Origin of the sequence: Marinobacter pelagius (assembly GCF_003315345.1) — a bacterium.
In the GTDB taxonomy this organism is placed as follows: Bacteria; Pseudomonadota; Gammaproteobacteria; order Pseudomonadales; family Oleiphilaceae; genus Marinobacter; species Marinobacter pelagius_A.
Map to the genome: position 1 here is coordinate 170645 of NZ_QNRO01000002.1, position 217165 is coordinate 387809.

The 217165-nt window shown below is 59.7% G+C and carries 198 protein-coding genes, 2 tRNA genes, 1 other RNA gene and 1 pseudogene (1 of these 202 only partly in view); 100 read left to right on the forward strand and 102 right to left on the reverse strand.

What is annotated here, in order from left to right; all coding sequences use genetic code 11:
• Positions 1-86: the 5' end (the start) of an ABC transporter ATP-binding protein gene (locus DET50_RS02955; RefSeq protein ID WP_113861393.1), read on the reverse strand. The gene continues 628 nt to the left of window position 1, outside the view; 86 of the gene's 714 nt are visible here — the first part of the coding sequence; its start codon is at positions 84-86; its stop codon lies beyond the left edge, outside the window.
• 107 nt (positions 87-193) lie between these two features.
• Here DET50_RS02955 and DET50_RS02960 point away from each other — a divergent pair, with 107 nt between their 5' ends.
• Entirely contained in the window at positions 194-673 is a 480-nt protein-coding gene (locus DET50_RS02960) for a DUF3299 domain-containing protein (protein WP_258546039.1), read from the forward strand.
• Between the two features lies 1 nt (position 674).
• On the opposite strand, the gene DET50_RS02965 is transcribed toward DET50_RS02960, so the two are convergent.
• Positions 675-1241 (reverse strand): ZrgA family zinc uptake protein, encoded by a 567-nt coding sequence (locus DET50_RS02965; RefSeq protein ID WP_181799912.1) that lies wholly within the window; start codon positions 1239-1241, stop codon positions 675-677.
• A 135-nt stretch (positions 1242-1376) separates the two neighbouring features.
• Between DET50_RS02965 and DET50_RS02970 the strand changes: the two genes are divergently transcribed.
• The 5 genes from DET50_RS02970 to DET50_RS02990 are packed head-to-tail and all read left to right on the forward strand — an operon-like array spanning position 1377 to position 6789.
• Complete coding sequence (locus DET50_RS02970) at positions 1377-1979, forward strand: UPF0149 family protein (protein WP_113861396.1); 603 nt, start codon at positions 1377-1379, stop codon at positions 1977-1979.
• 27 nt (positions 1980-2006) lie between these two features.
• Positions 2007-3326 (forward strand): Xaa-Pro aminopeptidase, encoded by a 1320-nt coding sequence (gene pepP / locus DET50_RS02975; protein ID WP_113861397.1) that lies wholly within the window; start codon positions 2007-2009, stop codon positions 3324-3326.
• A 4-nt stretch (positions 3327-3330) separates the two neighbouring features.
• Positions 3331-4614 (forward strand): 2-octaprenyl-6-methoxyphenyl hydroxylase, encoded by a 1284-nt coding sequence (ubiH, locus tag DET50_RS02980; protein ID WP_113861398.1) that lies wholly within the window; start codon positions 3331-3333, stop codon positions 4612-4614.
• Entirely contained in the window at positions 4604-5827 is a 1224-nt protein-coding gene (locus DET50_RS02985; protein ID WP_113861399.1) for a UbiH/UbiF/VisC/COQ6 family ubiquinone biosynthesis hydroxylase, read from the forward strand. Before ubiH ends, DET50_RS02985 begins: the two co-directional genes overlap by 11 nt.
• Before the next feature lie 32 nt (positions 5828-5859).
• Positions 5860-6789 (forward strand): DUF808 domain-containing protein, encoded by a 930-nt coding sequence (locus tag DET50_RS02990; RefSeq protein WP_113861400.1) that lies wholly within the window; start codon positions 5860-5862, stop codon positions 6787-6789.
• Between the two features lie 8 nt (positions 6790-6797).
• Here DET50_RS02990 and DET50_RS02995 read toward each other — a convergent pair whose 3' ends face one another.
• The 9 genes from DET50_RS02995 to ubiE all read right to left on the reverse strand — a co-directional run bounded on the left by DET50_RS02995 (position 6798) and on the right by ubiE (position 12957).
• Positions 6798-7517 (reverse strand): 16S rRNA (uracil(1498)-N(3))-methyltransferase, encoded by a 720-nt coding sequence (locus DET50_RS02995; protein ID WP_113861401.1) that lies wholly within the window; start codon positions 7515-7517, stop codon positions 6798-6800.
• Positions 7514-8302, reverse strand: a complete 789-nt coding sequence (gene tatC / locus DET50_RS03000) for a twin-arginine translocase subunit TatC (protein ID WP_113861402.1) — start codon at positions 8300-8302, stop codon at positions 7514-7516. Before tatC ends, DET50_RS02995 begins: the two co-directional genes overlap by 4 nt.
• On the reverse strand, positions 8299-8760 hold the full coding sequence (gene tatB / locus DET50_RS03005; RefSeq protein ID WP_113861403.1) for a Sec-independent protein translocase protein TatB: 462 nt from the start codon (positions 8758-8760) through the stop codon (positions 8299-8301). Before tatB ends, tatC begins: the two co-directional genes overlap by 4 nt.
• Before the next feature lie 11 nt (positions 8761-8771).
• Entirely contained in the window at positions 8772-9008 is a 237-nt protein-coding gene (gene tatA, locus DET50_RS03010) for a Sec-independent protein translocase subunit TatA (RefSeq protein ID WP_113861404.1), read from the reverse strand.
• Between the two features lie 91 nt (positions 9009-9099).
• A complete protein-coding gene (locus tag DET50_RS03015; protein WP_092003718.1) occupies positions 9100-9429 on the reverse strand; it encodes a phosphoribosyl-ATP diphosphatase in 330 nt (109 codons plus the stop codon).
• 10 nt (positions 9430-9439) lie between these two features.
• Positions 9440-9856 (reverse strand): phosphoribosyl-AMP cyclohydrolase, encoded by a 417-nt coding sequence (hisI, locus tag DET50_RS03020; protein ID WP_113861405.1) that lies wholly within the window; start codon positions 9854-9856, stop codon positions 9440-9442.
• Between the two features lie 28 nt (positions 9857-9884).
• Complete coding sequence (ubiB, locus tag DET50_RS03025; RefSeq protein WP_113861406.1) at positions 9885-11528, reverse strand: ubiquinone biosynthesis regulatory protein kinase UbiB; 1644 nt, start codon at positions 11526-11528, stop codon at positions 9885-9887.
• Entirely contained in the window at positions 11525-12166 is a 642-nt protein-coding gene (locus DET50_RS03030; RefSeq protein ID WP_113861407.1) for a ubiquinone biosynthesis accessory factor UbiJ, read from the reverse strand. Before DET50_RS03030 ends, ubiB begins: the two co-directional genes overlap by 4 nt.
• Positions 12166-12957 (reverse strand): bifunctional demethylmenaquinone methyltransferase/2-methoxy-6-polyprenyl-1,4-benzoquinol methylase UbiE, encoded by a 792-nt coding sequence (gene ubiE, locus DET50_RS03035; RefSeq protein ID WP_113861408.1) that lies wholly within the window; start codon positions 12955-12957, stop codon positions 12166-12168. Before ubiE ends, DET50_RS03030 begins: the two co-directional genes overlap by 1 nt.
• 115 nt (positions 12958-13072) lie before the next feature.
• On the opposite strand from ubiE, the gene DET50_RS03040 reads away from it, so the two are divergent.
• Positions 13073-13351, forward strand: coding sequence for a polyhydroxyalkanoic acid system family protein (locus tag DET50_RS03040; protein WP_113861409.1), 279 nt, complete (start codon positions 13073-13075; stop codon positions 13349-13351).
• Between the two features lie 4 nt (positions 13352-13355).
• Here DET50_RS03040 and DET50_RS03045 read toward each other — a convergent pair whose 3' ends face one another.
• Together DET50_RS03045 and DET50_RS03050 are read right to left on the reverse strand one after the other, a co-directional pair.
• On the reverse strand, positions 13356-14105 hold the full coding sequence (locus DET50_RS03045; protein WP_113861410.1) for a DUF8198 family protein: 750 nt from the start codon (positions 14103-14105) through the stop codon (positions 13356-13358).
• A gap of 68 nt (positions 14106-14173) precedes the next feature.
• Positions 14174-15097: an alpha/beta hydrolase gene (locus DET50_RS03050; protein WP_113861411.1), complete on the reverse strand. Its 924-nt coding sequence runs from the start codon at positions 15095-15097 to the stop codon at positions 14174-14176.
• Positions 15098-15423: 326 nt separating this feature from the next.
• Between DET50_RS03050 and DET50_RS03055 the strand changes: the two genes are divergently transcribed.
• The 3 genes from DET50_RS03055 to DET50_RS03065 all read left to right on the forward strand — a co-directional run bounded on the left by DET50_RS03055 (position 15424) and on the right by DET50_RS03065 (position 20442).
• Positions 15424-16824, forward strand: coding sequence for a WS/DGAT domain-containing protein (locus tag DET50_RS03055; RefSeq protein ID WP_113861412.1), 1401 nt, complete (start codon positions 15424-15426; stop codon positions 16822-16824).
• 209 nt (positions 16825-17033) lie between these two features.
• Positions 17034-18203: a nitric oxide-sensing protein NosP gene (gene nosP, locus DET50_RS03060; protein WP_113861575.1), complete on the forward strand. Its 1170-nt coding sequence runs from the start codon at positions 17034-17036 to the stop codon at positions 18201-18203.
• Positions 18181-20442: a hybrid sensor histidine kinase/response regulator gene (locus DET50_RS03065; RefSeq protein WP_113861576.1), complete on the forward strand. Its 2262-nt coding sequence runs from the start codon at positions 18181-18183 to the stop codon at positions 20440-20442. The genes nosP and DET50_RS03065 overlap by 23 nt, the downstream gene beginning before the upstream one ends.
• A gap of 202 nt (positions 20443-20644) precedes the next feature.
• Here the strand turns inward: DET50_RS03065 and DET50_RS03070 are convergent, their stop codons facing one another.
• Positions 20645-21322 carry a response regulator gene (locus DET50_RS03070; RefSeq protein WP_113861413.1) on the reverse strand — a complete coding sequence of 226 codons (678 nt, stop codon included), beginning with the start codon at positions 21320-21322 and terminating at the stop codon, positions 20645-20647.
• A gap of 189 nt (positions 21323-21511) precedes the next feature.
• Between DET50_RS03070 and DET50_RS03075 the strand changes: the two genes are divergently transcribed.
• A complete protein-coding gene (locus DET50_RS03075) occupies positions 21512-22381 on the forward strand; it encodes a bile acid:sodium symporter family protein (protein ID WP_113861414.1) in 870 nt (289 codons plus the stop codon).
• A gap of 128 nt (positions 22382-22509) precedes the next feature.
• Positions 22510-24162, forward strand: coding sequence for a hypothetical protein (locus DET50_RS03080; protein ID WP_113861415.1), 1653 nt, complete (start codon positions 22510-22512; stop codon positions 24160-24162).
• Between the two features lie 83 nt (positions 24163-24245).
• Here the strand turns inward: DET50_RS03080 and DET50_RS03085 are convergent, their stop codons facing one another.
• Positions 24246-25430 (reverse strand): helix-turn-helix transcriptional regulator, encoded by a 1185-nt coding sequence (locus tag DET50_RS03085; RefSeq protein WP_113861416.1) that lies wholly within the window; start codon positions 25428-25430, stop codon positions 24246-24248.
• Positions 25431-25784: 354 nt separating this feature from the next.
• Here DET50_RS03085 and exaC point away from each other — a divergent pair, with 354 nt between their 5' ends.
• The 4 genes from exaC to DET50_RS03105 all read left to right on the forward strand — a co-directional run bounded on the left by exaC (position 25785) and on the right by DET50_RS03105 (position 29667).
• Entirely contained in the window at positions 25785-27305 is a 1521-nt protein-coding gene (exaC, locus tag DET50_RS03090) for an acetaldehyde dehydrogenase ExaC (RefSeq protein WP_113861417.1), read from the forward strand.
• A 111-nt stretch (positions 27306-27416) separates the two neighbouring features.
• A complete protein-coding gene (locus tag DET50_RS03095) occupies positions 27417-27701 on the forward strand; it encodes a hypothetical protein (protein ID WP_113861418.1) in 285 nt (94 codons plus the stop codon).
• A gap of 83 nt (positions 27702-27784) precedes the next feature.
• Positions 27785-29161, forward strand: a complete 1377-nt coding sequence (locus tag DET50_RS03100; protein ID WP_113861419.1) for a class II fumarate hydratase — start codon at positions 27785-27787, stop codon at positions 29159-29161.
• Positions 29162-29184: 23 nt separating this feature from the next.
• Positions 29185-29667, forward strand: a complete 483-nt coding sequence (locus tag DET50_RS03105) for a CDP-archaeol synthase (RefSeq protein WP_113861420.1) — start codon at positions 29185-29187, stop codon at positions 29665-29667.
• Between the two features lie 6 nt (positions 29668-29673).
• On the opposite strand, the gene DET50_RS03110 is transcribed toward DET50_RS03105, so the two are convergent.
• Positions 29674-30648: a metallophosphoesterase gene (locus tag DET50_RS03110; RefSeq protein WP_113861421.1), complete on the reverse strand. Its 975-nt coding sequence runs from the start codon at positions 30646-30648 to the stop codon at positions 29674-29676.
• Positions 30649-30850: 202 nt separating this feature from the next.
• Here DET50_RS03110 and msrA point away from each other — a divergent pair, with 202 nt between their 5' ends.
• Together msrA and msrB are read left to right on the forward strand one after the other, a co-directional pair.
• The gene (gene msrA / locus DET50_RS03115) at positions 30851-31501 is read left to right on the forward strand and encodes a peptide-methionine (S)-S-oxide reductase MsrA (protein ID WP_113861422.1); all 651 of its coding nucleotides are present in this window, start codon (positions 30851-30853) and stop codon (positions 31499-31501) included.
• Between the two features lie 11 nt (positions 31502-31512).
• On the forward strand, positions 31513-31938 hold the full coding sequence (msrB, locus tag DET50_RS03120; protein WP_113861423.1) for a peptide-methionine (R)-S-oxide reductase MsrB: 426 nt from the start codon (positions 31513-31515) through the stop codon (positions 31936-31938).
• A gap of 49 nt (positions 31939-31987) precedes the next feature.
• Here msrB and sorU read toward each other — a convergent pair whose 3' ends face one another.
• Together sorU and sorT are read right to left on the reverse strand one after the other, a co-directional pair.
• Positions 31988-32308, reverse strand: a complete 321-nt coding sequence (gene sorU / locus DET50_RS03125; protein ID WP_181799913.1) for a SorU family sulfite dehydrogenase c-type cytochrome subunit — start codon at positions 32306-32308, stop codon at positions 31988-31990.
• 66 nt (positions 32309-32374) lie between these two features.
• Positions 32375-33601 carry a SorT family sulfite dehydrogenase catalytic subunit gene (sorT, locus tag DET50_RS03130; protein WP_113861424.1) on the reverse strand — a complete coding sequence of 409 codons (1227 nt, stop codon included), beginning with the start codon at positions 33599-33601 and terminating at the stop codon, positions 32375-32377.
• 193 nt (positions 33602-33794) lie between these two features.
• On the opposite strand from sorT, the gene DET50_RS03135 reads away from it, so the two are divergent.
• On the forward strand, positions 33795-34559 hold the full coding sequence (locus tag DET50_RS03135) for a lysophospholipid acyltransferase family protein (protein ID WP_113861425.1): 765 nt from the start codon (positions 33795-33797) through the stop codon (positions 34557-34559).
• A gap of 17 nt (positions 34560-34576) precedes the next feature.
• Here DET50_RS03135 and DET50_RS03140 read toward each other — a convergent pair whose 3' ends face one another.
• Together DET50_RS03140 and nhaD are read right to left on the reverse strand one after the other, a co-directional pair.
• Positions 34577-35566: a calcium/sodium antiporter gene (locus DET50_RS03140; protein WP_181799914.1), complete on the reverse strand. Its 990-nt coding sequence runs from the start codon at positions 35564-35566 to the stop codon at positions 34577-34579.
• 9 nt (positions 35567-35575) lie between these two features.
• Entirely contained in the window at positions 35576-36826 is a 1251-nt protein-coding gene (gene nhaD / locus DET50_RS03145) for a sodium:proton antiporter NhaD (RefSeq protein WP_113861426.1), read from the reverse strand.
• 321 nt (positions 36827-37147) lie between these two features.
• Here nhaD and mqo point away from each other — a divergent pair, with 321 nt between their 5' ends.
• The 5 genes from mqo (at position 37148) to DET50_RS03170 (ending at position 44744) form a co-directional block, all read left to right on the forward strand.
• Entirely contained in the window at positions 37148-38629 is a 1482-nt protein-coding gene (gene mqo, locus DET50_RS03150; RefSeq protein WP_113861427.1) for a malate dehydrogenase (quinone), read from the forward strand.
• A gap of 158 nt (positions 38630-38787) precedes the next feature.
• Entirely contained in the window at positions 38788-40020 is a 1233-nt protein-coding gene (locus DET50_RS03155; RefSeq protein ID WP_113861428.1) for an ATP-grasp domain-containing protein, read from the forward strand.
• Between the two features lie 56 nt (positions 40021-40076).
• Complete coding sequence (locus DET50_RS03160; RefSeq protein ID WP_113861429.1) at positions 40077-42101, forward strand: hypothetical protein; 2025 nt, start codon at positions 40077-40079, stop codon at positions 42099-42101.
• A 64-nt stretch (positions 42102-42165) separates the two neighbouring features.
• On the forward strand, positions 42166-43836 hold the full coding sequence (locus tag DET50_RS03165; RefSeq protein WP_113861430.1) for an acetolactate synthase large subunit: 1671 nt from the start codon (positions 42166-42168) through the stop codon (positions 43834-43836).
• A gap of 41 nt (positions 43837-43877) precedes the next feature.
• A complete protein-coding gene (locus tag DET50_RS03170) occupies positions 43878-44744 on the forward strand; it encodes a hypothetical protein (protein WP_113861431.1) in 867 nt (288 codons plus the stop codon).
• Positions 44745-44776: 32 nt separating this feature from the next.
• Here the strand turns inward: DET50_RS03170 and DET50_RS03175 are convergent, their stop codons facing one another.
• On the reverse strand, positions 44777-45466 hold the full coding sequence (locus tag DET50_RS03175) for an outer membrane beta-barrel domain-containing protein (protein ID WP_113861432.1): 690 nt from the start codon (positions 45464-45466) through the stop codon (positions 44777-44779).
• Positions 45436-46164: an outer membrane beta-barrel protein gene (locus DET50_RS03180; RefSeq protein WP_181799915.1), complete on the reverse strand. Its 729-nt coding sequence runs from the start codon at positions 46162-46164 to the stop codon at positions 45436-45438. The genes DET50_RS03175 and DET50_RS03180 overlap by 31 nt, the downstream gene beginning before the upstream one ends.
• A gap of 462 nt (positions 46165-46626) precedes the next feature.
• Here DET50_RS03180 and DET50_RS03185 point away from each other — a divergent pair, with 462 nt between their 5' ends.
• From DET50_RS03185 to DET50_RS03235, 11 genes are all read left to right on the forward strand, one after another.
• Positions 46627-47304: a hypothetical protein gene (locus DET50_RS03185; protein ID WP_220150119.1), complete on the forward strand. Its 678-nt coding sequence runs from the start codon at positions 46627-46629 to the stop codon at positions 47302-47304.
• A 3-nt stretch (positions 47305-47307) separates the two neighbouring features.
• Positions 47308-49086: a tetratricopeptide repeat protein gene (locus DET50_RS03190; RefSeq protein WP_113861434.1), complete on the forward strand. Its 1779-nt coding sequence runs from the start codon at positions 47308-47310 to the stop codon at positions 49084-49086.
• The gene (locus DET50_RS03195) at positions 49073-51922 is read left to right on the forward strand and encodes a tetratricopeptide repeat protein (protein WP_113861435.1); all 2850 of its coding nucleotides are present in this window, start codon (positions 49073-49075) and stop codon (positions 51920-51922) included. The genes DET50_RS03190 and DET50_RS03195 overlap by 14 nt, the downstream gene beginning before the upstream one ends.
• On the forward strand, positions 51909-52766 hold the full coding sequence (locus tag DET50_RS03200) for a tetratricopeptide repeat protein (RefSeq protein ID WP_181799916.1): 858 nt from the start codon (positions 51909-51911) through the stop codon (positions 52764-52766). Before DET50_RS03195 ends, DET50_RS03200 begins: the two co-directional genes overlap by 14 nt.
• Before the next feature lie 26 nt (positions 52767-52792).
• Positions 52793-53113, forward strand: coding sequence for a hypothetical protein (locus DET50_RS03205; protein ID WP_113861437.1), 321 nt, complete (start codon positions 52793-52795; stop codon positions 53111-53113).
• 41 nt (positions 53114-53154) lie between these two features.
• Positions 53155-53820, forward strand: coding sequence for a MotA/TolQ/ExbB proton channel family protein (locus tag DET50_RS03210; protein ID WP_113861438.1), 666 nt, complete (start codon positions 53155-53157; stop codon positions 53818-53820).
• A gap of 19 nt (positions 53821-53839) precedes the next feature.
• Positions 53840-54370, forward strand: a complete 531-nt coding sequence (locus DET50_RS03215; protein ID WP_092003823.1) for an ExbD/TolR family protein — start codon at positions 53840-53842, stop codon at positions 54368-54370.
• Positions 54367-54876 (forward strand): ExbD/TolR family protein, encoded by a 510-nt coding sequence (locus DET50_RS03220; protein WP_220150120.1) that lies wholly within the window; start codon positions 54367-54369, stop codon positions 54874-54876. Before DET50_RS03215 ends, DET50_RS03220 begins: the two co-directional genes overlap by 4 nt.
• A 13-nt stretch (positions 54877-54889) precedes the next feature.
• A complete protein-coding gene (locus DET50_RS03225) occupies positions 54890-55837 on the forward strand; it encodes an AgmX/PglI C-terminal domain-containing protein (protein WP_113861439.1) in 948 nt (315 codons plus the stop codon).
• 66 nt (positions 55838-55903) lie between these two features.
• Positions 55904-58819, forward strand: a complete 2916-nt coding sequence (locus DET50_RS03230) for a PD40 domain-containing protein (protein WP_147252190.1) — start codon at positions 55904-55906, stop codon at positions 58817-58819.
• A gap of 19 nt (positions 58820-58838) precedes the next feature.
• Complete coding sequence (locus tag DET50_RS03235) at positions 58839-59516, forward strand: hypothetical protein (protein WP_113861441.1); 678 nt, start codon at positions 58839-58841, stop codon at positions 59514-59516.
• A 41-nt stretch (positions 59517-59557) separates the two neighbouring features.
• On the opposite strand, the gene DET50_RS03240 is transcribed toward DET50_RS03235, so the two are convergent.
• The 7 genes from DET50_RS03240 to DET50_RS03270 form a co-directional block, all read right to left on the reverse strand.
• Entirely contained in the window at positions 59558-60154 is a 597-nt protein-coding gene (locus DET50_RS03240; protein WP_113861442.1) for an exopolysaccharide biosynthesis protein, read from the reverse strand.
• A gap of 22 nt (positions 60155-60176) precedes the next feature.
• Complete coding sequence (locus DET50_RS03245) at positions 60177-60833, reverse strand: SDR family NAD(P)-dependent oxidoreductase (protein WP_113861443.1); 657 nt, start codon at positions 60831-60833, stop codon at positions 60177-60179.
• A gap of 142 nt (positions 60834-60975) precedes the next feature.
• Positions 60976-61221 (reverse strand): hypothetical protein, encoded by a 246-nt coding sequence (locus DET50_RS03250; protein WP_113861444.1) that lies wholly within the window; start codon positions 61219-61221, stop codon positions 60976-60978.
• Positions 61222-61435: 214 nt separating this feature from the next.
• Positions 61436-61800: a transfer-messenger RNA gene (gene ssrA / locus DET50_RS03255) on the reverse strand.
• 73 nt (positions 61801-61873) lie between these two features.
• Positions 61874-63292, reverse strand: coding sequence for a WS/DGAT/MGAT family O-acyltransferase (locus DET50_RS03260; RefSeq protein ID WP_113861445.1), 1419 nt, complete (start codon positions 63290-63292; stop codon positions 61874-61876).
• Positions 63293-63432: 140 nt separating this feature from the next.
• On the reverse strand, positions 63433-63912 hold the full coding sequence (gene smpB / locus DET50_RS03265; RefSeq protein ID WP_113861446.1) for an SsrA-binding protein SmpB: 480 nt from the start codon (positions 63910-63912) through the stop codon (positions 63433-63435).
• Entirely contained in the window at positions 63909-64091 is a 183-nt protein-coding gene (locus DET50_RS03270) for a hypothetical protein (protein WP_113861447.1), read from the reverse strand. The genes smpB and DET50_RS03270 overlap by 4 nt, the downstream gene beginning before the upstream one ends.
• Here DET50_RS03270 and DET50_RS03275 point away from each other — a divergent pair.
• The 3 genes from DET50_RS03275 to DET50_RS03285 are packed head-to-tail and all read left to right on the forward strand — an operon-like array spanning position 64090 to position 66466.
• On the forward strand, positions 64090-65709 hold the full coding sequence (locus DET50_RS03275) for a sodium-dependent transporter (RefSeq protein WP_113861448.1): 1620 nt from the start codon (positions 64090-64092) through the stop codon (positions 65707-65709). The two genes, DET50_RS03270 and DET50_RS03275, sit on opposite strands and share 2 nt — an antisense overlap.
• Positions 65710-65738: 29 nt before the next feature.
• Positions 65739-66182, forward strand: a complete 444-nt coding sequence (locus tag DET50_RS03280) for a type II toxin-antitoxin system RatA family toxin (RefSeq protein WP_113861449.1) — start codon at positions 65739-65741, stop codon at positions 66180-66182.
• The gene (locus DET50_RS03285) at positions 66182-66466 is read left to right on the forward strand and encodes an RnfH family protein (protein ID WP_181799917.1); all 285 of its coding nucleotides are present in this window, start codon (positions 66182-66184) and stop codon (positions 66464-66466) included. Before DET50_RS03280 ends, DET50_RS03285 begins: the two co-directional genes overlap by 1 nt.
• A gap of 7 nt (positions 66467-66473) precedes the next feature.
• On the opposite strand, the gene DET50_RS03290 is transcribed toward DET50_RS03285, so the two are convergent.
• Entirely contained in the window at positions 66474-66800 is a 327-nt protein-coding gene (locus DET50_RS03290) for an outer membrane protein assembly factor BamE (protein ID WP_113861450.1), read from the reverse strand.
• 122 nt (positions 66801-66922) lie between these two features.
• Here DET50_RS03290 and fur point away from each other — a divergent pair, with 122 nt between their 5' ends.
• Positions 66923-67345 (forward strand): ferric iron uptake transcriptional regulator, encoded by a 423-nt coding sequence (fur, locus tag DET50_RS03295; protein ID WP_113861451.1) that lies wholly within the window; start codon positions 66923-66925, stop codon positions 67343-67345.
• A gap of 85 nt (positions 67346-67430) precedes the next feature.
• On the opposite strand, the gene recN is transcribed toward fur, so the two are convergent.
• Positions 67431-69110, reverse strand: a complete 1680-nt coding sequence (gene recN / locus DET50_RS03300) for a DNA repair protein RecN (RefSeq protein ID WP_113861452.1) — start codon at positions 69108-69110, stop codon at positions 67431-67433.
• A 279-nt stretch (positions 69111-69389) separates the two neighbouring features.
• On the opposite strand from recN, the gene grpE reads away from it, so the two are divergent.
• The 7 genes from grpE to greA all read left to right on the forward strand — a co-directional run bounded on the left by grpE (position 69390) and on the right by greA (position 79323).
• Positions 69390-69968, forward strand: a complete 579-nt coding sequence (gene grpE, locus DET50_RS03305; RefSeq protein WP_113861453.1) for a nucleotide exchange factor GrpE — start codon at positions 69390-69392, stop codon at positions 69966-69968.
• 117 nt (positions 69969-70085) lie between these two features.
• A complete protein-coding gene (dnaK, locus tag DET50_RS03310) occupies positions 70086-72011 on the forward strand; it encodes a molecular chaperone DnaK (RefSeq protein WP_113861454.1) in 1926 nt (641 codons plus the stop codon).
• 78 nt (positions 72012-72089) lie between these two features.
• A complete protein-coding gene (dnaJ, locus tag DET50_RS03315; RefSeq protein WP_113861455.1) occupies positions 72090-73214 on the forward strand; it encodes a molecular chaperone DnaJ in 1125 nt (374 codons plus the stop codon).
• Between the two features lie 28 nt (positions 73215-73242).
• The gene (gene dapB / locus DET50_RS03320) at positions 73243-74046 is read left to right on the forward strand and encodes a 4-hydroxy-tetrahydrodipicolinate reductase (RefSeq protein WP_113861456.1); all 804 of its coding nucleotides are present in this window, start codon (positions 73243-73245) and stop codon (positions 74044-74046) included.
• Positions 74047-74408: 362 nt separating this feature from the next.
• Positions 74409-75539, forward strand: coding sequence for a glutamine-hydrolyzing carbamoyl-phosphate synthase small subunit (gene carA, locus DET50_RS03325; RefSeq protein WP_175497264.1), 1131 nt, complete (start codon positions 74409-74411; stop codon positions 75537-75539).
• An 81-nt stretch (positions 75540-75620) separates the two neighbouring features.
• Positions 75621-78839: a carbamoyl-phosphate synthase large subunit gene (gene carB / locus DET50_RS03330; RefSeq protein ID WP_113861457.1), complete on the forward strand. Its 3219-nt coding sequence runs from the start codon at positions 75621-75623 to the stop codon at positions 78837-78839.
• A gap of 4 nt (positions 78840-78843) precedes the next feature.
• Positions 78844-79323, forward strand: a complete 480-nt coding sequence (greA, locus tag DET50_RS03335) for a transcription elongation factor GreA (RefSeq protein WP_113861458.1) — start codon at positions 78844-78846, stop codon at positions 79321-79323.
• A 260-nt stretch (positions 79324-79583) separates the two neighbouring features.
• On the opposite strand, the gene yhbY is transcribed toward greA, so the two are convergent.
• Positions 79584-79895: a ribosome assembly RNA-binding protein YhbY gene (gene yhbY, locus DET50_RS03340; RefSeq protein ID WP_092003891.1), complete on the reverse strand. Its 312-nt coding sequence runs from the start codon at positions 79893-79895 to the stop codon at positions 79584-79586.
• Between the two features lie 185 nt (positions 79896-80080).
• On the opposite strand from yhbY, the pseudogene DET50_RS03345 reads away from it, so the two are divergent.
• The 14 genes and pseudogenes from DET50_RS03345 to pnp all read left to right on the forward strand — a co-directional run.
• Positions 80081-80281 (forward strand): annotated as a pseudogene (locus DET50_RS03345) (SAM-dependent methyltransferase); the annotation flags it as partial.
• A 221-nt stretch (positions 80282-80502) separates the two neighbouring features.
• A complete protein-coding gene (gene ftsH, locus DET50_RS03350) occupies positions 80503-82446 on the forward strand; it encodes an ATP-dependent zinc metalloprotease FtsH (RefSeq protein WP_181799918.1) in 1944 nt (647 codons plus the stop codon).
• 101 nt (positions 82447-82547) lie between these two features.
• The gene (folP, locus tag DET50_RS03355; protein WP_113861582.1) at positions 82548-83378 is read left to right on the forward strand and encodes a dihydropteroate synthase; all 831 of its coding nucleotides are present in this window, start codon (positions 82548-82550) and stop codon (positions 83376-83378) included.
• Positions 83378-84721 (forward strand): phosphoglucosamine mutase, encoded by a 1344-nt coding sequence (gene glmM, locus DET50_RS03360; protein ID WP_113861459.1) that lies wholly within the window; start codon positions 83378-83380, stop codon positions 84719-84721. The genes folP and glmM overlap by 1 nt, the downstream gene beginning before the upstream one ends.
• 75 nt (positions 84722-84796) lie before the next feature.
• Positions 84797-85561, forward strand: coding sequence for a triose-phosphate isomerase (tpiA, locus tag DET50_RS03365; protein ID WP_113861460.1), 765 nt, complete (start codon positions 84797-84799; stop codon positions 85559-85561).
• A gap of 18 nt (positions 85562-85579) precedes the next feature.
• Positions 85580-85957, forward strand: coding sequence for a preprotein translocase subunit SecG (gene secG / locus DET50_RS03370; protein ID WP_113861461.1), 378 nt, complete (start codon positions 85580-85582; stop codon positions 85955-85957).
• Positions 85958-85965: 8 nt separating this feature from the next.
• Positions 85966-86050, forward strand: a tRNA-Leu gene (locus tag DET50_RS03375).
• A gap of 328 nt (positions 86051-86378) precedes the next feature.
• A complete protein-coding gene (gene rimP, locus DET50_RS03380) occupies positions 86379-86840 on the forward strand; it encodes a ribosome maturation factor RimP (protein WP_092003906.1) in 462 nt (153 codons plus the stop codon).
• Between the two features lie 54 nt (positions 86841-86894).
• The gene (gene nusA / locus DET50_RS03385; RefSeq protein WP_113861462.1) at positions 86895-88388 is read left to right on the forward strand and encodes a transcription termination factor NusA; all 1494 of its coding nucleotides are present in this window, start codon (positions 86895-86897) and stop codon (positions 88386-88388) included.
• Positions 88389-88406: 18 nt separating this feature from the next.
• The gene (gene infB, locus DET50_RS03390) at positions 88407-90998 is read left to right on the forward strand and encodes a translation initiation factor IF-2 (RefSeq protein WP_113861463.1); all 2592 of its coding nucleotides are present in this window, start codon (positions 88407-88409) and stop codon (positions 90996-90998) included.
• On the forward strand, positions 90998-91429 hold the full coding sequence (rbfA, locus tag DET50_RS03395; protein WP_113861464.1) for a 30S ribosome-binding factor RbfA: 432 nt from the start codon (positions 90998-91000) through the stop codon (positions 91427-91429). Before infB ends, rbfA begins: the two co-directional genes overlap by 1 nt.
• Positions 91426-92352: a tRNA pseudouridine(55) synthase TruB gene (truB, locus tag DET50_RS03400; protein ID WP_113861465.1), complete on the forward strand. Its 927-nt coding sequence runs from the start codon at positions 91426-91428 to the stop codon at positions 92350-92352. Before rbfA ends, truB begins: the two co-directional genes overlap by 4 nt.
• 78 nt (positions 92353-92430) lie before the next feature.
• Complete coding sequence (rpsO, locus tag DET50_RS03405) at positions 92431-92700, forward strand: 30S ribosomal protein S15 (protein WP_092003920.1); 270 nt, start codon at positions 92431-92433, stop codon at positions 92698-92700.
• Between the two features lie 500 nt (positions 92701-93200).
• A complete protein-coding gene (gene pnp / locus DET50_RS03410) occupies positions 93201-95315 on the forward strand; it encodes a polyribonucleotide nucleotidyltransferase (RefSeq protein WP_258546040.1) in 2115 nt (704 codons plus the stop codon).
• Between the two features lie 104 nt (positions 95316-95419).
• On the opposite strand, the gene DET50_RS03415 is transcribed toward pnp, so the two are convergent.
• From DET50_RS03415 to DET50_RS03455, 9 genes are all read right to left on the reverse strand, one after another.
• A complete protein-coding gene (locus DET50_RS03415) occupies positions 95420-96313 on the reverse strand; it encodes an alpha/beta hydrolase (RefSeq protein WP_113861467.1) in 894 nt (297 codons plus the stop codon).
• Positions 96283-98148, reverse strand: a complete 1866-nt coding sequence (locus DET50_RS03420; protein ID WP_113861468.1) for an Lnb N-terminal periplasmic domain-containing protein — start codon at positions 98146-98148, stop codon at positions 96283-96285. Before DET50_RS03420 ends, DET50_RS03415 begins: the two co-directional genes overlap by 31 nt.
• Before the next feature lie 80 nt (positions 98149-98228).
• On the reverse strand, positions 98229-98693 hold the full coding sequence (locus DET50_RS03425) for a DUF3015 domain-containing protein (protein ID WP_113861469.1): 465 nt from the start codon (positions 98691-98693) through the stop codon (positions 98229-98231).
• A gap of 294 nt (positions 98694-98987) precedes the next feature.
• The gene (locus DET50_RS03430; protein ID WP_113861470.1) at positions 98988-99689 is read right to left on the reverse strand and encodes an ABC transporter ATP-binding protein; all 702 of its coding nucleotides are present in this window, start codon (positions 99687-99689) and stop codon (positions 98988-98990) included.
• Positions 99690-99698: 9 nt separating this feature from the next.
• Positions 99699-100454, reverse strand: a complete 756-nt coding sequence (gene livG, locus DET50_RS03435; protein WP_113861471.1) for a high-affinity branched-chain amino acid ABC transporter ATP-binding protein LivG — start codon at positions 100452-100454, stop codon at positions 99699-99701.
• A 6-nt stretch (positions 100455-100460) separates the two neighbouring features.
• Positions 100461-101732 (reverse strand): high-affinity branched-chain amino acid ABC transporter permease LivM, encoded by a 1272-nt coding sequence (locus DET50_RS03440; protein ID WP_113861472.1) that lies wholly within the window; start codon positions 101730-101732, stop codon positions 100461-100463.
• Positions 101732-102658: a high-affinity branched-chain amino acid ABC transporter permease LivH gene (gene livH, locus DET50_RS03445; protein ID WP_113861473.1), complete on the reverse strand. Its 927-nt coding sequence runs from the start codon at positions 102656-102658 to the stop codon at positions 101732-101734. Before livH ends, DET50_RS03440 begins: the two co-directional genes overlap by 1 nt.
• Before the next feature lie 160 nt (positions 102659-102818).
• Positions 102819-103931: a branched-chain amino acid ABC transporter substrate-binding protein gene (locus DET50_RS03450; protein ID WP_113861474.1), complete on the reverse strand. Its 1113-nt coding sequence runs from the start codon at positions 103929-103931 to the stop codon at positions 102819-102821.
• A gap of 195 nt (positions 103932-104126) precedes the next feature.
• On the reverse strand, positions 104127-104963 hold the full coding sequence (locus tag DET50_RS03455) for a tetratricopeptide repeat protein (protein ID WP_258546041.1): 837 nt from the start codon (positions 104961-104963) through the stop codon (positions 104127-104129).
• 313 nt (positions 104964-105276) lie between these two features.
• On the opposite strand from DET50_RS03455, the gene DET50_RS03460 reads away from it, so the two are divergent.
• Positions 105277-105771 (forward strand): MarR family winged helix-turn-helix transcriptional regulator, encoded by a 495-nt coding sequence (locus tag DET50_RS03460; protein ID WP_113861476.1) that lies wholly within the window; start codon positions 105277-105279, stop codon positions 105769-105771.
• Between the two features lie 141 nt (positions 105772-105912).
• Here DET50_RS03460 and lon read toward each other — a convergent pair whose 3' ends face one another.
• Entirely contained in the window at positions 105913-108363 is a 2451-nt protein-coding gene (gene lon, locus DET50_RS03465) for an endopeptidase La (RefSeq protein ID WP_113861477.1), read from the reverse strand.
• Positions 108364-108584: 221 nt separating this feature from the next.
• On the opposite strand from lon, the gene trxA reads away from it, so the two are divergent.
• Positions 108585-109448, forward strand: coding sequence for a thioredoxin (gene trxA, locus DET50_RS03470; protein ID WP_113861478.1), 864 nt, complete (start codon positions 108585-108587; stop codon positions 109446-109448).
• Positions 109449-109533: 85 nt separating this feature from the next.
• Positions 109534-109854, forward strand: a complete 321-nt coding sequence (locus tag DET50_RS03475; protein ID WP_113861479.1) for a hypothetical protein — start codon at positions 109534-109536, stop codon at positions 109852-109854.
• A gap of 85 nt (positions 109855-109939) precedes the next feature.
• On the opposite strand, the gene DET50_RS03480 is transcribed toward DET50_RS03475, so the two are convergent.
• Positions 109940-111394 (reverse strand): hypothetical protein, encoded by a 1455-nt coding sequence (locus tag DET50_RS03480; protein ID WP_113861480.1) that lies wholly within the window; start codon positions 111392-111394, stop codon positions 109940-109942.
• Between the two features lie 403 nt (positions 111395-111797).
• The gene (locus DET50_RS03485; RefSeq protein ID WP_113861481.1) at positions 111798-113162 is read right to left on the reverse strand and encodes a KamA family radical SAM protein; all 1365 of its coding nucleotides are present in this window, start codon (positions 113160-113162) and stop codon (positions 111798-111800) included.
• Between the two features lie 666 nt (positions 113163-113828).
• Between DET50_RS03485 and aceE the strand changes: the two genes are divergently transcribed.
• Together aceE and aceF are read left to right on the forward strand one after the other, a co-directional pair.
• Positions 113829-116492, forward strand: a complete 2664-nt coding sequence (aceE, locus tag DET50_RS03490; RefSeq protein WP_113861482.1) for a pyruvate dehydrogenase (acetyl-transferring), homodimeric type — start codon at positions 113829-113831, stop codon at positions 116490-116492.
• Between the two features lie 10 nt (positions 116493-116502).
• Positions 116503-118143 (forward strand): dihydrolipoyllysine-residue acetyltransferase, encoded by a 1641-nt coding sequence (gene aceF / locus DET50_RS03495; protein ID WP_113861483.1) that lies wholly within the window; start codon positions 116503-116505, stop codon positions 118141-118143.
• A 435-nt stretch (positions 118144-118578) separates the two neighbouring features.
• On the opposite strand, the gene DET50_RS03500 is transcribed toward aceF, so the two are convergent.
• Positions 118579-119832: a DcaP family trimeric outer membrane transporter gene (locus DET50_RS03500; RefSeq protein WP_113861484.1), complete on the reverse strand. Its 1254-nt coding sequence runs from the start codon at positions 119830-119832 to the stop codon at positions 118579-118581.
• A gap of 163 nt (positions 119833-119995) precedes the next feature.
• On the opposite strand from DET50_RS03500, the gene DET50_RS03505 reads away from it, so the two are divergent.
• The 6 genes from DET50_RS03505 (at position 119996) to astB (ending at position 127985) form a co-directional block, all read left to right on the forward strand.
• Positions 119996-121447 (forward strand): exonuclease domain-containing protein, encoded by a 1452-nt coding sequence (locus DET50_RS03505; RefSeq protein ID WP_113861485.1) that lies wholly within the window; start codon positions 119996-119998, stop codon positions 121445-121447.
• Positions 121448-121541: 94 nt separating this feature from the next.
• Positions 121542-122756 (forward strand): aspartate aminotransferase family protein, encoded by a 1215-nt coding sequence (locus tag DET50_RS03510; RefSeq protein ID WP_113861486.1) that lies wholly within the window; start codon positions 121542-121544, stop codon positions 122754-122756.
• Between the two features lie 178 nt (positions 122757-122934).
• On the forward strand, positions 122935-123951 hold the full coding sequence (locus DET50_RS03515) for an arginine N-succinyltransferase (protein ID WP_113861487.1): 1017 nt from the start codon (positions 122935-122937) through the stop codon (positions 123949-123951).
• A 28-nt stretch (positions 123952-123979) separates the two neighbouring features.
• Positions 123980-125113 carry an arginine N-succinyltransferase gene (gene astA / locus DET50_RS03520; protein WP_113861488.1) on the forward strand — a complete coding sequence of 378 codons (1134 nt, stop codon included), beginning with the start codon at positions 123980-123982 and terminating at the stop codon, positions 125111-125113.
• Between the two features lie 42 nt (positions 125114-125155).
• Complete coding sequence (astD, locus tag DET50_RS03525; RefSeq protein WP_113861489.1) at positions 125156-126631, forward strand: succinylglutamate-semialdehyde dehydrogenase; 1476 nt, start codon at positions 125156-125158, stop codon at positions 126629-126631.
• Positions 126632-126644: 13 nt separating this feature from the next.
• A complete protein-coding gene (gene astB / locus DET50_RS03530) occupies positions 126645-127985 on the forward strand; it encodes an N-succinylarginine dihydrolase (RefSeq protein ID WP_113861490.1) in 1341 nt (446 codons plus the stop codon).
• Positions 127986-127995: 10 nt separating this feature from the next.
• On the opposite strand, the gene DET50_RS03535 is transcribed toward astB, so the two are convergent.
• Positions 127996-128631 (reverse strand): TetR/AcrR family transcriptional regulator, encoded by a 636-nt coding sequence (locus DET50_RS03535; protein WP_113861491.1) that lies wholly within the window; start codon positions 128629-128631, stop codon positions 127996-127998.
• Between the two features lie 163 nt (positions 128632-128794).
• On the opposite strand from DET50_RS03535, the gene DET50_RS03540 reads away from it, so the two are divergent.
• Positions 128795-129877: an efflux RND transporter periplasmic adaptor subunit gene (locus DET50_RS03540; protein ID WP_113861492.1), complete on the forward strand. Its 1083-nt coding sequence runs from the start codon at positions 128795-128797 to the stop codon at positions 129875-129877.
• A complete protein-coding gene (locus DET50_RS03545; protein WP_113861493.1) occupies positions 129874-132900 on the forward strand; it encodes an efflux RND transporter permease subunit in 3027 nt (1008 codons plus the stop codon). The genes DET50_RS03540 and DET50_RS03545 overlap by 4 nt, the downstream gene beginning before the upstream one ends.
• A 126-nt stretch (positions 132901-133026) precedes the next feature.
• On the opposite strand, the gene astE is transcribed toward DET50_RS03545, so the two are convergent.
• The 6 genes from astE to DET50_RS03575 form a co-directional block, all read right to left on the reverse strand.
• Entirely contained in the window at positions 133027-134067 is a 1041-nt protein-coding gene (astE, locus tag DET50_RS03550) for a succinylglutamate desuccinylase (protein ID WP_113861494.1), read from the reverse strand.
• Positions 134068-134235: 168 nt separating this feature from the next.
• Positions 134236-134958, reverse strand: coding sequence for an ABC transporter permease (locus DET50_RS03555; protein ID WP_113861495.1), 723 nt, complete (start codon positions 134956-134958; stop codon positions 134236-134238).
• Positions 134959-134961: 3 nt separating this feature from the next.
• Entirely contained in the window at positions 134962-135666 is a 705-nt protein-coding gene (locus DET50_RS03560) for an ABC transporter permease (protein ID WP_113861496.1), read from the reverse strand.
• A 47-nt stretch (positions 135667-135713) separates the two neighbouring features.
• Positions 135714-136469 carry a transporter substrate-binding domain-containing protein gene (locus DET50_RS03565; protein ID WP_113861497.1) on the reverse strand — a complete coding sequence of 252 codons (756 nt, stop codon included), beginning with the start codon at positions 136467-136469 and terminating at the stop codon, positions 135714-135716.
• Between the two features lie 81 nt (positions 136470-136550).
• On the reverse strand, positions 136551-137321 hold the full coding sequence (locus DET50_RS03570; protein ID WP_113861498.1) for an ABC transporter ATP-binding protein: 771 nt from the start codon (positions 137319-137321) through the stop codon (positions 136551-136553).
• A gap of 36 nt (positions 137322-137357) precedes the next feature.
• Positions 137358-138134 carry an FCD domain-containing protein gene (locus tag DET50_RS03575; RefSeq protein WP_113861499.1) on the reverse strand — a complete coding sequence of 259 codons (777 nt, stop codon included), beginning with the start codon at positions 138132-138134 and terminating at the stop codon, positions 137358-137360.
• A 376-nt stretch (positions 138135-138510) separates the two neighbouring features.
• Between DET50_RS03575 and dctP the strand changes: the two genes are divergently transcribed.
• The 8 genes from dctP to DET50_RS03615 all read left to right on the forward strand — a co-directional run bounded on the left by dctP (position 138511) and on the right by DET50_RS03615 (position 146873).
• The gene (gene dctP / locus DET50_RS03580) at positions 138511-139536 is read left to right on the forward strand and encodes a TRAP transporter substrate-binding protein DctP (protein ID WP_220150123.1); all 1026 of its coding nucleotides are present in this window, start codon (positions 138511-138513) and stop codon (positions 139534-139536) included.
• A gap of 101 nt (positions 139537-139637) precedes the next feature.
• Entirely contained in the window at positions 139638-140342 is a 705-nt protein-coding gene (locus DET50_RS03585) for a TRAP transporter small permease subunit (RefSeq protein WP_113861501.1), read from the forward strand.
• A complete protein-coding gene (locus tag DET50_RS03590; protein ID WP_113861502.1) occupies positions 140339-141874 on the forward strand; it encodes a TRAP transporter large permease in 1536 nt (511 codons plus the stop codon). The genes DET50_RS03585 and DET50_RS03590 overlap by 4 nt, the downstream gene beginning before the upstream one ends.
• 22 nt (positions 141875-141896) lie before the next feature.
• Positions 141897-142322 carry a GlcG/HbpS family heme-binding protein gene (locus tag DET50_RS03595; protein ID WP_092006440.1) on the forward strand — a complete coding sequence of 142 codons (426 nt, stop codon included), beginning with the start codon at positions 141897-141899 and terminating at the stop codon, positions 142320-142322.
• Positions 142323-142413: 91 nt separating this feature from the next.
• Positions 142414-143886 carry an FAD-linked oxidase C-terminal domain-containing protein gene (locus DET50_RS03600; protein WP_113861503.1) on the forward strand — a complete coding sequence of 491 codons (1473 nt, stop codon included), beginning with the start codon at positions 142414-142416 and terminating at the stop codon, positions 143884-143886.
• A complete protein-coding gene (gene glcE, locus DET50_RS03605) occupies positions 143879-144946 on the forward strand; it encodes a glycolate oxidase subunit GlcE (RefSeq protein ID WP_113861504.1) in 1068 nt (355 codons plus the stop codon). Before DET50_RS03600 ends, glcE begins: the two co-directional genes overlap by 8 nt.
• Positions 144947-144948: 2 nt before the next feature.
• Positions 144949-146157, forward strand: coding sequence for a glycolate oxidase subunit GlcF (glcF, locus tag DET50_RS03610; protein WP_113861505.1), 1209 nt, complete (start codon positions 144949-144951; stop codon positions 146155-146157).
• Positions 146158-146435: 278 nt separating this feature from the next.
• Positions 146436-146873 carry a DUF4124 domain-containing protein gene (locus DET50_RS03615; RefSeq protein ID WP_113861506.1) on the forward strand — a complete coding sequence of 146 codons (438 nt, stop codon included), beginning with the start codon at positions 146436-146438 and terminating at the stop codon, positions 146871-146873.
• On the opposite strand, the gene rhtB is transcribed toward DET50_RS03615, so the two are convergent.
• Positions 146870-147493, reverse strand: a complete 624-nt coding sequence (rhtB, locus tag DET50_RS03620) for a homoserine/homoserine lactone efflux protein (RefSeq protein WP_113861507.1) — start codon at positions 147491-147493, stop codon at positions 146870-146872. The genes DET50_RS03615 and rhtB overlap by 4 nt on opposite strands.
• 77 nt (positions 147494-147570) lie before the next feature.
• Between rhtB and DET50_RS19395 the strand changes: the two genes are divergently transcribed.
• Both DET50_RS19395 and DET50_RS03625 read left to right on the forward strand, forming a co-directional pair.
• On the forward strand, positions 147571-147726 hold the full coding sequence (locus tag DET50_RS19395; protein WP_181799919.1) for a hypothetical protein: 156 nt from the start codon (positions 147571-147573) through the stop codon (positions 147724-147726).
• A 45-nt stretch (positions 147727-147771) separates the two neighbouring features.
• Positions 147772-148161 carry a diacylglycerol kinase gene (locus DET50_RS03625; RefSeq protein ID WP_113861508.1) on the forward strand — a complete coding sequence of 130 codons (390 nt, stop codon included), beginning with the start codon at positions 147772-147774 and terminating at the stop codon, positions 148159-148161.
• A gap of 13 nt (positions 148162-148174) precedes the next feature.
• Here the strand turns inward: DET50_RS03625 and DET50_RS03630 are convergent, their stop codons facing one another.
• Positions 148175-148987, reverse strand: a complete 813-nt coding sequence (locus DET50_RS03630) for an acyl-CoA thioesterase (RefSeq protein ID WP_113861509.1) — start codon at positions 148985-148987, stop codon at positions 148175-148177.
• Positions 148988-149119: 132 nt separating this feature from the next.
• On the opposite strand from DET50_RS03630, the gene DET50_RS03635 reads away from it, so the two are divergent.
• Positions 149120-149878 (forward strand): ParA family protein, encoded by a 759-nt coding sequence (locus DET50_RS03635; protein ID WP_113861510.1) that lies wholly within the window; start codon positions 149120-149122, stop codon positions 149876-149878.
• A 61-nt stretch (positions 149879-149939) separates the two neighbouring features.
• On the opposite strand, the gene DET50_RS03640 is transcribed toward DET50_RS03635, so the two are convergent.
• Positions 149940-151511, reverse strand: a complete 1572-nt coding sequence (locus tag DET50_RS03640) for a hypothetical protein (protein WP_113861511.1) — start codon at positions 151509-151511, stop codon at positions 149940-149942.
• A gap of 415 nt (positions 151512-151926) precedes the next feature.
• On the opposite strand from DET50_RS03640, the gene DET50_RS03645 reads away from it, so the two are divergent.
• On the forward strand, positions 151927-152187 hold the full coding sequence (locus tag DET50_RS03645; RefSeq protein WP_113861512.1) for a hypothetical protein: 261 nt from the start codon (positions 151927-151929) through the stop codon (positions 152185-152187).
• A 61-nt stretch (positions 152188-152248) separates the two neighbouring features.
• Here DET50_RS03645 and DET50_RS03650 read toward each other — a convergent pair whose 3' ends face one another.
• From DET50_RS03650 to DET50_RS03710, 13 genes are all read right to left on the reverse strand, one after another.
• The gene (locus DET50_RS03650; RefSeq protein ID WP_113861513.1) at positions 152249-153376 is read right to left on the reverse strand and encodes a Fic family protein; all 1128 of its coding nucleotides are present in this window, start codon (positions 153374-153376) and stop codon (positions 152249-152251) included.
• A 329-nt stretch (positions 153377-153705) separates the two neighbouring features.
• Positions 153706-154722 carry an Abi family protein gene (locus DET50_RS03655; RefSeq protein WP_113861514.1) on the reverse strand — a complete coding sequence of 339 codons (1017 nt, stop codon included), beginning with the start codon at positions 154720-154722 and terminating at the stop codon, positions 153706-153708.
• Between the two features lie 19 nt (positions 154723-154741).
• Positions 154742-156517, reverse strand: a complete 1776-nt coding sequence (locus DET50_RS03660; RefSeq protein ID WP_113861515.1) for a restriction endonuclease subunit S — start codon at positions 156515-156517, stop codon at positions 154742-154744.
• Positions 156514-158010, reverse strand: coding sequence for a type I restriction-modification system subunit M (locus DET50_RS03665; protein WP_113861516.1), 1497 nt, complete (start codon positions 158008-158010; stop codon positions 156514-156516). The genes DET50_RS03660 and DET50_RS03665 overlap by 4 nt, the downstream gene beginning before the upstream one ends.
• A gap of 48 nt (positions 158011-158058) precedes the next feature.
• Positions 158059-160491 carry an EcoAI/FtnUII family type I restriction enzme subunit R gene (gene hsdR, locus DET50_RS03670; RefSeq protein ID WP_113861517.1) on the reverse strand — a complete coding sequence of 811 codons (2433 nt, stop codon included), beginning with the start codon at positions 160489-160491 and terminating at the stop codon, positions 158059-158061.
• A gap of 252 nt (positions 160492-160743) precedes the next feature.
• Positions 160744-161319, reverse strand: coding sequence for a hypothetical protein (locus tag DET50_RS03675; protein WP_113861518.1), 576 nt, complete (start codon positions 161317-161319; stop codon positions 160744-160746).
• 277 nt (positions 161320-161596) lie between these two features.
• The gene (locus DET50_RS03680; protein ID WP_113861519.1) at positions 161597-163393 is read right to left on the reverse strand and encodes a DUF2326 domain-containing protein; all 1797 of its coding nucleotides are present in this window, start codon (positions 163391-163393) and stop codon (positions 161597-161599) included.
• Positions 163380-163628: an ABC-three component system middle component 8 gene (locus DET50_RS19705; protein ID WP_113861520.1), complete on the reverse strand. Its 249-nt coding sequence runs from the start codon at positions 163626-163628 to the stop codon at positions 163380-163382. The genes DET50_RS03680 and DET50_RS19705 overlap by 14 nt, the downstream gene beginning before the upstream one ends.
• Complete coding sequence (locus DET50_RS03690) at positions 163622-164575, reverse strand: ABC-three component system protein (RefSeq protein ID WP_113861521.1); 954 nt, start codon at positions 164573-164575, stop codon at positions 163622-163624. Before DET50_RS03690 ends, DET50_RS19705 begins: the two co-directional genes overlap by 7 nt.
• Before the next feature lie 352 nt (positions 164576-164927).
• Positions 164928-165003, reverse strand: a tRNA-Phe gene (locus DET50_RS03695).
• A 120-nt stretch (positions 165004-165123) separates the two neighbouring features.
• On the reverse strand, positions 165124-165396 hold the full coding sequence (locus DET50_RS03700; protein WP_113861522.1) for an oxidative damage protection protein: 273 nt from the start codon (positions 165394-165396) through the stop codon (positions 165124-165126).
• Between the two features lie 62 nt (positions 165397-165458).
• On the reverse strand, positions 165459-166523 hold the full coding sequence (mutY, locus tag DET50_RS03705; RefSeq protein ID WP_113861523.1) for an A/G-specific adenine glycosylase: 1065 nt from the start codon (positions 166521-166523) through the stop codon (positions 165459-165461).
• Positions 166523-168730, reverse strand: a complete 2208-nt coding sequence (locus tag DET50_RS03710; RefSeq protein ID WP_113861524.1) for an AsmA family protein — start codon at positions 168728-168730, stop codon at positions 166523-166525. The genes mutY and DET50_RS03710 overlap by 1 nt, the downstream gene beginning before the upstream one ends.
• A gap of 208 nt (positions 168731-168938) precedes the next feature.
• Here DET50_RS03710 and DET50_RS03715 point away from each other — a divergent pair, with 208 nt between their 5' ends.
• The 5 genes from DET50_RS03715 to hisF all read left to right on the forward strand — a co-directional run bounded on the left by DET50_RS03715 (position 168939) and on the right by hisF (position 172329).
• Entirely contained in the window at positions 168939-169400 is a 462-nt protein-coding gene (locus tag DET50_RS03715) for an SRPBCC family protein (RefSeq protein WP_113861525.1), read from the forward strand.
• 107 nt (positions 169401-169507) lie between these two features.
• Complete coding sequence (gene hisB, locus DET50_RS03720; protein WP_113861526.1) at positions 169508-170101, forward strand: imidazoleglycerol-phosphate dehydratase HisB; 594 nt, start codon at positions 169508-169510, stop codon at positions 170099-170101.
• A gap of 30 nt (positions 170102-170131) precedes the next feature.
• Positions 170132-170770 carry an imidazole glycerol phosphate synthase subunit HisH gene (gene hisH / locus DET50_RS03725; RefSeq protein WP_113861583.1) on the forward strand — a complete coding sequence of 213 codons (639 nt, stop codon included), beginning with the start codon at positions 170132-170134 and terminating at the stop codon, positions 170768-170770.
• A 37-nt stretch (positions 170771-170807) separates the two neighbouring features.
• A complete protein-coding gene (gene hisA / locus DET50_RS03730; protein ID WP_113861527.1) occupies positions 170808-171545 on the forward strand; it encodes a 1-(5-phosphoribosyl)-5-[(5-phosphoribosylamino)methylideneamino]imidazole-4-carboxamide isomerase in 738 nt (245 codons plus the stop codon).
• A gap of 10 nt (positions 171546-171555) precedes the next feature.
• The gene (gene hisF / locus DET50_RS03735; RefSeq protein WP_092006527.1) at positions 171556-172329 is read left to right on the forward strand and encodes an imidazole glycerol phosphate synthase subunit HisF; all 774 of its coding nucleotides are present in this window, start codon (positions 171556-171558) and stop codon (positions 172327-172329) included.
• 127 nt (positions 172330-172456) lie between these two features.
• Here the strand turns inward: hisF and DET50_RS03740 are convergent, their stop codons facing one another.
• The 4 genes from DET50_RS03740 to gpmM form a co-directional block, all read right to left on the reverse strand.
• A complete protein-coding gene (locus DET50_RS03740) occupies positions 172457-173299 on the reverse strand; it encodes a divergent polysaccharide deacetylase family protein (RefSeq protein WP_258546042.1) in 843 nt (280 codons plus the stop codon).
• A gap of 20 nt (positions 173300-173319) precedes the next feature.
• A complete protein-coding gene (locus DET50_RS03745) occupies positions 173320-174732 on the reverse strand; it encodes a S41 family peptidase (protein ID WP_113861529.1) in 1413 nt (470 codons plus the stop codon).
• Between the two features lie 106 nt (positions 174733-174838).
• Positions 174839-175981 carry a murein hydrolase activator EnvC family protein gene (locus DET50_RS03750; protein ID WP_258546034.1) on the reverse strand — a complete coding sequence of 381 codons (1143 nt, stop codon included), beginning with the start codon at positions 175979-175981 and terminating at the stop codon, positions 174839-174841.
• A gap of 17 nt (positions 175982-175998) precedes the next feature.
• Positions 175999-177546 (reverse strand): 2,3-bisphosphoglycerate-independent phosphoglycerate mutase, encoded by a 1548-nt coding sequence (gene gpmM, locus DET50_RS03755; RefSeq protein ID WP_113861585.1) that lies wholly within the window; start codon positions 177544-177546, stop codon positions 175999-176001.
• Between the two features lie 249 nt (positions 177547-177795).
• On the opposite strand from gpmM, the gene DET50_RS03760 reads away from it, so the two are divergent.
• A complete protein-coding gene (locus tag DET50_RS03760) occupies positions 177796-178212 on the forward strand; it encodes a rhodanese-like domain-containing protein (RefSeq protein ID WP_113861530.1) in 417 nt (138 codons plus the stop codon).
• Positions 178213-178422: 210 nt separating this feature from the next.
• On the forward strand, positions 178423-178923 hold the full coding sequence (gene secB / locus DET50_RS03765; protein ID WP_113861531.1) for a protein-export chaperone SecB: 501 nt from the start codon (positions 178423-178425) through the stop codon (positions 178921-178923).
• Positions 178924-179123: 200 nt separating this feature from the next.
• On the opposite strand, the gene trmL is transcribed toward secB, so the two are convergent.
• From trmL to trhP, 13 genes are all read right to left on the reverse strand, one after another.
• The gene (gene trmL / locus DET50_RS03770) at positions 179124-179588 is read right to left on the reverse strand and encodes a tRNA (uridine(34)/cytosine(34)/5-carboxymethylaminomethyluridine(34)-2'-O)-methyltransferase TrmL (protein WP_113861532.1); all 465 of its coding nucleotides are present in this window, start codon (positions 179586-179588) and stop codon (positions 179124-179126) included.
• Positions 179589-179593: 5 nt separating this feature from the next.
• Positions 179594-180772, reverse strand: a complete 1179-nt coding sequence (locus DET50_RS03775; RefSeq protein ID WP_113861533.1) for an acetyl-CoA C-acetyltransferase — start codon at positions 180770-180772, stop codon at positions 179594-179596.
• A gap of 127 nt (positions 180773-180899) precedes the next feature.
• Positions 180900-181646, reverse strand: a complete 747-nt coding sequence (locus DET50_RS03780; RefSeq protein ID WP_113861534.1) for a pteridine reductase — start codon at positions 181644-181646, stop codon at positions 180900-180902.
• A gap of 8 nt (positions 181647-181654) precedes the next feature.
• A complete protein-coding gene (locus tag DET50_RS03785) occupies positions 181655-182779 on the reverse strand; it encodes a tRNA nucleotidyltransferase/poly(A) polymerase-related protein (protein ID WP_113861535.1) in 1125 nt (374 codons plus the stop codon).
• Between the two features lie 275 nt (positions 182780-183054).
• The gene (traF, locus tag DET50_RS03790) at positions 183055-184377 is read right to left on the reverse strand and encodes a conjugal transfer protein TraF (protein WP_113861536.1); all 1323 of its coding nucleotides are present in this window, start codon (positions 184375-184377) and stop codon (positions 183055-183057) included.
• A 321-nt stretch (positions 184378-184698) separates the two neighbouring features.
• Positions 184699-185163 (reverse strand): SufE family protein, encoded by a 465-nt coding sequence (locus DET50_RS03795; RefSeq protein WP_113861586.1) that lies wholly within the window; start codon positions 185161-185163, stop codon positions 184699-184701.
• Between the two features lie 207 nt (positions 185164-185370).
• Positions 185371-185913, reverse strand: a complete 543-nt coding sequence (gene sufT / locus DET50_RS03800) for a putative Fe-S cluster assembly protein SufT (RefSeq protein WP_092006559.1) — start codon at positions 185911-185913, stop codon at positions 185371-185373.
• Between the two features lie 157 nt (positions 185914-186070).
• Positions 186071-186427: a HesB/IscA family protein gene (locus DET50_RS03805; RefSeq protein WP_113861537.1), complete on the reverse strand. Its 357-nt coding sequence runs from the start codon at positions 186425-186427 to the stop codon at positions 186071-186073.
• A gap of 13 nt (positions 186428-186440) precedes the next feature.
• Positions 186441-187694: an aminotransferase class V-fold PLP-dependent enzyme gene (locus DET50_RS03810; protein ID WP_113861538.1), complete on the reverse strand. Its 1254-nt coding sequence runs from the start codon at positions 187692-187694 to the stop codon at positions 186441-186443.
• Between the two features lie 6 nt (positions 187695-187700).
• Positions 187701-188987, reverse strand: a complete 1287-nt coding sequence (sufD, locus tag DET50_RS03815) for a Fe-S cluster assembly protein SufD (protein WP_113861539.1) — start codon at positions 188985-188987, stop codon at positions 187701-187703.
• A gap of 12 nt (positions 188988-188999) precedes the next feature.
• The gene (gene sufC, locus DET50_RS03820; protein WP_113861540.1) at positions 189000-189773 is read right to left on the reverse strand and encodes a Fe-S cluster assembly ATPase SufC; all 774 of its coding nucleotides are present in this window, start codon (positions 189771-189773) and stop codon (positions 189000-189002) included.
• 61 nt (positions 189774-189834) lie between these two features.
• On the reverse strand, positions 189835-191283 hold the full coding sequence (gene sufB / locus DET50_RS03825; protein WP_113861541.1) for a Fe-S cluster assembly protein SufB: 1449 nt from the start codon (positions 191281-191283) through the stop codon (positions 189835-189837).
• Positions 191284-191757: 474 nt separating this feature from the next.
• On the reverse strand, positions 191758-193077 hold the full coding sequence (gene trhP, locus DET50_RS03830) for a prephenate-dependent tRNA uridine(34) hydroxylase TrhP (protein WP_113861542.1): 1320 nt from the start codon (positions 193075-193077) through the stop codon (positions 191758-191760).
• A 196-nt stretch (positions 193078-193273) separates the two neighbouring features.
• Between trhP and DET50_RS03835 the strand changes: the two genes are divergently transcribed.
• Positions 193274-193630, forward strand: coding sequence for a helix-turn-helix transcriptional regulator (locus tag DET50_RS03835; protein WP_113861543.1), 357 nt, complete (start codon positions 193274-193276; stop codon positions 193628-193630).
• On the opposite strand, the gene fabB is transcribed toward DET50_RS03835, so the two are convergent.
• Together fabB and fabA are read right to left on the reverse strand one after the other, a co-directional pair.
• Positions 193617-194828 carry a beta-ketoacyl-ACP synthase I gene (gene fabB / locus DET50_RS03840; protein ID WP_113861544.1) on the reverse strand — a complete coding sequence of 404 codons (1212 nt, stop codon included), beginning with the start codon at positions 194826-194828 and terminating at the stop codon, positions 193617-193619. The genes DET50_RS03835 and fabB overlap by 14 nt on opposite strands.
• Positions 194829-194839: 11 nt before the next feature.
• Complete coding sequence (fabA, locus tag DET50_RS03845) at positions 194840-195349, reverse strand: bifunctional 3-hydroxydecanoyl-ACP dehydratase/trans-2-decenoyl-ACP isomerase (protein WP_113861545.1); 510 nt, start codon at positions 195347-195349, stop codon at positions 194840-194842.
• A 227-nt stretch (positions 195350-195576) separates the two neighbouring features.
• Here fabA and DET50_RS03850 point away from each other — a divergent pair, with 227 nt between their 5' ends.
• Positions 195577-196098 (forward strand): SRPBCC family protein, encoded by a 522-nt coding sequence (locus tag DET50_RS03850; protein WP_113861546.1) that lies wholly within the window; start codon positions 195577-195579, stop codon positions 196096-196098.
• A 31-nt stretch (positions 196099-196129) separates the two neighbouring features.
• Here the strand turns inward: DET50_RS03850 and DET50_RS03855 are convergent, their stop codons facing one another.
• A complete protein-coding gene (locus tag DET50_RS03855) occupies positions 196130-197314 on the reverse strand; it encodes an NnrS family protein (protein WP_113861547.1) in 1185 nt (394 codons plus the stop codon).
• Positions 197315-197440: 126 nt separating this feature from the next.
• On the opposite strand from DET50_RS03855, the gene DET50_RS03860 reads away from it, so the two are divergent.
• Positions 197441-197818, forward strand: coding sequence for a SirB2 family protein (locus DET50_RS03860; protein WP_113861548.1), 378 nt, complete (start codon positions 197441-197443; stop codon positions 197816-197818).
• Here DET50_RS03860 and DET50_RS03865 read toward each other — a convergent pair whose 3' ends face one another.
• Complete coding sequence (locus DET50_RS03865) at positions 197819-198640, reverse strand: ion transporter (protein ID WP_113861549.1); 822 nt, start codon at positions 198638-198640, stop codon at positions 197819-197821.
• 203 nt (positions 198641-198843) lie between these two features.
• Complete coding sequence (locus tag DET50_RS03870) at positions 198844-200202, reverse strand: MFS transporter (protein ID WP_113861550.1); 1359 nt, start codon at positions 200200-200202, stop codon at positions 198844-198846.
• A 278-nt stretch (positions 200203-200480) separates the two neighbouring features.
• Here DET50_RS03870 and DET50_RS03875 point away from each other — a divergent pair, with 278 nt between their 5' ends.
• The 3 genes from DET50_RS03875 (at position 200481) to DET50_RS03885 (ending at position 203476) form a co-directional block, all read left to right on the forward strand.
• Entirely contained in the window at positions 200481-200942 is a 462-nt protein-coding gene (locus DET50_RS03875; RefSeq protein ID WP_092006609.1) for a universal stress protein, read from the forward strand.
• 45 nt (positions 200943-200987) lie between these two features.
• Positions 200988-202493: an MFS transporter gene (locus DET50_RS03880; protein ID WP_113861551.1), complete on the forward strand. Its 1506-nt coding sequence runs from the start codon at positions 200988-200990 to the stop codon at positions 202491-202493.
• Between the two features lie 167 nt (positions 202494-202660).
• Positions 202661-203476 carry a class I SAM-dependent methyltransferase gene (locus DET50_RS03885; RefSeq protein WP_181799920.1) on the forward strand — a complete coding sequence of 272 codons (816 nt, stop codon included), beginning with the start codon at positions 202661-202663 and terminating at the stop codon, positions 203474-203476.
• Positions 203477-203571: 95 nt separating this feature from the next.
• On the opposite strand, the gene DET50_RS03890 is transcribed toward DET50_RS03885, so the two are convergent.
• Together DET50_RS03890 and DET50_RS03895 are read right to left on the reverse strand one after the other, a co-directional pair.
• Positions 203572-205164 carry an MFS transporter gene (locus DET50_RS03890; RefSeq protein WP_113861553.1) on the reverse strand — a complete coding sequence of 531 codons (1593 nt, stop codon included), beginning with the start codon at positions 205162-205164 and terminating at the stop codon, positions 203572-203574.
• 255 nt (positions 205165-205419) lie between these two features.
• Entirely contained in the window at positions 205420-206571 is a 1152-nt protein-coding gene (locus DET50_RS03895) for an NnrS family protein (protein WP_113861554.1), read from the reverse strand.
• 74 nt (positions 206572-206645) lie between these two features.
• Here DET50_RS03895 and DET50_RS03900 point away from each other — a divergent pair, with 74 nt between their 5' ends.
• Positions 206646-207209 (forward strand): Yip1 family protein, encoded by a 564-nt coding sequence (locus DET50_RS03900; protein WP_113861555.1) that lies wholly within the window; start codon positions 206646-206648, stop codon positions 207207-207209.
• On the opposite strand, the gene trhA is transcribed toward DET50_RS03900, so the two are convergent.
• On the reverse strand, positions 207210-207875 hold the full coding sequence (gene trhA, locus DET50_RS03905) for a PAQR family membrane homeostasis protein TrhA (RefSeq protein WP_113861556.1): 666 nt from the start codon (positions 207873-207875) through the stop codon (positions 207210-207212).
• A 186-nt stretch (positions 207876-208061) separates the two neighbouring features.
• On the opposite strand from trhA, the gene wrbA reads away from it, so the two are divergent.
• Complete coding sequence (gene wrbA, locus DET50_RS03910) at positions 208062-208661, forward strand: NAD(P)H:quinone oxidoreductase (RefSeq protein WP_113861557.1); 600 nt, start codon at positions 208062-208064, stop codon at positions 208659-208661.
• A 73-nt stretch (positions 208662-208734) separates the two neighbouring features.
• On the opposite strand, the gene DET50_RS03915 is transcribed toward wrbA, so the two are convergent.
• The 9 genes from DET50_RS03915 to DET50_RS03955 form a co-directional block, all read right to left on the reverse strand.
• Positions 208735-209445 (reverse strand): Crp/Fnr family transcriptional regulator, encoded by a 711-nt coding sequence (locus DET50_RS03915; RefSeq protein ID WP_113861558.1) that lies wholly within the window; start codon positions 209443-209445, stop codon positions 208735-208737.
• Positions 209446-209707: 262 nt separating this feature from the next.
• Entirely contained in the window at positions 209708-211225 is a 1518-nt protein-coding gene (locus tag DET50_RS03920; protein WP_258546035.1) for a nitrite reductase, read from the reverse strand.
• Positions 211226-211262: 37 nt separating this feature from the next.
• Entirely contained in the window at positions 211263-212099 is an 837-nt protein-coding gene (cobA, locus tag DET50_RS03925; RefSeq protein ID WP_113861560.1) for a uroporphyrinogen-III C-methyltransferase, read from the reverse strand.
• Between the two features lie 11 nt (positions 212100-212110).
• Positions 212111-213307 (reverse strand): heme d1 biosynthesis radical SAM protein NirJ, encoded by a 1197-nt coding sequence (gene nirJ / locus DET50_RS03930; RefSeq protein ID WP_113861561.1) that lies wholly within the window; start codon positions 213305-213307, stop codon positions 212111-212113.
• On the reverse strand, positions 213295-213843 hold the full coding sequence (gene ahbB / locus DET50_RS03935; protein WP_181799921.1) for a siroheme decarboxylase subunit beta: 549 nt from the start codon (positions 213841-213843) through the stop codon (positions 213295-213297). The genes nirJ and ahbB (DET50_RS03935) overlap by 13 nt, the downstream gene beginning before the upstream one ends.
• Entirely contained in the window at positions 213818-214309 is a 492-nt protein-coding gene (locus DET50_RS03940; RefSeq protein ID WP_113861562.1) for an Lrp/AsnC family transcriptional regulator, read from the reverse strand. The genes ahbB (DET50_RS03935) and DET50_RS03940 overlap by 26 nt, the downstream gene beginning before the upstream one ends.
• Positions 214293-214775, reverse strand: coding sequence for a siroheme decarboxylase subunit beta (ahbB, locus tag DET50_RS03945; protein WP_181799924.1), 483 nt, complete (start codon positions 214773-214775; stop codon positions 214293-214295). Before ahbB (DET50_RS03945) ends, DET50_RS03940 begins: the two co-directional genes overlap by 17 nt.
• Before the next feature lie 53 nt (positions 214776-214828).
• Entirely contained in the window at positions 214829-215293 is a 465-nt protein-coding gene (locus DET50_RS03950; RefSeq protein ID WP_113861563.1) for an AsnC family transcriptional regulator, read from the reverse strand.
• A 27-nt stretch (positions 215294-215320) separates the two neighbouring features.
• Positions 215321-217048: a nitrite reductase gene (locus DET50_RS03955; RefSeq protein WP_113861564.1), complete on the reverse strand. Its 1728-nt coding sequence runs from the start codon at positions 217046-217048 to the stop codon at positions 215321-215323.
• Positions 217049-217165: the final 117 nt, after the last annotated feature.

Genomic DNA, 217165 nt, shown 5'->3' on the forward strand with positions numbered 1-217165 from the left:
GCCCATTGGAAGCCGAGGTCCCGAGCCTCGAGGGCAAGCTCTCCGTCTTTAGCCGGATTGTGGCGGGTTTCTGTCGTGCTGGTCATGTTGGCGATCGTTGTCCCCGGTGTATGATACCTGCTGGTCCGGACCCTGAACCCCAGGAGTAACCTCGTTGATGTTTCATGTTTTCCTTTCGTACCGTTTTGCCGGCATGGTCCTGGCGGCCTTGCTCGGATTTGCCTCCGTGTCCGTAGCCGCGGAGCCCAGGGAGATCGACTGGCTCGAACTCATGCCTGCCGAGGATCTGGCGCTGCTGGAAAATATGCCAGAAGTCGAGCATGAGGGCGACGGCCCGGCCATCCTGCCGGATGAAATCATGACCGGGCGCGTGGTGCCGGAAATGGGTAATGTGGAGGGGCGAATTCCCGGCTTTGTCGTTCCGCTGAAAACCACCAACGACATGAAGATCCTGGAATTCTTCCTGGTCCCTTACTATGGCGCCTGTATCCATGTGCCACCGCCTCCGCCCAACCAGATCATCCACGTGAAATACAAGGAGGGCTTCTACCTCGAAGCCCTGTATGACCCGGTGTGGATCGAAGGCACCCTGGTGATCGAGCGTACCGAGAACGAGATCGGCACCTCCTCATACTCCATGGAGGCCCGGAGTGTGACGCCTTACACCGAGTAAGTTATTGCCCCAGTTCGACCGCTTGTTCACTATGCTCCAGGCGTGTAGCGCCCTGTGCCATGGCGCCCGCCCACTGCACGTCCAGGTGCTCAAGGCGTTCTAGCCGGGTGGTGAGCGGGGTAATCAGGGTAGTGGCATTCTGAACGCCGGGGCACGTCAGCGTCTGGATGACTTCAAAGGCTGAATGGCCGCTACCGTGATCCTCGTGCTCGTGTTCGTTACCCTCGTGGTGCTGTTCCTGTTCCTGTTCCTGTTCCGGGCCGCTGTGATGCACTTCCGAGCTGATTACGGTGCAGGTGCCGTCCGGGGTATCGATCAACGGTGTTCCGGCAAACCAGTCATTGGCTTGCTGCAGCGCCCGGGTCTGGGCTTTGGTTCTGACCTCGTGCTCGAAGCCCAACACGTTGTAGGCGGGTGAGACAAACATCACCTCTACCTTGTTGCCGTCAACCGCAAATGACAGTTCGGCGTGACCATGCTGGTGGGCGCCGGGGTTTTCGCTGGCAGCGGCTGCGCCGGCGAGGAGGGACAGCGGAAGTAGCAGCAATCGGTATCCGAATCGTTTCATCATGCTCTCCAGTAGTAGATGTTATGTTATAACATATTGTGATTTCCCGGCGGCAAAAGCAAGCGACAAGTGCCTTGGTGTCGCCTGAATGCTAGGATAGGAACTTCATTCAACAACACAGGGTTGTCTTGATTCATGTCCGAATCCGACACTTCTTCCGGCGCCGCCCGCGCCGCAGAATTCGAACGTTGGGCCAATGTGTTTACTGCCCATCAGGCTTTCAGTCACCCCTCGGAACTCCACGGCGCACTGTGTGGTCGGCTCGCCGCCGGTTCCCGTATCCAGGAACCTGAATGGCTGAACATGGTGTGCGAGCACATGGGGCTTCCGGAAGACGCGGCTGAAGAATCCGACGACCTGGCGCCCTTCATGAACAAGGCTTACGAACAGACCCTGGCGCTCTTGCAATCGGCCGACATGAGTTTCCATCCTTTGTTACCGGATGACGACTACGCCATCGAGCAGCGGCTGGAAGCTCTGATTTCCTGGGTGCGCGGTTTCCTTGAGGGCATGGCCCTGGCCGCCGGAGAGTCCCTGGGCCAGGCCCCGGACGAGATCCGTGAGCTGATCGAGGATATGGTGGCAATCAGCCAGCTCTCCGAGGATGAGGAAGCCGACGAGGAAAGTGAGCAGCAGCTGCTGGAAATCACCGAGTATGTCCGGCTCGGGGCCCTGGCCGTGTTTACTGAATTCAATGCCCCGGAGAAGCCGGCCTCCAATTCGCCGACCCTGCACTGAGCCGGGTCCAGACCTATGGGAGAATCTATGTCGTCCATGATACCCGTGAAGGAGTTCGCCGAGCGCCGCCGTAAGCTGATGGAGCGCATGGCGCCGGATAGTATCGCCATCCTGCCAGCGGCCCCGGAGCGGGTGCGTAACCGGGATGTACTCCACCCCTTCCGGCAGGACAGTGACTTCCAGTATCTGACCGGCTTTGGTGAGCCCGAGGCGGTGCTGGCCCTGATTCCCGGTCGCGAACATGGCGAGGCGGTGCTGTTCTGCAAAGAACGCCACCCGGAGAAAGAACTGTGGGACGGTTTTCTGTGTGGTCCCGAAGGCGCTATCGAGCGGTATGGTCTGGACGATGCTTTCCCGATTTCGGATATCGACGACATCCTGCCGGGTATGATCGAAGGTCGCAGCCGGGTCTATTATCCCCTGGGCAAGGACCAGAGCTTCGATCACCGGGTCATGGAGTGGGTCAAGACCCTCCGCAGCAAGGTGCGCACCGGCGCCCATCCCCCCGGAGAGTTTGTGGCTCTGGAGCACCTGCTCCACGACCTGCGCCTGTACAAGAGCGCCAACGAGATCAAGGTGATGGCGAAGGCCGGCAAGATCAGTGCCGAAGCCCATCGCAACGCCATGAAACGGGCGCGCCAGGGTGGTTTTGAATACAACCTGGAAGCCACCCTGATCCATACCTTCATGGAACACGGCGCCCGGTCCACCGCTTACCCCTCCATCGTGGGCGGCGGCGCCAATGGCTGCATACTGCATTACATCGAGAACAGTGCGCCCCTGAAAGAGGGGGATCTGGTGCTGATCGATGCCGGTTGTGAACTGGAATGCTACGCCTCGGACATTACCCGGACCTTCCCCGTCAGCGGCAGGTTCAGCCCGGAGCAGCGAGCCCTTTACGAAGTGGTGCTGGCGGCCCAGTACGAGGCCATTGATGCCGTGCGGCCCGGTAATCACTGGAACCATGCCCATGAGGCAGCGCTCAGGGTGCTCACCCAGGGGCTGATCGATCTCGGCCTGTTGTCCGGGAATGTGGATGAGGCCATCGAGAAGGAAGCCTATAAGCCTTTCTTCATGCACCGCACCGGCCACTGGCTGGGTATGGATGTGCATGACGTGGGTGACTACCGGATCGGAGAGGCCTGGCGGGAGCTGGAGCCGGGTATGGTCCTGACGGTGGAGCCCGGCCTGTACATCGCCCCGGACAACACCAGTGTGGACGAGAAGTGGCGTGGAATTGGCATCCGCATCGAGGACGACGTGGTGGTAACCAAAGACGGTTGCCGCGTGCTGACCGAAGAGGTGCCCAAGACCATTGCCGAGATTGAAGCGTTGATGGCGGACTGACACGGTGACCGCATCCGAGACTGACCTGATTATTGCCGGTGGCGGCCTGGCTGGCGCCACCCTGGCCCTGGCGCTGGCCCGGACCGTGCCCGAGCTTCGGGTGACGGTAGTGGAGACCTTCCCGTTGTCTCCGGATGCCCTGCCGGAGGACTACCAGCCCAGTTATGACGCCCGTTCCACAGCGTTGTCCTGGGGTTCCAGGCTCATTTTTGAAGAGCTGGGACTCTGGTCGGCGCTGTCGGAACACGCCACGCCCATCCGCCATATCCATGTTTCCGATCGCGGCCATTTCGGAGCCACCCGACTGCATGCGGAAGATCATCACCAGCAAGCTCTCGGCTATGTGGCCGACAATCGCTGGATGGGGTTGTGCCTGATGCGGGCGTTGCTCGATACCGGTGTGCAGTGGCAGGCGCCGGCGGAGGTTATGGACATGACTCCGACACAGGACGGTGTTGACGTGCTGATCCGCAAGGACGGCCAGGAGGAGCGAGTCTCCGGGCAATGCCTGGTGGTGGCCGATGGCGGCCGTTCCGGACTGCGGGAAAAGCTGGGCTTTGTCACACGCACCGAAAACTACGGGCAGAATGCGCTGATTGCCAATGTCTCCACCGGTGAGTCCCACCAGTTTACTGCCTATGAACGCTTTACCGGCGATGGCCCGATGGCGCTGTTGCCCCACGGCTCGCCCCGCCGGCCCGAGAACCAGTCGGCGCTGGTGTGGACCCTGACCGATGAGGCCCTGGCGGAGGTGCTGGAGCTGTCGGATGAGCAGAAGTGCCGGCGTTTGCAGGAGCGGTTTGGCTGGCGGCTGGGTCGGTTCACCCGGATCGGCCAGTGCAGCCACTACCCGTTAAAGCTCACCACCATGGATGAGGTCGTACGCCCGGGCGTGGCGCTGGTGGGCAACGCTGCCCATGCCCTGCACCCGGTGGCCGGGCAGGGCTTCAACCTGGCCCTGCGGGGATTGATGACCCTGGTGGAACAGTTCCGGCGGGCGGTGGACGAGGGCTGTTCGATTGGTGAGCTGTCGGTGCTCGGTGAATACCAGCGGCGCCATCGCCGGGACTGGCAGCAGACGGTACAGTTCTCGGATTCTCTGATCCGGATCTTCGGCCAGTCGCTGTTAACCGTGGCAACAGCACGGGATGCCGGGCTGGTCGGGCTCGACCTGGTGCCCGGCGCCAAGCGCTGGTTTGCCCGAAAAGCCATGGGCATAGGCGGCCGCAGGGCGGTTGTTCCATCAGTTTCCACAGCGACCAGTGAGGATTCCCGCCATGATCAGTAATGCCGACACCCGCTCCTTCGATATTGTCGTCGTCGGTGGTGGCATGATCGGATCGGCCCTGGCGCTGGGGTTGTCCCGCCAGGGCTGGCAGGTCGGTCTGGTCGAAGGTGCCTCGCGGGACACATTACTCGCGGCGGTGGAGCCCGCCTCAACGGTGGAAGGCTTCGAGCCCCGGGTCAGTGCCATTTCCGCAGCCAGTCAGCGGCTGCTGGAAGAGCTGGGGGCCTGGTCTGGCGTGACGGCGAGCCGCCACTGCGGCTACCGGGAAATGATCGTATGGGATGGTGATGGTACCGGCCGGATCCATTTCGATGCCGCTGAACTGCATGCCCGGGCGTTGGGCACCATCGTCGAGAATCGCAACATCGTCCGGGCCTTGTTCCGGAAATTGCTGGCCAGTGAGGTAACGCTATTTGACGGGGTCCGCGTGCGGAGCTGGTCCCGGACGGAAGGCGTTGAACTGGAAGACGGTAGCCGGCTGGCGGCCCGGCTGGTGATCGGAGCCGATGGCGCCAACTCGCGCCTGCGCCAGTGGGCGAGAATGCCCACGCGGGAATGGGATTACGACCAGCAGGCCATTGTCTGCACGGTGCGGACGGCCCAGAGCCACCGTTATACCGCCTGGCAGCGGTTTTCCCCTGGCGGTCCGCTGGCTTTCCTGCCGCTGCTGAATGAACATCTTGATGAACACTTCTGTTCCATTGTCTGGTCCCAGGATACCCCTGAAGCCCGCCGGCTGATGGCCCTCGGTGATTATGATTTCCGGGTTGAACTGGAGCGGGCCATCGAAGGTGAGCTGGGCAGTGTGACTGCGGTTTCCCGCCGTTTTGCCTTTCCCCTGCGGCAGCGCCATGCCAAGGATTATGTGGCCGATGGCTTGGCCCTGGTGGGGGATGCGGCCCATACCATCCATCCCCTGGCCGGCCAGGGTGCCAACCTGGGGTACGGGGATGTGCGGACCCTGCTTGATGAAATGAAACGGGCGAAGTCGCTTGAGCTGGTTCCGGATGATGAACTGGTTCTGGCCCGCTATCAGCGCCGCCGCAAAGGTGAGAACCTCACCATGATGGCGGCCATGGAGGGCTTCAAGCAGTTGTTTGCCCGGGATGAGTTGCCCCTACGCTGGCTTCGCAATGCGGGCATGCGCTGGCTGGACCGGCTTGGGCCGGTCAAGAACCGTATAGCCGCCGAGGCCATGGGCCTCGCTGATTAACCGATAGAGCCACCAGAACAAGGGATTTTCCCATGGCAGGAAGCAGTCTGCTCGCACTGATCGACGACATCGCCACCATCCTCGACGATGTCTCCCTCATGACCAAGGCCGCCACCAAGAAAACCGCGGGGGTTCTGGGGGATGATCTGGCGCTCAATGCCCAGCAGGTCACCGGCGTGAAACCGGCCCGGGAATTGCCCGTTGTCTGGGCGGTAGCCAAGGGGTCCTTTGTCAATAAGGCGATCCTGGTGCCAGCCGCGGTGGCCATCAGCTACTTTGTACCCTGGTTGGTGATCCCGCTGCTGATGCTCGGCGGTGCGTTCCTGTGTTTCGAGGGCTTCGAGAAGCTGGCCCACAAGTTTCTGCACGGCAAGGAGGATGACGCCCACAAGCAGGAATTGCACGAGGCCCTGAAGAATCCGGATGTCGACCTGAAGGTGGTGGAAAAGGACAAGATCAAGGGCGCGATACGCACGGATTTCATCCTGTCGGCGGAAATCATCGCCATCACCCTGGGTACCGTCACCGGGCAGGGCATCGGTATGCAGTTCCTGGTGTTGACGGTCGTGGCGGTCATGGTCACAGTCGGGGTTTATGGCCTGGTGGCCGGTATCGTGAAGCTGGACGATGGCGGACTGTACCTGAGCCAGAAGGACAGTGGTTTGGCCCAGCGCCTCGGCGAAGGCATCCTCTGGCTCGCCCCCTACATGATGAAGACCCTGTCGATCCTGGGCACCATTGCCATGTTCCTGGTGGGCGGTGGCATTCTCACCCATGGTCTGCCACCGGTCTACGATGCCATCCACCATTTCGCCGAAGGCTTTGGTGGTATCGGCGCCACGCTGGTGTCCACCCTGGCTGATGGCCTGTTCGGGGTTCTGGCCGGTGGCATCCTGGTCGGGGTACTGACGCCCCTGATCAACTGGTGGCAGAAACGCCGCGAAGAAGCTGCGAAAGGGTAGGCTGCGGGTTATCGGCAGGCGTCAAACAGCCGGCTGACCAGCACCGGCACGGCGGTTTCCACGCGGAGGATCCGGGGGCCGAGATGGACCTCCTGGCAACCGGCTTCCTCCAGTTTGCCGACCTCGTACGGGGTGAACCCTCCCTCGGGCCCGACACAGAGCACGGCCGGTTCATCCAGGTGCACAGGGCAGGGCGTGGGTGTACCGGGATGGGCCACTAGTGCCCGCTTGCCGGCGAGGATGCCCGGCAGCTCGTCTTCCACGAAGGGTTTGAACAGTTTGCGGATGTGAACGGTCGGCATCACCGTATCTTTGGCCTGCTCGAGGCCCAGGGTCAGGTTTTCCCGCAGGTTGTCCTCCGACAGCCAGGGGGTCTGCCAGAAACTCTTCTCCACCTTGTAGCTGTTGATCAGCCAGAGATCCTTGATACCGAGGGAGGCGCAGGTCTGCAGTACCCGGCGGAACATCTTGGGCCGGGGCATAGCCAGGATCAGAGTGAGCGGCAGCGGGGTTGGCGGTAGTTGGTCCAGCGTCACCTGCAGTTCCGCTTCGGTGTCCGTCAGCCGGATTACCTCTCCACTTCCCATCAGGCCATCAACGCGACCCACAGGAATGTGGTCACCAGCGGCGACCTTCAGTACAGACTGAAGATGGGTCAGCCGGCGGCCGGTCAGCACGGCCCGGTCCGGGGTGACAAAATCCTCTGCAAACAGCAGTGCCAGGTTCATTCGCCGGGGAATTCTTCCGTATCCTCGCTGGCTACCTCACGGCGGGCCAGGCGGCCGAACAGGATGCCGAACTCGAACAGGATCCACATGGGGACGGCGAGCAGGGTCTGGGAGATGATGTCCGGGGGAGTCAGCAACATGCCGATGATGAAACAGCCGACCACCACGTAGGGACGCTTGGCGGCCAGGTCGTCCGGGGTGGTGGCGCCGGTCAGGATCAGCAGCACCGTGGCGATCGGGATCTCGAAGGCCACCCCGAACGCAAAGAACATCTTGAGCACGAAATTCAGGTAGCTGCTGATGTCCGGCAGCTCCACAATGCCCTCGGGTCCGATGGCGGTAAAGAACCCGAACACCAGTGGAAACACCACGTAATAGGCAAACGCGGCACCGGCATAGAACAGGATCACCGAGGTGAAAAGCAACGGGAATGCCAGGCGCTTCTCGTGGGCATATAGCCCCGGGGCGATGAAGCTCCAGAGCTGGTAGAGGATGATCGGGATCGCGGCAAAGACCGAGAGCACCAGCGCCAGCTTCAGGGGTGCGAAGAAGGGTGAGGTGACGTCGGTGGCGATCATGCTCTGGCCAACCGGCAGCAACTCCCGGATCGGTTCACTCAACCAGAGATAGAGTTCATTGGCGAAGGGATAGATCGCGGCGAAACAGATCACCACGGCCAGCACCATCTTCAACAGCCGGTTGCGCAGCTCGAGCAGGTGCTCGATCAGTGGCATTTCCGGTTGTTGTTCGGTATGGATCTGGTTGCCGTCTGGCTGTTGGGTCATGAACGGTTATCCGACGGGCCTGATTGGGTCTCGCGTTCACCGGAGGCTTCGCTGGACGGTTCCGGTGTCTTGGAGTCCTGGCTGTTTCTGTCTGCGCCGGAGGAATCCGTTTCCCCGTCTTCACCGGCCATGCGGCGTGTTGCCGGCGCAGGCCTGGGCTTGCGGGTTTCGTCGTCGGCCAGGATCATGTGCTCGTACTTCTTGGCCTCATCCAGAGCCCCCCGCACGGTTTTCTGCACATCGTCCAGGCCGACATCGCCCGCTTTGCGGAGTTCCTCGCGCAGCTCCTCGGCTTTCAATTGCCGGTCAAGCTCGGAACTGAACTGGCCGACCATACGGCGCGCTGCCCCCACCCAGCGCCCGGCAGCCCGGGCGGCCGTGGGGAGCCGTTCGGGGCCAAGCACCAAAAGGGCAATAACGCCGCAGATCAGCAGCTCAAGGAAGCCGATATCGAACATTCAGCCAGGTCTCAGCTGTGGGTTTTTTCCCGGGGCTTGTCTTCCGCTTCAGCCTGTTTGGGCTCGGCCTCGGACTTTTCTTCCAGGGAGTCCTTTTCGTCCTTCGCGGTGTCATCGTCATTCATGGACTTCTTGAAGCCGCGAATAGCGCCACCGAGGTCGCTGCCGATGTTCCGCAGTTTCTTGGTTCCGAACAGCAGGATGACAATGCCAAGTACGATCAGGAGTTGCCAGATACTGATACCCATGCGGGGTTCCTCATTCTCATTGTTTCAGTTCAGAGACATTGTACGTTAACGGAGCCGTCATGCGGAAACCCCCGAAAGGGGTAATACCTGCCTACTTGCTCCGGGATGCCTTTTCTTCCAGTCCTGACAGGTCGAAACGCCGTGCCAGTTCGTTCAGGACGTCGTCTGGTCCGAGTCCCAGCCGGGACAGCATGACCATGCTGTGAAACCACAGATCAGCGGTCTCATAGACCACATCCGAGGTTTCGCCGCTGTGCTCGGCATCCTTGGCAGCCAGCAGGGTTTCGGTGCATTCCTCACCGACCTTTTCCAGGATCTTGTTCAGCCCTTTGGCATGCAGGCTGGCGACATAGGATGACTCCGGGTCTGCGTTCTTGCGGGCTTCCAGTACCTGGGCCAGGCGTTCCAGTACATCACTCACGGGCTGCTCCTTACTTGTTGCCATAGATTGCGTCCGGATCCTTGATCACCGGATCCACCGCAACCCACGCTCCGTCCTTCAGGGTACGGTAAAAACAGCTGCGTCGGCCAGTATGGCACGCAATGCCGCCTTTCTGCTCGACTTTCAGCAGAATCACGTCCTCGTCGCAGTCCAGCCGGATGTCCTTCACCACCTGTTGGTGGCCGGATGTCTCGCCCTTGCGCCAGAGCTTGCCACGGGAGCGGGACCAGTACACCGCATGACCTTCTTCCGCGGTCAGCCGGAGGGATTCCCGGTTCATCCAGGCCATCATCAGGATCTCGCCGGTTTCGGCATCCTGGGCAATGGCCGGGACCAGACCGTCCTCGGTCCAGCGAATGGCATTCAACCAGTCAGGGCTGTCGACAGTAGCGGAGCTTTTTTGCATTTATGTGAATCCCGGTTTGTCTTGTGGTTTAACGGCCGCCGCGCAGCACCAGCGCGCCGGCGATGGCCAGCAGGGCCCAGCTCCATGCCGGCGTGTTCTCGACCCAGGCCCGGGCCTCGGGCTGGGTGCCGATCACCGCCGCAGCCACCAGTACCACAGCCAGGCCGGCCCGGCGCCAGCGTCGCTCGGTGCGGGCCTGCTGCTGCCGCAACAGCTCCAGTGTATCGCGGTTTTGCTGTTCGGTGGGCCCGGCATGCCGCATCTGCAACAGGGCGTCGTGGATCAGTTGCGGCATCTCCGGTGACTGTTCGAGCCAGGAGGGCAGGTGAGACTGCAGCGACTTCAGCAATCCGGAGGGGCCAATGCGCTTGCGCATCCAGTCCTCGAGGAACGGCTGGGCGGTGCTCCAGAGATCCAGTTCCGGATACAGCTGGCGGCCCAGGCCTTCGACATTGAGCAGGGTTTTCTGCAGCAGTACCAGCTGGGGCTGGACCTCCATATTGAAGCGCCGGGCAGTCTGGAACAGCCGCAGCAGGAAGTGACCGAAGGAGATGTCCTTCAGGGGGCGTTCGAAGATCGGCTCGCACACGGTGCGGATGGCGGCCTCGAACTCGTTGACCCGGGTGTCCGGTGGTACCCAGCCGGACTGGATATGCAATTGCGCCACCTGGCGGTAATCCCGGCGGAAGAAGGCCAGCAGGTTGCGGGCCAGGTAGCTCTGGTCATCCGGGGCCAGGGTGCCGACAATGCCAAAATCGATGGCGATGTAGCGCGGGTCTGCCGGGTTGGACACGTCGACGAAGATATTGCCGGGGTGCATGTCGGCATGGAAAAAGCTGTCCCGGAACACCTGGGTGAAGAAGATTTCCACGCCCTTTTCCGCCAGTACCTTCATGTTGACCCCGGCGGCTTCCAGCGCGGGTGCGTCGGCGATCGGAATGCCGTGGATGCGTTCCATCACCAGTACCGACTTGCGGGTGTAGTCCCAGTCGATAAAGGGGATGTAGATCAGCGACGACTTCTCGAAGTTGCGGCGCAGCTGGCTGGCGTTGGCGGCCTCGCGCTGCAGGTCCAGTTCATCGTGGATGGTGGAATCGTAGTCGGCGACCACGTCCACCGGGTGCAGGCGCTTGCCCTCGGACCAGTACTTCTCCAGCAGGCCGGCCATCAGGTACATGAGGGCCAGGTCCTGGTGAATCACCTTTTCGATGCCCGGCCTCAGCACCTTGACCACCACACGCTGGCCGTTGGGCAGGGTGGCGGCGTGGACCTGGGCCACCGAGGCGGACGCCATGGGATCAGGAGAAAACTCCGCAAACAGTTCGGATACCGGCTTGCCCAGGGAGGTTTCGATGATGTTGCGGGCGGTGTCGCTGGGGAAGGGCGGTACCCGGTCCTGGAGCTGCTTGAGGGACTCGGCCATGTCGTCCGGCAGCAGGTCGCGCCGGGTGGACAGGATCTGGCCGAATTTCACGAACACCGGTCCCAGCTCTTCCAGGGCCAGACGCAACCGGTCGCCCCGGCTCAGTTTCGGCTGCGGGAACAGGTGCCAGGGAGCCAGCAGGAAGAACACCTTCAGGGGTGTCGGCAATTCGGCGATGGGCAGAAACGTGTCCAGGCGGTAACGGCAGAATACCCAGGCAATTCGGAACAGGCGTCTCAGGCGGGTCACGGGTTCTCCGGTTCGTCAGTGATTTCGCGGTCTTCCAGCAGCCGGAGCCGGGCTTCCAGGCGCTCGGTGCGCAGGCTCAGCTCATCGATATCCCCGAAGGTGGCTTCCAGTTCCCGGCGCCCGGGTAGCGTGCGACTCTCCTCGTGGAGGTATTCCTCGATGTTCGCGTTCATGGAGCGGACCGCTTCCCGGCTCCATTTCACTGCATGGCGCAGGCGTTTGCCAAGGAAGTGTGCCGGCACGTCGCCGATATGCCGGGCCATGGCGGCTTCCCAGTCGGGATCCAGCTGGTTCAGGGCCCGCTGGAGCTGGTGGGCGAGGCCGGTATCGCCATCCACAGCCAGCCGTCCGTCCGCAAATACCCGGTCATCGCCCACGGCCAGGGCGGCAAAGGCCAGCGGCCGGCCACTGATCCGCAGCGCTGGTTCCATTGGAGGCTGGCTGCTGACCTGAACCCGTTCCCCGGTCTGGTCGAGGGTATAGGTCAGTGGTACCGGGGCGGTAATATCCAGCTGCACCGGGCCCGTCAGTGCTTTGACCAGGGACTGGCGACCGGCCGGGTCCAGCTCGAGTGCCCGGTTCAGGGCATTCTCGATGATGGCGCTGGCGGCAGCCTGCAGGGTCGGGCCCGGAAACATCAGGGCTTGATTCCCGCGTGCAGGGCGACGATGCCGCCGGTCATGTTGTAGTAGCGGCAATTCACCAGGCCGGCGTTCTCCATCATGCCCTTGAGGGTTTCCTGATCCGGGTGCATGCGGATGGACTCGGCCAGATACTTGTAGCTCTCGCTGTCACCGGCGATCAGTTGACCCATCAACGGCAGCGCGTTGAAGGAGTACATGTCGTAGGCCTTGTTCAGCAGCGGGTTGGTGGGCTTGGAGAACTCCAGCACCATCAGCTTGCCGCCGGGTTTGAGTACCCGGGCCATGTCGCGCAGGGCCTGATCCTTGTCCGTCACGTTGCGCAGGCCGAAGGCGATGGACACGGCGTTGAAGTTGTTGTCCGGGAAGGGCAGGTGCTCGGCATCCGCCTGCACGTATTCGATATTGCCGGCGTAACCCCGGTCCATCAGCCGGCTGCGGCCGACCTGGAGCATGGAGGCGTTGATGTCGGCGAGGACGACCTTGCCCGATGGACCCACGAGATCTGAGAATTTCATGGTCAGGTCGCCGGTGCCCCCGGCGATGTCAAGGACCTGGTGCCCCGGGCGCACTCCGGAAAGCTCGATGGTGAAACGCTTCCAGAGCCGGTGAATGCCCATGGACATGAGGTCATTCATGAGGTCGTACTTGCCCGCCACGCTGTGGAAGACCTCGGCCACCTGGCCGGCCTTCTGGCTTTTCGGCACGTTGCGGAAACCGAAATGGGTAACGTCGTCCTGGCCGTTTCTGGAACCGTACGCATTGGCTGGCGTTTGCTGCTCGCTCATGGGGGATGTCCTGTCAGAATCTGAACCCCGTATTCTAACGGTTGGCGGGGTGGCTACAAGTTTAATACCGCCTTACACTGTAAAACCGTTTCAATTTGGAAGAGAAAACTGATCCATGTCTGTCATCGATGTTCATCGCCCCCATTCCCTGGACAAGGAGCACGCCCGCCAAGCGGCAGAAACCCTGGCCCAGGATCTGTCGAAGCAGTTCGATGTGCATTATCAGTGGGAAGGTGATGTCATGAAGTTCAAGCGCAGTGGCGTAAAAGGCCACCTGAACATCACCCCGGATGACCTGCATATCCGTCTGGAATTGGGCCTGATGCTGCGGCCGTTCAAGCACCGCATCGAGCAGGAGATTCACAGCCAGCTCGACAAGATCATCCAGGCCTGACGGCTCAGAGGTCGCCCGGTAGCTCGAAAGGCGCCGGGTGGCCCGCCAGAATCTGCTCCATTACTCTCCGTTCCCGCCACACCAGCCGTTCAATCAGGCCATCGACATTGTCCATCTTGCGAAAGGCACTGTAACCGCGGTGCAGAAAACTGTGCAGGTCGCTCAGGTCCGCCATTTCCGCCGGTGTTTTCGCCATGGACAGCAGCCAGCCCAGGGTGCGGTTGCGCACGTAGCGGTCCAGCTGCTGCCCGACCTCGGCAACCAGTTGAATCTGCCTTGACCGGTCGTCCAGCCGCCGGCTTGCCCGGTAGGCCTCGCAGTAGACCGTGGTATCCAGTTCCGCCACCGGCTGCCGGTTCCGGTCGAGCAGTTCGGCCAGTTCCAGGTCCAGCTCCTGGGTCACCAGGTTCAGCTCCACCAGCCCGGCAAAGGTATCCAGCAGGTTGTCCGGCAGCCATTTGACCATTTTCGGGAAAATCCGGTCGATGTTGTCGTCCCGGCGGGTCATGCCGGCGGGTGCATAGAGATCGGTGAGTAGGAATTCCAGGCCGGGGCGGTAGGCGGGATGGTCATACAGGTCCTGGTGGGTGGCTTTGAGTCGTCGGGCCTGCCAGTCCGCCACCCTGAAAGTGTCCTCTGCCAGCGGGTGCGCCGACTTGTGCTGCCGGAAGTCGTGGTACGCCAACAGCAACCGCTGAAGCCGGCTTGCCGCTTCGGAATGAACAGGGGTGGCGACCAGGCGGTCACGGTACATGGGGCAGCTCCGCTAAACCGTGGATGGGGGCGCCAGTTTAGCGGAGCGGAACCGGAGATGCAGCAGGGTCATCCCTGGGCGGTGGCCGGCAGGTTCTCGAAGCCGGGGACCCATTCCTTGCTGTCCAGGGTAATGAAGTGGCTCGGTGCTTCGGTTTCCACGATCCGCATGGTGGTCGGGCTCTGCCGGGCGCTGGCCAGCATGGCGGAGCGGTCCAGGATCCGGTCCACCGCCGGGATCAGGAAGGTGCCGTGGCGGATATGCTGGTACACCGAGGTGTCGGTCCGCGTCATCCAGTCCATGATATTCTCGATGTTGCGGACAATGGTCAGATGGTCCTTGGTGGCGGAGAACAGCTTACTCAGCAACTGCTTCTTCCGTGGATTCATCTTGCCGAAGAAAGTCTGGCCGTAGGCGGACTGGGGCGCACTGTTGATCAGTCGAATCAGCCAGGGCCACATGCCATGACTGACCGGCTCCAGCAGCATGGTCACCAGACCGTGCAGCCGTCCCTGGGGAAGTACCGGGGCCTCGAGTACCACTTCCACCTCCTCGTAGAGTTCGGGCCATTGCTTCATGGCTTCGAGGATCACCGCGCCGCCGCGGGAGTGGCCGTGCACACGGATGTTACGGGTGGTGGGCAGGTTGGCCAGGGACTGGTTGAGGATGCAGGCATCGTATTCGATGGTGCCTTCCAGATGCTTGATGGGCACTTCCCAGTCCGGAGTCTCGGGTGTGACGCCGTTCACCGGAATGTGGTAGTTGCTGCAGGTCAGCAGGATCAGTTCGGTGGTGGCCCGTTCGTAGGCCTGGGTGAAGTAGCAGTGGTTCTCGAGAAAGCCGTGCACACCAATAACCGTCTGCTCCGCCTTCCCACTGTGGTTGCGGACCGAAACAGCACCCTTGCCCACGCGATAGACGCGCCCCGAGAACATCTCGGAGTAGGCGCTCTCGATGGGCTTGATCAGCTTGCGAACATGGCTCGCTTTCATACCTGCTCTCCCCCCAGCACTGCAAATGTCGGTTATTGGTATTGGTTTGTGCTGGTAACCTTGTTGTACCGCGATGGTGGCGGGCATTTATTGGCGCCGGATACACTTTTTTCGGCATTCCCCGGCCAATAGACAGGGGATCGCGCCCGCTAATAACCATTGCATCAAGGCTTATAACCAGTATAGGACTGAACAGTTACTCACGTGTAATTTTTTGTAACCGTGTGCGGCGCTCGCCGTGTGGAGCCGTTTCGGGTTGTCTGGCACAATGCGGTGTTCGGTTTTTACGTACCATTGGATGTTACTGACCCCGGGGACCCTCAGGTTTGAGTCAAGCGCAATCGCATCTCCTGCTGCCCGCAGATTCGGCCTGGCTGGCACTGGAGCGCCCGGATAATCCGATGACCATTACCGTGATGCTGAGGGTCGATGGGCTCACCGCGCCCCGGTTTCGTGAATTCCTGGAGGTGTACTGGATTGCCTGGGAGCGCTTTGTGCATCGCCCGGTGCAGAGAGGCCCCGGCTGGTGGTGGCAGCGGGATGCCGAGTTCGATGTCCGGCGTCATCTGGACGTGGTCATCGAGCGCTTCTCAGAGGAGGGGCTGCAGGAATGGGTGTCCGCCCGGCTGAATGAACCCTTGCCGCTGTTCCGTCCGATGTGGAAGTTCTGGCTGGCACCCAATGCCCCCGGCGGTGCCGCGCTGGTGTTACGGATGCACCATTGCTACGCCGATGGCCTGTCCCTGCTGGGGATCTTTGACCAGCTCTGCCCGGCCTCGCCGAGGCAGCACCCGGCGCTCTATGGCGCGCCGGAACAGGGTGAGTTTTCCCGCTGGACCACCGCCGCCCAGGCCTGGCTGGAACAGTTGGTGCCGGGGCAACAAGACCGGGAACCCGGGGCCGATGAGTCCCGATCGGCGACAGCTTCCTTGGAGTACGCGGGGCAGGCCCTTGAGCAATACGCCCAGAAAGGCCTGCGCTTGCTGAACGAAGTCACGGACTTTCTGGTAGAGCCCGAAGACTCCCCCTCCGAACTCCGGCGGCCGCTGCTGGGCAGGCGTCATTGCCGCTGGTCGACACCGGTCCCGCTCGAGCGCTTCGGTGCCATTGCCCGGACTACCAACGTCACCATCAATGATGTGTTGCTCAGTTGCGTGGCAGCCGCAGCCCGGCCCAGATTGGGGCTGAGTGATGACGAGCTGGAACAGGCGGTCATGCATGCCGCGGTGCCGGTGGATATCCGTGGCCGTCTGCCGGAGGAGCTGAAACCGAAGCCCGGAACCCTGGGAAATTACTTTGGTACTGTGTTTGTACCGCTGCCAGTGGATGGCGAAAGCCCCCTGGAGCGGCTGTACCGGATCAAGCAGGAAACCCGCCGGCTGAAGAAAAGCTGGCAGCCGGGCATTGCCTGGGGGCTGGCCTCCACCGCCTCGGTGATCCCCGATCCGTTGCGCCAGCCCATCGCCGATGTGTTCTACCGCAAGGCGTCGGTGGTGGTGTCGAACGTACCCGGCAAACGGGAACCGCGCTATCTCGCCGGCTGCCGGATCACCGAACAGATGTTCTGGGTGCCGCAGGCCGGCGATATCGGTGTCGGTATCAGCATCGCCAGTTACGCCGGCCAGGTCCAGTTCGGTGTGGTGGCGGACGAGTCGGTGATGTCGGATCCGTCGTCGTTCCTGGATGACTGCGTGCAGGAGCTGGACCGTTTTCCGGGTGGGTCGTAATCCCGAAATCCATTCTGGAGATTACGACTTAAGTGCCGGTTCGCTGGTGATTGACTGTCAGCGGCATCGTGAATTGACCGCGCGGTATGCTGAAATCAATGGCTTACGATGACTCACCCGGTTCGATAAAAAGCACGGAAGTCGCATTGGCTGGTTAAGGGGATACTGTAGAATCTGAAGAAACCCTGAAACCTTTGGAGCCGGTGACCATGAGGCCAGCGACGACCCTGCCGGCAGTCAGGGTGGCAAGTGCGAGCGTGCGAGATCCGGTGCTGGCGGCCACCCAGCTTGCCAGCCAGCTGAACCACGAGCACCTTGGCTGTGTCCTGTTCTTCTGCTCCGCCGAGTACGACCTGGAGCGGCTCGGGCCGGCACTGGACCGTGCCTTCCCGGATGCCCGTATCTGCGGCTGCACCTCGGCCGGGGAAATCACCCCGGACGGTTATGGCCGGGGCTGTATTACCGCCATCGGCTTTGACCAACGTTATTTCGCCATCGATTGTGCCCTGATCTCGGAGCTCAACCGTTTCACACTCCAGGATGCCCAGGGCGTTATCGACGGCCTGCTGGCGACCTGCCGGGACGCCAGGCTGGCCCCGGTGAAGGGTAATACCTTTGCCATTACCCTGCTGGATGGCCTGTCCAGTCGGGAAGAGCTGGTGCTCACCACCCTCAATTCCGCCCTCGGCACCATTCCCCAGTTCGGCGGCTCGGCCGGCGACGACGAGCGCCTGGCCAATACCCACGTGTTTTTCGACGGCCAGTTCCACACCGGAGCGGCCACGGTGATGCTGGTGAATACGCCGCTGGATTTCCGGGTGTTCTCTACCCACCACATGGTGGACCGCAGCGAGAAACTGGTGGTCACCGATGCCTGCCCGGAGAGCCGGACCGTGTATGAACTTAACGCCGAGCCGGCGGCAGAGGCGTATGCCCGGGCGGTGGGTGTCAGCGTCGATGCCCTGGACCGTAAGACCTTTGCCCTGAGGCCGTTGGGCGTGAAGATCGGTGGCCACTATTTCGTCCGCTCGATCCAGCGGGCCAATCCGGACGGCAGCCTGACTTTCTATTGTGCCGTCGAGACGGGCATTGTGATGACCGCCATGGAGCCGGAAGGCCTGCTCGACAGCGTACGGGAGCAGATCGAAGCCTCCGAGCGGGTGGTGGGCGCGCCGCTGGTCACCATCGGCTGCGACTGTTTCCTGCGGCGGCTGGAGGCGGAACTGACCGGCGAGGTGGACGCGGTGTCCGAGTTCATGCGGCATCACAAGGTTATTGGCTTCAACACCTACGGCGAACAGTTCGACGGCATGCATATCAACCAGACTTTTACGGGGGTGGTGATTGGCCAGCCGGATGCCTGCTCGGGAACACCCTGAGGATCTCAAGGGAGAGCTGAAGGACCGGCGCATTGCCGAGCTGGAGGCGGAAAACCAGCGGCTGCGCCGCATCCGTGATGCCCTGATCGTACGGGTGGAATCCGGTGTCGCGCACAAGCCCGAGCCCTACGCGGCGTTCGAGCACTCGGTCATCCTGGCCGAGCAGGTGCGCGAGCGTACCGAAGCCCTCAACCACACCATGGAGGAGCTCAAGGCCAGTAACAAAGCCCTGAGCCGGGCCCGGGAGGAGGCGGAAACCACCCGCCAGCGACTCAGTGATGCCATCGAGAGCATCGCCGACGGTTTTGTCCTGTTCGATCGCCAGCACCGGCTGATCCAGAGCAATAGCCGGTTTCGAAGTTACTGGCGCCATGCCGGTGTCAGCCCACCCGAGGCGGGTACCTCCATTGAAGACGTGAAGGCCAGGGCGGTGGCCTGTGGCCTGATTGTCGAGGAGCACAGCCACGAGGAGTCCGAAGGCACTGTATTCCTGCTATCCAACGACCGTTGGGTCCAGATGACCGAGCGGCCGACCCGGGAGGGCGGTCTGGTGGTGTTGTATTCCGACGTTACCGACGTCAAGAACAGCGAGATGGCGCGTCGGATCAAGGCTCTGGAAGAGAGTGAGCGTTGGATCCGGGTGGTTACCGACCATGTGCCGGCCCTGATCGCCTATGTCGGTGCGGACATGACCGTGCAGTTCTGCAACAAAGTCTACGAGGCCTGGTACGGACGGGAGGGTGCGCCCCTGTTGGGGCAGCGTCTGGATCAGATTCACAGCCCGGAGTTTTACCAGCGATTGCTGCCCCAGATCAGGGAGGTCCTGGACGGCCACAACATCACCTTTGAGCTGGAGGAGACCGGTGATGCCGGAGAAGTGCGTTACATGCTGCGCTCCTACGTCCCGAATTTTGACGAGTTCGGAGATATCGTCGGTTTCTTCGTGCTGATCCGGGACATCACTGACCGGCGCAAGACTGCTCTGGCGCTGGAGCAGGCCTACGACAACCTGGAACGCCGCGTAAAGGAACGCACGGCGGCTCTGACCGGCCTCAATAACCAGCTGCGCCAGGAAATCGCGGAGCGTGCCGTGGTGGAGGCTCGCCTGCGGGATGCCAAGCAGGAAGCCGAGCAAGCCAACCTGTCCAAGACCAAGTTCCTGGCTGCGGTCAGCCACGACCTGCTGCAGCCGCTGAACGCTGCCCGCCTGTTCACCAGCGCCCTGCAGGAGCAATCCTTCGGGCCCAGGGCGGAGGGACTGGTGCGTTCGGTCAGTACCTCCCTGGACGATGTCGAGAACCTGCTGGGTACGCTGGTGGACATCTCCAAGCTGGATGCGGGCGTGATCAAGCCGGATGTCACTGCCTTTGACCTGCGGGATCTGCTCAATAACATCGCCCGCGAGTTCCGCCAGATGGCGCTGGCGGAGAACCTGCAACTGGACTTTGTCCCCTCGTCAGCGGTGGTGGAGTCCGATTCCCAGCTCCTGGCCCGGATACTGCGCAACTTCCTCACCAACGCCATCCGCTATACCAGCTCCGGTCGCATTCTGCTCGGTTGCCGGCGGAGCGGAAACCATATCCTGTTGCAGGTCTGGGATACCGGGCCCGGGATTCCCGAGGACAAACTCACGGAAATCTTCCAGGAGTTCAAACGTATCCGGCCGAGTGGTTCGCAGACGGACAAGGGGTTGGGCCTGGGTCTGGCGATCGTGGACAAGATCTCCCGCATGCTCGGCCATGAGGTGACCGTGTCCTCGGTGGAGGGCAAAGGGTCGGTGTTCAGCGTACAGGTCCCCCTGGGCCAGCTGAAACCCCGCCGGCCAGGCGCCGATAACGGGATGGGGAACAGTCTTGATGACGGCCTGAGCGGTGCCCGTGTGTGGGTCATCGACAACGACCAGGCTATCTGCCAGGGCATGAAAACCCTTCTCGAGGGCTGGGACTGCCGGGTAGTAACGGCGGTGTCCCTGGAGGATCTGGAGCAACAGCTGTCGATCGAGTCCTGCCCCGTGGATCTCATCCTGGCGGATTACCATCTTGATAACGACGAAAACGGTGTGGATGTGGTGGGGGAAATCAACCGCCGACGGGCGGTTCCGGCGCCGGTGCTGATGATCACCGCCAATTACACCAACGAGTTGAAGCAGCATATCCGCGAGCTGGGCTACCTGCTGATGAACAAGCCGGTGAAGCCGCTGAAGTTGCGGAGTGTGTTGAACCATGTGATTCGGGGGTGAAACCGAGGGCTTGAGTGAAGGAGGGGTCAGAATAAGGCTTTCTTCAGACCCCGGAGCAAGCCCATGGTCTCGCCAAACTCAGGGGTCTGATGAACAAGTTCATCTGACCCCATATTCAAACCGAGCACCAAACCCTCCTACTCAGGGGTCTGATGAACTTGTTCATCTGACCCCATGTTCATAACTGGCCCCGGATTCAAAGTCAGCGCTTCAGATACTGACTGAAATCCACATCACTGGCCGACAGAATCGCCTGCACCCGATTATGCACCCCAAGCTTGCGAAGAATGGCGGACACATGAGCCTTCACCGTCGTCTCGGCAATGTTCAGGTTATAGGCAATTTGCTTGTTGGATTCCCCTTTGGACATGCGCTCCAGAACCAGCAACTGGCGGCGGGTCAGGGAGTTGAGCAGTTCCGGCGAGACCGGCTTGTCGTCGCCACGGCTGCGGCGATGGCTGCTTTCCATGCCGGTGCGGATGATATCGGAGGGCAGGTAGACATTGCCGTTGAGGATCTGCTGGATGGCCTCGGTCATCCGGGCCCGGGGTGAGGACTTGGTGATGAAGCCCACCGCGCCGTAGGTAATGGCTTGCAGGACCACCTGTTTGTCTTCTTCGGCGGAGACAATCACCACCGGGATACCGGGTGCCTCATTGCGCAGGGTGATCAGGCCATTGAGGCCATGCATGCCCGGCATGTTCAGATCCAGCAGGATCAGGTCCAGGTCATCGTGTTCAAGGGTGATTTCCAGAGTGCTTTCGAGATCATCGGTTTCGATAATTTCACTCCCGTCGAAACCGGAAGAAATTACACTGCTGATGGCCTCGCGGAACAGTGGGTGGTCGTCGGCAATCAGAATCTTGTAAGCCGGCTCCATGAGGGACTCCGTCTGTTTACTTTTTATTGGAATCGGGACTGGATCAGGCCTAATGATAACGGTTTTCCGACGGTAGTGCGCACGAGGGTGGTTGCAAATGAGTTCTCTGCGTCAGAGGTGGTTGGTAACCCTGGGTTTTTCATTATTATGGTGGTCCATTACCAACAACAATAACGAAGGAGTAGTAACGTGGAATCGAGTCCACTGATCTCGATCGGCCTTCCGATCTCTCTTTTCATCATCATGGTGGGGATCGGTCTGACCCTTACCCTCAGGGATTTTGGTCAGGTGACCATGAACCCCAGAGGGATGATCGTTGGCACCATCGCCCAGATACTCCTGATGCCCCTGGTGGCCTTCGCCATCGCTCCGATGCTGGGGCTCGGTCCCGCGCTGGCGGTCGGCCTGGTGATTATCGCCGCCTGCCCCGGCGGAACCACCTCCAATCTTTTCGTACTTCTGTCCAGGGGCAATATTGCCCTGTCCATCCTGCTGACCGTTTCCGCCAGCCTGATTACCATTGTCACCCTGCCGTTTTTCACCAACTACGCACTCCAGATGCACTTCGGTGAGGGGGCGGATATCTCGCTCCCGGTCGGCAAGACCATTGCCATGTTGGTGATTATTGTGTTGCTGCCGGTCGCCATTGGCATGTTCATCCGGACCCGCGCCCCCGAGCGTGCCAAAAAAGCCGAGGGTATGGTCAGCATCTTCGGTGGTCTGGTACTTCTGGCGCTCATCATTGCGTTGATGTACGGCTCCCGCGACCGCCTGCTGGAACTCCTGGTCCAGGCCGGTCCGGCGGCTTTCCTGCTCAACCTGATCGGGGTGGCCATCGGGCTGGCCAGCAGCCGGCTGTTCGGCTTGTCACAACGGGAATCCCTGGCAGTCGCCGTGGAGCTGGGCATCAAGAATGGCACTATTGCCCTGATGGTCACGCTTACACTGCTGGAATCCTCCGAGATGTCCATTCCCGCAGTCGTCTATAGCGTCATGATGTACGGCTTCGGAGCCATCCTGATCATGATGGGGCGGAGGCTGGTTCCGCTTGCCCCGTAGAGTCCCCAAAACTGGCGGCTGTGAGCTGTTCCGCACTCATCGCTCGCCGCATACCCAATTTTGGGGATGCGCAGGGAGTTGGAAATTATTAAGTATTACTTTCGGTTATTCCAACAACAGGAAAAATTATGAAAGTAATCAAATTCGGCTCCCTGGCTCTGGCAGTAGCACTCAGTGGCTGTGGCGGTAGTGGCTCCTCTTCAACTACCGTGACTGAAGACACCACAACACCGGAAAACACCAAAACGGGCATCTTCACGGATAGCGCAGTCGCCAACATCCGGTACCAGACTGCGACCCAAAATGACTTTACCAGCGCTCTCGGGGAATACGAGTACGTTGAGGGTGAAACGGTAACTTTCAGCATTGGCGGTATTGAGCTGCCCCCGGTGCCGGCAACCGGGCGCGTTACCCCCGCTGACATGACCGCCGAGGACAGTTCTGCTGACCAGCTGACCAATATCCTGAGGCTCTTGCAAAGCCTGGACGAGGATGGCAACCCCGATAACGGCATCACTATCACCGCTGAAACCCACACGGTACTGGAAAATGCGCTGTTGGTGGTGGATCAGCCCGCTGCCGAATTTGAAACGCAGTTTGAGAATGAAGTCGCAGCTACGGTCAGTAAAACGCTGATCAGTGCCGAGGAAGCCGAAGCGCATTTTTACGCTTCCCAGCAGGCTGACCTGCGTGGCAGCTGGATTTTCGTGGAGCCCGAAGGTGAAAGCGCCAACGGTAAGGGCCCGAATGGCGAAGAAATCAATGTCCTGACTTTCCTGGACGATGGCACCTACATCATTGCCCACAAGTACGGCGACGACGAGCAGTTAGCGGCGACAGCGGAATGGGGCACTTACACCTGGGACCCGGCAACCGGGGCACTGACCCTCTCGGTGCTTGGTCAGTCAGATGGAAATGGCGGCCTGTGTCCGGGCCTGGCAGCGAATGTGGGAGACTGCACGGAAACCGTTCAACTGGTGGGCGACGAGTTGCATTTTGCCAGCGAGGCCGGGTCAGCGACTCCGTTCCAGTCCATCAAGGATGTTAATAACCCATACGTGGGTGCCTGGTATTTGCCAGAAGGAGAAGGCTTCAATGTGCTGACCATTCTGGATGCCAGCCATTATGTGGTCGCCCATAACGCCAATGGCGAGGTGTACTCGGGTGATGATCTCGTAGCGGTTTCCTCCGAGTGGGGTACCTACAGCGTTACCAATGGAAACTTCGAGGTTACCGGCGTAGAGACGGAAACGGATGGGCCGGGCGGGCTTTATGACGCCAGCGGTGCAGGCGGCCTGACCGCCGCAACGGAGGTGGCCGGTTATGGAGATCTGCAGTTTGCGCCGGCCAGTGAAAGTGGCTTTGCCTTCCGCCGGGTTGGTCGCTTCAATGTGGAGCTGAGTGATCTGGCCGGCAATACCAGTAGCATGATTGTCGAGCGTACTGGCGGTGTCTTTGCTAACGGAACGGACAAGTCATTTGAGTTTGATCTGGTGGGTGAGGGTGCAGCCGCCGAGGTCATCCTCTCAGGAAGTACAGGCTCGGTCACCTATCTGGCCGATAATGAAGAAACTGTCATTGACTTCTGGACTGTGAACGCCGGCGGCACCCTCGTCTACGAAGAGACCAACCAAAACGATTTGTCCACGGGAGGCTGGGTGTTTGCCCCCATCAGGACCGCCGACGGCAAAGAGTGGGCACTGGTGGATTTCCGGCATATTGATGGTGGAACTGATAGTCTGCTGGGCTTTTTTGTCAGTGAGCTGAGGCCGCTGCCCTAATACTCTTGCAAGGCTTTACAGGTGTGAAAGTAAAGGGCGAAGTCATAGAAGTTCGCCCTTTACTTTCAAGTAGCTGATGATTTTTAGCCCAAAGCCCGAACCAGCATGGACACCAGCTCGGTCTGTTTGCGATAGCCGTTTTTCGCCAGCAGGCTCTTGATGTGCTGGCGGGCGGTGTGGATGGAAATCTGTTTTCTCTCGGCGACATCGCTGGCACTCAGGCCCTGGGCCAGGTCTGCCGCAACAGCGGCTTCCGCCGGAGTGCACTGGAACAGTGTCTGGAGCCTCTCCTGATCCGGCTCCAGCGAGGAGTCAAAACAGAACAATTCTGCCAAAACACCGTTATTTTCGGCGCTATCGGCGATCAGGGGGGTTAGGCAGACCGCGATACGTTCATGGCCGCGACTGGTGAATACCGTTTGCGGCGAAAGCATGCCTTTGTGTGACAGGACGATGCAGGTGGTAATGGCATCCTGAAGCTTGCGGGTAACGCGACGGTCTGCGCTCTGCAGTCGCTCTGAATCAGTAATGGACAGGCTGGTGCTGTTTTCCATAAGCGCCAGAGCCGCGTCGTTGGCCTGGGCGATATTGCCCAGTGCGTTGAAGACGATGAGCGGCTTTTTGACGTGGTTGAGTGCCATCGCCAGGTTTTCATTATCGCTGCGGGTCTCGTACAGCTTCAGATGCAGGGCAACGGCGTTCTCGATATGGGGCGCCAACAGGTTCATCTGTAGAAGTTCGTCATCCGTGTAGGGGCCGAATTCCCTGTGCCGGTTGGCCATGAACACCACACTGGTGCCGTTCTCCTGTGTAACCAGCATTCCCGCACTATCGCCCATACCAACCTGCTCGGCCCAGGCACGGCTTTCCGGGCCAAGAATATCGAGAATGGTGCGACTGGTGTCACCACGAAGAAAGGAGTCGAACTGCCGTGGAGGAAGCTGGCGATAACGGGTCAGGGCTTCATCCCGTTCCGGGAGATCACTGTTGATGTACCACTCTTCAAAGCCCTCCGGGTAGCCGAAAGTCCAGCCGTACACCATGCGCTGAGGATTGTTGGTGAGCCCCAGGATGCCACCTTGCAGGGCTTTGAATCGATCCTGGAAGGCATCAAAGAAAGGCTGGAAACCGGTATTGTCATGCAGGCAGCGGTACAGGGTGCTGACGAGTGTGTTATAGGCCTGAAGATCCTCGCCTCCCAGCGAGGGAAAAGGAAAAGCGAGTTCACCTGCGGACTCCGGAGAGCCGGGAATGTTCGGGTTTGTCACATCGACGGGCCCTTTCCGTCCGGGCATTCACATCCCGCCGCTCGGCGTTATATGAGGCCTGACTGTTCTTGATCAGCGTCAAGAGACGCAGTTGGATTGGGATCAGCTTAGTCGAGTCAGACATCTGAGAACGTAAAATAAGGTTAAAAAAATTCCGGGCCCCAACTTCGTCACACTCGCGAAGCGTCAGGATTCGCCATCAGCGGGTATGACCTTGGGCGTGCATCTACTACCAAGGAAGGAGTTTTTCGCCTCTATCGCATCATTCACGTATCCCGGATCGGGGTCTACATTGAATGGGTTAACGCGAAAGGCCGCGTTGCCCTGCGATAAACACAACAAGAGGTCGATAACATGATCTACGCACAACCCGGAAAAGAAGGTTCTGTCGTCTCCTTTAAGTCCCGCTACGAAAACTACATTGGTGGTGAGTGGGTGGCACCCGTCAAAGGCGAGTACTTCGAAAACATCACGCCGGTGACCGGTGAGGTGATCTGCGAGATTCCCCGTTCCACCGCCGAAGACATCGATCTGGCGCTGGACGCAGCACACAAGGCCGCGCCGGCCTGGGGCAAGACCTCGCCCACCGAGCGTTCCAACATCCTGCTGAAGATTGCCGATCGCATCGAGGCGAACCTGGAAAAACTGGCGGTTGCCGAAACCTGGGACAACGGCAAGGCCGTTCGTGAAACCCTGAATGCCGATATCCCGCTGGCTGCCGACCACTTCCGTTATTTCGCCGGCTGTATCCGTGCCCAGGAAGGCCACATGGGTGAGATAGACCACAATACCGTGGCCTATCACTTCCACGAGCCGCTGGGTGTGGTTGGCCAGATCATCCCCTGGAACTTCCCGCTGCTGATGGCGGCCTGGAAGCTGGGCCCCTGCCTGGCTGCCGGTAACTGCACCGTGCTCAAGCCGGCCGAGCAGACCCCCGCCAGCATCCTGCTGCTGATGGAAATCATTGGTGACCTGCTGCCGCCGGGCGTACTCAACGTGGTGAACGGCTACGGCATCGAAGCCGGTCAGGCCCTGGCCACCAGCAAGCGCATCGCCAAGATTGCCTTCACCGGTTCCACCCCGGTGGGCTCCCACATCCTCAAGTGCGCTGCCGACAACATCATTCCGTCCACCGTGGAGCTGGGCGGCAAGTCCCCGAACATCTACTTCTCCGACGTCATGCAGGCCGAGCCTGAATTCGTCGACAAGTGTGTCGAAGGTCTGGTACTGGCGTTCTTCAACCAGGGTGAGGTGTGCACCTGCCCGTCCCGGGCACTGGTCCAGGAAGACATGTTCGAAGAGTTCATGCAGAAGGTCATCCAGCGCACCAAGGCCATCAAGCGCGGCAATCCGCTGGATACCGACGTTCAGGTGGGTGCCCAGGCCTCCAAGGAACAGTTCGACAAGATCATGTCCTACCTGGAGATCGGCAAGCAGGAAGGCGCCGTGGTGCTGACCGGCGGCGACCGCGAGCATCTGGATGAGGAGTTCAACAACGGCTTCTACATCCAGCCGACCCTGTTCAAGGGCGACAACAAGATGCGCGTGTTCCAGGAAGAAATCTTTGGCCCGGTAGTGGGTGTCACCACCTTCAAGACCGAGGAAGAAGCCCTGGCCATCGCCAACGACACCGAGTTCGGTCTGGGTGCCGGCCTCTGGACCCGCGACACCAACCGCGCCTACCGCATGGGTCGTGCCATCCAGGCCGGTCGGGTCTGGATGAACTGCTACCACGCCTACCCGGCGCACGCCGCCTTCGGTGGCTACAAGAAGTCCGGTGTTGGCCGTGAAACCCACAAGATGGCGCTTGAGCACTACCAGCAGACCAAGAACATGTTGGTCAGCTACGACACCAACCCACTGGGATTCTTCTGATAGTCCCATGTAATAACAGGGTCAGATGAAGGACTTCATCTGACCCTCACGATTTTGCCTGCAGGGTCTACACTTACCTCAGCAACCCCAGGGAAAAGGAGACCCAGCGCCATGAGCAATTCCGATACCGGACTGACCAACCACGAAGTCACCATCTGCCTGGACGGTGGCGCCGTACTCGGGCCATTCAACGCGACCTGGACCAAGAACGAGGGTGGTGATGTGCGCGAACTGGTCCGTGAATACGATGCCTTCCTGCAGGGAGAGAAGCAGCAACGCTTCAAATTTCACCTGCACGATACCTATACCAACACCGTCCACACCCTGATCCTGAATTTTGGGCAGGTGACGGGGATCTGCGACCATGTCCGCCTCCGAAGCCACGCCAACGACTGAACGGATTGCGCAGTGATACGGACGCGAGGTGGTTTCGTAACTGCGGGTAAAACCTCAACGTAAACGGACGGACAGGAGGGAACATGAGCGAATTCAGAACGGAGAAAGACAGCCTGGGTGAGGTCCATGTGCCCGTCGATGCACTCTGGGGCGCCCAGACCCAGCGAGCCGTCGACAACTTCCCGGTCAGCGGCCAGCCAATGCCGGCCACGTTCATCAAGGCGGTGGCGCAGATCAAGAAAGCGGCTGCCGAGGCCAATACCAGCCTCGGGCTGCTCGATAACGCGCGGCGCGATGCCATCGTCCAGGCCTGCGATGCCCTGATCAGCGGCGAATATGCAGACCAGTTTCCGGTGGATCGTTACCAGACCGGATCCGGCACCAGCACCAACATGAACGCCAACGAAGTAATCGCCGCCCTGTGCCGGAAGGAAGGCGTGGATATTCATCCCAACGATCACGTCAACATGAGCCAGAGTTCCAACGATGTGATCCCGACGGCGATCCACGTCAGTTCGGTGATGGCCGTGAAGGAATCCCTGGTGCCGGCACTGACCCACCTGCGCGGTGTTATCTACGAACGTGAAGCGTTGTTTTCCGAGCAGGTGAAAACCGGCCGGACACACCTGATGGATGCCATGCCGGTCACCCTGGGCCAGGAACTGCGGACCTGGCGCGAGCAGTTGGCGGCGGCCGAGCAGCGCCTGGAAGCCGCAACCGAAGAGCTGATGGCAGTACCGCAGGGTGGCACTGCTGTGGGCACCGGTGTCAACGCCGCGCCGGAGTTCGCCGGGCAATTCGTGAAATTCCTCAAGAGCAATACCGGTTATCCGTTCCGGTCCCTCGAGCACAAGTTTGTCGGCCAGAGTGCGGTGGATGCACCAGTGGCGCTGTCATCCCAGCTTCGGGGCGTGGCCATCGTACTTACCAAGATCGCCAACGACCTGCGCTGGATGAACAGTGGGCCAATCCATGGCCTGTCGGAAATCAGTCTTCCCGCGTTGCAGCCGGGCTCCAGCATCATGCCGGGCAAGGTCAACCCGGTCATTCCCGAATCGGTGGCCATGGTGGGTGCCCAGGTGATGGGGCTGGACAGTGCCGTCGCGATCGCCGGCCAGTCCGGCAACTTCCAGCTCAACGTGATGTTGCCGCTGGTGGGTGGCAACCTGCTGGATATGGTCGGTCTGTTGAGCAACGGGGCTACCATCCTGGCAGATAAGGCCATTAAGGATTTCTCCGTCAACGCGGACAACCTGAATGCCGGCGTCGGCCGTAACCCGGTGCTGGTCACCGCCCTGAATCCGGAGATCGGCTACAGCCTGGCGGCGGATATTGCCAAGGAAGCGTACCGGACCGGTCGCCCGGTGATTGACGTGGCCGAGGAACGCAGTGGCCTGAGCCGTGCGCGACTGGAGCAGTTGATGGACCCGTTGAAACTGACCCGGGGCGGTCTGGACTGACAAGCAGAAAGGAGCACTGGCAGTTGCTGTTATCGCTGGAGTTGTACGTGATGCTGGTGCTCGCCAACGGCGCCCCCGTGGTGGCTGCACGGATACTCGGGGAGCGTTGGGATCAGCCGGTTGACGGTAACCGGCTCTGGTCCGATGGTCGGCCGATGCTGGGAAAAAGCAAAACCTGGCGGGGGCTGGTCAGCGGCTGCCTGGCGTGCGCCCTGTTCTCCCTCGTGACCGGGCTGGGCTTTATGTTCGGGGTAATGTTCGGGTTTTTGGGGTTGCTGGGTGACATGATCAGCAGCTTCATCAAACGCCGGAAAGGTTTGCAGTCCAGTGCCCGGGCGCTGGGCCTGGATCAGATCCCGGAAGCGGCCCTGCCCATGTTTCTCGCAATTGTCTGGTTGCCGGTCGGGTGGGGCAGTGCCTTGCTGGTGGTCGTCCTGTTTACGCTCTCCAACATCCTGCTGTCTCCGCTTTTGCACCAGCTCGGAATTCGCGACAAGCCCCACTGAGGCAGGTTACTGCGGGCCCCGGGTCAGGGTGTGGAGGGTGACCTCCGGCGGGCAATTCAGCCTGACGTTCAGCACTGAAGTTCCGGCGCCCGGGGAGGTGTAGCCCTGCATGCCGTTGACCTGCCAGTAGCCGCGACCCAGGTGCCGTGGGCAATCGGAGTCAAGGGTCACCGGAATGCCGCCGGGCAGGCAGATCTGGCCACCGTGGGTGTGGCCGCACAGGAACACGTCGTAGCCGGCGTGCGCGGCTTCGCGCCAGATTTCCGGGGTGTGGCTGAGCAGGATGCTGATGGCTCCGACGGGGATGTTGTCCCCGGCCCGGTGCAGGTTGTGGACCTTGTAGAAATGAGCATCGTCCACGCCAGCCAGATACAGCTTCTGGCCATTGCGTTCCAGGGGGACCATCTCGTTGAGCAGTAACTGGTACCCCATGTCCTCCAGGGCAGGCACCATGCGGATGCTGTCGTGGTTACCCAGCACTGCGTAGGGCTTGCCCCTGATCGCCGCGCGCAGCCTGCCCATGCCCGCCAGGGCCTCATCCACCGGGCCCCAGGTCAGGCGCCGGTAATCTCCGGTCAGTACACACAGATCATACTCAAGGGGCTCGATCTGGCGAATCACCGCCTGCAGGTTCGCCTCGTCCATATCCACGTGCAGGTCAGTCAGATGCAGGATACGGTAGCCCTCGAAAGCCTCCGGGAGGTCGGGAATAACGAACTGGTTGTGGACCGTGGCGAGTTTCAGGGTATTGGCCTGGGCCCGCCGGAACAGGCCGACGCACTTCAGGCAGAAGCGGATCAGCCCGGGGGCATTGGTCAGGTTTTCCAGGTGAAAGGAATGGTGATCCTTGCCGAAGACCAGGGCCTCGGACTCTTCCTCAATGCCAAGTCTCTGGCGTGCGTGTACCGGCCCGAGGCGCAGGCTGAGGCGATACTCCAGCAGTTCATTCTGGTTTTCAGGTGCACGAGCCCTTGCCGTCATTATTCTTTCCTTGATGCCGAGCGGGTTCTGGCTGAGTGCCTGCGATAAGCAATGGCAAACCCTGTCTTTCATTATGGTTGGCTGATGGGGGGATGCAACTGGCCAGGCGCGATGTTCATGTTCGGTAATGGAAGTCCCGGTTTGGGATTTGTTCGTAAAACTCTTTAAGCTAGACGTAAAGACATTCAATCCAGAGGTGACTATGACAGAGTCATGCAATATACGGGGCCTGACCGTGCCCCGTAGCCGCTTTCCGGACCCGGAACGGGATCTGCCTTCTGGGGCTGGTGAGGCGCGCGTGGTGCTGGCCGGCGGCTGTTTCTGGTGCGTTGAAGCGGTATTTCTGGCGATGGACGGCGTCAGCCAAGTGACCTCCGGCTATGCCGGCGGCAGTGCGGACACCGCGAATTACGAGGCGGTCTGTACCGGTACCACCGGCCACGCGGAGGTGGTGGAGATCCGCTATGACCCGGCAAAGGTCAGCTATGGCGAGCTTTTGAAAGTGTTCTTCTCCGTGGCCCACGACCCGACCCAGCTTAACCGCCAGGGCAACGATCGGGGCACACAATACCGCTCGGCCATTTTCTATGAAACGCCGGAACAGAAAACCTTGGCGGAGGCCTACATCCACCAGCTGGATGAAGCGGGCGTCTATCCCGATCCGATCGTGACCAGCCTGGAGCGGCTGGCGGCCTTCTATCCGGCGGAGGAGTACCATCAGAACTTTGCTGCCCGGAACCCCTACCAGCCCTATATCATGGCGGTGGCGGCCCCCAAGATGGAAAAACTGGTGGACAGCTACGGCGACCGTTTGAAACCTGAATTCACCGACAACGAACCGGGCCAGGCCTGAGGAGAGAAGTTATGACCGTATCCGCATCAGGTTACGACCTGACGCCCTTGACGCAGGCTCAGGTGGACGAAAAAGCAGCGGATCTGACGCCGGATGAGCGGCGCGTGTTGCTCGATCACGGCACGGAGCACCCGTTCTGTGGCACCCTTCTGGATAACAAGAAGGCCGGTGTGTACCACTGCCGGCTGTGTGATCTGCCCCTGTTCAGTTCGGACTCGAAATTCGACTCCGGCACCGGCTGGCCAAGTTTCTTCCAGCCCTTTGACCCGGACCATATCCGGTACCTGGAGGACAGCAGCCTGGGCATGACCCGCACCGAGATCCGGTGCCCGCGCTGTGACAGTCACCTGGGGCATGTATTCCCCGATGGTCCGCCACCGACCGGGCAGCGCTATTGTCTGAACTCCATAGCCATGGTTTTCAGAGAGAAGAACTGAACGCGAATAAATCAGGGTAGAGAAAACGGGGCGCAGGCCCCGTTTTGTGTTACTTGCCGCCGGTCACTGTCGAAACGTAATGGGCGACAGCCTTGATCTGTTCTTCCGACAGACTTGCCTCGAACGATGGCATGACGCCAACGCCCTGGGTCACGGCCATTCTCACCTGGTCCTCGGTGGGTTTGAGGTCGTCCAGGTTCGGCCCGATTGCACCGGCAGAACCGGCATCGGCGAGCGTGTGACAGATAGTGCAGGAGGGTTGGGCTTCCCGGGTGAAAACATTCTTGCCCTGGGTGGCCAGTTCATCTGCTGAAGCGTGGAGAGAAAAGGTCATCAGGCCTGCGATGGCCAATACAGCTTTTTTGTTCATCTGGTATGGATCCGATAATGATAATGACGGGGCGGCTGGTTCTCCCTGGTCAGCCGCCCCGGATGGTCAGCTTACAGTGACGGTCACTCCGTGATCCTTCCAGCCATTGTGCCCGTAGCCGCGCTCGTTCTCGGTACGGCCTTCCGGCTGACTGTTGCCTTCGACATCGGTCGCCTTGCTGACAATACGATGGTCACCGGCTGAGAGATCTGCGGCCATGACAAACGGACGCCAGGCATAGGGACCCAGATCCGGTCCCAGGAACTGCGCCTGCTTCCAGCTCTGGCCGCCATCGGTAGAGACTTCCACTTTGTCCAGCGACTTGGTGCCGCCAAAGGCCACGCCATAGATCATGTTGCGACCTGCCCGGCCGGTTTCCAGGGGGGCGGTGACCCAGGACTTCACGTTCATCTCCCACATGGACGGCTGGTCGGGAGACCCTTTCTTGCCCACATCACGGATACGGTAACCGGACGCCTGGATCTTGGCGTCGGTCTGGCTTTCGGTGAAAGCGACGTTCTTGACGTACTTGACGTTGTTCACGCCGTAGAAGCCGGGAACCACCATCCGCAACGGACCGCCATGGGCCAAAGGCATGGGTTCGTCGTTCATCTCCCAGGCCAGCATGGCAGAATCCATTGCGTGCAGCGGAACCGACCGTTCTACCATGATGGTCTTGGGGTCAATGCCATCGGGCAGGGATTCGCCGCCGGTGCTGGTGATGTATTTCATGCCGTCTGCAGGGCCACCGAGGGCCTCGACAACGGTTTTCAGGGGAACGCCGGTCCACATGACACAACCAGCGGCGCCGACTGACCACTGGGTACCGCTGGCGCCGTGGGGGAAGAAGGCCCGGCCGTTACCTGAGCATTGAAGCACGGAGGCCACGGTGGTGACACCCATGGTCTTGAGTTCGCCGATGGTAAGGGTGCGCGGGTTCTTTACACCCTCGATGTTTACTTCCCAGGCATCCCGATCCGCCACGATCCCTTCAGGAGGAGCTGGCAGGTTGTTGCGCACGAACAGGCGGTCACTCGGAGTGATCACCCCCTGGCCGATAGCTCCGCGCTGGGTTTCCATGGTGTTGGTGCTGTGGACAATGAGTGCATTGCGCTCTTTCCATGTCACGTAATCCGGGAGGGTCTTGGGTTCTTCGCCCCGAGCCAGTGGCGTAAAGCCCAGCAGGCTCACCGCCGCCATGGCCCCGGCGCTGCCCAGCAGCAAGGTTCTGCGCCCGGGGTTTTCGAGACCGGGGTCGTTGGGCCCCCGTGTCATCTCGTTTGGGTATTTCATGGTGCCTCTCCTTTTTGGTCTTGTACGAAGGCAGTGCCTTCCACGGCCAACAGGCCGCAGTTATATCCTTATTATTTATAGGCTCAGTTTAATAATTGAGCAATGCAAATTCTCACCGTTATTCACCGGCTATAGGACCCGCTATAATTCGCCGCGCATGACAACACGATGACCCGTAAAGGACAGAGCAATCATGATCCGACTGAAACTCAATCCGCTGACCGAATCCGCCACGCTTCTACGTCGTGCCGGGGTGGTGCTCGGTTCAGTGGGACTGACTGCCCTGTACTCACTTCTGATCCTGCTCCGGGCCCTCTTCGGCAAGCTGGACCGCCGGATCGTCGACCAGTACTGCCGGGAATGGTCGGCAGCTTTATTGCGGCTGGTGCGTGCCAACCTGACGGTGCGGGGAGAGGTGCCGGATTTCGGGGATGGTCGGCGATACATCATCATGTGCACCCACGCGAGTCACTACGATATCCCGGTCAGTTTCGTCTCCCTGCCCGGCTCCATCCGGATGCTGGCGAAGAAGGAGTTGTTCAGTATTCCGCTGCTTGGCCAGGCCATGCGCGCCGCCGAGTTTCCGTCGGTGGACCGTTCCAACCGCAACCGCGCGGTCCGGGACCTTGAGAAAGCCAGGGATATGATGGAAAGCGGTATCGTGCTCTGGGCCGCACCGGAGGGCACCCGCTCACCGGATGGTAAGCTGCTGCCGTTCAAGAAAGGCTGTTTTCACCTGGCTCTTGATACCGAGGCGGTGATCGTGCCGGTGGCTATCCGGGGTATTCACCAGGTACTGCCGGCCAGAACCTGGCAGATCAACCTCGGGCAACCGGTGGATGTGCGCGTGGGCGAACCGCTGGATATGGCGGGCAGGACCAAGCCGGACCTGCCGGAAATCATGGCCGAGGTGCGAACCCGGCTGGAAGGCTTACTGGGAGACGGCGAGGCCGAGTGAGCCGGCCCCGCGTCGGATCAGGTAGCGGACGTTCCTGCCGCAACCACCGTTGTAAGCAGGTAGCCGGTATAGGCCACGTAGACTAACAGGAGGATGCTCCCATCCAGCCGGGTAATTCGCTGGCGCCACCCCGTCATGCCGAAGCCCATGATCAGCAGACCCACCGTCACCGCCAGCATCAGTGTCCAGTCCCGGTACAGCACCTCCGGATCCACTTTCAGGGGCTCGATCGCGGCCGCCAGCCCCACCACCGCCAGGGTATTGAAAATGCCCGATCCCAGGATGTTGCCGAGGATCAGGTCATGCTCGTTCTTTTTGACCGCAGCCAGAGCCGAAGCCAGCTCCGGCAGTGAGGTGCCAATAGCTACGATAGTCAGGCCGATCACCAGATCGCTGACCCCGAGGCTCTGGGCGATGGTCACGGCGCCCCACACCAGCATCCGCGAGCTGACCACCAGCAGCACCAGGCCGATCACCAGCCACAGGATGGCAGACTTCAGGGGCATGGGATGGGCGATGATCTCAGCTTCGGTCTCTCCGCCGAGCGGATCGTCCTTGCCACGGATGCCCTGGAAGATGGACCAGCCCATTACCCCGGCAAACACCAGCAGCAGGACAGCGCCGTCCAGCCTGGACAGGCTACCATCGATCAGCTGGGACCCGGCGATCAGAGTCAGGATCACCAGCAGGGGCAGTTCCTTGCGGATGACCTGGGAATGCACTGCGATGGGGGCTATGACGGCAGTCAGGCCGACAATCAGCGCGATGTTGGTGATGTTGGAGCCGTAACCGTTACCCAGTGCCAGGCCCGGGTTGCCGTCGGCCGCCGCCATGGCGGACACCGCGAGTTCGGGCGCGGAGGTGCCGAAGCCGATGATCACCATGCCGATCAGCAAGGTCGGCATGCCCAGATGTTTGGCGGTCGCCGCAGCCCCCTCGACAAACTTGTCCGCGCTCCAGACCAGCAGCACCAGGCCTGCGATGATCGAGCCAATAGCCATCAACATGATAAAACCTCAGTTTATGAATTTTCCAAGCATATAGACCCCGGCGTAGCCGAGGGTGTAGGCGGCCAGAAGATGGCCAAGATACCGCATGTATGCGCCGAAGGTCAGGCCTTCAATCTTGCTCATGGCTACGATGCCGGCCGCGGAACCGATGATGAGCAGAGATCCGCCGACGCCAACCGCATAGGTCAGCCCCATCCATTCTCCCGGTGTCATGGTGATGCCCGCCTTCAGGAGTGCAGCAGTCAGCGGCACATTATCAATAACTGCCGAGAAGATTCCCATCAGGTAATTGGCGTATAACGGGGGTAGCAGATCGTAGATGGCCACGAGGGAATCCAGGGCATGGATTTCCTTGAGCACGCCCACCAGCAGCAGGATGCCGAGGAAAAACAGCAGGGTCTCGAATTCGATGACCCGGATGTAATCGAGGATCGGGTCCAGGTCCGAGTCATTGCTCATGAAGCGGGAGACCAGGAACATGATCGAGAGGCCGAAGAGGAAAGTGAGAACCGGTGGAATACTGAACAGGGCATTGCCGGCAATGGTGCTCAGGATTGTTAACAAAAACAGGGCGCTGATCACGGCATCCACTTTCCGTACCGGCGTGGTGTTGGAACGCAGGGTCACAGTTCCTGTCAGTCCTCTTGAGAGGAAAATCGCGAGAATGAAAACAGTGATGGAGGCGGGGATGGCCAGGGTCAGCAAGGTCAGTATTTCCACCTTGTCCGCCAGGAAAATCATCAGCGTGGTGACATCGCCGGTGATCAGGGAAACGCCGCCGGAGTTCACCGCGAAGACCACCAGGGTGACGAACTGGAGGCGCTTTTTCAGCTCCAGATTCAGGGTCAGAATCAGGGAGCATGAGACTAAAGTGGCAGTTATATTGTCTGCTAAAGACGAGAAAATGAAACAAAACAAACCGGTCAGGAACAGCAGTCGTCGCTCGCTTACCTGCCTTGGCATGATCAGATAGATCACGTTTTCGATCATTCCCTTTTTGTTCAGGTAGGCGACGAAGGTCATCGCTGCGACCAGGAACAGCCAGAGGCTGGCGATTTCAGCGATGCTTTCCGTGAGCCCGGTGGTGATGGCCCCGGTCTGCCGGGGTGAGTCGCTGAAAAGGAATAAAAGCATCCAGGCCAGCGTGCCGAAAAACAGCGTAACCTTGGCTTTGTTGACGTGGGTGATTTCTTCAAAGATCACACCAAGCAGCGCCAGGACAGCAAGAATAATCAGAACAGCATCAAGAACGGACATTGGACATCCCGAAGGTGGTGACTCTGGCAAGGCCTCAGGCAGGCCAGAAAATACGCGCCGGATTGTAGACGTTTGAGCCGTAGGGAGCCACTGTCCGTAACAGACACACAGCACCGGAAGCACGTAGGCCCAAGGCCGTCAGGATCGCAACGGTTGACATTCGCAATTTATTATTTCGGCGAAAATCGGGATAATCGCGCGCAAATTCAGACCGGGAGCACACGGCAGCGTACTTTACCTGACGCGAGACCGGCTTCCGACAGGCGCCGCTGCTGATCGTGGCGGTGCGAACAGGTTCATTACTAACCAGGGTACAAACCAATGGCCGTTAGACAGGCAGACGTAGTGCTGGTCGGCGGTGGCGTCATGAGCGCCACCCTCGGCATGATGCTCAAACAGCTCGATCCGTCGCTGGACATCGTCATGGTGGAGCGTCTTGACCACGTTGCCCATGAAAGCACGGACGGATGGAACAACGCAGGCACCGGCCACGCCGGCTACTGCGAACTCAACTACACCCCGGAAACCGACGATGGCGACGTGGCCATCGAGCGGGCGCTGAAGATCAACGCCCAGTTCGAGGTTTCCCTGCAGTTCTGGTCCTACCTGGTCGAGCAGGGCGTTCTGCCCGACCCGAAGTCCTTCATCAACCGCACGCCACACCAGAGTTTTGTCTGGGGCGAAAAAGACGTGGCGTTCCTGAAACGTCGCCACGAAAAACTCAGTGCCCATCACCTGTTCCGGGAAATGGAATACACCGAGTCTCCGGATGTGCTGGAGGAGTGGATGCCGCTGGTGGTCAACCACCGCGACCCCATGCAGCGCGTGGCCGCTACCCGGATCAATCACGGTTCGGACGTGGACTTCGGCTCCCTGACCCGCAGCATGGTGAAGTGGCTGGAGACCCAGGACAACTTCGAGCTGATGCTCAGTTGTCCGGTGCACTATATTGACCAGCGCGACAACGGCCGCTGGAAAGTGCGGGTGAAGAACCAGAAGACCGGCGAACTGACCAAGCTTGAAGCCGGTTTCGTATTCCTGGGCGCCGGTGGCGGTGCACTGCCGCTGTTGCAGAAATCCGGTATCGACGAAGCGCGTGGCTACGGTGGGTTCCCGGTCAGTGGTCAGTGGCTGGTATGTGGCAAGCCGGACATCGTCGGGCAGCACAACTCCAAGGTCTACGGCAAGGCCCCGATCGGCGCGCCGCCGATGTCTGTGCCGCACTTGGATACCCGTATCATCAACGGTGAGCCGGCTCTGCTGTTCGGGCCGTTCGCGGGTTTTACCACCCGTTTCCTGAAACAGGGCTCCATCTTTGACCTGATCGGCTCGGTGCGTGCCACCAACCTCAAGCCGATGCTCTCGGTGAGCAAGAGCAATATGGACCTGACCCGCTACCTGATCGGCGAGGTGTTCCAGTCCCACAGTGACCGGGTGGCCTCCTTGCGTAACTTTTTCCCGGATGCCCGGGAAGAGGACTGGCAGCTCCAGATGGCCGGTCAGCGGGTACAGATCATCAAGGAGACCGAAGACGGGGGTGGCAAGCTGGAGTTCGGTACCGAGATCGTCGCGGCTAAAGACGGCACCCTGGCGGCCCTGCTGGGTGCCTCTCCTGGTGCGTCTACCGCAGCCAACGCCATGCTCGACGTGATCGAGCGCTGCTTCCCGGAGAAAATGAAAACCGCCCAGTGGCAGGAGCATATCCGGGATCTGGTACCGTCCTATGGCCAGTCCCTGGTGGAGGACGAAGCGCTGCTCAACAAGGTACGGGAGCGGACACTCTCAACCCTCAAGCTCGCCTGATATAACCAATCAGTATAGATAGGGCCGAAAACGCGGCGGACAGTGGGTCTAACCAGCTGTCCGCCGCGTTTTTTTATGCCCCCACCCACCACACCGGTTGCGATTTATCTCAGGAAGCCTAGGGTAAATAGACACCCAGTAGATTAAGGAGAGAGCCTATGAGTGAACACAAGTACGACCCGGACAAGGGGTACGTCGCGTTACTCGGCTGGAGTCTGAATGCCGTCGAGGCGGCGGACAAGTTTGATCGCCGGTACGTGGTGGTGGCTCCCGACTGGGCGGAGGCCTATTGTGAGGAGCACAATATTCCCTATGTGCCCTGGAACTTCGAGAGGCTCAACGATCGCTCCTTTGAAATCGCCCAGACCCTGAAGGAAATGGGCGTCGATGTTTCTATCCCCCTGTTCGAGGAGACCGTCGAGTGGGCGGGCGCTATCAACTCGGTTCTTATGGATAAACCTCGCCTGTTTGGTCAGGCCATGCTCCTACGGGACAAGGCGTTGATGAAGCGCCGGGCACAGCTCGGTGGTATTCGAGTGGGTATTTTCGAGGAAGCCCACGACCGGGACGACGTCATCCGGTTCCTGAAGCGGGTAAACCAGACCCTGCTGAAGCTGGACGGTGACCCCAACGACCCGATTCATCTCAAGGCCTTCGACAAGGCTGGTTGCCTGGGTCACCGGGTGATCCGTACACCGGACGAGGTGGATACCATCCCGGACGAGGAGTTCCCGGTGCTGATGGAGTCGCACCTGGATGGCTGGGAATTCGCCGTAGAGGCCTGGGTTCATAACGGTAAGATCCGGTTCCTGAACATTTCCGAATACGTCACCCTCGGTTACTCGGTGTTCGTGCCGGCCACACCGGATCTGGAGAAATACCGGGCGCAGATCACCAAGGAAATCGAAAAGCTGATCAAGACCTTCGATATCGACTTCGGTTTTGTTCACCCCGAGTACTTTGTCACCAGCGACGGCACCATGTACTTCGGTGAGGTGGCCTATCGTCCGCCCGGTTTCAAGGTGTTCGAGTTGCTGGAACGTGCCTATGGCTTCAATGCCTACCAGGGCCTGATCCTGGCCTTTGATCCCAAAACCACGGAGGAGGAGATTGCCGCCTTCTTCCCGAAAGAGGTGGTCGATGCCAAGGGCTATGCCGGATGCTTCGGGGTTTACCCAAGGCGTCGGGTGGTCAGCCGGCTGGAGATTCCGGAAGAAACCGAGAACGACGACTACTTTGAAAGCCACGAGCTCACCCCTCCGGTGGAGGAGACGGTCACCAAGCGCACCGCTTTCGGTACCCACTGGGGCCTGGTCTATTTCTTCGGTGATGACCCTTACCGGATGCGGGATTTGCTGAAACATCAGGAAGAGCTCGATTTCTATGTATAATCGGGAGAGCAATCAATAACAAACGGGTTTGGTGCAGGCCCTCAGGAGAACGTCGTTTGAACGATCACCAACCGGGCAGTGCAGCACCGGCAGTGAACTTTGACAAGCTGGTGCAAAGACTTGATGAGTCGATCCAGGCTCTTGAAGAAAGCCGGTCCTTTGCCAGGGCCGGCAAGCTCCCGCGGGTATTCGATATTGCCCGCCGGGTGCTTCTGCAGCCGGGTGGCTGCCAGGCGATTGAGGAGCGTGCGCAACGGCTGGAGCAGGCGGGTGTCTTCGCCGGCACCGACTGGGCTGAGCCGGGCATCCTGCTGCCGTCGCTGACCACCCACTCCCTTCAGAGCACGAATGCCGATACCGTGGTGGTTGAGGCCTTCAGCGAGTTGCGCCTGCTGGCGGTGGCCCGGGGGCTCTATCTGCACCCTTCGGTCTCCTCGGAACAGGCCCACCATTACCTGACCCAGGTCCTTGCCATCAATCTCGGCCTGCTGTTCGGCATGACCGGCGAAGCGGAACGGGAGCAGGGCAAGCTGGCCCTGATCAGCCAGGCGGTGGTCCAGTACGTGGCGCACCATATCGGTTATGAGCACGTGATCGACAGCCTGATCGAGGAAATCTGGCGCATCCTGCAGCAGCGGCCGATACAGGTCACCGATGTGCGCCGGATGATTACCCAGATCGCCCTGTGCCGGGCAGACCCGAACGCCGACCTTGGCAGCTCCGGCCGGGGTGCGGACCGCCTGATCTCCAGCCTCTATGGCCCGACCCGGGCCTGCAGCGAGGATCCCGGCACCGTGGTCTATGGCCAACGGCTGGAATCCATGGATGCCCAGGCCTTGCAGAACGAGGCCACCGGCTTTGCCCGGTCGATGCACGACACCGGTCTGGTATCGCCGTATCACGCCGCCTTCGTGCGTTTTATCCTGGAAGACCAGGATGCCTTGCTGAGCGAGGCCCTGGGCCTGTCCAGTACCGGCCGTGACTGCTTGTTGTGTTATCGGGAACTGGTCCACACCCTGATCTTTGAGGGTATTTTCCCGGAGACCGCCCAGGGTCTGTATGGTCTGGCGCTGATGCTGGAGCGGGGCATCCTGTACCAGCCACCGGTGGCCCCGGCGCTGTGGCGCCAGATCCGATTGTCCCTGTGTCCGGAAGCCCGCGAACGCCTGCAGCTGGCCTATGGCTACGAGCCGCAGCCGGCGGCCTGGCTGATCCAGGGGGTGCTGAACATGCTGGGCCAGCCGCTGGGTGTGGGGCAGGGCAACAATCCCACCTGTCAGTCGGCCCGTGCCCTGTCGATGTGGGCCTACAACGATCCGGACTACCTGCTGCAAATGGTGGCCTGGGCGGCCCGTGACAACGAAATCATGATGCACTTCGAGGGCAAACCGGTGTCTTCGGCACAAAGTGCCGGTGGTGTCGCCTCCGAGGTCACCCTGGATCTCGATCCGGTGTCCTTGGTGGTGGTGCCGCACCTGGATCGAATCTATGCCGAGATGGGCCGGCTCTGTGCTGGCCGTGAGGGTGATCCCCATCGCTGGGTGAACCCGGAGTTCCACGGCTGGTCCGCGGGTCGGGGTTTCGCTATCAACGTGGATGTGGGTACCGGCAAGCTGGATAACCCTGAGGGCTTCATTCGCCACTTCTATGCCAGTTACCACCCTTACTACAACGGCAACCAGCCGCTGATCCATCCCCAGCCCGCCGGCATTGCCGTCACCGACAGCGCGGCCCGGTTTATCGGCTGGCACGCCATCACCATCCTGCGGGTGGCGTTGGACCCTGAGGGCCAGATGCGGGTCTACTTCTTCAACCCCAACAACGACAGCGGCCAGAACTGGGGCGATGAGGTGCGAGTGAGTACTGCGGGCCATGGCGAGCGTTTCGGCGAGTCGTCCCTGCCGTTCGAGCAGTTCACCTCCCGGCTTTACATTTTCCACTTTGATCCGCTGGAACGGGGTGAGCCGGCGGATGTCAGCCAGGACGAACTGACCCGGGTGCTTGATGCGATTTACCGGAGCTGGGGCGTGGACCGGGTGCCCTCGGACAGTCTACAGGCCGAGCCTCCCCGCACCGACTGATTGCCGGCTGTGTCCGAAAGAATGCTATGCTCGGAGGCAAATCGGCCTGACGGGGAAGCAGAGTATGACCAACGCGCAAGCCACGCCGCATAACGGGGCGGAACTGTTCGTCCGGGCCCTCGAGAACGAGGGCGTAAAGTACATCTTCGCAGTACCGGGCGAGGAGAACCTGGATCTGCTGGAGGCGCTCCGGGAGAGCGATATCCAGTTGATCCTCAACCGCCATGAACAGGCGGCGGGTTTCATGGCGGCCACCTATGGTCGCCTGACCGGGCGGGTCGGGGTCTGCCTGTCCACCCTGGGGCCGGGTGCTACCAACCTGGTCACCGCGGCCGCTTACGCCCAGCTCGGTGGCATGCCCATGATGATGATTTCCGGGCAGAAGCCGATCAAATCCTCCAAGCAGGGGCTGTTCCAGATCCTCGACGTGGTGGACCTGATGCGCCCGCTCACCAAGTACACCCGCCAGATCTCCAATGCCAATACCATTCCGGCCAAGGTCCGGGAAGCGTTCCGGTTGGCCTCGGAGGAGCGCCCCGGTGCGGTGCACCTGGAACTGCCGGAGGACATCGCCGCCGAAGGGCCGGCACCGGACACCCATATCTTCGCACCCAGCGATGCCCGGCGCCCCTCGGCCAGCCAGAAGAGCCTGGAGATTGCCTGCGACATGCTTCGTGAGGCAAAGCATCCCCTGATCATGATCGGGGCCGGTGCCAACCGGAAGCGGGTCTCCCAGGCACTGATTCACCTGGTGAACACCACTAACATCCCGTTCTTTACCACCCAGATGGGCAAGGGCGTGGTCGACGAGCGCCACCCCCGTTACCTCGGCAACGCCGCCCTCTCAGCCGGAGACTTCGTGCACCGGGCCATCGACCACGCCGACCTGGTGATCAATGTCGGTCATGATGTGGTGGAGAAGCCGCCGTTCTTCATGCAGCCGGGTGGCAAGAAGGTCATCCACGTGAACTTCTCCGGGGCCGACGTGGACCCGGTGTACTTCCCCCAGCACGAGGTGGTCGGTGACATCGCCAACAGTGTCGAGTACATGGCGGAGAACTGTGGCATCTGCCACAACCACGACTTCACCCGGTTCATGGAAGTGAAGGCCGCCGTCGACCGGCACCTCCGGGACAAGGCCGAGGATGATCGCTTCCCGGTGATTCCCCAGCGCATTGTCCACGACGTGCGGGCGGTGATGCCGGAGGATGGCATCATTGCCCTGGACAACGGCATGTACAAGCTCTGGTTCGCCCGTAACTATCCGGCCTACGACAACAACACTGTGCTGCTGGACAACGCACTGGCTTCCATGGGCGCCGGACTGCCCAGCGCCATGATGGCGTCCATGCTGTACCAGGACCTGAAGGTGATGGCCATCTGCGGCGATGGCGGCTTCATGATGAACAGCCAGGAGCTGGAGACGGCGGTGCGGCTGGACCTCAACCTGGTGGTGCTGATCATCAATGACAGCGCCTACGGCATGATCAAGTGGAAGCAGGCCCAGGAAGGCCTGGCGGATTTCGGGCTGGATTACCGCAATCCGGACTTCGTGAAATACGCCGAATCCTACGGCGCCACCGGTCACCGGGTTTCGCGCACCGAGGACCTTCGTCCGACCCTGGATCGCGCGTTGGCCGCCGGCGGGGTTCACCTGGTGGATGTGCCCGTGGATTACAGCGAAAACCGTCGGGTGTTTGACGAGGAACTGGCGGAACTGACCAGCAGGCTTTAGCGTTGTATCATTGCGATCGATTTAACCGAAGGATGTACGCAATGATGTTCTCCCGATTCCCATGGCTGGCGGTGATCGCCGGTCTTTTGCTGCTGGCCGGTTGCAGCAAGCCTGAAACTCCCCAGGAAGTGGCGGCCGCCTTCTGGCAAGCCATGGCCGAAAACGACGCCGGTGATGTGGTGGCGTTGTCCACCTTGACGGATGAAAAGCAGTTTGACGCCTACAAGCGGGACTGGACCAACGCGGTTCCCTCCTTCGGCCGGGTGGTGATCGAGGAGCGGGAAGCCACCATCGTAACCCGCCTGCCCACAGAGGAAGGCACCGAAGGCGAACGGCTGGAACTGGAAACCTACCTGGTGTCCACCGCCGAGGGATGGCTGGTGGATTACCAGCGCACCGGCGATGCCATTCTCAATCCTTCCCCGTTCAGTGGCCTGATGGGCCAGCTCAACAGCCTGGGCGAGAAACTCTCCGCCAGCTTCTCCGAATCTTCCGAAGACCTTGAAGCCCGCATGAACGAGCTTTCCCGGGACTTGGAAGCTTATTCCGACGAGCTCCGGCTCCGGGCAGAGAGCGCCATGGAAGACTTCGCCGAGGCACTCCAGGAGGCGATGAAAGACCTGGAAGAATCCCTGAACGAATCCCTCGAGGATAACGACCAGGCGCCCCAGGAAGACCGGGTGATCCTGGAGCAGGCCTCACGGGATCTGGATCAGAAAGCTGAGGCTCTGGATGAGCCGACGGCAGAGCATCTGGCCGAGGCAACCCGGGCAGTGGCCGAGGCGGGAGAGAACCTGTCCCGTCTGAGCAGTGAGACCTGGGCGCAGTACCGGGATCATTGGGAGGCCCGGCTCGACGAAATCCGCGCCGATACCAGGGCCTTTTTCGAGGACCTGGGCCAGGGCTGAGTGCTGGCCCTGCGATCCGGGCTGGCCGGGGATCAGAAGAACAGGGTGATGCCTGAAGAAAGCTCGATGTTGTGGGTCAGCTGGGATTCCCGGATCAGGTCGCTGTCGAACATGTGGTCACGGAAGTCGACGTGTACCGTCAGCCAGTCCAGCAGCACGATGCGGAACCCGGTCCCGACGGTGGTGGTGAAATTGCTTTCGCCACCGAACTCGGTGTTGCCGACGCCACCGACCAGGTAGAACGCCGAGTTGAAGGTCAGTGAATCGCTGAAGAAGATCTCCCCGGGAAAGATGTTGTAGCCCACCAGGAAATCGTAGTAGCTGTAGTCCCGATCCTCGTCTGTCAGCAGGCGGACGTTGGCACCACTGAGTTCCTCGAAGGAGGTGAGGCCGGCTTCACTCATGCCGTAGTTGAACTGCAGAAAGAAATCCTCGGTGGCGTGGAATGCAGCGCTGACGCCAACAAGTGGTTCGCTGCTGAAGTTATCGATCGTCAGCATCCCGGCAAAGGCGCCAACCTCGAAAAACTCCGCATCGATATCCGCTTCGCTGATGCTCCTGGGCTCGATGTCAGGCTCGATGACCTGCACCGGCGCCGAGCCTCCCTCCTGCGCCTGCGCCGGCCCCATCGGCGACAGGCACAGCAGCCCGGTTAACAGCGCAGTACTGATAACCCGCGGCGTGCGGGTACTCAAAAGAAGGTGTTGAGACCGATTTTCCATTCGCTTAGACCTGTGCTGTCAGAATTGGACGACACCGAGTACACCCGGTACTCGGCCCGAATCAGGAAATTCCTGCCAATGTAGTAACCCAGTCCGCCGCCAAAGGTGACGCCATCGGCATCGCCGAGCTCGCTCAGCAGTACTTTCTGTCGGGCATCAAAGGAGAACTGGCTGTAGCCGGCGAGGGCATAGGGGGTGAGGGACCACTGGTGCAGGGGCTCAATCACCAGATTGGCGCCGTAGTAGTCGCTGGTTACGGACTGGTTATAGATTTTGCCCGCCTCCAGTTCGGCGCCCAGCCAGGTCAGGGGCCGATAGCCGGCGGTCAGGCTGAAACTCGGGGACTCCTCAAATATGCCGGCGGTAAAGCCAACCCGCCAGCTCGATTCCAGGTACTGGCCGTGGGTGATCTCGGGCAGATCCGCGGGAAGGCCCGTCGGTTGCAGCGTGCGACCGAGCTGCGTGGCCTTGGTCCAGCCGGTTTCGCCGGAAACGGCTTTCACCTTGTACCAGTTGGTTTTCCGTTTCAGGAGCTCGACCTGTTCGCCCTTTTCAATCACATGAAAAACCGGATAGCCCCGGCCGGGTGCCGTGTGCAGCTCGATAAAGGGATCCGCCACCTCCAGGACAGGGGCGGGATCCGCAGCCTGTGATACCCCGGGGGGGATTCCGGCGGTCAGCAACAGCGCCGTGGACAATGCCGGTACCCACCGGTTTCTGAAATCGCCCCGGCAAGACCGGCGCAATCGAGATGTGGTTCTGCACGTCATCCTGATCACCAGATTGACCACCCGCGTTAAATGTAAAAATACGTTAAACAATGTAAATAAATGTTTTTAAACAAAAAAATTTTGAATTGCGGGGAACTTTGGCCGCCATTCCGGCGTTGGGCAACTGTCACTTCGGTTTTTTGAGATGGCCTCCACAGAAACAAAATCAGAAGTCAAATCATTCGTTTTTATTTCGGGAACCTGTGCTAGCGTATTTCACACAATTTGACGATTGAAGCATTCCCGAAAAGAACCTGACTGCTCCAAAAGAAAGAGGCCGCGAAAAAGAGCCTTCGGAAGCAAAGTCGGGCAACCTGAAAGTCAGTCCCCTGAATGTTCATTAAGCGTTGTCGGTGTACGCCCCAGGCAAGCCGGCGCAGGAGCAGGATGGTGGCTTTTCAATTTAAAAATGGACTGAGTGGTGCTGCCGGCACCGTGTTGTGGAGCCGTCTTGGGATTCTGGTGGTGTTGTGCCTGGCCCTTGCGGCCGGGCCGGTCTATGCCGCCGAGCCGGCAAGCGGAGGCCAGGAGGAATCCGGAGAATCTGCAGCGGGCGTGGCCCTGGATCGCATCATCGAGACTCCGCTGTCCGTCCGGGAAAGCCGGGAGCGGGCGCAGCGGGCGGTGAACGAATTGTCCCGGGATATCCAGGATCTCAAACAGACCGTGGTCACCCTGAACAAGGATCTTCGCGTGCTCGAGGAAGATCTGCTGTTCCCGGCCAATACCCGGTTCCACGTTTTCGTTTCCCTGAATGTCGGTGAGTATTTCCGCCTCGAAGGGGTCGAGCTGCGCCTGGATAACCGCGTGGTGTCCACCTACCTGTACAGCGCCGAAGAACGCCAGGCCCTGGCGAAGGGCGGCAAGCACCAGCTGTACCTGGGCAATCTGAGCCCGGGTCAGCACACCCTGTCCGCGTTTTTCGTCGGCCAGGGGCCCAATGGCCGCGAGTACAAGCGTGGCAGCAGCCTGAGGTTCACCAAGGAGCAGGGCCCCAAGTTCGTCGAGCTGGCCGTGGCTGACTCCGAAGCCCGTCAGCAGCCCGAATTCATGGTCCGGGAGTGGTAAGCCATGATTCTCCGGCGCGCACTTCAGCAGGCAAAATCCCTCCGGACGGTAGCGGCACTGATGCTCGCTTTACCGTCGGCAGCGATGGTGTCGGCGTCCGAAACGGAAGCCCGGGATCTCAAGTACGGCGCGGTCCTGTTCCAGTACTACCAGCAGAACTATTTTGAAACCCTGGTCGAGTATGCCTGGGCCGAGGAGCATGGTGGCATCGCCAACCATGGTACCTACCCGGAGCTGCTCAAGGGCGGTGTCAGCCTGTCCTACGGTCTGGATGGGCAGGCCGAATCTATCTTTGACCGCCTCGCGGAGAGTAACCTCAGCGAGCCGGTGCGCAACCGGGCCCGGTTCTACCTGGGCAAGATGCAGTATCTGCGCGGTGAGGCCGACACCGCTGCCCGCAACTTGAACCAGATCCGTGGTGAGCTGCCCGATAGCGTCGATGCCGAGTACCGCTACCTGGCCGCGCTGGTCAACGTGAAGCTGGGCTATCTGGACGACAGCAAGACGGTGGCCGACACCATCAGTGAGGACAGCCCCTACGCGCCCTACTTCTACTTCAACCTCGCCATTGCCCTGGAAGGTCAGGGCCGCACCAGCGACGCCATCGGTGCCCTGAACCGGGTCCTGGAGCTTAACGACGGGTCTGCCGAACTGCAGCGCCTGGCGGATCGCGCACGCATGGCCCTGGCCCATGTCTACGCCAGTCACGAGGACAGCCTGAACGCAGGATTGCAGCTGGCCAGCATCAACACCACCGGTGCCTACTCCAACCGGGGCCTGCTGGGCGCGAGCTGGATGGCCATCAATGCCGGTGAATTCCGACGGGCCCTGGCCCCGCTGGACGTGCTGACTGCCCGCTCCCTGGCGCTGCCGGAAGTGCAGGAAGCCATCCTACTGCGCCCCCATGTCTACGAGCGCATGGGCCTCGAAGGTCGCGCCGCCAAGGGATTTATTGCCGCGGACCGGCAGTTCCGGACCACCCTGAGGGACCTGCAAACGGCTCGGGAGGGCCTGCAGGACGCCGATGTGCTGGAACTTTTTGTCCGCAACCTCGATGACGTGCTGGACGAGAGTGACTGGTTTGGCAAGGCGCCGGCCGTAGCGGTGAACCGCCTCTCGCCGTTCCTGGTGGAACTGATGTCGGACCACAGTTTCCAGTCGGTACTGAAGGATCTGCGGGATCTGTACACCATTCGCAACAACCTCGAGCGCTGGAAAGACCGCCGATCCGACTTTGACACCATCCTGACCGCCCGCGCCGGCAGTGCCGGTGGCCCGAGCCACGGCGACCGGGTACGCCTGATCTCCCGTTCCCTGGCCGATGCCCGGGATCGCCGCGAGGCCTTGAAGGCCCGCCTGGCCAGTTTGCCGAAAGACAAGCGAGAGTCCATCGAGTGGCTGCTGGAGGACCTCTCCTTCGAAATCACCCGGGCTGAAAGCGCGCTGGCCGCGCTCCAGGGCAGCAAGGCGCTCTCGGACAACAGCTATTTCGAGCGGTCGGTCACTCGCATGATGGCCGAGGTGGACGCCCGGCTGGTCCAGACCGAGGGTCTGATCGTTCGCCTGGAAGACGTGATGCTGGCGCTGGTTACCACCGAACTGGACATCCACGAGCAGCGGCTCAGGCAGTACCAGGTGGAAGCCCAGCTGGCCAAGGTGCGCATTCTGGACCGGTCCCTGCAGACACTGAATCCGGACGAGGAGGTGCCTGTCGATCCAGCTCCCGAACAGGCGCAAAGCCAACCGTCTCCAGAGGAGGGAAGCGGCGATGAAACGATCTAGTCTCCTCATGCTGGCGGTCATGGTCAGCGGCTGTGGCACCTTCCAGAATCCCTCGACCATTGCCAGTCTCCAGAAGGAACAAAAGCCACTGGAGGATGTGCCCCTGCCGAGGGTGATGCACGAAGACGTGCGCCGGGAATACCGGGAACTGCTGGAAACCATCGAGGACCGGCGGCTGTACGAGCAGATCGAGCGCCGGATTGCCAGCGTGTACATGCTGGAGGGGGATTACGATCAGCTGCGCGGCGTGATGCCGGGCGAGGATGGCTACTTTCCGGAAGCGATCACCGCCTATCACCAGCTGCTCAACAAGTACCCGGATTCCGAGCGCAATGCCGAGGCCATGTACCAGCTGGCCAAGGCTTACGATCTGGATGGCCGCGACCAGGAAGCCAAGGCCGTGCTGGAAGAGTTCATCACCGAGCATCCGCACTCACATCGGCTGGCGGAGGTGTATTTCCGCAAGGGCGATATCCACTTCCGGCACGAGGAATACGAGCAGGCCGAACAGGCCTACCGTTCGGTGGTGGCCATCGGCCAGGAATCCGCGTTCCTGAACAACTCCTGGTATCTGCTTGGCTGGTCCCAGTACAAGCTGTCCGATTACGACCGGAGCCTGATGTCCTTCTCCCGCGTCCTCGACCGGCTGGTGCCGGAGGACGGCAAGATCGAGAAGCTGGACAAGGTCAATCGCTCCCTGGTGGACGACACCCTGCGCATCATGAGTGTGGGGCTGGCCTATGCCGGCGGCTCCTCGAAGATCGACAGCATGTTCGCCAACCGGCCGGAGGCGAAGAAGTACACCTGGATTCTCTATTCCAGCCTCGGCCAGCACTACCTGGAGAAGGAACGGTATGAGGATTCCGCGTCCTCGTTCCGGGCCTTCGTGGTGCAGAACCCGGACTCCGAGCGGGCACCGGAGATGCACGCCGAGATGATCCGTGCCTATGTCGATGGCGAGTTCTCCCAGCAGGTGCTGCCGGAGAAAGAGAACTACGTGCGCAACTACGGCGTTCATTCCGAGTTCTGGAAGACCAAACCGGCGGAGGTGAAAGCCAAGGTCATTCCCAACCTGAAGACCTTCATCGACGAACTGGCCCGGCACTACCACGCCACCGGCCAGCGCCTGACCCGGGAACTGGCGGATGGCGCGATCAAGGCGTCTGCCGTGGCTGCCACCGAAGCCACTCGCCAGACCAGCTTCCTGAAAGCCGCCCAGTTCTACGGCGAGTTTGAGCAGACCTTCCCGAACGACCCGAAGGTCCCGGAAATGGTCTACATGCGCGCCGAAGCCGCCTTCGATGGTGGCGATTACCCCACCGCCATCACCCACTACGAGCGCACTGCCTACGAGTTCGGCAACTCCGAATTCGGTGCCGATGCCGGCTATGCCGCCATCATCGCCTACCAGAAAGAGGCCGAGCGTTTGATCGCCCAGGCGGGTAAGGACAGCGAGCGGCTCCGTGACTGGCGCAGCAAGGGCGTGGAGAGCCAGCTGCGATTCGTGCAGACCTTCCGGGATGACGAACGCTCCGGTGCCGTGCTGGCCAAGACCTCGGAAGAGCTGTTCGCCCTGGGCCGTTATGAAAAAGCCCTGGAAGTGGCCACCAGCATCGTCAGCAAGGCCGGTGAGGTGGATCGCGAGCTCAACCGCACCGCCTGGGGTGTCATCGCCCACAGTCAGTACGAGCTGGCAGATTTTACCGCGGCCGAGGCAGGCTACCGCAACCAGCTGCGTTTCATCGACCTGGACGACCCCGAGTTCAAGGCGGTTACCGAGCGCATGGCGGTCACCATTTACAAGCAGGGTGAACAGGCCCTGGCCGCCAAGGACCTGGAAGGTGCCATCGACCACTTCCTGCGTATCAAGGCGGTGGCTCCGAAGACCGACGTCCGCGTGGTGGCTCAGTTTGACGCCGCCACCCACCTGCTGACCCTCGAGGAGTGGGAGCCGGCCCTGACGGAAATGCTCGAACTGCGCCGACTGTTCCCGAACCACAAGCTGGCGAAGGACCTGGACCAGAAGATCGCCTGGACCTACGAGCAGGACGAGCAGTGGCAGATGGCCGCCAGCGAGTACGAACAGATCTACCGGGCCGACGACCGCGCCGACGTACGCCGGGATGCCCTGTTCCTGGCGGCGGAGCTGTATGAGAAAGCCGGCAACGAGGACCAGGCCCTGGAGTACTTCAAAAAGTGGGCCTTCGACTACGAGGAACCTTTCGATACGCGGATGGAAGCCCGTTACCACGTCGCCTACCTGTACGAGCGCCGGGACGACTACCACCGCCACCTGTACTGGTTGCGCCGGGTCATCGACGGCCACAACAAGGCTCCGGAGAACTGGCAGTCGGACCGCTCTGCCTGGCTGGCGGCCTGGGCCAACAACAAGTACGGCGACTATTGGCGCATCGAGTTTGATCGCGTGCGCCTGAAGCACCCGCTCAACAAGAGCATTCCACGCAAGAACGAGAAGCTCAAGAACGCCCTGGACCGTTACCAGCAGGCGGCCGACTACGGGGTGCTCGACCAGACCACCCGGGCCACGTTCAACATTGCCGATCTCTACGGCCAGTTTGCCCGGGAGCTGATGGACGCGCCGCGGCCCAGCGGACTGAGCCAGCTGGAAGCCATGCAATACGAGCTGGTGCTGGAAGAACAGGCCATTCCGTTTGAGGACCTGGCCATCGAGGTGCACCAGGCCAACATCGAGCGCTCCTGGAGCGGCACATTCAATCCCTGGATCGAGCGGAGTTTCGAGGCGATGGCCAAGCTCAACCCCGCCCGGTTCGACAAACAGGAAGTAAAGGTGGCGTATGGCGATGGCATCCGTTAAGGCATCCACCCCGGCCGCGTTGCTGGTGCTGACCCTGCTCTCCGGTTGCGCCGGAGTCCTGCCGGTCAAGCAGACCGAATCCGGGCCGAAAATGGTTGAATCCGGGCCCGCCCAGGAAGAACCGCAAGCCGATCCGGCCGAGAGCGGCGGCGGCGTGTTCCTGCCGCAACAGGCCTACGATGCCGAGGGCAAGAAAATTCCCTATGTGCCGGCACCGAACCCGTACACCCAGCAGCCGGCGCCCGTCCCGCCGGCGGCCAGGGCTGCTTTTGCCGATGCCATGGCCCTGATGAAAGACGGAGATCTGCGCATGGCCCGCAAAGGGTTCTGGGCCATGACCAAGGACTTCCCGGAGCTTTCCGGCCCCTGGGTGAGGCTGGCCGAGCTCGCGGAACAGCGGGAGAAGCCCGAAAAGGCCCGGGAGTACTACCAGAAGGCGCTGGAGGTGAACCCGGCCAACGTCAACGCCTATCTAAGCCAGGCGGTGTTCGAGCGGCGCCAGGGTGAATTTGCCAGGGCGCGGGACGCGTACCTGGCGGCCCTGGAAACCTGGAACGACTTTCCCGAGGCGCACCTGAACCTGGCCATCCTCTATGACCTGTACATGAACCGGCCGGAGGAGGCCCAGCCCCATTACGAAGCCTACGACTTCCTGACCGGCGGCTCGGACCCGAAAGTGGCGGACTGGCTCATCGAGATCCGCCGCCGCACCGGTATTGAAACCAGTTTTATTGATAACCCACCCCCGGAGCCGGAGGTGCCTGCCGAACAGGGCGCTGAAGGCGAGGCGGTCTCAGCGGATGCCACCGGCGGGGGCTCCCCGGAAACCGAAGAACAAGGCTAGGCGAAGAACAAGACTAGGAGAGTGCCATGGGAATGCTGAATCCAGGGGCCGGCTGGCTCGTTGCGGCGACCCTGTGTCTGGGTGGGGCGATTGCGGCTCCGGCCAGCGCCCAGGAGTCCATCGATCTGGAGAGTACCTTTGTCGGAGACCAGGAACAGCCGTCGGTGAGTTACTTCATCCCCTGGAAGCCACCAGAGGGGCCGGACAACCTGTACCGCTCGATCACGTCTGTGTCCGGCCGGGTATTCGAAGTGGTGGATCGGGACATACACGCCCGGACCATGCGCTTCTACGACGAACTTTCCCTGGAGGCCCCGAACGGGCCCTCTGGGCAAAGCACTAACTGAAAATCTGCAACCGAACGAAAAGAAAAGTCTGGAGACCTGCCATGAACGTTTACACAAGCATTGTTTCATTCTTCCAGGAAGGCGGCGCTTTCATGTTCCCCATCGCCCTGGTGCTGTTTGTCGGCCTGGCCATTGCGGTTGAGCGCTGGGTCTTCCTCAAGCGGGCATACCAATCCAACCGGGCCGCCTACAGCGAACTGTTGCCGCTGATGAATGAAAACAAATTCGATCAGGCAGAGCGGGCGGCCCAGTCCGGCAACTCCGCGATCTCCCGTCTGATTTCCGTGGGTCTCGACACCATGCGTGCCTCCCCGCGCCGGGATGACATCCACGCCGCCATGCAGGAAGGCGTGATGGAGAGCATTCCGCGCCTGTCCAAGCGCACCAACTACCTGTCCATCCTGGCCAACGTCTCTACGCTACTGGGGCTGCTCGGTACCATCATCGGTCTGATTGCCGCCTTCACCGCCGTTGCCAACGCCGATCCGGCGGACAAGGCCACGCTGCTGTCCCAGTCCATCTCGGTGGCCATGAACACCACCGCCTTCGGCCTGATCGCGGCGATCCCGCTGCTGCTCATCCATTCCCTGCTGCAGAACAAGACTCTGGAAATCGTCGAGAGCATCGAAATGGCCGGCGTAAAGGCCCTGAACACCATCGTTCGCAGCAACCGTCGCGCTGTTAACACGCGTGAGTCCGACGCCTGATCACAGCGGGTAATTCCTTATGTTTACAAAACGCAGAGAACAGGAAGAGGCGGATATCGACATCACGGCGTTCATGAACCTCATGATCGTGCTGGTGCCGGTACTGCTGATGAGTATGGTGTTCAACCATATCTCGATTCTGGAGCTCAATCTGCCCGACCTGACCGGTGCCCAGACCGCCAGTGCCGAGGAGAACCGACAGCTGGAAGTGGTGGTGCGGCAGTCCGGTATCGAGGTGTATTACCCCAGCGGTAACCTGGTCAAGACCATCGACAAGATTGAGCCTGAGGCCGAGGGCGAGGAAGCCCGCCACGATTTCCGCACCCTCTCCGAGGTGCTGCAGGAGATCAAACGCCGGCTGGCGGCGAAGAACATCGCCAAGAACGATGCCCTGCTGCTGTCCGAGCCGGGCGTTACCTACCAGTCCCTGGTGTCCACCATGGATACCCTTCGGGTCGCGAAGACCGTCGTGGTAACTGATGCGGTGGATGTCGAGCTGTTCCCGGAGATCTCCCTGGGGGACGCGCCGAAGAAGGGAGGTAAGTCATGAACGCGAACGACAAGGTCACGTCCTTCGGCCTCCAGAGCAGCGTCAAGACCTTCATGAAGCCGGCCAAGCTCAACCTGGTCTCGCTCATGGATATCTTCACCATCCTGGTGTTCTTCCTGCTGTTGAACTCCGGTGCCAATCAGCTGATCAAGGTCAACGACGTTTCCCTGCCGGACTCCACCGCCGAGGAACGCCCCAAGGAGACCACCGTGGTGACGATCACCGAGGACGACATCCTCGTGGATGGCCGCCCGGTGGCAACCCTGGATGAGGTGATTGCCTCCGATGGCCTGATTGATGGCCTGATGGAAGAGCTCACGTTCCAGGCCAGCAAGCGCACGGAACTGACCGAACGGGAGAAGAGCCTGGGGCGTGCCGTGACCATCCTCGGTGACCAGGAAATCCCCTACGCGCTGCTCAAGCGGGTGATGCTGACCTGCGCCAAGGCGGACTATCGGGACCTCTCCATGGCCGTTTCACGGGTATCCGGCAGCAGCGGCGCATGACAGGAGGGAATCGATGACAGCAATGACCGCAACACCTTATGACTTTTCATTGCCCTGGGACGCCAGTGGCGACGAAGACAGTCGCTTCAAACGCATTCTCAAGCGTTTGTTGCTGCTGCTCCTGCTGCTGGCGGTGATTTTTCCCTGGCTCCCGCTGCCGGAAATCGACCGGGAGGAGAAGGAGCGGATCCCCCCGACTCTGGCCAAGGTCCTGATCGAGCAACGCACAGTGGCCCCGCCACCTCCGCCGCCCGAGCCGGTGAAGCAGGAAGAGAAAACCGAGCCCACCGAGGCCAAGAAAGCGGCACCCGAGCCGGCACCGGCCAAGAAAGTGAAAAAGGCCCGGGAAAAGGTTTCGAAGATGGGCGTCGCGGCGTTCTCCAAGGAACTGTCTTCCCTGCGTAGCTCTCTGGATGTCGCCAAACTCCAGGCCCGGAACACCAACGTGAAAACCGGTGCCGCCGCCAAGGCCGCTCGCTCGGTATTGGGGGCCACCTCGGCCACCAAAACCAGTGGTGGGGTGAACAGCTCGGTAATGAACGATACCGGCTCCGGTACCCAGCTGGCCGGGAAAGGTTCCACCGCGGTGGAAAGCCCTATCGGCAACGGCTCCGGTGGTGGTGGCAGCGGTGCCAGTGGCAATGGGGGGGCACGCAGCTCGACGGTGGCCGGTGGCAGGGACATGGAATCCATCCGGCGGGTCTTCGAGCAGCACAAGGGGGCCATCTACGCGCTCTACAACCGGGCATTGCGAAGCGATCCCGGACTGCAGGGCAAGTTCGTCTTCCACATCGTGATCGAGCCGGACGGCAGTATCTCCGACATCGAGCTGGTGGACAGCCAGCTGGGCGACCAACGCCTGGAGCTCAAACTGCTGGCGCGGATCCAGATGATCTCGTTTGGCCCGGAAGACGTGGCGGCCACCCCCGTCAATTACAAGTTTGATTTCATGCCTGGTTGATGAAGGCGCCGGGCCCGGCCACCGCCGGGTACCGGTGCAACAGATGTGCAGGTGGAGAGAGACATCATGATCGGATTTAGCAGCGGATTGCGCCTCCTGGCCCTGGCCAGCCTCGGACTGGTCGGGCTGACCGGATGTTTTGAGGGACAGATCAGCGAAGGGCAGGAGGAAATCCTTTCGGACCAGCCCTTTGCCTATGTGGTCCGGGACTACCCGGACATGGGCGAGACCGCCTCGGTCAACGCCCGGCCGCCGCTGGACCCCCGAGCGCCCTATGCGTTCAAACCCGGGGCAAAGCTGATGGTGCGTGACCGGATTGCACTGAGCTCGGACGAACGCCACGTGCTGGCGGGGTATTTCGGCGGGGAATATGACGTCAAGGATCTGGATGTCTCACCGGACGGTGAGCGCATGGTGTTTGCCGCTCATGGCCCGGCGGACAGCCCGGACAACTTCACCTGGAACATTTTTGAGTACAGCTTCGCTACCGGTAAGGTGCGCCGGATCTTCGAGGACGATCTGGTGGCCAACGCCGGTGAGGACACCAACCCCACCTACACCAACGAAGGCCGGATCATCTTCTCCTCCAGTCGCCAGCATTCCCGGGGTGACTGGCAGAAGCTGGACCTGCGCGAGTACCTGGAAGACTTCGACGAGCCGGCCTCGCTGCTGCACTCGGTCAAACCGGATGGCAGCGAACTGGTACAGATCACCTTCGGTGAGTTCCACGATATCGAACCCAGCACCATGAATGACGGGCACGTGGTATTCATCCGGTTTGGTCGCATCTATGAAACCCTGACCGACTGCACCCTGGAAAACATCGACGACCCCAACTTCAACCAGCACCCCCACGGCGGCGGGTATGGCCAGGGCAATGGTGGTGGCTTCCCCTCCGGTCTTGAGGATCCGAAGGAATGGACCGTAGAGGACAAGTGCAGCGCGTCCCTGGCCGGTGAAGTCGAGGGCGAGCGGGTGTTCGTGGAAGACGTGCTTAGCATGTACCGCATCACCCCGGCCGGCGGTAACGTGCACCGTTACTTCGGCAGCCTGAGCGAGGAGTTCTCCGACGCTTCCTTCATCCATTACATGGACCCGATTCCGCTGGATGACGGCAACCTGCTGACCACCATGCGCCACCTCTACAACCCGATCTACGGCGGCGATGTGGTGAAGATCAACAGCAAGAACTTCTTCGCGGTCGGCAAGCCGGTGGACGAAAGCGTGATCGGCGAAGCCGAGGAATCCATGACTCCCGGGCTGGTCAACTTCTACCCCAACCAGGTGTCCCCGAATGGCTGGTACAGCGCCGTTGCGCCTTACAACGATGGCTCTGCCCGCTTGCTGGCAAGCTGGGCCCAGTGTCTGACTACCGAGGGCACCACCAGCACTCCCTGTGAGGGTAGCGCCACCACCGAGGACCTGGGTGAACCGCGATACGGCATCTGGATGGTGGACCCCACCGAGAACACCCGGTTGCCGGTAGTGCAGGGCCACAAGCAGGCGCTCTACACCGACATCGTGATTGCCGATCGCAACGAACTGGCCGAGCCCTACACCGGCGAGCGCCATGACCTGCAACTGGAAGACAACACCGCCCTGTTCGAGATCCGCAGTATCTACGATCTGGATGGTGCCGACATGGCCGAGCTGTACGACGGGGGTATCGAAACCCGTCGCGATCCGAGCCTGACCCACCCGGATGATCGGTCTGAGCGCTTTATCCGGGTGGTCGGTGTGCGCCAGATCCCCCCCGAGCTGGAACAGGCGATTCTAACCGATGAGACCCTGAATCCGCCCGATGGCCCGCAGCCACCTCTGGGCCTGACACCGCTGGTGGGCTCCGGTAACCGGATCCTCTATGACGTGCTGTCCTACGCTATGGTCGAGCCGGACGGCTCCGCTCTGGTCAAGGTGCCGGCGGACACCAGCTTCAGCTTCGAGGTGGTGAACAAGTACGGCAAGCGGGTGGATCTGATTGCCGCGCCCGACTACAACTACAACTACCTGATGCAGCATCCCCAGCCACTGCGTCTGGAGGAGGGCGAGAAGCTCAAATGCTATGGCTGCCACGACCCGGAAGTGGACATTCCCCACGCCCGCACCGATGTCGAACTGGCCTCCGCCAACCCGGGTGCACCAGGCGACGGCATGCCGTTCCCCAATGCCAATCCGCAGATCCGGGCCGTGAAGTGGAAAGACACCATGGCCCAGGCATTGGTGGACTCCCTCCAGGGCCTGCAGGCCACCTGGGCGGATACCATGCACTTCGAGGATTTCTGGACCAATCCGCCCGATCCGGCATTGGCCTTCGAGGTGCGCTACAGCGGCCTGAGCACACCGAAGCCGGTGACTGACCCCAGCTGTCTGACCAACTGGACCGCGGACTGTAAGGCCACCATCAATTACCAGGAGCACATTCAGCCGATCTGGAATGCCTGTCGAATCGATCCGAACACTGATCAGCTGACGTCCTGCCAGAACTGCCATCGGGCGGCCGAGAACAAAACCTGCCCGGACGGCGGTGGCGGTGGCGGTGCCAGCACCGATCTGCTGCTGGGCACCGGCAATGCCTCCTGGGATGGCCGCCAGCTCGAATCCTATGTCGAGCTGTTCGAACCGGATTACTACATCCGTCAGAGCGAGGGAGGTGACTGGGTCGAAGTGGCGGATTCGGAGCTTGCCACCATGTGCCCGGATGGTGTCCAGGGCGATATGACCGTCCTGCCAGACCCGGGCGTGTGCTTTGCCCGCCGACTGATGAGCGGCCGTGGCGCCATCGCCAGTGCCCGTTTCTTCAGCCTGTTCGATAACGACCCGGATGACGACGAGTACGAGGTGGAAACCGCCGAAACCGACGCCATCCGGCAGAGCCACATGGGCATGCTTACCGAAGCCGAGCTCCGCCTGATTGCCGAGTGGCTCGATACCGGCGCGCACATTTACAACGACCCGGACAAATTCGAATTCCCGACACAATAAAATAATAAGGAGACGTAACGTGACCATTGCTGTGACCCAGGAGGATGTAATTGAACTGGATCGATGGAGCGTGCCAGACCTTGAAATGGAACGGGACGGCTGGAGCGTCCCGCCCCGGGACAGCTGGCGGATTGACCGCCGGCTGCGCCAGACCCGGGTATCCGCGAAAACCAGCACACTGTTTACGCGGTTCAGCAGCCATTACCTGCTGATCCAGACCAACCGGCGCAAGAAAGACCTGCCGGAGCAGGTCATTGATCTGACCTTTGTCCAGGAGGAACCCAGGGAGATCCGGGATTACCGGCTTGGCCTCTGGCTCGCCGGCGCCATCTGCATGACCGTACCGGCGGCCCTGTATTCGGTCTTCCCGGCACCGTTGCCCTGGCTGATCGCGCCGCTGGTGCTGGCTGTTATCTTCATGTCGCTCGCCGTTCGCACTACCCGACATGTCTTTGAGTTCCGGGCCCTCAACAGCGATGTGGTGTTATTCACCATCGACGCCCGCACCCCGAGCCGCGAGCGGGTGGACCTGTTCCTGACCGAGCTCCGGGAAGGCATACTCCGTGGCCAGCGGCAGCTGCCCGAGGGCAAGCGGCGGATTCCCCTGGCTGTCGCGGAAATGCGCCGGCTAGCAGAGGCCGGAGTTATCGGAAACGACGATTACGAGCAGATCAAGCGCAACTGGTTTTCGATGTAATCGGAGAGTGGCGTTGGTGATGGGGGCAGGGACCGCCGCTGTCACCCCATCAACCCGGACACCACAAACCAGAAGGTCCCCAGGGTGACCGTCGTCGCGAACAAGGCCAGCAACCCGTCCCGCGCTATCATCGCCAACCCGAACGCCATCAGCGCCAGCCCACCACCATTGGCACTGAATGGCACCACCTCCATGGCCGGCATGGCCAATGCCACCGACACACACATCAGGGCCATCAGATATTGCCCCGGGCCCCGGGTGAGCCACACCAGGCGCGGCCTGGTGTACTGGTCCAGGTAGCGGGCCGGTTTCTCCATCCAGTCGAGACCTTTGATCAGCTTGTCCCGCCTGACCCTGCGGTTCAGCAGCGTTGATGGGAGCCAGATGGAGTGCCGCCGGAACATCAGCTGGCCCAGTGTCAGCAGTACCAGAAGCCCGAGCAGGGTGGGCACACCCGGAATGTCGCCGATCAGCGGCGCAATCACGATCAGTCCTGCTGCCAGCGTGACGGGGCCGAAGGAGCGTTCCCCGACCGCCGTCAGTATGTTTGCCACTGATACCTCGGTCTGGCCATCGGTGTGGGTGCGCAGGCGGTCCAGCAATTGCTCGAGGTTTTCCGGATCGTCCGGCTGGTTCATGGGGTGTGGTGTCCTCCGGTACTCAGAATTCGCAATCCCGGCCTTCCCAGTCCCTGAAACAACCGGTTTCGGACAAGGTCAGCCCGTCAATCTGCTTACGCAAGCCTGGTACCGCATCCTCAAGGGTCAGATCCGCCGACTCGCCACCCATATCCGTGGCAATCCATCCCGGATGGTAGATACCCACGGCAATGCCCTCGCTCTCAAGGTTCACGGCAAGATTGCGCCCGAGATTGATGGCCGCGGCCTTGGAGGCACGATAAATGAACCGGTTGCCAGCGGGCGATTGCTGCGAGCCCATCTTGCTGGCGATGATCGCGATCCTTGGGTTTTCACCAGCATCTTTACTGGCTCTCAGATTGGCCAGCAACGCCTGAACCACCAGAAAAACCCCGGTGACATTGACCGCGAAGGTCTGCGCCCAGTCCTCGGCGGCATAACCGGTTTCCAGTTCATCGAACTTGTCCAGCGAAACGCCGGCGTTGCAGACCAGGGTCGAGATCGGCTGTCCATCAAGCCGTTTGGCGAGCGCCTCGATACTGGCCGGATCAGTAACGTCCAGAGGCTCCATGCCAGGCGCGCTTCGGGCTGTTGCAATCACTGTCTGCCCGGCATCGCGCCATTGCCCGGCTAATGCCTGGCCGATGCCCCGGTTGGCGCCTGTGATGAGAATTGTCATGACGAAGACCTTTTGGCTTGGTAGATACGGATATGCGTGAGGCCTAGCAATACCAGCTTGGTCAGGTCAGGGGAAGTGGTCAGAGGCTACAGTTGTGGGGCAGGGTAAGGCTCCCAACGCTGAGAGCCTTTCGAACGAATGGCTAGAGCTTGGCAAAGGCCGCATCAAAATCCGCCGCGGCTGCATCCGTGAATTCAAAGGCATTGCGAATATAGGCAAGGGTATTCTTCTCGGTCTCGGTGACCCCGGGCCCGTCCTGCGCCGATTTGAACAACTCGGCCACCTCATCCTTGGAAAGCTTGCCTTCCCCGCGCCCCGTAGTGTGCTTGCGGGCCAGGTCCAGCAGTTCCTTCTCGTACTTCTGACCATCAATCGTTTCGTAAGCCATAACAGAATCAACTCCATGTAACGTCAATGCGACATCGCGATGCACGAAGGCTCCCTGTGCAGGCGGTGGGTTCGAAAGGTCGAACAACGAAATCGATCATTCAGAAAAATAGAAGCACAGGAAAAGGTGGTGTGCAAATTTTAAACAATGCGTGGTGATTGGATTGTGGGGTAGAAATGAAAAAGGCTCCCGGGTCGGGAGCCTTTTGGGTGTTTGGTGGAGACGGCGGGAATTGAACCCGCGTCCGCCAGTACTCAGCCTTGAGGTCTACATGTTTAGCGTCTCTCTATTGATTTAAGTTCAAGCGACCCGAGAGCCAGGGTGCAAGAACCGAGTTCTTTAAATCTTAGCCGTTAACCAGTGAACTCTGGGTAACGGAGCATCCCGTAAGCGATGACGTCCTGAGATGTTGCTTCCGGGCTACGGGCGACCCGGTCAGGACGACTAGCAGCTTACGCTGCTAGTGCGTAGTTTTCGTCGTTTGCGACTATTGCGTTGCAGCTTTGGATTAACGAGATTGGCTGCCATCTCGACATGCACTCAAGGGTTCGCCACCGGCGTCGAAGCCATGTCGTCCCCTTAGTTATCTCAGTATATGTGTCCGGAATACCGGACTTCAAGGGTTAATTGCGCTATTTATACCTACCCCTGCTCAGCTTGCTTGGCGCTGCACCGCCTCCGGCCGTCCGGCCAGAGCCGCGTGGCTCAGAGCCTGGAAGCTCTCCCGGAAATAATCCATTACGGCATCCGGATCAGCGTGAATCGCCTTGTCCACGGTGATGCCGAATTGCACGGTGCCGGCATAGCTGAGGATGCTCATGCCGATACCGATGGTGCCGCTCTGGGGCACCCAGAACATGGGCTGGGTCAGCTTGCTGCCCGCCAGGTACAGGGGCTCTTTCGGTCCGGGCACGTTGGTCAGCACGGCGGAGGCCTTGTTACTGAGCAGATCCAGAGCCCTTCGTTCGATAACATCGGGGCCCCGACCGAAGATATCAAGCAGGCTGTAGGTAACCTGGGCCTGATAGGAGCGCTTGAGGCGGTTCATGTTCTCCTGTACCTGGCGGAAGCACAGGAGAGGGTCCATTACTTCTACTGGCAACGTGACCAGTACCAGGCCGAACTTGTTGCCAAGGGTTTCTATGGGCTGATCGAGAGGCCGCAGGTTGAACGGCACGGCCACGCGAATTCCGCACTCGGGGATCGTCTCCTTATGGGCTGCAAAATGCCGCTGTAAGGCCCCGGTGACCGTGCAGAGCAGGGCATCGTTGATGGTGCCGCCGAGGGCCTTGGCGCAGGCTTTCACTTCTGCAAGATCGAGAGGGTCCGCCCAGGCCACCTGCTTGCGTCCGGAAAGCGGTTCCTTCAATCCGGTTTTGGGCTCTACAGGGGCCAGACCAAGCTTGAGCAAATCAAAGGCGACGCCGCTGGCGGTGGACGCCAGCTTCAGGGGGTAGTTGGGCTCTTCGCGAACAGATTGAATGAACAGTCTTGCCTGATTGGTCGCCGTTTGCGCGCTGTCCACGGCACGGTTCAGGAAGTTCTGGACGGCCGATCTCTGGCGGGGTTTGGAGCGACGCTTGCGGGTCACTTTGCCCAGCCTGGGTTCCGGCGTTTTATCGGTCAGTGACAGCATCACCCGCACCAGCGAGATGCCATCGGCGATGCAATGGTGAATGCGAATCAGCAGTGCGCCACCTTCGCCGTAATTGTCGATGTAGTGCATTTGCCAGAGCGGTTGCCGGAAATCCAGGGAGGTGCTGTTCATGTCACTGACCAGCTTCTGGAGCTCGGCTTTGTCCGCTTTGCCGGGCAGTGCAATACGGTGCAGGTGGTTGTCCAGGTCGAACAGCGGATCGTCCTGCCAGTAAGCCCGGTCTCCGGTGTCTATGACCCGTTGCCGGAACCGGTTGAAGCACAGGAATCGCTCTTCAAGCGTTTGCCGAAGCCGGCTCATTGAAACCGGCCGTTCCAGTGCCCATACCCCGCAGATCATCATGGGGTTCTGGGGGGTGTCCATGCGCAGCCACGCGCGGTCTACGGAGGACATGGGCGTCTGTTTGGGTGACATAAGCGGCTCCCTTTGCCATGCACCGGAATTCCCGAGTATAGGCCTGTTGGATTTCTGAACAAAGAGAGCAAGTATGCGACATACCCGTCGGCGCCGGCCATGACCGGCGTCAGGTATTTGTTAATCGAGGGGGAGCTGTATCAGACGTTGGCTTCGCGCAGGATGCGCTGCTTCTGGCGGTTCCAGTCCCGCTCCTTCTCGGTAGCGCGCTTATCGAATAGCTTCTTGCCTTTCACCAGTGCAATCTCGCACTTCACCTTGTTGTTTTTCCAGTAGAGAGCCAGCGGAATGCAGGTGTAACCGGCCTGGTTGACCTTGCCAACGATCTTGGCAATCTCCTTGGCGTGGAGCAGGAGCTTGCGGGTACGCGTCGGGTCTGCGATAACGTGGGTGGATGCCGCAATCAGCGGGGTGATGTGTGCGCCGAGCAACCAGGCCTCGCCGTCCTTGAGCAGGACATAGGCGTCCACCAGCTGTGCCTTGCCGGCGCGCAGTGACTTTACTTCCCAGCCCAGCAGGGCGAGACCCGCCTCAAAGCGTTCCTCGATGTGATATTCGTGCTTCGCCTTCTTGTTAAGCGCAATAGTATTGCTCGGCGTTCCGGGTTTCTTCTTGCTCATGAATCAGTGATCCGGGTTCGGATAAATGAACGAACGGCCGGGCTTGCCCCGGCAAAACGCGCATTGTAGCCCAGGACTGCCAGACCGGTCACGAAATCGCCGTAATCGTGACCGATCAGGCGTGCGACTTTGCCCGCATCAGCTACAATGGCGACGCAGATATTTTCAGGAAAATGCATGTCGACGCCGTACCAGACAGCCAACGGGGCCTTCACCCGTAAATCCACATTCTTCTGGGCCTCCGTGGGCGCAACGGTGGGGCTGGCCAACCTGTGGCAGTTTCCCTACCTCGCCAGCCTCCATGGCGGTGGCCTGTTCGTGCTGATCTATCTCGCCTGTCTCCTTCTGGTCACTCTGCCACTGATGGTGACCGAGTCCGCCCTGGGGCGTTATTCCCGCCACGGTATTGTCCTGGCCATGGATGGGCTTATCCGCAGCACGCGGTGCTCCCGCGGCTGGATGCTGGCCGGTCGGTTGAGTGTGCTGGCGGCGTTTGTGGTGCTCTCCTATACCGCGGTGTTCGGATCGATTGCCCTGGCGTACGTGTTCTTCGGGGCTATGGGGCGGTTGTCCTCCGGTCGTGAGGCGGAGGCGGCTTCTGTACTCTCAGGGCTGGTGTCGGACCCCGGGCAGTACCGCTACTTCATGGCCTGGCACGGGTTCTTCCTGCTGCTGGTGCTCTGGGTTTCCGTTCAGGGCGTGGCACGGGGGCTGGAGCGAACCATGCGGGTGGTGGTGCCGGGCGCCCTGGTGCTGATGCTGGCGCTGTTCGGGCTGGCGGCCTGGCAGGGCCGGGTCGAAGGTGCATTTGCCCACATCCTGGAAATGCGCCCGGAGGACGTTTCCTTGGGGAGCGTCAAAGCGGCGCTTTTCCACGCCTTCTATACCCTGGGGCTGGGGATGGGGGTATGGACGGTTCTCGGCACCTACACCACGCCTGATACACGCTTCAAGCGGTCGATTCTAGCCGTCGTATTGATGGATACCCTGGTCGCCATCCTGGCCGGCCTGATGATCTTTGCTGTCGCCAACGGAGGCACGGACTTTGACGGCGAGCGGGGCTTCAGTCTGCTGTTCGTCTCCCTGCCGGTCTCCCTGGCGCAGTTCCCCGGTAGCCAGCTGATCATTGCCTGCGCGTTCCTGCTCGTGGTGATGATCGTCTGGACCACTTCGCTGGCGTTACTGGAACCGGTGGTCGGCTGGTTGCGGGGGTGGACCGGGGCACCAAGGGGTATCTCGGTGGTGCTGGTGGGGCTGCTGGTCTGGGCGGCGGGGCTGGTGACGTTGCTGTCTTTCAACATCTGGGCGGAATACCGCCTTTACGGTGCGACCCTGTTCCGTTGGCTGGAGGTGTTCACCGGCGGCCTGCTGATTCCCCTGGTGGCGATCCTCATTGCCCTGTTCACTGGCTGGTGCCTGACCCGACGGCTGGCGCACCAGCTGATCGGCCGGACGCCGGGTCTGTTTGCCCGGGTCTGGTACTGGGATATGCGTGCCGTGTTGCCCGTGGTGGTGGCCTACGTTGGCATCATGTACACCGCTTTCTCCCTCAATAACCTGTGTGAGAATGGCGGTGCTGCGCTCTGGTGTGAGCGTCCCGCACCGCTTGTGCTGGAAATTGCACCGGATGGCTCGGAAGGAGCTGACTCCGGGCCGTCGGTTTCTTCGGGGCAGGGCAGCGAGGTTCGTTCTGAAGAGCCGGAATCTGCCGGCGGGGATGAGAAAGCCGGTTCTGAACCGGTGGATCAGCCTGAAAATGCCCCCAAAGAGGACGAGATCCTTTATCATAGCGTCTGATTCAGGCTGTACTTTTTACTGAGGAGCCCATGGCCCATCAGATTGATAAAACCGCACTTGTCATGCACTCCGCTGAACGCATGTTCCATCTGGTCAATGATATTGCCCGCTATCCCGAGTTCCTGCCCTGGTGTGCCGGGGCCGAGGTCCACGACCGGGGCGAGGAACAGGTGACGGCCTCCCTGGAAATCGCCAAGGGCGGTATCCGCCACCGGCTGACCACGCGCAACCAGCTGCTGATGCCCGAAGCCATCGAGATGAACCTGGTGGACGGGCCGTTCCAGAATCTGACCGGTCGCTGGCATTTCAAGGCGCTGGACGACAATGCCTGCAAGGTCATCCTGACCCTGGAGTTCGAATTCTCCGGTTCCCTGTCCCGGATGACGTTCGGGCCGGTATTCTCCCAGGCTGCCAATACCATGGTGGATGCATTTTGCCGCCGGGCCGACGAACTGTATCGGGGAGGAAACTGATGATTCAGGTAGAAGTGGCCTACGCTCGTCCGGACAAGCAGGAAATCGTGCCGGTGACGGTGCCGGAAGGCACGACCGCGCTGGAGGCGGTGAAACTCTCCGGGATTGCCGACATTTTTCCGGAGGTGGATCCGGATTCAACTGACATGGGTATCTTTGGCAAGGTGATCAAGGATCCGGGCGCCCATGAATTGCGTGAAGGCGACCGTGTGGAGATTTACCGGCCCCTGAAAATAGACCCGAAGCAGGCGCGCCTGAATCGGGCAAAGAAGAAGAGCGCCTGAACGAGATTCAGTAGGCGGGGGTTTCCTCAAGCAGCTTGGCTTCATAATGGGAAAAGCTATCACCGTCATAGTAGACGATGATGCGTTGCTCCCGGATGTCGCCGCCCCTTCGCTGGAATGTGTAGACGTAGTATTCCCGGGAGAGGTCCACCGGGTTGATTGTCAGCGGTGTGCCAAGCAGCGCGTGGACCTGGCTCCGCGGCATGCCGGCGTTCAGTGAAGTCAGCTCTTCATCGGTCACAATGTTGCCCTGCTGCACATTGATCTTGTACACGCCGGGAAACACACATCCGGTCATAAAGAGAGTGAGAATGAGAGCTGTGAGCTTTTGCATCGCCGGGGGAAATCCTCTATCTTGAAATCGCCTGCCAGAGGCAGGTGTGACACGGGTTGACCGTTAAATGGCGGCTTCATCATACCGGAAGCCGTGAGGCACACCAAAGAGCGAATAGTAACATGTCATCTGAAAACGCCGAATTACGAAAAGTCGGTCTGAAGGTCACTCTGCCACGGGTCAAGATCTTCAATATTCTGGAGAAGGCAGAAGAGCACCACCTGAGTGCCGAAGACGTGTACAAGAAGCTGCTTGAGCAGGGAGATGACGTGGGGCTGGCAACCGTCTACCGGGTGCTGACCCAGTTCGAGGCGGCTGGCCTGGTACTGCGGCACAACTTCGAAGGCGGTCATGCGGTCTTCGAGATGGCGGGCGATGATCATCACGACCACATGGTGTGCACCCAAACGGGTGAAGTCATCGAGTTCGTGGACGAGGTGATCGAGGAGCGCCAGCAGAAGATCGCCAAAGAACATGGCTATGAGATCGTGGATCACAGCCTGATTCTCTATGTGAAGCCGATCAAGGCCAAAGAAGGCGAATAAGTAGCGGACGAAAAAAAGGGGCAGGTGTATCAGCCTGCCCCAAACAGCTCTCAGGATCGAGAGGGGTAGAGGTTCTGGTTCGCCGTCAGTGGTGGGTCGCCTGCCCCTTGGAAAACATCTCCCGGGCGTGGGCAATGGTCTGCTCGGTCATGTCCACACCGCCCAGCATTCTCGCCACTTCACTGATTCTTCCCTTGTCATCGAGTGCCTCGATTTTCGAGAAGGTCGCGTCTTTTTCCGTAAATTTGCTGACAAACAGGTGCTGATGGCACTGCGCTGCCACCTGGGGCAAGTGGGTTACGCACAGCACCTGGCCGCTGCTGCCAAGGCTGCGTAGCAGCTTGCCGACCACTTCCGCGGTGCCACCACCGATGCCGACATCCACTTCGTCAAACACCAGGGTGGGCGTGGTTGAGGTCTGGGCGACCACCACCTGGATAGCCAGGCTGATCCGGGACAGTTCACCACCGGAGGCTACCTTGGCCAGGGACCGTGCCGGCTGCCCCGGGTTGGCGCTTACCAGGAATTCGATGTCTTCCATGCCGTGGGGTGCAGGTTGTTCGTCACTGTTGCGGTTCAGGTGGGTGACGAACTGTACTGACGGCATACTCAGCTGGGCCAGTTCTTCGGCAATGCGCTGATCCAGCTCCACGGCGGCCCTCTGCCGGGCTTCGGTGAGCTGGCTGGCCAGTTCGTCAAAGCTGGCGCGTTGTTTCTCCAGTTCCGATTCCAGTTGCTCGAGGCTGCCTTCGCCACCGTCGAGTTCGGCCAGCTCGCTACTCAGGCGCTCGTGCAGTTCTGGCAACTCTTCCGGGGTGATGCGGTGTTTGCGAGCCATCTGGTAGATGGCGCTCAGGCGTTCCTCCACCTCGGCGAGGCGGGCCGGGTCTGCTTCGTAATCCTCCACAAACCTGCGCAGGTTGTCGCCGGCTTCGGACACCTGGATCTGGGCCTCGTTCAGCATCTGGATGGTGTCCGCCAGGGCGGGCACCTCCACCGGCAGCTGTTCCAGTTGTTGCAGGGCCTGGCGGATCAGGTCCGAGGCACTGGTTTCCTCCTCGGTACAGAGCAGGGCGGCCTGGTGGCTGCTGTGCAGCACCGAATCCGCCTGGCTCAGCTGCGCCTGTTCCTGTTCCAGGGCGTCCTGTTCGCCGTCTTCGAGGGCCAGCCGGTCCAGTTCTTCCACCTGGTAGCGCAGCAGTTGTAGCCGGGCTTCGGCTTCATCAGCGTTCTGTTGCCGCTCGGTCAGGCGCTGTCGGGTCTGGTGCCAGGCTTTCCAGGCCGTCCGGGTATCGGTGGCCAGGGTTTCGATGCCGGCGAACTCGTCGAGCAGTTTGCGGTGGGTTTCCTTGCGCAGCAGGGACTGATGCTGGTGCTGGCTGTGGATATCCATCAGCAGACCGCCGAGTTCCTTCAGGTGTGCCAAGGGGCAGGGCTGGCCGTTGATATAGGCGCGGGAGCGGCCGTCCTTGCTGATTACCCGGCGCAGGATGCAGTCGTTGTCATCGTCCAGCTCGTGCTGGTCCAGCCACTCCACGGCTTCGGGAATGTCGCTGACGTCGAAGGTGGCGGTGATATCCGCCCGCTTGGCGCCATGACGGACCGCCCCGGCATCCGCGCGTCCGCCCATAGCCAGTCCGAGAGCATCAAGGACGATGGACTTGCCCGCACCGGTCTCCCCGGTCAGTGCCGTCATGCCCTTGTTGAACTGGAGTTCCACTCTTTCGGCAATGGCGTAATTGGAAACCGTAAGTTGTGTGAGCATGGATAACCTCCGCTCCCGATTCAGAATCCGTTGTTGAGTGCTCGGCGGTGCCTGTCTGGAATACTGGTTTTACATACAGTGACTGTGAATATATACAGGGTTTTTCCTGTTTGCAAACTGACCGGCGGGAATTTCTTAACGAATACGGAGCAAAATGGTTGAAACCGGCCGAGTGGGCCCCATATCCGTTCGCAAATACAGTTTTCCGGCTCGCTTCGGCCGGGAGCACATTTCAATCGGCCGTGTTGTCAGGCCGCTGGAGATCTAGCAGGAGAAGTCATGAGCACTGACGAGAACCGCAACGAACAGGCAGAGGAACTGAAGGAAGCGACCGAGGCGGCCGCCGAGGAAGCGCAGGCAGCCGGGGAATCCGACCCGGAAGGCGAGGAGGTTTCCGAGGTGGAAGCGCTCAGCGCCCAGGTCCAGGAGCTCAAGGACCAGATGCTGCGCACCCAGGCGGAAATGCAGAATGTGCGTCGCCGCTCCGAGATCGACGTGGAAAAGGCCCACAAGTTCGCTCTCGAGAAGTTCGTGAAGGAGCTGCTGCCGGTGGCTGACAGTCTGGAGAAAGCGGTGGAAAGCACCGAAGGCCAGGAAAACTCCGGTGAGCTGGTGGCTTCCATCCGCGAGGGTGTGGAAATGACCCTCGACCTGTTCCTCAAGAGCCTGGCGAAATTCAATGTCGAGCAGCTGAACCCGGTGGGTGAGCCGTTTGATCCGCAGCAGCACGAAGCCATGTCCATGGTGCCGGCGCCGGATGCCGAGCCCAACAGTGTGGTCAATGTTGTACAGAAGGGTTACCTGCTCAACGGCCGTGTGGTGCGTCCGGCGATGGTCATTGTGGCCAAGGCCGAGTAACGAAAAATTCGCCGGCAGGCTTGAAAAGCCGATTAAAGCGCCAATATAGCGAGTAAATAGCGAGAAGCCGGGGGCGACATACTCCGGGAAAGCATTCAGAAGATTTGGAGTGATTCGATGAGCAAGATTATTGGTATCGACCTGGGAACCACAAACTCCTGTGTGGCCATCATGGATGGTGACAAGGTAAAGGTAATCGAGAACGCCGAGGGTGATCGCACCACCCCGTCCATCATTGCCTACACCGATGATGGTGAAACCCTGGTTGGCCAGTCTGCCAAGCGTCAGGCGGTAACCAACCCGAACAACACCCTGTACGCCATCAAGCGTCTGATCGGTCGTCGCTTTGAGGACGACGTGGTCCAGAAGGACATCAAGATGGTGCCCTACAAGATCACCAAGGCCGACAATGGCGACGCCTGGGTTGAAGTGAAGGGCCAGAAGATGGCGCCGCCGCAGGTGTCTGCAGAAGTTCTGAAGAAGATGAAGAAGACTGCAGAAGACTACCTGGGCGAGAAAGTGACCGAAGCGGTTATCACCGTGCCGGCCTACTTCAACGACAGCCAGCGCCAGGCCACCAAGGACGCCGGCAAGATCGCCGGTCTGGAAGTGAAGCGGATCATCAACGAGCCGACCGCAGCGGCCCTGGCCTATGGCCTGGACAAGAAGAGCGGCGACCGCACTGTCGCAGTCTATGACCTGGGTGGTGGTACCTTTGACCTGTCCATCATCGAAATCGCCGACGTGGACGGTGAGCACCAGTTCGAAGTGCTGGCTACCAACGGTGACACCTTCCTGGGTGGTGAAGACTTCGACCTGAAGATCATCGAGTACCTGGCAGACCAGTTCAAGAAAGACAGCGGCATCGACCTGCGTGGTGATTCCCTGGCGATGCAACGCCTGAAGGAAGCTGGCGAAAAAGCCAAGATCGAGCTGTCCAGCAGCCAGCAGACCGACGTGAACCTGCCGTACATCACTGCAGATGCGTCTGGTCCCAAGCACATGAACGTGAAACTGACCCGTGCCAAGCTGGAATCCCTGGTCGAAGACCTGGTTCAGCGCAGCCTGGAGCCATGTAAAGTGGCTCTGAAAGATGCCGGCATGAGCGCGAGCGAAGTTGATGAGGTTATCCTGGTTGGTGGTCAGACCCGTATGCCGCTGGTACAGGAGAAGGTGAAGGAATTCTTCGGCAAAGAAGCACGCAAGGACGTTAACCCGGACGAAGCCGTGGCCATGGGTGCTGCTATCCAGGCGGCTGTACTCTCCGGCGATGTGAAAGACGTTCTGCTGCTGGACGTAACCCCGCTGACCCTGGGTATCGAAACCATGGGTGGCGTGGCGACTCCGCTGATCGAGAAGAACACCACGATCCCGACGAAGAAGTCGCAGACCTTCTCCACAGCGGAAGACAATCAAACTGCCGTGACCATCCATGTGGTACAGGGTGAGCGCAAGCAGGCGTCCGGGAACAAATCCCTGGGCCGCTTCGACCTGGCAGATATCCCGCCGGCGCCGCGCGGTGTGCCGCAGATCGAAGTGACCTTCGACATCGACGCCAACGGTATCCTGAATGTGTCCGCGAAGGACAAGGCCACCGGCAAAGAGCAGTCCATCGTGATCAAGGCCTCTTCCGGTCTGAACGATGACGAGATCGAGAAGATGGTGCAGGACGCCGAGGCCAATGCCGAGGAAGATCGCAAGTTCGAGGAGCTGGTCCAGGTACGCAACCAGGGTGACGCCATGGTTCACGCCGTGCGCAAGACCCTGAGCGAAGCCGGTGACAAGGTCAGCGACAGCGAGAAAGAGTCCATCGAAGCTTCTATCAAGGAGCTGGAGGAAGCGCTGGAAGGTTCCAACAAGGAAGATATCGAGGCCAAGACCCAGAAGCTGACCGAAGTGTCTTCCGAACTGGCCCAGAAGATGTACGCAGATCAGGCCGACCAGGCGCAGCAGACTGGCGGGCAGGAAGGTGCCCAGTCCCAGTCAGCTGACGACGCCGTCGACGCCGAGTTCGAGGAAGTCAAAGACGACGACAAGAAGTAAATCTGACGTACATCAGGTAGTTGGAAAACGCGGGGGCTTCCCCGCGTTTTCCGCGTTATAAATACAGGGTTTTATAGCATGGCCAAGCGCGATTATTACGAAGTTCTCGGTGTATCCCGGGACGCGGACGAGAAGGACATCAAGCGGGCGTACCGAAAGCTCGCCATGAAATACCATCCGGACCGTAACCCGGACGACGAAGACGCCGAGAATAAATTCAAAGAGGCCAGCGAAGCCTACGACGTACTGGCGGATTCCAGCAAGCGTGCCGCCTATGACCAGTTCGGCCACGCCGGCGTTGACGGCCAGGCCGGAGGCGGCTTCGGCGGCGGTGGCGCCAGCTTCTCCGACATCTTCGGCGATGTGTTCGGAGACATCTTCGGCGGCGGTGGTCGCGGCCGCAACACCCGCGGTGCCGACCTGCGCTACACCCTTGAGTTGGACCTCGAAGAAGCCGTCAAGGGCAAGAACGTCGAGATCACCATTCCCGGCCACGAAGAATGCGAAGCCTGTCATGGCAGTGGCGCCGAAAAGGGTTCCGGTGTCGAGACCTGTGGTACCTGTAAGGGTATGGGTCAGGTGCGCATGCAGCAGGGCTTCTTCGCCGTACAGCAGGCCTGCCCGACCTGCCGGGGCTCCGGCCAGATCATCAAGAACCCGTGTAAGGTATGCCACGGCCAGGGCCGGGTACGGAAAGAGAAAACCCTCTCCGTCAAAGTGCCGCCCGGTGTCGATACCGGTGACCGCATCCGCCTCTCCGGTGAAGGCGAAATGGGCGTCGACGGTGGCCCTCCCGGCGACCTGTACGTCCAGATCGCCGTGCGTGAACACTCTATCTTCACCCGCGAGGGTCGCAACCTGTATTGCGAAGTGCCCATTAGCATTGTGGACGCCACCCTCGGCGGCGAACTGGAAGTGCCCACGCTTGATGGCCGCGTGAAGCTCAAGATCCCTGCCGAAACCCAGACCGGCAAACTGTTCCGCCTGCGCAACAAGGGCGTCAGCCCGGTCCGCGGTGGCCCGGCCGGCGACCTGCTGTGCCGTGTGGTGGTGGAAACCCCGATCAACCTCACCAAGCGCCAGAAAGAGCTGCTGGAAGAATTCCAGCAAACACTGGACGGCAGCAACGGCACCCATCATGCTCCGAAGAAAACCTCCTGGTTCGAGGGTGTGAAAAGCTTCTTCGACGAAATGAAATTCTGAGCGTGAGCCAACCAAGGGAAAAGTGAACATGAGGGTAGCAATCATCGGCGCCGCCGGGCGCATGGGCAAAGTCCTGATTGAAGCCGTCGACGGCACCGAAGGCCTGGAGCTGGGTGCCGCCGTGGTCGAACCGGGTAGCAGCCTGGTGGGCGCCGACGCCGGCGAGCTCAGCGGCATCGGCAAAACCGGCGTGAAAATGGTCGGCAGCCTGGCAGACGCGAAGGACGACTTCGATGTGCTCATCGACTTCACCTTCCCGGATCTGACCCTGGAAAACGCCGAATTCTGCAAAGCCAACGGCAAGATGCTCATCATCGGCACCACCGGCATGTCCGACGCCGAAAAAGAGCAACTGGCCATGGCGGCAGAATCTATCCCGGTGGTATTCGCGCCCAACATGAGCGTCGGCGTCAACGTCGTCCTCAACCTGCTGCGCACTGCGGCCGCAACCCTGGGCGACGACTACGACGTCGAAATCATCGAAGCCCACCACCGCCACAAAAAGGACGCGCCCTCCGGCACCGCCCTGCGCATGGGCGAAGTGGTCGCCGACGCCCTCGGTCGCGACCTGAAAGAGTGCGCCGTCTACGGCCGCGAAGGCTTCACCGGCGAACGCACCCGCAAGGAAATCGGCTTCGAAACCATTCGCGCCGGCGACGTGGTCGGCGACCACACCGTCCTGTTCGCCACCGAAGGCGAGCGCATCGAAGTGACCCACAAGGCGAGCAGTCGGATGACGTTCGCAAAGGGTGCAATGCGAGCGGCGTTGTGGCTGAAGGGTAAGTCGGCAGGTTTGTACGATATGCAGGACGTACTGAATCTGAAGGGTTGATGTTGTTTGACTGCATGCTCGGAGGCGGGGGATTGGTATCTCTTTTCCGGGAATGTTGAAGGCCAGGGATGGCCTGAAACAAGCGCACATGGATGTGCTCGTAGCGGTTCCCGGAAAAGAGATACCAAGCGCCCGCCGGGCTCTCGGCCTAACCCGATTGAAGACATTTCTCGTGGACAGAAAGCGCCAAATTTCCTACAATAAGGCGATTTAACTGCACCAAGCGTAGCTTTGAGAAGCTAAAAGAGTTTTATGAAAAGCGGGACGGAGTCTCTACTCCCTCTCGCTTTTTTGCGACCTGAATTTGCGCTTGCGTTCCTGTTCGTGACGAACTTATCCGCCACTCGATGAGGATACAAGCCTTGAGCACACCAGCAATCCTTGCACTCGCAGACGGAAGCCTCTTCTACGGCACCGCCATGGGCGCTGACGGAGAAACCAGCGGCGAGGTGGTGTTCAACACCGCCATGACCGGCTACCAGGAAATCCTGACCGATCCGTCCTACTCCCGCCAGATCGTCACCCTGACGTATCCGCACATCGGCAACACCGGTGTCAACGAAGAGGATATCGAATCCGACCGCATCCAGGCCGCCGGCCTCATTATCCGGGACCTGCCCCTGCTGGCCAGCAACTGGCGCAGCCAGGGTAGCCTCCAGGACTACCTGCGAAGCAACAACATTGTTGGAATTGCCGACATTGACACCCGTCGCTTGACCCGCATCCTCCGGGACAAGGGTTCCCAGAACGGTGCCATCGTTGCCGGCGAAAATGCCACCGCCGAGCGCGCCCTGGAGCTGGCCAAGGCGTTCCCGGGACTCAAGGGCATGGACCTGGCCAAGGAAGTCACCTGTGACAAAACCTGGCAATGGAGCCAGACCGAGTGGAGCCTCGACTCCGGCTACGGTGAGCGCACCGAAGCGAAATTCAAGGTGGTGGCCTGGGATTACGGCGTAAAGCTCAACATCCTGCGCATGCTCGCCGCCCGCGGTTGCGACATCACCGTAGTGCCGGCCCAGACCCCGGCTTCCGAAGTGCTGGCCATGAACCCGGACGGCATCTTCCTGTCCAATGGCCCCGGTGACCCCGAGCCCTGCGATTACGCCATCAAGGCCATCCAGGAAGTGCTCGAGACCGAAATCCCGGTCTTCGGCATCTGCCTCGGCCACCAGCTGCTGGCGCTGGCCAGCGGCGCCAAGACCATGAAAATGGGCCATGGCCACCACGGCGCCAACCATCCCGTGCAGGATATCGCCAAGGGCACCGTGATGATCACCAGCCAGAACCACGGCTTTGCCGTGGACGAGGCAACATTGCCCGCAAACGTTGAGGCGACTCACAAGTCCCTGTTTGACGGCACGCTGCAGGGCATCCGCCGGACCGACAAGCCGGCCTACAGCTTCCAGGGCCACCCGGAAGCCAGCCCCGGTCCCCACGACGTGGCGCCCCTGTTTGACGAGTTTATCCGCCTGATGGAAACGCGATCCGCCTGACCGCGGATCGCCCCGGAAAGCTCACAGGCGCCGCGTTTTGCGCTGCAAGAATTCAAAAGTTGCTGACAGGTTTACCAAGACATGCCAAAACGTACAGACATCAAAAGCATCCTGATCCTGGGCGCCGGCCCCATCGTGATCGGGCAGGCGTGCGAATTCGACTACTCCGGAGCCCAGGCCTGTAAAGCCCTACGTGAAGAGGGCTACCGGGTCATCCTGGTGAATTCCAACCCGGCCACCATCATGACCGATCCGGTCATGGCCGATGCCACCTACATCGAGCCCATTACCTGGAAGACGGTCGAGAAAATCATTGAGAAAGAGCAGCCGGACGCGCTGCTGCCCACCATGGGCGGCCAGACCGCACTGAACTGCGCCCTGGACCTGGAAAAACACGGCATCCTCGAGAAGCACGGCGTCGAGATGATCGGTGCCAACGCCGACACCATCGACAAGGCCGAGGACCGGGACCGCTTCGACAAGGCCATGAAGAAGATTGGCCTGGAGTGCCCGCGCGCGGCGATCGCCCACTCCATGGACGAAGCCTGGAAAGTGGCCGAGGACATTGGCTTCCCGTGCATCATCCGTCCGTCCTTCACCATGGGTGGTTCCGGTGGAGGTATCGCCTACAACAAGGACGAGTTCGAGGAAATCTGTACCCGCGGCCTGGATCTGTCCCCGACCAACGAACTGCTGATCGACGAGTCCCTGATCGGCTGGAAAGAGTACGAGATGGAAGTTGTCCGGGACAAGAACGACAACTGCATCATCGTCTGCGCCATCGAGAACTTCGATGCCATGGGCGTGCACACCGGTGACTCCATCACCGTGGCCCCGGCCCAAACCCTCACCGACAAGGAATACCAGATCATGCGGAACGCCTCCCTGGCGGTCCTGCGTGAGATCGGTGTGGAAACCGGCGGCTCCAACGTCCAGTTCGGTATCAACCCGGATACCGGTCGCATGGTGGTCATCGAGATGAACCCGCGGGTGTCCCGTTCCTCCGCCCTGGCCTCCAAGGCCACCGGCTTCCCGATCGCCAAGGTGGCGGCCAAACTGGCGGTGGGGTACACCCTGGACGAGCTGCAGAACGAAATCACCGGCGGTGTCACCCCGGCCTCGTTCGAGCCGTCCATCGACTACGTGGTCACCAAGATCCCGCGGTTTACCTTCGAGAAATTCCCCCAGGCCGACGCCCGCCTGACCACCCAGATGAAATCCGTGGGTGAGGTCATGGCCATCGGCCGCACTTTCCAGGAATCCCTGCAGAAAGCTCTGCGTGGCCTGGAAGTGGGCTCCGAAGGCTTCGACGAGAAACTCGAGGACCTGGATTCCGAAAACTCCCGGGAAACCCTGACCCGCGAACTAAACGTGCCGGGCGCCGAGCGTGTCTGGTACATCGGTGATGCCTTCCGTGCCGGCATGAGTGTCGAGGACGTGTTCGCCCACACCAAGGTGGACCCCTGGTACCTGGTGCAGATCGAAGACCTGATCCGTGAGGAAGAGGCGCTGCGAAGTGCCGGCAAGGCCGATATCGACCAGGCTACCCTGTTCCGCCTCAAGCGCAAGGGCTTCTCCGACGCTCGTCTGGCCAAGCTGCTGGGCATCTCCGAAGTCAGCCTGCGCAAGCTGCGCCACGACCTGAACATCCGTCCGGTGTACAAGCGCGTGGACACCTGTGCCGCGGAATTCGCCTCCGACACCGCCTACATGTATTCCACCTATGAGGAAGAGTGCGAGTCTGACGCCAGCGACCGCGACAAGATCGTGGTCATCGGTGGTGGGCCGAACCGGATCGGCCAGGGCATTGAGTTCGATTACTGCTGTGTGCACGCGGCCCTGGCCATGCGTGAGGACGGCTACGAAACCATCATGATCAACTGCAATCCGGAGACCGTGTCCACCGACTACGACACCTCCGACCGGTTGTACTTCGAGCCGATCACCCTGGAAGACGTGCTCGAAATCATCTACGTCGAGAAGCCCAAGGGCGTGATCGTCCAGTACGGCGGCCAGACCCCGCTGAAACTGGCCCGGGGCCTGGAAGCGGCCGGCGTGCCGATCATCGGTACCAGCCCGGACGCCATCGACCGTGCCGAGGACCGGGAGCGGTTCCAGCAGATGATCACTCGACTGGGCCTGAAACAGCCGGAAAACGCCACTGTGCGCAGCCACGAGGAAGGCATCCTGGCGGCCCGTGAAATCGGTTACCCGCTGGTGGTGCGTCCGTCCTACGTGCTGGGCGGCCGGGCCATGGAAATCGTCTATGACGAAGAAGAGCTGGTGCGCTACATGCGCAATGCGGTGCTGGTCTCCAACGACAGCCCGGTGCTGCTCGACCACTTCCTGAATGCTGCCATCGAGGTGGACATCGACGCCATCTGTGACGGTGAGGATGTGGTCATCGGCGGCATCATGCAGCACATCGAGCAGGCCGGCGTTCACTCCGGTGACTCCGCCTGTTCACTGCCGCCGTATACCCTGTCCCAGCAGGTTCAGGACGAGATGCGCGATGCCGTGAAGAAGATGGCCATCGAGCTGGACGTGGTCGGCCTGATGAACGTGCAGCTGGCCTGGCAGGACGGGGAGATCTACGTGATCGAGGTGAACCCGCGGGCCTCCCGTACCGTGCCGTTCGTGTCCAAGGCCATTGGCGTATCCCTGGCTGCGGTCGCGGCCCGGGTCATGTCCGGCAAGACCCTGAAGGAGCTTGGCTTCACCCAGGAGATCGTGCCGAGCTACTTCGCGGTGAAGGAATCGGTGTTCCCGTTCAACAAGTTCCCGGCCGTTGACCCTATCCTGGGCCCGGAGATGAAGTCCACCGGCGAGGTCATGGGCCTGGGTGACAGCTTCGACGAGGCCTTTGCCAAGGCGGCCCTGGCCGTGGGTGAGCGCCTGCCGGACAAGGGCACCGCCTTCATGTCCGTGCGCGACGTGGACAAGCCCGGTGCTGCCAAGGTTGCCCGGGACCTAGTGGATGCCGGCTTCAAGATCATTGCCACCACCGGTACCGCCAAGGCGCTGGAAACCGCCGGGATCGAGGTTGAGCGGGTGAACAAGGTCCGTGAGGGCCGTCCGCACATCGTCGACGCCATCAAGAACGGCAAGGTGCAGCTGATTATCAACACTACTGAAGGTCGCAAGGCGATTTCCGACTCGGCGCAGATCCGTCAGTCGGCCCTGCAGACCAAAGTGACCTATACAACGACACTGGCGGGTGGCGAAGCCTTCTGCCGGGCCATCAAGTTCGGCCCGGAGCGTACTGTTCGTCGCCTCCAGGATCTACACGCAGGAAAGTAAGACTATGGCTGACAGAGTACCCATGACCAAGGCGGGTGAAGCCCGCCTCCGCGAGGAGCTTAAAAAGCTGAAGTCCGAAGATCGTCCGCAGGTGATTGCGGCGATTGCCGAAGCCCGCGAACACGGCGATCTGAAGGAAAACGCCGAGTACCACGCTGCCCGTGAGCAGCAGGGCTTCATCGAAGGCCGGATTCAGGAAATCGAAGGCAAGCTCGGCTCTGCCCAGGTGATTGACGTTACCACCATGGAGAACACCGGCAAGGTCATCTTCGGCACCACCGTGCACCTGGTGAACGTGGACACCGATGAGGAAGTGACCTATCAGATCGTTGGCGAGGACGAGGCCGATATCAAAAAGGGTAAGCTCTCCATCTCTTCCCCGATCGCCCGTGCCCTCGTGGGTAAGGACGAAGGCGATGTAGTCGCGATCCGTGTGCCGTCCGGCACCGTGGAGTATGAGATTGCCGAGGTGGAGTACATCTGAGGGTGTGAGTTGAAAACGGGGTCAGATGAAAGCGTTCATCAGACCCCAGAATCAGAGTCCGGGGTTCTAAAAAGGGTCAGAAGAAAGCTTTCTTCTGACCCCAGCTTGGCGGCCCCGGTTTGAGGTTAGGTTCAGCTCCGGGGTCAGATGAACGCCTTCATCTGACCCCATCTTCACCCCGAGCCCCGGCCCTAATCTAAGCCCCAAGCACAAAAAAAGCCGGCTACGGTCCCCCGCAGCCGGCTTTTTTTGAGCTTCGCTCAGTGCTTGTGCCGAAGCAGGTTCGACAGCTTCGGGTTCGGCTTTTTGGCCCGGCGCAGCAGGACAGCAATCTTGCCGATGGTCTGCACCACCTCGGCACCGGATGCCTCGCAAAGGGCGCTGATGGCCTCCTGGCGGGCTTCACGGTCCTGGCTTGCAACCTTGATCTTGATCAGTTCGTGATCGTTCAGCGCGCGCTCCAGTTCTTCCTGGAGTCCCTCGGACAGGCCTTTGTCTCCCACGATGATCACGGGTTTCAGGTTGTGGGCAATGGCCCGGTATTCCCGGCGCTGTTCCGGTGAAAGACTCATGATGTAATCTCTTTATAGGTGCAATTAACAAAAGGTCAGCGGCTTATTCGCTGGCATAATCGTATAATTAGCGGATTGTAACAGATCGTCCGGCCCCGCAAATGCTTGTTAACCCGTATCGACGGTGGACACAGGCGGTCTGTACCAGAAAGATTTAGAGGTAGGTTTGGCTCGGTCCAAGTCCAGCGATCGCCGGTGTGCACTTCGTTCAGGGTGATTTTACCGAGGATGAAGTCTTCGAAAGGTTGCTGGAATTGCTGGGTGACCGACAGGCGGATGTTGTAATTTCCAATATGGCACCCAATATGAGTGGTATGGTTGCGGTAGATATTCCGCGGGCGAGGTCGACTGAGATCAACCTGGTGGGGAAGGGATTCAAGGGGTGATGTGAGGTCCGGGCAGGTTAAGTTGAAGTTGGGGTCAGATGAAAGCGTTCATCTGACCCCGTCTTCGGACCCCGCCCCCGTTTTCAGGTCGACCCCGGTGGTCAGTCCTCTCTGCGGCCGCTACGGATGGGCCGTTTCTGGTGGACGAGCGTACAATTGGTGTAAGGTGTCGGAAAAGGTTGCTTTTGATAAGGCTTCCTTCAATTCACAGGTGATGATCCTTGAACGATATGGCAAAAAATCTGGTTCTCTGGCTGATAATAGCCGCCGTGCTGCTGATGGTGTTTCAGAATTTCTCTCCCACCACCACCGGCCAACAAGTCAACTATTCCCAGTTCGTGGAGATGGTCCAACAGGGCCAGGTTCAGCGGGTGACCATTGACGGTCTGGAAATCCAGGGTACCCGCGGTGACGGTTCCCAGTTCCAGACGATCCGGCCCCAGGTGTCGGATAACAAGCTGATGGACGACCTGCTCGCGAACAACGTCGAGGTGATCGGTAAGGAGCCTGAGCGCCAGAGCCTGTGGACACAGTTGCTGGTGGCGGCGTTCCCGATATTGATCATTATCGCTCTATTCGTCTTCTTCATGCGCCAGATGCAGGGCGGCGGTGGTGGCAAAGGCCCCATGTCGTTCGGCAAGAGCAAGGCGCGCCTGATGAGTGAAGACCAGATCAAGACCACCTTCGCTGACGTTGCCGGTGTCGACGAAGCCAAGGAGGACGTCAAGGAACTGGTGGACTTCCTGCGGGATCCGAGCAAGTTCCAGCGACTGGGCGGCAGCATTCCCAAGGGTGTGCTGATGGTCGGTCAGCCGGGTACCGGTAAGACCCTGCTCGCCAAGGCGATTGCCGGCGAGGCCAAGGTGCCGTTCTTCTCCATCTCCGGTTCCGACTTCGTTGAAATGTTCGTGGGTGTGGGTGCATCCCGTGTCCGTGACATGTTCGAACAGGCCAAGAAGCAGAGCCCGTGCATCATCTTCATCGACGAGATTGATGCGGTCGGTCGCCACCGTGGCGCCGGCATGGGTGGTGGCCACGACGAGCGTGAACAGACCCTGAACCAGCTGCTGGTCGAGATGGACGGTTTTGAAGGTAACGAGGGCGTGATCGTGATCGCCGCTACCAACCGTCCGGATGTTCTGGATCCGGCCCTGTTGCGTCCGGGTCGTTTCGACCGTCAGGTCGTAGTTGGTCTGCCGGACATTATTGGCCGTGAGCAGATTCTGAAAGTGCACATGAAAAAGGTACCTCTGGCAGACGGCGTAGAGCCGGTCCTGATTGCCCGTGGTACTCCCGGATTCTCCGGTGCCGATCTGGCCAACCTGGTGAACGAGGCGGCCCTGTTTGCTGCGCGCCGTAACCAGCGTCTGGTGTCCATGGAAGAGTTTGAACTCGCCAAGGACAAGATCATGATGGGCGCCGAGCGCAAGTCCATGGTGATGAGCGAGAAGGAAAAGCGGAACACCGCTTACCACGAGTCTGGCCACGCCATCGTCGGTCGTCTCATGCCCGAACACGATCCGGTATACAAGGTGAGTATCATCCCCCGCGGCCGTGCCCTGGGTGTGACCATGTTCCTGCCGGAAGAAGACAAGTACAGTCACAGCAAGCGCTTCCTGATCAGCTCCATCTGCAGTTTGTTCGGTGGCCGTATTGCGGAAGAACTGACCCTCGGCTTCGATGGTGTCACCACCGGTGCCTCCAACGACATCGAGCGGGCCACCAGTCTGGCCCGGAACATGGTGACCCGTTGGGGCCTGTCCGAGAAACTGGGTCCGCTGCAGTACGATACCGACAGCGAAGAGCCGTTCCTGGGTCGTTCAGCCGGCCAGTCACAGACCGTGTACTCGCCGGAAACCGCCCAGCGGATCGACGAAGAGGTTCGTAACATCATCGATACCTGCTATGAGACCGCCAAGCAGATCCTGGTCGACAACCGGGACAAGCTGGACCTGATGGCCGAAGCGCTGATGAAATACGAAACTATCGACCGCTACCAGATCGACGACATCATGGAAGGCCGCGAGCCGCGTCCGCCCAAAGGGTGGGGTGGCAGTGGTCCGGCCGGTGGTGTCCAGACCGGCGAGCCGGAAAAGGCTCCCGAGCCGAAGGGTTCCGATGATGGTCGCCAACCTGGTGTAGGTCGGCCGGCCGGAGAGCACTGACCCGCTCCCTGACCCACAAACAGGTCGATTTAATGCGCCGCCCGGACTCCGGGCGGCGTTTGTTTTTGGTATCGCTGAATGTTTTTCAGAAAAGGTTTGCTATGGAAATGAACTTTGCCGGGCGGGTGTTGGACATGTCCCGCTGTCATGTCATGGGAATTCTCAACGTTACCCCGGATTCCTTCTCCGACGGCGGAAAATTCAACTCCCGGGATGCGGCCCTGGTTCGAGCCCGGCAAATGGTCGCCGATGGTGCGGCGTTCATTGATGTTGGTGGCGAATCCACTCGCCCCGGTGCGGCCCCGGTGTCTTTGCAGGAAGAGCTGGACCGGGTCTGCCCGGTGGTGGAAGCAATCGCGGGGGAGCTGGATACGGTCGTCTCCGTGGATACCAGTTCACCGGAAGTGATGGCCGAGACCGCACGGCTGGGTGCCGGACTGATCAACGACGTACGCGCGCTTCAGCGCAGTGGTGCCCCGGAAGCGGCTGCTGCGGCCGGCATTCCGGTGTGCATCATGCACATCCAGGGCGAGCCGGGCACCATGCAGGACCGCCCGGAGTACCTCAACGTCCGCCGGGAGGTCAGTTCGTTCCTGACCGAACGTATGCGGGTGGCGGAGCAGGCCGGCGTGCTCCCGGAGAACATCCTCCTCGATCCCGGCTTCGGTTTCGGCAAGAGCCTGGAGCACAACCTGCAGTTGCTCGCCTCCATGGAGCAACTCCACATCCTGGGGCACCCCCTGCTGATTGGCATCTCCCGCAAATCCATGTTGGGCAAGATTACCGGTCGTGAGGTGGATGAAAGGTTGCCCGCAAGCATCGCGGCCGCGACAATAGCCGCCATGAAAGGTGCCAGCATCGTGCGTGTCCACGATGTCAGGGAAACAGTTGATGCCGTCAGGGTAGTGGCGGCCATGAAGGAGGCGGGTTGATGTCCGATCGCAAATATTTTGGTACCGACGGCATTCGTGGCCGGGTCGGTGAGTTCCCTATTACCCCGGAATTCATGCTGCGCCTGGGCTGGGCCGCCGGCCAGGCGTTCAAGAAAGATGGTCAGCGCAACAGTGTGCTGATCGGCAAGGACACCCGGTTGTCCGGTTACATGTTTGAGTCTGCCCTGGAAGCAGGGTTGTCTGCCGCCGGTGTGGACGTGAAGCTGCTGGGCCCCATGCCGACGCCGGCCATTGCCTATCTCACCCGTACTTTCCGGGCCTCCGCCGGCATCGTGATCAGTGCGTCCCATAATCCGCACCATGACAACGGCATCAAGTTCTTCTCTTCGGCCGGCACCAAGCTTGACGATGCCCTTGAGGCGGAAATCGAGCGCTGGCTGGATCGTCCGCTGGAAGTCTGCGAGCCCTCCGAGCTCGGCAAGGCATCGCGGGTGGATGATGCGCCCGGCCGTTATGTGGAGTTCTGCAAGAGCACGGTGCCCAATGAGTTCACCATGGACGGCTTGCATATCGTTCTGGACTGTGCCCACGGAGCCACCTATCACGTGGCGCCCAAGGTATTCCGGGAGCTCGGCGCCAAAGTATCGGTGATCGGTGCTGATCCCGATGGTCTGAACATCAACCTCGATGTGGGCTCTACCCACCTGGACGCGCTCAAGGCGACGGTTCTGGAAAAGAAGGCGGATCTGGGCATCGCCTTCGACGGCGATGGCGACCGGGTGCTGATGGTGGATCGTGATGGCTCCGAGGTGGATGGCGATGAGTTGCTGTACATCATTGCCTCCCAGCGCCATGCCGAAGGTCGGCTGAACGGCGGTGTGGTGGGTACCCTGATGACCAATCTCGGTGTTGAGCTGGCGCTGAAAGGCGCCGGTATCGATTTCGAGCGCGCCAAGGTTGGCGACCGCTACGTGATGGAGCGGCTGGTGGCGAATAACTGGGTGCTTGGCGGCGAGGGTTCAGGCCACATGGTAATCCGGGACTGCACCACCACCGGTGATGGCATTGTCTCGGCCCTGCAGGTGATGCTGGCTATCCACAAATCCGGCAAGCCCCTGGCGGAGCTGCGCCAGGGCATGGCCAAGCTGCCCCAGAAGATGATCAACGTGCGGGTGGCGGAGCGTTTCGATCCGCTGTCCCGTGATGACATCGTTACCGCCCTGCGTCAGGCCGAGGCAGAGCTGGGCGAGGCCGGTCGGGTCCTGCTGCGGGCCTCGGGCACCGAGCCGTTGATCCGGGTTATGGTTGAGGGCCAGGTCGAGGCGGACATTGTCCGGGTGGTCGAAGAGCTCGCCGGTGTGGTCGAGCAATCAAGCAGGTAATTTTGCGTTTTCAAGCGGTTGTGTGAGGGCAGGGACTGCTGTATAGTTCGCCCTCCCTTACGTTCGGGAAGAGTTATGCGTCGCAAGATCGTAGCCGGAAACTGGAAAATGAACGGGTCTGCGGACCTGGCAAAGCAGCTTGTCGGTTATGTGCGGGCTGAGGCGGGCACCCTTGATAATGGCGTGGAGGTTGTTATTATTCCTCCGGCCCTGTATGTCCGGGATGTGCTGGATCAGTCGGGTGATGTGCTCGGCGTGGGTGTCCAGAACGTAAGTCAGTGGGCTTCCGGTGCCTACACCGGTGAGACAGCCGCTGACATGGCAAAAGATCTGGGCTGTGGTTTTGCCTTGGTGGGTCACTCCGAGCGCCGCGAGTACTTCGGCGAGTCGGATGATGTGGTTGCCGCCAAGGTAGAGCGGGTTCTGGCCAGCGGTCTTACTGCCGTGGTTTGTGTTGGCGAGACGCTCGAGCAGCGGGAAGCAGGGCAGGCCAAAGCGGTTGTGGCTGCCCAGGTCAAGCAAGGGCTTGCCCGTGTGGAGGCCGGTCAGTGGTCGGATATTGTGGTTGCCTATGAGCCGGTTTGGGCCATCGGCACCGGCAAAACGGCCACCGCCGAAGATGCCCAGAGCATGCATGCGGCCATCCGCAAGGTGTTGGCTGAGATGGGCGCGCCGTCAGAGGATATTTCTCTGCTTTACGGCGGCAGTGTAAAAGCGGATAATGCGGCCGCCTTGTTCGCCGAGCCGGATATCGACGGCGGGTTGATTGGCGGTGCATCTCTGGTTGCAGAAGATTTTGTGAGTATTTGCCGGTCCATGCCGGCGGGTACCAAAGGTTAAAGGTTCGCGGGATTCGTTATGGATTGGATGGAAACACTGGTAGTCGTTGTGCACGTCGTCATTGCCGTCGCACTGGTGGGTCTGGTTCTGATCCAGCAGGGCAAGGGTGCCGACGCAGGTGCCGCCTTTGGTGGTGGTGCCTCCCAGACCGTATTTGGCAGTCAGGGTAGCGGTAGCTTCCTGACCCGTGTGACCACGATCCTGGCGATCGTGTTCTTTGTGACAAGTTTTTCGCTGGCGGTGTTCGCCAAGCAGCGCGCCGAAGTGGCAGGCGAGGCAGGTATTCCGGTCGTTGAGGAATCTGCCGAGCAGGCTCCGGCCGAGCCGGCTGCTGACTCCGCGCAGAGCAGCGAAGCCGAGAGCGGGAAGAGTTCCGATCTTCCTGAACTCGAGTAAGAGGTGTTGCCCGGGTGGTGAAACTGGTAGACACGCTATCTTGAGGGGGTAGTGGCGAAAGCCGTGCCGGTTCGAGTCCGGCCCCGGGCACCATATAGAAGAAAAACGGCTTGGATTTTCCAGGCCGTTTTTTTTGGTCAGTCCTTGACCAGTCCGGCCGGCGTCTCTATACTCCGGCGGATATTGGAGCCGGTGGGCTGTTCCCCGGTTTCCTGGCAGGCCAGGTGTCTGTCAGCAGGAGGTCATGCTCGTAGTGAGAGCGGCTTTCTGTGAGTTCTTGCGACAAAAGGCCCCAATTTCAGGGGCTTTTTGATTAAGGGGCCTGGCGCATCGGGCCCTGGTGCATAAAAAGGGCTGATCAACAGCCCTTTTTTTGTTTGTGGGGCCGGTAAAAAATTCCTGAAATGGAGATGGCATAACTTTGTCAGCCAAGATTAAACAACTGGAAGACCTCCTTCGGCCGATCGTCGAGGGTCTGGGGTACGAGTTCTGGGGGATTGAATTCCGTTCCCAGGGCCACCACTCCCTGTTGCGTGTCTTTATCGACGATGCCGAGAACGGCATCGCCATCGACGACTGCGAGAAAGTCAGTCGTCAGATCAGCGGTGTGATGGATGTGGAAGACCCCATCCAGACCGAGTACACCCTGGAGGTTTCCTCCCCGGGGATGGATCGCCCGCTGTTTCGCCTTGAACAGTACGAAGCCTTTGTCGGTCATCAGGTCAAGATCCGTTTGCGCATGGCCTTCGAGGGCCGTCGCAAGTTTCAGGGCCTGATCAAAGGTGTTGAAGGAGACGATGTGGTGATCGTGGTGGATGACCACGAATACCTGTTGCCGTTCGACAGCATCGAAAAGGCACACATCGTCCCGGTATTTGAATGAGTCGAATTGAAAAGTCAGTGGACGCACAGTTTATTTTGAGGGCAGGGCAATCCAATGAGTAAAGAGATCTTGCTGGTGGTCGAATCCGTCTCGAACGAGAAGGGTGTCGAGAAGGATGTGATTTTCGAAGCGATCGAGCTTGCGCTCGCCACCGCTGCCAAAAAACGCTACGAGGATGAAGAAGCGGATATCCGGGTTGCCATTGATCGCCGCACCGGTGAATACGAGACCTTCCGCCGTTGGCTGGTGGTCGACAACGACCAGGTTCCTGCCCTGGGGACTGAGCTGACCCTTCAGGAAGCGGAGGAAATTGATCCGAACCTGAAACCCGGCGACATGTATGAGGAGAAGGTTGAGTCCGTTTCCTTCGGCCGTATCGGCGCCCAGGCCGCCAAGCAGATCATCTTCCAGAAGGTCCGCGAGGCCGAGCGCTCCAAGATCGTCGACAGCTACCGCGATCGCGTGGGTGAGCTGGTTTCCGGCACCGTAAAGAAAGTGACCCGTGACAATGTCATCGTTGATCTGGGCGGCAATGCCGAAGCGCTGTTGCCCCGGGAACACCTGATTCCTCGGGAAACCTTCCGCATGGGTGATCGCGTTCGCTCACTGTTGCTGGAAATCCGCACTGACCACCGCGGCCCGCAGCTGATCCTGAGCCGGACCGCGCCGCAGATGCTGATCGAGTTGTTCCGCATCGAAGTGCCGGAAATTGCCGAAGACCTGATCGAGATCCGCGGCGCCGCCCGTGACCCCGGTTCCCGCGCCAAGATTGCGGTCAAGACCAATGACCGTCGAATCGACCCGGTCGGTGCCTGTGTCGGTATGCGCGGTTCCCGTGTCCAGGCTGTTTCCAACGAGCTGGGCGGTGAGCGTGTGGACATCGTGCTGTGGGACGACAACCCCGCACAGCTGGTGATCAATGCCATGGCGCCGGCCGAAGTGGCCTCCATCGTCATCGACGAGGACCGGCACACCATGGATGTGGCGGTAGCCGAGGACAACCTGGCCCAGGCCATCGGCCGTAACGGCCAGAACGTGCGTCTGGCGACGGAGCTGACCGGCTGGACCCTCAACGTGATGACCGAGGAAGAAGCCGGTGAGCGCCAGGAGCAGGAATACAACCGCCTGGTGGATCATTTCACCGCCAACCTGGATGTTGATGAAGAATTCGCCAGCGTGCTGATCGAGGAAGGCTTCACTTCCCTGGAAGAAGTTGCCTATGTCCCGATGGAGGAAATGCTGTCGATCGAAGGTTTTGATGAAGAAACGGTGACCGAGCTGCGCCGCCGCGCCAAGGACGTTCTGCTGAACCAGGCGCTGGCAAGTGAAGAGGCGCTCGAGGGTGCCGAGCCGGCTGAAGATCTGCTGAATATGGAAGGCATGGATCGGGCGCTGGCATTCAAACTGGCCGGAATGGGTGTTCGCACCATGGAAGATCTGGCCGAGCAGTCAGTAGATGATCTGCTCGATATTGAAGGTATGGATGAAGAGCGTGCCGGTCAGTTGATTATGACGGCGCGTGCCCCCTGGTTTGAAGACCAGGCTTAATTCGGGAGGAGGACCAGTATGGCTGAAGTAACGGTAAAACAACTGGCCGCAGATGTAGGCGCTCCCGTGGATCGTTTGCTGAAGCAGATTGTCGAGGCAGGCCTTGATGCCCGTTCCGAGAACGACGCTGTAACCAGCGATGAGAAGCAGCAGTTGCTGGCCTATCTGAGAAAGACGCACGGTGAGGCGGAGGCAGAGCCCCGCAAGATCACCCTGAAGCGCAAGACCACAACGACCCTGAAGGCGGGCAAGGCCAAGACAGTGAATGTCGAGGTTCGCAAGCGTCGCACGTACATCAAGCGCGCAGAATTGCAGCCTGAAGCGGAAGCGCCCAAGCCGGAAGAGAAACTCGAGGAGCAGAAGCCGGAAGAGAAACTCGAGGAGCAGAAGCCGGTAGAGGCCGCTGCGCCTGCGGAAGAAGCACCAAAGGTGGCTGCCGAAGCCGAAGCACCGAAGCCGGAGGCCGAAAAGCCGGCAGAGGCCGAGGTTGCCGCGAAGGAAGAAGCTCCGAAGGCCGAAGAGCCGGTGGAAGCGGCAGAGCCTGCCGTTGAGCCCGAGCTGCAGCCGGAAGAAGTGCCGATCCCGCCGCCGGAGAAAGAGGGCAAGGATCGCAAGCCCAAGAAGAAGAAAGAGAAGGGCCGTGAACGCGGTGAAGAACTCGAGGAAGGCAAGCCGAAGAAGAAGCAGGCTGGTCACCGCGGTCCTCGCAGTCGTCCGGTGGAAGAGCCGGTTGTTCTGTCCGAGGACGAGGAAGAGTCTGCGCCGCGCAAGTCGCTGCGTATGAAAAAGAAACCCAAAGAGAAGCGTCACGGCTTCGAGAGGCCGACCAAACCAATGGTCAGAGAAGTAGAGATACCTGAAACGATTACAGTTGGTGACCTTGCCCAGCGCATGGCCGTCAAGGCCGCAGACGTTATCAAGACCCTGATGGGTATGGGCGTCATGGCCACCATCAACCAGGCCCTGGACCAGGAGACTGCCATCCTGGTAACCGAGGAGCTGGGTCACAAGGCCAAGGCGGTCAGTGAAGATGCCTTCGAAGAGGAGGTTCTGAGCGAGATCACCGAAACCGCCGAGGGCAAAGAGAAGATCAAGCGGGCGCCGGTCATCAGCGTGATGGGTCACGTTGACCACGGCAAGACCTCGCTGCTGGACTACATCCGTCGCACCAAGGTGGCGGCCGGCGAATCCGGTGGTATTACCCAGCACATCGGTGCCTACCACGTGGAAACCGACCACGGCATGGTGTCCTTCCTGGATACCCCGGGCCACGCAGCGTTTACCGCCATGCGGGCGCGCGGTGCCCAGTGTACCGATATCGTTATCCTGGTCGTGGCGGCCGATGACGGCGTGATGCCGCAGACCAAGGAAGCGGTGGATCACGCCCGCGCCGCCGGCGTCCCCATCGTGGTTGCCATCAACAAGATGGACAAGGAAGAGGCCGATCCGGACCGTATCAAGAACGAGCTGGCGGGTATGGACGTTATCCCGGAAGACTGGGGTGGTGACACCCAGTTCGTACCGGTATCCGCGCACACCGGCCAGGGCATCGACGACCTGCTCGAGGCGGTTCTGCTGCAGTCAGAAATGCTGGAGCTGGAAGCCTCTCCGGACGCACCAGCCAAGGGTGTCGTGGTCGAATCCAGCCTGGAGCGTGGCCGTGGTTCGGTGGCGACCGTTCTGGTTCAGAACGGTACCCTGCGCCAGGGTGACATGGTTGTCGCCGGTTCCTTCTTCGGTAAGGTTCGCGCCATGACCGACGAAGCCGGCAAGCAGGTCAAGGAAGCCGGCCCGTCCATTCCGGTCGAGATTCTCGGCCTGAACGGCACACCGGATGCCGGTGACGAGTTCTTTGCCGTGGCCGACGAGAAGAAGGCCAAAGAGCTGGCCGAGTTCCGTCAGACCCGTGAGCGTGAGCAGCGTCTGCAGCGCCAGCAGGCGGCCAAGCTGGAAAACATGTTCGAGAACATGGGCAAGGACGAGGTCAAGACCCTGAACGTGATCCTGAAGACCGACGTTCGCGGTTCCCTGGAAGCGATTACCAAGGCCCTGCTGGATCTTGGCAACGACGAAGTCCAGGTCAAGATCGTCTCCTCCGGTGTCGGTGGTATCGCCGAGACGGATGTCAGCCTGGCAGCCGCTACCAACGCGGTTATCTTCGGCTTCAACGTCCGTGCTGACTCCGCTGCCAAGCGTCTGGTGGAGCAGGAAGGTCTGGATCTGCGCTACTACAGCATCATCTACAACCTGATCGATGACGTGAAGGCGGCCCTGACCGGCATGCTGGCACCGGAATTCCGGGAAGACATCGTCGGTATCGCCGAGGTGCGGGACACCTTCCGCTCACCGAAGTTTGGCCAGGTGGCCGGCTGTATGGTGGTTGAAGGCACCGTTTACCGGAACAAGCCGATCCGGGTACTGCGTGACAACGTGGTGATCTTTGAGGGCGAGCTGGAATCCCTGCGTCGCTTCAAGGACGACGTACCGGAAGTCCGTAACGGCATGGAATGCGGTATCGGCGTCAAGGGCTATGACGTGAAGGTCGGTGACCAGATCGAGGTGTTCGATCGCGTCAGGGTCGAGCGTAAGCTCGAATCTACGGGGGCCTGATGGCACGCGAGTTCAGCCGACTGGATCGCATTGGCGATCAGATGCAACGGGAGCTGGCCCAGCTTATCCAGCGGGAAATCAAGGACCCGCGGGTAGGCATGGTCACGGTCAATGACGTAAAGGTCAGCCGTGACCTGGGCTATGCCGACATCTATGTTTCACTGCTCTCCACCGAGGAACTCACCGAAGAGTCTCCGGAGGTCAAGGAGTCCCTGGCCGTCCTGAACAAGGCGGCCGGTTTCCTGCGTGGTCAGGTGGGGCGTGCGATGAAGTTGCGGGTGGTTCCCCACCTGCGCTTCCACTTCGACACCCTGCTCGGTCACAGCCGGAAAATGGACAAGCTCATCCGTGAAGCGGTTGGCGACAAGCCGGCCGTACCCCGGGATGACAATGACGATCCGGTCTCGGACAATCCGGAGCGAGACGCTTGAGCCGAAGACGCAAAGGCCGTGATGTAAACGGCATTCTGGTAATCGACAAGCCCCAGGGCGTCACCTCCAACGGTATCCTCCAGCAAGTAAAGCGACTGTATGGCGCGGCCAAGGCCGGCCATACCGGCGCCCTTGATCCGCTGGCCACGGGCGTCCTGCCCCTGTGTTTCGGGGAAGCCACCAAGTTCTCCCAGATGATGCTCGACAGCGACAAGGCCTACATCACCACGGCCCGGCTCGGTGTTCGCACCGAAACCGGTGACAGTGAGGGCGAGGTTGTCGAGGAGAAACCGGTGCCGCCTCTCGATGCGGACCAGGTGGAAGCCGTTCTCGAACGATTCCGGGGTGCCATCGAGCAGGTTCCTTCCATGTATTCCGCCCTCAAGCACAAGGGCCGCCCCCTGTACGAGTATGCCCGGGAAGGCATCGAGGTGGAGCGACCGGCGCGTCCGGTGACCATCTACGAGCTGACCCTGCTGGAGCTGCGGGATAATGAGATGGATCTGGCGGTCAGCTGCACCAAGGGTACGTACATTCGCTCACTGGTGGAGGACATTGGTGAGGCGCTGGGCTGCGGGGCCCACGTGAATGCCCTGCGCCGGACCATGGCGTCCGGGTTTACCCTGGCAAACGCCCATGACGTCAGTGAGTTGGAAGCCATGCGTGAGCGTGGCGAGAGCCTTGATGGCCTGCTCCAGGCTCCTGACAGCGCGCTGTCCATGTTCCCGGAGGTGCGTCTGGAGGGAAGTGCGGCGGTATCGATCTTGAACGGGCAACAGGTTAGAATAAGCAATCAACCTCTTGAAGGCTATGTGCGCCTCTACGGCGAGCAGGGCTTCATCGGGTTGGCAGAAGCTTTCCCGGAAGGCGAGAGGGTCCTGTTGGTCCCCCGTCGGCTGGTGAAAGGCAGCGCCGGGCGTTAGTCGAGGCGCTGCATAGCCGGGCTGTAGAGATGCGCGGTTCGGCCGGATTTATCAGCATCGCAACCAATGAGGTGAAATATGGCACTTTCTGCCAATGAGAAAGCACAGATCGTCAAGGATTTTCAGCAAGGTGAAGGCGATACCGGTTCCCCTGAAGTTCAGGTGGCACTGCTGAGCGCCAACATCAACAAGCTGCAGGATCACTTCAAGGCCAACAAGCAGGATCACCATTCCCGCCGCGGCCTGATCCGGATGGTAAACCAGCGTCGTAAGCTGCTGGACTACCTGAAGCGCAAGAACGCTGACCGTTACCTGGACCTGATCCAGCGTCTGGGTCTGCGTCGCTAATCCGGGTTTTCGACCTGGGGCCTGATCCCCGTGCTGGAACAGGCCGTCAACCGGTGGGCCTTCGGGCCCCCGGTTGAGCTTTTCTCAAGCGCAAAAAGCTGCAGTTGATTTGTCAGTGATACCGAAGGATTCCCTGTCGTAACCGAAAGCCGAAATTGATAGCAGGTTGTTGAAAAGCCCGGGCCGGATGGCATCGATGAGCCCTCCTCTTGACCGGGGTTTTGCAACAGCCTGTTAGCTTTCAGACGGGTTGTCCCTTCCGAGTATCACGCAAGCACCTGCAGTCAGATAAAAAAGGGGTCAGATCAGCTGATCTGGCCCCGGGTTCCATACTCTGGAGCTGACTTGAAAACGGGGTCAGATGAAAGCCTTCATCTGACCCCAGGTTCAACACTCCGGGTTCGGCCTGAAAACGGGGGCAGATGAAAACTTTCATCTGCCCCCCACCTTCACGGCAAACCCCGGATTCATGACTGAAAAAGCAGGAGTTTGTTGTGCATTTGCAACCAACCAAGAAAACATTCGAAATGGGTGGGGAAACCTTCACCCTGGAAACCGGCCGTATTGCCCGTCAGGCTACCGGTTCTGTATTGGTTTCTACCGGTGACACAGCTGTTCTGGGTACCGTTGTCGGTGCCAAGGAAGCGAAGCCGGGTCAGCCGTTTTTCCCGCTGACCGTAAACTACCAGGAGAAGACCTACGCTGCCGGTAAGATCCCGGGTGGCTTCTTCAAGCGTGAAGGTCGTCCTTCCGAAAAGGAAACCCTGACCTCCCGTCTGATCGACCGTCCGATCCGCCCGCTGTTCCCGAATGGTTACATGAACGAAGTACAGGTGATCTGTACCGTCATGTCTGCCAGCAAGGAACACGATCCGGACATTGCCGCGATGCTGGCCGCCTCTGCGGCACTGGCCGTTTCCGGTATTCCGTTTGACGGTCCGATCGGTGCCGCCCGTGTCGGCTTTACCGACGACAACGGTTACTTCCTGAACCCGTCCTTCGAACAGCTGGAAAGCTCCATGCTGAACATGGTCGTCGCGGGTACCGAAGACGCCGTGCTGATGGTTGAATCCGAAGCCGATGGCCTCAGCGAAGACCAGATGCTTGGTGGCGTTCTGTTCGCACACCAGCAGATGCAGAGTGCTATTTCCGCTATCAAGGAATTTGCCGCAGAAGTTGGCAAGCCGCGCTGGGAGTGGAAGCCGGAGCCTGAGAACACTGAGCTGCTCGAAGCCATCAAGGGCGAATTCAGCGGTGCTATCGAAGAAGCGTACGGTATTCGCGACAAGATGGCCCGCTACGAGCGTCTGGGCGAGATCAAATCCGCCGCGGTAGAGAAGTTTGCCGGCGAAGAGGAAGGTCAGCCGTCCGAGGAAGAGGTCAAGAAGTACTTCGGCAAGATCGAGAAGACCGTGGTTCGCCAGCAGGTTATCGATGGCAAGCCGCGGATCGACGGCCGTGACAACAAGACCGTTCGTCCGATCGAAATCGAAGTGGGCGTCCTGCCCAGCGTTCACGGTTCTGCCCTGTTTACCCGTGGCGAGACCCAGGCCATCGTGACTGCCACCCTCGGTACTTCCCGGGACGTGCAGATCATTGACGCCCTGGAAGGCGAGCGCAAGGATCCGTTCCTGTTCCACTACAACTTCCCTCCGTACTCCGTAGGCGAAGCTGGTCGTGTCGGCTCTCCTGGCCGCCGCGAAGTCGGTCATGGTCGCCTGGCCAAGCGTGGTGTTCTGGCGGTTATGCCGACCCTGGAAGAATTCCCGTACGCGATCCGTGCGGTTTCCGAGATCACCGAATCCAACGGTTCCAGCTCCATGGCCTCTGTCTGTGGTTCCAGCCTGGCGCTGATGGATGCCGGTGTACCGATCAAGGCGGCAGTAGCCGGTATCGCCATGGGCCTGGTCAAGGAAGGCGACAAGTTCGCGGTTCTGACCGATATCCTGGGTGACGAGGATCACCTCGGTGACATGGACTTCAAGGTTGCCGGTACCAAAGACGGTGTTACTGCCCTGCAGATGGACATCAAGATCAACGGTATCACCGACGAGATCATGGAAATCGCCCTGGAGCAGGCTCACGAAGCGCGTCTGCACATCCTGGGCGAGATGAACAAGGTCATCGCCGAGCCGCGTTCCGAGCTGTCCGATCGCGCACCGAGCATCACCACCATCAAGATTCATCCGGACAAGATCCGTGACGTGATCGGCAAGGGTGGCTCCGTAATCCGTGGTATCTGTGACGAGACCGGCGCCTCCATCGATCTGGACGACGACGGCAACGTGAAAATCTACGCTGACAACCAGGCGGCCGCCCAGGCTGCGGTTAACCGCGTCAAGGAAATCACCGCCGAGATCGAAGTCGGTGCCATCTACAAGGGCCGCGTTGAGCGCATTGTGGACTTCGGTGCCTTCGTCAACATCCTGCCCGGCAAGGATGGTCTGGTACACATCTCCCAGATCTCCGACCGCCGCATCGAGAACGTCACCGACGAACTCAGCGAAGGTCAGGAAGTCCTGGTCAAGGTACTGGACGTGGACAACCGCGGCCGCGTGAAGCTGTCCATGAAGGAAGTGAAGGAAGGCGAGCAGCCGACCGACTTCACTGACTGATAGCCAGCGGTAAAGACGGGGTCAGAAGAAAGCTTTCTTCTGACCCCTTTTTTGTGCCCAAAACTCCGGAGCCGGGCCTCCAAGTCGGGGTCAGATGAAGGCTTTCATCTGACCCCATTTTCACCTTCACCCAAAAACTCCAAAACCGCCTCCCGATAAGCCGGAATCACAAACGTCCCCCCGTGCCCGGTATCGGTCTGCAAAAACCGCTTCGGTTCCCCGGCCGCCTCATACAGCGCCGCCCCATGGTGAAACGGAATGATCCCGTCCCTAACGCTGTGAATCAGCATCACCGGCACCGGTGCAATGTCGTCGATCCTTTCCACACCCTCATATTCCGAGGGGATGGTCCAACTCAACGGCACCTGGAACGGCCAGGTCAGCCAGAAGGCATCCAGCTTCTCCCGGGCAATGCGCCGGAAGCCGGAAAAGGTGCCGTCGAGGATGATGCCGTCCAATGCCGGGCGTTCCTCCCGCTGCACCCATTCGCTGGCCAGGGCAATACCCAGGGCGCCGCCAAGGCTCTGGCCGAGGATGTGGATGGGCCGCCCGCCGACGTCATCCCGGTTGACCAGCCAGCGAAACCCGGTCTCCACGTCATGCAGGGCGCCTTCGATGTCCGCCTCTCCGGTGGAGCGGCCGAAGCCCCGGTAGTCGATGGTAAACACGTTGTAGCCCTGCTCAGGCAGCCAGGCGACATTCAGGATGTGGCTGCTGATGTTCTGGGCATTGCCGTGGAGGAAATACACCGTACCCCGGGGCTCATCCCCGTCCGTCTGGGCCGGCAGCCACCAGCCGTGAAGCCTCTCGCCGTCCGCGGTATCCAGATAGACGTTTTCGTAATCAAGGTTGAGCCGGTCCGGGGTGACATAGGTGATGTCATCGGGGTAGAAGAAAACGCTGCTGCAGCCGCCCTGAACAACCGCCAAAGCGGCAATCAGGGCGGTGAACAGCGTCTTCCTGAAACTCAGAAGTAGGCGTGTAGTCCGGCGTGCCATGTGCTCTGGTACCTGTCGAAATGGTCTTCACGGGTGAACTCGGCAAACAGGCTGAATTCCCGACCGATATGCCAGTTGCCCTTGATATAGGCCTGATCCTGGCGGTGCTGGCTGCTGACAATCCAGGCTTTGGTGCGGGCGCCGGCCATCAGGCTGAACCGGTTGTTCTGGTGCAGTATGCCGAGGTCCGCGCCCGGTGCGGCGTCATAGCCCCGGCGCAGGTCGTCGTCGATTTCCAGGTCTGCGGTGGCGAGGGCAAAGACCTGGGTGGAATCGCCGAGCGCCCAGCTGCCCCCGGCACCGCCTTCAAGGTAGGGCGCCAGTACCCGGTCATCGCCAGTATCCGTCCGTCTTCCGCCAAACCCGACCTGCCAGGACAGCGGTGAGAAGAACTGGTCCCTGGGGCTCAGGGAGCGGATTTCCACACCCACCAGTTGTTCTACCTGAAGCTCGTCATTGTCCGTGTAGTATCGGGCATCCAGACGCAGGAACTGCAGCTGTGCCCCGGGCCGATAACCCGCCGGCGGGTCCAGCACGTCGTGGTAGGCCGGCCGGAAGGTGAGCTGGGTGAATTCCCGGTGCGCCTGCTGACCGGCACCGAGGCTCACCCGGAAGGTGTCATGGCCCTGGTCATCGCGAACCTCGGGTTCCGGTGGTCGGGCGATGGTTTCCACACCGTCTATCCGGCTACGGGAGACCAGCAGTTCGTGGGACAAGGGCGCCGCATGCTCCCTGGGCCAGCCTTCGGCTTCGCTCTGGTAACGGACATAGTCGTAGGTAGCATCCAGCACCTTGGCCCGTTCCCGGCCATTCAGCTGTTGCACCTCGGGATCGTCGGGATCGACATAGCCGTTGGCGATCGCCGCTGACAGGGTCTGGTGCTCGTCCGGCAATTTCGAGATCCGGTAAGCCACCGAGGTGGCTGCCGAGGGCCGGTAATACACCTCTTCCACCAGATTCTTGTCCACCACCCAGCGGACCGTGTCCGAGGGAATGGCGTGAGTGCTCACTTCCCCCAGCAAGTTGGTGCCCGGGCGGGCCACGTCTATCAGCGCCAGCAGTCGGTAGGCGCAGTTCTCGTCGAAAAAGTAATAGTCGAAGTTCTTGTCCCGGATTTCCCAGGCGTGGGCCAGCAGCAGATCGACCTCGCTCTGGTCCAGGTTCAGGGTGTATTCCCACAGGTCCCGGTGTTCGATGTCCGAGTACAGACGGATCTTCTCGTAATAGGGCTGGACCGTGGTGATGCCCGGATAGCCGCCGAAGATGCCCTTGTAGGCAAACAGGATTTCACTGTCGTGGGCGGCGGCATCGGCGGCGTAGGAAATGGTGTTGGCCAGTAGCAGGTTGGTCTCCTCATCCTCCCGGGGCGGGTCCAGTCGCAGGAAGGTGTGCCCGAACATGGAGGAAGGGCTGTTCAGGTAGGAGGCTGCAAACACCAGGGTAACGGTTTCGGTATTCAGGGTGTCTTTCCAGTCCTCGTACCCCGGGCAGGATACTTCGGAGTCCGGCAGATCCAGGCGGTCCCGGAGCCAGGCATCCCGAGCCGGGAAGCGGCAGCGCGCATGATCGTTGCCCCCGCCGGGTTCCTGGATCGCAGCCAGGGTGGCTTCAAGCTCGGCCCGGGGCGAGTGCTTGCCGTTTTCGCTCAGGAAGAAAGCCGGATCGTCGGCCTGGCTCGTGTAACCGCCACCGAAGGTGTCGGTGTGGTAGTGGCCCAGTGTCAGCCAGGCCGGGTCCTGGTGCAGGTTTTCTGGAATCGTCTGTTGGTTGGCGTGGAGGTTGAAGCTGACGGCAAGGCAGAGAATCACTTGCCCGAAACGCACGGTCTGGCCCATGGAGAAGATTGATCCGGGTCGTTGGAAAATCGGTCAGGCGCCGTCCCTGGCGCCATGTCCTTCCTTGCGGTTAACGGTTGTTATGCCGCCACGTATTTGCTCAGAGCCTGGTCCTGCTCCAGCAGCGCAACGATGGCATCCACGGCTTCACCGGAAGTGGTGTCGGCATCCGGGAAGATGGTGGCGAAGTTGTCCTGGAGTACCTTGCGGAATGCGTCACGGTCGGCTTCTTCTACGCCCAGCAGTACCGCCAGGGTGTCGAGGTTTTCACCGGAGCCGCGGGACATGTCCCGGGCAACCTTGTCGATATTGCTGTCCATGTACATGGCCATGGATTGAACCGCCTCGTTGGTCTGACAGCCCAGGGTGCCGGTGGTCATACCGAAGGTCTGGTTACCGAAAGTACCGTTGGTGGTGGCGGCCAAAACGTGGGGAGCAATGCCGGATTGTCCTTTCCAGATCATGGCACCCACGCCGCAGCCCGGCTGGGCAAAAGCCATGGAGGATGCACCCAGAAGAATTGCACCTGCGATCAGTTTTTTCATTATCCACTCCTTTCTGTGGTTCTTTTGCAGTCGTCGCATTGATCTCCCGGCCGGCCCCATTGGGGACAGCCGGGAAGGAACGGCCCTGACAGGTCCTGTGGAGACAGGTAGACCGTTGGCTTGAGTATAGTCCAAGATCCGGATTCGCAAGTGAAAGGATTCGTGAGTAATTGATTTATGTCGGATTTTTCACGGTGACGGCGCTGGGATGTGTCTCTTTTCAGGCCATATGGACCAAAAAGCCGGGGCGTGTTGCCACGCCCCGGCTGTTCTGCCGATCCTTCGGATAGGCCGTCAGCCGCCGAGATAGGCGTTGCGCACGTCCGGGTTGGCCAGCAGGTTCTTGCCGGTGTCGTGTAGCCGGATCCGTCCGGTCTCCAGCACGTAACCACGGTCTGCCAGGTTCAGGGCCTGGTGGGCGTTCTGCTCCACCAGGAACACCGTGATACCTTCTTCCCGCAGGTGACCGATGATCTCGAAGATCTGCTGGATCACGATTGGCGCAAGCCCGAGCGATGGCTCGTCCAGGATGATCATCCTGGGCTTGCTCATCAGGGCCCGGCCGATGGCCAGCATCTGCTGCTCACCACCGGACATGGTGCCGGCGCGCTGGTGCTCCCGCTCCTTGAGCCGGGGGAACAGGTCGTAGACATGGTCCTGGCTCTTGCGGATCTCTGCCTTGGTGTTGAAGAACCCGCCCATATGCAGGTTCTCTTCCACGGTCAGACCGGAGAACACCCGCCGACCCTCGGGCACAATCGATATGCCGGAGCGCATGATCTGGGAGGTGGGCGCGTTGGTGATGTCCCGGCCTTCCAGGATGACACGCCCCGAGCTGGCCTGGGGGTTGCCACAGACAGTCATTAGCAGGGTGGTCTTGCCGGCGCCGTTGGCGCCGATCAGGGAGACGATCTCGCCTTTCTTGACCTCGACCGATACCCCGTGCAGCGCCTCGATTTTCCCGTAATGGGTATGAACATTCTCAAGTACTAGCATGGTTGGTCCTCAGGCCTCGCCCAGATAGGCTTTGATCACGTCGTCGTTCTGGCGGATTTCCTCCGGCGTGCCACTGGCCAGGGGGCGGCCCTGGTTAATGACGTTGATTCGGTCGGAAATACCCATCACCAGGCTCATGTCGTGCTCAATCAGCAACACGGAAACGTTATAGTCCTCTTTCAGGCTGACAATCAGCTGATCCAGTTCCTTCGTTTCCGCCGGGTTGAGGCCGGCTGCCGGCTCGTCCAGCATCAGCAGCTGCGGTTCGGTCACCATGCAGCGCGCGATCTCCAGGCGCCGTTGCTGGCCGTAGGCCAGGTTGCCGGCTTCCCAGTTGGCCATCTCGAGCAGGCCGACCCGGTCCAGCCAGTACCGTGCCCGCTCCAGGGATTTCTTCTCCCGTTCCCGATAATCCGGGGTTTTCAGCAGGCCGGCGAACAGGTTGGTGTTCAGGTGCCGGTGCTGGGCCACCAGCAGGTTCTCCACTACCGTCATTTTGCTGAACAGGCGCACGTGCTGGAACGTTCGCACCATGCCCAGGCGGGAAATCTTGTAGTCGGGCTTGCCCTGGATTTCCTGCCCCTGGAACAGGATCTTGCCGCCGGTTGGTTTGTAGAAACCGCTGATGCAGTTGAAAACGGTGGTCTTGCCGGCGCCGTTGGGACCAATGATCGAGACGATCTCGTGTTCCCGGACATCAACGGATACCTGGTCCACCGCCAGCAGGCCGCCGAAGCGCATGGACAGATTCTGTACTTCAAGCATTGTCTGTCACCCCTGCTCTTTGAGTTCGATTTGAATGCGACGCATGGGCAGCAACCCCTGCGGACGCCAGACCATCATCAGCACCATGGCGGCACCAAAGATGAGCATCCGGTATTCAGAGAACTCCCGGGCGAGCTCGGGCAGGATGGTGACGGCAATCGCAGCCAGGATCACCCCGACCTGTGAGCCCATGCCACCCAGAACCACGATGGCCAGGATGATGGCAGACTCCAGGAATACGAAGGATTCCGGGCTGATAAAGCCCTGCTTGGAGGCAAACACGGTACCGGCAAAGCCGGCAAAGAAAGCGCCGATGGTGAAGGCCGAGAGCTTCACTGCGGTACGGCTCATGCCCAGGGAACGGGCTGCGATCTCGTCTTCCCGCAGGGCTTCCCAGGCGCGGCCCACGGGCATGCGCATGAAGCGGCGGATCACCAGCAGGGTGAAGATGGCCAGCACCAGGGCAATCAAGTACAGGAAGATCACCTTGTGCTCACCGGAGTAGGCGATGCCGAAGGTCTCGTGGAAGGAGACGTTGCCTTCCTCCTTGACCCGGCGGCCGAACTCCATGCCGAACAGGGTCGGATCCGGAATGCCGCCGATGCCGTTGGGACCGCCGGTGAGGGTAGTCCAGTTGTTCAGCAGGATGCGGATAATCTCCCCGAAACCCAGGGTGACAATGGCGAGATAGTCACCACGTAACCGGAGCACCGGGAAGCCCAGCACAAACCCGAACAGGGCGGCAAGCAGGGCGCCGATCGGCAAGGCCAGCCAGAAGGAAATCCCGAAGTACTGGGACAGCAGCGCGAAGGTGTAAGCCCCCACCGCATAGAACGCCACATAGCCGAGGTCGAGCAGGCCGGCCAGACCAACCACCACGTTCAGCCCGAGGGCGAGCATGATGTAGATGAGCACCAGGGTGGCCAGGTCGACAGCCCCGCGGGACACGATGAATGGCCACACCAGGGCGAGCAGAATGATTGCTACAAAGAACACCCGTTCCATCAGCAGGCGCTTTTCCTGGGAGACCGGGCCGCGCTTGGCCAGCGGGTTGAGGTTCGGAACCCTGCCGAAAACACCCATGATGTTGTCGCGGAACAGCTGGAACAGAAAAACCGCAACGGCAGCCAGGAATACGTTGACGACGGTCGCGGTGGTAGCGCCTTCCAGGGTGACGGAGGTGCCCTGGGCAATCAGGTTCAGCCCCAGGATCGGATAGGAGATGATTACAGTGATAAATGCACAGAATAGTGCATGTTTCAGGTTGTGAGCAGCCATCAGATCTTCTCAACCTCCGGTTTGCCAAGCAGGCCGGTGGGTTTGAACAGCAGAATCAGGATTAGCAAGCCGAATGAGACAACATCCTTGTATTCTCCACTGAGATAGCCGGAGGTCATGCTTTCCGAGACTCCCAGGATCAGGCCGCCCAGCATGGCACCGGGAATACTTCCGATACCACCAAGGACGGCTGCTGTGAAGGCTTTGAGACCGGCAATGAAACCAAACAGGGGGTCGATGGAGCCGTAGTACATGCCGAGCAGGAGGCCTGCCACGGCTGCGAGGGCGGCGCCGATCACGAAGGTTGCCGAGATGATCCGGTTAGTATCGATGCCCAGCAGGTTGGCCATGCCCAGGTCCTGGGACACCGCCCGACAGGCCCGGCCAATTCTGGATCGGGAAATGAACAGGCTAAGTAGCGTCATGCAGACAAGGGTGGTCAGGAAGACCGTAATCTGCATGTAGGAGATCTGCGCCTGGAAGGTTGCTTCACTGCCGAACTGGATGCCACCGTCAATAAGCAGCGGAAAGCCGATGTTGCGTGAGCCCTGTGCCAGGTGAACGTAGTTCTGCAGGAAAATCGACATGCCAATGGCTGAAATCAGCGGGATCAGCCGGTGACGTCCTCGCACGGGACGGTAGGCGACCCGCTCCACGGCCCAGCCCATGGCGCTGGACACAATCATGGCGCAGACAAGGGCTACGATCAGGATCAGGGGAAGCCAGGCGATGCCGAGGGTGGCAAGTCCGGTAATGGCAATCAGTGCGGTGTAGGCGCCGATCATGTAGATCTCACCATGGGCAAAGTTGATCATGCCGATGATGCCGTAAACCATCGTGTAGCCGATGGCGATCAGGGCGTAGGCGCTCCCGATCGTCAGCCCGTTGATGAGCTGTTGGATGAAATAAAGGGTAGCTTCTGACATTGTTTGTAACTCCGCAAGCCCGCCCCCTCCACTGCCGCAGTTACAAAGCCGGGATACTGGCTTTGCAGCCGGGAGCCTCGCGGGGAGCCTAGAAAAACACCTTCCCCCGGATCGCGGTGAGAAGGTGTTCTCATTATTACCGTCTGTTAACGATTTTGGCTTAGTTCAGAGGAGTCTTGCTACCATCGGAATGCCATTCGTAAACCACGAATTCGAAGGACTTCAGGTCGCCCTTCTGGTCATACTCGACGGTACCGATCGGCGTTTGGAAGGTGCCACTGCGGAGTGCTTCGGCCACTTCGAACGGATCGGTGGACTGGGCTTCCTCGATGCCCTCGGCGACCAGCTGAACGGCGGTATAGGAAGTCAGCACGAACGGACCTGAAGGATCTTCACCCTTTTCCTTGAAAGCCTCTACCAGCGCCTGGTTTTCAGCCTTCTGGTCAAAGCTCGGTGGCAGGGTTACCAGCAGGCCTTCGGCAGCCTCGCCAGCGATGGTGTTGATGTCCTTGTTGCCCACACCCTCAGGCCCCATGAATTTGGCATCCAGGCCGGCCTGTTGGGCCTGGCGGAGAATCAGGCCCAGTTCCGGGTGGTAACCGCCGTAGTAGACGTAATCCACATCCGCCTGCTTGAGTTTACTGATCAGTGACGAGAAGTCCTTGGCGCCGGCGGTGATCCCTTCGAACATGGCAATTTCGATGCCCTTGTCCTTGAGGGTGTCGCGGACTGCGGTGGCAATACCTTCACCGTACTGTTGCTTGTCGTGAACAACGGCGACCCGATCCGGGTTCTGGGCGGCAATGTAGTTGGCCGCGACCGGTCCCTGCATGCTGTCCAGACCGATGGTACGGAACACCAGCTCATAGCCGCGCTCGGTGATGTCCGGGCTGGTAGAAGCCGGGGTGATCATAAGGATGCCTTCATCCTCATAGATGTCGGAAGCGGGCTGGGTGGAGCTTGAGCAGAGGTGACCCACAACAAAGCTGACACCGTCGTTGACCATGCTATTGGCGACAGTCACAGCCTGCTTCGGGTCACAGACGTCGTCGTATTCGACAGCGACCAGCTCTTCGCCCATCACGCCACCGTTGGCGTTGATCTGTTCGATGGCCATACGGGCACCGGAGAACTGCATGTCACCATACTGGGCCACGGGGCCGGTCATCGGGCCGGCAATGCCGATCTTGATTTCGGCGGCTGCCTGGCCGGCGGCCATCAGGGCAACGGAAGTACTTACAGCGGTTGCGAGTTTTTTTACTGAGATTCTCATTAGGTCAGTCCTGTTTTGTTCAGGGTTATTCTTGTGTTCTCAGAGAGCAAACAAACACCACGGGCTGCCGCTTGTCAAGCCGGGCCGGCCAGTGTTTGTTCAGGAACACAACTTTTTCAAACGTGTCTGCATTGAAGACAGAAAGCTTCAATCTGGCAGAATGCTTGCAAAGCGTGTGCCTGACTGAGAAAAGTGTCACGCGTCCGTGCTGTTCTCTTCCTGATCCGGGAACACCAGTGTGCGGAAGCTTTCGTGTTCGCGCAACTGCTCGAAGCTCGGATCCACGGAAGCATCGTCCCGATAAGCCTCCGAAATATCGATGGCTTTCTCCAGGGTGCTCACGGCGTCCTCCCAGCGACCGATCTCGGCATAGGCGCAGGCCAGCTGGTAATGGGCGTGGCCGTTATCCGGGTCCAGTTTCAGGGCCCGGCGGCACAGGCTGATGGCCCAGAGGGGTTCCTGCATTTCCAGAACGGCATCGGCCTTGTAGCTCAAGGCTTCCACATCGTCCGGCCGGAGGTCGAGGATGCGGTCGTAGGCGGCGATCTTGTTCTGCTGGGAAGTCTCCTGGCTTGCCTTGAGCCAGAGCGAGTGCACCTCGTTGGTGCGTTCAATCTCGGCCTGGTTCTGGTGAATGATGTCGGACTTCTGCTGCAGTTGTTCTTCGATGGCCTTGAGGCGCTTCTCGTATTCCACAACCAGTTCGTTTACCCGTTTCTCCGCAACACTGGCCAGCTGGTTGCGCATATCCCGGATCGAGTTCCAGCCGATCACAACCAGAATGGAGGTGGCGCCGGCAATCAGGTAGAAGAAGTAGGTGACCGTATCGGTGGCGTAGGACATGGTCTTGTCGGCCACGGACAGCTCCTTGTCGACCACCTTCTCGATCAGCTCGGCGCGGGTGTCCATCATCTCTTTGCGCAGGGCCTTGCTTTCCTCCAGCAGGTAGAGCTCGATAAACGGCGTGTACATGGGTTCTTCCAGATCCGCCAGCGCGGCGGCCACGTCGTCGGAGGTGACGTCGTCGTCCATGGATGGCCGCTCTCCGGTGTCCTGGGCGGCCGCAGTCCCGGCCAGGAGAAGCAGGCACAGCATGGTGCCGGTGCGCATTGTCCTGAACAATGGCAAGAGCGAGAGGATGAATCGGTTGATCATGGTACTGCGTCCGTTTTGCGGTTTTGGAAAACAGCTGACCTTAGCATAGTGGCTGGCGGAAAAAATGCCGCAACGACAGTTTAAAGGGAGTTGGCGCGAAGTTAAGTGAAAGTGCCCACTTGCATTTAAGGGTACAAAGACCTCTAATAGTTAGAGGTATAAACAAGTGTTGAGTAGTTGGAGCAACTCTGTGGACAATTACGAACAGGTGCTGGTAGCGCTTCGCCGCGTCATCCGGGCAACGGATCTTCATTCCAAGCGGCTGAGCAAGCATGCCGGGCTTACCGGCCCGCAACTGTTGATCATGCGGACCATCCGGGATCTGGGGGAAGTGACCATCGGCACCATCGCCGAGAAAGTCAGCCTGAGCCAGGCCACCGTGACCACCATTCTCGACCGGCTGGAGCACCGTAAACTGGTCTACCGCGTCCGCAGCACCAAGGACAAGCGCAAGGTGCACGCCCACCTGACCGAGGAAGGCGCCGAGATCCTCTCCCGCGCCCCCAATCCCCTGCAGGAAGACTTCATCCAGAAGTTCCAGAGCCTGCACGAGTGGGAGCAGACCATGATCCTGGCCTCGTTGCAGCGGGTGGCGAACATGATGGACGCCGACGAAATCGACGCCTCGCCGGTGCTGACGGTGGGCTCGGTGTTGAAGGACGACGGCTGGAAGGAGAAGGCCTGAGGCGTGAAAATGGGGTCAGATGAAGGCTTTCATCAGACCCCGGCCTGGCCCCGGAGTGGGCGCGATTTCCGAGGTGTGCGGGGTCTGAAGAACGCCTTCATCTGACCCCACTTTCACCTGTCCCAGGCCCCGGCTTCTCCGTCAATGCACCGAAGACCCCTTCCGCGGCTTGTTCCCAAAACAAACCTGAAACACATCGTTATAGTGCCGCGCAAAGTTCACCGTGAGTCCCTCCTTGAGATACTCCGGCAGCTCTTCGTAATCTCCCCGGTTCGCCTCCGGCAGAACCAGGTTGCTGATCTTCTGCCGCCGCGCCGCGATGACCTTCTCCCGGATGCCACCCACAGGCAGCACCTGACCGGTCAGAGTCAGCTCCCCGGTCATGGCCACATTCTGCTGGGGCGCTTCCTTCCGGGCGATGGACAATAGCGCGGTGGCCATGGTGACACCGGCGCTGGGGCCGTCCTTTGGTGTCGCGCCCTCCGGCACGTGCAGGTGCACAAAGGACTTGTCGAAGAAGGTGGGGTCGCCCTTGTACCGTTTCAGGTTCGATGACACGTAACTGTAGGCGATCTCCGCCGACTCCCGCATGACATCGCCCAGCTGACCGGTCAGCTTGAAGCCGCGCTGGCTGCTGTGGATGCGGGAAGCCTCGATGCTCAGGGTAGCGCCACCCATGGCGGTCCAGGCCAGGCCGGTGACAACCCCGGTACCTTTCAGTGCCTTTTCCTTGCGGAAGGCGGGCTGCCCCAGGTACTCGGGCAGGTCCGCCACGCCTACTTTCACCGGCTGGTCCGGATTATCCAGCAGCTTCACGATGCCCTTGCGGATGATCTTGTGCAGCAGTTTCTCCAGGTTCCGCACACCGGCTTCCCGGGCATAGCCCTCGATCACCTGCCTGAGGGCAGCGTCGGTGACATTGAGCTGTTTCTTCAGCAACCCTGCCCGCTTGAGCAGCCGCGGCATCAGATGGTGCTTGGCGATAGCCAGCTTTTCCTCGGTGATGTAGCCGGACAGACGAATCACATCCATCCGGTCCAGCAGTGGCCGGGGAATGGTATCCAGCTGGTTGGCGGTGCAGATGAACAGCACCTTGGACAGGTCCATGCGGACATCCAGGTAATGATCGAGGAACTCACGGTTTTGTTCGGGATCCAGAGTTTCCAGCAAGGCAGAGGCCGGGTCCCCCTGGTAGGACGCACCGATCTTGTCGATCTCGTCCAGCATGATCACCGGGTTGGCGACCTTCGAATCCTTCAGGGCCTGCACAAACTTACCAGGCATTGCGCCGATGTAAGTGCGCCGGTGGCCCTTGATTTCGGCCTCGTCACGCATGCCGCCAACGCTGAACCGGTAAAACTGGCGGCCAAGAGCATCGGCAACCGAATGCCCGATGGACGTCTTGCCCACGCCAGGTGGGCCCACCAGTAGCAGGATCGAGCCACTGACTTCGCCCTTGAAGGTGCCCTCGGCCAGGAATTCGACGATGCGGTCCTTGACGTCATCGAGGCCGTCATGGTCCCGGTCCAGGATGCGCCGGGCCTCGGCCAGATCGAAATGGTCCTCGGAATACTGGCCCCAGGGCACCTGGGTGAGCCAGTCCAGGTAATTTCGGGTTACGCCGTATTCCGGTGAGCCCTGTTCCAGCACCTGCAGTTTCTGCAGCTCGTCCCGGAAGCGTTCCTCTACCGGCTCTGGTGGATCCAGCTTCGCCATGCGATCTTCGAAGCGCTCCGCGTCGGCGGTCTTGTCGTCCTTGGCCATGCCCAGCTCGCGCTGGATGACCTTCAGTTGCTCGCGCAGGAAGAATTCGCGCTGGTGTTTCTGGACCTTCTCGTTGACTTCTTCGCTGATCTCTGACTGCAGTCTTGCTACTTCCTGTTCCTTGCGCATCAGCAGCAGGACTTTTTCCATGCGCCGAAGTAGTGGCACGGTGTCCAGCACGTCCTGGAGCTCGGGACCGGGCGCGCTGGTCATGGAGGCCCCAAAATCAGCCAGGGGTGAACTGTCGTCCGGCCCGAAACGGGACAGGTATTGCTTCACTTCCTCGCCATAGAGCGGGTTGGTACGCAGCAGCTCCTTGATGGCGCTGATGATGGCCAGGGTATAGGCCTTCAGCTCGTCGGCGTCTTCCTCCGGCTCGCTCGGATACTCCACCTCCACCAGGTAAGGCGGTTTGCGCCGCAACCATTGAACGATGCGGAACCGCTGCAGGCCCTGGGCAATAAACTGGACCTTGCCGCTTTCCTTCTGGGCATGGTGCACACGCACGGCACAACCGATGGTTTCCAGTTGCTCGCTGGCGGGAATGCCCTGTTCGGCGTCGTGTTCCTCCACATAGCAGATGCCGAGCACGCGATGATCGGTCTCGCCCACGCGCTTGAGGGTTTCATGCCAGGGATCCTGGTTGACCACCACCGGCTGAACCTGGGCCGGGAAGAACGGCCGATTGGAAACCGGCAGCACATACATGCGCCGGGGCATGATCTGCTGGGGCAGGGCAAGGCTCTTGCTGTGCTCGTCCTTGCCGATGTACTCGGTCACGTCTTCTTCGAATTCCTCAAGGCTGTCATTGCGGTTGTCGTCATTCATGCCGTCGTTGCATCCCTCAAAGGTTGTCATCGCACGGGCGATAGTGAACAGTGGCCCGCGATCAGGTCTACTTGCGTATGTAGCGGCAGTTACGGCTATTTCAAGGATTTGGCTTGGCGGCAGTCCATAGAATCGTAGGTGGTCGGGAGCTTGATTTTCCCGCTGTCGGCCCCATGATCGAAGCAGATTCTTATATTCATTCAACGGTTTCAGGTGCCCAGATGAGCAACTCGCCCCACGTTTTCGACGCCACCATGGAGAATTTTCAGCAGGAGGTGATGGATGCCTCTGCCAACACGCCCATTCTGATCGATGTCTGGGCCGAGTGGTGCGCTCCGTGCAAGCAGCTGATGCCGATCCTCGAGAAGCTGGCCAACGAGTATGAAGGTGGCTTCAGACTCGCCAAGGTCAACGCCGACGAACAGCAGGAGCTGACCGCAAGCCTGGGCGTGCGCAGCCTGCCGACGGTAATCCTGGTGAAGGATGGCCAGGCCGTGGACGGCTTTAACGCCGCCCAGCCCGAAAGCGAAATCCGCAAGGTGCTGGACAAGCACGTGGAGGCACCGAAGGAAGATCCCTACGACGCCGCCCACCGCCTCTGGGAAAACGGCGACGTCGACGGAGCGCTGGAGATTCTCACCGAGCTGAACCGGCAGGACCCCGAGAATATGAAGGTCCTCATCGACCTTGCGCAACTGAAAGCGGAAACCGGAGATCTTGAAACCGCCGAGCAGGTCCTGGAAAGCCTGCCGCCGGAAGAGAAGTTGCAGCACCAGGCCAAACAGCTGGCCGCGCGCATCAAATTCATGAAGCAGGCCGGCGAACTGCCCCCGGTTGCTGAACTCCAGAAAAAACTGGAAGCAGACCCGAAAAACGCCGAAGCCCTGCACCAGCTGGCCTTGCAGCACGTGCTCAAAGACGAAAACGCCGAAGCCATGGACCTGCTGATCCGCCTGATGCAGGCCGACAGCACCTATAAAGATGGTATCGCCAAGACCACCCTGATCGAGCTGTTCGACAAACTCGGCAACAACAATCCGGACGTACGCACCTATCGTAGAAAGCTCTATACCCTGATGCATTGACGACGAGACCAAGCGGGGTCGAGTCAAACTCTGGGGTCTGATGAAAACCTTCATCTGACCCCATGTTCAATCCAGACCCCAAGCCATGCTAAAACTCCCACCCCAACCCGACCACTGCGAACTCTGCCACCGCCCCGTCCCCAAACTCACCCGCCACCACCTCATCCCCAAACACCTGCATCGCAAAAAGCGCTTCCAGAAACTGTTCAGCAAGGAAGAGTTGATCACCCGGACCCTGTGGGTGTGCCGGCCGTGTCATAGCGCCATTCACCGGGCATGCTCCGAGTATGAACTCGGGTTGCACTACAACACCCGGGACAAGCTGATGGAGCTGGAGGAGTTGCGAGTCTTCGTGGACTGGATCCGGGAGAAGCCAGCGGGGTTTGTGCCGAAGCGGGGGAGGTGAGGGATTGGGAATGTCGGGGTCAGATGAAAGCTTTCATCTGACCCCTTTTTTGCTGGTTACGGCTAATTAAAGCCAGCGTATCAACTCAGTTGACTTTGACTCGAACTGAGCGGCTATCCAGCCCTTTGCTCCTGTTGATGATATTTGTGCCTCGCTTATGAGAGAGTTTGATGGTTTCGCCCTCGTCAGAGTACGTCCCGTTTAGCTCCTGATAAGTGCACGTAGGGCCGCAAAATTCAGCAGGCAACCCCGGATCGTCATATGAAAGGGTTTCGTTGATGTTCTGGATCGTACAGGTGCCATTCTGAACGTAGAACTCCTCGCCTATTACAGAAATTCCAGTATCAGAGTACGTGATAGTGCGACTGACTGAGAGATCCGGGCAGGTTGACCTTTGGGAGGTGACTTCCCACGTGCCACGCATGTCCTTGGTATATTCGGCCGCTTCTTTTTTCAGAAAAGTGGTTTCAAATACGCCCCAAACTTCTGTGTTACTTTGTTGGGTTGAAGTGTTAGTGCTTCGATTCATATCCGTTTTGATCCGACGCATAGTGTCAGAACCAATGCTGTGCGAAAGCTCAACAACAGAGTAGTTGTATTCGTTTATGGTTTCATCGTTTCCATTTGTCCAGGAGCTGGTGGACTCGTCCCACGCTGGAATAACTTTGTTTAATTGGTCAAGAGTGCAAATGCCACCGGTGCACCCCATGCCGGGATCGGAAAGAGCGTCGCTTTCATAGGCACCTGTATGGTTAAGCTGTGTAATGCCGCAGTCTACCGGTGTAACGCTGGTATCCGGGTTAAGCTCATCACCGGTTACTGACAAACCATCAGTTGTATAGGTCCAGGTGGCTGTCCCTTCACACAGGATTTTCCCGCCTTGCTTGTACACTGTGGTTGCAATCCACTCGCCCCGAATATCGACTTCGTTGTTAGCCAGCGAGCTCAGAGTTGTCTCGAAATGTGTGTTAGCCGCCTCGGCGGTAACCAAAGCGTCTTTGCCTGCCTCTGAAACAAGGTTTTGCACACTTGTTTGCGCTTCGAATTGATCAGCGGGCAAATCGAAGTTGACTTCGGTACCGGTGGTTTCCGCAAGCACAGTGACATTGTCGGATATAACGATCCCGTCCGAGGGATCTCCGTTCTCATCCAGAGTCTGGAGGAAGCGCAGGATGTTCATGCTTTTGTCGGCGTTTTGGGCTTCGCCAACGACATCCAGCGGTGTCAGGACCGGCCCCGCTATGGACTGGCCAATCAGTGTGTTGCCGACGAGAAAGAAAATTTCGTCTCCATCTTTATATTCGAACTCACCTTCAGCCGTCGTGACTCCGGACCCTGACGAGGTAAAGTAACGCAGGCCTTGTACGGGGCTATCAACAAACTGGCCTACGGATTTCGTATCAGTCGTAGATGAGGGCTGTTCAGCCTGTGTGGAAGTTCCGTCCGAGGAGCTGCTGGAAGATCCGCCTCCACAAGCAACCAACCCTGAAGTTAATCCGGCAGCAATCAGCGCACGCAGCAAAGTATTTTTCTTGAACATCACTGTTTCCGTTGTCATTAGTAAGAGAATGGCAGCATTGCCTGGAATGCCACCTACTGCAGAGGGAGTGTCAGGCAGGGAGGAGTCCGGTGATTGGTGGGTCTTCCCTGATCAACACGCCCGAAGCCCGGTGTTCTATTAAGGGCTATAAGAAAGTAGGTTTTTCTCGTTACAGGCACAATTTGGGGTTTGCAAATGATTGTTAAATATCAATTTTCATTTTGGTTGATATTTAACAAGTCAATAACCAAAAGAGGTATTTGGTCGATCTGGGACAGGGGTTTGGGGATCCGGAATGAAAAAGGGGTCAGATGAAGGCTTTCATCTGACCCCGACTTTGACCCCGGCTTCGGCGCCCGACACCGAGTGGGGCTATCCCCATCTGGGGGCTGGCAACGAGTTCTTAGCCGTTGCCTTTCTTCATCTGCTCATACTCGTCCTCAAAGAAAAATTTCTCCTCTCCGAAGGCCGGTTCCAGCTCGTGCAGCCAGGTGGCCGTCTCGCTGTACTTGGCGAAGAACGGGCGTTGGACCCAGTCCGGGTTGCGGCCTTGGAGGAAACGCAGCACGAACACTTTCTCGCCCTTGATTTCAGTGATGCCCTGGATTTCCACCTTGCCGGGGCCGGCACTCATGGAGGGGCCACGGGCGGTGCGGGCCAGGCCGGAGACCTGCTTCATGGCCTCGCGGTAGATGTTGTAGGCCTCGGCCAGGGGTACCTCAAAGTAGTTCTTGGCGCCGGTGTCCCGCTCTACAAACATGTAGTAGGGGATGATGCCCAGTTTCACTTCCTTCTTCCACAGCTTGGCCCAGGCGTCGGCGTCGTCGTTCACGTGCTTGATGAGCGGGCCCTGGGCTCGGATCTCGGCACCGGTGGCGCGGATGCGGCGGATGGCTTCTTCCGCGATCTCGGTGGTGATTTCCTGCCAGTGGTTGTAGTGGGCCATGATGGCCACGTGCTTGCCGGCATCGACCAGCCTGGCGAACAGCTCGATCAGCTCGTCGGCATCCTTGTCGGTCACGAACCGGTACGGCCAGAAGGTCAGGGCCTTGGTGCCGATGCGGATGGTCTGGATGTGGTCGAACTCCGGCTCCAGCAGAGGCTCCAGATACTGGACCAGGTTCTTGGTCTTCATCACCATGGGGTCGCCACCGGTGACCAGCAGGTCGGTCACTTCGGTGTGCTCTTTCAGATAGCCATGAAGCTTCTCGGCTTCGGTGCTGGCCATCTTCAGGTCTTTGTCACCGACAAACTGCGCCCAGCGGAAGCAGAAGGTACAGTAGGAATGGCAGGTCTGGCCCTGGGCCGGGAAGAACAGCACGGTCTCGCGATACTTGTGCTGGACGCCGTCGAGCACTTCACCGTCCAGTTCCGGCATGTTCATTTCCATCTGGCCGGCCGGGTGCGGGTTCAGTTCGTCCCGGATTTCCTTGGCGGCGGCCTGGATTTCCTTCTTGTCAGCACCTTCCCGATGCAGCGCTGCCATACGCTCGAAATGTTCGTCCTTCAACATCCCTTTTTGAGGGAAGACAAGTTGGTAGATCGGGTCGTTGGGTACATTGTCCCAGTTGATCAGTTCGTTGATCACGTACTCGTTGACCCGGAATGGCAGCACGCTGGCTACCACTTTCATTTCAAACAGGGTCTCTTCGGGGAGATTCTGGATGATGTCGATCTTGTCGAGCTGGCGGTCGGTGTAGACCTTGAAACGCCGTTCCTCGAACTCCGTAACGGGAATCCGGTTCGGAAAGGTGACGATGGAGTTCATAGATCGCCCTCTGTTGTTGCCAATGACTGAAAAAGTGGTCGGACCACTTTCCCGCTGGTTAAAAATCGGGCAGGCAAGTATACATAAATCGGAATTTATTTTCAGGTCTAATTAAAAAATGTCGCCACGAGAGGGTGGGGCGACCAAGCAGATCTCTTAAAAGTCTCTGAATTTAAAGTAAAAATGACTCGAAGGAGGAGCGGGGTGAGCTTTGGATCGTTTAGTAATGCTATGAATTTACGGTGTGTTCGGAAAACTACGACCTTGGTCTGATTCTGGTTGTGTGGTGGTCTGAAAAAGGTCATTCTTGCGTAAGTAACCGCAATGTAATGTTGTTCGAAGGGTCATATGGGCCCATTTGATTGCGTTGCTCAATCAAAATGTAGTAAAAATACTACAACTTCGGGCGCATCAATGTGAGCGCGCTTTCGAATTCCTGGCTGGCCGCGGGCCAAAAGCCTGATTTCACAAGGCCTGCCAGGCAGGAAAACTTTGAAAGCTGTTCTATGCTTGGTGGAGGTTCCATGTACTGTCCTGCAGTACCGCCATCAGGCTGATACACCCATAACAATTACTCTGCATTTCACGCAGCTTATCGACACCGTATGCGCAGCGGCTGCTGATCGTGGCCCGCGCTGCACCTTTTGATGCCAAGGGGAGGGTTTGATGTACCAGGACGATGATCCCATTGAAACCAGTGAATGGCTTGACGCACTGGAATCTCTGATCGAGAACGAAGGCGTTGAGCGAGCCAAATACATTCTGGAGCGACTCTCCGAGCGCGCCAGCCGCGATGGCACCGAGTTGCCGTATTCCATCACCACGCCGTTCCGCAACACCATTCCGGTGATCCAGCAGGCCCAGATGCCGGGCGACCTGTTCATGGAGCGTCGTATCCGTTCCCTGATCCGCTGGAACGCCATGGCCATGGTGGTCCGCGCTAACAAGCGTCCGGGCGAACTTGGCGGCCATATCTCCACCTTCTCTTCGGCAGCCACGCTGTACGATGTGGGCTTCAACTATTTCTTCCACGGTGGCGACGAGAAGCGAGAGTCCGACCTGGTGTATTTTCAGGGGCACGCGGCGCCGGGTATCTACGCCCGTTCTTTCCTGGAAGGCCGTTTCGATGAGTCGCAGCTGGACAAGTACCGGGAAGAGGTGGATGGCGAAGGCCTGTCTTCCTACCCGCACCCCTGGCTGATGCCGGATTACTGGCAGTTCCCCACGGTTTCCATGGGTCTTGGGCCGATCCAGGCCATTTACCAGGCCCACGTCATGAAGTACCTGCACAATCGCGAGCTGATCGACATGGACGGCCGCAAGGTGTGGGGCTTCCTGGGTGACGGCGAGTGCGACGAGCCAGAGACCCTGGGTTGTATCTCCAAGGCGGGTCGTGAAGGCCTGGATAACCTGATTTTCGTGGTCAACTGTAACCTGCAGCGCCTCGATGGCCCAGTCCGTGGTAACGGCAAGATCGTCCAGGAGCTGGAAGGTGTCTTCCGTGGCGCCGGCTGGAACGTGATCAAGGTGGTCTGGGGCCGCATGTGGGATCCGCTGTTCGAGAAAGACGAAGACGGCATCATGCAGCGGGCCATGGACGAAATCTGCGACGGCGACCTGCAGAACTACGTGTTCCAGGGCCCGGCGTACACCCGCAAGGAATTCTTCGGCAAGTATCCGGAACTGGCCAAGCTGGCGGAGAACCTGTCGGACGATGATATTGCCAAGCTCAACCGCGGTGGCCACGATCCCTACAAGGTCTACGCGGCGTATCACAAGGCCGTGAACCAGGCCAACGGCAAGCCGACCGTCATCCTCGCCCACACCATCAAGGGCTATGGTTTCGGCGCGGCGGGCGAAGCCCAGAACACCGCTCACTCCCTGAAGAAGCTGGACAAGGACACCCTGAAGGAGTTCCGCGACCGCTTTGGTGTGCCCCTGAAGGACGACGAGCTGGAAGAAATTCCGTACTACCGTCCGGCGCCGGACAGCCCCGAGATGGTATACATGAAGAAGCGCCGGCAGGACCTGGGCGGCTTCTATCCGAAGCGTCGCAAGGACTGCCAGCCGCTGCAGATTCCCGAGCTGGATATCTTCAAGCAGGTGCTGGAGGGCTCCAACGGCCGTGAAATCTCCACCACCATGGCGTTCGTGCGCATTCTCACCGCCCTGGTGAAGGACAAACGCATCGGCAAGCGCGTGGTTCCGATCGTGCCGGACGAAGCCCGGACCTTCGGTATGGAAGGCATGTTCCGTCAGCTGGGCATCTACACTTCCGAGGGCCAGAAGTACGTGCCCCAGGACCGTGACCAGATCATGTACTACCGGGAGGACAAGAAAGGCCAGATCCTCCAGGAAGGCATCAACGAAGACGGCTCCATGGCCGCCTGGATGGCCGCTGCCACGTCCTACAGCACCAACAATTTCCCGCTGATCCCGTTCTACGTATTCTATTCCATGTTCGGCTTCCAGCGGATCGGTGACCTGGCCTGGGCTTCCGGTGATATCCAGGCCCGTGGCTTCCTGATCGGCGGCACCGCCGGCCGCACCACACTTAACGGTGAAGGCCTCCAACACCAGGACGGTCACAGCCATGTGCTCGCCAACACCATTCCGAACTGTAAGGCCTACGACCCGGCCTACGGTTACGAGATGGCAGTCGTGATCCGCCACGGTATGAAAGAGATGTTCGAGGACAACCGGAACGTCTTCTACTACCTGACCATCGAAAACGAGAACTACGAACAGCCCGCCATGCCGAAAGACTGCGAAGACGGCATCATCAAGGGCATGTACAAGTTTGAATCGGTGGAGACCAAGGGCCGCAAGAAGAGCCCACGGGTTCAACTGCTCGGCTCCGGCGCCATCATGAACGAAGTGCGCGAAGCCGCCCAGATGCTTAAAGATGACTGGGGCGTCGCCTCCGACGTCTGGAGCGTGACCAGCTACAACGAACTGGCCCGAGACGGCCAGCACGTGGAGCGCTGGAACCACCTGCACCCCGACGACAAGCCCAAGAAGGCCTACGTCACCCAGATGCTGGAGAAGCAGCAGGGTCCGGTGGTGTCTTCTACCGATTACATCAAGCTGCACTCCGAGCAGCTGCGGGCGTTCATCCCCAAGACTTTCATGACCCTCGGCACCGACGGCTTCGGCCGCAGCGATACCCGCGAGAAGCTGCGTAACTTCTTCGAGGTGGATCGCTACTATGTGACAGTCACCGCGCTGTCCGCCCTGGCCAAAGATGGTGAGATCAAGCAGGAGCAGGTTCTCGAAGCCATGCGCAAGTACGGAATCGATCGCAACAAAACGAACCCGGTGCTGAGCTAAGGAGACCGCCATGAGTGAACAGGAAATCAAGGTTCCCGATCTCGGCGGTGCTGATGAAGTCGAGATCATCGAAATCATCGCCAGTGCGGGGGATTCGGTTGAGGAAGAAGATCCGATTCTGACCGTGGAATCCGACAAGGCGTCGGTCGAACTGCCTGCGCCCTTCAAAGGCAAGATCACCAGGATCACCGTCAAGGTGGGTGACAAGGTCAGCGAAGGCGATGTCGTGGGCATGATGGAAGTCAGCGGTGACGCCGGTGGCTCCGAGGAAGCTGCCGATGAGGAGCCGGAAGAACCGAAGGCTGAAGAGAAATCCGAGGCGAAATCGGAAGAGAGCAAGCCTGCGCCGAAGAAGAAATCCGGCGGCAGCCGCAAGGAGACCGTCAAGGTCCCGAATCTGGACGGCTTTGATAATGTGCCGGTCATCGAGATCAACGTCTCCGAAGGCGACACCATCGAGGCGGACGATCCGCTGGTAACGGTGGAGTCCGACAAGGCGACGATGGAAGTGCCGTCGCCCTATGCTGGCAAAGTGGAAAAGGTTCTGGTGAAGGAGGGCGACAAGCTCTCCGAGGGTGACGATCTGCTGGAAATGACCATCGTCGAGGAAGGTGGCGAGGAAGAGGAAGCGCCGTCCGAGCCGGCGAAGGAAGAGAAAGCCGAAAGCAAGCTTGCCGAGAAGCCGAAGCAGGAAGCCGCGCCGCAGCCCCAGGGCTCCACTTACGAGCCGCCGTCACCGGGTGCCAAGGTCCATGCCGGCCCCGCCGTCCGCAAGCTTGCCCGCGAGCTGGGTGCGGACCTGACCCGCGTGAAGGGCAGTGGCCCGAAAGGCCGGATTGTGAAGGACGATGTCCAGGCCTATGTTAAGGGGCAGCTGCAGCAGGCCCAGCAGGGCGGCGGTGTAGCCACCGGCTCCGGCATTCCGGGTGTGAAGCTGCCGGACTTCAGCCAGTTCGGCGAGGTGGAACGTGAGTCCATGTCGCGCATGATGGCGGCCACGGCTACCAACATGCAGCGCAGCTGGCTGAACGTGCCCCACGTGACCCAGTTCGACGAAGCCGACATCACCGAGATGGAGAGCTTCCGCAAGGCCCAGAAGGCGGCGGGGGAGAAGAAGGACGTGAAGATGACGCCGCTTCCATTCCTGCTCAAGGCCTGCGCAGCGGCGCTGGCGGAACTGCCCCAGTTCAACGTGTCCCTGGACATGGAGCGCAAGGAGGTGGTTCGCAAGAAGTACATCCACATCGGTATCGCGGTGGATACGCCGCACGGCCTGATGGTTCCGGTCATTCGTGACGTGGACCAGAAGGGGCTGTGGGAGCTGGCGGCCGAAAGTGCCGAGCTGGCCCAGAAGGCGCGGGACAAGCAGCTGAAGCCTGCCGAGATGCAGGGCGCCTGCTTTACCATTACCAGTCTGGGTGGTATCGGCGGCACCGCGTTCACGCCGATCGTGAACACGCCGGAAGTGGCGATCCTCGGTGTCTCCAAGGCGGCGATGAAGCCGGTCTGGGATGGCAACGAGTTCCAGCCGCGGCTGATGCTGCCGCTGTCGCTGTCCTACGACCACCGTGCGGTGAACGGGGCTGATGCGGCGCGGTTTACCAACACGTTGACGCAGCTGTTGGGGGATATTCGGACCTTGCTGCTGTAGGTTGTAAGCTCCGTGCTGTGTGTCCTCCCAGCCTGAGAGTTGGGAGGCTCGACAAAGGCCGGGGCCGCGTTTCAGGACACGCTACGAGCACATCCATGTGCGCTTGTTTCGGGCCGTCCATGGCCCTCAACAGTCCTGAAACGCGGCCCCGGCCTTTGTCGTTCTGGCTTCTTGGAAACCTCACCAGTGCGTGCCCCGGGGTCTGAAGAACACTTTCTTCTGACCCCATTCTTGGGCTGATCCCCAAAGCTTTGGCGCTGATCTCCAAAACGGGGTCAGATGAAGGTTTTCATCAGACCCCTGAGCTGCAACCGGTCCCTGAGTTGGTCCAAGGAGAGCGGATCAGGGCAGAGCGTTAATTTGGTTTGCTCCCGCAAACAAAAAAGGCCCCGGCAATTGCCGGGGCCTTTCCGAGCTAACTTCTAAAGGAAAGAATTAGAAGTTGTATTGGGCCGCAAACATTACACGATTTGCGTCGCCATCATTACCGCCCACTTCCTCAGTCTTCAGGTATTTGTATTCAACACCCATGGTAACGCTCGGGGCTGGAGACCACATATAGTTCGCATGAATTGCCTGATTCGTTTCGGTCTCAGCGCGAACAGCTGCCAGTTGGCCGGCATTGCCAGCAAAGTCCTGTTCTGCGTCATCCCAGTCCATGGTAGCCATGCCGTAACCGATATTGATGCTCCTTCCGCCGCCGAGCGAAATACCGGTGCCGATACTTGCAGAATAGCTGGAGATAGTTTCAATATCTCCGTTCAGGAGGTACCCATCGGCACCATAGTAATTGTCACCCGTCCGCCACATGTAGCTGTTGGCACCGTCACTGTAGTTAACTGCACCCTGGATGGTGATCATGTCAGTCAGGGCAAATTTGCCAGCTGCGAACCCGGCGAAGCCAATTACGCTGTCGTCTGCAGTACCAGTGTCATATTCAACGTGATTAATGACAGCCCCCAGTGAATACGACAGCCTGCCAATGGAGTCTTCAAGCCTTGCAGTGATATCCGGCATACTGTTCTTTACTGACGCCACATCACCTACAGCTGGATCAACCGTCTCCTCCGCGATCACGCCTGTATCCGGATCGAGCGTAAACTGCGTTTTTGCCGGATTTACCTGGCTGAGGGATCCTTTGCCTTCTTCGAGTGATATAGACAGAGGCCCGGATGTATATCTGACCTGTTCGGTGCGATCCTGAAGGCCGGCTACGCCGGGAGTTCCGTCAAAGTCCAGAGTTGCAGTGTTCCCGACAAAGCTGTTGTAGTTTGACCAGGTGCGGCCTGCAAGCAAGCCTTTATAGGTCCCGTAACCGTGGCGTAACCGAAGGGATCCTGCTGAATTACCGGATCCACGGAAGTCCCCTTCGACAACCACAGCAACGCCGGATGAGTGGGTCGCCTTCACGCCCAGGCGGGTCTGCTTTGCATCAGCGCCGAAATGGCCTGTAACTTCGTTATCCTCAGCGGCACCAGTGTTAATTTTGCTGAAGTCGCCCGCTTGTGTTGATGTGGCGATGTTTTCATCAATGTCGTAACTTGCGTTCAGGCGGGCATAACCGTAGAGACTCGCCTCTACGTCATCACCAACGTTAAGAGTTACTGCGCTGGCTTGAGAGGCAACTCCCAAAACCGCCGCTGCCGCCGTCGCACGAATTGCCATTCTCAATTTGTCGTTGCTTTGCATCGTTGTTGTCTCCACACATTTGTTGTTGTTGGACCCAAGAACAAGGTAGTTACGAATCCATGACAATTCAAATAAATTCGTCATTTATTTAGACGAATGTCTATAGTCGATTTTCGTTGATATACAGACATCTGCGGTTGACCTTTCGTCGTAATGGTGAGCAATGACCTTCCAAAGTACATGCCTTACAGACAACACCTTTGCCTTTCTGGATATTGAAACCACCGGGGGCAATTCGTCCCATGATCGCATAACGGAAATCGGCATCCGGTTCTGGCGGGCCGGAGACGTGGTCGGTGAGTGGCAGACGCTGCTTAACCCGGAAACCAGGATTTCCCCGTTTATTGAACGGCTTACCGGTATTAGCAATGAGATGGTGGCCGACGCTCCGTTGTTCGTAGAGGTGGCTGACGAGCTGGAAGCGCGGTTGAAGGATTGTGTGTTCGTGGCCCACAACGCGCGGTTTGATTACGGCTTCATTAAATCCGAGTTCCGGCGGCTGGGCCGGATGTTTTCGGCACGGGTGCTATGCACGGTGAAGCTCTCCAGAAGGCTGTATCCGGAATTCCGGCGCCACAACATGGATGCGCTGATTGCCCGTCATGGCCTCGCGCAGGTTCAGCGGCACCGGGCCATGGGAGACGTGTCCGCGATGCTGGCGTTTTTCGAGCATGCCCGGAACGAGCATGGCGCCGAACCCATGGAGAACGCCATCCGGGAATTGCTGCAAAAGCCCAGCGTACCTTCGAATCTGCCGCCGGGCATCATGGATGAGTTGCCCCGTGTGCCGGGCGTGTACCGGTTCTACGGTGAGAACGATGTGCTGCTATACGTCGGCAAGAGCACCAATATTGCTCAGCGGGTCGCCTCCCACTTTTCCGGGGACCACAACTCCAGTCGTGGCGTGCGAATCTCGGAAAGCCTGCGGCGTGTGGAGTGGACGGAGACCGCCGGCGAGTTGGGGGCACTGCTACTCGAGCTGAAGCAGATCAAGGCCCTGAAACCCATGTTCAACCGTCGTTCCCGGGCGGCGAAGAATCTCGTGAGTATCGAGCTGACTAACAACGGGGCCGGCTACCTGCAGGCAAGATTGGTGCGGGAAATCGAGGCCCACCGGCTCGGGGACTATTTCGGACTGTTCCGCAGCAAGCGGGATGCGGAACGCGCGCTCAGCGGCATTGCCGCCAAGAACGATTTGTGCAACCAGCTACTGGGCCTGGAGCCGGAACACGAAGGCCCCTGCTTCCAGCGTACCCTCGGCCGCTGCAAGGGTGCCTGCGAAGGGGAGGAGGATGTTGTGCGGTACAACCTCCGAATGCAGATTGCTTTCCACGGCCTGCGCCTGACAACGTGGCCCTGGCAGGGGCCGGTCGGCATCGTCGAGCGCAACGAGAAGGCCGGGCGAACCGACATCCTGGTGGTCTACAACTGGATACACATCGCCACCGTGAATCACGAAGACGAACTCCAGGACCTCTCCCTGAACGGCCAGGCCGTGACCTTTGATCTGGATTCCTACAAACTGTTGGTCAAGGCACTGATGGGGCGCGACGGAAAGAACAGGCGCCTGATCGAGTTACCGCACACAGGTACTCCGGATGTGCTTATGCCCTGAGTGGCGTATTATGGAACCGTCCGCATTCGTACCTAGTGCGAATCTGAAACATTGCCTGCTATGTTAAAGCTTTAGATCCCGCTGAGAGAGATTTATGAACAAAGAGCCCGTTTCCCGCGAACTGTTTGATGAAGTCATGGTGCCCAACTATGCCCCCGGAAGCATCATCCCGGTGCGTGGCGAGGGCTCTCGCATCTGGGACCAGGAAGGTCGAGAGTTCGTGGATCTCCAGGGTGGCATCGCCGTAACCTGTCTTGGCCACTCCCATCCCGGGCTCATCGGCGCTCTCCAGGAACAGGCCGAGAAAATCTGGCACCTGTCCAACGTCATGACCAACGAACCGGCCTTGCGCCTGGCCAAGACCCTGTGCGACCTCACCTTCGCCGAACGTGTATTCTTCGCCAACTCCGGCGGCGAAGCCAACGAAGCCGCCTTCAAACTGGCCCGTCGCTATGGGTGGGAACACTTCGGTCCGGAGAAGAACGAAATCATCTCGTTCACCAACTCCTTCCACGGCCGCACCCTGTTCACCGTCAGCGTCGGCGGCCAGCCCAAGTACCTCGAAGGCTTTGAGCCGGCTCCGGGCGGTATCCACCACGCCGAGTACAACAATCTCGACTCCGTGAAGGCCCTGATCTCCAAAGAGAAAACCTGCGCCGTCGTGGTTGAACCGATCCAGGGCGAAGGCGGCGTAATGCCCGCCAACCCAGAATTCCTCAAAGGCCTGCGCGAACTGTGCGACGAAAACAACGCCCTGCTGGTCTTCGACGAAGTCCAGACCGGTGTTGGCCGCACCGGCCACCTGTACGCCTACCAGATGTACGACGTCGTGCCGGACATCCTCTCCAGCGCCAAAAGCCTGGGCGGCGGCTTCCCGGTAGCGGCCATGCTCACCACCGCCAAGATCGCAGCCAGCCTCGGCGTCGGCACCCACGGCAGCACATATGGCGGCAACGCCCTGGCCTGCGCCGTGGCCCAGAAAGTGGTCGACACCATCAGCCAGCCCGAAATCCTCAGGGGCGTAAAAGCCCGCTCCGACAAGCTGCGCAAAGGGATGATGGACATCGGCGAACGCTATGGCGTGTTCAGTGAAGTCCGCGGGGCCGGCCTGCTGCTCGGTTGTGTGCTGACCGAGAAATGGCAGGGCAAGGCCAAGGACTTCCTGAATGCGGGTCTCGATGAAGGCGTCATGGTGTTGGTCGCCGGTGGAAACGTAGTCCGTTTGGCACCGTCGCTGATCATCCCGGATCAGGATATCGAAGAAGCGTTGGAGCGCTTCGAAAGAGCAGTTGAGAAGTTGACGGCCTGAACCACAGTAGGCCGGAGCCCGGTCCCACCTCCCGGGAATGTTGAAGGCCAGGGATGGCCTGAAACAAGCGCACATGGACGTGCTCGTAGCGGTTCCCGGGAGGTGGGACCGGGCTCCGGCCGGCCAGGCATCTCCGAACTTGAAGGAATGCCCAGATCAAAAACAACAGGGAGCAACCATGTGGCTAGTCCGTCCGGCAACCCCAGCTGACCTGGAACCGATCCTGGAAATCGCAGGCACCCAAGGCGCGAGACTGTCCTCGACACTCCCGAAACAGCAGGAAGCCCTGGCCAACAAAATCCGCCATTCCCTGGACTCCTTCGCCGGCAAAACCAACGACGAAGAACCCCCAAGATTCCTCTTCGTCCTCGAAAACACCGAAACCGGCGAAATCCTCGGCACCGCCGGCATCGACGCACGCGCCGGTAACGGCCAGCCGTTCTACAACTACCGCCGCGACGCCCTCATCCACGCCTCCCACGAACTGGGCGTCTCCCGCCGCGTCGAAGTGCTCTACCCCAGCCACGGCCTGACCGACCAGAGCCTGCTGTGCTCCTTCGCCATCAAACCTGAACTGCGAACCACCGACGCCTTCGAACTGCTGTCCCGGGCCCGCCTGCTGTTCATCGCCGAACACCGGGAATGGTTCAGCAACCGCATGGTCGTCGAGATCCAGGGCGTCCAGGAAGAGGATGGCAGCGTGCCCTTCTGGGACAGCCTCGGGCGGCACTTCTTCAACATGGATTTCCAGACCGCTGACCAGTATTCGGGAACCCTCAGCAAGACTTTCATCGCCGAACTGATGCCGCCCAATCCCATCTACGTCACCCTGCTCAGCCCCAAAGCACAGGAAGCCCTGGGCCAGGCACACAAACTGACCGTTCCCAACCTGGAACTGCTGCAGCGGGAAGGTTTCCAGGCCGGCTGTTACCTCGATATTTTCGATGCCGGCCCGGTGCTCGAAGCCCGCACCGACAGCCTGCGAACACTGGTTACCAGCGATCGCAAGGAACTGCATGCCAGCCACGAGGACGCCGGGGAAACCTGCCTCATTGCGGCCGGTGAGGGAGAGGATTTCCGTTGCACCCTGACCCCGGTAGCCGTCACCCTTGGCGGAAAAGTACAGGTTCCGGTTCGCACCTGGCAGCTGCTCAACAAGAGCGCCGGCGACACGGTAAGGGTGGCGCCGCTATGACCCGGAATCGCAAACAGGAGGCTCGGCCATGCTGGTAATCCGGCCACTGCAGGAAAACGACCTCGACGATCTCTACACCATGGCGCTCAATGCCGGCAAGGGCCTGACCACCCTGCCAGCGGATCGCGAGCTGCTGCAACGCAAGATCGATCACGCCCGGGAAACCTTCAACCAGCGCTGCGCGCCGGAAGCCGGGCTGTACCTGTTCGCTCTTGAGGACATTGACACCGGCAAGGCCGTGGGCATCAGCGGAATCCAGGCCCGGGTCGGGCTCGACGAGGTGTTCTACAATTATCGGCTGAGCCTTACCGTCAACGCGTCGAAAGAGCTTGGCGTGCATGTGCGGACGCCGACCCTGCAACTGTCCAACGACATGACCGACACCAGTGAAATCTGCTCGCTGCTGTTGTCGAATGACTACCAGGGCGGGGGTAACGGATTGCTGCTGTCCCGGTGCCGGTTCATGTACCTGGACGAGTTCCGCAAGCACTTCTCCGAGAAGGTCTTTGCCGAAATGCGCGGTGTGTCCGACCGGAACGGGCAGAGCCCGCTCTGGGACGCGCTCGGGGCCAAGTTTTTCGACATGGAATTCAGTGAGGCGGACAAGCTCTCCGGACTCGGTAACAAGTCGTTCATCGCCGAGCTGATGCCCAAGTACCCCATCTATGTGCCGATGTTGCCGGACTCGGCGCGGGCAGTTATCGGCCGGGTGCACGAGAATACCGTGCCGGCCCTGAAGATGCTGCAGGCGGAGGGTTTCAACTTCAACGGTCTGGTGGACATCTTCGATGGCGGCCCTGTTGTGGAGGCGTTTGTACACAATATCCGCACCATTCGTGAGAGCGTGAACCGCTATGCCCTGGTCACCAGCAAGTCCATGGATCTGGAGGCGCCCCCGGCGGAGCGGGTGATGGTTTCAAACCGTTCATTCCGGGACTTCCGGGTAACCACGATGCCGGCGAAGTACATCGGTCCTGAGACCGTCCGGATGCCGCCGGAGGTGGCGGAAGCGCTACAGGTGCAATCGGGGGATTCAGTGCGCCTGGCACCCTTGAAAGAAGGAGGTTTCTGGCCCATTCATTCCCATAGGGCAGGCGATAATGTTGATGAGGCATCCGAGAACAGAATCAAGAAGTACCGCAGCCATTCATCGTGGGACTGAGGCGCGGATGACAGGAACTCCAGGACCGGGAGGTGTGGAATTATGGCTAATCTGACAGGTGAAATCTTTATCGATGGCTTATGGCTGACCGGTCACGGTCTGCCTTTCGAATCCGTACAGCCGGTCACCGGGGAAACTGTCTGGGACGGCACTGGCGCCAACCTGGAGGACGTCGATGCCGCCATCCGTGAGGCCCGCAATGCCTTTGTGAAATGGCAACGCAAGAGTTTTGCTGAGCGCCAGGCGGTGGTTGAGGCGTTCCGAGACTTGCTGGAAGCAAACAAAGAAGAGTTGGCACACCAGATTGGGCGGGAGACCGGCAAGCCGCTGTGGGAATCCCGCACCGAGGTGGCCGCGATGATTGGCAAGGTGGCGATCTCCATCAAAGCCTATAATGAGCGTACCGGTTACTCCGAGTCCGATGTGGCCGGCGGCCATGCAGTATTGCGGCACCGGCCCCACGGGGTGGTCGCCGTGTTCGGCCCCTATAACTTCCCGGGCCACCTGCCCAACGGACACATCGTGCCCGCCCTGCTGGCAGGCAACACTGTGGTGTTCAAGCCCAGCGAGCTGACCCCGGGCGTGGCGGAAATGACGGTCAAATTCTGGGAGAAGGCCGGCGTGCCCGATGGCGTAATCAACCTGGTGCAGGGTGGCGCAGATACCGGCCGGTCCCTGGCGGGCCACCCCTTGATTGACGGCCTGTTCTTCACCGGCAGCTCCACCGTCGGTCACCTGCTGCACCAGCAGTTCGGCGGCCAGCCCGAGAAAATCCTGGCCCTGGAAATGGGCGGCAACAACCCGCTGATCGTTCAGGATGTGGCGGATGTGGATGGTGCGGTCCACCACACCCTCCAGTCTGCGTTCCTGTCGGCGGGACAGCGCTGCACGTGCGCCCGGCGATTGCTGGTGCCCAAGGGCAAGAAAGGTGACCAGTTCCTGGACCGCCTCGTTGAAGTTGCCGGCAAGATCAAGGTCGGTGAGTTCGATGCCGATCCCCAGCCGTTCATGGGCTCGGTGATCTCCGTGGAAGCGGCGGACAAGCTGCTGGCCGCCCAGGCAAACATCCTGGAGCAGGGCGGCAAGTCGTTGCTGGAGATGAGACAGCTCAAGCCGGATACCGGCTTGCTGTCCCCGGGCATCATCGATGCAACCGGCCTGGAGCTCACCGATGAAGAATTCTTCGGTCCGTTGCTCACGGTTTATCGCTACAAGAGCTTCGATGAGGCGCTGGAGCTGGCCAACAATACCCGCTATGGCCTGTCAGCCGGCCTGCTGTCCGATGACCGCAAGCTCTATGACCGGCTGGTGGAAGAGGTCCGGGCCGGCATCGTGAACTGGAACCGGCCGTTGACCGGCGCCAGCAGTGCCGCGCCTTTCGGTGGCGTCGGTGCCAGCGGCAATCATCGCCCCAGCGCCTACTATGCGGCCGATTATTGCGCCTGGCCCATGGCCTCCCTGGAGGCCCGTAAGAGCGAATTGCCCGAGAGCCTGGCCCCGGGCCTGACCTTTGACTGACGGAATGAGATCCATGAGCCAACACGCGGTGGAAGCGAACTTTGATGGCCTGGTGGGGCCCACGCACAACTATGCCGGGTTGTCCTGGGGGAATGTCGCCTCCAAATCCAACGTCCGATCGGTCTCCAACCCAAAAGAGGCAGCGCTTCAGGGCCTGGCCAAAATGAAGCGGCTGGCCGACCGGGGTTATGTGCAGGGCATCCTGCCGCCCCACGAGCGGCCGCATCTCCCGACCCTGCGGGCGCTCGGATTCACCGGCTCCGATGCGGAAATCCTGACCAAAGTTGCGGCCGAGGCGCCTTCGATTCTGGCGGCAGTTTCCTCCGCTTCACCCATGTGGACCGCAAACGCTGCAACGGTCTCACCCAGTGCCGATACCACTGATCATCGGGTGCACTTCACGCCAGCGAACCTGAGCGCCAAGTTTCACCGGTCCATTGAGCATGAGGTGACCGGCCGCGCCCTGAAGGCCATCTTCACCGACGAGAGCTACTTCGCCCATCACCGGGCGTTGCCGTCGGTGAGCCATTTCGGGGATGAAGGGGCGGCCAACCATACCCGCCTGTGCAGCGGCTACGGTGAGCCCGGTGTGGAGTTGTTTGTCTACGGCCAGATTGCCTTCAACGAGGATGCCCCGGCGCCCGTGAAATACCCGGCCCGGCAGACTCTGGAGGCCTCACAGGCAATCGCACGGCTGCATGGTCTGAAGGACCGGAACCTGGTGTTCGCCCAGCAGAACCCGGCGGCCATTGATGCCGGCGTGTTCCATAACGACGTCATTGCTGTGGGCAATGGCAACACCCTGTTCTACCACGAGATGGCGTTCCTCGAAGAGGAGCGGGTGCTGGCGGATATCCGTTCCCGGCTTTCCGGGGCGGAGCTGGAGGCGGTCAGGGTCAGCAGCACTGACGTGCCCCTGGAAGACGCGGTCGCCTCCTACCTGTTCAACAGCCAGCTTCTGAATACGCCGGATGGGATGTTGCTGGCGGTGCCGGGTGAGTGCCGGGAAATCGAATCGGTCAGCCGGTACCTGGATTCCCTGCTGGCCTCCGGCGGTCCGATTACCTCGGTGGAGGTGTTCGATGTCAAACAGTCCATGCGTAACGGCGGTGGTCCGGCGTGTCTGAGGCTGCGGGTGGTACTGACCGACGATGAGCTCAAGGCGATCAACCGGGGCGTGATCCTCACGGATCAGCTTTACGAGCGGTTGACGACCTGGGTGGAGGCGCACTACCGGGATGAGCTGTCCCAGGAAGAGTTGGGCGATCCCATGTTGCTGGAAGAGGTGCGCAAGGCACTGGATGAGCTGACCGGTATCCTGGGGCTCGGCTCGATCTACGACTTCCAGCTTTGAGCTTTCACCCTTATGCGCTGATCGATGAGGTCAGCATGTCCATGGTGTGCCGGATGAGGGTGTCGGCGGAGAAATCGCTGGTGCCCTCGGCCATTTCCGCCTGGCATAACAAGATTACCCCGTGCAGGGCGCCCCGCAGGTAGAGCGCGGTCTCCATGGGATCACGAATCCGGTCGCGACTCATGGTGCCATCGGCAAGCCCCTTTTCGATAGCGCCCACCATCAGTTCCATCAGCTCGTTCTTGGAACACAGCATCTCGTTCGCCTGATTCTCATCCGCATCGGCCATGGCGGTGGAGGCTTTGGTCAGGGCAGAGAAGTAGTCCGGCTCGTCCTGGTAGAAGCGGTAATAGGCATCGCCCATGGCCCGGATCTGGGCCAGGCCTTCGCTCTGCGTTTTCCGCGCGTCCTCGAACCGGCTCACCAGGCTCTGGCCTGCCCGCAACATGATGCCGCGCTGAATCGCTGCCTTGTCCTTGAAGTACACGTACAGCAGGGCGCGGCTCAGGCTGGCGGTGCGGGCGATGTCGTCCATCGAGGTCTTGTCATACCCCTTCTCTGAAAACACCAGCTCCGCGGCATCCAGAATGGCATCGTAACGGGCCTGCTTTTCCCGTTCGCGCCGGGTTTTCAGTGGTTCACTCATGGGCCTTTCCGGTTGGTTCAAACATCCAGGTCATGATACCTGAAACCCGATAAGAACCGATTATTGACAATTTGTCAAAGAATGACATGATGTCTGGAAATGGGCAGGGTAATCCACGGAGGCGGTTGCCCCTATCCGAAGGCAGGGAAGGAAGGAACGGTTTATGACAATGCATCGACGTGTCGCAGTGGTGGTTCCCGTTGCGCTGTTCTCACTGTTGCTGGCGGGCTGTAAGGCCGGTGATGTGTCGCCGGAAACCCGGCAGCAGGCGGTTTCCGTCCGGGTGGCGGAAGTGGCCGGTGGCCAGGAGCAGGGCATTCCGCTCAGGTTCTCCGGCATTGTTCAGGCGGCTCAGCGCGCGACCCTGACTTTCCAGGTCAGCGGAACCCTGAAGCAGCGGTCGGTTGAGCTGGGTGAGACCGTGAAGGCCGGGGACGTACTGGCCCGCATCTACAACCCTGCCCTGGAACCGGCCACGGATTCCGCCCGGGCCCGGCTCGAAGAGCTGGAGACCCAGTACCAACAGGCGGCTAGGGAGTGGGAACGTTCCAGCCGCCTGCATGAGCGGGGCGTGGTCTCGGAGCAGGCGCTGGAACAGCTCGCCGCCCGCCGGGATAGCCTGAAAGCCAGTGTCGCCACGGCCGAGGCTTCCCTGGCGGAAGCAAGGCGGTTGCTGGAGGAGAGCACCCTGAAGGCGCCGTTTGCCGGACGGATCGAAGCCTTGCTGGTTGAGAAAGATGAGTTTGTCGCTGCCGGTCAGCCGGTGATGCGGTTGTCCTCGCCCAGTGGCCGGGAAGTGGAAGTGCGGCTGCCTGCCTATCTGCTGGACCATGTCGGCCTCGGACAACCGTTGCCGGTGTGGTCCGTCCATGACCGGACGCTACCGGCGGTGAACGGATCTGTCGTCGAGATTGCCCAGGGCAGTGCGATCCGGGGTGAACTTCACCCGGTGCTGGTCAGTCTGCCGGAAGCCTCCCTGGAGCCGGGGCAGCCGGTGGAGGTGGGTATTACCCCGACCCGTGTTCCGGCAATGACCGTGCCGCTGCTGTCGGTTCTCCGGGACTCCGAAGGCACCAGCGTGTTCCGGGTCCGCGATGACCGTGTTGATCGTATTCCGGTTCAGGTGCAACGAATCGTCGGTGAGCAAGTGGCAGTGCGTTCCGAGGCGCTGGCGCCCGGTGACCAGGTGGTTTATGCCGGCATGACCCGGCTGGCGGACGGCGATACCGTGGAGATCCGGCGATGACCCGCCGGCTGCTGAACGGTCAGCGCCTGCTTGGGATGGTGGTGACCATGCTGTGCCTGCTCGGAATCGCCGCCTACAGCACCATGCCCCGGCAGGAAGATCCTTCCTTTCCCTACCGCGCGGGCCTGATCACGGTAAACTATCCGGGCGCCAGTGCTGAGGCGGTGGAGCGGCTGGTCCTGCAGCCGCTGGCCGACGAACTTCGCCAGGTGGAGGAAGTGGAGTTCAGCCAGGGCACAGCACGTACCGGGGTGGCCCTGATGAGGCTGCGCCTGGAGGATCATATCTACGACACCGACCCGGCCTGGGACCGGGTGCGTCAGGCCATGGAACGGGCGAGGCTGGATTTCCCCGATGATGTGGGCCAGATGGCCCTGGACGACCGCCTGATCGATATCCCTGCCATTGTCCTGGCCGTTGCCGGCTCCCCGTCAGTCACCGAACTATCGACAGTCGCAGAGCGTTTGAAGCGCAACCTTGCCGATATTCCCGGCGTATCCCGCATCGAGCTTGAGGGCGACGCCGACGAGCAGATTACCCTGGCCCTCGATGATGCAGCGCTGTTCCGGCTGGGCATCTCGCCCTCCCGGGTACTGGATACCCTGGCAAGGCGCAATCAGACCATACCCGGCGGCTTTGTGGTGGTGGACGGCCGCCGGTTGTCGGTCCTGCCCAACAGTGAATTTGCCGACATTGATGCCATCCGCGCCACGCCTATTGAATTGCCCGACGGCTCCCAGGTACCGCTGGCGGCCGCTGCCGACGTCTGGCGCGGGCCTGCAGAACCGCGTCAACCGGAAACCTGGTACGACGGAGAACGGGTGGTGCTGGTTTCCCTCATCATGGAGGAGGGCACCACCGACGCCATCCGGTTTGGTGAACAGGTGCGCGAGCGGATCGAACAGTTGCGCCCGGAATTCGCCCCCTACCAGATCCGGGAAATGTTCTTCCAGCCGGACAAGGTGGAAGAACGGCTGGACAACCTGGCCTGGAGCCTGGTGCTGTCGGTCCTGATCATCGTTGGCGTGGTGTTCACCGGCATGGGGTTGCGCATGGGATTGCTGGTGGCCTCCATCCTGCCCATGGTGGCCATGATCAGTATCGGTCTGTACGACCTGGGCGGCGGTGTGCTGCATCAGGTGGCGGTTATCGGCATGGTGATCTCGCTGGGAATCCTGATCGACAACGCCATTGTCATCGTCGAAAACATCCAGGGCCAACTGGACCAGGGCATGCGACGGCTCGATGCTTTGCAGCAGGCCGTGGGCGAGCTGGCCGGGCCTTTGGGTGCTTCCACCGGTACCACCCTGGCTGCGTTTGCGCCGCTGTTACTCTCCAAGGGTGGTGCGGCGGACTTCACCCGGGGCGTTCCGGTGATGATCATGCTGACGCTGTCAGTCAGTTATTTGCTGGCGATCTCCGCCGTGCCATTGCTGGCGGCAAAATTCCTGAAGCCCCGGAAAAACATGCACCGTGACCGGCTGATCGGTCTGGCCCGCTTCCTCGGCAGACTGGTAGCGAATTACCCCAAGCGGCTGATTGCTGCCGGCGCGGTACTGGTAGCCATCAGCGTTGCCCTGACGCCCTTCACAGCCCAGCAATTCTTCCCCAACGCCGACCGCCCCAGGGTGATCGTGGAACTCTACATGCCCGAAGGCACCGACCAGGCCCGCACCGCCGAGGCCGCCGCCCGCCTGGAACGAGCCATCCGTAGCCAGCCTGAGGCCCTCGAGGTGCACCGCTTCGTCGGTTTCACCGGCCCGAGTTTCTATTACAACCTCCAGCGTGCACCCCAGGCGCCCAACCGGGCCCGGCTGGTGATTCGCACCCCGACCCTGGCGGACACCACCGAGATGGTGCGTTGGGTTCGGGCCCACGCCAGTGAACAGATGCCCGAGCTGGATCTCACCGTGGGTGTACTCGGGCAGGGGCCACCCCGTGCGGCGCCGGTTGAAATCCGCATCTACCATGCCGACGACGCCAAACGGACCAGAGCCGTTGAACAGGTGTTCGCAACCCTGCGCGGGGTGCCGGGAACCGTGGATGTCCGCCACGATCTGGACATCGGCGTGCCCAGCATTGCCATCAACGTCGATGACGCCTCCGCCGCCCGCTATGGCCTGAGCCGTGCCGATGTGGCCCAGAGCCTTTACGGGCAGAGTTTTGGCGTGGTGGCCGAACGCTACCGACAGGAAGAGGACCCCATCCCCCTGGTCCTGAGGTCCCGGGAAGGCACCTCATTGCCACTGTCCCGCCTGTTGTCCGTTAACATCTACAACAGCAATGGCGATGCCGTGCCCCTGGCGGCGGTCGCAAACGTGGAGACCAGCTGGGAGCCGGCGGCCCGTTACCTTCGGGATGGCGTACCGGTAAACACAGTCACTGCCAACCTGCTCAAAGGCTTCAGTTTCAGCCAGGCCCTCGATGGACTCTACGCCGGGCTTGAAAACAATCCGCTGCCTGAGGGTACCCGCATGGAAATGGGCGGCGATGCCGAAGGCTCCGGCGATGCCAATGGCGCCCTGCTCAAAGCCGCCCCCATCGGCGTGCTGCTGTTGCTGTTCTTCCTGCTGCTGCAGTTCAACTCCTTCCGCAGGGTCGGTGTTATTCTGTTGACCGTGCCCCTGGCTGCCGTCGGTATCTTCCCGGGCCTGGTACTCTCTGGTTCCCCCTTCGGCTTCCAGTCCCTTCTTGGGGTGATTGCGCTGGTAGGCATCGTGGTCAACAACGCCATCGTGCTGCTGGACGTCATGGACCGGGAACTGGAAAAGGGCCGGGACATCCGCGACGCCGTCCGCAGCGCGGTCGAACAGCGCACCCGCCCGATCCTGCTCACCACCGCCACCACCGTCGCCGGTTTGCTGCCGCTGGCGTTCTCCAGCAGCACCCTGTGGCCGCCGATGGCCTGGGCGATTATCTCCGGGTTGCTGGCCTCCACGGTGCTGACGCTGTTGGTGGTGCCGTCGGTTTGTGTGCAGGTGATTCGGGAGAGAGTGGCGGAGCCGGAGAATGCGCCGGCTTGAGGGGTGATGTGGAAGTGGGGTCAGAAGAAGGCTTTCTTCAGACCCCTGGGGTGGGCAGAGCCTTTGGGAGGTGGCTGGCTCCGGGGTAGGCCGGGGTCTGATGAACGCTTTCATCTGACCCCATCTTCACCTTTGCCTGGCCCGGATCATCAAGCCAACCCGCTGCCCCACAGGCACTTCCCGATTGGGAAACACAATCGCCTCCGGCACTTCGCCCACCCGATAGCAGGTCTCCCCGTCTTCCCAGATCACCGTGCCAGGCTCGTACTCGGTGAAATTGGCCACGTCGTCGGGAATATGAAACCGGAAATCGTCGCCGGTGTTCAGAATCTCATGAACCACCTCGAAGATGGTGAGGCGCTCATAGCCGGCTGATAGCCCGGGCGCAGGTTCCCCCCGAAACCGCCGTCGCAACGCATCCCGAATACCAGCGAACCGGCTGAGATCGTTCTGCCCGAACGGCCGCACCTTCCCGAGCTCCACCGTAAAACTCTCCGCCCCCAGTTCCGAGGACGTGAACGACGAAAACGTCGTACCCGCCTTGTGCTGCAGAAGCAGCGTTCCCACCTCCGCCTCCAGCAGGAATCGACACTGCTCGCCAGGAACCTCCCGCCCCTCGACAAACGGATAGAGCGCGAACTTCTCCCGAAGGGAAGGGCGAATTGCGGTATGCAGATCGTAATGGCTCAACGCCAACCCCGAATGCTTCCGCGCAAACTCCCGACACAACTGCTCAAGCTCGGCAGCACGGCTGGCCTCAGGCAGCCCCCGGTATTCGTCCCGGCCATGGGCACCGGCAAACAAACGATTCATGTTGACGTCAATAAAGCGCTCACCGGCAACCATGGCCGGCGGATTGCCCAGGATCAGCAACAGCGGGCAAGTGAGGGTCCACTCCCCTGAGAGGATTTCGTTGACGAGTTGGTTCAACACCTCAATCGGCGCCGTCTCGTTGCCGTGCACCCCGGCAGAAACAATCAGGGCTTCATGGTTTGGGTTGGTGTGCGTGGCGGCTGGAGTCAGTTCCAGAACTCCAACGGCCGGCCGAACGATGTCGGTTCCATCCGGAAGTCGAGTCAAAGCCGGGGGCAGTTCAGATGATGCGCAGGAAAGGGTGTGCGTGAGCCAATCGCCAGCAGACGGAAATAAAGTGTCGACTGAAGTCATTCTTGAATCCCCGAAACAAAGTATGGGGGCGGTCGGCGCATTGCTTCCCGGGAATGTTGAAGGCCAAGGATGGCCTGAAACAAGCGCACATGGACGTGCTCGTAGCGGTTCCCGGGAAGCAATGCGCCGACCGGCCCTTCACCATAAGCCGAGGCAAATGGGGCAAAACTAGGACCCAACGGGCCTCTGATGCCGCAAAAGATGATTCTCAAGCTTGCGGAAAGCAAACACCAGAATAAACGTCAGCGCCATATAAAGCAGCGCCACAAAAATAAACGCATCAAACGGCGCATAAAACCGGGAGTAAATATTCCGCGCCGCCCCCGTCAGATCCACAATGGTCACCACACTCGCAATCGCACTCGAATGCAGCATGAAAATCACCTCATTCGAATACGCCTGCACCGCCCGCCGGGCCGCACTCGGCAACACAATACGCCGCATCCGCAACCACCAGTTCATGCCATAGGCCTTCGCCGCCTCAATCTCCCCGGCCGGCGTCGACACAATCGCCCCCCGGATAATCTCCGTGGTATAGGCACAGGTATTCAGGGCGAACGCCAGCAGGGCAGGGTAGAACGGCTCCCGGAAAATCTCCCACCAGAAGGTCTCCTGGATACCGGGAATCTGGGCAATGCCATAGTAGATGATATACAGCTGGATCAGCAGTGGGGTACCGCGGAACAGATAGGTGTATAGCCAGACAGGCCCGGACACCAGCGGATTTTTCGAGGTGCGCAGAATCGCCAGCGGAACTGCGAACACCAGGCCGATCACCAGGGACAGGAACACCAGCTGCACCGTATTCACCAGGCCATCCCAGTATTGCATGATGGTCATGGCGGTGAAAATCTCGTTCTGGTTCAGCCACTGGGCAATAAAATCAGGCATGCCTTAACCCCCCTGAACCACGCCGACATTGGCCCGCTTGTTGAGCCACTTGATAAAGAGCTCCGAGCCTGCAGTCAGAATGAGATAAACCGCCGCCACCGGAATGAAGAAATGGAACGGCATCCGCTCCGCCTTGGCGGCTTCCTCGGCGACCCGGACCATATCGGTGAGACCGATGATGGACACCAGTGCCGTGGTTTTTAGCAGTACCTGCCAGTTATTACCTATGCCCGGCAGGGCGTGGCGCAGCATCTGTGGAAACATGATTCGCCGGAACGTATGCCAGCGGGTGAACCCGTAAGCCCTTGCCGCCTCGATCTGGCCGGTTTCTACCGCCAGGAAGGCTCCGCGGAACGTCTCCGTCATGTAGGCGCCGAAAATCAGCCCGATCGTAACCACCCCGGAGATGAACGGATCGAACTGGAAGAAAAAGTCGATTTCGTAGGCTTCCCAGATCCAGTCTGACAGCATGTTCACCGTCACCTGGCCGCCGTAATAGAACAGCAACATCATCACCAGATCGGGAATGCCCCGGACCACGGTGGTGTAGAAGGTTGCAATGGCTTTGGCGACACGGTTGCCGGACAGTTTCGAGGATGCGCCGATCAGGCCCAGAGTCAGGGCCAGGGCCAGGGAGAGGAACGCCAGTTCAATGGTGACCACTGCTCCGTCGAGCAGTTCCGGGCCATAGCCTTTCAGGTCGAGCATTGGGAAATCCGGTAGAGCGGGGCGGCCACAGGACCGCCCCGGGCAGTTTAGATCTTGATGTCGTAGTTGAAGTATTTCTTCATGATGGCGTCGTAGGTGCCATCATTTTTGAGTTTCTTCAGAGCCGCGTTCACCTTGTTGGCCAGATCCTCGTCACGCTTGCGCATGGCAACGGCAACGCCCTGGCCCAGCTTGACCGGCTTGCCAACTTCCTTGAAACCTTCCTGGGAAAGAATGGTCTGCTCACCTACCGGGTAATCCACAAACACCACGTCCAGGCGCTGACCTTCGAGGTCCAGAACCATGTCTTCAGCAGTGGTATAACGCTTGATGGTGGCGATGCCGCCAAATTCCTCGGTAGCGTGGGTGTCCATGGTGGTGCCACGCTGAACCCCGATGACCTTGCCTTCCATCTCTTCCTTGCTGGTCACATCAGCAGAGAAACCGTCGCGGGCGAACCAGCCACCCGGAGTGATGTAGTACGGGTCGGAGAACAGGACGCGCTCGGCCCGCTCTTCGGTGATGGACATGGACGAGAAGATGGCGTCGTACTTGCGAGCCAGCAGGCCCGGAATCATGCCATCCCACGCCTGGATGACGAATTCGCATTCAGCCTTGAGTTCCTCGCACATGGCTTCTGCCAGCTCGACTTCGAAGCCGGTCAGCTCGCCGTTTTCATCACGGTACTCGAACGGCTCATAGGGCACGTCGAAGGCCAGACGGATTTCTTTCCAGTCCTTGGCCTGGACCGTGCCGGCGGCCATGGCCAGGGCACAACTTGCTGCAACAATCAGTTTCTTCATGTGTCACTTCTCCAATTTTATGCCTTGTGGGCTATTTTTTAGGTATTTTTATTCCGACACAGGTCAAGATAGCACTCAGCGTCAGAACTTGGGAGCCAGGAACTGTTTCATGCGCTCCGAGTCAGGGTTATCGAACACTTTTTGAGGCGACCCCTGTTCCTCGATCACGCCCTGATGCAAAAACAGGACCTGATTTGACACATCCTTTGCAAACGCCATTTCGTGGGTGACCACGATCATGGTGCGGCCTTCCTCGGCCAGGCTTTGCATGACCCTCAGCACCTCGCCCACCAGTTCCGGGTCGAGCGCCGATGTGGGTTCGTCAAACAGCATCACTTCCGGTTCCATGGCGAGTGCCCGGGCAATCGCAGCACGTTGCTGCTGGCCGCCGGACATCTGGGCCGGGTAGTAATCCTTGCGTTCGTAGATGCCGACTTTCTGGAGATAGGCCTCGGCGCGCTCGATGGCTTCCTTTTTGGGGACCTTGAGCACGTTTACCGGCGCTTCAATGATGTTTTCCAGCACCGTCATGTGAGACCAGAGATTGAAGCTCTGGAAGACCATGGAAAGCTTGGAACGGATCTGCTCAACCTGTTTGTTATCGGCCGGAATCCGTTCACCTTTGCGGTTCGTGGTGAACCGGATCGGGTCACCGTGCACGATAATGTCGCCGGAGGTGGGTGTTTCCAGCAGGTTGATGCAGCGCAGGAAGGTACTCTTGCCGGAGCCGGAGCTGCCAATCAGGGACACCACGTCGCCTTTGCGGGTCTCCAGTGACACTCCCTTGAGTACTTCAAGCTTGCCAAAGGTCTTGTGAATGTCCCTGCAGATCAATGGAGCTTGGTCCGCCATGGGTGACTCCTGAGATTTAGTTCAAAGGCGCATGTTTTACGGACTGTGACGGCCGAAATCAATACCTGATTGGTCAGGATTGCGACCGTTCGGCATCAATTGGGCGCGGATCACCTTGCTTCCCTGCTGTTCCATATCTTTCAGCGCGTCGCTGACAAAGCGTACGTGGGCGGTTGCTACCTTCTGGGCTGCCGCCGGTTTGCAGTTCATGATGGCATCATAGAGCTGCCGGTGCTGACGCACGATGGTCTTGCGCATCTCCTCCCGGGGATTGAGGTTGGCGACCGCCGCATGCACCGTCAACAGCATCATGCTTTTCAGACCGCTCAGAAGGTGGACCAGCACCGGGTTGTGTGAGGCTTCCACGATCGCCTGGTGAAAACCGTGGTCCGGTTTGGCGTTGCTCAGCGGATCGGTGTCTTCCAGTGCCCGGAAAGCCTTGGTAATACGGTGCCGGTCGAGGCTGGTGGCGCGTTGGGCTGCCAGGAACGCCGCCTGTCCCTCAAGCTGTTCCCGAACCTCGAGCAAGTCATAAAGGGTGCGCGGATGCCCCTCGTAAAGCTGCATCAGGGGGCTTTGTTCTTCGAACTCGCCGGTCTCCGGAACCAGGCTGGCAACAAAGGAACCCTTGCCGTGCCGGGTTTCGATCACGCCACGGCCCTGTAATTCATGCAGGGCTTCGCGGATGATCGCCCGGGACACGCGCAGGCGTGCTGCGAGCTGCCGCTCGGATGGAATCTTCTGTCCCGGAGCCAGCCCACCATCAAGGATGAGGCGCTCCAGCCGATATGAGATTTCCTGGGAAATAGCCATGGGATTGCCCGTGTGAATCGTGGTCTGACCAGTGACCCTTGTAATTGTCTGTGATTGGTCCATCAACCAATGTGCTCCCAAGCCCCGTAAATATGGCTTATGGAGCTGTATTCGTCCATTTACCATACAGGAAAAACTGGTCTGACCAGTAGCGTCGCGACTGGACTAAATGCGATTTGGCTACGAATATCTTTGTAATGTCGGCCTGTGCGCCGGCGTTAGACCTGACGCTGACTAAAAAAACAATGCTAACGGAGACGTCTCGATGACCTCGAACAAGCACATCCGTAATAACTGTGACACCGGTGAGACCCCTCCTCGCCGCAATTTCCTGAAAACCGCTGCCGTTGGCGCCGCTTTCGCGGGCGCAATGATGATGGGCGCCGGCCAGGCCCATGCCGCCACTACCTGGAAGATCCAGTCTGTATGGGATGCCGGTACCGTCGGCTATGATCTGTTCGAAGAATGGTGCAACAGCATGGAAGAGAAGTCCGGCGGCGAGCTGATCTTCAAGCCGTTCCCGGCCAAGGCCGTTGCTGCCGACAATAACGCCCTGTTCGATTCCGTTCGTAACGGCGTTCTGCAGGGTATGAACCCGTTCACCCTGTACTGGTCCGGCAAGATTCCGGCCTCCGTATTCCTGTCTTCCTACCCCGCCGGTCCGGACCAGCCTCACCAGTGGGACACCATGTTCTACTCCATGGGCATGCTGGAAAAGACCCGGGAAATCTACAAGAAGTACGGCCTGTTCTACGTTGGCCCGATCCAGCACGACGCCAACATCATCCACTCCAAGAAGCCGGTAAACAGCCTTGAAGACCTCAAGGGCATGAAGATCCGTGTGCCGGGTGGCATGGTGGCCGAGGTATTCCAGCAGTTCGGTGTTTCCACCGTGAGCCTGCCGGGTTCCGACATCTTCCCGGCCCTGGAGAAGGGCACCATCGACGCGGCTGACTACGTAGGCCCCGCGGTGAACTGGGAACTGGGCTTCTCCCAGGTGACCGACTACATCATGTTCGGACCTCCTGGCGTCATGTCCGTCTACCAGCCGGTGGACCTGATGGACCTGACCGTCAACCTGCGCGCCTGGAACGCCCTGGATCCAAAACTCCAGCAATTGGTTGAGGACGAAGTGCGCAACTATTCCCAGAAGCACTACCTGACCATTCAGAAGCGCAACATCGAAGCCATGGAGAAGTTCAAGGAAGCGGGCGACACCGTTACCCGTCTGAGCCAGGAAGACCTCCAGGAATTCCGTCGCGCGGCCATTCCGATCTGGTACAAGTGGGCCAACAAGGATGAGGACGCCCGTGCCATCTTCGACATGCAGCTCGAGTACATGATGAACGAGACTGTGGGCTATGTTGACGAGTCTGACCTTGAGGGTGTGCCGGGCCGGTAACGCCTTCTTGAATCAATAAAAAAAGAAACGAGGGGAAGGACAGGGACAGCTCCGAAGGAGACGTTCCGCCTTCCCCGTTTTGTGGCTGAGGATGCAACAACATGTCTGATCTTGAAGGTTTCGGATTCGTATTGCCGCACTGGTTCTACTGGGGCTGGCTTGCGGTCATGCCGCTGATCATGATGGCCTGGGACAAGTGGAGTAGTGGCCATGGAGGCGAGACTGCCGAACCGGAATTGACACCGGGCGAGCTGCAGGCGGAAGAGGACGACCCGCTGATCTATCTCCAGTTCGAGGGCAACTGGTTTACCAAGGTGGTTGACTGGATTTGTGACAAGTCCGGTCTGTTCGTGTCGTTCTGGACGGTGAATGCCGTCGTGTTCTATTTCTTTGAAGTGGTCATGCGCTACCTCTTCAACATGCCGACCATCTGGGTGCATGAATCCAGCTTTCTATTGCTGGGCATGCAGTACCTGCTGGCCGGAGCGTTCGCCATGCTTCACGGCGCCCACGTGCGGGTTGACGTGATGTATAACCTGTTGCCGGTACGGGGCAGGGTCGGCATGGATATCTTTACCTCCATGTTCTTCTTCATGTTCGCTCTGGTACTGCTGATTACCTCCTGGACCTTCTTCCAGAACTCCTACTCCATGAATGAAACCACGGTTGAGACCTGGGGCATCCAGTACTGGCCGGTGAAAGGCATGATGGTACTGGGTTCATTCCTTCTGTTACTGGCAGGCATATCCAAGCTGATCAAGGATATCGTCCTGTTCGTCCGTCTTGGCCGGGAGCGCACCGCATGAGCACAAATACAACAACTGCGCCGGGCAGCAACCTGATCGGTAAGCTGAGCACCTGGCTGATGATTGCCGCCACTGTGGCGCTGGCTTTCATCATCTGTGTTGAGATGATCAACATTCTTTTCTACGACCCCTGGAGCGATGAGAAATTCCTGTTCAAGCTCGCGGGCAGTCTTTCGGACGTCAAGATCGGGCCTCTGACCTATCTGATGTTCGGTTCCCTGGCCGTGGCCCTGATGATGGGCCTGCCGCTGGCATTCGTGACCGGCGGCCTCGGCGTCATGTTCATCTATCTGGTGGGCGACTCGCTGATGCTTAACATCGTGCCGAGCCGCATCTTCCCGATGATGACCAACTCCGACCTGGCCGCGATACCGCTGTTCATCTTCATGGCCTCCATGCTGGAGCGCGCGGGCCTGATCGAGGAAATGTTCAGTGTGGTCTACAAGTGGATGGGCGGCCTCAGTGGCGGTCTGGCAACAGCCACCATCCTGGCCTCAACCATTCTCGCGGCCATGGTGGGCGTTATCGGGGCCGCAGTGGTCACTATGGGTATCATTGCCCTGCCGGCGATGCTCAAGCGTGGCTATGACCACAAGATTGCACTCGGTTCGATCATGGCCGGTGGTACCCTCGGGATCCTGATTCCGCCGTCGATTCTGGCCATCCTCTATGCCGTTGTGGCACAGCAGTCGGTGGGAGAACTGTACCTCGGTTCCATCATTCCGGGCCTGCTGCTGTCCGGCTTCTACATTGCGTATGTGCTGATCCGCAGCTGGATCAACCCGAAGCTGGGCCCCCCAGTGCCGGTGGAAGAGCGCATTTCCTTCAGGGAAAAGCTCCTTCTCCTGAAAAGCCTGATCGCTCCGCTGATCCTGGTGTTCCTGGTGCTGGGCCTGCTGTTCGGTGGTATTGCAACGCCCGTTGAGGCCGCTGGTATCGGTTCCTTCGGTGCCATCGTGGTTGCCATGATGCATGGCAAGTTCTCTATCGGTGGCCTCAAGGAGGCATCCGTGACCACCGCCAAGGCATCCGCCATGGTGCTGTGGATCATGTTTGGTGCCTCGGTGTTCGTTGGCTTCTACATCCTGCAGGGCGGTCAGCAGTTTGTGACGGATGCCATTCTCGGAACCGGTCTGTCGGCCTACGGCATCCTGTTCCTGCTGATGGTACTGCTGGTCATTCTCGGCATGTTCCTGGACTGGGTAGGCATTCTGCTGCTGGCAGTGCCCATCTTCATTCCGATCGTCGAAGCACTGGAATTCCCGGGCCTGCTGGGCTTCCCGCCGGTGGCCGGTGAGGACGTGGTGCTCTGGTTCGGTGTGCTCTACCTGGTCAACATGCAGATGTCCTTCCTCAGTCCGCCGTTCGGCTACGCGCTGTTCTACATCCGCGGCGTATGCCCGCCGGAAATCTCCATGGGCACGATCTTCAAGTCGTCCCTGGTGTTCCTGGCGATCCAGGCCTTCGGACTGTTCATGTGTATTCTCATCCCCGGCATCGTCACCTGGCTGCCAGGGCTGGTTTACGGTTAATCAATTCAAGGAGTAAAACGATATGTTGACGATCAATCGGCTGGATATTGCCGACGCACGGATCCTGATTGAAGGCGCGGCTGAAAAAGCCCGCGAGATCGGTGTTCCCATGTGCATCGCGGTGGTTGACGAGTCTGGTAACCTGATTGCGTTCGAGCGTATGGACGGCGGCAAGATCACCAGTGTGACCATTGCCCAGGACAAGGCGTTCACCGCAGCGGCAGCCAAGAAAGCCACCCACGACTACAACAAGGTGAACACGCCGGGTAGTCTGGCCTTCGGTATCCATACGGAAGTGGGCTGTCGCATCAGCTCCGTCGGTGGCGGCCTGCCGGTGATCGTCAACGGTGAGGTAGTCGGTGGTATCGGTCTCAGCTCGGGCACGCCACAGCAGGACATGGACTGCGCCCAGGCGGGTATCGACTATTTCGAAACCAAACGCAAGTAAGCGCTGTCTCACCTGAACGGGCGGGCAATCGGGCCCGCCCACGTTATCCGCGGCCAGGCGGATTCGACGACATCCAGAATCAGAGAACGTTATGAATACCAAGCCGAAAGCCAGCAAAGCGCAGCTGGCGGAGCAGTTCCGGTCATTCATTGATCCGGAATACGTCATCACCGATGACGAAACCCTGAAACCCTACGAGTGCGATGGCCTCGCGATGTACCGCGAGATGCCCATGCTCGTGGTTCTGCCGGAGACCGTGGAACAGGTGCAACGTGTGATGCGCATCTGCCACGAAAACGACGTACCTGTGGTTGCCCGCGGTGCCGGAACCGGCCTTTGCGCCGGCGCCATGCCGCACAAGGAAGGGGTGGTGCTCTCGCTGGCCAAGTTCAACCGGATTATCAAGATCGATCCGCTCGGTCGAACGGCGAGGCTGCAGCCGGGTGTCCGTAACCTCGCCATCAGCGAAGAGGCGGCCCAATACGGCCTGTATTACGGCCCGGATCCCTCGTCCCAGATCGCCTGCACCATCGGCGGCAACGTGGCGGAGAACTCCGGGGGCGTTCACTGCCTCAAATACGGCCTGACCGTTCACAACATCCTGAGTGTCGAGATGGTGACCGCCGAGGGCGACCTGATCACCATCGGCAGTGACGGTCTGGATAGCTGTGGTATGGACCTGCTGGCGCTGATTACCGGGTCGGAAGGTCTGCTGGGTGTGGTGACCGAAGTGAAGGTCAAGCTGTTGCCCAAGCCAGAGGTGGCCCAGGTGATCATGGCCGGCTTCGACAGTGTGGAGAAGGGCGGCGATGCCGTCGGCGGCATCATTTCCCACGGCATCATCCCGGGGGGCCTGGAAATGATGGACAGCCACGCGATTGTCGCCGCGGACGACTTTGCCCAGGCCGGTTACCCGCGTGATGCCAAGGCGCTGCTGTTGTGCGAGGTGGATGGCACCGAAGAAGAGGTGCACGAACACATCGCCGAGGCCGAGGAAGTTTTCCGCAAGCTGGGGGCAACGTCGATCCGGACCTCCCAGAGCGAGGAGGAGCGTGCCCTGTTGTGGAAGGGCCGCAAGTCCGCCTTCCCGGCGGTCGGGCGTATTTCCCCGGATTATTACTGCATGGATGGCACCATTCCCCGTCGCCATCTCGCCCGTGTCCTGCTGGAAATGGACAAGATGTCCGACGAGTACGGCCTGCGCGTCGCGAACGTGTTCCACGCCGGAGACGGCAACCTGCACCCGCTGATCCTGTTCGATGCGAACGTACCGGGTGAATTCGAGACCACCGAGGCATTCGGTAGCAAGATCCTCGAATTGTGTGTGGAAGTGGGTGGCTGTATCACCGGTGAGCACGGTGTTGGCGTCGAGAAGATCCGCCAGATGGCGGTGCAGTTCAATGATGAAGAGCTGCAGCAGTTCCACGACGTCAAAGCCGCGTTTGATCCGACCGGCATCCTGAACCCGGGCAAGGGGGTTCCCACCCTCAAGTTCTGCCAGGAATACCGCTCCATCGAACACAAGCAACACAAGCACGAACAGACGGACGCCGCCCATGGCTGATATGACCCAACAGTTACAGGAGCAAGTTCTCCAGGCCCGCACCAACGGGCAGAAACTCAACATCGTCGGTGGCGGCACCAAGTCATTCATGGGTCGCTCTGCCGACTCCGAAGCCGGCACCCTCAGCCTGGCTGAACACACCGGCATCGTGGAATACCATCCGGTGGAACTGGTGCTCACCGTGCGCGCCGGTACACCGATCAGGGACATCGAGGCGGCGCTGGCCGAAGAGGGACAGTGCCTGCACTTCGAGCCGCCCCGGTTCGGTGATGCCTCCACCATCGGCGGCACCCTGGCGTGCAACCTGTCCGGGCCGGCCCGGCCCTGGTCCGGCTCGGTCCGGGACCAGGTACTGGGCATCCGTCTGCTGAACGGCAAGGGCGAGCACATGCGTTTTGGCGGCCAGGTCATGAAGAACGTGGCCGGTTACGACGTCTCCCGCCTGCAGGCCGGTGCCATGGGTACCCTCGGCGCCATCACGGAAATCAGCATGAAGGTGATGCCGAAGCCGGCTGCTACGGCGACGCTGGTGGAAGAGATGGCCCTGGAAGACGTCATCGACTACATGAACCGCCGGGCCGGTGAGCCCAAGCCCATCACCGGTGCCTGCTGGGTCGATGGCAAGGTGTACCTGCACCTGTCCGGTGCCCGGTCCGCCGTTGAGGCGACGGCCGAGAAATGGTCCGGAGACGTGATGGAAGGCGGTGATGACTTCTGGCAACAGGTGCGCGACATGCAGCACGAATTTTTCGCCGGCAACGAAGCGCCGCTCTGGCGTTTCTCGGTGGATTCCACCGCGCCCAACCCCAAGGTTGAAGGTAACTGGTTCATCGACTGGGCCGGCTCCCAGCGCTGGTTCCGTGGCGAGGCCACCCTCGGAGACCTGGAACCGCTGGCCAGGACCGCCGGTGGTCAGGTGAGTCTGTTCCGTGGTGGCGATCGCTCAGGCGAAGTCATGCACAGCCAACCCGAGGCGCTGAAAGCCATCCAGCGCCGTGTGAAGAACTCGTTCGACCCTGACGGCATCTTCAATCCCGGCCGTCTCTATAGCTGGTTGTAATTATGCAAACGAATCTGGTTCAACAATTTGCCAATACTCCCGAAGGACAGGAGGCCGAGTCCATCCTCAGGGCCTGCGTGCACTGTGGTTTCTGTACCGCCACCTGCCCGACCTACCAGGAACTGAACGACGAGCGTGACGGTCCCCGTGGCCGGATCTACCTGATGAAGATGTTCCTGGAAGGTGAGGAAATCACCGAGAAAACCCGCGATCATCTGGACCGCTGCCTGACCTGTCGCAGTTGCGAGACCACCTGTCCGTCCGGCGTTCAGTATGGCCGGCTGGTGGATATCAGCCGTGGTCTGATCGAGAAGGAAGTGCCCCGGGAACCGAAGGACAAATGGCTGCGCTGGGGCCTGGCGCGGGTGCTGCCGAACCGGCAGCTGTTCGGCCTGCTGCTGCGCATGGGGCAGGTGTTCCGCCCGGTGTTGCCGGAGAAACTGCGCACCAAGGTGCCGCCGCGCAAGAGCGCGAGCCCGTGGCCTGCGGCGAGTCATAACCGGGTTGTACTGGCCCTGGCCGGCTGTGTTCAGCCCTCGGCAACGCCCAATACCAACGCTGCTGCGGCCCGTGTTCTGGACAAGCTGGGTATCACCATGGTCGAAGCACCGGAAGCCGGCTGCTGCGGCGCGGTGAACTACCATCTGTCCGAGCATGAGAAAGGCCTGGAGCGGATGCGCCAGAACATCGACGCCTGGTGGCCCGCCATCGAGGCCGGCGCGGAGGCGATCGTCATGACCGCGTCCGGTTGTGGTGCCATGGTGCAGGACTACGGTCACCTGCTGAAGGATGATCCGGTCTATGCCGCCAAGGCCAAGAAAGTCAGCGAACTGTGCACTGATCTGGGCGCGTTCCTGCTCAAGCAGGACCTGGAAAAGCTCAAGCTCAACCAGAGCCCGGGCAAGGTGGCATTCCACTGCCCGTGCACCCTGCAGCACGCCATGAAGCAGAGCGGGGTGGTTGAGCAGGTCCTGATCAGGGCCGGCGTCGAACTGGCGCAGACCAGGGACAAGCATCTGTGCTGTGGCTCCGCCGGCACCTACTCGGTGCTGCAGCCCGAGCTGAGCCAGAAGCTGCTGGACAACAAGCTCAAGGCTCTGACCGTGGATAACCCGGACCGCATCGTGACCGCCAACATCGGCTGCCAGATGCACCTGGAGACCAAGTCCCCGGTGCAGGTGAATCACTGGATCGAGCTGCTCGACCAGTGATCACGAAGACGGGGTCAGAAGAAAGCTTTCTTCTGACCCCATTTTCACTCCTGGGGTCCCACCCCAGGGGTCTGATGAAGTCCTTCATCTGACCCCAAGTTCACCCCAGCCCCCAGGTGGACTACATCTCAGGGGTCTGATGAAGTCTTTCATCTGACCCCAAGTTCAAGTCAGCCACCAAGTGGGCTATAGTCTGGCACCGAGGTGAAAACGGGGTCAGATGAACGAGTTCATCAGACCCCTACTTCAAAAAAACCAACTTCACAGGACGTGAACCCATGCCAAGGATCAAGGCCACAGCCCTGCTTTGCCTGTTAGCCACCACCCCGGCCCATGCCGAAGTTTACCGCTGGACGGACGCCAACGGCGCCATCCATTTCTCCGACAAGCCACCCAGACGCCTGCCGCACCGGGAGCTCGAGCTCCGGAATCCGGTCACCGTCCCCATGTCCGAGAACCTCCGCCAATCCCGGAAAATCTCGGCCACCCGGGACGAGGTGCAGACCATGCTGTCCAGCTCGAATACACCACGCAAATCCCGGAGCACGCGCCAGAGCGAGGATAAACATGAGAAGGCGTGCGACAGCTACCGCAACAAGCTCGACCGAATCCAGTCCCGGCTACGGGCAGGTTACAAGAATGACCGCGGCAACAGCCTGCGGGAAAAACGGCGGCGCCTGAGCAAGGCTTACAGCCGGGAGTGCATCCTGCGTTAGGCTGCGCGCTTGAAGCTGGCCAGTGCCATGGCGGCGGTCACGAACAGACCGCCGAACACCCGGTTCATCTGCCGCTGCCGTTGCGGCGTGGTCATGAACCGGAACAGCTGGCTGGCCAGCAGGGCATAGCCCAGCATCACCAGGCAATCCACCAGGATCAGTGTGGTGCCCATGGTGATCAGCTGCGGGCCATGGGGCGCATCGGCGATCAGAAATTGCGGGAACAAAGCCACCAGGAATACCGTGGCCTTGGGGTTGGTCAGGTTTACCAGCGCGGCATTCCAGAACTGCCGGCGGTGACTGATGGCGCTCTGATCTTCCTCGACGGCTTCCATCACCGGTTCCCGCCATTTCTGGATACCCAGCCACACCAGGTAGGCCACGCCCACCCATTTGATGACGATCAGTGCGGTCGCGGAAGATGCGACAATGGCGCCAAGGCCCGCGCCCACCAGGACAATCTGCGCGCCATAGCCCAGCTGAAGCCCAAGAATGGCCGGCAGTGACCGTTTCACGCCGTAGCGCAGCCCATTGCTCATGGTGTTCACAGCGCCTGCCCCGGGGGAGACGCTGATCAGGATCGCTGCTACCAGAAAGGTCAGCCAGAGGGTGAGTGTCATTCCTTACGCTCTTGAATTCTCAGGGGGTGTTATAATAATGCCTGTTCGAATCCAGCCATTAACGAGGAGTAGCTGAAATGGCCAAAAAACGCGCCAAAGCGACCCGGCACAGTGCCGTGCAGCGGGAGCTGAGAACGCCAAAATACCAGATGCGGGTTGTCGAGGACAAAACCAAATACAAGCGCAACCGTGACAAGTCTGTGCGGATGGAGGATTTTCGCAAGGCCGCGTGATCGTGGTTTTACGAAAATCTTCCACTGCACAGAATTTCCATTCCCATGTCCGATTCCATCGAAACCGGCAATGCCTCCTCGCTCAAGGGAGAGAAGGGCATCGTCCGCATCCTCAAGGCCACCCGCTATTCCATGATGGGCCTGAGGACAGCCTTCCTGAATGAGGCCGCCTTCCGGCAACTGGTCCTGATCAACGTGATCTTGCAGCCGATCGCCTTGTCCCTCGATGTGAGCCGCGCGGAGCGGGCCATTCTGATGATTGTGCCGCTGCTGTCACTGGCCATCGAACTGCTCAACACCGCCGTCGAAAACGTTGTGGATCGGGTGTCCATGGAGCTACATCCGCTCTCCAAGAACGCGAAAGACATGGGCAGCGCGGCACAGTTCATCGGCCTGGTGATGATCGTTGTCGCCTGGCTGGTGATCCTGGTCTGATCCCCCGGCCGCGCTACTCCTTGAAATACACCACCTGATGACTGGTGGCCAGAAGCCGGCCATCCGCACTCCAGACTTCGGCGCTCTGGTCGAAGAAGCCGTTACCGAAATGCAGGCCCCGGGCATGACCCAGTACATGGGCAGTGTCCAGCTCGCGTAGCTGCTCCGCATCTGCGTGGAAGTAGGTGGTCAGTGCAACGGTACCGATCGGTACCAGTTTGGGGCGGCGAATGTAGATCCTCGGGAAGAACACGTCGCACAGGGCTGCCAGTGACAGATAGTCCAGCGGCCGGGGTGGTTCATCCCGCATCCATAGCAGGCTCTCCGAGGGATGGTTTTCACTCGGTTGACCGCCCAGGGCACCTTCGATGAACCGCATGTCGTAGCAGCGGGTCCACACCGGCGCGCCCTGGCGCATGGGTGTTTGCTTGACCTCTTCGGCCGGCGGCACCTCCGGGAAACTGGCATCGGTGGTACTCCAGGTGTCCCGCCCCCTGGCGGTCACGGCGGTGGCAAAGGCAACCACTTCCTCTCCCTGAACCAGCTCAGCGAACCAGTGCTGGCTGCTGCGGTTGGTCCGGATCGGTCTGGCCCGGGCCTCGAATTCGCCTTCGGCAATGGGAGCCGCGAAGTGCACGGTCAGGGAGATCGGCTCGCCCAGCAGCTCGTCATGGCTGAGCACGGCATTGAGCAGAGTCGCGCCGGTCACGCCGCCAAAAGGGCCCACCATGTTCTGGTAGGCAGGGCTGGTTTGCCCCGAGAAAACTCCGGTACTGACTAGCCGGAGGGACACCGCTTGATCAAACACATGCGACGGCGAATTCATGGTTACCTCGTTGTTTTTGGTTTTACGTAGCTTGCGAAGCGTCCAGTGTAACAAAAGCTTCATAAAGGGCTATGGTGTGGCTGCTACCCTGTACGCTCTGGTTACACAAGGAAAGTCGGGAGTCAGGCCTCAATGAGGATCATTGCTTTTTACAGCCCCAAGGGCGGTGTTGGCAAGACAGCGGCGGCCGTCAACATTGCTTATCTGGCGAGTCAGGATAACTGCCGCACCCTGTTATGGGATCTGGATCCCCAGGGCGCCTCCAGTTTCTACCTGGCAGGCGCGGAAACGGTTAAGGGGCGAAAGTTATCCAAGCTGCTCGAGGGCAAGGCGCCCATCGCCAAGTTCATCCACGACGACGTTTATCCCGGACTGGACTTCATCCCCGCCCACACCAGTTTTCGCAATTTTGACATCAAGCTGGAGCAGGAATCCGGCACTAATGTCCTTCGGGACATGCTCGCGCCTCTGTCTGAAGAGACCAGCCTGGTGATCCTGGATTGCCCGCCCACGCTTTCACGGTTGACCGAGCAGGTGCTGGAAGTGGCAGACCGGGTGTATGTGCCGGTGGTGCCCACCTGGCTGGCGGTGAACAGCTGGAACCAGTTGCAGCAGTTTGTGAAGGACAAGAAACTCGGCGCCCGCAAGTTGCGCCCCTTTTTCTCCATGGTCGATCGCCGGAAAAACCTGCACAAGGAAATTGTGGAGCAGGGCAGCGAGGTTCTGCCGAACAATATGGGCGTGGCCGTACCCTATGCCAGCGTGGTGGAGCGCATGGGCGAAGAGGGGCTGCCGCTGGAACGGTTGGCTCCCCATAGCCCGGCGGCTGAGGTTTACCGGCAGATATGGGCCGGAATCCGCCGTGATCTCTGGAAACGTAGACCCGGCTAAAGCCTGAATCACTCCCCGAAAGCGCCGTCCCTGGCGCAGTGGGTGGATGCGGCTGAAAAGATCAGGATTCCGGGAACGCGGTCCAGCCATCGAGCCAGCTGCCCGAAGCCACCGGGCTGATGGCTCCCACGAAATCAGCGGATTCATCAAAGAACTCGCTTTGTGGCGGGCGCGTCGCTTTCATTTGCCTCAGCGGTACCCTCGGCGTGAAATCCGGCTTGACCAGTGCCTTGGCGTTGGGGAACAGGGCGGGTTCAACCCGGGCCACATTGCTATTGGCTGGTTCTGCCATCCAGGCCTGTTCGTCAAAACCAAAATCATCGTCGTCCTGTTCCTGTTCAACCCGTCCAAGGTGTCCCAGATTCGCGAGGATATTGTTGGTAAAGCTCAGGAGTTGGCGGCTGGTCAGGGACAGGGCGTCATCACGGGTATCCAGGGCCTCGATGCCGTAGCTGTCGATCAGCATGTTATGGAAGTGCCCACCGGAACCTTCCCGGAGTACCATGGCCCGGTGCTGTTTCTGGGTATTGCCGCCACCGACCATGGTAACGTTGTAAAACACCGGTTCCGACCGGGGCGTGGCCTCATGGTTGCTGCCGTTGTTGTCGCCCTCAAAACCGTTGTCACCGGCATCCGGGTACTGCTGGATGACGGCAAACTGTACGTTGCCACGCCAGCCCCAGTCCCAGTCGACGCTGTCATCACCGGCGCCCGTGATCACGATGTTCTTCAGGTCCACTGTGCCTCCGAACATCTCGATGCCATCATCCAGTGCCCGGTGAACCTGAACGTTGCGGACAATCGTGTTGCTGCCGCAGCCGCCCAGGGTCAGTCCGTTCAGTTCATTGTCCTTGTAGACCTCATATCCGGCGAACTCGATGCGGGTATACTCGACAACTCCGCAGGAATGGCTGGCATTGCTGCCGCCAAACGATCCCCGGGTTTCGCCCTCGGGCAGACCTTCAATGGACGCTTGTGGTTCGTTGACCGGCGCCTTGCCCAGCAGAACCACGCCACCCCAGTCGCCCCGGGCGCGTTCACCCTCGGCTCTGGCACTGGTGAAGATGACCGGGCTGTCTGCCTTGCCCCGGGCGAACAGTTTGGCGCTGGGTGTCACCACCAGTGCGGAACCACCCTCACCCTCGATGATCGCGCCGGGCTCGATTGTGAGATGGGCGTTCTCAACGTAGATAGTCTTTTCCAGGATGTAGCGTTTGCCCGTTTTCCAAGTGGTGTCGATGACAATGTCCGAATCAATCCTTTCGGCACGGTTCTCGAAGGCGGTAAAGCCGGCTGCAACCCCGGCCACTGCCAGCACCGGCAGGGCAAACAGAGCGTTGCGCCTGAGCCATCCTTTGCCCGCTTTTTCTGGTTCCTGAGCGGAAGCCAGGCGGCTGGTGCTTTCCTTCACCATCAGTGGTTGGCCGTCATCATTGAGGGTGATTTCCCGGGCCAGGGCCTTGAGCTCAGCGTTCCCGGACTGCTCGACCCGCCTGAGCACATCGGCCCGATAGGCGGGCTCCCGCAGCAGGGTATTCAGGTGAACGAACTCGACACCGGGGCAGGCGCCTTTATCAATGCGCCGTTTCAGGCGCCAGAGTTTTTCAACCAGCAGGGAAGAATCTCCGGACATGAGTACTGCTCTCCTTTGAAATGAGAGCAAGAGAGTAGGGGATATCCGTGACAGGGATGTTAAACCTGTAGTGTGAGGGCGTGGCGGCCAAGCTGCTGGCACGGGGTGCCATTGTCATAATTCTGAAACGCGGTGCTGGCAAAGTAACGTTTAGAAAAGCTCGATCTGCATCGTTGAGTTTTCTTTTATCGTGTCATTTCGTGTAACCGGGGAGTTCTGCTTCCCGGTTTTTTTATGCCTGTTTCAATCCAGGGAAACGGTGCCCGGCCCTTCAGAAACAAACTGTCTTGAAACCATACGGTTTATCCCGGATTGGTCTTAGAAAAATGATCGGGGGCAGTATTTCTGTCATGTACCTGGGTTATATTGGAGCACGATTTAAATGTAACCGTTCGTAATCAGGGAGTGCCCCCATATGAGCGCGCGTCACCTTGAACTTTTCCCGCTTAACGATTCCCAGCTCACGATCCAGCCCCACGAAACGGAAACCGAAGCTCCAGATGACGACAGCAAGTCCACGTTCGATCTGTGCAAGGACGATGGCGAGGTGGTCGGCTACGTGAAGACCTGGGTCCACGATGATGGCTTTGCCGGCTTCGTCCACTTCGATCCTGAAGGCAATGTGGTGGACTGGCAGGTGTGCAGCAAGCCGGGAACGGACGCTTTGATCAACTAGGTCGTATTCCGGTTCTCCGGTGCTTTGCCGGTCTGGTCGTGTGTCGTTGCCTTAGTTGGAGTCATTCTTTCCTGTTCCGCTCCAAGGGCAGCGTGTAACGGGTACTGCGTCCACCGCCGGGAAGCCGGTCCAGGCAGCCTTTATCCAGCAGGTCTGCCAGATCACGGGTTGCAGTCGCTTTACTGGTCTTTGTCAGAGACTGGTATTTGCGGGCATTGATACCTTGTTCAAATTCCTCGCCAGCCGTGTCCAGCAGGCGATTCAGCACCTTGATCTGCCGCTCGTTCAATACCGTGGTGGAGTGGTGTTGCCAGAATCTTGCTTTAACCAGGACCCGGTCGACTCTGAGCAGCGCTTGCTGGAGAGCTTCTTCCAAAGTGTCGAGAAACCAGGAAAGCCACCTTGTGATATCCAGATCACTGCTCTGTGTTCGTTCCAGAATGTCATAGTACGAGTTTCGTCGAGCCATGATGGCGGCACTGAGCGCGTAAAAGCGCACAGACTTTCGCTCAGCCTGGGCCAGTGCGCGATCAGTCACTGCACGGGTAATGCGCCCATTGCCATCATCAAACGGGTGTAAGGTGATCAACCACAAATGCGCAATACCGGCACGGAGCACTGCGTCCAGATCCGAGGGTGGATCGTTGAACCACTCGATGAACGTATCCAGGGCCGCTTCCAGGCCAATACGGGGTGGCGCTTCGAAATGCACCTTTGGACGATCCAGACGGCCGGAGACCACCTGCATTGGTTGGTCTCCGCGTAACTCCCCGACACGAATTTTGAGAAAGGGGCCGGGGCCTTCGGGGAAGAGCATAGACTGCCATTGGCACAACTGGTTGAGCGTAATCGGCTGATCAGGCTCATGTGTTGCTTCGAGCAAAATCGCTACCAGTGATTCGGACTCCGGTGTTGTTCTGCCAGAGACCCCGGCTTGCTCCAGCCCAAGTTGTCGAGCAACCGAAGAGCGCACGGAGCCCGCATCCAGAAACTCTCCTTCTATCTCGCTTGTGCGAATGGCATTCTGGATCAGTGCATCCATCTCTACATCCAGATCTGCATGATCGGAAGCGGCTTCTGTCCGGCCCACCAGTCGCCCCTGCAACAGGCGCACAGCATCAAGTTTCGGTCGGAGGGTTGTTTCCTCCCATTCAAAGTGAGGCCAGTCGGGTCTTTCCCAGATATACATGAGGCGATTAGTCCATCTATTCAGATCATCTTTTGAGCCGATTATGTGGTTTTTTCGGCTCAATGGCCAGACTTTAGGCAGCCACTGGCCATGTTCCTTGGGTTTCCTGACCCAGCCGGCGCAAGGCATTTCCAGTTCGCCCTAAGTCGTGGTTCTCTGGCGAATAGTGTCGGAAAGAATCTTATCCTGAGCCCCGGTAAGACGTGATTGGTTGTTTTTTGTCTGCGTAGCTTGTAACGGTTGTCAAAAGTAACCCTCATGGTTAATATTAACGTTAACACGGCCCCAATCGGTGGATCTGCTCAGCAGTGAAGCTGCTGCGGGGTTTTTTATTGCCCGTTTTTCGCGAAGCACTCCCAGTCTCGCCACTCGCCTGCTACTCCAAAGGCACCCCAGCCAATTCCGAGCGTTTCATTTTCCGGAAACTCCTCAAGTAAATCAGAGAACCTTTGCCACCAGCTTGAAGAAGGGTTGATGGCGCTGAGAAGCTTTTGGCAGATGCACAGCAGCAGGAATGGCCGTGCGGGGATGTGTTCGTTTCCTGGCTCCCAGGCGTTGTCAAAATCCGGTACAACGCCTTCAGGCGGTTTTTTGGGCTGGTCTATGATGTTGCGGTTCCAGAGGCGGCTGTGATGGGCGCACACGTTTCTCAGGTAATTCAGACTACGTAGCCATGAGGCCAGAATTCGACCGTTCCCGACGCCGTATTTGCTGGCGATGGCATCCTGGTCGTCCAGGCGCATGCCATCATAGAGTTCTGACAAAGTGTTGAAATCCCAAACCTCACAGGCGATCCAGATGGGTAGAGGATGGCCGTATTTATTCTTGTTATGCTTGATGAAATCTTCTTTGGACCGGGCGATTTGAGTCGCCTGCTTTTTCATCCAGTCTACATGTCGGGGCAGGCCTGTCGTGCTGTCGGTATCTTTGGCGAAACCTTCGAAGAGCAAGTCGGGATTCAGATAGGCAAAGGGGTCGTACTTACCGAGGGTATGGGCAATATCGACCCGCAAGGCAACTTCAATGCGCTCTAGCGCATCCAGCACTAGCAGACGGAGCTTCTTGTCGAACACGTACAGGTGCACGGCAGCCTCAAACGAGGAGCCCGGCTTGAAGGTGTCCAGAACGGTGCTGGTTGCCTTTATTTTCTTCCCTTTTCGGATGCCCTTACCCACAGGGCAGAACAGGCCGGAGCGTTCCCGAAACGGGTACCAGTAGCCGCTCAGGCGGTAGTACCCGATGCGCTCCAGGTACTCAAGGGCCTTTGGTTCATCTGTGACGGCAAGGCCCCTGCTTTTGAGTTTTTGAAGCTGCTCCCTGTAGCTTAGCCATGGTTTTCGATACACGTGGGAATTCCTTTCCTCGTTAATTGAGTGCCTTCTCGACTACCGCCTTTGCGAGATGACAGCGGGTTTCGCTGGCCTGGTTCAGGCGCTCCTTGAGTTGGTCGCAGAGAGCCATGAGTTCATCGACTTTTTGGACTATGCGGTACTGCTCCGCCAGCGGCGGCAGAGGCACTGTGCAACTTCGAAGCTGGGTTTTGTTGATGGACGCTAGGTTGGTGGTCTGCTTGCTTGAGCTAGCGAAATAGTCCCTTGCAAATTGTGAGTTCAGGTATCGTTCTAGCCATCGCTCGTTCTGCTCTTTCAGGATTAATCTGGCCCTGAATACATGGTTCTGATGTGCCATGGGCTCGATGCGTCCATCCCAAATAGAGGTTCTGCCTACCTTGTCCCAGTCACCACCTTCGGTAATGAGTAGGTCACGTTCGCGGACGAGGTAACGTTCGACCTCATCTTCGGCTATCTCGATTTCTTTGATTTCTGAAAGATCGAGTGACGACCGCTGGACGTTTGCCACTCTGAGATACGGTAAGGTGCGTGTTTTCTTGCCCGTGACCTTCTTGCCTTTTGCTATTCCACCCTGGATGTCTGTGATGTCATCTAAGCGTGAAAGTGCCCATCCCGAGGGCAGTGAGAAAGGCTCCTCTAATTCGGAAATTGGTGGAAGTGGCTTGGCTTTTCTCTGTTTCGACGACTGCGATAAGTGGTCTTTTCCGGCTTGAATCCGATTCAACAGCTCAGTCGCTGGCTCATCCCCCGCATCCTGCTCCACCAATCGCCCCATCACCGCCAGTTGCAGGATGGTCTGCATGAGCTTGTCGATGCTCTGTTCGGTGGTGAACAGGGTGTCGAAGTGGGCGGCAAGGCGTGCCCAGTTGTCGGCCAGTTCGGTGGCGTTTTCGGATTGGGTGAGGGTGCCGAGCAGGGTGTCCACGAGGGTTTCGTGGGCTTCGAGCTGGTGGCTGGTTTGCTGCTCCAGTCGGTCGCAGAGGGCCATTAGTTCATCGACTTTCTGGACGATGCGGTGTTGTTCTTCGATTGGTGGGAACGGAATCAGGGCCTGGTTGGCCCGAACAATTGTGAGCGTGTGGACAGTGGTACCCATACTGTCCTCGTGGATGGATTGCTTCCAGAATGGAGAATGGCAAAAGTAATACAGAAACTGCGGGCATACTCCAAAAAAGTTTTTGAAGATTAGGACGCTGGCATCCTTAAAGTAAAACCTGTCATCCTGCTTAACGATGTAGGGGACCCCGATTGTCCCAACGCCCGTAAGCATGAGGTCGTTTGCTTCTGGAATGTGTCCATTTTCAGCGAGTTCGCTGAACAAGTCTTCTGATATAAAGAGTTCGTTATTTACATAGCCTTGCTGCGAAAGCTTTACAACTTCACGAGCGCGATAGAAGGGAATTCCTTTGTCTTGCCAGTCTCGTTGCCGCACTCGGCGACTTGATGCGATTAGGCCAATATCTCCAAGCCGCTCCCATGACCAGCTCTCAGGTATGGCGAATGGTTTGGTATCTACAGGTGAAATGCCCGGTCTATTCCGTGTGCCCGGCCCCTGACCAAGTGCTTCTCGCTCGATCTTTGCTCTCGCCAAAAATTCCCGGGCTGGCTCGTCGGTTAGCAATTGGTCGGTTAGCTTTCCTCTTAAAGCGAGCTCTAAGATAAACTCTCGTAGCTTCTTCACCCCAGTCAGCTCAACCTTGCCATTGCTTCCCCGGCCACTGCTGGACTTCTTCGTGACCGCCCCGGTCCACAAATCCAGATGTTCGGTAATCAGCTCCCGGGCACTCACGCCGCACCTCCGTCGGTGTTCTCGTCGCAGTTGTGAGAAAGCGCATCGGCCAGGATGTCCCGCAGCTGGTGGCGGATTTCCTGGATTTCGGTCTGTTGCTGTTCGTATTTGGCCAGCAGTTCGTCCGAGTCGTGGCTAACCTGTTCGCCTTCGTGGGGGTTCTTGATGTCCAGGTTGTAGTTGCGGGCCTTGATGTCGTCGATGGACACCTTCCAGGCCTGCTCAGTTTCCTCGCGGCTGGCAAAGCCGTCGGCCTCGGTGCCCCACCAGTCGATTTCGGTCTGGAACTCCGAGAACTTCATGGGCTTGGTCTTGCTGTAGCTCTTGTAGCCTTCCGGGTAGGGGTGTTCGTAGTACCAAACGGTTTCGGTGGGCTTGCCCTTGGTGAAGAACAGCAGGTTGGTCTTGATGCCGGTGTAGGGGTTAAACACGCCGTTGGGCAGGCGCACGATGGTGTGCAGGTTACACTCCTCCAGCAGCTTTTCCTTGAGCCGGGTTTTCGTGCCTTCGCCGAACAGGAAGCCGTCTGGCAGCACCACGGCCGCGCGGCCACCGTCCCGCAGCAGGTGGATGAAGAGGGTCATGAACAGGTCGGCGGTTTCCCGGGTGCGGAAGGCGCTGGGGAAGTTGGTTTCAATGCCGTCTTCTTCCATACCGCCGAAGGGCGGGTTGGCCACGATAACGTCTACCCGTTCTTTCGGGCCCCAGCTGATGAGCGGGCGGGCCAGGGTGTTATCGTGCTTGATTTGGTCCGGCACTTCGATGCCGTGCAGAATCAGGTTGGTGGTGGCCAGCAGGTGGGGAAGGGGCTTTTTCTCGACTCCGTGGATGCTCTTCTGCAGCGTTTGCTCGTCCTTCGGTGTGTCCACGTAGTTCCTACGTTTGTGCTCGATGGTGCAGGTGAGGAAGCCGCCGGTGCCGCAGGCCGGGTCCATCACTTTCTCGTCCAGCTTCGGGTCCACCCGGTTGACCATGAACTCGGTTACCGCCCGCGGGGTGTAGAACTCACCGGCGTTGCCGGCGCTTTGCAGGTCTTTGAGGATTTGCTCGTACATATCGCCCAGCTCGTGGCGCTCGGCGGATTTGTTGAAGTCGATTCCGTCCTGCAGCTTGTTGATGACCTGGCGTAGGAGCTGGCCGGACTTCATGTAGTTGTAGGCATCCTCGAACACGTTGCGGATGACCACGCCCCGGTAGTCGTCACCGGCCGGCTCCAGGTTCTGCAGGCCGGGGAACAGGGTGTTGTCGATGAAGTCCTTGAGTTCGTCGCCGGTCATACCTTCCGGGTTGGCGGCCCAGTTGCGCCAGCGGAGGTGTTCGGGAATCGGAGACTTGTAGTCGTCGTGAGTAATTGCCCACTCATCTTCCCGGTCGTCGAAAATTTTCAGGAACAGCATCCAGACCAGCTGGCCGATGCGCTGGGCGTCGCCGTCCACGCCTACGTCTTTGCGCATGATGTCCTGGATGGATTTGATGGTGGTGCTGATAGACATAGGTGGTCAGTTCCTGAATAAACGGAATGGAGATAATGGAAAATCAGATCAGGGTGTTTGCCGGTACAGCTCGTCTTCCAGATCTTTCACGGCTTCGGTGTAGCCCGGCTTGCCGCCAAAGGCATCCACCAGTTCCATCAGTGAACCGATCTGGCTGAATGGCGCAAGGGTGAGGATTTTAACATCTTCGATAGGTTCAATGCCGTCGTCGGTATACTTGTCCAGCAGGGCGTCGAGAACCTGTTTGCTGGCGCCCTCGTATTTGCTGAAGTAGTTCTGCTTACGTACCTGCTCGGCCCGCTCCTTGCGGCTCAAGGGCGGCTGGTCGTAGACAATGTGGCAGATGACATCGAAGGGGTCGGGCTCGGCGCCCAGTTTCTTGCTCACATCCTTGATGAGGTCGTCCCAGATGACGCCTTGCTCAGCCAATTCTTCGATGATGGCCTGTTTGCGCTCGGCCTGGTTCCAGTGCTTGAGGAACTCGGTGAGCGTGGCGTACTGCTCCTTCACTTTCTTGCGGGTGAAGTCCTTCAGGCTTTCGGTGATGAGCTTTCCGTCGGGGCCCAGATACTGAACGCGCTCGGCGATAACGGTCACTTCAACATTGTCCACCACGTAACGGGTTCTGCCGCCGCCTGTTCCGCTGCCTTCACCAGAGCCACCGGTGTCTCCGCCTTCCGGGTCGTCGGTTTCCCAGCCCGCGTCGGGATCTGCTTCATAGTCCTCGGGTTCCTCACCGCATTCGTGTTCAGGTTCCGGGGTCTCCGGCGCCTGTTCGTCGTCGGGGTTAACCGGGTCTCCCGCACCCGGTACATAGACCTTCACCGGGTCACCGTCGAAGGCCGGGTCTGCAAACAGTTCAGTGGCCTTTTTAAAGTCCAGAATGGTGAACCAGTGCTTGTTGTAATCGTCGTTGATGCGGGTGCCACGGCCGATTATCTGCTTGAACTCGGTCATGGACTGGATGCGCTGGTCCAGCACGATGAGCTTGCAGGTCTGGGCATCTACACCTGTAGTCATCAGTTTGCTGGTAGTGGCAATGACCGGGTAACGCTCTTCCGGGTTGATGAAGTTGTCCAGCTCGGCTTTGCCTTCCTGCTCATCGCCGGTAATGCGCATCACGTACTTGCGGCTCTCCTTCACCCGTTCCGGGTTCAGGTTCACCAGGGCCTGGCGCATCCGTTCGGCGTGGTCGATGTCTTCGCAGAACACGATGGTCTTCTGGTACGGGTCGGTTTGTTTCAGGAACTCCGTGACTTTCTCTGCGACCACTTCGGTGCGCTTTTCCAGAACCAGGGTGCGGTCGAAATCTTTCTGGTTATAGATTCTGTCATCTATGAGTTCGCCGTGCTTGTCGGTCTGGCCCTTGCTCGGGCGCCAGCCTTGGAGGTCCTTGTCCAGGTCGATTCGAACGACCTTGTAGGGCGCGAGGAAGCCGTCCTCGATGCCTTGCTTCAATGAATAGGTGTAGACCGGCTCACCGAAGTAATCGATGTTGGAGACTTCTTTGGTTTCCTTCGGGGTTGCTGTCAGGCCGATGTGGGTCGCAGCGGAGAAGTATTCCAGAATCCGGCGCCATGCCGAATCCACGGCGGCGCTGCCCCGGTGGCACTCGTCGATAACCACGAGGTCGAAGAAATCCGGGGAGAACTGTTTGTAGATGTTCTGCTCTTCCTCGCTGCCGGTGACGGCCTGGTACAGCGACAGGTAAATCTCGTAGGACGGGTCTACCGTTCGGTTGGTGACCTTGGTCATGGCCTGGCCGAAGGGCTTGAAGTCGTTGTTCTTGGTCTGGTCTACCAGAATGTTGCGGTCGGCCAGGAACAGGATGCGTTTCTTCTGTTTGGACTTCCACAGCCGCCAGATTATCTGGAAGGCGGTAAAGGTCTTGCCGGTGCCGGTGGCCATCACCAGCAGGATGCGGTTCTGCCCGCGGGCTACAGCCTCTACGGTGCGGTTGATGGCGACTGTCTGGTAATAGCGGGGTGTTCGGCCGCTACCGTCATCGTAGTAGGGCTGTTCGACTGTCTGCCGGGCGTTCTGGTGGATGCCTTTGTACTGGCAGTAAAGCTCCCAGAGGGTTTCTGGGGTGGGGAATTCATCTAGGCTGAGGGTGGACTCGGTTTTACCGAAAAGCCCGGTGCGGTCGTGGAACAGGAAGCCGTCGCCGTTGCTGCTGAACACGAAGGGGGCGTCCAGCGCGTCGCTGTAGGCCAATGCCTGCTGCATGCCATCGCCCAGACTGTGGTTGTTGTCTTTCGCTTCGATGATGGCAATGGGCATGTTCTTCTTGTAGCTGAGAACGTAATCTGCTCGGCGGCGTTTGCCACGGGTATGCAGCCTGCCACGCACGATGATGCGGCCAGCGGTGAACGAGACTTCCTCCCGCACCTGACTGTGCATGTCCCAGCCTGATTTCTGCAGGGCAGGGTTGATGTGCTTGGTGCAGATGTCCCGTTCTGTGAGCTTTTTCTTGTCCATTGGCTCGCCGCCGTTACTTCCTGTTTGCAACTATCTGGTTTTGCGTAGTTTTGTAGTCTCAGGGTAGCCCATAGGGACAGGTTTAAGAAGGTTTGCTTGGGGCGGTTTTGATGGCCTTATTAACAATAGTGCGGATATGCTCCAATTAGCTTAATTCAAACTAAGGCAATATTCGGAGATGCTTGGCGTGCCTATGCATGCCAAGGCTCGCTTGTAGTTTGGCTCCCGAATCCTGATTGAGGAAAAGCTCTTTCAAAGGGCTTTTAATTTCACAACGGTTTCGGCTCTCGTGCGAACCATTGATCGCCTCAGCGATTCAAATTCGCCGCCATGTTGGAAAGCCGATGCGCAAGGTTCCCCCTCGATGTATGTAACGCTGAGGTACTTTCGGGCATCCTGGGCATCAAATAGAAGTTGCCGACCATATCCGCAGGCTGGTGCTGTGAAGCCATGCTTTTCAGACAGCTTGTCCAGAGATAGACGACTGAGCTCCGCGGCGAAGAAATGTTCGAATGCGGGGCCGATGGGAGTGTTGATCTCGGAGGCGCCTTCAGGCAGCTCTGGGAGCTTAGCGGTTCCCAGAAAAACGATTATGAACTCTTGGTCAGGCTGGCTCTCATAGTCCGTAAACAGCCATGACGTGCCGTTGCTGTTTTCGGTGCTCTCCCGTTCAGTGAATCGAGTGTCGACAAGTACCAGGGTCTCTAAAGCCACGACGGCAATGCCATGATGCCCATCAGAGACAACAGTCAATTGATTGGCTGGACGGGTCGCGGAGCAACCAGAGATAACAATTGTCAGCAAGATAACGGCGGGTAGTATCTTCATACAGCTAACGTCCTGTTTGAAACCGCTTACGGCATAAAGTAATCAGCATTGGTTATGCCAAAAGTGGTCAGCCACCGAGTTTAGGTATCAATCAGCCGCTCCATTTCACCCAATACTAGCATACAAATGGGGACTCTCATGGCATTAACGTTCGAAAATACGACACCGAGAGCTGATGAAAAAAGGACGATCTATGTTGATGAAATACGGCCGAACTTCGGTACTGTTGACATAAAGATAGTACATGTCGCTGGTATAGCCGTTTCTACGGCCTTTGCTACCAGCTGGCCATTCTGAAGAGCCTTCCGGAACTATCTTCATCATGAAGCCTAAGTACAATTTGTGCGTCCTCAAAGACGGGAGAGTTTTGCGCATTTCTTGTTGGAAGATCTGAATCAATGGCAGTCACAATCATTTGTATTCCAAGCTCTGTATATTCCTGGATAACCTCTAGGAGATTTTCCTTTTTGCGATTGTCTAAAGACTCGAATATACCGTCATGATAAAGCCAACGCGGGAACTTGCCCCCTAAATGAACTCGAAGAATAGAAAGGTCAAACGCTACGCACAGCAACTTTTTGTATGTGTGTCCGAGATCTGCACTCGTTGAGTTGCCATCGTCGTCAAGGATCTCTGCTAAAAACTCAATATGTCCTTGCTGATTCACTGATACGCTTAACAAAGCTTTTCTTGATAAAACCTTTTCAACGATATCGCTGAAATGCTCTCTGACCTTTGAAAATTGGCTATTAGGATCACCGTTTATAGTGTCAACGTTATTCTCGATTTCTTCTTGGACTTCGGATAAATGGCTTTTAATATTTCGAAGCTCACTCCTTAGCTCCTGTAGCCGTTTCAAATTCTCTCGCTGCCTTTCTAAGGTTTCGATGTCAGCCTTGATTTTAATCAAATCTTTAGAAATCGATTTATATTTTTCAAATACATCAACCTCCTTAATAAACTTGAGGTTTTTTGACCGTTCACCGGCCAAGTTATCTATTTGAGCCTTTATCACGTCAAGCTCATCATTTATTTCCTTAAGGTCCTCTTCGAGGTACGACTTTCTTTCTTCCGTAATGGCTTCGTTAAACTCAATCAGTTGATCGAAGTCCTTCTTTATTTGGTCTTTAAAGAAGACGCCAGCTTCCTCAAATAATTTTTTTGCCTGTTCAGTATCGAAAAGTATAGAGTTATCTTTTATCGATTCCTCTATCTTAGATTTAGATTGGTTTAGATAATATCTTCTAGTAGTTAAATCTGCTAGTTCACGGTCGTAATCGGAGATTGTGATTTCGGCTAGCTTTGCATCTTCTTCGCGAAAATCGAATTGCGATAGCAGCGATTCTTTCTTTTCAGATTCACGAAGCTTCAGCTGTAGTAAGCCCTCAATCTTTCCGGAATCGAGATTTAATCCGCCCAGTTCGGTCTTAACAGTTTCAAGGGATCTCTCTGAATCATCGACTCTTTTTTCGGTTTCATATTGTTCGGTAATGAATGCAGATTCAAAACCTAAGATTTGTGCGAGAAATGGCTTCCAAGTTTCATGCTTACCTTTGAATTTTTGGAGTTGAAAAACATCTGTGTAATCATTCTGGGTTCTAAGTAAATACCCGGTGATCTGTCTGTAGCCCCACGGTGACAAGTCACGGAGACCTAGAGCGCTGTTCAAAATATTTCTTGCTCTATCGAACGTAACACCTGCGTGATCCCATTGGGAATCATCAAGTTGGGTGAAGTCTTTGTACTTTTCGTTATGATATTTAAAGGATATTTTGCTTGGCTTTGCTACCGAACGGCGGACTGTTAGGAATTTTTCTGAGGTGATCTGAATCTCTAAGAAAAAGACAAAACTTTCGAACATCGATAAGTGTTTGAACAAGAATTGTTTCTTGTTGCGTTGAGCAAGCAGAAGAAAGTCCAACAATCTTGCTAGTGTGGTTTTTCCGAGGTTATGTGTGTCTTTGTCTTTGTTCTCCGGCTTTCTTATCTCAGCGATTACAGCGTTTAAGCCATCTTTAAGAAAAATGGGGGCGAAAGTCTCGTCTTGATTGCTATAAACTTTAGTTAGCTTCATTGTGATCTATGTATTCAAAAGAATCGGTGTTTTGGTGGTAACGAACTTTCCCCATGAGAAAAAGAAAGCTGAGCGCTGGAATAAAAAGGTTCTCTCCGCCCGAGATTCGGCTTTTAGTCAGTTTTAAAAGGTCAGAGTATTCGATAATCCGGCCGTCCTTCAACGATTCTAATAAGAGCAGTGATGCGCTTACGACTGTGCTATCGGGGTGCGAATATTTGGTTGGTCTCAACATTCTTCATCCTCACCAATGTCACAATTCCAATACATGTAAAATAGCATAGCCCTCGTCAAGGATCTGTGCCTTCTAAGATCTGGGTCGCGTTCCACTAGCGCCCGAAAAATGTGATTCAATACCTCATCAAAATTTTGATGGTCCTTTCTCTTTGCAATGATGTTGCATTGAAACTCATCAACTGTTGACTCATACATTTTTACAAATTGTGAGTTTTGTGGCGCAGCCAGGAAAGAGTCAATTTTGGGCGTTTCCTTTAAAAAGCGGCTGCGCCAATATCGAGCTCCCTCAGTCGTAAAGTTATTGATTTTATTTTTTGTTTTATATTCGACCCGAGGGGTAGGGGGTTTGTCATCAATTGTTTTAAAGTTAGCCTTTTGTCCATCTAATGCTTGAATCACCTCAGCGAGATCATCTGGTGAGACTAGGAGTGGTGCGTCAATAGGATCAAGGTCAAGTTGATCAGGGATTTCTCGAAAATGTTTCAGCCATGACTCAAGCTGCTCTACGCCACATACTTTGATCTGGGGCTGTGGCAGATTGCAGACGCTGGATATATGGGAAACAATCTCGTTCTCGCCATTTCCTGTCAAACGTCTGTTAGCAATCAAAAGATAATTGTCTAAATCGCCTTTTGAGATTAAGTTCTGGATTCTGGGGATTTCTTTTTGAATAACGCAATTATCATTGTTTGTGCTAAAAAAATCGCTCTCGGTAAAGCTTTTGTTTAATCCAATTGTATGTTTTGCCTGGATTATAGTGGTCCCTTGCCACGGCGAGGTTTTGCTCGGATACATCTCGGCAGTGCCGACGAATTTTGCGTCACGCCCACCGTCGGGGCCCTTTGCAAATCCTTGTGTCGCTAACCCGAATAGACGCTGACAGATGGCAAGAACCAAGTCTTCAAATTGGCCATCACTGAGATCAGAGTATGCATATTTTGCCATTTTACGTCCGTGCCTTTTGGGTTGCTTCTCTGCCGGTATGCTTGCTGGTAAACGTATACCCTACGTCCACTGTTCGCAATTCTGAATGGCCTGAATTAAGAGCTGGTTGGCCCCCAATCGTAAGGTGCGTTCGCCTGAAGTGAATCGAGAGTTTTCGGCTTTACTCCGGTGTGTTGTTGGTCAGATTCGTATTGTGCCTTAGATTTCGTCTGGGTCGAAGCCAGCCGCAAGGGGGAGGGAGCTATGATCGGCTTCACTGTCAGATTAATGAATCTGCTTACATATTGCTTACAAAAGTAGAATCCAGAAACAACAAAGCCCGCACAAGGGCGGGCTTCGTCAGAATTCTTAATGGTGCCCGGAGGCGGAATCGAACCACCGACACGGGGATTTTCAATCCCCTGCTCTACCAACTGAGCTATCCGGGCGTGTTGCGGTACTGCGCTGCAACGGGGCGCTATTAAACCGGTTTAGGGTTGATGAGTCAAGGCCGGCAGGCAAAAATTTCTGAATCTTTTCAGGGTTGCTCAGGCCTTGACCAAACGCCGTTATTTCTCGGGTGGAACGTAGCCTTCGGCCTGGTCGAATGGCTCGTTATTGAAGAAGTGCTCCATCTGCGCCTGCAGGTATTTCCGGGTGTTCGGGTCCATCAGGCTCAGGTGCTTTTCGTTGATGAGCATGGTCTGCTGGGCCTGCCATTCTTCCCAGGCCTGTTTGGATATATTGTCGAAGATGTCCTGGCCCTTGGCGCCGGGCATGGGCGGGAAGTCGAGGCCTTCCATTTCTTGCTGGTACTTGCGACAGAATACGGTGCGGCTCATGTCGGCTCCTGTGTCGATGTGAAATCTGGCTGAATGATAACAGATCGTGCGGGGTGGCCGCCTCAGAGCAGGGCGGCCTGTTCCGGTTCGGTCAACAGCGAGCGGATTGGGGCAGGGAGGCCCAGGGCCAGGGCTTCGTACCGGTGCAGCCAGCGCTGTTGCGCGGTGTCGGCAACCTTCGTGCTGCCGGTGACGGGCAGTCGGGCGGGCTGGATGTGCAGGTGGTAATGGCTGAACGTGTGGCGGAAGCCGCTGATCAGTTCCGGATCGCCACAGCTCATCCCCAGCTGCTGTTCGCAGGCTTCGGAAAGCTCTTCCGGGCCGTAGGCAGGATCCAGTTCTGGCAGGCTCCAGAGGCCGCCCCAGATGCCGCTGGGTGGTCGCCGCTCCAGCAGGATACGGCCGTCGCTGTCTTCCAGGATGACCATCCAGGTGGTTTTTTCCGGTTTGGCTTTCTTTGGCTTCGAGCCGGGGTAAAGGCTTGTTTCGCCGAGCGCATAGGCCCGGCAGCCCGAGCTGACAGGGCAGCCTTCGCAGTCGGGCCGGGTGCGGGTGCATACTGTCGCGCCCAGATCCATGATGGCCTGGGTGTAGTCTCTGACGCGTTCGTCAGGCGTATGCTCCTCGGCATGTTCCCAGAGTCGGTTCAGCACAGCGGTCTGGCCGGGCCAGCCTGGGACGGCGTGGTAACGGGCCAGTACCCGTTTGACGTTGCCGTCCAGGATGGTGGCTCGCTTGCCGAAGGCCTGGGCAATAATGGCGGCGGCGGTGGAGCGGCCGATGCCGGTGAGCGATTCCAGCTGTTCCTGGTCCTTTGGAAACTCCCCGCCAAACTCCTCAACCACCTGTTTCGCCGCCTTGTGCAGGTTGCGGGCGCGGGCGTAGTAGCCGAGTCCGGACCAGTGGCTGAGCACATCATCCACCGGAGCATTAGCGAGATCATGCACGGTCGGGAACCGGGCCATGAAGGCCTCGAAGTAGGGGATGACGGTGGTCACCTGGGTCTGCTGGAGCATGATCTCCGAGACCCAGACCCGGTAGGCGTTTCGGTCATGGTGCCACGGCAGGTCATGCCTGCCGTGCTGGTCATACCAGGTGAGGAGCTTGTCGGCGAAACGGTCGGTCATTACTGGAACAGGCCCTTGAGCTTGTCGCCCAGCTCCTCCTCGATCTTTTCCTTCACCTTTTCTTCGGCTTCTTCCTTGGCCTTGTCGACTTCTTCTTTCACTTTGGCCTTGGCTGCGTTCTCCGCAATGGTCTTCAGGGTGTCCCGGAAGCGGGAGCCGTCAAAGGAGCATAGCCCGGCCGGGTCCTCGGAGAAGTTGCCACGGCATTCCACCGGGATAACCACATTCTCCACGTATTCGGTCACCCGGCAGGCCGGGTCCCGGTGCACTTCGCCCACGATGCGCAGGCCCGCCTCGTAATCCAGGGTGGTCTGCTTCATGTCGACGGTGCCCTGACCCTCCAGCTTCATGCCCGCGAGCGAGGCCACGAGGTTCTTGTTGGCCAGGGTGTTGCCATTGATGTCCAGGGTGCCGCTCATGTCGTTGAACGGAGTGGTGGTGCCCCAGTCGGTGGTGGTCAGCTGTTCCTGGTTGACCAGGGCGATGCCCTGGCATGCCATGCGCGTCATGTTCATGCGCCGGAACTCACCCTTGGCCAGGTTGAAACTGATCTGGCCGTCGGCGTTCTCACGCAGTGCGGAAATGCGATTGCCCGAGGTGGTGGCATTCACCTTCAGGTTGGCGCCACCGCCGAGCATGTCCACTTCCGCCAGATCGGTCAGCAGGGGCAGGGTCTGCACATTGGTCACGTTGGAGGCAAAGCTCCACTTCGGATTGTCGCTGCGGGCATCGATGGTGGCGTTGGCACCGAAGCTGCCTTCGTACATCTTGCCGCTGAAGTCGTCGACTTTGAGCACACCGTTTTTGGCGGTGGTGCTGGCCTTGATTTCATTGATGGTCAGGTTGCTGACGATCAGCTTGCCGAGACCGAAATCCACATCCAGCAGCAGTGTGCGCAGGGTTTCCAGTGGCAGCAGGTCGGATTCGGGGGCGGCACCGGATCCTGAGCCTCCGGCAGAGCCGGCCTCTGCAGTCTGCGGTTCCTCGCTGGCGGCAGCTTCCTCACCTTCGGCCTTGGGGGGCAGGTACCGGTCGGCATTGAGTTCGTCACCTTGCAGATTGAAGACAATGCCGCCGTCGGCAAGGGTGTAGCTGCCGGAGCCGTTGAACGTGGTGTCGTCGAGCTTGATAGTGAGGTTCTCCAGGGTTGCTGTGCCCGGGGAGCCGCCGATGTCGGTGGAGAAGGCGACTGCTTTGAGGACATCCGGATCGCTGGTTTCGATGGTCGGCTGGCCCAGGTTGCTGAGCAGCTCTTTCAGGGAGAACTCCTGGATGTCCAGGTTGCCCTTCAGGGCTGGTTTATCGCCGAAGCCTTGTACTTCAAGATCGGTGGACAGTGCCAGATTGGCCAGGCTGGCGGTGAAACCGGAAAGCGTGGCGGTCTCGTTTTCCAGATTGGCCCTGGCTGAACCGGCCAGCTCGGCAGTAACGGATTTGCCGCCGAACGGCTCGCCACTCATATCGAACACGGCCTTGAGGCCGGAGACGGCGAAGTCATTGAGAGCCTCGTTGGCGGCCAGTCGGGCATTGATGCTGCCATCAACCTTGAGCTGTGGTTTGGCGGTATCCACCTGAAAGCTGACTTCCAGCGGAAACTCGGAACCCAGGGTGATGTCACTGGCGTTGACGGCAAAGTTTTCGAGGGTGACCGCCTGGCCGGTGCTGTTGTCGGTGTAATGCACCCGGGCATTGCTGATCTGGACGTTTTCCACGTTGAAGTTGAGCGGCTCGCCGCCGGAGGCAGTCTGGGCTTCTTCTTGCGGCTGTTGTTCGGCTGGCTGCTCTTCCGACGCCTGTGTTCCATCCGCAGCCTGCGGGGACTCCCGCATGATCCGGGTCCAGTTGCCTTCGCCCTGTTCGTTGACTTCCAGGTTGGCTTCCAGCCCGTCCAGTACGAACGTGTTCACCCGGGGTGACATGGCAATGAGGGACCAGAAATCCACCTGTGCCACCAGCTGGTCGAGGGCTACGAAACGCTCTTCCTCGAGGTTGGCGCTCACGTTGTTGAGCTCGAGGCCCAGGGGAATGAAGGACCAGCCGATATCGCCTTCCAGTTGCAGATCCAGGTTGGTCTGCTGCTCCACGGCCTTTTCGATCTGCGGCTTGTAGTCGTTCGGATCGATGACCGCCATGGCGATCGCGATGGCCACTACTGCCAGAATGATGATGGCAACAATGGCAATCAGGAGGTAACGAACAGCTTTCATGATCAGGGCTTCCTTGTTCCGGTGAGCATCGGGAGCTTGAGGGCGAATCCCCTGGCTAATAAAGTTAAGGATAACGCAGGGTTAACAAATTAACAGCGCAGGAGTATGACAATGGTGTAGTGATAGGCCAAAATACTCCCCCTGATTTTCCCCGTGAGGGGCCATTCGGCCTCCGCAGACAGTTTATAAAGACAAAAAGGAGTGGGCTGTGGCAATTACTGTGTCGATTGAGTTGAACCGCGATCTGGAGATCCCCGCCGGTTACGACGAAGTCTTTGAGTTGCTGGCCGACGTACCGCGTTCCGCCAGTCATTTCCCGAAGGTCCACAAGCTGACCGACCTGGGCGACAACAGCTATCGCTGGGAAATGGAGAAAGTCGGTGTGGACAAGCACGCCATCCAGTCGGTCTACGCCTGCAAATATTACTCGGACAAGGATGCCGGCAAGATCACCTGGGAGCCTATCAAGGGTGAGGGTAACGGCGTGGTCAGCGGTTCCTGGAACCTGACGGCCAACGGCGACAACGCCACTAGGGTGAAATTCCGTACCAGCGCGGAGCTGACCGTGCCCCTGCCCAGCCTGCTGAAGCTCGCTATCAGCCCGGTGATCAAACACGAGTTCAACAGCCTCGTGGACACCTACATGAGCAATCTCAAGAAGGCGTTCTGAGCTATCACGGTCATTGATGCGGTTGCGGGACTCCGGCGGGCATAAAAGGTATAATCCGCAAACAAATTGTTTTCGGCACCAAGCCGGTTTATGACGACGGAGTCTCCATGGCCGAACGTAAGGCTCGCGTAGAACGCAACACCCTCGAAACACAGATTACTGTCGAGATCGATCTCGACGGCACCGGCAAGTCCAGCTTTGACACCGGTGTGCCGTTCCTGGAGCACATGATGGATCAGATCGCCCGCCACGGGCTGGTCGACCTCAACATTGTCTCCAAGGGCGACCTGCACATTGATGATCACCACACCGTGGAAGACATCGGCATTACCCTGGGCCAGGCTTTCAGGCAGGCGGTGGGTGACAAGAAAGGCATCCGTCGTTATGGGCACGCCTATGTGCCGCTCGATGAGGCCCTGTCCCGGGTCGTGATCGACCTCTCCGGCCGTCCGGGCCTGGACATGGATGTGCCCTACACCCGTGCCTCCGTGGGCGGTTTTGACGTGGATCTGTTCGAGGAATTCTTCCACGGTTTCGTCAACCACTCCATGGTGACCCTGCACATCGACAATCTGAAGGGCAAGAACACCCACCATCAGATCGAGACCGTGTTCAAGGCCTTCGGCCGTGCCCTGCGCATGGCAATCGAGATGGACGAGCGCATGGCGGGGATTACCCCGTCCACCAAGGGCTCGCTGTAACCGGTCACCAACAGGACATCGCATTTGACCATGAAAACCGTTGCCATCATCGACTACGGTATGGGGAACCTTCATTCCGCCCGCAAGGCGGTGGAGCACGTTGCCCCGGATGTCACCGTCCTGGTGACCGATAACGCCGACCAGATCCGGGAGGCGGACCATGTCATCCTGCCCGGCGTCGGAGCCATCCGCGACTGCATGGCGGAGATTCGCCGGCTGGAGGTGGATACCCTGGTCCGGGAAGTGTCCCGGGATCGCCCCTTCCTCGGTATCTGCGTCGGCATGCAGGCACTGATGTCCCGCAGCGAAGAGAATAACGGCGTCGACTGCATCGGCTTGTTCCCCTCCGAGGTTCGCTACTTCGGTGACAACCTGGTGGAAAACGGTGAGCGCCTGAAGGTGCCCCACATGGGCTGGAACGAGGTCTTCCAGACCATCGATCACCCGCTCTGGCACAACATTCCGGACGGCGACCGCTTCTATTTCGTGCACAGCTATTACGCCGAGGCCGAGGGCAATGCCGACATGGCCGGCCGTGCCCACTATGGCGTCGACCTGGCGGCCGCGGTGGCCCGCGATAACATTTTTGCGGTGCAGTTCCACCCGGAGAAGAGTGCTCGGGCTGGCCTGCAGCTGCTGAAAAACTTTGTGGACTGGTCCGGCAAGTAACGCCGGCCATCAGAACGAACTACACGGACATTGCTCTATGCTGATTATCCCCGCCATTGATCTCAAAGACGGCAAATGTGTACGCCTGCGCCAGGGCCGGATGGACGATTCCACCGTCTTCGGTGACGACCCGGTCGACATGGCCACCCGCTGGGTGGATGCCGGCGCCCGTCGTCTGCACCTGGTGGATCTGAACGGCGCCTTTGCCGGTGAGCCGGTCAACGGCGAGATCGTGCAGGCCATTGCCAGGAAGTACCCGGATTTGCCGATCCAGATCGGTGGCGGTATCCGCTCTGCTGAAACCATCGAGGCCTATCTGAAAGCTGGCGTTCAGTGGGTGATCATCGGTACCAAGGCGGTGAAAGAGCCGGAATTCGTGACCGAGATGTGCAAGCGTTTCCCCGGTCACATCATCGTGGGCCTGGATGCCAAAGACGGCCGCGTGGCCACCGATGGCTGGGCCGAAGTCTCCGAGGTGATGGCGGTGGATCTGGCCAAGCGTTTCGCTAACGATGGTGTTGATGCCATCGTTTACACCGACATCAGCCGTGACGGCATGATGCAGGGCGTGAACGTGGAGGCCACCGCGAAGCTGGCGGAAGAGGGTGGCATTCCGGTGATCGCCTCCGGCGGCGTGACCAACATGGATGACCTCAAGCGCCTGGCGGAAGTGGCGGACAAGGGCATCCTCGGTGCCATCACCGGCCGTGCCATCTACGAGGGCACCCTGGATGTGGCCGAGGCCCAAGCCTTCTGCGACAGCCTGAACGACTGAGGGAGTTAGCATGGGACTGGCAAAACGCATCATTCCCTGCCTGGACGTGGACAAGGGCCGCGTGGTCAAAGGCGTGAACTTCGTGGATATCCGGGATGCCGGGGATCCGGTTGAGGTGGCCCGCCGATACAATGAGCAGGGCGCCGACGAGATCACCTTTCTGGACATCACGGCCAGCCACGAGAGCCGTGACACCACTTACGAGACGGTGGAGCGCATGGCGGCGGAGGTTTTCATCCCGCTGACCGTCGGTGGCGGCGTGCGTACCGTCGAGGATATCCGCAAGCTGCTCAATGCCGGCGCCGACAAGGTATCCATCAACACCGCGGCGGTGTTCAATCCCGAATTCGTGCGTGAAGCCGCCGAGCGGTTTGGTAGCCAGTGCATCGTGGTCGCCATCGACGCCAAACAGGTCAGTGCCGAAGGCGAAGAGCCGCGCTGGGAAATCTTCACCCACGGCGGTCGCAAGCCCACCGGGCTGGACGCCGTGGAATGGGCCAGAAAGATGGTCGAGATGGGCGCCGGCGAACTGCTGCTGACCAGTATGGACCGGGACGGCACCAAGATCGGCTTCGACCTGGGCCTGACCCGCGCCATCAGCGATGCGGTGGCGGTGCCGGTGATCGCTTCAGGTGGAGTGGGTGAGCTTCAGCATCTGGCGGATGGTGTCACCAAGGGTGGGGCCGATGCGGTATTGGCCGCCTCCATCTTCCACTTCGGGCAGCATACGATTCCCGAGGCGAAGGCGTTCATGAAGGCGCAAGGGATTGAAGTCCGGGATTGAGCGGGCATGAAAACGGGGTCAGATGAAAGCTTTCATCTGACCCCAACTTAGCGCCTGTCCCCAAGTTCACGTTGTCCCCAGGGGTCTGATGAAAGCCTTCATCTGACCCCACCTTGGCGAATGTCCCCTAGTTCACGTCTTTTTTCGGGGTCTGATGAACACTCTCATCTGACCCCAACTTGATCCCTGCCGCATAAGCCGGCCGAATCGCCTGCTTCTCCCCCTCCGCAAACATCGTCCGGTTCCCGTTACGCATCGCCCACAGCCCGCTCACGGTGGCGATAGCGATACCCTGCTCATCCAGCATCGGCAGATGCTTCTCCAGGTAATCCACGGTGACCTTGTGCGGGTGCCCGATACCAACGGCGCTGCCATTCTCTTTGGCGCGCTTGATCAGCAGCTTAAACTGGCGATCGACAAATTCTTCGGTCTGTTCGTGGTCAAGGAACACATCCCGGGTCACGTTCGGTATCTGGTAGGCGGTGGCCACATCGCCGGCCACGGAGGAGGCAATGGTGCGGCTGTCCACGAAGTACACCGGGTACTTGTCGAGCTCTTTCATGACCCAGTCCATGGCTTGCAGTTGCTGGGTCAGCAGGCTGCCCATATGATTGTTGACGCCGCTGACAAAGGGGATGGACTGGAGTGAACGCCGCAGGGTTTGGCTCAGGGTGTGTTCGTCCATGTCCGGGGTGAGCCCGCCGGCACCAAGGCTGAAATTCTGGGTGTTGGCCATGGGCGCATGCAGCATGATTTCCTTGTTCTTCCGGTGCGCGAGGGTGGCCAGTTGTTCGGTGAAGCGTCGGTAGGGCAGGAAGGCCAGGGTCAGGGGCTGGTCCATGTTGACCAGCCGCCGGCCTTCCTGAAGATTGTGCCCCATGTCATCAATGATGATGGCGATGGTAGGTGGCAGCTCCCGGAGGTTCTCCTGCGCAGTTGCACTTGCCGCGGCAAGACTTGCAACTGCCAGGAACAGGCAAAGAATCAGCCTCACTCGCCGCTTCCTTCCCCGGAGGTATTATCCCTGCGGTTCAGGATATGCATGCCTTTGAGCAGGTTCAGCGCCGAGCGCAACTGGTAATCCCGATCTACCATAGAGCTCGTCTCCGCGGCCTTTTCTTCCGGGTTCTCCTGCTCTTTGGTCTGACCTTTGTCTTCGTTCTGACCTTCAAGATGGCCGCTGAGGTCAGCCTCGGTAAAGAACGGCTGACCATCGAGTTCGGTCAGTTCCGCCGGGCGCACCACGATATCGGGCTTGATACCGGTGGCCTGGATGGATCGGCCGTCCGGCGTGTAGTAGCGGGCGGTGGTCATCTTGATGGCATGGGTTTCATCCAGCGGGATGACGGTCTGGACGCTGCCCTTGCCAAAGGACTTGGTGCCCATGATGACGGCGCGCTCATGGTCCTGAAGGGCGCCGGCCAGGATCTCGGAGGCCGAGGCGGAGCCGCCGTTGATCAGCACCACAATGGGTGTGCCGGCCATGACGTCGCCGGACTTGGCGCTGAAGCGCAGTCTCGAGCTCTGGATCCGTCCCTCGGTGTAGACGATCAGGCCGCCGTCGAGCAGGGCGTCAGCGGTTTCCACCGCGGCCTGCAGAACGCCGCCGGGGTTGTTGCGCAAGTCGATGACCAGGCCGTCGAGATCTGCGCCGTGTTCGGTCTCCAGTTTCTTCAGGGCATCCCGGAACTGGCCGCCGGTGTCCGCCTGGAACTGGGTGATGCGCACGTACCCGTAGCCGTTATCCAGCATGCGCGATTTCACGCTGGTGACCTTGATGATATCCCGGGTGACGTCGATCTCGATGGGCGCACTCTCGCCTTCGCGCATGATGGTCAGGGTCAGCACGGTGCCGGGCTTGCCCCGCATCAGATTGACAGCCTCTTCCAGGGACATGCCCTTGACCGGTTTTTCGTCCAGTTTGATGATCAGGTCGCCGGCCTGCACTCCGGCCTTCTGGGCCGGAGTGTCGTCGATCGGTGCGATGACTTTTACGAAGCCGTTTTCCATGCCCACTTCAATGCCCAGGCCGCCAAATTCACCGGAAGTGCTCTCTTCCAGTTCTTCGTAGTCTTTGGGAGCGAGGTAGGTGGAGTGGGGGTCCAGGTCGGACAGCATGCCCTTGATAGCGCTTTCAAGCAGTTGCTGGTCCGAGACCTCCTCGACGTAGGCATCCTTGATGCGGCTGAATACTTCCGTGAACTTGCGCAGGTCGTCCAGGGGGAGCTGTTTTTCGGGATCGGGCAGGCTGATTTCCACCTTCTTGCCGTCCTGGATGCCTTCCAGCAATTCCTCGGACTGTGGATCCTGGGCAAAGGCCAGGCTCGATGCGGTCATGAAACAGGTAGCGAGCGTGAGTTTGCGTAAAACCCTTGGCGGAAGTGTACTTCTGACCCGTTTCATCAATATATCCCGTTTTGTTTCCACTAGTTGGACGTATTTCCCTGATTCACGACAGTATGGCGTCAGCTGCGTCGTTTGTCAGCCCTTGAATGGGCTAACCGGAGCCTCAGTCTGCCAGCCAGCGTTGCGGGTTATCCGGTTTGCCATTATGGCGGACTTCAAAGTACAGCGCCGGCGTATCGGTACCGCCGGTCTGGCCGGCCATGGCAATGGTCTCGCCGGCCGCTACCCAGTCGCCCGGGCTGGTGAACAGGCTGCTGCTATGGCCGTAGAGTGTCATGTAGCCATCGCCGTGATCAATGATGGTGATCAGGCCAAAACCCCGGAGCCAGTTGGCAAAAACCACCCGGCCGTAATGGATGGCCTTGACCTTTGCCTCTTCGCTGGTGCTGATCAGCAGACCGTTGCGGCGGAGCTTGCCGTCGGCGTAGCGGTCGCCGTAGTTGCTGACCACCTTGCCTTGGACTGGCCAGGGCAGCTTATCCTTCAGGGAACGGAACGGCTGGGACTCGTTGGGTGCGGGAATGCTGGCGATGGCCTGCTGCACGTCCTCGAGCAGCTTTTCCAGGCGTTTGCGGTCGGCTTCCAGTTCATCCCGTTCGCTGCGCCGGCTCTGGATCTCGGTTTTCAGCGCTGCCAGGGTCTGTTCCCGTTCCTTTCGGGAGGCTGACAGTTCCTGCTGGCGCTTGCTGAGCGTGGCTTCGGTGTCGGTCAGTTCGGCGCGGGTCACGACGACTCTGGCCTGGGTCTGCCTCAGCTCCCGGAGGCTTTTCTGGAAGGCTTCGAGGCGCTCAACCGTATTTCGGCTCAGGTACTCGTAGTAGGTCATGGTCCGTGCCATCTGGTCCGGGTCGATCTCGTTGAGCAATACCTTGACGGCAGGCGCGTCTCCTTCCATCCAGGCGGCACGGATCTGCTGCTTCAGACTTTCGCGCTGGCTGCTGAGGGTCTCTTTGAGGGAGGCTTCCTGCTGTTCCAGTTCCTTCAGTTGCTGTTGTTGCTGCTCGGCCTTTTCGCGCAGGTTCCGGCGTTCCCGGGTCAGTTCGCTGATGCGGCGCTCCGTGGATGCCAGCTGCTGTTCCAGCTCGGAACGGTCTTCTTCGGCATCAGCCAGCCACTCGTCGATGTCCCCAATTCGCTCCTTGAGGTCTTCGATCTGGGCGGGGGTGACTTCCTGCTGTTGGGCCTGAACCGGCACTGCCCCCAGACCAAAACTGAGGGCGAGTGCCAGGGTGAGTAGCGGCTTCAAGGCCAAGGCGAGCCGGATCAGTCCAGCTCGACCAGGCTGTGCCCGGTCATTTCCCCGGGCTGCTTCAGACCCATGAGGGTCAGCAGGGACGGAGCCACGTCGCTGAGGTTGCCGTCGTCCTTGAGGTGGACCTTGCGGTGGCCGGTGTAGACCAGCGGCACCGGGCCGATGGTATGAGCCGTGTGAACCTGGCCGGAGTTCGGGTCGGTCATCTGCTCGCAGTTGCCATGGTCGGCGGTGATCAGGGCTTCGCCACCAACCTCGTCGAGCGCCTCAACGACCCGCTTGACGCACTGGTCCAGGCACTCGGCGGCCTTGATGGCGGCATCGAGCTTGCCGGTATGGCCGACCATGTCGCCGTTGGCATAGTTGCACACCACCAGGTCGTATTTGCCGCTCTTGATGGCTTCAACCAGCTTGTCGGTGACTTCCGGCGCGCTCATCTCCGGCTGCAGGTCATAGGTGGCCACTTTCGGGGAGGGCACCAGGATGCGGTCCTCGCCCTCGAACGGGGTTTCCACGCCGCCGTTGAAGAAGAAGGTCACGTGGGCGTACTTCTCGGTTTCGGCGATGCGCAGCTGGGTCTTGCCCTGCTTGGCCATGTATTCGCCCAGGCCGTTGGTGAGCTGCTCGGGCGGGTAGGCGCAGGAGGTCTTGATGTCTGCGGCGTACTCCGTGAGCATCACGAAATCAGCCAGCTCCGGGTGCTTGCGGCGCTCGAAGCCGTCGAACTCTTTGTCCACGAAGGTGCGGGTCATTTCCCGGGCGCGGTCAGCGCGGAAGTTCATGAACAGTACGGTGTCGCCATCGTTGATGGTGCCGTCGGGTTCGCCGGGAGCCTGGATGTGGGTGGCTTTGACGAACTCGTCGTTCTCGCCGCGCTCGTAGGCCTGTGCCAGGGCGGTAACCGGGTCGTTTGCGGTGTATTCGGCCTCGCCCAGGGTCATGGAGTTGTAGGCCGCTTCGATACGATCCCAACGGTTATCCCGGTCCATGGCGAAATAGCGGCCGACGATGGTGGCTACCCGGCCGACACCCAGTTCCCTGAGCTTGGCAGAGGCCTTTTCCAGGGAAGGTTTGGCGCTTTGTGGCGGCATGTCGCGGCCGTCCAGGAAAGCATGAATATACACTTCCTTGGCGCCCCGGCTGGCAGCCAGTTCGGCCGCCGCCAGGATGTGGTCCTCGTGGCTGTGCACCCCGCCCGGAGACATCAGCCCCATCAGGTGCACGGCTCGGCCACTGCTCACCGCCTTGTCGATGGCGGCGCACAGCACGTCGTTCTTCTGGAAAGTGCCTTCTTCCAGATCCTTGTCGATCCGGGTAAGGCTCTGGTAGACCACGCGGCCGGCCCCGAGGTTCATGTGTCCCACCTCGGAATTACCCATCTGCCCCTGGGGCAGCCCCACGAACATGCCCGAGGTGTTGATCAGGGTCTTGGGCTGGTTGGCCCACAGCTGATCCCAGAACGGGGTGTTGGCGTTGCTGATGGCATTGTCTTCGGCGGGGTCACGGTAACCCCAGCCGTCCAGGATAATCAGTGCAGTCGGCTTGCGCGTCGCGGTCATCACATCATCCGGTTGGTTGGAAAACTTGATAAAAGAGAAGGTCAGATTGTAACCGTTTTCATTCGCGCAAGCCATGGAGATGGGATTGCCGGTTGGTGAAGATGGGGTCAGAAGAAGGCTTTCTCCAGACCCCGACTTCAGCGTGCCCGGGGTCTGAAGAAAGCCTTCTTCTGACCCCCTCTTTCCCCGCCTTCTTTGCAGCAGGCTGGGTGTGTATAATCCCGCCAAACAAATTTTCAGGGTGTTTTCATGGACCGCTTGTTCGAATTCGTTGTCAATCACTACATTCTGGTGTCGCTGTTTGTGGCCTTCCTGGTGGCGATCCTGATCCTGGAGGCCCGCCGTGGTGGTGCCAAGGTTTCTGCCCAGGCGGCGGTCAACCTGATCAATAAGGACGAGGCCGTGGTGGTGGATATCCGTGACCGCAAGGAGTTCGGCGAAGGCCGCATCACCGGCTCCGTCAACATTCCCCTGAACAGCCTCAAGAGCCGTGCCTCCGAGCTCAACAAGTTCAAGGACAAGCAGATCATCGTTGCCGACAAGATGGGCCAGCATTCCGCCATGGCGGTCAAGCAGCTCAACGCCGAGGGCTTCACCAACGTCGTGCGCCTGAACGGCGGAATCGGTGACTGGAAGGCCAGCAACCTGCCGCTGGTGAAAAAGTAACGCCGAGATGGGCCTTGATCTCGGGCCCGATCTGCCGCACTGTTTGACCTTCGCCGGAGCCGGCATGGAATAAAGAAGGGGTCAGAAGAAAGCTTTCTTCAGACCCCGTTTCCAGACTTCAGGGGTCTGATGAAAACGTTCATCTGACCCCATCCTCGAAACAAGACAATAACCGGGCCCAACGCCCACCAAGAGCACAAAGGACCGAACATGGCTGAGAATCAGCAAGCCGCAGGCAATGAAAACCAGAACCAACCCCAGTTTGCCCTTCAGCGTATCTATGTGAAGGATCTGTCGTTCGAGTCACCGAACGCGCCGCTGGTATTCCAGGAGCAGTGGAAGCCCCAGGTGAATCTGGACCTGAACACCTCCCACAACAAGGTGAGCGACAACCAGTACGAAGTGGTCCTGTCCCTGACGGTCACCACCAAGATCGGCGAGAAAGTCGCCTACATCGTGGAAATCCAGCAGGCGGGTGTGTTCCTGGTGCAGGGCATCGAAGGTGCACAGCTGGGCCAGATGCTCGGTGCCTACTGCCCGACCATCCTGTTCCCGTATGCCCGCGAGGCCATCGATAACGTCGTTGCCAAGGGTTCTTTCCCGGCCCTGATGCTGGCACCGGTGAATTTCGACGCCATTTATGCCCAGGCTCTGAAGCGCAAGCAGGAAGAGGGTGCTGGCGAAGGGACTGGGGAGCAGCAGGCTCACTAAGCGGGATCGGTGAAGATGGGGTCAGATGAAGGTTTTCATCAGACCCCTGAGTTACCCCAGACCACTGAGCCAAAGATCAGCGCCGAATCCCGGGGTCGGAAGAAAGCTTTCTTCTGACCCCATTTTCATTTTACTGCTGACCTCAGCGCCTAACCCCGGCGTCAGAAGAAAGCTTTCTTCTGACCCCATTTTCATTTCCGTCAAACCCCGCCGCTAAACCCCAGCTGCCGCCAGGCCTCATACACCACCAGCGCTGCCGTATTCGACAGATTCAAACTCCGGCTCTCCGGCCGCATGGGTACCCTGATCCGATGGGTTTCCGGCAGGCTTTCCCTAACCTCCTCAGGCAGGCCCCGGGTTTCCGGGCCGAACATCAGGTAGTCGCCATCCTGGTAGCTCACTTCGTGATAGAACCGGCTGCCTTTGGTGGTCAGTCCGAACAGTCGTGAGGGTTGTTCGGTTTCCAGAAATGCCTGGTAACTGGCATGCACCTTGACGGTGGCGTACTCGCTGTAATCCAGCCCGGCCCGCCGCATCTGTTTGTCTTCCAGGTTGAACCCCAGGGGCTCGATCAGGTGCAGCTGGCAGCCGGTGTTGGCGCAGAGCCGGATGATGTTGCCGGTGTTGGGCGGGATCTCCGGCTCGTACAGCACCACATGGAGCATCGGCTTCAGCGTTCCACTGCGAGGGCCACGCCCATGCCGCCGCCGATGCACAGGGTCGCCAGGCCCTTGTGGACATCACGGCGAACCATCTCATGCAGCAGGGAAACCAGGATGCGGCAGCCGGAGGCACCGATGGGGTGGCCGATGGCAATGGCGCCGCCATTCACGTTCACCTTGTCGGTATCCCAGCCCAGGTCCCGGTTGACGGAAATGGCCTGGGCAGCAAAGGCCTCGTTGGCCTCGACCAGGTCCAGGTCATCCACGCTCCAGCCGGCCAGTTTCAGGCAGCGCTGGCTGGCGGGAATCGGGCCGGTGCCCATTATGGTCGGATCCACACCGGCATTGGCGTGGGCCTTGATGGTGGCAATCGGGGTCAGTCCCAGCTCTTTGGCCTTCTCGGCGCTGCACACCATGACGGCCGCAGCGCCGTCGTTCAGGGAGGAGGCGTTGCCGGCGCTGACGGTGCCATCCTTCTTGAAGGCCGGGCGGAGCTTGGACAGACTTTCAGCGGTCACGCCATCCCGGGGGCATTCGTCCTTGTCCACCACCAGCGGGTCACCCTTGCGCTGGGGGATGGTGATCGGCACGATCTGGCCGTCGAAGTAGCCGGCCTTCCGGGCGGCCACGGCTTTCTGCTGGGAGGCGGCGGCAAAGGCGTCCTGCTCCTCGCGGCTGATGCCGTATTTCTCGACGATATTCTCTGCGGTGATGCCCATGTGGTAATCGTTGAATGCGTCCCACAGGCCGTCCTTGATCATGGTGTCGATCATGGTCCAGTCGCCCATGCGCTGGCCGTTACGGCTGTTGGGCAGCACGTGGGGCGCCTGGCTCATGCTTTCCTGGCCGCCGGCGATCATCAGCTCGGCATCGCCGCAGCGGATGGCCTGGACGGCCATGTGTACGGCCTTGAGGCCAGACCCGCAGACCTTGTTGATGGTCATGGCTGGTACCGAGGCCGGAATGCCGGCATGGATTGCGGCCTGGCGGGCCGGATTCTGGCCGCAACCAGCGGTCAGTACCTGGCCAAGTACCACTTCATTGACCTGGTCTCCGGCGACACCGGTTTCTTCGAGCAGGGCCTTGAGTACGGCAGAACCGAGCTGGTCAGCGTTCAGGCTGGACAGGCCACCGCCGAAACTTCCGACGGCGGTCCGCTTGGCGGCAACAATGACGACATCACGCATGGAATCTCTCCGGTATTTACTGGCGCGGGTTGATGGCCCCGCGCTCTGGGATGGAAAACTGCCGGCATTGTATCCGGAAAGGGGTGGGTGGCCAAAACCTGGCCGCGGCGAGTTGGAGCGGCTGGGCTTACATGTTCAGGCTGCGGCCGCCATCCACGGAGATGATCTGCCCGGTCACAAACGGGGCGTCACACATCAGGAAAATCACCATGCTGGCGATGTCGTCGGGATTGCCGGTGGTGGCCAGTGGGGTCTTTTCGACGATGGCCTTCTGGTAACTCCGATCAATCGCGCCGTCGTTCTCCGGCCACAGAATCGCGCCAGGCGATACCCCATTGACCCGGACGTTTGGTGCCAGATCCTTGGCCCAGGAGCGGGTCAGAGCGGCCAGTCCAGCCTTGCTGGCACAGTACAGCGGGTGGTTGCTCAGGGGCTTTTCGCTGTAGATGTCGATCAGGTTGACGACACTACCGCGAGAATTTTTCAGTGCAGTCAGGCAGGTCTGCAGCAGGAAGAAAGGAGCGCGGAGGTTGGTGTTCATGATCCGGTCCCAGTCGTCGTACATGGCTTCGCCATTGGGGGTGGGGTAAAACACCGAGGCGTTGTTGACCAGACCATCCAGCCGGCCCCAGTGGGCGAGTGCCTCCTTGCCGAGGCGGTGGACATCGTCCATCCGGGTCAGGTCGGCCTGCAGGCAGATGGCCGAGCCGGGGCGTGCTTCGTTGAGTTTCTCGGTCAGCGCCGTGGCCTGGGTCTGCCGGGTGCGGTAATGAACCACCAGGTTCCAGCCGCGATCATGCAGCATTTCGGCGGTGCGGGCCCCCAGGCGGTGGGCGGAGCCGGTAACCAGTGCGACGGGCGCATTGTCAGTCATGTCTGTCCTCAGCTGTTGGATGCGGGCAATGCCTGTTCTATACGCTGGAGCCGCTCTGCCCGGATTGCCTCGCCCAGGGCCTTACCCTTGAATCCCCGGGCCAGGAGTTCCCTGGGATTGATTCCGACGGCTGCCCGGGCGGCGATCTGCAGAGTATGAACCCCGGCCCGGAGGTCTTCGGGCAGGGCATGGTCCAGCACCTGCATCAGTGCCTCGAAGCGCGTCTCGCGGCGCCAGAGATCGGCGTAATCCAGCAGTTCGAGAAGCGCCGAAGCGGTTGCGTCTTTACTTGAGGATAAATCAGCGAGCCCGGTTTTGAAATGGCACGCCAGCCGCGCCAGATCCCGGCAGTCGTTCGGGGCCTTCATGGCCTCTGCGCGGGTTATTGCCTGCTCGGCGGACAGCGGAAGTAGCAAGGCGGCAAAGCGTTGATCGGTACTGGTATCGTGCCGCGCGACACTGCGAAGTGCGGACAGCGCCATGGCCAGGGTGTCATCATCTGCCAGTTCGGGAATCAGGACGGGCAGGGCTCCGCAGTCCCGCAGAACCTCGAAAAAGGTTCCGGGCTCCTGCTCGTGCAGGGCCCGCTGGACTTCCTGCCAGACCCGCTCCGGTACCAGGTGATCCACCTCGCCCTCGTCGACCATCCGGCGCATCAGTGCCATGGTGTCCGGATGTACCTCGAACCCCATGGGCTGGAAGCGGGCGGCAAACCGGGCGGTGCGGAGAATACGCAGGGGGTCTTCGGCAAAGGCCGGGGAAACATGGCGCAGTTGCCGCGCATTCAGATCCTCAAGCCCGTGGAAGGGGTCCACCAGTTTGCCGTGCTCATCTCTGGCCATGGCATTGATGGTCAGATCCCGGCGCTTGAGATCCTCCGCGAGGGTGACGTCGGGGGCACTGTAGACGCTGAAGCCATGGTAGCCCCGGCCCTGCTTGCGCTCGGTGCGGGCCAGGGCATATTCCTCCCGGGTTTTCGGGTGCAGGAACACCGGAAAGTCCGCGCCCACCTGCTTGAAGCCCTTGGCCAGCATCTCGTCCGGAGTGGCGCCGACCACCACCCAGTCACGATCCTTGACGTCAATGCCCAGCAGTTCGTCGCGGACGGCGCCGCCGACCAGGTAGGTTTGCATGGAGAGGCCTTTGGTTTTGGTTCGGGTGTTGGGGGGATTATCGGGTGTGGGCGGGAGGTTGGCAAATAACGGGGGAAGAGACGGGAGTGAAAGAGGGGTCAGATGAAAGTGTTCATCAGACCCCGGTCCGAGTCAGGAGGTGGCGGCTGGCTCAGGGGTCTGAAGAAAACCTTCTTCTGACCCCAGGTTCGATCAGGCCCCGAGGTTGGCACCTAAGACGGGGTCAGAAGAACGCTTTCTTCTGACCCCATGTTCACGCGGACCTCAGGTTCAGCTCAGAACGCGCTGCCAATCTCGATGGCCGCACCCACATCCGCGTCGCTGTAAAGCGCCCCCAGATCCAGGCGCGCCCCCAGAATGTTCAGGCCGAGGCCGGCGGTGAACTGGGTATCCTCTTCGATGCCGTCGTTGTTGTCGTTGCTGGCCAGGTTGTGGCGCACGCCGACGCGCAGCTGGGCATAGCGCCAGGCATCAAACTCGGCGCCCAGGGCGAGCCACTGGGTGTCATCTTCAAAGCCGAAGGCTTCCTTTTTGGTGAGATCCAGCTCGGCAGTGACCACATGGTGTTCGCTCTTGTGGGCAATGCCTGTAGTGACCATAGGATTGAGTTCCAGGGTGCGAACCTGTTCACCCAGCTCGGGCCGGCTGGCTGCGGAATCCAGCTCCATGGGGATCAGGTTTTTAACGGCCACGCCTGCGTTCCACTGGTGTTCATCGCCAAAGGCATAGGCGGCGCCGAGGTCCACGTTGAAGCCGCTTTTGTCGGTCTGGTACTGGTCGCCGTCGAATTCATCGTCCTCAAATCCGGAGACGGTCTCGGTGTACTGGAAGGTCCTCAGCTCCACATACTTGGGCGAGATACCCAGCTGGAAGCGGCCACCGCTTTGCAGTTCGAAGGCGCGGGCAAAGGCAATACCGACTTCACCGACGGCCGAGGCGAGGATGCGGCCCCGGGAATCAAAGCGGATATCGCCCTGGTTGTCGACTGCTGCTCCGTCGATGATGGCCTGCACGCTGGAGGGTGAGCCCGATTCAGCTGCGGTTACGATGTCGTCCAGCAGGCTACGGTCGCTGTCGGACAGCTCGCCGCGTACAGTAGCCGTGAGGTTGGCGTTAGTGAAAACGCCGACAGAGAGGCTTTGTCCGGGTACGGCGAGACCGAGCCCAAGGCCGGCATTGACCCGGACGGTGTCTTCGTCGAAGGAAACCAGACGGTCCCGGAGATCCGCGGCGCTGGCGGCCAGGTTCTCGGCATTCTGGCGGTTGGAGGTGTTCTCGAATTCGGTAACCAGACGGTCGAACTCCTCGATCACATCCTGGATGTCATCGATCTGGTCCACCGTTTCTTCTTCATCGGCGGCACGGGCGTTAACCGATGGCAGCATCAGCCCGAAATCGTCTGACCAGTCGTGGTGATCCGCCGCCATCATAGCCGGGTTGGTCATGGCAGCATCCGCCGGGTGCGCGGTGGCAACGCCGGTGCCGGCCATACCAAAGGAACGGGCGGACATGAACTGCTGGGGGCTGGCTAAGGTGGTACTTGTGGCGATGGAGAGGCCGATGGCCACGGAGAGCCTGGTCAGACGGTTACTGCTCATTCGGATACCTGTCTTGGGTTTGTTAAGAGGACAAATATTACGGAGCCGACAGGTTAGAGCAGGTGCCTTTCGGGAACATGACACAAGTGGTAACAGATTGTTTTCGTTGTGTAAGTTGGCGAGCGTGAAAATTGGGGCGGTTGGCTCTGGGGTCTGAAGAAAGCTTTCTTCTGACCCCGTCCTGGATTGCAACCACGGGGCCTGATCGAACCTGGGGTCAGAAGAAGGTTTTCTTCAGACCCCTGAGGTGAAATTGGGGTCAGGTGAAGGCGTTCATCAGACCCCGGAGGGGAAAGCGTTCATCAGACTTTCGGTTCACACTCAGGATTCGGCCGCTTCCGCCGCGGCCAGGTCCCTGATCTTGCCCACCATGGCCCGGAGGCCGTTGCCACGGGTGGGGGAGATGTGGCGGAACAGGTCCAGCTCTTCGAACAGTTCGTCGATATCGGTGGTCAGCAGCTCCCGTGGGCTTTTGCCGTTCAGGGCTACCAGGATGATCGCCGCCAGGCCGCGCACGATCATGGCGTCGGAATCGATCAGCAGGTACAGCTTGCCGCTGGTTTCATCGTAGTGGTGGATCAGCCACACCTGGCTCTGACAGCCGTGCACGTAGTTTTGCTCGGTACGGGCATCGTCCGGGAAGGCGGGCAGCTGCTTGCCCAGGTCGATGATGTAGGCGTAGCGTTCTTCCCAGTCATCCAGGAATTCGAAGGCGTCCATGACATCTTCCAGGGTGGTTTTGGTTCCAAGGGGGTTGTTCAGGAAGTCTTCTTTGGTGGCGGTCATTTGATTGCTGCTGTTTTCGGCGCTGGGTTTGAGGAACATGGGGTCAGAAGAAGGCTTTCTTCAGACCCCGGGGGAATTCAGATCCCAGGGTCGGGTTCTAAAACGGGGTCAGATGAAAGCGTTCATCTGACCCCATGTTAGCGGTTCAGGCCCGGAGGATGAAGTCGGGGTCAGAAGAAAGCCTTCTTCTGACCCCATGTTCAAGCCTCAGAGCATCCCGAGCTCGAGCTTGGCCTCGTCGGTGAGCATGTCGTTGTTCCAGGGCGGATCGAAGGTGAGTTCGACGGTCACCTTGTCCACGTTGGGAACGTGTTCGACCTTGCGTTTGACGTCATCGCAGATCACCGGGCCCATGCCGCAGCCGGCGGCGGTGAGGGTCATCTTGATGTAGACGTGGTTGCCTTCCCCGGTGTCGTTCTCGATCTTGCATTCGTAGATCAGTCCGAGGTCCACCACGTTCACCGGGATTTCCGGGTCGTAGCAGTTGCGCAGTGCTTCCCAGACCTGGTTTTCGTTGACGGTGCCGTCTTCCGGGGTCTCGAAGCTGCTTTCCAGCGGTTGCTTGCCCAGGGCATCGGCGTCGTGGCCTTCGATCCGGGCCAGGTTGCCGTTGACGGCCACCGTGAAAGTGCCGCCAAGGGACTGTGTGATGGTCACAAAGGTGTCCGCCGGAATCATGATCTCGGTTCCGGCGGGAACGAGGCGTGCTTCCACCTCGCGTTTGGTCAGGACCACTTCCCGTTCTTGCATGCCTGGTCTCGTAATGTGCTTTGGTTTGTTTAAGTTGGGGTCAGAAGAAAGCCTTCTTCTGACCCCGTTTTCAACTGTCCGCGGGGTTTACCTAAGTTGGGGTCAGATGAAAGCGTTCATCTGACCCCGTCTTCACCGCTGACCCCGTTGTTACCAATCAGGCGACGGTAAAACTCTCCCCGCACCCGCACTCTGCCGTGGCATTCGGGTTGCGGAACTTGAAGAGTGAATTCACGCCCTCGGTGACAAAATCGATCTCGATGCCGTTCACCATCGGCAGGTGTTCTTCTTTCACGAACACGTCCACGCCGTCGATGTGGAACACGCGGTCATCGGTTGTTGCTTCGTCCACCCACTGGGTCTCGTACTTGAAGCCGGAGCAGCCACTTTTCTTGATGGCCAGTCGAATGCCTTTGGCATCGGGCTTCTTGTCGAGTTGCTTGCGCACGTGCCTGACCGCACTGGGGGTCATGGTCACGGTTACGTCACTTGGGGTGAAGACTTCGGCTGTCATGATTCCACCTCCATCAGGCAAACAGGCGCTGGATCTTCTGCAGGCCGGTGAACAGTTTGTCCACCTCGTCCAGCGTATTGTAGAACGCGAAGGAGACCCGGGCTGTACCGGGTACTCCGTAGAAATCCATCAGCGGCATGGCGCAGTGATGGCCGGTGCGTATGGCGATGCCCTGCTGATCCAGCAGCGTACCTATATCACTGGGGTGCAGGCCGGCGATTTTAAAGGACATGACCGGAACCTTGTTGGCGGCGGTGCCGATGATCTCCATGCCCGGTACCGTCTCCACCAGCTGGTTTGCGCGCTCAAGCAGGGCCTTCTCGGCCGCTTCCATGGCGCCACGGTCCAGGCTGTCGAGGTAGTCGATGGCGGCGCCGAGGCCGACTGCCTCGGCAATCGCCGGCGTGCCGGCCTCGAATTTGTAGGGCAGCACGTTCCAGGTGGTGCGCTCGAACGACACTCGCTCGATCATCTCGCCGCCCCCCTGGTACGGAGGCATTTCCTCCAGCAACTGGGCCTTGCCGTAAAGCACGCCGATACCGGTGGGGCCAAACAGCTTGTGGGACGAAAACACGTAGAAATCGCAGCCCAGATCCTGCACATCCGGCTTGAAGTGCGGGACCGCCTGGGCCCCGTCCACCAGGGTCAGAATGCCGCGCTTCTTGGCCTGTTCGATCAGCGGAGCCACCGGGTTAACCGTACCCAGTACGTTGGAAACGTGGGTAATGGCCAGGATCCGGGTGCGATCGTTGAGCAGACTGTTGAAGGAATCCAGGTCCAGTTCACCTTCGGGCGTGACCTGGATCGGCACCACTTTCGCGCCGGTACGCTCGGCGATCATCTGCCAGGGCACGATGTTGGCGTGGTGTTCCATGTGGCTGACCAGGATCTCGTCACCGGCTTTCAGGCGGGGAGCAAGGCCGTTGGCCACCAGGTTGATGGCTTCGGTGGTGCCACGGGTCCAGATGATTTCCCGGGTGCTGGCGGCATTCACGAAGTTACGCACAGTCTCCCGGGCGCCTTCGAATGCCGCGGTGGCACGGTCACCCAGGGTGTGGGCGCCCCGATGCACGTTGGAGTGCATTTCCCGGTAATAGCGGTCCATGGCATCAAGCACGGCCACCGGCTTCTGGGCCGAGGCGCCGTTGTCCAGGTACACGAGGGGCTTGCCGTTCACCTGCTGGGACAGGATCGGGAAATCACGGCGCACCGCTTCCACGTCAAATGCGGTGGTGCTGGCGCTGTTTGCCACGGACAGGTCAGTCATTACCGGTCACACCTCCTGGAAGGTCTGGTCAAAGAACTGGTTCAGCCGGGTGTGGGCGGTTTCACGCACCGTCTCCAGCGGAATCTGTTCAACCAGCTCGTTGATGAAGGCCATGGTCAGCAGCACATTGGCTTCGCGCCGGGCGATGCCCCGGGACACCAGGTAGAACAGAGAAATCTCGTCCAGCTGGCCGATCGTGGCACCGTGGGCACACTTCACATCGTCAGCGTAGATTTCCAGCTCCGGCTTGGTGTCGATCTCTGCACCGTTGGACAGGAGCAGGTTCTTGTTGTTCATATCCGCGTTGGACTTTTGGGCGTCCTGGTGGATATGAATCCGGCCATTGAACACTGCGTGGGACTGGTCCGCCGCGATGTTGCGGTAGGTCTCCTCGCTGTTGCAGTGGGCGGCCACATGCTCGATGGTGGTGTGGTTGTCGTAGTGTTGCTTGCCCTGGGTGACCACCACGCCGTTGAGTTTGCACTCGCCGCCTTCACCTTCCAGGCGAACCTGCAGGTCGTGGCGGCGCAGCGGGCCACCGAAGCCGACGGTGTGACTCTCGAAACGGGCGTTGCGCTGCTGGCGGACACCGGTAGCACCAATGTGCTGCACGTTCTCGCCTTCCATAGTCAGGCGGAGGTTGGTGATGTTGGCGCCGTCGGCCAGCTGGAACTCGGTGACGGTGTTGACCATGACCGGTTCGGAGCCACTGGAACGGTATTCCTCCACCAGGGTCGCCTGGCTGTGGCGACCCGCGTCGATGAAAATGCGCGGGAAGGCGGAGCCGCTGGCGTCAGCCGTGACTTCGTGGATAACGAACAGGGGCTGGTCCAGCACGGCATCCGGCTTAAGACGGATCAGCAGGCCATCTTCGAAACGGGCGGCGTTCAGGCGGGCCAGTTGTACGGCCTTGTCGTCCAGGGTGTTGTCCAGTTGATCGGCCAGTTCAGCGGCTTCCTGGTCATCCAGGTCGCGGAAGCTGGCTATCCGGATGCCATCAGCTTGCGGAAACTTGCTGGCTTCCGGCTGGATCACGCCGTTCAGGAACACGATCCGGTAGCCCGGTACCTCTTGGCCAGTGAGCGCCTTGCCCTGCGAGGGCAGGCTGCTGGCCATTTCATCGGTCAGCTTGAGATATTTGCTGGAGTACTTCCAGTTCTCGGTTTTCCGCGTCGGCAGCGGCATGTCCACAAGGGCGGTACCGCGCTGCTTGCGCAGGTCCAGTAGCGCCTTGGGCAGGGACTGGCCGGCGGATTCGAGGAACGCGGCTGAAAGAGTCGGTGCTGGTTTCATTCCGCGGCCTCCTTAGTTGGCAGCACTGTCGGCAGTTTCTTCGTCCTTGATGCCGAGCCAGCCATAGCCTTTCTCTTCCAGTTCCAGGGCCAGTTCGCGGCCGCCGGACTTGATGATCCTGCCGCCGGCCAGAACATGAACATAGTCCGGCACGATGTGGTTCAGCAGGCGCTGGTAGTGGGTGACCATCAGGATGGCGCGGTCTTCGGAGCGCAGAGCGTTGACGCCATCGGACACCACTTTCAGGGCGTCGATGTCGAGGCCGGAGTCGGTCTCATCGAGGATGGCCAGTTTCGGCTGCAGCAGCAGCGCCTGCATGATCTCGTTACGCTTCTTCTCGCCACCGGAGAAGCCTTCGTTGACGCCACGCTTGAGGAAGGACGGATCCAGGTCCACCTGTTTGGAGACTTCCTTCGCCAGTTTCATGAACTCGGCGGCGTTCATCTCCTCCTCGCCGCGATGCGTGCGCATGGCGTTGACGGCGGTGCGCAGGAACTGCAGGTTGCTGACGCCGGGGATCTCCACCGGGTACTGGAACGCCAGGAAGATGCCTTCCCGGGCGCGTTCCTCGGTTTCCAGGTCTAGCAGGTTCTCGCCGTTCAGGGTGACTTCACCCTCGGTGACTTCAAATGCTTCGTTGCCTGCCAACACCTGGGACAGAGTGCTCTTGCCCGAACCGTTCGGGCCCATGATGGCGTGAACTTCCCCGGCCTTGATTTCCAGGTTGATGCCCTTGAGGATCTCTTTGCCCTCAACGGATGCGTGCAGGTTTTTGATGCTAAGCATTTGTTCGCGTCTCTCTATCTCTGAATCTGTGTGAATACGTTGCCTGTGGTGTCCGGCCGGATCAGCCCACCGAGCCTTCGAGGCTGACTTCCAGCAGCTTGCCGGCTTCCACTGCAAATTCCATCGGCAGTTCCTTGAACACTTCCTTGCAGAAGCCGTTCACGATCATGGAGACGGCCTGTTCCGGGTCGATACCACGCTGGCGGCAGAGGAACATCTGCTCGTCACTGACCTTGGAAGTGGTGGCCTCGTGCTCGACGATGGCGGATTTGTTCTTGCTCTCGATGTACGGGAAGGTGTGGGCACCGCAGCGGTCGCCGATCAGCAGCGAGTCACACTGGGTAAAGTTTCGCGCACCTTCCGCGCCCGGGCCGAATTTCACCAGGCCCCGGTAGGCGTTGGAGCTTTTGCCGGCAGAGATACCCTTGGAGATGATGGTGCTCCGGGTGTTCTTGCCCAGGTGGATCATCTTGGTGCCGGTGTCGGCCTGCTGGTAGTTGTGAGTCAGCGCTACAGAGTAGAACTCGCCCACGCTGTTCTCGCCCCGCAGGACGCAGCTCGGATACTTCCAGGTGACGGCAGAACCGGTCTCAACCTGGGTCCAGGAGATCTTGGAGTTCTTGCCGATGCAGGCGCCACGCTTGGTCACGAAGTTGTAGATGCCGCCCTTGCCGTTCTCGTCGCCCGGGTACCAGTTCTGGACGGTGGAGTACTTGATCTGGGCGTCGTCCAGGGCTACCAGCTCAACCACGGCGGCGTGCAGCTGGTTCTCATCCCGCATGGGTGCGGTGCAACCCTCGAGGTAGCTGACATAGCTGCCTTCGTCGGCAATGATCAGGGTGCGCTCAAACTGGCCGGTGTTGGCGGCGTTGATGCGGAAGTAGGTGGACAGTTCCATCGGACAGCGTACGCCCTTCGGTACATACACGAAGGTGCCGTCGGAGAAGACCGCGGAGTTCAGGCCGGCAAAGAAGTTGTCACCGTGGGGTACGACGGTACCCAGGTATTTCTGCACCAGTTCGGGGTAGTCCCGGACGGCCTCGGAAATCGAGCAGAAGATGACGCCGGCTTTGGCCAGCGGCTCCTTGAATGTGGTGGCGACGGAGACAGAATCGAAGACCGCGTCTACTGCCACGCCGGCCAGCTTTTCACGCTCGTGCAGGGGAATGCCCAGTTTTTCATAGGTCTTCAGCAGCTCCGGATCGACTTCGTCCAGGCTCTGGGGCATGTCTTCTTTACGCTTGGGCGCGGAATAGTAGGAAATCGAGTTGTAGTCGATTTTCGGGTAACCAACGTGAGCCCAGTCCGGCTCCTCCATCTCGAGCCAGCGACGATAGGCTTTCAGGCGCCATTCCAGCATCCACTCCGGCTCTTTCTTGATGGCGGAAAGCCGGGCAATGACGTCTTCGTTCAGTCCGGGTTCGAACGTGTCGGCTTCGATTTCGGTCACAAAGCCGTGTTCGTATTCCCGTTTGATCAGCTCGTTCACCTCTTGGTCGGTGGTCGCCATGATCGTCGCTCCGTAATTCTCTCATCTCGGGCTCTTGGCCCTTGGTGTCACCGGCAGCCGTTTGGTCGGGCTGGCGGGCGGCTATCTTCAGTCTAGTCGGGTGTTGCAGTGGTCGCTCACGGTGTGAGTACGCCCTGCAATCGGTTTTTGGATGACGGATTTGTGGTGCCCGACGCTTTCAAGTGGGCGAATCCGTTGCTTCTGGCGAGCGATTATACAATACCAGAGTAAAATAGTCAGGTATTAAATCGAGCGTGTAGGGATTATACCTTAATCGGCCTTTGGGGCACTAAGGGTGCGGACAATTGGGTCGATAGTCTGACCTTTTGCAGGACTGTGCGAAATGGGAGGGGCAGCGGGCGGGCCTTGCCTCCCCAGACACGCCGTGAACCCATCCATGGGGGCTTGGTGTTGCCATCCCTGGCAACACACAGTCTGGGGAGGCAAGGCCCGCCCTCTGCCTCAGACTAGTTGCTATTCGCCCGCGGGTAAGATCCGGGTCAGGTAGGTGTGGGCAAGGTGCTCCGGCAGGTGGTCCGGGCGTGGTATGCGAACGACGTGCCCGCTGCCCGGCGCATAGTCCATGGCCTCGCCGTTCCGGTTTTCCATGCTGTCCGCACTGAACCGCAGGTTGCCCGCCGGGGTGATCAGTTCCAGCTGGTCGCCGGGGGCGAATTTGTTTTTGACGTCGATGGTCAGCCATCGGTCATCCGCATCAGCAACAGTCCCTACTACCTGCTGGGTGCCGAGGAAGGAGGAGCCCTGTTCGTAGGTCTGGTATTCCTGGGGCACGTGGCGGCGGAGGAAGCCTTCGGTGTAGCCGCGGTTGGATAGGGCTTCGAGTTCGTTCATCAGGCCCATGTCGAAGCCTTTGCCGGCGACGGCGTCGTCGATGGCGCGGCGGTAGACCTGGGTGGTGCGGGCGACGTAATAGGTGCTTTTGGTGCGGCCTTCGATTTTCAGGGAGTGGACGCCCATTTTGACCAGTTCCGCCACATGCTGGACGGCGCGCAGGTCCTTGGAATTCATGATGTAGGTGCCGTGTTCGTCCTCGTAGGCGGGGATGAAGCCGCCGGGGCGGTTGGGCTCTTCCAGGAGGATTTCCCGGGGTTCGACTTCCTGCACGTCGCTGGTGGCCGAGGTGGCGATCAGGTCGCCGGTCTGGTCGTGGCTGTGCTGGACTTCTTTGTAGTTCCAGCGGCAGGCGTTGGTGCAGGCGCCCTGGTTGGCGTCGCGGTGGTTCATGTAGCCGGAGAGCAGGCAGCGGCCGGAGTAGGCCATGCACAGGGCGCCGTGGACGAAGACTTCCAGTTCCATGTCGGGAACCCGTTCGCGGATTTCGCGGATTTCGTTCAGGGCCAGTTCCCGGGACAGGATGACGCGGCTGATGCCCTGGCGGCGCCAGAATTCGACGGTGGCCCAGTTGACGGCGTTGGCCTGAACGGAAAGATGGATGGGCTGGTCCGGCCATTTCTCCCGGACCAGCATGATCAGGCCGGGGTCAGACATGATCAGGGCGTCCGGGCGCAGTGCGATCACCGGTTCCAGGTCCTTGAGGTAGCTGCGCACCTTGTTGTTGTGGGGCGCGATGTTGGAGACCAGGTAGAACTGTTTTCCCAGTTCGTGGGCGCGGCTGATGCCGGCGCCCAGGGCTGCAACGTCCTTGAAACTGTTGTTTCTTACTCTCAGGGAGTAGCGTGGTTGACCCGCGTAGACCGCGTCGGCGCCGTAGGCAAAGGCGGTTTCAAGGTGTTCGGGGGTGCCGGCCGGGGCAAGCAGTTCCGGGGTGATCATGGCAAAACTCCGGGTATTCTGGGTGCGGGGCGGGTACAGTCCCGCCATGGTGACATTACAAGGGCGCGCAGTTTGCCGGAAAACGTGAGGGCGGGCTTTGATCTCGCTCAAAGGTCTTATTGATTGTTTTCGGCTAACACGTGTACGCTAAGCGGCTTGGCAGATAAGGCCATATAGAACACAGGAGGAATCGTTCATGGCATCAGAGCCTCTGAGGCCGGAGGTTGCGCGGGTGTCGCTGAGTGCCCGTGTGAGTTCGCTGATCACCGTGCAGCTTGCCCGCGGCAAGGTCGGGGTGGAGGTTGTGGCTTCCCAGTTGCACATGAGCCGTTACACCCTGCACAAGAAGCTGAAGCGAGAAGGATTGACCTTTGCCAGCTTGCTGGAAGAAGTCCGCCGTAAGCAGGCGCTTACCTACATGCAGGATAAAACCAAGCCGCTGGTGGAAATCGCCGAGCAGCTTGGGTTCTCGGAGTTGAGTGCATTCAGCAGGGCGTTCAAGCGCTGGATGGGCACTTCCCCGGCTGAATACCGTTCCCTCAGACTTTCTTGAAGATCAGGGTGGCGTTGGTGCCACCGAAGCCGAAGCTGTTGCTCATCACCAGGTCCAGCTTCTGGTTGTCCATGCGCTCGCGGACAATCGGGTAGCCTTCGGCACCCTCATCCAGGTTCTGGATGTTGGCGGACGGTGCGATGAAACCTTCCCGCAGCATGATCAGGCTGTAGATGGCCTCGTGAACGCCGGCGGCGCCCAGGGCGTGGCCGCACAACGGCTTGGTTGAGCTCAACGGCGGGATCTTGTCGCCGAAGGTTTCCTTCAGGGCTTTCAGTTCGGTGATGTCACCGGCCGGCGTGCTGGTGCCGTGGGTGTTCACATAACTGATTTCGCCATCCAGATTCTTCATGGCCTGCTTCATGCAGCGCACCGCGCCCTCGCCACTGGGGGCAACCATGTCTGCGCCGTCGGAGGTGGCTCCGAAACCGACCAGTTCGGCCAGGATGTTGGCGCCACGGGCCTCGGCATGTTCCAGTGCTTCCAGGGCCAGCACACCACCACCGCCGGAGATAACGAAACCGTCACGGTCGGCGTCGTAGGTACGGGAGGCCAGCTCCGGGGTGTCGTTGTACTTCGTGGACAGTGCTCCCATGGCGTCAAACAGCAGGCTCAGGGTCCAGTGGATGTCTTCGCCGCCGCCGGCAAACATCACATCCTGACGGCCCAGGGCGATCAGGTCGGCGGCGTGGCCGATGGCGTGGGCACTAGTGGCACAGGCGGAAGTGATGCCGTAGTTGATGCCGCGGATGCCGAAGCCGGTGGCGAGGGACGCGTTAATGGCACTGCCCATGGTGCGGGGCACCCGGTAAGGACCGACCCGGCGGATGCCTCTTTCGCGATGGGTGTCGATGGAGTCCAGCAGTTCCACAGTGGAGGCGCCCCCCTGACCGAAGATCAGGCCGGTGGTGTCAGCCTTGATGTGCTCGTCGGTGAGGCCGGCCTGCTCGATGGCTTCGCGCATGGCCAGGTATGTGTATCCGGAAGCCGGGCACATGAAGCGCCAGAGCTTGCGGTCGATCAGCTCGGGCAGGTTCAGGTCAATCTGGCCGCACACGTGACTGCGCAGGCCGTTGTCCTTGGCTTCCTGGCTGAAGCCGATTCCGGGCTTCGAGTCACGCAGGGACTGGGCTACTTCTTTCTGGTTGGTTCCCAGGCTGGAGACGATCCCCATGCCGGTGATTACAACGCGACGCATTCTGTTAACTCCTAAAAATCATCGGTCGAGGTGAACATGCCAACCCGGAGGTCCTTGGCGGTGTAGATTTCCCGGCCATCCACTTCCATCCGGCCATCGGCAATCGCCATGGTCAGCTTGCGCCGGATCACGCGCTTGAGATCCAGGCGGTAGGTTACCTTCTTGGCGGTGGGCAGCACCTGGCCGGTAAATTTCACTTCACCGGAACCGAGCGCGCGGCCCTTGCCTTCGCCACCACCCCAGGCCAGGAAGAACCCGACCAGTTGCCACATGGCATCGAGGCCCAGGCAGCCGGGCATGACGGGGTCATCAACAAAGTGAACCTTGAAGAACCAGAGGTCCGGGTTGATGTCCAGTTCGGCCACGATGCTGCCCTTGCCAAACAGGCCATCATCGTCGGCGATGTGAGTGATGCGGTCGAACATCAGCATCTGGTCAATGGGCAGGCGCATGTTGCCGGGGAACAGGTCGCCATGGCCACACTTGATCAGGTCTTCTTTGTCAAAATGATCCGGGTTCATAGTGCCAGTGTCTCAGTTACAAAATGATTTACTCATACTTTAGCGCCTATTCCGGCCGGTGCTATTGACCTTTAGTGGATGATTGCCGGTTGATTGTCTGATTTGGGGGGGCGGAGCCCCGGGAAGGGCCAATTGACAGTCATCAAAGACCCTCTGCCGTGCCTTTGCTAGCCTGATCCGAACCTGAATCTGGAATCGTCATTAAACGGGATTCCCCGGAGGTATCTATGAATGGCGAAGAACTGGCAATCGAGGGCGATCTGGTGCTGCAGGGTGACCGGGTCGAGATTCAACTGGAACGGCAGATTGAGCATTCCCCGGCACGGGTGTGGGAGATGTTAACCGATTCCGTGCATCTGGCCAGCTGGCTGGCCCCGGGCGTCATCGAGCAGCGGCCGGGTGGCCGGGTACAGCTGGAATTTGGCAACAGCGGAACACCCATCGACTGCCACATCCGGGCCTGTGAGCCACCACATCTGCTGGCCTATTCCTGGAGTGCGGGTGATGACCCGGAGCGGCCGCTGACCTGGAAACTTGATCCGCTCGAATCCGGTGAGGCAACCCGGCTTATGCTGACTCTGTCGCTGCCCAATGATGAGCTCGTGCCCATTGCCTGCGCTGGTTGGGATGCGCACCTTGAAATGCTGATGGCCGCCCTCGAAGGTATCAGTATTCACTTTCCTGCAGACCGGTTCCGGCAGGCCCGCGCGGTCTTCTCCGAACTGGCAAAAGAAAAGCTGGCTGCCTGAAGGCAGCCAGCTTGTTTTTTTCCTTCCTGACTTATCCTTCTTTTCCGTCCGGCCGTGGTGAAGCCAATACCCCGGTGTAGCGGATCAAAAACAGTCCGAACGCGACGAACCACAATACGGTGCTGCTGCCGATGCCCGGGTGCCAGGGAATGATTTCCAGCGCCGTGAGTACCCGGATCAGCGCGGCCAGGTGAATGGCAATGAATGCCAGCACCATGCCCCGTGGCAATACCAGTGGCCGGCCGGTGTGGCCGAGGGAAACCCGGGCGATCACGCCGAGGATGAGACAGCTGACGGCCCCGGTGCCGGCGGCGTGGCTCCAGGCATTGGAGGGCCATCCGGCCAGCAGGGTGCCGGCGAGCAACGCCAGCGCCACCGGAACCCAGAGGATGGACAGATGCAGGATCCACAACAGCGGTTCCTTGCGGACCTGCCAGCCCTTCCAGCCGGCCATTCGCACCAGCATCAGCGTTGCGGACACGATGGCGAGCAATCCGGCTACGGTGTGCCAGCCGGTGACCAGGGTCGCCATCAGCAGGATCATGGAGAACAGGGTAGCCATGTCCAGCGCGGGTATCATGCGAATTCCGGAGGCATCGAGACCGCGCTGGCGTAACCAGCCACCGGAAAAGGCCGGGGTGATGCGCCCGCCGATGATGCTGATCAGTGCCATGGCCATGATCAGGGCGCCGTAGCTGTAGGTCATGTCCAGACGCAGCACGAACCCGATCTGCATCAGCCAGAGCAGGCCCAGAACCACAAGGATCATCAGTTGCCGCTTCTGCCGGGCGTGCCAGACGCGCCAGCCCGCATCAATCATGACCAGGGGCAGGAACGCCAGGTTGACCGTGTGCACCAGCCAGTCCGGCAGACCACCACCGAAGGCAAGCAGCAGGCGGCCGGCGAGCCAGACGCCCCAGAGCGCCACCAGCCTGGCTCCGTGGGTCCGGTTGGTGCCGGTCCAGACACAGACCGCGGTCAGCAAAAAGCCGGCAATGGCCGCGCTCAGGAATCCGAACAGCATTTCATGCTGGTGCCAGAACAGACCGGGCATGGCCAGGGGCAGGTTCAGCACGCCGGTTACCTGCATGACCCACACCGGAACCATCAGCAGGGCCAGCAGGGCCATGGACAGGAAGAAGATGCGGAACGGATAGCTGAATAACTGGGGGATGCTGGCGGCATTCGTGGTCGCCGAGGTCGGGATTGCCTGCATGGCGGGCCTCCATTAATACATATATTTACATTATATGTTATTGCCTTGTGCCGGAAATGACCATACCCCCAACCGGGTATCTTTGCGTACAATGCCTCTATCACATTGATTCAGAATGGAAGTCTTATGAGTGCTTACCTGATCTTGAAACATCTGCACATGACTACAGCGTACATCACGGTGGTGTTGTTTGCCCTGAGATTGCTGCTGGATGCCGTCGGCCGGCCGGAATGGCGGCGTACGCCGCTGCGCTGGATTCCCCACGCCAACGACACCCTCCTGCTGGTCGCGGCCATCAGCCTGCTGTTCGTGACACCCTGGATGCCCTTCGTTCACGGCTGGCTGACCGCCAAGATCTTCCTGCTGGTCGGCTACATCATCGCGGGTCTGTTTGCCCTGAAAACCACCCTGGGCAGCCCAACCCGGGTAGTGGCGGCCATTCTGGCGTTTGTCCAGATTGCAGCCATTTTCCATCTGGCCATGACCAAGCCGGTATTCAGCTGATCAGCGCCGCTCCGAGATCGTCCGGGTCAGCTCCTGCAACTGCGCCTGCACTGACTGGAGCTGACGGGCGATTTCATCCCGTTCATCGTGGGCCTTCTGGGCCTGCTTGGCATTCTGTTCCTCGCTCATGACCTCGAGGATGGCGCCGATCATCATGTTCAGGAACACGAACGCGGTCAGGAAGATGAAGGTGAGGTAGTACAGCCAGCTGAGCGGGTATTGCTCCATGGTGGCATACATTACATCGGTCCAGTCCTCGAACGTCGCGACCCGGAACAGGGTGAGCATGGCAATCGCGACGTCCCCCCACAGCTCCTTATCCACATCCGCAAAGAACAGGGCGCCCATGGCGGCGTAGATGTAGAAAATGATGAACATCAGCAGGGCGATGTAGCCCATGCGCGGGATGGCCTTGAGCAGGGAGTTGATCAGGAACCGGAGCTCCGGCAACACGGAGACCAGGCGCAGGACCCGGAACACCCGCAGCAGACGGCCTAGTAACACGGCCTCGGAATTGTCCAGCGGGATCAGGCTGCCGATCACCACGATGGTGTCGAACAGGTTCCAGCCATCGAGCAGGAACCGGCGCTTGGTCGGGCAGGCGGCAAACCGGAACAGGATCTCGATCAGGAAGAATACGGTGATGGCGTTGTCCATGACCGTCAGACTCTGCTCCACCAGCGGTGGCAGGTCATAGGTCTTGGCGCCGATGGTCAGGGCCGACAGGATGATGATGGCAATGACCGCGCCCTGAAAGATTCTGCTGGATTCGATTCGGCGCAAGGTGTTGAAACCGGCAACAGGACTCAGTTCCGGGGGCATGCTGGAGCTCCGCGTAAAGAAAACCGGCGCCAATTCTAATGGCTGGCGAGGTTTGGGGGTAGGGTATTTACCCTGATGTCACGTTTGGCTCAGGCGTGGCCGAGGGTGAGTTCACCTGGTCAGACCGCCGGGCATGCGAGAAAAAAGCCCCCGGAAACCGGGGGCGCACACTTGCAAGCGAGGCTTGCCGGAGAGAACCCGTGTCAGTCCCGTTTCGGTGGTGTCTTGCCGACCGGAGGCTGGTGGTGCGGGCGGTTCAGCGGGTAGAACAGATGCGGCGTGGCCAGTTCCGGCAGGTCGGTCCGCTCTTCGTTGGCGGCCCACTCTTCCCGTTCCGCGGTGCGGATGGCGTAGTGCATCCAGACCAGTGCGGCGGCCACGATCACGAACATCAGCATGAAACAGCTCTGCCAGATTCCGGTGATGTCATTAAGGGCCCCGAAAGTCAGCGGCAGGATGAAGCCGCCCAGGCCCCCGATCATACCCACGACACCGCCCACGGCGCCCACATGCATCGGGTAATACACCGGAATGTGCTTGTACACCGCGGCCTTTCCCAGGGACATGAAGAAGCCGAGGGTGAAGATCAGCACCACGAACATCGCCAGGCTCATGTCCAGCGTGAACCGGATATCCCCCTCGATACCGTGCACCACGTAATCCGTGGGCGGGTAGCTGAGCAGGAAGGTACAGATGACCGAGGCACCGAACGTCCAGTACATCACCCGCCTGGCGCCAAAACGATCCGACAGCCAGCCTCCCAGGACTCTGAAAAGGGAAGCGGGAATGGTATACAGCGCGGCGATCATGCCGGCGGTCTTGATGTCCAACCCGTACACGCCGATCAGGTAGTGCGGCAGCCAGAGCGCCAGGGCCACGAAGGCGCCGAACACGAAAAAGTAGTAGAGAGCAAAGCGCCACACCCGCAGTTCCCTGAGCGGCTCCATCTGCTCCATGAAGGATTTGGCTTTCTCGCCACTGCGCTCGGCAGCGAGCGGATCTTCCCTGGCCAGGATTATGAACACGACGCCCATGATGGCCAGCACCGTGGCATAGATCTGGGCGGTCTGCTCCCAGCCGAAGGCTACCAGCAGGAATGGGGCGCCGAAGTTGGTCACCGCAGAACCCACATTACCCGCACCGAAGATGCCCAGCGCCGTGCCCTGGCGTTCCTTCTCGAACCAGGCGGCGGTGTAGGCCACCCCGACGATGAACGAGCCACCGGCCAGACCCACCCCCAGGGCGCCAACCAGCAGCATCGGGTAGGTGGTAGCGAACGTGAGCAGGTACACGCAGGCGGCAGTGGTGAGCATCAGGATACCGAATACCCAGCGCCCGCCGTAGCGGTCGGTCCAGATACCCAGGAATAACCGGCTGATGGAGCCGGTGAGGATCGGGGTAGCCATCAGCAGCCCAAGCTGGGTATCTGATAACCCCAGGTCCTCGGCAATCCGGATCCCGATGATGGAAAAGATGGTCCACACGGCAAAACACAGGGTGAACGAGAAGGTCGAGAGACCCAGTGCCCGGTACTGCTGTGGTCGTGTCGGAGTAGTGGTCATTGCTGCCCTCCATTCCAGCATTTGATGATGCTTTAACCATAACAAATACAGGGTTTTTTCATGCGGGGCATTGGAGGTACCTCCAGATGGATGCAGTGGTGGTAGGAAAGCGACGGGTTTGGCCGGCAAGGGGATAGGTACTTGATTTCTCTCGTGGGGTACGCGCCAGAAGCGTTGATTTACGTCAATTATGGCGGGAATGGAAAGTGGGCTAATGGCTGACAGATATCAATTGATGCCCCTTTCGGGGGCGCGGATACCTGCCTTCGGAGAAGCCCATGAAGATCATGATTGCCTACGATGGTTCGCGCAATGCCAGGCTCGCGCTGGCGCAGACCATCACCATGTTTCGCGACCTGAAACCGCAGCTGACCCTGGTGGCCGTGGCGGAAAACCCCCGGGATATCACCTCGGGTAATGAAGACCTGTTCCAGCAGGAAGTCACCGAGCTTAAAGACTACCTGAATGAGGCCATGGAGGTGTGCCAGAACGAGGACGTGGCCGCCGAGACCATGCTGCTCGAGGGTGACCCCCGCAAGATGCTGCTGTACGCCGCCGAGAAAAAGATCCACCCGGACATGCTGGTGATTGCCCGCCACAGCCATGAGCCGGACGGTGGGTTCATCGCCCGCTCGCTTACCTATTTCGTGGATGAACTGGATTACATGACCTTCGGCAGCGTGAGTTCGTTCCTCGCTCGCCGGATCCAGTGTCCGCTGCTGATCCTGCCGAGCCGTTGAACCGGCCAGTACCCAGATTCCGTTTGATAGCCCGAGGAGGCTGACATGAAAGTCGCAGACGTCTTCCGCTTCAGGAACGCCGAGATCAAGGCGCTGCACCTGACCTGGATTGCATTCTTCATTACCTTTTACGTGTGGTTCAACATGGCGCCACTGGCGTCCAGCATGCTCAAGAGCGTGGACTGGCTGACCACCGATGACCTCCGCCTGTTTGCCATCTGCAACGTGGCGCTGACCATCCCGGCCCGTATCGTGGTGGGCATGGCCCTGGACCGGTTCGGCCCGCGCCGGGTGTTCTCGGTGCTGATGGTGCTGATGTCCATCCCGGCACTGTTCTTCGCCTTTGGTAACACCATGATCCAGCTGCTGGTCAGCCGCCTGGTGCTCAGCTCCATCGGTGCCAGCTTCGTGGTGGGTATCCACATGACCGCCATGTGGTTCAAGCCCAAGGACATCGGCTTTGCCGAAGGCTTCTACGCAGGCTGGGGCAACTTCGGTTCCGCTGCCGCTGCCATCTCGCTGCCCACCATTGCACTGCACATGTACGGTGGTGAGGATGGCTGGCGCTGGGCTATTGCTCAGAGCGCCATTGTCATGGCGGCCTATGGCGTCTACTACTGGTTTGCCATCACCGACGGTCCGGCCGGCACCGTGCACCGCAAGCCCCGCAAGGCAGTGGCCCTGGAAGTGAGCACCTGGGGTGACATGGTCAAGCTGATTCTATGGACCATTCCCCTGGTGGGCGTACTGGCGATCCTGGTCTGGCGCATCCAGAACATGGGCTACCTCAGCACCACCGGTGCGATCATCTGCTACGCGGTGATTTTTGCCATCGTCTGCTACCAGATCGTCCAGATTCTGCGGGTCAACGTGCCCATCCTGAAAAAGGGTGTGCCAGAGGATGACAAGTACCCATTCAACAGCGTCGCAGCCCTGAACAGCACCTACTTCGCCAACTTCGGCGCCGAGCTGGCGGTGGTCTCCATGCTGCCTATGTTTTTCGAGGAAACCTGGAGCCTGAGTGCCACCGCCGCCGGCCTGATTGCCGCCTCCTTTGCTTTCGTGAACCTGGTGGCCCGTCCCATGGGTGGCCTGGTCTCGGACCGCATGGGTAACCGTCGCTTCGTGATGCTCAGCTACATGTTCGGTATCGCCGTCGGGTTCGCCATGATGGGTCTGATGAACTCCAGCTGGCCGCTGATCATTGCCGTCGGTATTACCGTGTTCACCTCCTTCTTCGTACAGGGTGCCGAGGGAGCCACCTTCGGCATCATTCCCTCCATCAAGCGCCGGCTCACCGGCCAGATCTCCGGGATGGCGGGGGCCTACGGTAACGTTGGCGCGGTGGTCTATCTCACCATCTTCACCTTCGTCACCCCGACCCAGTTCTTCTACATCATCGCCGCCGGCGCCTTCATCAGCTGGGTGCTGTGCGTGATGTGGCTGAAGGAGCCGGAAAGCGGTTTCTCTGACGAGTACCACGTCTCTTCCGTGGATCGCCAGATCGAGGAAGAGGAACGCCTGCGCCAGGCTGCTGCTGCCACCCACTGAAATCTGCCGAGAGAACAGGCCCGCCGGGAGCAATCCCGGCGGGCTTTTTTGTATTTGGGAAGGCGGGGCGTAACCCGGCCAAAAAAATGGTCCAACCGATCGGGCAGGGTGAAATGATCCTGTTTCGGAGAAGTGTCCGTTTAACATGACCAGGGAGGACAATGGCCATGGAAAAGGAGGATCGTGAAGCTGCCGACCCGTTTGAGACGGTCGCGGAAACCTATGACAAGCTGCTGGTGCCGGCTTTGTTCGGCCAGTGGGCAGCACCGGTAGCGAATTCAGCGTCGGTCCGGGAAGGACAGCGGGTGCTGGATGTTGCCTGCGGCACGGGTGTCCTTGCCCGGGCCCTGGCACAGCGGGTTGGTCCTGCGGGTGCCGTTTCGGCACTGGATATCAACCCGGCGATGCTGGCGGTAGCACGGAAGAAGGGGGATCCAGCCATCGACTGGCAGGAAGGGTCGGCAGAGCAGTTGCCTTATGGAGACGCGCAGTTTGACGCTGTTGTGAGCCAGTTCGGACTCATGCTGTTCCCGGACCCTGGGCGTGCGCTGCGGGAAATGAGGCGGGTACTGGCCCCGGGTGGGCGGCTTGCTGTGGCCGTGTTTGATTCACTCGATACCCTGCCGGCCTACGCGGCGTTGGCGGACATATACGCCCGTGTGGTGGCCGAGGAGGTCGGACAGGCCCTGCGCAGCCCCTTCAGTCTGGGCGATACCGATGTGCTGGCATCGTACTTTAACGGGGCGGGTATTGATGACGTGGTGATATCAAGGGCCGAAGGCAGGGCCCGTTTCCCGGATGTGGACACGATGGTTGCGGCGGATGTCAGGGGCTGGTTCCCCTTTGCACAGATCCGGCTGGACGACCAGACCGTTGGCACGGTGACCCGGGAGGCCGAGCAAGCGCTGGCAGCCTTTATTGGGGCCGATGGCGCGGTGGAATTCCCGTTACCGGTTCATATCGCCACTGCAGTGAGAGCTTGAAACCGTCCGGCTGGTAAAGGAGTTGGGCTGAGAGGCAGAAAGACGCCGGCCTCCCGAAAAGGAGGCCGGCGGGGGCAGGGCATTGCTGTCCCGTTTTACGGGTTCTTGATGTACGCGTTCTTGCGCAGGTAGAACCACCAGTTAACCACCAGGCATACCGCATAGAACACCGCGAAGCCGTACATGGCCACCTCCGGGGTGCCGGCCTGGATCTCCTGGCCCATCACCCTTGGGGCAATGAAAGCGCCGTAGGCGGCGACGGCGGAGGTCCAGCCCAGGACCGGACCTTTCTGCTGCTGGTCGAAGATGAAGCCGATGCTGCGGAAGGTGGAGCCGTTACCGATGCCGCTGGCGGCGAACATGATGATGAACAGGATCAGGAACAGGGCGAAGTAGCTGTTCGGATCGGTGGAGTTGTAGGCCAGCATCATCACGTAACCGGTTGCCACTGAAGCGACCACCATGACCACGGAGATAATCTGGGTCACGATGGAGCCACCCATCTTGTCGGAAATCCAGCCTCCCACCGGACGGATCAGTGCACCCACGAACGGTCCCATCCAGGCCCAGGTCAGGGCGCTTGGGGCATCCGGGTTGACCACGCGGGTCATGGTGCCGTCGGCACCTACTTCCATCATGTTGCCGAAGATAACGCTGATGGACAGTGGCAGGGCTGCGGAGAAGCCGATGAAGGAGCCGAAGGTCAGGATGTAAAGCACCGTCATGGACCAGGTGTGCTTGTTACTGAAGATGGCAAACTGATTCTTGATGTTGGGCTGGATATCACCTGGAATCAGGCGCAGCAGGACCACGGTCAGGATGATGGTCAGCGGCAGGGCAATCCACATATTCAGGATGCCCAGAGCCCAGACGCCGATGACGGAGGTCACGAGGCCCACACCATAAAGTCCCAGGATCTTGCCGAAGGCGGACATCGGGTTGCCCGGGTTCGGGGTGACCACCTTCAGGTTGTTCATGCCGAACCAGCCGGCAAAGGCCAGCGGGATCAGGAACACCAGCCAGATGAAGCCGGCGTTCTGGATCCAGGTGTCGGTGCCGGCATCAATGCGGCCGATCAGGGTGCCACTGGGGCTTTTCAATTGCATGGGATCGCCAGCGAGGGCGCCGAAGATACCGACTGTCATTACCAACGGAATCAGGATCTGCATGGTGGTAACGCCGAAGTTACCGAGCCCGGCGTTCATGCCCAGGCCATAACCCTGCTTGCTCTTGGGGTAGAAGGCGCTGATGTTGCTCATGGAGCAGGCGAAGTTACCACCACCGATACCGGAGAGCAGCGCCAGGGCCTGGAAAACGATGAATGGCGTACCCGGATTCATCAGCGCGATGCCGGTACCGAGCGCCGGCAGCATCAGCAGTGCCGTGGTCAGGAAGACCGTGTTACGGCCACCGGCAATCTTGATCATGAACGAGGCCGGAATCCGCAGGGTAGCGCCGGAGAGGCCGGCAATCGCGCTCAGGGTAAACAGCTGTTCCACCGTGAACGGGAATCCCAGGTTCTTCATCTGGGTGGTGATCATGCCCCACATCAGCCAGATGGCGAAGCCCATCAGCAGGCAGGGGATGGAGATCCACAGGTTGCGGCTGGCAACGCGCTTGCCTTCCCGCTCCCAGAACTCTTCACTTTCGACATCCCAGTGTTCGATGTCTGCGTTGGTTTTGGCCATTTTCTGCTCCTTGATTTACTGCCCTGGCACCACGGAACCCCGTGGCTCTTTGGGTTTGGTGTCATTGTGCAAATCAAGTGGCGGAACCAATCTTGATATTGGTCAAGGAATCTTTTTATTGAATTGTGGTGCCAAAATGCACCCTGGTTCTGTTGTCTCGATGGCTTGTTAAAGGCTTTTAAAAACAATTGGTTGTAAGAGTGATATTTACAAAGTGGTAGCCTTTTACGGCCCTGGCGCAGAAGGGGTAGCCAATCATTTCCGGCGGTTGTGGGCGGGCCGATAAAGCATCAGAAGCTGCAGGGCGACCCCCAGATAGGCCGCGCTCCAGAGCCCGGCAGACAGCCAGAGCCAGCCGGGGCTGGCGAAGGGTGTGGGGCCAGCGAGGTATCGAGAAACCGCAGACAGTCCGATCAAGGCGGCCAGACTAATTGGCTGCCATCCCGGGGGCGGGCAGCGGGAGGCCCGCTGCCACGCCAGCCGCAGCATGACGCTGGCGGAGAGCGTGCCGAGGGCCCCCACCGTAATCAGGTGCAGGGCCGGGATTGCGGGGATGCCGGCGAGCAGGTGGGTGCCGGTGACTCCGGCGCCGGCGGCAAGCCAGAGATAGCCGGCGGCAAACACCAGAAGATCCGGGCGCTCCGGGCAGTGCCAAAGACGCCAGCGGAGGATCCTGATAGTAACCAACAAAGCGGCGGGCAGGAGCACGGCACCGGCCAATCTCTCAGTGGCTGCGCCCATCGCCAGGCCCATGGCCGCGATCAGCAGAACAAGCAGCGCTGCCTCAATCCTCGGCTGGACCCTGGCCTCGAGGGGAATGTCTTTCTTCTCCAGGGTGCCGGCGACCGCCGGCGCAATGATCCTTCCACCCATAAAGGTCATCAACAGCAGCAGGCCGAGGACGGAGGACTGAAGGAGCCGGGTCCGGTCCGGCATCAGGCTGTCGGGGCCGACCACTCCCGTGAGCCAGAAACCCGGCACCATCAGGCACAGCACCAGGATCAGGGGGCCGGCTATTTTGTTGCGCCATTTCTTGGCGGCGTTGAACCGGGGCACTACGCAACGGGCCAGGAGCAGGGCAAAGGCGGGGCTCAGCACTTGTGCGGTCCAGCTGTCCGGCGCCAGCAGCCAGGTGATTCGTGCCAGCAGCCACAGGATGAACAGGGTGGCCAGTATCCGGCGGGGCTGGGGGCCAAGGGTGTAGCCGGCAATCAGCGCCAGGGCAAAACCGAAGATCAGTTCGTGGGCGTGACCGGCTCCCAAAAGTCCCGGTGGCCAGCCAGTGCCGGACAATACCCCGTGGATAGACAGTGGCACGGCCAAGGCAGCCAGAATGGCTGCAGCCGGAAAGAACAGCCAGAACGCATGAATATTTTTAGCGGGGCGGGCGGACTTGTCCGAGGTCATCTGCTGTCCTTGACCGGTAGGTGGTGCAGGGCTAACAGTTAAAAGTATCGGAGGCCAATCTGTAAAGGTGCATCATGAATATTACACAACTCGCCCGTCTGCCATTCTCCGGCAATGGCGCCTGGTCGGAACTGCGGCGCCTGAACTTGTCCATTCCGTTCCTGGCCTGGGTCGTGGTGGTACCCATGTCGTTCCTGCCGCCGGTCCTGCTCTATTACGCCGGTACCCAGTACGGGGACGGTTTTATCCAGGGCTTTGGTGGCAAGGAATGGCGCTTCATCACCACGATCCTGTTCCTGGCGGAGCTGCTCACGTTCTTCGTCATGGGCTGGCTGATCCACGCCGTGCTTGATAGCCACAAGCTGGAAGTCAGTTACCAGGATGCCTATCTCCTGGCCGCCATCGCGCCGCTGCCCCTGTGGCTGTCGTCATTGGCGTTGCTGGTGCCGGCGCTGGCGGTAAGCGTGGTAGCGGTGTTCGCCGGGCTGTTCCTTTCCTGCGCGCTGGTGTATCAGGGCTTGCGTTCAATCTGTGAGCGCAAGGACAACGATGTCGAGATGATGTCGGCTACCTACACCGTTATGGCCGCGTCCCTGCTGGCCTGGGGTGTGCTGATGGCCATGGTCTGGGCGTTCTGATCAGGCAACGTGCGGCAGAACGCCGTAGTAGATGGCGCTGAAGTGGCAGGCGCTGCCGCCGATGACAAACAGGTGCCAGACCGCGTGCATGTAGGGGATGCGGTCTGCCAGGTAGAAGGCCACGCCGGCGGTGTAGACAACGCCGCCGGCGATGGTCAGGTTCAGCGCTGTTTCACTCAGACTGGCCACCAGGTCCGATGAGGCAAAGGTGATCAGCCAGCCCATGGCAATGTAGATTCCTACCCGTGCCAGCTTGAAACGGTTCTTGAAGATGACCTTCAGAATCACCCCGGTCAGTGCTAGCGACCAGATTACCGCAAACAGGGTCCAGCCCACGGTGCCCCGCATGTTTACCAGAAGGAACGGTGTGTAGGTACCGGCGATCAACAGGAAGATGGCGCAGTGATCCAGGGTCTTGAAGGCCCGCTTCAGCTCCGGCCGTCGGGCGCCGTGATAAAGCGCAGAGGCCAGGTACAGAAGGATCAGGGAGGCCCCGAAAATACTGAAGCTGACGATTTTCCACGCATCGCCGGACTGGCTTGCGCCGGCAATCAGCGCCACCGTGCCGATCACGCTGAGCAGGGCGCCAATGCCATGGGTGGCACTGTTCAGCCACTCCTCGATGCGGTGGTGAATGGAGTCAACGGTCTCTTGTGTCTGGGTCATTGCTGGGGATTCCGGATTAGCCATTGGTCTAAGGTACTTCAGCGTACAGTTGTACGCAATGGTGGCGGATGAACATTCCGTGACCATGTTCAGAAAAACTGAACAAGGCATCGGAAAACTTCCGGTTTCATGGTCATCCAGCTGGCAGTAACCTTCCGTATATACTTAAACAACGGGAGGTTACCGATGGCGAAAGTTCTTGTCCTTTACCATTCCATGTACGGTCACATTGAAAGCATGGCCGAAACCGTGGCCGAGGGTGCGCGCAGTGTCGAAGGCGCGGACGTGGTGATCAAACGGGTGCCGGAAACCATGCCGGAGCAGGCATTCCAGAATGCCGGCGGCAAGGCGGACCAGGATGCACCGGTCGCCGACCCGCAGGAACTGGCCAACTACGACGCCATCATCTTCGGCACGCCTACCCGCTTCGGCAATATGTCCGGTCAGATGCGCAATTTCCTGGACCAGACCGGCGGTCTTTGGGCCGAAGGCAAACTGCACGGCAAGGTGGCAAGTGTATTCGCATCCACCGGCACCGGCGGCGGCCAGGAACAGACCATTACCTCCTTCTGGACCACCCTGGCGCACCACGGCATGGTCATCGTGCCACTGGGCTATGGCATTCCAGAGTTTTTCGACATTTCGGAGACCAACGGTGGCACCCCTTATGGCGCGACCACCATCGCCGGCGGGGACGGTTCACGTCAGCCGAGTGAAAAGGAAATCGCCATTGCCCGTTTCCAGGGCAAGCATGTGGCTGAACTGGCAGTGAAGCTTCACGGTTAATCGATATTGCTCTGCAAAGCGTTGAGCGGTTTTGGGCAGTCAGGATTCCTGGCTGCCCTTTTTTGTGCCCGGATCAGCGAACGGCCCGGTCAGCGGCACCGGTTTTCAGGCGCGAGAAAGTCGCCGGTACCACTCCCAGCCAGGACGCCAGTTGATTGTCCGGCACTCTTCGAACCAGCTCCGGATATTCCTCCAGCAATAACCTGTAGCGCTCGCTGGCCGGCATGGTGTGCTTCCGGAATTCCCTCATGCTGGTCAGCTCCGCCAATTCCTCGGTCAGTGCCAGGGCAAAACGGGGCCAGAGACCATCGCCATGGGACTGGATGGCAGACCGGAACGCGGCAAAATCCGCGACCCAGAGGGTGGCCGGGGTGCTGGAGGTCAGGCACAGGGTGTTTCGCACCGTCCGGCTGCGGCCAAACACCGGCCATACCAGGTCGCCCTCGGAGAAGAAGTGGTGTACAGAGATTTTGCCGTTGGGCGCTTCCCGGAACAGCCTCAGGATGCCGTACTGGATGAGATAAACATTCGCCCAGGGGGAATCGTGTTTTTCCAGGTTCGTCTCGCCGTCTATCCGGCGCTGATGAAACAGGCGGGTCAGATCGCCGAGGAATCGGGCTTCCGGGCTGTGCTGGTCGTTGCCCAGACGAATACCGAACACCCGGCTGAGGCCGTTAAGCAGAGCGACTTCAGCGGGAGCGCTGTCCTGCTGAATGATGTCAGGGTTGTTTTCGCCCAGCATGCAGGGGGCGGAGGAGACGTCTGGCCTGAAGATGCTGTTCATGGTTCTGACCCCGATTGGACTATGGGTAAATTATGGTATCAGAAAAGCATCTTTTGAAATGACTTAAATCATTAAGGCTTTTTCACTGAGTCGATTTAGGTTGGTAGCTTTTGGCTGCGGAGAGGCCCGCCAAGACGGGGTCAGATGAAAGCTTTCATCTGACCCCAACTTCAAGCCCGGAGCCCCATGCTCTGAGCGGATACTGCCAAAACGGGGTCTGATGAAGACTTTCATCTGACCCCATTTTCATTCCTGCGGGCCCTCAGTGGCTGGTCCCTTCCTCGTAGTTGATCTTGTTCCAGACGTTGTACTTGCCGGAAGGCTTGTTCATCGGAATGCGCTTTTCCTCCTCCAGGGTGTCGGCGTCGTAGACGATGACCGCGCCGTCCTTGTCCCATACACTCAGCAGCAGCTTCTTGCCATCGCGGTCGAATTCCACGTGGGCAGCGACCTTGCCCGGAGCAGGCTGCAGGGTTTTGACGATCTCCAGGGTCTTTTTGTCGATGACGTGGACCTTGTCCTTGTTGGGGCCGAAGAACACATCCACCCAGGCATAGGGGGAGTTTTCGTGGCTGCGCATGAAGAAACCGGGGCCCTGGGTTTCCAGGGTCTTGATCACTTCCCAGTTGTCCATGTCGATGATGGACACCGCACCAGTGCGGAAGTGGGGTGTGGCCATCACGCGTCGGCCCTTGTATTCCCAGGTGATGCCGGAGCCCAGGTGGGGCATGCCGGGAAGCGGCAGTTTGGCGATGGTGTTACCGGTGTCGAGGTTGATCACATAGCCGCGTTTGCCGTCGCGGGCGGCGCCGATGACGTGTTCGTATCCGGGGTCGAAGAAGAAATCGTCCAGCAGTGTGTCGATCTGCATCCGGCGAACGTTGACCTTGGCGTCGGTCACGCTGATTTCCCAGGCTTCGGGAATGTCCTTGAGCGCGGCGATGAAGCTGTCCCGCGGTGGGGCGGCATAGACGGCACTGACCCGGGAGCTGTCACCGGTGCCGTTTTCCACCGGAATGACATCCATGAGTCCCAGGTTGGTGGCGTCGAACAGCACCAGGGTGTGGGGCAGGTAGTTGGCGGCCATGACATAGTTGCCATCGGCGGAGACGGCAATGTTGCGCATGTTGATGCCCGCGCGGACTTCCGCCACCACTTTCAGGTTGTACAGATCGTATTTGGTGATCCAGCCGTCCCGGGAGCCAAAGTAGACGTAGCGGCCATCCGGACTGTACTTGGGGCCGCCATGCAGGGCGTAGCGGCTCGCGAAGCGATGAATGGGCTCCATGGTGTCACCATCAAGTACGGTGACGTGGTGGTCGCCGATTTCCACCACCAGGAACAGGTTCATCATGTCGGCTTCGAACACCGGCTCATCGGGAAGGCTGCCTTTCGGGTGGGGTAACAGGTGGCTGCTGAGGATTTCCTGTTCGCCCCAGACCGGCGTGACTTCCGGAGGCTGGTAGATAAAGTTGGCCAATGCCGTGACCGATTCCTGGCTCAGGGTATCGCCAAAGGCGGGCATCTGGGTGGCAGGTCGGCCGGCGGCGATGACGCTCTCGGCCTCGGCCTGGCGTAGCCGGGAGAGGTTTTCCGGCAACAGGGCCGGGCCCATGCCGCCGAGCCGGTCGGTGCCGTGGCAACTGGCGCAGTGTTGCTGGTAGATGGCTTCGGTTTGCGCGCCGGTCTCTGCCTTCAGGGCCGGGGCAGCAAGCAGGCTGGCACCCAGCAGCAGGGCGGATTTCAGGGTCTGGCTGATTGGTAGTCTGTGTTGCGTCACCGGGGATGGCTCCATGTTCCGGGTTGTCGGGTGCTGCTCAGGCCGGGCGGGTCAGGGCGCTGTCCCACCCCGCCTGGGCTGGCCGGGCCAGTTTGTCGGCCAGTTTGACCACATCGCCGACGATAATCAGTGTCGGTGGCTGGAAGTCTTCCCGGCGGATGGTGTCTTCAAGGTCCTCAAGGGTGGTCACTGTCATGTGCTGCAGGGGCGTGGTCCCGCGCTCCACCAGGGCTGCCGGGCAGTCGGCCGCAAGGCCATGGGCAGTCAGTTCCCGGACAATGGTCGGGGCGTTGTGCAGACCCATGTAGAACACGCGGGTCTGGCCCGGAGCGGCGAGTACGGCCCAGTTCAGCTCAAGAGAGTGGTCGGCTTTGCGATGGCCGGTAACGAACGTCACGCTCTGGGCATAGTCCCGGTGGGTGAGGGGGATGCCGCAATAGGAGGCGCAGCCGGCGGCGGATGTGATGCCAGGGACGACCTGGAAATCGATGTCGTTATCCACCAGCACCTCCGCCTCTTCGCCGCCACGGCCGAAGATGTACGGGTCGCCGCCCTTGAGCCTGACCACTCTGCGTTTGCCGGTGGCCAGTTTGACCAGCAATTCGTTGGTCTCCTCCTGGGGCACGTAATGGCAGCCGCTGGCTTTGCCCACGTGGATGCGGTCGGCACCTGGGTTGACCAGTTCCATGATCTGGGGCGACACCAGGCGGTCATAGACAATGGCGTCCGCCTGCTGAATCAGCATCAGGGCCCGAAGGGTCAGCAGGCCGGGATCGCCGGGGCCGGCGCCGACAATGGCGACTTCACCGGGGCGCAGCGGCTGCTCCGCGAGCTGGAATTCCACCAGGCATTTCTTCCTTGGATTGGGGGTCATGGCGCCACTCCTCACAGGTTGTGTACCGGAATTTCTGTCACCGGGGCGGCCACACGTCGGGGCGCATCCACCACACCGATTTCCTCGTTGGTCAGGTAACAGCCGGGGTCTTCTTCCCAGAAGTCACCGGAGATGTTGTAGGCCCGCACCCGGGTGTTGCCGTTGCAGATGCCAAGGTATTTGCACCCGGCGCATCGACCCTTGACCGGTCTCGGGTGTTGGCGGAAACCCTGCATCAGGGGATCCCGGGCATCGGACCAGATTGTCGAGAACGGGGTTTGCCGGACATTGCCCAGGTTGTAGTCCCACCAGAACGTATCCGGGTGCACGACGCCCAGGTTGTCGATGTTGGAAATGTTGACGCCGGAGGAATTGCCACCCCAGTTGGTCAGGCGCTGCGTCAGGGCCGGTACCTGGTCGGGGTAGTGTTCCTTGGCCCATTCGATCAGGAAGGGGCCATCGGCGTCATTGTTGCCGGTGACGTATTCCCGCTCGATACCACGCTTGAGCTCGTCGTGGCAGTGGTTGAACAGCAGGTTCATGGCGTCTCGGGTCATGTCGTACCAGGCGTCGCGTTTGCGGTTGCGACCGCCCCGGCCGGAGTAGTTCAGGTGCGACAGGTAGAACTTGTCGATGTGGTGCTCGTCCAGCATGTCGAGCATGGCCGGCAGTTCCGGGTAGTTGTCCTGGGTCAGGGTAAAGCGCAGGCCCACCTTGATACCTGCCTGCTTGCACAGGGCCACGGCGTGCATGGATTCCCGGAACGCGCCTTTTTTCTGGCGGAAGGTGTCGTGAGTTTGCTCCAGGCCATCGATGCTGATGCCGACGTAGTCGTAGCCCACCCCGGCAATCTTGCCGATGTTGTCTTCGGTGATCAGGGTGCCGTTGGTGGACAGGCCGACGTAGAAACCCATGGCCTTGGCCCGGTGGGAGATCTCGAAGATGTCCGGGCGCATCAGCGGTTCTCCGCCGGAGAGGATCAGTACCGGCACGCCGAAGGCCTTGAGGTCGTCCATGGTGGCGTAGACTTCCTCGGTGCTCAGCTCGCCCTTGAAGTCGATGTCCGCCGAGATGGAATAGCAGTGTTTGCAGGTGAGATTGCAGCGGCGGATCAGGTTCCAGATCACCACCGGGCCGGAGGGCTTCGGAACCGGACGCACCGGGGTCGGCTGCATCAGGCTCTTGATGTAGCGGGTCATTCGGAACATGGGGCATCTCCCTGCTTTTTCAGTCGTAAGCCGGTTTTCTTGAGAATCGCCGAGCTGTACAGGATGGTGTGGCCGGAACAGGTCTCTGCCAGCAGGTCTCTGATCTGACTTGCCTTGTCTTCCACTTCCTGCCGGCTGGTACCGTGGACCATGGCAAACAGGTTGTAGGCCCACCACGGCAGGTGTCTCGGGCGGCGGTAGCAGTGGCTGACAAAGGGCAGTTCGCCGACGCGCTGACCCATTTCCGGGACGGCTTCGTCATGGATGTCCCAGACGGTCATGCCGTTGAAGCGGTAGCCGAGTTTGTAGTGATCGGGCACTGCGGCCACCCGCCGTAACACGCCGGCATCCTGCATGCGCTGGAACCGCGCCAGAACGTCCTCCGCCGGGATGCCCAGTTGCTCGCCCAGGGTGGCCCAGGGATTGGTGGTCAATGGCAGGCCCGCCTGGGTGGCCAGGATCAGTTGCCGGTCGGTGGCGCAGAGCTGGTAACTGGTGACGGCGGTCTGCTCAGACGGGAAAGTGGAGACGGACATGGAACTCCTCCTCCTTGGGCATGTTGTAGACCGGGTATCCCGTGCGCGCCTCGATCTGTTCGATCACCTCGGCGATACCTTCACCGGTCTCGGTCGCCAGAACGAACCACATGTTCAGTTCATGTTCCCGGCGATAGTTATGAGCCACTTCATCAAAGGCGTTGACCTGGCTGGCGACCCGGTCGAAGTCCGGTTCGGCAACGCGCATCGCCGCGAGCGTCAGGCCACCACCCATTTCGCCGGCATTGAACATCGGGCCGAAGCGGGTAAAGACACGCTCGTCGAGCAGTCTTTCGAGAGTGTCGAGCAGAGCCTGTTCGCTGATTCCGAGCTCTTCTGCCACCGCCAGGTAAGGACGGGCAACCAGGGGCAGGCCGTGCTGGAGCCGGTTGATCACGTCTTTCTCCAGATCGGTGAATGCCGGGAGCTGCGCCTCCCGGCGCGGGCGCTCAATCATGGCTGACATAACGGCCTCCCCGTTGGCGGTAGGCTTTGGTGCTGAACAGCACCGCGTGGGGAAAATCCTGAAGGTGCTTGTCGGCGATGAGACTGTCGATCTGGGACAACACCCGGTTGCGATCGACGCCATGAATCATGCAGAACAGGTTGTAGGGCCAGTCCGGCAACCGGCGAGGGCGTTGATAGCACAGGGTTACGAAGGGTGCTCCGGCGATAGCCTCACCAACGGACGTGACCCAGCGGTCCGGCACGTTCCAGACCACCATGGCGTTGGCGGTGTAGCCCAGGGTGCGGTGTTTCACCACCAGGCCGAGCCTTTTGATCAGGCCCTGGTCCTGCCACTGGTCCACGGCGGTCATGACTTCCTGTTCGGTCAGGCCGGTTTGCTCGGCAAGGGTCTGCCAGGGCCGGGCGGTCAGGGGTAGCCCATGCTCCAGCCGCTGTCGAAGCCGTAACAGCCCCCAGGCGCTGATCGGCCCCTGGCCGGCCACTTCCGGTACCACCCCCAGGTAATCAATGGAGGTGTTCACGGTAACGCCTCCCAGTCGATGTCGAAGCCCAGATCGATGTGGTAACCCTCGACCATGGGGAGTCTTAGCATCGGCAGGCGCAGCTGGTGTTCCAGTTCGTCGAGCCGCTCATCAAGGGTGTCTTCATCCGGTGCGGTCATGACGAACCAGAGGTTGTAGGTGTGTTCCCGGGCGTAGTTGTGATTGACCCCCGGAGCACGATTGATACGGGCAGCCACCAGGTCCATCTGTTCCTCCGGTGCGGCCACCGCGGCAAGCATGCTGGCGCCTGCCCGCCGGTGTTCGAAGACCGGTCCGACCCGGCTGACGACCTGATCGGACTGGAGTGCCTGCAAACGATCGATAACCTCACCCTCGGAGATGCCCAGTTGTCGGGACATCTCCAGGTATGGGCGTTCACACACCGGGAGATCCCGCTGGTACAGGTTGATCAGTTGCTTGTCAGTACTATCCAGTCTCATTGGTCTGTCCTCCGGGCCGGAAACGGGTCAGTACACGTCGTGCTGGGTGTTGTAGACGTTGAACTTGCCGGTGGGGGTCACCAGCCGTTCGTCCTTGATCACCTTCTTCAGCTCGCGTGTGTTGTCATCGACAACCACCAGGGCAGAGGTCTGCTCCTTGCCGTTCCACACGGAGAACCAGACTTCGTTACCGGCCACGTTGTACTCCGGTTGAACCACGCGCTTGGGCCCTTCGCCCAGGTCGGCCCACTCGGCAATCGGCAGTACCTCGTAGCCGGCTTCCAGATTGTTGATGTCATAAACCGCAACACTCTGGCTGACGGCCTCGGCCGGATTCAGAGCCGTGTCCACATACAGGTTGTCGGACTTCGGATGGGTCTTGATGAACAGCGAACCGCCACCCTGGCCGTTGAGCGTACGGACCACTTTCCAGGCCTTGTCGGGATGACCCTCGGGGTCTGTGCCGATCAGCTGGATGGTCGGATCGCCAAGATGGCTGGTTGCCCAGACCGGACCGTGCTCCGGGTCTACGAAGTTGGCGCCACGGCCGGGATGGGGGATCTTGCCCACTTCCACCAGAGCCTCAAGTTCACGCTCTTTGGAATCGACCACCGCGATCTTGTTGGACTGGTTGGCGGCAGTCATGAAGTACCGCATGCTGCTGTCCCAGCCACCGTCATGCAGGAACCGGGCGGCATCGATGGTGGCAACGCTCAGGTTGTCCAGGTCCTGATAGTTCACCAGCTTGATCTTGCCGGTTTCCTTGACGTTGACGATGAACTCCGGATGTTCGTGGGAGGCCACGATGGCGGCAACCCGTGGTTCCGGATGGTATTCCTGGGTATCCACGGTCATGCCCCGGGTGGAGACGATTTTCTTGGGCTCCAGGGTCTGGCCATCCATGATCACGAACTGTGGTGGCCAGTAAGTGCCGGCAACGGCGTACTTGTCCTCGTAGCCCTTGTATTTGGAGGTTTCCACCGAGCGGGCTTCAAGACCGACCTTGATCTTGGCCACGGTGTCGGGATGCTCCATCCACAGGTCCACCATGTTGATCAGGGCGTCCCGTCCGATGACGAAGAGGTAACGGCCGGAGGCAGACATGCGCGAGATGTGCACCGCGTACCCGGTATCAATCACCTCGACGATTTCCTTCGAGTCACCATCGATCAGGGCAATCTGGCCGGCGTCCCTGAGCGTCACGCTGAACAGGTTTTTCAGGTTCAGGTCGTTCATCTGCTCCTTGGGGCGGTCCTCGGGTGGGATCAGTACTTCCCAGGTAGCTTTCATGTCGGCCAGGCTGAACTCCGGTGGCTCCGGTGGTTCGTGCATCAGGTATTTGGCCATCAGCTCGATTTCATCTTCGGTAAGGTCGCCGGACGTACCCCAGTTGGGCATGCCTGCCGGGGAGCCATAGGTGATGAAGGCTTTCAGATAGTCGAGGCCCCGTTCCTGGGTGATATCCGGGGTCAGGGGTTTGCCGGTGGCACCCTTGCGCAGAACGCCGTGACAGCCGGCGCAGCGCTGGAAGAAGATCTTCTTGGCTTTCTCGAATTCTGCTTCGGACAGATCCGGCGCGCCGGGACTGCGCACGACCTTGGCGGATTCCGGAGCAATGGTGCTGGGCGTGCCCTCGTAGGCCGTGGATGCAGGGTCATCGGGGTGTTTGGTGGCGTCAGTGGCAGCCAGGGCGCCAAACGACGCAACGGCCACCGCCAGAGCCAGGGGTTTGAAGATTATGCGCGATACTCTCATCAGGTTCTCTCCTTGGATTTAAGGGTATACGGATTTAATGGTTGATGGGGCACCTTCACCCCATCAATCTGATACCACCCTCAGATGGTTGATAGATCGACTCCGTAGTTGAGTTCC

Coding starts and splice junctions, on each gene's coding strand:
- DET50_RS02960 (WP_258546039.1), top strand. CDS start 194: ATGGTCCTGGCGGCCTTGCTCGGATTTGCCTCCGTGTCCGTAGCCGCG.
- DET50_RS02965 (WP_181799912.1), bottom strand. CDS start 1,241: ATGAAACGATTCGGATACCGATTGCTGCTACTTCCGCTGTCCCTCCTC.
- DET50_RS02970 (WP_113861396.1), top strand. CDS start 1,377: ATGTCCGAATCCGACACTTCTTCCGGCGCCGCCCGCGCCGCAGAATTC.
- pepP (WP_113861397.1), top strand. CDS start 2,007: ATGTCGTCCATGATACCCGTGAAGGAGTTCGCCGAGCGCCGCCGTAAG.
- DET50_RS02985 (WP_113861399.1), top strand. CDS start 4,604: ATGATCAGTAATGCCGACACCCGCTCCTTCGATATTGTCGTCGTCGGT.
- DET50_RS02990 (WP_113861400.1), top strand. CDS start 5,860: ATGGCAGGAAGCAGTCTGCTCGCACTGATCGACGACATCGCCACCATC.
- DET50_RS02995 (WP_113861401.1), bottom strand. CDS start 7,517: ATGAACCTGGCACTGCTGTTTGCAGAGGATTTTGTCACCCCGGACCGG.
- tatC (WP_113861402.1), bottom strand. CDS start 8,302: ATGACCCAACAGCCAGACGGCAACCAGATCCATACCGAACAACAACCG.
- tatB (WP_113861403.1), bottom strand. CDS start 8,760: ATGTTCGATATCGGCTTCCTTGAGCTGCTGATCTGCGGCGTTATTGCC.
- tatA (WP_113861404.1), bottom strand. CDS start 9,008: ATGGGTATCAGTATCTGGCAACTCCTGATCGTACTTGGCATTGTCATC.
- hisI (WP_113861405.1), bottom strand. CDS start 9,856: ATGCAAAAAAGCTCCGCTACTGTCGACAGCCCTGACTGGTTGAATGCC.
- DET50_RS03030 (WP_113861407.1), bottom strand. CDS start 12,166: ATGTTTCCGGGCCCGACCCTGCAGGCTGCCGCCAGCGCCATCATCGAG.
- ubiE (WP_113861408.1), bottom strand. CDS start 12,957: ATGAGCGAGCAGCAAACGCCAGCCAATGCGTACGGTTCCAGAAACGGC.
- DET50_RS03040 (WP_113861409.1), top strand. CDS start 13,073: ATGTCTGTCATCGATGTTCATCGCCCCCATTCCCTGGACAAGGAGCAC.
- DET50_RS03045 (WP_113861410.1), bottom strand. CDS start 14,105: ATGTACCGTGACCGCCTGGTCGCCACCCCTGTTCATTCCGAAGCGGCA.
- DET50_RS03050 (WP_113861411.1), bottom strand. CDS start 15,097: ATGAAAGCGAGCCATGTTCGCAAGCTGATCAAGCCCATCGAGAGCGCC.
- nosP (WP_113861575.1), top strand. CDS start 17,034: ATGAGGCCAGCGACGACCCTGCCGGCAGTCAGGGTGGCAAGTGCGAGC.
- DET50_RS03065 (WP_113861576.1), top strand. CDS start 18,181: ATGCCTGCTCGGGAACACCCTGAGGATCTCAAGGGAGAGCTGAAGGAC.
- DET50_RS03070 (WP_113861413.1), bottom strand. CDS start 21,322: ATGGAGCCGGCTTACAAGATTCTGATTGCCGACGACCACCCACTGTTC.
- DET50_RS03080 (WP_113861415.1), top strand. CDS start 22,510: ATGAAAGTAATCAAATTCGGCTCCCTGGCTCTGGCAGTAGCACTCAGT.
- exaC (WP_113861417.1), top strand. CDS start 25,785: ATGATCTACGCACAACCCGGAAAAGAAGGTTCTGTCGTCTCCTTTAAG.
- DET50_RS03095 (WP_113861418.1), top strand. CDS start 27,417: ATGAGCAATTCCGATACCGGACTGACCAACCACGAAGTCACCATCTGC.
- DET50_RS03100 (WP_113861419.1), top strand. CDS start 27,785: ATGAGCGAATTCAGAACGGAGAAAGACAGCCTGGGTGAGGTCCATGTG.
- DET50_RS03110 (WP_113861421.1), bottom strand. CDS start 30,648: ATGACGGCAAGGGCTCGTGCACCTGAAAACCAGAATGAACTGCTGGAG.
- msrA (WP_113861422.1), top strand. CDS start 30,851: ATGACAGAGTCATGCAATATACGGGGCCTGACCGTGCCCCGTAGCCGC.
- msrB (WP_113861423.1), top strand. CDS start 31,513: ATGACCGTATCCGCATCAGGTTACGACCTGACGCCCTTGACGCAGGCT.
- sorU (WP_181799913.1), bottom strand. CDS start 32,308: ATGAACAAAAAAGCTGTATTGGCCATCGCAGGCCTGATGACCTTTTCT.
- sorT (WP_113861424.1), bottom strand. CDS start 33,601: ATGAAATACCCAAACGAGATGACACGGGGGCCCAACGACCCCGGTCTC.
- DET50_RS03135 (WP_113861425.1), top strand. CDS start 33,795: ATGATCCGACTGAAACTCAATCCGCTGACCGAATCCGCCACGCTTCTA.
- DET50_RS03140 (WP_181799914.1), bottom strand. CDS start 35,566: ATGTTGATGGCTATTGGCTCGATCATCGCAGGCCTGGTGCTGCTGGTC.
- nhaD (WP_113861426.1), bottom strand. CDS start 36,826: ATGTCCGTTCTTGATGCTGTTCTGATTATTCTTGCTGTCCTGGCGCTG.
- mqo (WP_113861427.1), top strand. CDS start 37,148: ATGGCCGTTAGACAGGCAGACGTAGTGCTGGTCGGCGGTGGCGTCATG.
- DET50_RS03155 (WP_113861428.1), top strand. CDS start 38,788: ATGAGTGAACACAAGTACGACCCGGACAAGGGGTACGTCGCGTTACTC.
- DET50_RS03165 (WP_113861430.1), top strand. CDS start 42,166: ATGACCAACGCGCAAGCCACGCCGCATAACGGGGCGGAACTGTTCGTC.
- DET50_RS03170 (WP_113861431.1), top strand. CDS start 43,878: ATGATGTTCTCCCGATTCCCATGGCTGGCGGTGATCGCCGGTCTTTTG.
- DET50_RS03175 (WP_113861432.1), bottom strand. CDS start 45,466: ATGGAAAATCGGTCTCAACACCTTCTTTTGAGTACCCGCACGCCGCGG.
- DET50_RS03190 (WP_113861434.1), top strand. CDS start 47,308: ATGATTCTCCGGCGCGCACTTCAGCAGGCAAAATCCCTCCGGACGGTA.
- DET50_RS03195 (WP_113861435.1), top strand. CDS start 49,073: ATGAAACGATCTAGTCTCCTCATGCTGGCGGTCATGGTCAGCGGCTGT.
- DET50_RS03200 (WP_181799916.1), top strand. CDS start 51,909: ATGGCATCCGTTAAGGCATCCACCCCGGCCGCGTTGCTGGTGCTGACC.
- DET50_RS03205 (WP_113861437.1), top strand. CDS start 52,793: ATGGGAATGCTGAATCCAGGGGCCGGCTGGCTCGTTGCGGCGACCCTG.
- DET50_RS03210 (WP_113861438.1), top strand. CDS start 53,155: ATGAACGTTTACACAAGCATTGTTTCATTCTTCCAGGAAGGCGGCGCT.
- DET50_RS03215 (WP_092003823.1), top strand. CDS start 53,840: ATGTTTACAAAACGCAGAGAACAGGAAGAGGCGGATATCGACATCACG.
- DET50_RS03220 (WP_220150120.1), top strand. CDS start 54,367: ATGAACGCGAACGACAAGGTCACGTCCTTCGGCCTCCAGAGCAGCGTC.
- DET50_RS03225 (WP_113861439.1), top strand. CDS start 54,890: ATGACAGCAATGACCGCAACACCTTATGACTTTTCATTGCCCTGGGAC.
- DET50_RS03230 (WP_147252190.1), top strand. CDS start 55,904: ATGATCGGATTTAGCAGCGGATTGCGCCTCCTGGCCCTGGCCAGCCTC.
- DET50_RS03240 (WP_113861442.1), bottom strand. CDS start 60,154: ATGAACCAGCCGGACGATCCGGAAAACCTCGAGCAATTGCTGGACCGC.
- DET50_RS03245 (WP_113861443.1), bottom strand. CDS start 60,833: ATGACAATTCTCATCACAGGCGCCAACCGGGGCATCGGCCAGGCATTA.
- DET50_RS03250 (WP_113861444.1), bottom strand. CDS start 61,221: ATGGCTTACGAAACGATTGATGGTCAGAAGTACGAGAAGGAACTGCTG.
- DET50_RS03260 (WP_113861445.1), bottom strand. CDS start 63,292: ATGTCACCCAAACAGACGCCCATGTCCTCCGTAGACCGCGCGTGGCTG.
- smpB (WP_113861446.1), bottom strand. CDS start 63,912: ATGAGCAAGAAGAAACCCGGAACGCCGAGCAATACTATTGCGCTTAAC.
- DET50_RS03275 (WP_113861448.1), top strand. CDS start 64,090: ATGTCGACGCCGTACCAGACAGCCAACGGGGCCTTCACCCGTAAATCC.
- DET50_RS03270 (WP_113861447.1), bottom strand. CDS start 64,091: ATGCATTTTCCTGAAAATATCTGCGTCGCCATTGTAGCTGATGCGGGC.
- DET50_RS03280 (WP_113861449.1), top strand. CDS start 65,739: ATGGCCCATCAGATTGATAAAACCGCACTTGTCATGCACTCCGCTGAA.
- DET50_RS03285 (WP_181799917.1), top strand. CDS start 66,182: ATGATTCAGGTAGAAGTGGCCTACGCTCGTCCGGACAAGCAGGAAATC.
- DET50_RS03290 (WP_113861450.1), bottom strand. CDS start 66,800: ATGCAAAAGCTCACAGCTCTCATTCTCACTCTCTTTATGACCGGATGT.
- fur (WP_113861451.1), top strand. CDS start 66,923: ATGTCATCTGAAAACGCCGAATTACGAAAAGTCGGTCTGAAGGTCACT.
- recN (WP_113861452.1), bottom strand. CDS start 69,110: ATGCTCACACAACTTACGGTTTCCAATTACGCCATTGCCGAAAGAGTG.
- grpE (WP_113861453.1), top strand. CDS start 69,390: ATGAGCACTGACGAGAACCGCAACGAACAGGCAGAGGAACTGAAGGAA.
- dnaK (WP_113861454.1), top strand. CDS start 70,086: ATGAGCAAGATTATTGGTATCGACCTGGGAACCACAAACTCCTGTGTG.
- dnaJ (WP_113861455.1), top strand. CDS start 72,090: ATGGCCAAGCGCGATTATTACGAAGTTCTCGGTGTATCCCGGGACGCG.
- dapB (WP_113861456.1), top strand. CDS start 73,243: ATGAGGGTAGCAATCATCGGCGCCGCCGGGCGCATGGGCAAAGTCCTG.
- carB (WP_113861457.1), top strand. CDS start 75,621: ATGCCAAAACGTACAGACATCAAAAGCATCCTGATCCTGGGCGCCGGC.
- greA (WP_113861458.1), top strand. CDS start 78,844: ATGGCTGACAGAGTACCCATGACCAAGGCGGGTGAAGCCCGCCTCCGC.
- yhbY (WP_092003891.1), bottom strand. CDS start 79,895: ATGAGTCTTTCACCGGAACAGCGCCGGGAATACCGGGCCATTGCCCAC.
- folP (WP_113861582.1), top strand. CDS start 82,548: ATGGAAATGAACTTTGCCGGGCGGGTGTTGGACATGTCCCGCTGTCAT.
- glmM (WP_113861459.1), top strand. CDS start 83,378: ATGTCCGATCGCAAATATTTTGGTACCGACGGCATTCGTGGCCGGGTC.
- tpiA (WP_113861460.1), top strand. CDS start 84,797: ATGCGTCGCAAGATCGTAGCCGGAAACTGGAAAATGAACGGGTCTGCG.
- secG (WP_113861461.1), top strand. CDS start 85,580: ATGGATTGGATGGAAACACTGGTAGTCGTTGTGCACGTCGTCATTGCC.
- nusA (WP_113861462.1), top strand. CDS start 86,895: ATGAGTAAAGAGATCTTGCTGGTGGTCGAATCCGTCTCGAACGAGAAG.
- infB (WP_113861463.1), top strand. CDS start 88,407: ATGGCTGAAGTAACGGTAAAACAACTGGCCGCAGATGTAGGCGCTCCC.
- rbfA (WP_113861464.1), top strand. CDS start 90,998: ATGGCACGCGAGTTCAGCCGACTGGATCGCATTGGCGATCAGATGCAA.
- rpsO (WP_092003920.1), top strand. CDS start 92,431: ATGGCACTTTCTGCCAATGAGAAAGCACAGATCGTCAAGGATTTTCAG.
- DET50_RS03415 (WP_113861467.1), bottom strand. CDS start 96,313: ATGGCACGCCGGACTACACGCCTACTTCTGAGTTTCAGGAAGACGCTG.
- DET50_RS03420 (WP_113861468.1), bottom strand. CDS start 98,148: ATGGGCCAGACCGTGCGTTTCGGGCAAGTGATTCTCTGCCTTGCCGTC.
- DET50_RS03425 (WP_113861469.1), bottom strand. CDS start 98,693: ATGAAAAAACTGATCGCAGGTGCAATTCTTCTGGGTGCATCCTCCATG.
- DET50_RS03430 (WP_113861470.1), bottom strand. CDS start 99,689: ATGCTAGTACTTGAGAATGTTCATACCCATTACGGGAAAATCGAGGCG.
- livG (WP_113861471.1), bottom strand. CDS start 100,454: ATGCTTGAAGTACAGAATCTGTCCATGCGCTTCGGCGGCCTGCTGGCG.
- DET50_RS03440 (WP_113861472.1), bottom strand. CDS start 101,732: ATGGCTGCTCACAACCTGAAACATGCACTATTCTGTGCATTTATCACT.
- livH (WP_113861473.1), bottom strand. CDS start 102,658: ATGTCAGAAGCTACCCTTTATTTCATCCAACAGCTCATCAACGGGCTG.
- DET50_RS03450 (WP_113861474.1), bottom strand. CDS start 103,931: ATGAGAATCTCAGTAAAAAAACTCGCAACCGCTGTAAGTACTTCCGTT.
- DET50_RS03455 (WP_258546041.1), bottom strand. CDS start 104,963: ATGGACGACGACGTCACCTCCGACGACGTGGCCGCCGCGCTGGCGGAT.
- lon (WP_113861477.1), bottom strand. CDS start 108,363: ATGAATGACGACAACCGCAATGACAGCCTTGAGGAATTCGAAGAAGAC.
- trxA (WP_113861478.1), top strand. CDS start 108,585: ATGAGCAACTCGCCCCACGTTTTCGACGCCACCATGGAGAATTTTCAG.
- DET50_RS03475 (WP_113861479.1), top strand. CDS start 109,534: ATGCTAAAACTCCCACCCCAACCCGACCACTGCGAACTCTGCCACCGC.
- DET50_RS03480 (WP_113861480.1), bottom strand. CDS start 111,394: ATGTTCAAGAAAAATACTTTGCTGCGTGCGCTGATTGCTGCCGGATTA.
- DET50_RS03485 (WP_113861481.1), bottom strand. CDS start 113,162: ATGAACTCCATCGTCACCTTTCCGAACCGGATTCCCGTTACGGAGTTC.
- aceE (WP_113861482.1), top strand. CDS start 113,829: ATGTACCAGGACGATGATCCCATTGAAACCAGTGAATGGCTTGACGCA.
- aceF (WP_113861483.1), top strand. CDS start 116,503: ATGAGTGAACAGGAAATCAAGGTTCCCGATCTCGGCGGTGCTGATGAA.
- DET50_RS03500 (WP_113861484.1), bottom strand. CDS start 119,832: ATGCAAAGCAACGACAAATTGAGAATGGCAATTCGTGCGACGGCGGCA.
- DET50_RS03505 (WP_113861485.1), top strand. CDS start 119,996: ATGACCTTCCAAAGTACATGCCTTACAGACAACACCTTTGCCTTTCTG.
- DET50_RS03510 (WP_113861486.1), top strand. CDS start 121,542: ATGAACAAAGAGCCCGTTTCCCGCGAACTGTTTGATGAAGTCATGGTG.
- DET50_RS03515 (WP_113861487.1), top strand. CDS start 122,935: ATGTGGCTAGTCCGTCCGGCAACCCCAGCTGACCTGGAACCGATCCTG.
- astA (WP_113861488.1), top strand. CDS start 123,980: ATGCTGGTAATCCGGCCACTGCAGGAAAACGACCTCGACGATCTCTAC.
- astD (WP_113861489.1), top strand. CDS start 125,156: ATGGCTAATCTGACAGGTGAAATCTTTATCGATGGCTTATGGCTGACC.
- astB (WP_113861490.1), top strand. CDS start 126,645: ATGAGCCAACACGCGGTGGAAGCGAACTTTGATGGCCTGGTGGGGCCC.
- DET50_RS03535 (WP_113861491.1), bottom strand. CDS start 128,631: ATGAGTGAACCACTGAAAACCCGGCGCGAACGGGAAAAGCAGGCCCGT.
- DET50_RS03540 (WP_113861492.1), top strand. CDS start 128,795: ATGACAATGCATCGACGTGTCGCAGTGGTGGTTCCCGTTGCGCTGTTC.
- DET50_RS03545 (WP_113861493.1), top strand. CDS start 129,874: ATGACCCGCCGGCTGCTGAACGGTCAGCGCCTGCTTGGGATGGTGGTG.
- astE (WP_113861494.1), bottom strand. CDS start 134,067: ATGACTTCAGTCGACACTTTATTTCCGTCTGCTGGCGATTGGCTCACG.
- DET50_RS03555 (WP_113861495.1), bottom strand. CDS start 134,958: ATGCCTGATTTTATTGCCCAGTGGCTGAACCAGAACGAGATTTTCACC.
- DET50_RS03560 (WP_113861496.1), bottom strand. CDS start 135,666: ATGCTCGACCTGAAAGGCTATGGCCCGGAACTGCTCGACGGAGCAGTG.
- DET50_RS03565 (WP_113861497.1), bottom strand. CDS start 136,469: ATGAAGAAACTGATTGTTGCAGCAAGTTGTGCCCTGGCCATGGCCGCC.
- DET50_RS03570 (WP_113861498.1), bottom strand. CDS start 137,321: ATGGCGGACCAAGCTCCATTGATCTGCAGGGACATTCACAAGACCTTT.
- DET50_RS03575 (WP_113861499.1), bottom strand. CDS start 138,134: ATGGCTATTTCCCAGGAAATCTCATATCGGCTGGAGCGCCTCATCCTT.
- dctP (WP_220150123.1), top strand. CDS start 138,511: ATGGGCGCCGGCCAGGCCCATGCCGCCACTACCTGGAAGATCCAGTCT.
- DET50_RS03585 (WP_113861501.1), top strand. CDS start 139,638: ATGTCTGATCTTGAAGGTTTCGGATTCGTATTGCCGCACTGGTTCTAC.
- DET50_RS03590 (WP_113861502.1), top strand. CDS start 140,339: ATGAGCACAAATACAACAACTGCGCCGGGCAGCAACCTGATCGGTAAG.
- DET50_RS03595 (WP_092006440.1), top strand. CDS start 141,897: ATGTTGACGATCAATCGGCTGGATATTGCCGACGCACGGATCCTGATT.
- DET50_RS03600 (WP_113861503.1), top strand. CDS start 142,414: ATGAATACCAAGCCGAAAGCCAGCAAAGCGCAGCTGGCGGAGCAGTTC.
- glcE (WP_113861504.1), top strand. CDS start 143,879: ATGGCTGATATGACCCAACAGTTACAGGAGCAAGTTCTCCAGGCCCGC.
- glcF (WP_113861505.1), top strand. CDS start 144,949: ATGCAAACGAATCTGGTTCAACAATTTGCCAATACTCCCGAAGGACAG.
- DET50_RS03615 (WP_113861506.1), top strand. CDS start 146,436: ATGCCAAGGATCAAGGCCACAGCCCTGCTTTGCCTGTTAGCCACCACC.
- rhtB (WP_113861507.1), bottom strand. CDS start 147,493: ATGACACTCACCCTCTGGCTGACCTTTCTGGTAGCAGCGATCCTGATC.
- DET50_RS19395 (WP_181799919.1), top strand. CDS start 147,571: ATGGCCAAAAAACGCGCCAAAGCGACCCGGCACAGTGCCGTGCAGCGG.
- DET50_RS03625 (WP_113861508.1), top strand. CDS start 147,772: ATGTCCGATTCCATCGAAACCGGCAATGCCTCCTCGCTCAAGGGAGAG.
- DET50_RS03630 (WP_113861509.1), bottom strand. CDS start 148,987: ATGAATTCGCCGTCGCATGTGTTTGATCAAGCGGTGTCCCTCCGGCTA.
- DET50_RS03635 (WP_113861510.1), top strand. CDS start 149,120: ATGAGGATCATTGCTTTTTACAGCCCCAAGGGCGGTGTTGGCAAGACA.
- DET50_RS03640 (WP_113861511.1), bottom strand. CDS start 151,511: ATGTCCGGAGATTCTTCCCTGCTGGTTGAAAAACTCTGGCGCCTGAAA.
- DET50_RS03645 (WP_113861512.1), top strand. CDS start 151,927: ATGAGCGCGCGTCACCTTGAACTTTTCCCGCTTAACGATTCCCAGCTC.
- DET50_RS03650 (WP_113861513.1), bottom strand. CDS start 153,376: ATGTATATCTGGGAAAGACCCGACTGGCCTCACTTTGAATGGGAGGAA.
- DET50_RS03665 (WP_113861516.1), bottom strand. CDS start 158,010: ATGTCTATCAGCACCACCATCAAATCCATCCAGGACATCATGCGCAAA.
- hsdR (WP_113861517.1), bottom strand. CDS start 160,491: ATGGACAAGAAAAAGCTCACAGAACGGGACATCTGCACCAAGCACATC.
- DET50_RS03675 (WP_113861518.1), bottom strand. CDS start 161,319: ATGAAGATACTACCCGCCGTTATCTTGCTGACAATTGTTATCTCTGGT.
- DET50_RS03680 (WP_113861519.1), bottom strand. CDS start 163,393: ATGAAGCTAACTAAAGTTTATAGCAATCAAGACGAGACTTTCGCCCCC.
- DET50_RS19705 (WP_113861520.1), bottom strand. CDS start 163,628: ATGTTGAGACCAACCAAATATTCGCACCCCGATAGCACAGTCGTAAGC.
- DET50_RS03690 (WP_113861521.1), bottom strand. CDS start 164,575: ATGGCAAAATATGCATACTCTGATCTCAGTGATGGCCAATTTGAAGAC.
- DET50_RS03700 (WP_113861522.1), bottom strand. CDS start 165,396: ATGAGCCGCACCGTATTCTGTCGCAAGTACCAGCAAGAAATGGAAGGC.
- mutY (WP_113861523.1), bottom strand. CDS start 166,523: ATGACCGACCGTTTCGCCGACAAGCTCCTCACCTGGTATGACCAGCAC.
- DET50_RS03710 (WP_113861524.1), bottom strand. CDS start 168,730: ATGAAAGCTGTTCGTTACCTCCTGATTGCCATTGTTGCCATCATCATT.
- hisB (WP_113861526.1), top strand. CDS start 169,508: ATGGCCGAACGTAAGGCTCGCGTAGAACGCAACACCCTCGAAACACAG.
- hisH (WP_113861583.1), top strand. CDS start 170,132: ATGAAAACCGTTGCCATCATCGACTACGGTATGGGGAACCTTCATTCC.
- hisA (WP_113861527.1), top strand. CDS start 170,808: ATGCTGATTATCCCCGCCATTGATCTCAAAGACGGCAAATGTGTACGC.
- hisF (WP_092006527.1), top strand. CDS start 171,556: ATGGGACTGGCAAAACGCATCATTCCCTGCCTGGACGTGGACAAGGGC.
- DET50_RS03745 (WP_113861529.1), bottom strand. CDS start 174,732: ATGAAACGGGTCAGAAGTACACTTCCGCCAAGGGTTTTACGCAAACTC.
- gpmM (WP_113861585.1), bottom strand. CDS start 177,546: ATGACCGCGACGCGCAAGCCGACTGCACTGATTATCCTGGACGGCTGG.
- DET50_RS03760 (WP_113861530.1), top strand. CDS start 177,796: ATGGACCGCTTGTTCGAATTCGTTGTCAATCACTACATTCTGGTGTCG.
- secB (WP_113861531.1), top strand. CDS start 178,423: ATGGCTGAGAATCAGCAAGCCGCAGGCAATGAAAACCAGAACCAACCC.
- trmL (WP_113861532.1), bottom strand. CDS start 179,588: ATGCTCCATGTGGTGCTGTACGAGCCGGAGATCCCGCCCAACACCGGC.
- DET50_RS03775 (WP_113861533.1), bottom strand. CDS start 180,772: ATGCGTGATGTCGTCATTGTTGCCGCCAAGCGGACCGCCGTCGGAAGT.
- DET50_RS03780 (WP_113861534.1), bottom strand. CDS start 181,646: ATGACTGACAATGCGCCCGTCGCACTGGTTACCGGCTCCGCCCACCGC.
- DET50_RS03785 (WP_113861535.1), bottom strand. CDS start 182,779: ATGCAAACCTACCTGGTCGGCGGCGCCGTCCGCGACGAACTGCTGGGC.
- traF (WP_113861536.1), bottom strand. CDS start 184,377: ATGAGCAGTAACCGTCTGACCAGGCTCTCCGTGGCCATCGGCCTCTCC.
- DET50_RS03795 (WP_113861586.1), bottom strand. CDS start 185,163: ATGACCGCCACCAAAGAAGACTTCCTGAACAACCCCCTTGGAACCAAA.
- sufT (WP_092006559.1), bottom strand. CDS start 185,913: ATGCAAGAACGGGAAGTGGTCCTGACCAAACGCGAGGTGGAAGCACGC.
- DET50_RS03805 (WP_113861537.1), bottom strand. CDS start 186,427: ATGACAGCCGAAGTCTTCACCCCAAGTGACGTAACCGTGACCATGACC.
- DET50_RS03810 (WP_113861538.1), bottom strand. CDS start 187,694: ATGACTGACCTGTCCGTGGCAAACAGCGCCAGCACCACCGCATTTGAC.
- sufD (WP_113861539.1), bottom strand. CDS start 188,987: ATGAAACCAGCACCGACTCTTTCAGCCGCGTTCCTCGAATCCGCCGGC.
- sufC (WP_113861540.1), bottom strand. CDS start 189,773: ATGCTTAGCATCAAAAACCTGCACGCATCCGTTGAGGGCAAAGAGATC.
- sufB (WP_113861541.1), bottom strand. CDS start 191,283: ATGGCGACCACCGACCAAGAGGTGAACGAGCTGATCAAACGGGAATAC.
- trhP (WP_113861542.1), bottom strand. CDS start 193,077: ATGATCACCCCGGAACTGCTTGCCCCGGCCGGCACCCCCGAACACCTT.
- DET50_RS03835 (WP_113861543.1), top strand. CDS start 193,274: ATGGCATCAGAGCCTCTGAGGCCGGAGGTTGCGCGGGTGTCGCTGAGT.
- fabB (WP_113861544.1), bottom strand. CDS start 194,828: ATGCGTCGCGTTGTAATCACCGGCATGGGGATCGTCTCCAGCCTGGGA.
- fabA (WP_113861545.1), bottom strand. CDS start 195,349: ATGAACCCGGATCATTTTGACAAAGAAGACCTGATCAAGTGTGGCCAT.
- DET50_RS03850 (WP_113861546.1), top strand. CDS start 195,577: ATGAATGGCGAAGAACTGGCAATCGAGGGCGATCTGGTGCTGCAGGGT.
- DET50_RS03855 (WP_113861547.1), bottom strand. CDS start 197,314: ATGCAGGCAATCCCGACCTCGGCGACCACGAATGCCGCCAGCATCCCC.
- DET50_RS03860 (WP_113861548.1), top strand. CDS start 197,441: ATGAGTGCTTACCTGATCTTGAAACATCTGCACATGACTACAGCGTAC.
- DET50_RS03865 (WP_113861549.1), bottom strand. CDS start 198,640: ATGCCCCCGGAACTGAGTCCTGTTGCCGGTTTCAACACCTTGCGCCGA.
- DET50_RS03870 (WP_113861550.1), bottom strand. CDS start 200,202: ATGACCACTACTCCGACACGACCACAGCAGTACCGGGCACTGGGTCTC.
- DET50_RS03875 (WP_092006609.1), top strand. CDS start 200,481: ATGAAGATCATGATTGCCTACGATGGTTCGCGCAATGCCAGGCTCGCG.
- DET50_RS03880 (WP_113861551.1), top strand. CDS start 200,988: ATGAAAGTCGCAGACGTCTTCCGCTTCAGGAACGCCGAGATCAAGGCG.
- DET50_RS03885 (WP_181799920.1), top strand. CDS start 202,661: ATGGAAAAGGAGGATCGTGAAGCTGCCGACCCGTTTGAGACGGTCGCG.
- DET50_RS03890 (WP_113861553.1), bottom strand. CDS start 205,164: ATGGCCAAAACCAACGCAGACATCGAACACTGGGATGTCGAAAGTGAA.
- DET50_RS03895 (WP_113861554.1), bottom strand. CDS start 206,571: ATGACCTCGGACAAGTCCGCCCGCCCCGCTAAAAATATTCATGCGTTC.
- DET50_RS03900 (WP_113861555.1), top strand. CDS start 206,646: ATGAATATTACACAACTCGCCCGTCTGCCATTCTCCGGCAATGGCGCC.
- trhA (WP_113861556.1), bottom strand. CDS start 207,875: ATGACCCAGACACAAGAGACCGTTGACTCCATTCACCACCGCATCGAG.
- wrbA (WP_113861557.1), top strand. CDS start 208,062: ATGGCGAAAGTTCTTGTCCTTTACCATTCCATGTACGGTCACATTGAA.
- DET50_RS03915 (WP_113861558.1), bottom strand. CDS start 209,445: ATGAACAGCATCTTCAGGCCAGACGTCTCCTCCGCCCCCTGCATGCTG.
- cobA (WP_113861560.1), bottom strand. CDS start 212,099: ATGACCCCCAATCCAAGGAAGAAATGCCTGGTGGAATTCCAGCTCGCG.
- nirJ (WP_113861561.1), bottom strand. CDS start 213,307: ATGTTCCGAATGACCCGCTACATCAAGAGCCTGATGCAGCCGACCCCG.
- ahbB (WP_181799921.1), bottom strand. CDS start 213,843: ATGTCCGTCTCCACTTTCCCGTCTGAGCAGACCGCCGTCACCAGTTAC.
- DET50_RS03940 (WP_113861562.1), bottom strand. CDS start 214,309: ATGTCAGCCATGATTGAGCGCCCGCGCCGGGAGGCGCAGCTCCCGGCA.
- DET50_RS03950 (WP_113861563.1), bottom strand. CDS start 215,293: ATGAGACTGGATAGTACTGACAAGCAACTGATCAACCTGTACCAGCGG.
- DET50_RS03955 (WP_113861564.1), bottom strand. CDS start 217,048: ATGAGAGTATCGCGCATAATCTTCAAACCCCTGGCTCTGGCGGTGGCC.